General features: G+C 70.8%; 152 protein-coding genes and 7 pseudogenes (2 of these 159 cut by a window edge). 85 read left to right on the top strand and 74 right to left on the bottom strand.

Features of this window, described 5'->3' with window-relative positions; genetic code table 11:
• On the top strand, positions 1 to 14 hold the 3' end of the coding sequence (locus MQV74_RS02610; protein ID WP_242714361.1) for an RICIN domain-containing protein. Its footprint begins 502 nt before the window's first position; 14 of the gene's 516 nt are visible here — the last part of the coding sequence; its start codon lies beyond the left edge, outside the window; it ends in the stop codon at positions 12 to 14.
• A 279-nt stretch (positions 15 to 293) separates the two neighbouring features.
• Here the strand turns inward: MQV74_RS02610 and MQV74_RS02605 are convergent, their stop codons facing one another.
• Together MQV74_RS02605 and MQV74_RS02600 are read right to left on the bottom strand one after the other, a co-directional pair.
• Entirely contained in the window at positions 294 to 587 is a 294-nt protein-coding gene (locus MQV74_RS02605) for a DUF1330 domain-containing protein (protein ID WP_242714360.1), read from the bottom strand.
• Positions 588 to 771: 184 nt separating this feature from the next.
• Positions 772 to 906: pseudogene (locus MQV74_RS02600) on the bottom strand (carboxymuconolactone decarboxylase family protein); the annotation flags it as partial.
• Positions 907 to 974: 68 nt separating this feature from the next.
• On the opposite strand from MQV74_RS02600, the gene MQV74_RS02595 reads away from it, so the two are divergent.
• Positions 975 to 1331 (top strand): winged helix-turn-helix transcriptional regulator, encoded by a 357-nt coding sequence (locus tag MQV74_RS02595; RefSeq protein ID WP_242714358.1) that lies wholly within the window; start codon positions 975 to 977, stop codon positions 1329 to 1331.
• A 55-nt stretch (positions 1332 to 1386) separates the two neighbouring features.
• Positions 1387 to 1488 (top strand): annotated as a pseudogene (locus MQV74_RS41095) (integrase); the annotation flags it as partial.
• Positions 1489 to 1532: 44 nt separating this feature from the next.
• Here MQV74_RS41095 and MQV74_RS02585 read toward each other — a convergent pair.
• From MQV74_RS02585 to MQV74_RS02555, 7 genes are all read right to left on the bottom strand, one after another.
• Positions 1533 to 2285, bottom strand: coding sequence for an ASCH domain-containing protein (locus MQV74_RS02585; RefSeq protein ID WP_242714357.1), 753 nt, complete (start codon positions 2283 to 2285; stop codon positions 1533 to 1535).
• Between the two features lie 116 nt (positions 2286 to 2401).
• Entirely contained in the window at positions 2402 to 4231 is a 1830-nt protein-coding gene (asnB, locus tag MQV74_RS02580) for an asparagine synthase (glutamine-hydrolyzing) (RefSeq protein ID WP_242714356.1), read from the bottom strand.
• An 83-nt stretch (positions 4232 to 4314) separates the two neighbouring features.
• A complete protein-coding gene (locus MQV74_RS02575; protein ID WP_242714355.1) occupies positions 4315 to 5412 on the bottom strand; it encodes a hypothetical protein in 1098 nt (365 codons plus the stop codon).
• Positions 5409 to 6665, bottom strand: a complete 1257-nt coding sequence (locus MQV74_RS02570; protein WP_242714354.1) for a GNAT family N-acetyltransferase — start codon at positions 6663 to 6665, stop codon at positions 5409 to 5411. Before MQV74_RS02570 ends, MQV74_RS02575 begins: the two co-directional genes overlap by 4 nt.
• A gap of 9 nt (positions 6666 to 6674) precedes the next feature.
• The gene (locus MQV74_RS02565) at positions 6675 to 8078 is read right to left on the bottom strand and encodes a DUF6002 family protein (RefSeq protein ID WP_242714353.1); all 1404 of its coding nucleotides are present in this window, start codon (positions 8076 to 8078) and stop codon (positions 6675 to 6677) included.
• Positions 8075 to 8512 (bottom strand): aspartate 1-decarboxylase, encoded by a 438-nt coding sequence (gene panD / locus MQV74_RS02560; protein WP_242714352.1) that lies wholly within the window; start codon positions 8510 to 8512, stop codon positions 8075 to 8077. Before panD ends, MQV74_RS02565 begins: the two co-directional genes overlap by 4 nt.
• 102 nt (positions 8513 to 8614) lie before the next feature.
• Positions 8615 to 9355 (bottom strand): TauD/TfdA family dioxygenase, encoded by a 741-nt coding sequence (locus tag MQV74_RS02555; RefSeq protein ID WP_242714351.1) that lies wholly within the window; start codon positions 9353 to 9355, stop codon positions 8615 to 8617.
• A gap of 599 nt (positions 9356 to 9954) precedes the next feature.
• On the opposite strand from MQV74_RS02555, the gene MQV74_RS02550 reads away from it, so the two are divergent.
• From MQV74_RS02550 to MQV74_RS02540, 3 genes are all read left to right on the top strand, one after another.
• The gene (locus tag MQV74_RS02550) at positions 9955 to 11205 is read left to right on the top strand and encodes an MFS transporter (RefSeq protein WP_242714350.1); all 1251 of its coding nucleotides are present in this window, start codon (positions 9955 to 9957) and stop codon (positions 11203 to 11205) included.
• Positions 11206 to 11295: 90 nt separating this feature from the next.
• Positions 11296 to 12066: a serine hydrolase domain-containing protein gene (locus MQV74_RS02545; RefSeq protein ID WP_242714349.1), complete on the top strand. Its 771-nt coding sequence runs from the start codon at positions 11296 to 11298 to the stop codon at positions 12064 to 12066.
• Between the two features lie 156 nt (positions 12067 to 12222).
• Positions 12223 to 12678, top strand: coding sequence for a GNAT family N-acetyltransferase (locus tag MQV74_RS02540; protein WP_242714348.1), 456 nt, complete (start codon positions 12223 to 12225; stop codon positions 12676 to 12678).
• A gap of 40 nt (positions 12679 to 12718) precedes the next feature.
• Here MQV74_RS02540 and MQV74_RS02535 read toward each other — a convergent pair whose 3' ends face one another.
• Together MQV74_RS02535 and MQV74_RS02530 are read right to left on the bottom strand one after the other, a co-directional pair.
• Complete coding sequence (locus MQV74_RS02535) at positions 12719 to 13147, bottom strand: signal peptidase I (RefSeq protein ID WP_242714347.1); 429 nt, start codon at positions 13145 to 13147, stop codon at positions 12719 to 12721.
• Between the two features lie 116 nt (positions 13148 to 13263).
• Positions 13264 to 14457, bottom strand: a complete 1194-nt coding sequence (locus tag MQV74_RS02530; protein WP_242714346.1) for an FAD-dependent monooxygenase — start codon at positions 14455 to 14457, stop codon at positions 13264 to 13266.
• A gap of 120 nt (positions 14458 to 14577) precedes the next feature.
• Here MQV74_RS02530 and MQV74_RS02525 point away from each other — a divergent pair, with 120 nt between their 5' ends.
• From MQV74_RS02525 to MQV74_RS02480, 10 genes are all read left to right on the top strand, one after another.
• Entirely contained in the window at positions 14578 to 15294 is a 717-nt protein-coding gene (locus MQV74_RS02525; RefSeq protein ID WP_242714345.1) for a TetR/AcrR family transcriptional regulator, read from the top strand.
• A 139-nt stretch (positions 15295 to 15433) separates the two neighbouring features.
• Complete coding sequence (locus MQV74_RS02520; protein ID WP_242714344.1) at positions 15434 to 16006, top strand: hypothetical protein; 573 nt, start codon at positions 15434 to 15436, stop codon at positions 16004 to 16006.
• A gap of 713 nt (positions 16007 to 16719) precedes the next feature.
• Positions 16720 to 17754, top strand: a complete 1035-nt coding sequence (locus MQV74_RS02515) for an NAD-dependent epimerase/dehydratase family protein (RefSeq protein WP_242714343.1) — start codon at positions 16720 to 16722, stop codon at positions 17752 to 17754.
• Positions 17748 to 19061 (top strand): DegT/DnrJ/EryC1/StrS family aminotransferase, encoded by a 1314-nt coding sequence (locus MQV74_RS02510; RefSeq protein WP_242714342.1) that lies wholly within the window; start codon positions 17748 to 17750, stop codon positions 19059 to 19061. Before MQV74_RS02515 ends, MQV74_RS02510 begins: the two co-directional genes overlap by 7 nt.
• A gap of 37 nt (positions 19062 to 19098) precedes the next feature.
• Positions 19099 to 20340: an MFS transporter gene (locus MQV74_RS02505; protein ID WP_242714341.1), complete on the top strand. Its 1242-nt coding sequence runs from the start codon at positions 19099 to 19101 to the stop codon at positions 20338 to 20340.
• Between the two features lie 151 nt (positions 20341 to 20491).
• A complete protein-coding gene (locus tag MQV74_RS02500; protein ID WP_242714340.1) occupies positions 20492 to 20989 on the top strand; it encodes a hypothetical protein in 498 nt (165 codons plus the stop codon).
• 86 nt (positions 20990 to 21075) lie between these two features.
• On the top strand, positions 21076 to 21903 hold the full coding sequence (locus MQV74_RS02495) for a hypothetical protein (protein ID WP_242714339.1): 828 nt from the start codon (positions 21076 to 21078) through the stop codon (positions 21901 to 21903).
• A 267-nt stretch (positions 21904 to 22170) separates the two neighbouring features.
• On the top strand, positions 22171 to 24390 hold the full coding sequence (locus MQV74_RS02490; RefSeq protein ID WP_242714338.1) for an MMPL family transporter: 2220 nt from the start codon (positions 22171 to 22173) through the stop codon (positions 24388 to 24390).
• A gap of 7 nt (positions 24391 to 24397) precedes the next feature.
• Positions 24398 to 25747, top strand: coding sequence for a sensor histidine kinase (locus MQV74_RS02485; protein ID WP_242714337.1), 1350 nt, complete (start codon positions 24398 to 24400; stop codon positions 25745 to 25747).
• On the top strand, positions 25744 to 26430 hold the full coding sequence (locus tag MQV74_RS02480) for a response regulator transcription factor (RefSeq protein ID WP_242714336.1): 687 nt from the start codon (positions 25744 to 25746) through the stop codon (positions 26428 to 26430). The genes MQV74_RS02485 and MQV74_RS02480 overlap by 4 nt, the downstream gene beginning before the upstream one ends.
• Before the next feature lie 39 nt (positions 26431 to 26469).
• Here MQV74_RS02480 and MQV74_RS02475 read toward each other — a convergent pair whose 3' ends face one another.
• Together MQV74_RS02475 and MQV74_RS02470 are read right to left on the bottom strand one after the other, a co-directional pair.
• Complete coding sequence (locus MQV74_RS02475; protein WP_242714335.1) at positions 26470 to 27702, bottom strand: FAD-dependent monooxygenase; 1233 nt, start codon at positions 27700 to 27702, stop codon at positions 26470 to 26472.
• Positions 27699 to 29069: an MFS transporter gene (locus MQV74_RS02470; RefSeq protein ID WP_242728490.1), complete on the bottom strand. Its 1371-nt coding sequence runs from the start codon at positions 29067 to 29069 to the stop codon at positions 27699 to 27701. The genes MQV74_RS02475 and MQV74_RS02470 overlap by 4 nt, the downstream gene beginning before the upstream one ends.
• Positions 29070 to 29617: 548 nt before the next feature.
• Here MQV74_RS02470 and MQV74_RS02465 point away from each other — a divergent pair.
• Both MQV74_RS02465 and MQV74_RS02460 read left to right on the top strand, forming a co-directional pair.
• Positions 29618 to 30613, top strand: coding sequence for an alpha/beta fold hydrolase (locus tag MQV74_RS02465; RefSeq protein ID WP_242714334.1), 996 nt, complete (start codon positions 29618 to 29620; stop codon positions 30611 to 30613).
• A gap of 257 nt (positions 30614 to 30870) precedes the next feature.
• Positions 30871 to 31875, top strand: coding sequence for a hypothetical protein (locus MQV74_RS02460; RefSeq protein ID WP_242714333.1), 1005 nt, complete (start codon positions 30871 to 30873; stop codon positions 31873 to 31875).
• Between the two features lie 120 nt (positions 31876 to 31995).
• Here MQV74_RS02460 and MQV74_RS02455 read toward each other — a convergent pair.
• Positions 31996 to 32394: pseudogene (locus MQV74_RS02455) on the bottom strand (hypothetical protein); the annotation flags it as partial.
• Positions 32395 to 32986: 592 nt separating this feature from the next.
• The gene (locus tag MQV74_RS02450; protein WP_242714332.1) at positions 32987 to 33706 is read right to left on the bottom strand and encodes a hypothetical protein; all 720 of its coding nucleotides are present in this window, start codon (positions 33704 to 33706) and stop codon (positions 32987 to 32989) included.
• Between the two features lie 369 nt (positions 33707 to 34075).
• On the opposite strand from MQV74_RS02450, the gene MQV74_RS02445 reads away from it, so the two are divergent.
• A complete protein-coding gene (locus MQV74_RS02445; protein WP_242714331.1) occupies positions 34076 to 34291 on the top strand; it encodes a hypothetical protein in 216 nt (71 codons plus the stop codon).
• A gap of 107 nt (positions 34292 to 34398) precedes the next feature.
• Here MQV74_RS02445 and MQV74_RS02440 read toward each other — a convergent pair whose 3' ends face one another.
• The 3 genes from MQV74_RS02440 to MQV74_RS02430 all read right to left on the bottom strand — a co-directional run bounded on the left by MQV74_RS02440 (position 34399) and on the right by MQV74_RS02430 (position 36979).
• Positions 34399 to 35559 (bottom strand): oxygenase MpaB family protein, encoded by a 1161-nt coding sequence (locus MQV74_RS02440; protein ID WP_242714330.1) that lies wholly within the window; start codon positions 35557 to 35559, stop codon positions 34399 to 34401.
• Positions 35560 to 35655: 96 nt separating this feature from the next.
• Entirely contained in the window at positions 35656 to 36711 is a 1056-nt protein-coding gene (locus tag MQV74_RS02435; RefSeq protein ID WP_242714329.1) for a polyprenyl synthetase family protein, read from the bottom strand.
• Positions 36701 to 36979 (bottom strand): polyprenyl synthetase, encoded by a 279-nt coding sequence (locus tag MQV74_RS02430; RefSeq protein WP_242714328.1) that lies wholly within the window; start codon positions 36977 to 36979, stop codon positions 36701 to 36703. Before MQV74_RS02430 ends, MQV74_RS02435 begins: the two co-directional genes overlap by 11 nt.
• A gap of 196 nt (positions 36980 to 37175) precedes the next feature.
• On the opposite strand from MQV74_RS02430, the gene MQV74_RS02425 reads away from it, so the two are divergent.
• Together MQV74_RS02425 and MQV74_RS02420 are read left to right on the top strand one after the other, a co-directional pair.
• On the top strand, positions 37176 to 37325 hold the full coding sequence (locus MQV74_RS02425; RefSeq protein WP_242714327.1) for a hypothetical protein: 150 nt from the start codon (positions 37176 to 37178) through the stop codon (positions 37323 to 37325).
• A 78-nt stretch (positions 37326 to 37403) separates the two neighbouring features.
• On the top strand, positions 37404 to 38342 hold the full coding sequence (locus tag MQV74_RS02420) for a hypothetical protein (RefSeq protein ID WP_242714326.1): 939 nt from the start codon (positions 37404 to 37406) through the stop codon (positions 38340 to 38342).
• A gap of 11 nt (positions 38343 to 38353) precedes the next feature.
• Here MQV74_RS02420 and MQV74_RS02415 read toward each other — a convergent pair whose 3' ends face one another.
• Entirely contained in the window at positions 38354 to 38554 is a 201-nt protein-coding gene (locus tag MQV74_RS02415) for a hypothetical protein (protein WP_242714325.1), read from the bottom strand.
• Positions 38555 to 38972: 418 nt separating this feature from the next.
• Here MQV74_RS02415 and MQV74_RS02410 point away from each other — a divergent pair, with 418 nt between their 5' ends.
• Positions 38973 to 39500, top strand: a complete 528-nt coding sequence (locus tag MQV74_RS02410) for a DM13 domain-containing protein (protein WP_242714324.1) — start codon at positions 38973 to 38975, stop codon at positions 39498 to 39500.
• Between the two features lie 462 nt (positions 39501 to 39962).
• On the opposite strand, the gene MQV74_RS02405 is transcribed toward MQV74_RS02410, so the two are convergent.
• The 3 genes and pseudogenes from MQV74_RS02405 to MQV74_RS02395 form a co-directional block, all read right to left on the bottom strand.
• Complete coding sequence (locus MQV74_RS02405; protein ID WP_242714323.1) at positions 39963 to 40244, bottom strand: hypothetical protein; 282 nt, start codon at positions 40242 to 40244, stop codon at positions 39963 to 39965.
• A gap of 178 nt (positions 40245 to 40422) precedes the next feature.
• On the bottom strand, positions 40423 to 40932 hold the full coding sequence (locus MQV74_RS02400) for a transposase (RefSeq protein ID WP_242728489.1): 510 nt from the start codon (positions 40930 to 40932) through the stop codon (positions 40423 to 40425).
• 38 nt (positions 40933 to 40970) lie between these two features.
• A pseudogene (locus tag MQV74_RS02395) lies at positions 40971 to 41208 on the bottom strand (transposase); the annotation flags it as partial.
• Positions 41209 to 41295: 87 nt separating this feature from the next.
• Here MQV74_RS02395 and MQV74_RS02390 point away from each other — a divergent pair.
• From MQV74_RS02390 to MQV74_RS41090, 3 genes and pseudogenes are all read left to right on the top strand, one after another.
• Positions 41296 to 41739, top strand: coding sequence for a DUF6193 family natural product biosynthesis protein (locus MQV74_RS02390; protein ID WP_242714322.1), 444 nt, complete (start codon positions 41296 to 41298; stop codon positions 41737 to 41739).
• Between the two features lie 415 nt (positions 41740 to 42154).
• Complete coding sequence (locus MQV74_RS02385) at positions 42155 to 45241, top strand: tetratricopeptide repeat protein (RefSeq protein WP_242714321.1); 3087 nt, start codon at positions 42155 to 42157, stop codon at positions 45239 to 45241.
• Positions 45242 to 45736: 495 nt separating this feature from the next.
• Positions 45737 to 46010: pseudogene (locus tag MQV74_RS41090) on the top strand (NF041680 family putative transposase); the annotation flags it as partial.
• A gap of 213 nt (positions 46011 to 46223) precedes the next feature.
• Here MQV74_RS41090 and MQV74_RS02380 read toward each other — a convergent pair.
• From MQV74_RS02380 to MQV74_RS40685, 5 genes are all read right to left on the bottom strand, one after another.
• Positions 46224 to 47366 carry a serine hydrolase domain-containing protein gene (locus tag MQV74_RS02380; protein WP_242714320.1) on the bottom strand — a complete coding sequence of 381 codons (1143 nt, stop codon included), beginning with the start codon at positions 47364 to 47366 and terminating at the stop codon, positions 46224 to 46226.
• Between the two features lie 20 nt (positions 47367 to 47386).
• Complete coding sequence (locus MQV74_RS41085; RefSeq protein WP_308402371.1) at positions 47387 to 48505, bottom strand: MAB_1171c family putative transporter; 1119 nt, start codon at positions 48503 to 48505, stop codon at positions 47387 to 47389.
• Positions 48506 to 48561: 56 nt separating this feature from the next.
• Positions 48562 to 49095 carry a toxin gene (locus MQV74_RS02370; protein WP_374120768.1) on the bottom strand — a complete coding sequence of 178 codons (534 nt, stop codon included), beginning with the start codon at positions 49093 to 49095 and terminating at the stop codon, positions 48562 to 48564.
• A 562-nt stretch (positions 49096 to 49657) separates the two neighbouring features.
• A complete protein-coding gene (locus tag MQV74_RS02365) occupies positions 49658 to 50083 on the bottom strand; it encodes a helix-turn-helix domain-containing protein (RefSeq protein ID WP_242714317.1) in 426 nt (141 codons plus the stop codon).
• An 845-nt stretch (positions 50084 to 50928) separates the two neighbouring features.
• On the bottom strand, positions 50929 to 51057 hold the full coding sequence (locus tag MQV74_RS40685) for a hypothetical protein (RefSeq protein WP_278194072.1): 129 nt from the start codon (positions 51055 to 51057) through the stop codon (positions 50929 to 50931).
• Between the two features lie 377 nt (positions 51058 to 51434).
• Here MQV74_RS40685 and MQV74_RS02360 point away from each other — a divergent pair, with 377 nt between their 5' ends.
• Positions 51435 to 52400 carry a ParB/RepB/Spo0J family partition protein gene (locus MQV74_RS02360; RefSeq protein ID WP_242714316.1) on the top strand — a complete coding sequence of 322 codons (966 nt, stop codon included), beginning with the start codon at positions 51435 to 51437 and terminating at the stop codon, positions 52398 to 52400.
• A gap of 236 nt (positions 52401 to 52636) precedes the next feature.
• On the opposite strand, the gene MQV74_RS02355 is transcribed toward MQV74_RS02360, so the two are convergent.
• The gene (locus MQV74_RS02355; RefSeq protein WP_242714315.1) at positions 52637 to 54688 is read right to left on the bottom strand and encodes an ATP-binding protein; all 2052 of its coding nucleotides are present in this window, start codon (positions 54686 to 54688) and stop codon (positions 52637 to 52639) included.
• Positions 54669 to 55232, bottom strand: a complete 564-nt coding sequence (gene vanY-N / locus MQV74_RS02350) for a D,D-peptidase/D,D-carboxypeptidase VanY-N (RefSeq protein WP_242714314.1) — start codon at positions 55230 to 55232, stop codon at positions 54669 to 54671. The genes MQV74_RS02355 and vanY-N overlap by 20 nt, the downstream gene beginning before the upstream one ends.
• A gap of 74 nt (positions 55233 to 55306) precedes the next feature.
• On the opposite strand from vanY-N, the gene MQV74_RS02345 reads away from it, so the two are divergent.
• A complete protein-coding gene (locus MQV74_RS02345) occupies positions 55307 to 56002 on the top strand; it encodes a response regulator transcription factor (protein ID WP_242714313.1) in 696 nt (231 codons plus the stop codon).
• Positions 55995 to 57116 carry a sensor histidine kinase gene (locus MQV74_RS02340; RefSeq protein WP_242714312.1) on the top strand — a complete coding sequence of 374 codons (1122 nt, stop codon included), beginning with the start codon at positions 55995 to 55997 and terminating at the stop codon, positions 57114 to 57116. The genes MQV74_RS02345 and MQV74_RS02340 overlap by 8 nt, the downstream gene beginning before the upstream one ends.
• A 210-nt stretch (positions 57117 to 57326) precedes the next feature.
• Here MQV74_RS02340 and MQV74_RS02335 read toward each other — a convergent pair whose 3' ends face one another.
• Positions 57327 to 58682, bottom strand: coding sequence for a UDP-N-acetylmuramoyl-tripeptide--D-alanyl-D-alanine ligase (locus tag MQV74_RS02335; RefSeq protein WP_242714311.1), 1356 nt, complete (start codon positions 58680 to 58682; stop codon positions 57327 to 57329).
• A gap of 443 nt (positions 58683 to 59125) precedes the next feature.
• Between MQV74_RS02335 and vanH the strand changes: the two genes are divergently transcribed.
• The 16 genes from vanH to mpaM all read left to right on the top strand — a co-directional run bounded on the left by vanH (position 59126) and on the right by mpaM (position 102105).
• On the top strand, positions 59126 to 60157 hold the full coding sequence (vanH, locus tag MQV74_RS02330; RefSeq protein ID WP_374120574.1) for a D-lactate dehydrogenase VanH: 1032 nt from the start codon (positions 59126 to 59128) through the stop codon (positions 60155 to 60157).
• A complete protein-coding gene (gene vanA, locus MQV74_RS02325; protein WP_242714310.1) occupies positions 60154 to 61194 on the top strand; it encodes a D-alanine--(R)-lactate ligase in 1041 nt (346 codons plus the stop codon). The genes vanH and vanA overlap by 4 nt, the downstream gene beginning before the upstream one ends.
• Positions 61191 to 61799 (top strand): D-Ala-D-Ala dipeptidase VanX, encoded by a 609-nt coding sequence (gene vanX / locus MQV74_RS02320; RefSeq protein ID WP_242714309.1) that lies wholly within the window; start codon positions 61191 to 61193, stop codon positions 61797 to 61799. Before vanA ends, vanX begins: the two co-directional genes overlap by 4 nt.
• Positions 61765 to 62436 carry a hypothetical protein gene (locus tag MQV74_RS02315; protein WP_242729394.1) on the top strand — a complete coding sequence of 224 codons (672 nt, stop codon included), beginning with the start codon at positions 61765 to 61767 and terminating at the stop codon, positions 62434 to 62436. Before vanX ends, MQV74_RS02315 begins: the two co-directional genes overlap by 35 nt.
• A 745-nt stretch (positions 62437 to 63181) precedes the next feature.
• A complete protein-coding gene (locus tag MQV74_RS02310) occupies positions 63182 to 65140 on the top strand; it encodes an ABC transporter ATP-binding protein (RefSeq protein ID WP_242728487.1) in 1959 nt (652 codons plus the stop codon).
• Positions 65137 to 74559, top strand: a complete 9423-nt coding sequence (locus tag MQV74_RS02305; RefSeq protein WP_242714308.1) for a non-ribosomal peptide synthetase — start codon at positions 65137 to 65139, stop codon at positions 74557 to 74559. The genes MQV74_RS02310 and MQV74_RS02305 overlap by 4 nt, the downstream gene beginning before the upstream one ends.
• 220 nt (positions 74560 to 74779) lie before the next feature.
• Positions 74780 to 75877: a prephenate dehydrogenase gene (locus MQV74_RS02300; RefSeq protein ID WP_374120573.1), complete on the top strand. Its 1098-nt coding sequence runs from the start codon at positions 74780 to 74782 to the stop codon at positions 75875 to 75877.
• A 431-nt stretch (positions 75878 to 76308) separates the two neighbouring features.
• A complete protein-coding gene (locus MQV74_RS02295; RefSeq protein WP_278194070.1) occupies positions 76309 to 88686 on the top strand; it encodes a non-ribosomal peptide synthetase in 12378 nt (4125 codons plus the stop codon).
• Between the two features lie 11 nt (positions 88687 to 88697).
• On the top strand, positions 88698 to 94286 hold the full coding sequence (locus tag MQV74_RS02290; RefSeq protein ID WP_308402225.1) for a non-ribosomal peptide synthetase: 5589 nt from the start codon (positions 88698 to 88700) through the stop codon (positions 94284 to 94286).
• Entirely contained in the window at positions 94283 to 94492 is a 210-nt protein-coding gene (locus MQV74_RS02285) for an MbtH family protein (protein ID WP_242714305.1), read from the top strand. The genes MQV74_RS02290 and MQV74_RS02285 overlap by 4 nt, the downstream gene beginning before the upstream one ends.
• A 176-nt stretch (positions 94493 to 94668) precedes the next feature.
• Complete coding sequence (locus tag MQV74_RS02280) at positions 94669 to 95814, top strand: cytochrome P450 (RefSeq protein ID WP_242714304.1); 1146 nt, start codon at positions 94669 to 94671, stop codon at positions 95812 to 95814.
• A gap of 46 nt (positions 95815 to 95860) precedes the next feature.
• Entirely contained in the window at positions 95861 to 97057 is a 1197-nt protein-coding gene (locus tag MQV74_RS02275) for a cytochrome P450 (protein WP_242714303.1), read from the top strand.
• Between the two features lie 131 nt (positions 97058 to 97188).
• Positions 97189 to 98409 (top strand): cytochrome P450, encoded by a 1221-nt coding sequence (locus MQV74_RS02270; RefSeq protein ID WP_242714302.1) that lies wholly within the window; start codon positions 97189 to 97191, stop codon positions 98407 to 98409.
• A 96-nt stretch (positions 98410 to 98505) separates the two neighbouring features.
• On the top strand, positions 98506 to 99984 hold the full coding sequence (locus tag MQV74_RS02265) for a tryptophan 7-halogenase (RefSeq protein ID WP_242714301.1): 1479 nt from the start codon (positions 98506 to 98508) through the stop codon (positions 99982 to 99984).
• 112 nt (positions 99985 to 100096) lie between these two features.
• Positions 100097 to 101170, top strand: coding sequence for a hypothetical protein (locus tag MQV74_RS02260; RefSeq protein ID WP_242714300.1), 1074 nt, complete (start codon positions 100097 to 100099; stop codon positions 101168 to 101170).
• A gap of 113 nt (positions 101171 to 101283) precedes the next feature.
• Positions 101284 to 102105, top strand: a complete 822-nt coding sequence (gene mpaM / locus MQV74_RS02255; RefSeq protein WP_242714299.1) for a daptide-type RiPP biosynthesis methyltransferase — start codon at positions 101284 to 101286, stop codon at positions 102103 to 102105.
• Positions 102106 to 102120: 15 nt separating this feature from the next.
• Here mpaM and MQV74_RS02250 read toward each other — a convergent pair whose 3' ends face one another.
• Positions 102121 to 103374: an aminotransferase-like domain-containing protein gene (locus MQV74_RS02250; RefSeq protein ID WP_242728485.1), complete on the bottom strand. Its 1254-nt coding sequence runs from the start codon at positions 103372 to 103374 to the stop codon at positions 102121 to 102123.
• A 281-nt stretch (positions 103375 to 103655) separates the two neighbouring features.
• On the opposite strand from MQV74_RS02250, the gene MQV74_RS02245 reads away from it, so the two are divergent.
• From MQV74_RS02245 to MQV74_RS02200, 10 genes are all read left to right on the top strand, one after another.
• Positions 103656 to 104486 (top strand): alpha/beta fold hydrolase, encoded by an 831-nt coding sequence (locus MQV74_RS02245; RefSeq protein WP_242714298.1) that lies wholly within the window; start codon positions 103656 to 103658, stop codon positions 104484 to 104486.
• Between the two features lie 94 nt (positions 104487 to 104580).
• Positions 104581 to 106317, top strand: a complete 1737-nt coding sequence (locus MQV74_RS02240; protein WP_242714297.1) for a non-ribosomal peptide synthetase — start codon at positions 104581 to 104583, stop codon at positions 106315 to 106317.
• A 14-nt stretch (positions 106318 to 106331) separates the two neighbouring features.
• Positions 106332 to 107531, top strand: coding sequence for a cytochrome P450 (locus MQV74_RS02235; protein WP_242714296.1), 1200 nt, complete (start codon positions 106332 to 106334; stop codon positions 107529 to 107531).
• A gap of 167 nt (positions 107532 to 107698) precedes the next feature.
• Entirely contained in the window at positions 107699 to 108781 is a 1083-nt protein-coding gene (gene hppD, locus MQV74_RS02230) for a 4-hydroxyphenylpyruvate dioxygenase (protein WP_242714295.1), read from the top strand.
• The gene (locus MQV74_RS02225) at positions 108778 to 109854 is read left to right on the top strand and encodes an alpha-hydroxy acid oxidase (protein ID WP_242714294.1); all 1077 of its coding nucleotides are present in this window, start codon (positions 108778 to 108780) and stop codon (positions 109852 to 109854) included. The genes hppD and MQV74_RS02225 overlap by 4 nt, the downstream gene beginning before the upstream one ends.
• Positions 109855 to 110020: 166 nt before the next feature.
• Entirely contained in the window at positions 110021 to 111139 is a 1119-nt protein-coding gene (gene dpgA, locus MQV74_RS02220; protein ID WP_242714293.1) for a 3,5-dihydroxyphenylacetyl-CoA synthase DpgA, read from the top strand.
• Positions 111133 to 111807, top strand: a complete 675-nt coding sequence (gene dpgB, locus MQV74_RS02215; protein ID WP_242714292.1) for an enoyl-CoA-hydratase DpgB — start codon at positions 111133 to 111135, stop codon at positions 111805 to 111807. The genes dpgA and dpgB overlap by 7 nt, the downstream gene beginning before the upstream one ends.
• On the top strand, positions 111804 to 113102 hold the full coding sequence (gene dpgC / locus MQV74_RS02210; RefSeq protein WP_242714291.1) for a (3,5-dihydroxyphenyl)acetyl-CoA 1,2-dioxygenase DpgC: 1299 nt from the start codon (positions 111804 to 111806) through the stop codon (positions 113100 to 113102). Before dpgB ends, dpgC begins: the two co-directional genes overlap by 4 nt.
• 350 nt (positions 113103 to 113452) lie before the next feature.
• Positions 113453 to 114760 carry a cation:proton antiporter gene (locus MQV74_RS02205; RefSeq protein WP_242714290.1) on the top strand — a complete coding sequence of 436 codons (1308 nt, stop codon included), beginning with the start codon at positions 113453 to 113455 and terminating at the stop codon, positions 114758 to 114760.
• 208 nt (positions 114761 to 114968) lie between these two features.
• Positions 114969 to 116135, top strand: a complete 1167-nt coding sequence (locus MQV74_RS02200; protein ID WP_374120571.1) for a lipid II:glycine glycyltransferase FemX — start codon at positions 114969 to 114971, stop codon at positions 116133 to 116135.
• A 260-nt stretch (positions 116136 to 116395) separates the two neighbouring features.
• Here the strand turns inward: MQV74_RS02200 and MQV74_RS02195 are convergent, their stop codons facing one another.
• Positions 116396 to 116596 carry a ferredoxin gene (locus MQV74_RS02195; protein ID WP_242728484.1) on the bottom strand — a complete coding sequence of 67 codons (201 nt, stop codon included), beginning with the start codon at positions 116594 to 116596 and terminating at the stop codon, positions 116396 to 116398.
• 157 nt (positions 116597 to 116753) lie between these two features.
• Here MQV74_RS02195 and MQV74_RS41335 point away from each other — a divergent pair, with 157 nt between their 5' ends.
• Positions 116754 to 116918, top strand: a complete 165-nt coding sequence (locus MQV74_RS41335; RefSeq protein ID WP_242714288.1) for a hypothetical protein — start codon at positions 116754 to 116756, stop codon at positions 116916 to 116918.
• A gap of 460 nt (positions 116919 to 117378) precedes the next feature.
• On the opposite strand, the gene MQV74_RS02180 is transcribed toward MQV74_RS41335, so the two are convergent.
• From MQV74_RS02180 to MQV74_RS02145, 8 genes are all read right to left on the bottom strand, one after another.
• Complete coding sequence (locus MQV74_RS02180; RefSeq protein WP_242714287.1) at positions 117379 to 118245, bottom strand: geranyl diphosphate 2-C-methyltransferase; 867 nt, start codon at positions 118243 to 118245, stop codon at positions 117379 to 117381.
• Complete coding sequence (locus MQV74_RS02175) at positions 118242 to 119321, bottom strand: terpene synthase family protein (RefSeq protein ID WP_242714286.1); 1080 nt, start codon at positions 119319 to 119321, stop codon at positions 118242 to 118244. The genes MQV74_RS02180 and MQV74_RS02175 overlap by 4 nt, the downstream gene beginning before the upstream one ends.
• Positions 119318 to 120739 carry a family 2B encapsulin nanocompartment shell protein gene (locus MQV74_RS02170; protein WP_242714285.1) on the bottom strand — a complete coding sequence of 474 codons (1422 nt, stop codon included), beginning with the start codon at positions 120737 to 120739 and terminating at the stop codon, positions 119318 to 119320. The genes MQV74_RS02175 and MQV74_RS02170 overlap by 4 nt, the downstream gene beginning before the upstream one ends.
• Positions 120740 to 121515: 776 nt before the next feature.
• Positions 121516 to 122298 (bottom strand): hypothetical protein, encoded by a 783-nt coding sequence (locus MQV74_RS02165; protein ID WP_242714284.1) that lies wholly within the window; start codon positions 122296 to 122298, stop codon positions 121516 to 121518.
• Between the two features lie 52 nt (positions 122299 to 122350).
• Positions 122351 to 123328, bottom strand: coding sequence for a spirocyclase AveC family protein (locus tag MQV74_RS02160; RefSeq protein ID WP_242714283.1), 978 nt, complete (start codon positions 123326 to 123328; stop codon positions 122351 to 122353).
• Positions 123329 to 123439: 111 nt separating this feature from the next.
• Complete coding sequence (locus tag MQV74_RS02155; protein WP_242714282.1) at positions 123440 to 124783, bottom strand: FAD-dependent oxidoreductase; 1344 nt, start codon at positions 124781 to 124783, stop codon at positions 123440 to 123442.
• A gap of 72 nt (positions 124784 to 124855) precedes the next feature.
• Positions 124856 to 130102, bottom strand: coding sequence for a type I polyketide synthase (locus MQV74_RS02150; protein WP_278194068.1), 5247 nt, complete (start codon positions 130100 to 130102; stop codon positions 124856 to 124858).
• Positions 130103 to 130115: 13 nt separating this feature from the next.
• Positions 130116 to 130349, bottom strand: coding sequence for a DUF5988 family protein (locus MQV74_RS02145; RefSeq protein ID WP_242714281.1), 234 nt, complete (start codon positions 130347 to 130349; stop codon positions 130116 to 130118).
• Positions 130350 to 131095: 746 nt separating this feature from the next.
• On the opposite strand from MQV74_RS02145, the pseudogene MQV74_RS41325 reads away from it, so the two are divergent.
• Positions 131096 to 131602: pseudogene (locus tag MQV74_RS41325) on the top strand (alpha/beta fold hydrolase); the annotation flags it as partial.
• A 201-nt stretch (positions 131603 to 131803) separates the two neighbouring features.
• Here MQV74_RS41325 and MQV74_RS41320 read toward each other — a convergent pair.
• Positions 131804 to 132184 (bottom strand): RNA polymerase sigma factor, encoded by a 381-nt coding sequence (locus tag MQV74_RS41320; RefSeq protein ID WP_374120569.1) that lies wholly within the window; start codon positions 132182 to 132184, stop codon positions 131804 to 131806.
• Positions 132185 to 132638: 454 nt separating this feature from the next.
• On the opposite strand from MQV74_RS41320, the gene MQV74_RS02130 reads away from it, so the two are divergent.
• Together MQV74_RS02130 and MQV74_RS02125 are read left to right on the top strand one after the other, a co-directional pair.
• Positions 132639 to 132833 carry a hypothetical protein gene (locus MQV74_RS02130; protein WP_308402223.1) on the top strand — a complete coding sequence of 65 codons (195 nt, stop codon included), beginning with the start codon at positions 132639 to 132641 and terminating at the stop codon, positions 132831 to 132833.
• Positions 132834 to 132952: 119 nt separating this feature from the next.
• Positions 132953 to 133129, top strand: coding sequence for an alpha/beta fold hydrolase (locus MQV74_RS02125; protein WP_242714279.1), 177 nt, complete (start codon positions 132953 to 132955; stop codon positions 133127 to 133129).
• Positions 133130 to 133433: 304 nt separating this feature from the next.
• Here MQV74_RS02125 and MQV74_RS02120 read toward each other — a convergent pair whose 3' ends face one another.
• Positions 133434 to 133895: an ATP-binding protein gene (locus MQV74_RS02120; protein ID WP_242714278.1), complete on the bottom strand. Its 462-nt coding sequence runs from the start codon at positions 133893 to 133895 to the stop codon at positions 133434 to 133436.
• Positions 133896 to 134166: 271 nt separating this feature from the next.
• Here MQV74_RS02120 and MQV74_RS02115 point away from each other — a divergent pair, with 271 nt between their 5' ends.
• Positions 134167 to 135033 carry a helix-turn-helix domain-containing protein gene (locus MQV74_RS02115; RefSeq protein WP_242714277.1) on the top strand — a complete coding sequence of 289 codons (867 nt, stop codon included), beginning with the start codon at positions 134167 to 134169 and terminating at the stop codon, positions 135031 to 135033.
• Entirely contained in the window at positions 135026 to 135208 is a 183-nt protein-coding gene (locus MQV74_RS02110; protein WP_242714276.1) for an SAM-dependent methyltransferase, read from the top strand. Before MQV74_RS02115 ends, MQV74_RS02110 begins: the two co-directional genes overlap by 8 nt.
• Before the next feature lie 322 nt (positions 135209 to 135530).
• Here MQV74_RS02110 and MQV74_RS02105 read toward each other — a convergent pair whose 3' ends face one another.
• On the bottom strand, positions 135531 to 135995 hold the full coding sequence (locus MQV74_RS02105) for an NUDIX hydrolase (RefSeq protein WP_242728482.1): 465 nt from the start codon (positions 135993 to 135995) through the stop codon (positions 135531 to 135533).
• A 352-nt stretch (positions 135996 to 136347) separates the two neighbouring features.
• Between MQV74_RS02105 and MQV74_RS02100 the strand changes: the two genes are divergently transcribed.
• Positions 136348 to 136827 carry a hypothetical protein gene (locus MQV74_RS02100; RefSeq protein ID WP_242714275.1) on the top strand — a complete coding sequence of 160 codons (480 nt, stop codon included), beginning with the start codon at positions 136348 to 136350 and terminating at the stop codon, positions 136825 to 136827.
• 34 nt (positions 136828 to 136861) lie between these two features.
• Here MQV74_RS02100 and MQV74_RS02095 read toward each other — a convergent pair whose 3' ends face one another.
• The 4 genes from MQV74_RS02095 to MQV74_RS02080 all read right to left on the bottom strand — a co-directional run bounded on the left by MQV74_RS02095 (position 136862) and on the right by MQV74_RS02080 (position 143655).
• A complete protein-coding gene (locus tag MQV74_RS02095) occupies positions 136862 to 138058 on the bottom strand; it encodes a cation:proton antiporter (protein WP_242714274.1) in 1197 nt (398 codons plus the stop codon).
• A 148-nt stretch (positions 138059 to 138206) separates the two neighbouring features.
• A complete protein-coding gene (locus MQV74_RS02090) occupies positions 138207 to 142400 on the bottom strand; it encodes a CHAT domain-containing protein (protein WP_242714273.1) in 4194 nt (1397 codons plus the stop codon).
• A 56-nt stretch (positions 142401 to 142456) separates the two neighbouring features.
• Positions 142457 to 143347, bottom strand: coding sequence for a S1 family peptidase (locus tag MQV74_RS02085; RefSeq protein ID WP_242714272.1), 891 nt, complete (start codon positions 143345 to 143347; stop codon positions 142457 to 142459).
• Complete coding sequence (locus MQV74_RS02080) at positions 143344 to 143655, bottom strand: CU044_2847 family protein (RefSeq protein WP_242714271.1); 312 nt, start codon at positions 143653 to 143655, stop codon at positions 143344 to 143346. Before MQV74_RS02080 ends, MQV74_RS02085 begins: the two co-directional genes overlap by 4 nt.
• Before the next feature lie 389 nt (positions 143656 to 144044).
• On the opposite strand from MQV74_RS02080, the gene MQV74_RS02075 reads away from it, so the two are divergent.
• From MQV74_RS02075 to MQV74_RS41315, 3 genes are all read left to right on the top strand, one after another.
• Complete coding sequence (locus MQV74_RS02075; protein WP_242714270.1) at positions 144045 to 144989, top strand: hypothetical protein; 945 nt, start codon at positions 144045 to 144047, stop codon at positions 144987 to 144989.
• Between the two features lie 46 nt (positions 144990 to 145035).
• A complete protein-coding gene (locus MQV74_RS40675; protein WP_278194066.1) occupies positions 145036 to 145836 on the top strand; it encodes a HEAT repeat domain-containing protein in 801 nt (266 codons plus the stop codon).
• 113 nt (positions 145837 to 145949) lie between these two features.
• Positions 145950 to 146390 carry a transposase gene (locus MQV74_RS41315; RefSeq protein ID WP_374120568.1) on the top strand — a complete coding sequence of 147 codons (441 nt, stop codon included), beginning with the start codon at positions 145950 to 145952 and terminating at the stop codon, positions 146388 to 146390.
• Here the strand turns inward: MQV74_RS41315 and MQV74_RS02050 are convergent.
• Both MQV74_RS02050 and MQV74_RS02045 read right to left on the bottom strand, forming a co-directional pair.
• Positions 146350 to 146913, bottom strand: coding sequence for a GNAT family N-acetyltransferase (locus MQV74_RS02050; RefSeq protein ID WP_242714268.1), 564 nt, complete (start codon positions 146911 to 146913; stop codon positions 146350 to 146352). The genes MQV74_RS41315 and MQV74_RS02050 overlap by 41 nt on opposite strands.
• Positions 146914 to 147217: 304 nt before the next feature.
• A complete protein-coding gene (locus MQV74_RS02045) occupies positions 147218 to 147763 on the bottom strand; it encodes a hypothetical protein (RefSeq protein WP_242714267.1) in 546 nt (181 codons plus the stop codon).
• Between the two features lie 651 nt (positions 147764 to 148414).
• Here MQV74_RS02045 and MQV74_RS02040 point away from each other — a divergent pair.
• Complete coding sequence (locus tag MQV74_RS02040) at positions 148415 to 152569, top strand: FG-GAP repeat domain-containing protein (RefSeq protein WP_242714266.1); 4155 nt, start codon at positions 148415 to 148417, stop codon at positions 152567 to 152569.
• Here MQV74_RS02040 and MQV74_RS02035 read toward each other — a convergent pair whose 3' ends face one another.
• On the bottom strand, positions 152570 to 153226 hold the full coding sequence (locus MQV74_RS02035) for a flavin reductase family protein (RefSeq protein ID WP_242714265.1): 657 nt from the start codon (positions 153224 to 153226) through the stop codon (positions 152570 to 152572).
• A gap of 65 nt (positions 153227 to 153291) precedes the next feature.
• On the opposite strand from MQV74_RS02035, the gene MQV74_RS02030 reads away from it, so the two are divergent.
• On the top strand, positions 153292 to 154011 hold the full coding sequence (locus MQV74_RS02030; protein WP_374120567.1) for an ArsR/SmtB family transcription factor: 720 nt from the start codon (positions 153292 to 153294) through the stop codon (positions 154009 to 154011).
• 244 nt (positions 154012 to 154255) lie between these two features.
• Complete coding sequence (locus tag MQV74_RS02025) at positions 154256 to 154480, top strand: hypothetical protein (protein WP_242714263.1); 225 nt, start codon at positions 154256 to 154258, stop codon at positions 154478 to 154480.
• Positions 154481 to 154801: 321 nt separating this feature from the next.
• On the opposite strand, the gene MQV74_RS02020 is transcribed toward MQV74_RS02025, so the two are convergent.
• Both MQV74_RS02020 and MQV74_RS02015 read right to left on the bottom strand, forming a co-directional pair.
• Positions 154802 to 155152, bottom strand: coding sequence for a hypothetical protein (locus MQV74_RS02020; RefSeq protein ID WP_242714262.1), 351 nt, complete (start codon positions 155150 to 155152; stop codon positions 154802 to 154804).
• A 168-nt stretch (positions 155153 to 155320) separates the two neighbouring features.
• A complete protein-coding gene (locus MQV74_RS02015; protein ID WP_242714261.1) occupies positions 155321 to 155899 on the bottom strand; it encodes a TetR/AcrR family transcriptional regulator in 579 nt (192 codons plus the stop codon).
• Between the two features lie 108 nt (positions 155900 to 156007).
• Here MQV74_RS02015 and MQV74_RS02010 point away from each other — a divergent pair, with 108 nt between their 5' ends.
• Positions 156008 to 156937, top strand: a complete 930-nt coding sequence (locus MQV74_RS02010) for an SCO6745 family protein (RefSeq protein WP_242714260.1) — start codon at positions 156008 to 156010, stop codon at positions 156935 to 156937.
• A 19-nt stretch (positions 156938 to 156956) separates the two neighbouring features.
• Here MQV74_RS02010 and MQV74_RS02005 read toward each other — a convergent pair whose 3' ends face one another.
• From MQV74_RS02005 to MQV74_RS01995, 3 genes are all read right to left on the bottom strand, one after another.
• On the bottom strand, positions 156957 to 157331 hold the full coding sequence (locus MQV74_RS02005; protein WP_242714259.1) for a toxin Doc: 375 nt from the start codon (positions 157329 to 157331) through the stop codon (positions 156957 to 156959).
• A complete protein-coding gene (locus MQV74_RS02000) occupies positions 157331 to 157570 on the bottom strand; it encodes a hypothetical protein (protein ID WP_242714258.1) in 240 nt (79 codons plus the stop codon). Before MQV74_RS02000 ends, MQV74_RS02005 begins: the two co-directional genes overlap by 1 nt.
• A gap of 83 nt (positions 157571 to 157653) precedes the next feature.
• Entirely contained in the window at positions 157654 to 158556 is a 903-nt protein-coding gene (locus MQV74_RS01995) for a phytoene/squalene synthase family protein (protein WP_242714257.1), read from the bottom strand.
• A 201-nt stretch (positions 158557 to 158757) separates the two neighbouring features.
• Between MQV74_RS01995 and MQV74_RS01990 the strand changes: the two genes are divergently transcribed.
• Positions 158758 to 159162, top strand: coding sequence for a hypothetical protein (locus MQV74_RS01990; RefSeq protein WP_242714256.1), 405 nt, complete (start codon positions 158758 to 158760; stop codon positions 159160 to 159162).
• A gap of 125 nt (positions 159163 to 159287) precedes the next feature.
• A complete protein-coding gene (locus MQV74_RS01985) occupies positions 159288 to 160238 on the top strand; it encodes a hypothetical protein (RefSeq protein ID WP_242714255.1) in 951 nt (316 codons plus the stop codon).
• Between the two features lie 87 nt (positions 160239 to 160325).
• Here MQV74_RS01985 and MQV74_RS01980 read toward each other — a convergent pair whose 3' ends face one another.
• Complete coding sequence (locus MQV74_RS01980) at positions 160326 to 161279, bottom strand: esterase/lipase family protein (protein WP_242714254.1); 954 nt, start codon at positions 161277 to 161279, stop codon at positions 160326 to 160328.
• A gap of 454 nt (positions 161280 to 161733) precedes the next feature.
• Here MQV74_RS01980 and MQV74_RS01975 point away from each other — a divergent pair, with 454 nt between their 5' ends.
• Complete coding sequence (locus MQV74_RS01975) at positions 161734 to 164160, top strand: NACHT domain-containing protein (RefSeq protein ID WP_242714253.1); 2427 nt, start codon at positions 161734 to 161736, stop codon at positions 164158 to 164160.
• 104 nt (positions 164161 to 164264) lie between these two features.
• Here MQV74_RS01975 and MQV74_RS01970 read toward each other — a convergent pair whose 3' ends face one another.
• Positions 164265 to 164747, bottom strand: coding sequence for a hypothetical protein (locus MQV74_RS01970; RefSeq protein WP_242728480.1), 483 nt, complete (start codon positions 164745 to 164747; stop codon positions 164265 to 164267).
• Positions 164748 to 164809: 62 nt separating this feature from the next.
• Between MQV74_RS01970 and MQV74_RS01965 the strand changes: the two genes are divergently transcribed.
• Entirely contained in the window at positions 164810 to 165022 is a 213-nt protein-coding gene (locus MQV74_RS01965; protein WP_242714252.1) for a hypothetical protein, read from the top strand.
• Here MQV74_RS01965 and MQV74_RS01960 read toward each other — a convergent pair.
• A complete protein-coding gene (locus MQV74_RS01960) occupies positions 165004 to 166245 on the bottom strand; it encodes an FAD-dependent monooxygenase (protein ID WP_242714251.1) in 1242 nt (413 codons plus the stop codon). The two genes, MQV74_RS01965 and MQV74_RS01960, sit on opposite strands and share 19 nt — an antisense overlap.
• Before the next feature lie 80 nt (positions 166246 to 166325).
• Here MQV74_RS01960 and MQV74_RS01955 point away from each other — a divergent pair, with 80 nt between their 5' ends.
• The gene (locus MQV74_RS01955; RefSeq protein WP_242714250.1) at positions 166326 to 166907 is read left to right on the top strand and encodes a TetR/AcrR family transcriptional regulator C-terminal domain-containing protein; all 582 of its coding nucleotides are present in this window, start codon (positions 166326 to 166328) and stop codon (positions 166905 to 166907) included.
• Between the two features lie 171 nt (positions 166908 to 167078).
• Positions 167079 to 167225 (top strand): annotated as a pseudogene (locus MQV74_RS01950) (IS5 family transposase); the annotation flags it as partial.
• 153 nt (positions 167226 to 167378) lie between these two features.
• Here MQV74_RS01950 and MQV74_RS01945 read toward each other — a convergent pair.
• From MQV74_RS01945 to MQV74_RS01935, 3 genes are all read right to left on the bottom strand, one after another.
• Positions 167379 to 168908, bottom strand: coding sequence for an amino acid permease (locus tag MQV74_RS01945; protein ID WP_242714249.1), 1530 nt, complete (start codon positions 168906 to 168908; stop codon positions 167379 to 167381).
• A gap of 110 nt (positions 168909 to 169018) precedes the next feature.
• Positions 169019 to 169945 (bottom strand): hypothetical protein, encoded by a 927-nt coding sequence (locus tag MQV74_RS01940; RefSeq protein WP_242714248.1) that lies wholly within the window; start codon positions 169943 to 169945, stop codon positions 169019 to 169021.
• A gap of 1190 nt (positions 169946 to 171135) precedes the next feature.
• Positions 171136 to 178716, bottom strand: a complete 7581-nt coding sequence (locus MQV74_RS01935) for a type I polyketide synthase (protein ID WP_242728479.1) — start codon at positions 178714 to 178716, stop codon at positions 171136 to 171138.
• 340 nt (positions 178717 to 179056) lie between these two features.
• On the opposite strand from MQV74_RS01935, the gene MQV74_RS01930 reads away from it, so the two are divergent.
• Positions 179057 to 179602 carry a GNAT family N-acetyltransferase gene (locus tag MQV74_RS01930; RefSeq protein WP_242728478.1) on the top strand — a complete coding sequence of 182 codons (546 nt, stop codon included), beginning with the start codon at positions 179057 to 179059 and terminating at the stop codon, positions 179600 to 179602.
• Positions 179603 to 179726: 124 nt separating this feature from the next.
• Here MQV74_RS01930 and MQV74_RS01925 read toward each other — a convergent pair whose 3' ends face one another.
• The 3 genes from MQV74_RS01925 to MQV74_RS01915 all read right to left on the bottom strand — a co-directional run bounded on the left by MQV74_RS01925 (position 179727) and on the right by MQV74_RS01915 (position 182878).
• The gene (locus tag MQV74_RS01925; protein WP_242714247.1) at positions 179727 to 180125 is read right to left on the bottom strand and encodes a hypothetical protein; all 399 of its coding nucleotides are present in this window, start codon (positions 180123 to 180125) and stop codon (positions 179727 to 179729) included.
• Between the two features lie 351 nt (positions 180126 to 180476).
• Positions 180477 to 181532: a hypothetical protein gene (locus tag MQV74_RS01920; RefSeq protein ID WP_242714246.1), complete on the bottom strand. Its 1056-nt coding sequence runs from the start codon at positions 181530 to 181532 to the stop codon at positions 180477 to 180479.
• Between the two features lie 287 nt (positions 181533 to 181819).
• Positions 181820 to 182878 (bottom strand): DUF6461 domain-containing protein, encoded by a 1059-nt coding sequence (locus tag MQV74_RS01915; protein ID WP_242714245.1) that lies wholly within the window; start codon positions 182876 to 182878, stop codon positions 181820 to 181822.
• Positions 182879 to 183127: 249 nt separating this feature from the next.
• On the opposite strand from MQV74_RS01915, the gene MQV74_RS01910 reads away from it, so the two are divergent.
• Positions 183128 to 183316, top strand: coding sequence for a hypothetical protein (locus MQV74_RS01910; protein ID WP_242714244.1), 189 nt, complete (start codon positions 183128 to 183130; stop codon positions 183314 to 183316).
• 128 nt (positions 183317 to 183444) lie between these two features.
• Positions 183445 to 183924 (top strand): hypothetical protein, encoded by a 480-nt coding sequence (locus tag MQV74_RS01905; RefSeq protein ID WP_242714243.1) that lies wholly within the window; start codon positions 183445 to 183447, stop codon positions 183922 to 183924.
• Positions 183925 to 184110: 186 nt separating this feature from the next.
• Here MQV74_RS01905 and MQV74_RS01900 read toward each other — a convergent pair whose 3' ends face one another.
• Positions 184111 to 184524: an SH3 domain-containing protein gene (locus MQV74_RS01900; protein WP_242714242.1), complete on the bottom strand. Its 414-nt coding sequence runs from the start codon at positions 184522 to 184524 to the stop codon at positions 184111 to 184113.
• Positions 184525 to 184758: 234 nt separating this feature from the next.
• Positions 184759 to 184968, bottom strand: a complete 210-nt coding sequence (locus tag MQV74_RS01895) for a hypothetical protein (RefSeq protein WP_242714241.1) — start codon at positions 184966 to 184968, stop codon at positions 184759 to 184761.
• A 566-nt stretch (positions 184969 to 185534) separates the two neighbouring features.
• Here MQV74_RS01895 and MQV74_RS01890 point away from each other — a divergent pair.
• Positions 185535 to 189182: an nSTAND1 domain-containing NTPase gene (locus MQV74_RS01890; protein WP_242714240.1), complete on the top strand. Its 3648-nt coding sequence runs from the start codon at positions 185535 to 185537 to the stop codon at positions 189180 to 189182.
• A 79-nt stretch (positions 189183 to 189261) separates the two neighbouring features.
• Here the strand turns inward: MQV74_RS01890 and MQV74_RS01885 are convergent, their stop codons facing one another.
• The gene (locus tag MQV74_RS01885; protein WP_242729393.1) at positions 189262 to 190431 is read right to left on the bottom strand and encodes a hypothetical protein; all 1170 of its coding nucleotides are present in this window, start codon (positions 190429 to 190431) and stop codon (positions 189262 to 189264) included.
• 236 nt (positions 190432 to 190667) lie between these two features.
• Here MQV74_RS01885 and MQV74_RS01880 point away from each other — a divergent pair, with 236 nt between their 5' ends.
• The 5 genes from MQV74_RS01880 to MQV74_RS01860 all read left to right on the top strand — a co-directional run bounded on the left by MQV74_RS01880 (position 190668) and on the right by MQV74_RS01860 (position 195875).
• On the top strand, positions 190668 to 191516 hold the full coding sequence (locus MQV74_RS01880) for an oxidoreductase (protein WP_242714239.1): 849 nt from the start codon (positions 190668 to 190670) through the stop codon (positions 191514 to 191516).
• A gap of 616 nt (positions 191517 to 192132) precedes the next feature.
• On the top strand, positions 192133 to 193350 hold the full coding sequence (locus MQV74_RS01875) for a hypothetical protein (RefSeq protein WP_242714238.1): 1218 nt from the start codon (positions 192133 to 192135) through the stop codon (positions 193348 to 193350).
• 16 nt (positions 193351 to 193366) lie between these two features.
• The gene (locus MQV74_RS01870; protein ID WP_242714237.1) at positions 193367 to 194206 is read left to right on the top strand and encodes an MmyB family transcriptional regulator; all 840 of its coding nucleotides are present in this window, start codon (positions 193367 to 193369) and stop codon (positions 194204 to 194206) included.
• Between the two features lie 315 nt (positions 194207 to 194521).
• The gene (locus MQV74_RS01865) at positions 194522 to 195604 is read left to right on the top strand and encodes a PhlD (protein WP_242714236.1); all 1083 of its coding nucleotides are present in this window, start codon (positions 194522 to 194524) and stop codon (positions 195602 to 195604) included.
• 118 nt (positions 195605 to 195722) lie between these two features.
• The gene (locus MQV74_RS01860; protein WP_242714235.1) at positions 195723 to 195875 is read left to right on the top strand and encodes a hypothetical protein; all 153 of its coding nucleotides are present in this window, start codon (positions 195723 to 195725) and stop codon (positions 195873 to 195875) included.
• Here the strand turns inward: MQV74_RS01860 and MQV74_RS01855 are convergent.
• From MQV74_RS01855 to fdh, 7 genes are all read right to left on the bottom strand, one after another.
• Positions 195872 to 196513, bottom strand: a complete 642-nt coding sequence (locus MQV74_RS01855) for a gamma carbonic anhydrase family protein (RefSeq protein WP_242714234.1) — start codon at positions 196511 to 196513, stop codon at positions 195872 to 195874. The genes MQV74_RS01860 and MQV74_RS01855 overlap by 4 nt on opposite strands.
• Positions 196514 to 196632: 119 nt before the next feature.
• Positions 196633 to 197337, bottom strand: a complete 705-nt coding sequence (locus MQV74_RS01850; RefSeq protein WP_242714233.1) for a DUF4232 domain-containing protein — start codon at positions 197335 to 197337, stop codon at positions 196633 to 196635.
• A gap of 212 nt (positions 197338 to 197549) precedes the next feature.
• Positions 197550 to 198509, bottom strand: a complete 960-nt coding sequence (locus MQV74_RS01845) for a TIGR03557 family F420-dependent LLM class oxidoreductase (protein WP_242714232.1) — start codon at positions 198507 to 198509, stop codon at positions 197550 to 197552.
• Between the two features lie 22 nt (positions 198510 to 198531).
• Entirely contained in the window at positions 198532 to 199092 is a 561-nt protein-coding gene (locus MQV74_RS01840; protein WP_242728477.1) for an isochorismatase family cysteine hydrolase, read from the bottom strand.
• An 8-nt stretch (positions 199093 to 199100) separates the two neighbouring features.
• A complete protein-coding gene (gene nrfD, locus MQV74_RS01835) occupies positions 199101 to 200057 on the bottom strand; it encodes an NrfD/PsrC family molybdoenzyme membrane anchor subunit (protein ID WP_242714231.1) in 957 nt (318 codons plus the stop codon).
• Positions 200054 to 200911: a 4Fe-4S dicluster domain-containing protein gene (locus MQV74_RS01830; protein ID WP_242714230.1), complete on the bottom strand. Its 858-nt coding sequence runs from the start codon at positions 200909 to 200911 to the stop codon at positions 200054 to 200056. The genes nrfD and MQV74_RS01830 overlap by 4 nt, the downstream gene beginning before the upstream one ends.
• The gene (gene fdh / locus MQV74_RS01825; RefSeq protein ID WP_242714229.1) at positions 200908 to 204153 is read right to left on the bottom strand and encodes a formate dehydrogenase; all 3246 of its coding nucleotides are present in this window, start codon (positions 204151 to 204153) and stop codon (positions 200908 to 200910) included. Before fdh ends, MQV74_RS01830 begins: the two co-directional genes overlap by 4 nt.
• Before the next feature lie 1037 nt (positions 204154 to 205190).
• Here fdh and MQV74_RS01820 point away from each other — a divergent pair.
• Positions 205191 to 211778: a non-ribosomal peptide synthetase gene (locus tag MQV74_RS01820; protein ID WP_242714228.1), complete on the top strand. Its 6588-nt coding sequence runs from the start codon at positions 205191 to 205193 to the stop codon at positions 211776 to 211778.
• Positions 211779 to 230686: the 5' portion of a non-ribosomal peptide synthase/polyketide synthase gene (locus tag MQV74_RS01815; RefSeq protein WP_242714227.1), read on the top strand. Its footprint extends 613 nt past the window's final position; only the first 18908 of its 19521 coding nucleotides appear in the window; the start codon lies at positions 211779 to 211781; its stop codon lies off the right edge, out of view.

Genomic DNA, 230686 nt, shown 5'->3' with positions numbered 1-230686 from the left:
GGCGCATAGGCTGACAGGCAGTGTGCTTGCGGTTCGGCGAGCACGCTCGCCGAACCGCAAGCAGATGCCACCAGCCGCGCGCCGCGGCGAGGCGGGCCCCGAGGGCTCGAGGATGGCGCGGGGACCGAAGCCGATGGCCTGACGATTGCGCAGCACACGCAATGCGGGTCGGTAGGCGTCGTGACGCAGTGCCTGCTTCCCCTTGATCGGTTCGGGGAAGCACAAGCGGCACTGCCTGCGTTTCTTCGCCGCCACACCAACAGCCGCACCACTGATGACCGCTTGGGCCTCGGTCAGTCGATTCCTTCGACGATGCGGAAGTCGCGCTCGACGCCGTCGGACAGGGCGGCCAGCGCTTCCTGATAGGCCGCACTCTCGTACGTCGCGACGGCCTGCTCGAAGCTGTCGAACTCGACCAGGACGGTGCGCTCGGCGATTCCGGCGTCGCGCGCCACGACCCGGCCGCCGACCGCGAGGGTCCGACCGCCCCCGGCCCTGACGGCCGGAGGGGTCAGCTTGTTGTAAGCAGCCAGCTTCTCAGGGTCTGAAATGGTGCGGTAGACGCTGACCCAGTAGCCCTTGGGCATGGAACCTCCAGTGCGGGGACGAGTGCATCTGACTTACGGGTTGGTCTTGGACGAGCGTCGGCGGGCGAGAGCGAGGCTTGTCGGCGTCGTGATCGCCAGGCGCTGATGCCGACCAGCGCCGCGGTGGTGCGGGCGCTGTCGTCGGGGAGGAGGTGGCCGGGGCAGGTGTCCGCGGCGAGGATCAGGCCCGCTCCGGGTTGCGGTGCGGTACGCGGAACAGCGCGAGGGGCTCGTGCGGGGCTCCCGGAGGCATCCATCGGCGGAGCGCCCGGTCGACGTCGGCGGTCCAGGGCGGGGTGAGCGGTTCGACGCGTGGCATCTCGGCACCTCCTGCTTCGATTTTCGAATCACTATGATGCTTCGAGAACCGAAGCGCAAGGAGTGGGTATGGAAGCCAGAGCGCCACGTCCGGGTGTGCCGGTGCGCGGGTCCGAATCGGGTCGTCCGGTGATGGCCGCGCTCGACCTGCTCGGGCGGCGTTGGACGATGCGGATCCTGTGGGAACTGAGTCAAGCTCCGGCCGGCTTCCGCGAATTGCAGCGCCGATGCGAGCACATGTCCTCCAGCGTGCTCAGCACCCGGATCGAGGAGCTGACCGGCGCCCGCCTGCTCGCCCCGGACGGCGATGGCTACTGCCTCACCCGGCTCGGCCAGGATCTCATGGAGGCGCTGAACCCGCTGAATGCCTGGAGCCGCCGTTGGGCCGAGGAAATGGGGCCCGCGACGGCAGGAGGGGTGGAATGATCACCGCGTGGCTGGTCTGAACAGCGAACCGATTTGACGCTGCGTCAGCTGCCACAGCAGCAACCCCCGCCACCCCGACGTGCTCGCCGCGCAACGCGAGGAACGCGCCCGCATCCGCTGCGAGAGCAACGAGAAGGGCATCCGCCCCGGCGGACGCCCTTCTCGTCATCGCGGCCTGAAGAACCCGGCGAGCTCAAGCGGTCACGGCACCACGCGGAAGTGCACGATGGTGGCGTCATCGGTTGACTTGATGTCGGGGTAGTGGAACCGCAGCCTGTCCTGCAGCTCGGCGAGATCGCAAAACCCGTCGGCGACAGCGTCCGCCTCGGTCAACTCGGCAACGCTCCTGGGAGTGATCTGAGTGACCACACCGGACAGCACCACCTCGTCGTCCAACTCGAACACCATGTTCACCGGCCCCGTCTCCACCGGGTCGCGGAAGCGCACCGTGGTCGTCTTCCGTCCAGTGCGTACGGCATCGAGATAGTCGCGGTGGAAATGCAAGGATTGCGTCGCAGCCGGGCCCGGCTCTTGGCCGGACGCCGCGGAGTGCTCCCCCCAGACATAGGCATGAGGCAGCAGGTCGGTGATCGCGACACTCCGAATGCCGTCGGCCACCGGCACCAGGACACGGATACCCGGGTGGTGGTCCAGCAGGACCTGCCGGTCCCGGCCACACGGCGCGAGCACACCGCGCCCCCTGTCACCGACGGCAACAATCGCCGTCAGCTCACGTGCTCCCGCAGCACGCGCGTGCCCAAGCGCCACCAACTCCGCGCAAGGTCCGCCCGTGAAGTGATAGAGGTTGATGCCACCGAACACCCGGCCCTGTACGTCTCGCACGGCAGCCCCGACGGTGTGCACCTCGCCGTCACCGTTGGTCTCAACAACGCGCTGGGCGAAGTCGACCAACTCCAGGTCTTCTTCCGTCGGCAAATGCATCGTTCTGTTCACCGACAGACATTACTCATAGAGCCCCCAAACTGTGCAACCCGATACCGTCCGCCCGTAGCGCCAGCTGGTGGTACGGGCGGACGGTTCACCGGGCGAGGCTGATGCGTCTGGCCGGCTCAGGCGAGAGTGACCCCGTACGTACGCATCCACGCGTCCACCTCCAGAATGGGCAGCAGCAGATGACTGGAGTTGAGCCAGGTCATCGTCTTCGAGCCGGTTCGGGTGAGGGCGTCGATGCGCTGGGGGTCGAAGACGCCGTGCAGGGGTGAGGACGGGTCGCTGAGGATCTTGTCGATGGAGCGCATGACGTCCGCGTTGTAGGCGGGGTCATGGGTCCCGGGGTAGCCGCTCTTGGGCCGGTCCAGGGTCTCCTGCGGCAGCACGTCGGCGAAGGCCAGGCGCAGCAGGCTCTTCCACCGGCCGTCGGCGTTCTTCATGTCCCAGGGGACGTTCCACACGTACTCGATCAGTCGGTGGTCGCAGTAGGGCACCCGCACCTCCAGGCCGACCGCCATGCTCATGCGGTCCTTGCGGTCCAGGAGGTAGGCGAGCGGACCCTTGAGGCTGTAGTACATGACCTCGCGCATGCGCGCGTTGAGCCCTTCCTCGCCGGGCAGCCGGGGCACCTCCGCCTTGAGGGTGAGGTAGCGGTCGTGCTCGGCGTCGGCGGGGCGGACGCGGCGGTGCAGGTCGGGGGCGAAGGCGTCGGCCAGGCGCGGCGCGTCCCCGAGCCAGGGGAAGCGGTCGCGCCGGACGAGGCGTTCGTCGTGGTACCAGGGGTAGCCGCCGAAGACCTCGTCGGCGGCCTCGCCGGACAGCGCCACGGTCGACTCGCCGCGGATGGCCTTGAACAGCAGGTGCATCGACGTGTCGAACTGGCCGAGGGAGGGCAGGTCGCGGGCGCGCCGGGCGGTCGGCAGGGCCGCGAGCACGTCGTCGGTGTGCAGGACGACGTCGTGGTGCCGGGTGCCGAGGTACCGGGAGGCGAGCCGGGCGTACGGGGCGTCGCGCTCGGGCCGCAGCTCCGTCGGCCTGAAGTCCGTGTCGTCCCCGGCGAATTCCACGGCGAAGGTGTGCAGCGGCCCCTCGCCCGCGTCGCTCAGTCGCCGGTGGGCCAGGGCGGACATGATGGTGGAGTCCAGGCCGCCCGACAGCATCGCCGAGCGCGGCACGTCGGCGACGAGCTGCCGCTCGACGATGTCCTCCATCAGCTCCCGTACGGTGGCGACGGTCGTGGTCAGGTCGTCGCGGTGCTCGCGGCTGACCAGACGCCAGTACGGATACTCGTGTCCGCCGCTCCGGGAGAAGCGCAGCACGTGTCCGGGCCGCAGCTCGCGCAGCCCGCGCAGCGGCGTCTCGCCCGGCAGGGCGAGGCGGGCGTTGAAGAGGACGGGCAGGCTCTCCTCGTCGACGACGGGCCGGAAGAGGGGGTGGGTGAAGATGCCCTTGGGCTCGGAGGCGAAGAGGATGCCGCCCGGATAGGCGAAGTAGTACAGGGGCTTGATGCCCACGCGGTCGCGGGCGAGGACGAGCTCCTCGCGCGCGGCGTCCCAGACGGCGAACGCGAACATGCCGTTGAACCGGTCCACGCAGGCCGCGCCCCATTCGAGGTACGCGTGCAGCACGACCTCGGTGTCCGAGCGGGTGGTGAAGAGGTGACCGCGCTGCATGAGGTCGGTGCGCAGCTCGCGGAAGTTGTAGACCTCGCCGCTGTAGACGAGGACGACGGGCTCCCGGTGCGCGCCCGCCGCGGCGACGGCCGGCTGGGTGCCGCCCTCCAGGTCGATGATGGACAGGCGCCGGTGGCCGAGGGCCGTGTGCGGGCCGAGCCAGGTGCCGCTGTCGTCCGGGCCCCGCAGGGCCATGGTGTCCGTCATGCGCTGGAGGGTGGCCTGCTCCCGGCCGAGGTCGCGGGTGAAGTCGGTCCAGCCGACGATGCCGCACATGGGCGTCCTTTCCGCGCCCGCCGGTGCGGCGGACGCTGGGTGTCGGGCGGGCGTCCCCGGGAGGGGGAGCGCCCCGGCCGGTGTCAGAGGGGGATCGCCACGGGCGTCGGCGGCAGCCCGCGCAGCCGGTCGCGGAGCGCGAGCTGGCGCGTGCGCAGCTCCTCGACGTCCCGCGCGGCGAAGGCCGCGGGCGCGTCGGGCCAGTGCTCGCGCAGCGCCCGCAGGGCCATGGGGGTGAAACGGGCCTCGCCGCGCCGGTCCACGGTGACGCCGTCGAGGCCGGACCACTGTTCGTTGCGGGCGACCGCCTGGCGTTCGGAGAGCCCCGGCGGCAGTCGCAGGGCGATGCTGTGCCCGGTGAGGAGGACCGGGTAGCCCCCGGGGAGGCCGCCCGGCGACGGGACGTGTGCCGCGTGGGGCGCGCGTGGATGTGCGAGCGCGTCGACGACGGCGGCACCCGCGACCGCGCCGATCTCGTTGAGGTCCGCGCGCGGGTGCCGACGGCCGCGCTCCAGGAGTTCGTACGTGGTCAGGGGCTCGTCGTCGAGCCAGGCCCGGACCTCGTCGGCGGGGGTCGGCGGGCTGTGCAGCTGGGCGTGGTGGGCGAGCACCTTCAGCCGCGACTCGTCACCGAGGAGCAGGTCGCGCCGGATCAGCCCGGCGAGCGTGGCGACGTTGCCGAGACCGCACCGCACCGGCAGCCCCGCCGCGTACAGAAGCGGATTGACGGCGTCGGGGAAGCAGGCGTTGACCACCGCGGTACGGGGGCTCGCCTCGGCGCTCGCGGACGCGGCCCGCAGCGCCGTCGCCGCCTGGAGCGGCAGCGTCACCCCGAACCCGGCAGCCCGGACGAGCCCGGTCCAGGCGGAGGCGGGCCCCCGCGTCTCGGCGGGCGGGACGTCGGAGGTGCAGACCACCAGGACGTGCGGCCGGTGCCGGGCCAGGAGGGGCCGCAGATCGGCGCCGCCGCCGACGTCGAGGCGGTGGCAGCAGAACCGGGCGGGCCGGTCGGCGAGGACGGCGTGCGCCTGTGCGAGCCCGGCGAGGTTCCGGGCCCGGTCGCGGTCCCGGCTCACGAGGTGCACCCGGGTCGGCCCGCTCGCCCGCTGCGCGAGGGCCCGCACCAGGGCGCCCGCGAAGGCACCGGTGCCGAGGACGACGACGTCGTGCGGACGGTTCACGCGGAGCCTCCCGACGGCCCGGATCGCCGCGGGTCCGCCGCCGGCAGGAAGGTGTCCAGGTGGACGGTCTCCGGGGCCGCGAGGCCGGGACAGCGCGCGCTGAGGTCGAGGCGGGGCGGGCGGTCGTCGTCGGTGAAGTACAGCGGCGTGAGAGGCCCACCGCGCGGGCCGATCCGCAGCAGGGGGTTGGCCACGAGGAAGTCGCGGACGGCGGGTGTGTCACGCCGGGGGTAGAGCCGGACGCGCTTGGTGGCGAAGTGGTTCGCAGGCAGCTCGGGCCGGGCGCCCAGCCTGCGTTTCCACTGGAAGATCCCCTTGCTGACGAACGCCTCGGTGCCGAAGAGGTCCACGCGCGGCACGCCGTGCTCACAGGCCCACCGCAGCAGATGGTGGTACAGCGCCTTGAACGCGCCGCTGCGGTAGTGCTCCTCGTGCCCGTCGAGGACGCCGAGGAGCCGGGTGGTGAGCGTGCGGCGGTCCTTCGACCAGTGGCACAGCACTCCGGCCACCCGCGTCCCCGCCTCCGTGAGGAAGAACAGCGTGCCGCGGGGGAGCACGGCGTACCGGGCCACCTCGAACCGTTCGGTGCGGCTGCGTTCGCCGTGCCGGTGCCGCATGGTCGGCGTGTGCAGACGCTCGTAGAAGAACGCGAGGGCCCGCGGGGACGGGTCCTCTTCGAGGGCCCAGCCGTGCTGCCGCTGGTCGCGCCGGAACTGCCACCGTTCCCGCTTGGAGACCAGCTGCTGGAGCTGTTCGTGGGTGTCCGGGACGTCCACGACGAGATGCAGACGGAACGGAGCGGTGACGGTCCCGAGGTCGGGCAGTCGGCGCAGCCGGTGCTCCTCGGCCCCGAGGACGAGGAGGTCGGCGTCCCCGCGGACGCCCCGGGCGAGGTCGCGCCGGGTGACGGCGGCCGCAGTGCGGTGTGTCGTCGGCGATCCGAGCCGCGCCCGCTGCTGTTCCAGGAGTTGCAGGATGTTGGTGCGGCCGACGGGGAGGCCGGCGTAGGCGATGGTCACGCCGTCGGCCGAGGTGTGGGAGACGAGTGCCGGTGCGCCGCCGTGCAGACCGTCGGCGGCGCGGCGGGCGGCGCGCCCGGCCGGGGAGGGGGTGTTGTTCCACCAGTAGGCGAGCCTGGCCCGGGTGGGGCCGAGCGGATGCGGGGGTGCCGGGGCGGCCCCGCCGCCGGGCCGGGCGGCACCGGGCCGCGGGGCCGCGGCCGCGGTGCGAGCGGCGTCCTGCTGCGTGGTCATGGCGGGGCCTCAGCCGCTCGCCGCGGAGTGGACGAGGTCGCGCAGGCCCGCGTAACCGGTGACCGGAGACACATGGTGGCTCTCGGGCGGCCGGTAGTGGCCCGCGTGGTACGAGCCGGAGCCGTGGACGAGGACCTCGGGTCCGTCGAGCAGGCCGCGGTCGAGTGCGTTGAGGACGCCCGTCACCGCCATCACCAGGGACCACTCCCTCAACTGCCGTGGATCGGCGGGCAGTTCGACGTCCACGGCGGCGAGCAGGCGTCGGATGTACGGGTAGCGGTCCAGGCACTCCGCGAGGGAGACGACGATCCCGCCGCCGCCCTGGTGCCGGATGATCTCGTTCATACGGGTCGAGGTGGCGGGGGTGCGGGTGTAGAAGGTGGGGTCGAGCCGCTCGTCGGGGGCGAAGGCCCGCTGCGGGAAGCGCGGGTCCGTGTCCTGGGTGTAGACGCCGTTCTCGTACTGCCACGCGGGCCGGTAGGTGAAGGCCCCGTGGTGGTAACTGGCCACCATGTCGGCCGTGTCCAGGTGCTGGACCAGGAAGTACTGGGCTCCGGTGTCGGGCCACGCGCGGCCGGTGTGCCGCTGCTGTCCGTAGAAGTGGCCGAGCAGCCCGAAGGCGCTGGAGACGGCGTGGGCGTGGACGCGCGGGACCGACGGCAGCCGGTCGCGTTCGAACAAGGCCCTCGCGGTGTCGGCCACGATGTAGTTGTCGAGGTCGAGGGTGTGCCACAGCCGTACGCCGTGCCGTGCGAACACCGCGTCGGCCTCCTGGTCGGCGACGGCGCGCGCCAGTTTCTTGACCTCGTCGGCGCCCGCGGTGTCGCGCACGGCGAGCGGGTTCCGCGCGCGCAGCACCTCGTCGTCGGTGAGGGGCGAACGCCACACCTTGTGGCAGGAGTCGGCGGGGAGCACGCACACGATGCGCAGCTGTTCCGGGCCGACCAGGGCGGCTGCGTGGGCCCTTCGTACCGCGTCGCGCAGTGCGGTGGCCTTGTTCGCGCTCGACGGCGTGATGATCAGGACGGCTTCGCCGGTGCGCTGGATGTGGGCGACCGCACGGGCCACGATCATGAGGGAGGCGAGGGTCTTGGTGGTCAGGGTCTCCGGGTTGTGCATCAGGTTCAACAGGGTCAGGCGGGTGTCGCCGTAGGTCCCGAGCTCCGGGGCGCTGATCGCGGCCGGGGCGAGGAAGGCCTCCAGGGCGGGGGTCAGGGGCGGCAGCTCCCAGCCGGGACTGAAGGCGTTGGCGCGGCTGGACCGCCCGGTGTGGTCGAGGGTGGCGGCGAGTTCGTCGTAGTACCGGACGAGGACGCGGCAGAGGTCGGTGTCCGCGCAGGGCACGGTCGCGCGGGGCGTGTCAGTGTCGGGCGTGGTCGCGCCGGCGGTCGTCCCGGAGCAGGTGGTCGTCATCGGACGGCTCCCTGCGCGAGCGTGTCGCCGCGCAGCAGCGGGGCGGCGGCCGGGGCGGCGGGCACGTGGGCGGGGTCGGCGCCGATGTCCAGCGGCCGGTTGTCCTCGTCGACGAACACGATGTGCGGCCGTAACCGCCGTGCCTCGTCCTCCGGCACGGTCTTGTAGGCGATGAGGATGACCAGGTCGCCGGGCGATATCAGCCGTGCGGCCGCGCCGTTGACGCCGACGACACCGCTGCCGCGCTCGCCTTCGATGACGTACGTGCTGAGCCGGTTGCCGTTGTTGATGTCGACGACGTCCAGTTGTTCGCCCGGCAGCAGGTCGGCCGCGTCGATGAGGTCGCGGTCCAGCGTCAGGGAGCCGACGTAGTGGAGATCGGCCTGGGTCACGGTGGCTCGATGGATCTTGCTGTGCAGCATGGTGCGGTACACGGGGGTCTCCTTGGAAGGGGGAGCGGTGGCTCGAAGAGCGGAGCGGGTGAGCCGAGGGGCAGTGAAGGGGTGACGCGGGGGGCCGGGCGGTGACGGCCGGGGTCAGGCGGCGATCTGGATGCGCCGCAGATGACGGCCGCGGTCGGTGAAGGCGTTGCGCGCGTGCAGCAGGCGCCAGTTGTCCCACACGAGCATGTCGCGCTCCGTGTAGTCGACGGCCACGTGCTCGCGGTCGAAGGCGGCGTGCCATCGCTGCTGCAGCTCGACCGCGGGATCGTCGTCGTCCCGGATCAGGTTGTTGCAGCTGAAGCGCACGATGAGTCCGCCGTCGGTCTCTTCCAGGAGGGGGTGGCGGGTCTTGAGGTCGAGCCCGAGGCGCTGGACGCCTTCGGTGGTCTTCCAGTCGTAGGCGTCCGCCCGCAGACGCTCGCGCTCCGCGGGGGTGAGGCCCTCGACCCAGGGCCTGGTGTCGGCGAGCGTCGTCTCGCCGCCCGGGCCCTCGGCCGGGGTGACACACCACAGCGCGATGTAGCGCGGCGGGACGACGGCGAAGTCGTACCCTTCCGAATGCGGTGTCAGCGGCCGGGTGTTGCCCGCGTGGTAGACGTCGTCCATCCCGGGTTCGGGGCGTACGTCACCGACGACGGCGCCGGTGTAGTTGGGCACGAAGCGACCGAGCCGACGACAGAACCGCACCGGGTCGAACTCCTCGCGGACGTTGCACATCAGGACGTAGCCGTGCTCGTCCATCAGCTGGTGGAACGTCTTCATGAGCAGCTCTTCGGTGAGCGGCTCACCATTGAAATCGACCTGCGAGAGAATGCTGATCGGAGAGTGTGCCATTTCTGCTCCGGTGAAAATGCGGGGCCGCGCACCGCGGGGCACGCAGCCACGAGTGGGGGGATTGCCAGGCATCAGGACAGGCGGGGGAGAGCCCGACCGTCTCCTGTCAATTCTGTGCTGCGTCGCCACGATAGCGGCCTTTGCTGAGCACCTGTCAAGGTGAATCGACATTCTCGGCGAAGATGCGCAAGCAGTGATTTCGGAATCTGAAGTTCCATCAACTCCCCAGGTCAGAGCACTTCTTTAGCACGCACCTGTACGTCGGAACACAAACACAAAGTAGCGCTGTTTGCCTCGTGGAGCGTGGGGTACTCGCGCTCCGGTATTTGTGGCCATCGCCACAACGCCATCGCCACGGCAACGCCTGCCTGTGACTGCTTCAGTCACCACGGAAAAGGAGGTCGGCAAGACGCGGAAACGCGGCTCCTTCCAGGGGATATGGCGTCCGTCGCTATGTGGGCGTGGAGGGCGTTTCCTCTCTCCCTGCGCGCGCGAGGCAGAATCGTACGCGCATCGCGAGAAGTCGCACGCCGTATCGCAAGCAGTCATACGTGCAGGGCGCGGAGCCCCGCGCACAGGGTGAGGAAAGGGCGCTGCAATTGATCCGAAAGCCCGCACGGGAGACCGGCGGCGACCGCGTGACCGTCCGCCGCATCCTGCTGAGCGAGGGGGTGACCGCGTTCGGGGACGGCCTGTGGTTCAGCATGTGGGCCGTCTACCTGACGGTGATTCAGGGCGTGCCGGCCGCCTCCATGGGAGTGGCCATGGGCATCGGCGGCGGCATCGGCCTGCTCGTCGCGCTGCCGATCGGCACGCTCACCGACCGCCTCGGTGCCCGCGAGGTGCTGCTGACCGTCACCGTCCTGCGCGCGCTCTTCTCCCTGGCCTTCCTGGCCCTGCACAGCTTCTGGCCGTTGCTCGTGGCCGCCGCCCTGTTCACCTCCATGGAAACGGCCGCCAAGGGCACCAAGGTCGCCTTCGTGTACCTGCTGATGCCGGAGGGCGCGTGCATGCCGGTCCTCGCCCGCGCGCGCGTGGTGCAGCACCTGCTGTACGCGGCCGGGGCGGGCGCCGCCGCGTGGGTGCTGTCGCGCTCGGCCGCGGGCCCGTACCACGCCGCCGTCGTCGTCAACAGCTTGACCTTCGTCGCCTCGGCGGCCGTCCTCGCCCGCCTTCCGCACGTCCCGCCCGCGCCCGCCGCGCGCCGCCCCGCCGGGACGGCGGCGCTGCGCAACCTGCCGTTCGTCGCCGTCATGAGCAGCACCGCCCTGCTGGCCCTGTGCTGGGCGCTGCTCTCCAGCGGACTGCCGCTGTGGCTCAAGGACGACACCGCGGCCCCGGTGTGGATCGCGCCGCTGGCCGTGCTCGTCAGCTCGCTCCTGATCGCCCTGTTCCAGATCCGCGTGACCCGCAGCGGGGAGCGGCTCGTGGGCGCGGTCCGCTCCTCCCGGCGCGCCGGTCTCGCGCTCGCAGGCTGCTGTCTCGTCTTCGGCGCGGCCGCCTGGCCCACGAGCCCCCTGGTGGCCTGTCTGCTCGTCCTGGGCGGCCTGTGCCTGCACGTCGTCGGCGAGTTGTACTACGTCGCCGCCCGCTGGGGCCTCTCGCTCGCCCTCATGGCCCCCGGGGCCCAGGGCCAGTACCAGGCGGTCGCCGCCACCACGGAAGGAGCCGTCGTCGCGGTCGGCCCGGCGCTCGTCACCACACTGGTCACCGGGGCGAGCGGCGCGGGCTGGGGCGCGCTCGCGCTGGTCTTCCTGCTCTGTTCCCTTCCGGTGGCCCGGCTGTGCCGGCCCGCGTTGCGGAGGGCGGCGGAGGAGGCGGGGGGTGTGCGGGAGCGGACGGGGGCGTGATGCCTGCGGAAGGCCGTCCGGTCGCTGCCCGCGGGTGCCGCCGCGCACGCGAGGGCGTGGACGCAGCGGTCGTCGGCGCCGGACGGGAACGTGCAGAAAACGGTGGAGGAGCTGGCCGTGGGGGTCGTGGGCGGGGCCTACGTCGACGGGAGGTCCGTCGGGGCGGGCAGCGCGGGCTCCCGGCTGCTGAACGGCGAGGGCGGGAGGATCCCCGCGAACGCCCGCTTCCCGATCCGGTCACAGACCGAGCAGATGGTGGCCACCGTGGTGCTGCAATTGGTCGCGGAGGGCGAGTTGGGCGTGGACGACAAGCTCGGCGACCTGCTGTCGGAGGTGGTGGAGAAGGACCTGGTGACGCGGGGCGAGGAGATCACCGTACGGCAGATGCTCCGGCACACCTCCGGGATCCCCGACTGGTACGCGGGCAAGCCGAACCCGGACGGGAGCGAGAGTGCCCCCGCGTTCGACGTGTTCGACTTCACGACCCACTACCGGCCGCTGGATCTGGTGAAGCGGAGCCGTGATCGGCCCCGGACCGGGGAGCCGGGCGGGAAGTGGTCCTGCTCCCACACCAACTACACCGTCCTCGGCCTGATCGTCGAGAGGCTGACCGGCCACGACCTGGCCACCGAGCTGCACTCGCGGCTGTTCGGCCCGCTCGGGATGACCAAGACCTACCTCAGGGCCAAGCCGCCGGAGGGCATCAAGGGGCCGCACGGCCACGGCTACTACCCCGACGCCGACGGCAGGCTGCGCGACGTGAGCGCCTTCAACCGGGCCTTCACCCTGAGCGCCGAACCCGGCGCCGTGGAGCTTGATGTGAGCAAGGCCTTGGAGGCGGCGTTCTGCCCGCCCTCGTGACCGGCGTGCGGTGGCCGAGCCTGCTGCGAAAGGTGCTGGTCACTGGGCCTCGGACTGTGTTTCCATGCCGCAGTGAAGAGCGAGAGCGCGCCCGGCGCGGGCGTATCACCGAGTGTCCGACAGCGGGCTGATCGTGACCTCGATGACTGCGCGCGGGTGCTCGCAGAGGTCCATGCGCGCGACGGATATCCGCTCAACCGGCCCGACTCGCCGGGCGCATGGCTCACACCGGCATCCCTCATCACCTCATGGGTGGCGGAACTGGAGGGCCGCGTGGCAGGCCACATCGGCCTGTCCCGCAGCGGAGCGGGAGACGCGGCTCCCGGGCTGTGGAGCGCTCGCGCCGGAGTGAGCGTCGACGCGACCGCCGTGGTCAGCCGCTTGTTCGTCGCCCCGTGGGCCCGCGGTCACGGGATCGGCGCACTGCTCTTGGCGCAGGCCGTCACGGAAGCTCAGGACCGTGGCCTGCACCCCGTGCTCGACGTGGTTGCTTCGGACACGGCGGCGACCGTCCTGTACGAGCGGCTGGGCTGGCAGCTGCTGGCCACGGTCGAACAGGAGTGGAGCCCGGAGCAGAGGGTGGCCGTGCGGTGTTACGCGGCGGCCACCTAACGGTGGTGTTCCTGGCCCGCCGGGCCACGTCGGCCGTCCGCTACGAGGCCGCCGTGCTGGTCGCGGCACTGAACGGCTGGCTGTGATCAGCGGCAGCCTCGTCCTCCTCGACCACCTTGTAGCCGGGGACTGAGGGCCAGCGGACCGTCAGCACCACGGACTCTTCCTCCGCGAACCAGGAGTGGTCGACGCCCCGGCCCCACACGACGTAGTCCCCCTGCCGGGCCAGGAGCACGCTGCGACCGGGAAGTTCCACCCGGAAGCGCCCGCTGATGAGGACCAGCAGGGCGGTGCGCTCTTCGCCGGTCACCCACTGAGCCCGCTCGTCGCCCTGCGGATGGACGCCCCATTTGATCTCCACGTCCTCGCTGTGCCGAGGATCTGAGGCGTCCCTGAAGTGCCCCAGCAGCCACCCCCGGTCCAGCGCCGCGTCCTTGCCCGCGTTGCCCACGTACACGTTGTCGCTCATGGCTGCGGACGGTAGCAGCGACCACATCTGCACTCGCGGGGCGGTCGTCGATCCCACTGCTGCTCTGGGGCGAACCGTTCGGTTCCCGGACCGTACTCCGCGATGCACGGCCTCACTCACCGGCCGACGTGGCTGTCGTCGACCTGATAGTCAGGCAGAGCCACTGTGCTGCTGACCCTTTCGCCCAGCTTGAGCATGCCGTTGAGGAGGAGGCGTCGGGACAGCAGGGCGTTGCGGAGGCGTAGGCCGGTGCGGGTGGCGGGGGCGAGGAACCTTCCGGTGCGGTCGCCGCCGGTCTGGCAGCCCTCGGCGTACCTGCGGAGCCTGCTCTCGTAGCGGGCGAAGGCCGCCCGGTGATCGCCTCGGGCCCGCGCCAGTTCACCGGCCAGGACGTACGCCGCGACCACCGCGGTACCCGTGCCCATGCCGCCGATGGTGGCCCCGCAGGCGGCGTCGCCGACGAGACACACGCGCCCCTTGGACCAGGTGCTCACGTCCGCCCGGCTGATTGAGTCGAAGTACAGGTCGGGGGCTCGGTCCAGGGAGGCGAGCAGGCGGGGCACCTCCCAGCCGAGGCCGGAGAACGCGTCGTGGATGAGGCGCTTCTGCTGCGCGGTGTCGCGGCGGTCGTACGACAGCTCCGGCGCGGCGAAGACGAAGAACGCCCCTGCCCGGGAAGGGTCCCGATGGTCGGCGCCGGCCGAGGCGAGCCGCCCCGGCACGTTGTACCCGACGGAACCCCTGCCCAGGCCCAGGGTGTTGGGCAGCTGCCAGGTGGCCGCGTAGTACCCGAGATGGCTGACGTGGTCCTCCTCGGGCCCGAAGGCCAGGCGACGGACGGCGGAGTGCAGTCCGTCCGCGCCGATGACCAGGTCGAAGTCGCGCGAGATGCCGCTGTGGAAGTCAGCCCGCACGCCGGAGGAGGTCTCGGTGAGGGCGGCGATCGAGTCGCCGAAGACGTACTCGGCGTGGGGGGCGCTGTGGTCGTGGAGCACGCGGGCCAGGTCTCCGCGCAGCACCTCTATCTCGCCACCGGCGAACTCGGCGGGAAGGTCAAGGAGCGTACGGCCGCGCTCGTCGACGAAGCGCATCGGGCTGCCGCCGGTCCGGACGCGGCGCAGTGCGGGCAGCAGGCCCATGCGTTCAAGCACGGTCAGGTGCGCGTCGCCGCGGAAGTCGACGGCCTGGCCGCCCTGGCGCAGGGCCGGGGCCACCTCGACGACGGTGGGCCGGAAGCCGTGGCGTCCCAGCCAGTAGGCCAGGGCGGGGCCGGCGATGCTCGCGCCGGAGATGAGGACCTTTTGGGGCATGGGTTCCCTCCGCTCGAAAAACTGTGTCCGTCGGATACTGAGGCCTACTGTGTACTCTGGATACAGTTGATTGCGCAAGGCGAGGCGGGGCAGAGCGCGGCAAGGCGGGAGGTGGCAGGCATGGGTGAGGGACACACCGAGGTGGTGCGGCTGCTGTGGGGGCCGCACCCCAAGCCCGCGCGCGGGCCAAGGCCGACGCTCGACCTGGACCGCATCGCACGGGCCGGGATCGAGATCGCCGATTCGGAGGGCCTGGCCGAGGTCTCCATGCAGCGCATCGCCGCGAAGCTGGGCGTGACCAAGATGGCGCTGTACCGGTACGTACCGGGCAAGGCCGAGCTGGTCGCCCTGATGGTCGACGCCGCGATCGGCCCCTACCCGGCGGACGAGGCGCGGCCCGGTGGCTGGCGCGAGCGGCTGGAGGAGTGGGCCCGCCAGCTCCTCACGGTCTTTCGCGGGCACCCCTGGGCGCTGGACGCCACCCTCGGGCCGCGGATCATGGGGCCTGGCGAGCTGTCGTGGCTGGAGCGTGCCGTGTCAGCTCTGGACGGCACGGGGTTGAGCGGCGCCGAGCGGATGGACGCGGCCGTCCTGCTGGTCGGTCACGTACGCGGCATCACCCAACAGGCCCGCGCGGCAGGCCCCGAAGGCAACCCCGAAGCCCAACTGGGCCCCCTCCTCGGCGATGTGATGCGGGAGCACGGCGAGCGATTCCCCGCGCTCACCGCGGCCCTCGCCTCAGCCGCCGGGACCGGCGGGCAGGACCAGGCCTGGGAGTTCGGCCTGCGGCGGATCCTGGACGGCTTGGCGGTACTCATCGACGAGCGCGCGCGGTGACCGAGGCTCGGCCCCAGCCCTGCTGAGTCGCCGGGGATGGAGGCCGAGCCCGTGCTCTCCAGGCCTCTGCCGCCGTGTGAGCTGCGGCGATCGGGTGTGTAATGGAAGCGGAAAGGTGGTCCGGGCGGAGAGCTGAGCCATGAACGACCGCACGCGGAGACCCCGGTTGCCCGAAGCGGAGAGCACCGCGCTCTGGAAGGCGCCCCAGTGGGGCGCGGAGGGGCCCTCCCGGGTGGCGTTCCCGGGCTACGGCAAGCCGATAGCCGCCGAGCAGCGGGAAGCGGAGCTGGAGCGGTTCATCGGCTCCATGGCGGCACGGGGCTGGACGCAGGTCCACCGCATGCCCGGGGCCGTGCTCCTCGCCCAGGTTCAGCACGCGGACGGCGCGACCGCCGTGGGCGTGGGCGCGACGGGTGTCGCCGCCGGCGCCGCGGTGGGCGGGGCCGGTGTCCTGGGCGTGCTGACCGGCATCGGCATGATCTTCTTCGGCCTGGTACTGACGGTCACGATCATCGGTGCCATCGTCGGCATCCCCATGATCATGGCGGGGATTGCCGTCTTCACCGGAGGCACCGCCGCGACCGCCGCCGGTGGCGCGGTCGGCGCGGCGGGCATGGCGGTCGGGATCAGCGGTGCCGCTGCCCACGACCAGACGCTGCGGCTCCAGGCCTGGACGGATGACACGGGGCGCATCTTCACCAAGGGGGCTTGAGCGCAAGGGTGCTTGAGCACGGGAGTGCTTGAGCTCAGGCGTGCTGGAGCCAAGGTGCCGCGTCGATGGGTTCCGGTCCCCGCCCCGGGAAGCGTCCGGTACCGAGACGGCGTGGTGGCCGAGGGGGCCGACGGGCGGCGCACAGCAGACCGCGTCCCGCGGTTGAGGCTCCCGCAGCCCTGGCGAGGACCCGGTGGCCCCGCCGCGGATCGCGTGACGATTCAGCCATCCGGGACGCTCCGGCCGCCACCGCCCCAGCGGCTCCGGTAGGCGTGAGCGGGGCAGTCGCTTCCTCCGGGGGTGTGTCTTCGGCCATCCTCCGCATCGTGCGGCGGAGTCCGTCGGGGCGGGGCGGCCACATCGGCCATCTTCTCCAGCGGCCTTGTTCTGGTGGCGAGGCCACGTGTTCCACTGGAGTCAGGCGGGGGTATCCGCGTGGCTCCGCAGCCCGACGTACATCGTCCGCACCGCATGGCGATCCACACGCCTCATGCCGATGCGCACCGATGGCCACCGATCCGCATGATCCGCACTGATCCACTCGATCCGTACGATCCGCACTGATCCGTCCCGACCGGCCGCGTGCCGCCCGACGTGCTGCGTCGGGCCTGGACCGGCCCGCCGGTCGCCACCGGCTCCCGCGTGCCGCGCCCCGGCGTGCCACGGCACGGGACACCAGCGCGGTTCCGGATCCCACACACCTGGGAGCGACCTTGATCCACGCGTCAGACATGTTCGGCGGCCTTCGCGGGCACGACGAAGTAGTGGTGACCGGAGGCGCCGGTTTCGTCGGTCGTCACCTGGTCACCGCCCTCAGCCGCCTCGACAAGAAGGTCACCGTCGTCGATCACGCCGAACTCCCCGAGGACGTCGCCGCGTTGCCGGGCGTACGGCACGCCCGCGCCGACCTGCGCGACTACGGCGAGACCCTGCTCGCCCTGCAAGGAGCCGACGCCGTCTTCCACCTCGCGGGCAACGCCAGCGGCACCGTGTCGGTGGAGAAGCCCCGCCACGACTTCCACCTCAACGCCCTGGGCACCTGCAACGTGGGCAACGCCTGCCTCGAACTCGGCGTCCGGCGCCTGGTCTACCTCTCCTCCGCGATCGTCTACGGCACCCCGCAGTGCGCGCCGATGGGCGAGGACCACCCCACACAGCCGTTCCTGCCCTACGGCGCCTCCAAGCTCTCCGGCGAACTCACCCTGCGCAGCCTGCACCAGTCCGCCGGACTGCCCGTCGTGATCGGCCGCTCCTTCGTCATCTACGGACCCGGCGAGGACCCGACCCGCGCGGGCGGCGAGGTGTCGCAGTTCCTGCGCTGGCACCTCAACGAACAGCCGATCCCCGTCGTCGGGGACATCGACCGCAAGACGCGGGACTTCATCCACGTCGACGACCTGTGCCGGGCCCTCGTCACCCTCGCCGACCGGGGACAGGACGGCGAGACCTACAACCTGGGCAGCGGCACCGAGGTGTCGATGCGCGAGCTGGCCGAGGCGGTCGGCAAGGCCACAGGGCGGCCCGCGCTCCTCGACGCCGACGACAGCAGCCTGGAGGACAGCTTCGCCCTCGTCGCCGACGTCTCCCGTCTGGCCGCCCTCGGCTTCAGCCCCGCGATCGACCTGGCGGAGGGCCTGGCCTCGCTGGCCGCCGCACTCGGGCCGTTTCCCGAACTCCCCACGGCCAAGGCGGTGTTCCGCAAGGACCGGCCGGAACGCAGGCGCCTCACGGAGGCCGCGGCATGCTAGCGCTCGACGGCGGCACCCGGCTGGTGCCCGAGGGCGCGGTGGCGCCGTGGCCGCACATCGTCGACGCGGACCGCAAGGCCGTACTCGACGCCATGGACGCCGCCACGCCCTGGCACTGGCCGATGCGGGCGGTGCGGGAACTGGAGGAGGCGTGGGGGACCTACACCTCCATGCCGTACGTCCTGGCCGCCAACTCCGGTACGGCCGCGCTGCACATGGCCATCGCCGCCGCGGGCGTCGAGCCGGGCGACGAGGTGATCGTCCCCGCCGACACCTTCCTGGCCTCCGCGTCGTGCGTGCTCCAGGCCAACGCGATCCCCGTCTTCGTGGACACCGACCTCGACACGTTCACCCTCGACCCCGCGCGGATCGAGGAGCGGATCACGCCCCGTACGCGCGCGATCATCGCCGTCGACCTGAACGGGCTGCCCGCCGACTACGACGCCCTGGCCGCCGTCGCCGACCGCCACGGCCTGACCCTCATCGAGGACGCGGCCCAGGCACACGGCGCCACGTACCGCGGCCGGCGGGTGGGTGCGCTCGGCACCATGAGCGGGGCCAGCCTCAACGGCTCGAAGACGCTCTCGGCGCTCGGCGAGGGCGGGCTCTTCGCGACCCGGGACGAGGAGCAGTTCAGGCTCGCCCGGCGGGTGCTGATGTTCGGCGAGGAACTCCCGGGCCAGGGGCGGGACTACAACGCCCGCATCATGGGCTGGAACTACCGCATCGACGTGCTCGCCGCGGCCTTCGCCCGCTCCCAGCTGCTCCGCCTTCCGGAGATGACCCGCGCCCGCGAGGCCAACGGCGCGGCGCTCACCGCGGCCCTCGCGGGAGTGCCGGGCATCCGCCCGCCGATCGTCCCGGAGGGCCGTACGCACGTCTACTTCTTCTACCCGCTCCTGGTGACGCCGGAGGAGCTCGGCCTCGACCCGGCCGACGTCCCCGTGGAGGCGCTGCGCGACGCGCTCGCGCAGGCCGTGAACGCCGAGGGCCTCGGCATCATGCGCTGGCAGCCGCAGCCGGTCCCGGCGCAGACCCTCTTCCAGGACCTGCGCGGCTACGGCCGGGGCTGCCCCTGGACCTGCGGCCACGCCGCCCCCGGGCACGCCTACCGTCCCCAGGAGTACCCGGTGAGCGAGGAGATCTGCCGCCGCAGGCTGGTCCTCGGGCAGAGCTTCAGCTCCCTGGGCCCGCCGAACGACGCGCGGACCATGCGGCTGTACGCCGACGTCTTCCACAAGGTCCTGGTGGAGGAGCGGGACGCCCTGCTCGCGCTGGCACGGCGCCGGGCGGCCGACGTCCCGTAGCGGCACAGGACCAGCACAGGAAAGGACCCGTACACCGATGGGGAAGAAGCCGGACGGGGCACCACCGGACAGGGCGGAGCACCCACCCCTGAACACCCCGGACACACCCCTGCACACCGGGCCTCCCTCCCAGCCGCCGTCCCGCCTGAGAGCGATGCGCCTGGCCGTGAGCGCGGTCTTCTTCGTCACGGGCGCCGCCTTCGCGACCTGGGCCGCCCGGGTGCCCGCGGTCCAGGACCGGCTCGACCTCTCCGCGGGCGAACTGGCCGTGGCGCTGGTGGGCCTGAGCGGCGGCGCCTTCGTCGGCCTGCCGCTGGTGGGCGGCCTGGTGGCCCGGTACGGCAGCCGCACGGTGCTCCGCGCCGGCATGGCCCTCTACCTGGCGGCGCTCACCGGGCTCGCCTTCGCACCGGGGCTCGCCCTGCTCACGGCGGTCCTCGCGCTGTTCGCGTGCGGCAACACCGCCGTCGACGTGGCGATGAACACCCAGGGCGTCCTGGTCGAGCGGGCGTACGCGCGCCCGGTGCTCGGCGGCTTCCACGCGATGTTCAGCCTCGGCGGCATCGTGGGGGCGGGCGTCGGCGGGCTCGTGGCGTCGGCGGGGGTGGGCACCGGGCCGCACTTCGCCGTCACCGCGGTGGTGCTGTGCGCGGTGGCGGCCTGGGCGGCGACCGCCCTCGCGCCCGAGCCCCGGCGCGCCGAGCGGGCGGCGGACTCGGGGCCGCTCCTGGCGCTGCCGGGCCCCGGCCTGTGGATCCCCGGCCTCGTCGCGTTCTGCGCGCTCATGGGGGAGGGGGTCGTGAACGACTGGGGCGCGGTCTATCTGCACGAGGTCACGGGCGCGTCCGCCGGCCTGGCGGGCACGGGCTTCGCCGTCTTCTCGGCCGGGATGGTCGTCGGACGGCTCTCCGCCGACCGCGTCCGCTCCCGCGTCGGTACGACCCGCTTCACGCTGGGCTGCGCGGCGGTCGCCGGGGTGGGCGCGCTGATCCCGGTCGCCTCCCCCACGGTCCTCGCCGGGTTCCTCGGCTACGGCCTCCTCGGCCTGGGCATGGCCGCGGTCATCCCCGTCGTCTTCAGCCACGCCGCCGACCTCAACCCCGAACGCCCCGGCCCCTCCATCGCCGCCGTCTCCGCGGTCGGCTACGTCGGCTTCCTGGCCGGTCCGCCCCTCATCGGCGCCGTCACCGAATCCACCACCCTGCGCACCGCGATGCTGGTCCTCCCGGCCCTCATGGCCACGATGGCGGTCCTCGCCACGCGGCTGCGGGGCCGCTGAACACTCCAACTGGCTCCCCCCCCCACGGAGGGCGGGGCTCCGATACGGGGCACCGCCGTCCACAGGCCCCGGACCAGGTGTTTAGACTGCGGCGCGTACGAACGTCGCGGTGAACGTGCCGCGACCGAACGACTCTTTGGGGGAACTCCACGTGCGTATCCGTACGGGGGCGGCTTCGGCTGCCCTGGCCACTCTGCTCGCTGTCGGTGCGGCCGTACCGGCTCAGGCCGCCGGCTCCGACGCGCCGCAGTACCGCAGCGTCGCCTCCGCGCAGTCCGCCCGCGCCGGTTCCGGCGTCGGGGCGTTCCAGACGCTGGGCGACAACGTCCACTTCTCGCACACGGTGCGGGGCCACATCAACGCGCACGGCTGGTGGAAGAACCTGAGCGGCCCGGCGCGGGGCGTCAAGGCCAAGGTCACCGTGTGGCTCCAGGTCAAGCGCGGTGGCCAGTGGAAGACGTTGGCCACGGACGTGAAGAACGTCTACTCCGGCGGTGGCAGCGGCAAGCGCGCCGCGGCCGCGTACAAGTGCACGTACAACGTGGGCCAGTACGACTTCCGCAGCGTCATCGACGTCGACCTGATCGGCTACTCGGACGACAGCTACCAGAAGATCACCGCGACGCAGCGGCTCGGCTGCGGCCTGTGAGCAACGGCTGAGACGGTGCCGGAAGATAACCTTCCGGCACCGTCCGCCCTTCTTTCCGCCGTTCCGCCCCGAGGGAGTGCCCGCCTGTGTTTCCCCCCAGCGTCGTCGTCGGTCTGCACGGGACCCTCCAGCGGCATCCGTGGTTCGACCGGGTGGTCACACGGGACGCCGACGCCGAGGGCTCCGTCGAGGAAGAGCTCCTCTTTCTCGCCGTCGAGCGGGCCGGTTCCTACGGCTGGCGGACCGTGAGCAGTCTGCTCCACGAGGACGGCGAGGTCACGGCCGAGCACGAGCCCACCGCGTGGGCCCACGAAGACGTCGGCGGTGACTGGACGCAGGACGGTGCAGTGCGCCAGCTGGCGTGGCTGGGGGCAGGTGTCGACATCGACCCGCCGCGCCCGGGGCTTCCCGTCCGGCCGATCGTGCTGGTGCTGGCCGACACGCTGGCCCGCGTGGGCACGGTGACGTTCACGGGCCTGCACGCCCTGCTGCCGTTGCAGGCCACCGAGCGGGACACGGCCTTCCACCAGATCGAGCTCGCACCGTGGTTCGACCTGGCCGATCCGGACGCACGGCACGAGGTCCTTGTGACCGTCTCCTGCCGCCCCGGTGACGGCGGAGCGGCCGAGCCCGACACGGCGGCCCTGCGCGAGGCGGTACGGGAGAAGTCCCGGGGGGCGGTGGACATCGCCCCGTCGGTGGCGGAGGGCGGCCTTCCGGGCCTTGCCCTCGATCTCGACCGGTCGACGCACACCCACGGGATGCACGAGGCGCTCCGCTTCGGCTGCGCCACGCGCGAGTGGTCGCCTGACGTCGCGGTGTGGCTGGTGGAGATGGTCACCGAGGCTCTGCGGGAGGCGGGGCGAGTGGCGCCGGCGGTCGTCACGGTGTCGCTGGCGGCCCTGCCCGCCTAGCCCGAGCCGGCTCAGCGCCCGGCAGCCGAGTGCCGCACACGGGCGTCGGCGGCCGCCCCGGAGCGCACCGCGGCCCGGCCGCTGAACTCCAGGTCGACCCCCACCCCGTAGTGCACACGCACCAGGCCCCCGGACCGCCTGATCCGCCTGCACCAGGGCAAGACGGCAGCCGGAGACGATGCCCCACGGGGCGCCGCAGGCAAGTGTGGGAAGCGCGCCGATCGCGCGCGTTCCCCCTTGTCTAGCGGTGTCTGGAGTGATCAACAGGTGGCGACATTTCTCTACAGGGTCGGACGGTGGGCCTTCCGGCGGCGTCGGCTCGTGGGCGGGCTCTGGCTGGCCGCCCTGGTCCTTGCCGGGCTCGCCGCCGCCGTCGCGCCGTCGGGGGAGGACGAGGACCTCTCCATGCCCGGCACCGAGTCGCAGAAGGCGTTCGACCTGCTCGACGAGCGCTTCCCACAGAGCAACTCCCAGGGGGCCGAGGCCCGTCTGGTGTTCCGGGCCCCGGACGGGCAGCGGATGACGGCCAAGGAGAACAAGGCGGCTGTCGCGGACGCGCTCGGCCTGCTGGACGGGGGCGACCAGGTGGCGTCGGCCACCGACCCCTACAAGACCGGTGCCGTCAGCAAGGACCGCACCATCGCCTACTCCACCATCACCTACACCGCGGACGCCACCGACCTGACCGGGCCCACGAAGAGCGCCCTGGAAGGCGCCGCGAGCCAGGCCCGGGACGCGGGACTGACCGTGGAGATCGGCGGCTCGGCCCTGGAGTCGGAGGAATCGCCGGGCGGTACGACGGAGATCGTCGGCGTGGCGGTGGCGGCGGTGGTCCTCGTCCTCACCCTCGGCTCGCTGGTCGCCGCCGGCCTGTCGCTGCTCAGCGCCTTCACGGGCGTGGCCATCGCCTTCGGCCTGGTCTCCGCCCTCGCCGTCCCGCTGGGCCTGACCTCCACCGTCGCCATCCTGGCGCTGATGCTGGGCCTCGCGGTCGGCATCGACTACGCGCTCTTCATCACCTCCCGCTACCGCGACGAACGCGCCCGGGGCAGCGAGCCGGAGGAGGCCGCGAGCCGGGCGGTGGGCACGGCCGGATCAGCCGTCGTCTTCGCCGGGGCGACCGTCTTCATCGCCCTGGTCGGCCTGGGGGTCGTCGGCATCCCCGAACTCACCAGGATGGGCCTGGGCGGCGCGGGCGCCGTGGCCCTCGCCGTCCTGGTCGCGCTGACCCTGGTCCCCGCGCTGTTCGGGTTCTTCGGCCGTCGGGTGCTGTCCCGCACCGTCCGCAAAGGCGTCCGGCCGGGCAGCGGGCCCGCGGGGATCGGCACCCGCTGGGCGCGGTTCGTACTGCGCCGTCCCGTAGCGGTCCTGGTGCTCTCCGTGCTCGGTCTCGGCGCCGTCGCCCTGCCCACGCTCAGCCTCGAACTCGGGCTGCCCGGGGACGAGTCCAAGTCGGTGGAGACCACCCAGCGCCGCGCCTACGACCTGCTGTCGGAAGGCTTCGGCCCCGGCTTCAACGGCCCCCTGACCGTGGTCGTGGACACCTCGGAGGCCGCGGACACCCGTGCCACCACGGACCTGGTCGTCAAGACCGTACGAGCCGTCGACGGGGTCGCGTCGGTCGGTGATCCGGTGCTCAGCCGGGCCAAGGACACCGCCGTCCTCACGGCCGTCCCGCGGACCGCGCCCAACAGCGGCGAGACCAAGGACCTGGTGCAGGCGCTCCGCGGCGCGGTCTCCGACGTCGAGGCCGACACCGGCGCGGGCGTCCTGGTCACCGGCAGGACCGCGCTGAACATCGACATCTCCGAAGCCATGGCCGACGCCCTCATCCCGTATCTGACCGTGGTCATCGGCCTGGCCGTGCTCCTGCTGACGGTGGTCTTCCGCTCGGTGCTTGTCCCGGTCAAGGCCGCGCTCGGCTTCCTGCTGTCGGTGGGCGCCGCCTTCGGCGTCGTCGTCGCCGTCTTCCAGTGGGGCTGGGCCGCGGACCTGATCGGCATCGAACAGACCGGACCGGTCATGTCGCTGATGCCGATCCTCATCATCGGCATCGTGTTCGGCCTCGCCATGGACTACGAGGTCTTCCTGCTCACCCGCATGCGGGAGGCCTACGTCCACGGCGCGTCCCCCGGCGAGGCCGTCGTCACCGGCTTCCGGCACAGCGGCCGCGTGGTGGCCGCGGCGGCCATCATCATGATCAGCGTCTTCGCCGGATTCATCGGCATGAGCAGCCCGACCATCCAGACGATGGGCGTCGGCCTGGCCTCCGCCGTCGCCTTCGACGCCTTCGTGGTCCGGATGGCCATCGCCCCCGCGGCCCTGGCACTGCTCGGCCACCGGGCCTGGTGGCTGCCCCGTATCCTGAACCGCGTGCTGCCGAACGTGGACATCGAGGGCGAGAAGCTGAGCAGGCACGTTCCGGCGCCCCCGACCGGGCCGGACGCGGCGGTGTCGCCGCTCCCCGTCGGCCGCCACCGGTACTGAGCCGGTCATGACGAACCCAGGTGGCGGCGGCCCGCGTTTCCGCGGCGCGTGGCGGCGGGAGGCAGCGATCACGGCGACGGCGTTCGCGCTCTGTCTGCTCGGCGGTGTGCTCCACGTCGACGACACGGCGTCGGCGCCGCCCGCCGCCGCCTACCTCATTGCGGTGGTGTCCTGCGCCGTACTGCCACTGCGGCACCGGGCACCCCTGGCCGCCCTGGCGGCCACCACCGCCAGCAGCATGCTGGTGCCGCCCCTGGGCCTCCTCCTGACGCCGCTCATCGTGGCCCCCGCCGTGATCGCCGCGTACGCGTACGCGCTCACCGCCCGCACCGAACGGCGCGCGGAGAGCGCGGTGCTGCTCCTCTCCGCGCTGCTGCTCGTCGCGCCCACGCCCTTCTTCGAGCACCTCTCGGGGCAGGACGTGAGCAGGATGGGAGCGGTGGCGGCGTTCCCGGTGGTGGCGGGCGTACTCGGGCACTCGACGCGGAACCGGCGGGCCTATCTGGCGGCCGTCGAGGAGCGGGCCCGGCGGGCCGAGGAGACCCGGGACAGCGAGGCGCGCCACCGAGTGGCCGAGGAACGGGTGCGCATCGCCCGGGAGTTGCACGACCTCGTGGCCCACCAGATCACCCTGGCCAACGCGCAGGCCACCGTCGCCGCCCACCTCTTCGACGCCCGCCCCGAGCAGACCCGCAAGAGCCTGCACGAGCTCGTCGAGACCACCGGCCACGCGCTCGACGAACTGCGGGCCACGGTCGGCCTGTTGCGCCAGTCCGGAGACGCCGCCGCGCCCGCCGAACCGGCGCCCGGCCTGTCCGAGCTGCCCGCGCTCCTGGAGTCCTTCCGCCGCGCGGGCCTGGAGGTGTCGGTGCGCCACGACGGCACGGCCAGACCACTGCCCCCGGGCGTGGACCTCACCGCCTACCGCATCGTCCAGGAGGCCCTGACCAACGTGACCAAACACGCCGGTACGAGCAGCGCGCGGGTGAGCCTCGCCTGGAACCGCGATCGCGTGACCGTCACCGTCGCCGACGACGGCGGAGGCGCCCGCACGGCACCGGCCGCGGCCACGAGACCCCGTACGTCCACGGAATCGAGTACGTCAGCGGCATCGAGTACGTCCCCGGCGGCGGGTCGCGCGCCCGGCTACGGCCTCATCGGCATGCGCGAACGCGCCACCGCGGTCGGTGGCCACCTCTCCGCGGCCGGCCGCCCCGAGGGCGGCTTCCTCGTCTCCGCCCAACTGCCCCTCCCGCCCGCGAAGGACACGACGCCGGTGCCTGACGGAGCGACACCCCCCGAGAACCGGACAGTCGACGGCCGTACGGGCGACGCAGAGGCCGGGGGAGCACCATGACGCTCCGCGTGCTGCTCGCCGACGATCAGGCCCTGCTGCGCGGGGCCTTCCGCCTGCTGCTCGACTCCGCCGACGACATCACCGTCGTCGGCGAGGCCGCCGACGGCAGGGAGGCGGTGCGACTCACCCGGCAGCTGCGCCCCGACGTCGTCATCATGGACATCCGCATGCCCGAGGTGGACGGTCTCACCGCCACGTCGCAGATCTGCGCGGACCCGGAACTGCGGGCCAGCCGCATCCTGATCCTCACCACGTACGAGACCGACGAATACGTCGCCCAGGCGCTGCGCGCGGGGGCGGGCGGCTTCATCGGCAAGGGCATCGGGGCCGAGGACCTGCTGTCCGCCGTACGGACGATCGCCGACGGCGAGACCCTGCTGTCGCCCGCCGCGACCCGCTCCCTGGTCGCCCGTTTCCTGGCCACACCGGACGACGCCCCGCCGCGCGACCCCGGACGGCTCGCCGTGCTCACGCCGCGCGAACGCGAGATGGTGGCCCTGGTCGCGACCGGCCTGTCCAACCAGGAGATCGCCGAGCAGATGTTCCTCAGCCCCTTCACCGTCCGCGCCCACGTGCAGCGCGCCATGACGAAGCTGGAGGCCCGTGATCGGGCGCAGCTCGTCGTCATCGCCTACCGGACGGGCCTGGCCCAGGCAGCCCCTGAAGGCGGCGCCCCCGGCTAGGGCGGCGCCGCCTTCCCGTTCCGCGGAGGACCTCTCAGATCACGGCAGCGGGGCGAACGCGGGCAGCGTCAGGGCCGAGTGGGCCGGTGGCGGCGTCACCGAGGGCAGGGTCGCGAGGCCCCGCAGCCTGGTGTTGCGTTCCTCCAGGGCCTGGGCCGTGGTGGGCAGGAGCGAGGCCGTGCCGTTGCCGACCAGCGCCTGGTTCATGGTGACGTACGTCCGCAGGTCGCGTTCGTACGCGGCGAAGGCCGCGGTGTGGTCCCCGTACGCGGCCAGGGAGCGGGCGAGCACGTAGGCGCCGGCCAGAGCGAGGCTCGAACCCTGGCCGGTGAGGAACGAGGGCGCGTACGCGGCGTCACCGACGAGCGCGACGCGGCCCCTTGACCAGTGGGGCATGCGGATCTGACCGGCCGTGTCGAAGAACAGGTCGTCCGCGTCACGCATCGCCTCGACCATGCGGGGGACCTCCCACCCCGCGCCCGCGAAGACCGTGGCGACCAGGTCCCGCTGGGCGCCGGGGTTGCGGAGGGCGTCCAGCGGCGGCTCGGGCCGGTGGAAGACCAGGAAGGCGTGCAGCTCGTTGCTGGCTCCGACGGCGTAGAGGGCCGCGGCCCTGCCCGGGGTGTTCCACATCATGAGCTCGTGGGTGAGCCCGAAGGTGTTGGGCATGGTGAAGACGGCGAAGGCGTAGCCGAGGTAGTGGTGGAACTGTTCCTCGGGCCCGAACAGGGACTCCCGGGTCGTCGCATGCATGCCGTCGGCGCCGATCACCAGGTCGAACGTGCGCTGCCGCCCGCTGCGGAACGTCACGTCCACGCCGCGTCCGCGCTGGTCGAGGGTGCCAAGGGTGTCGATGGAGTCACCGAACAGGAACTCCACGTCGTCGCGGACCAGCGCGTGGAGGATCGCGGCCAGATCCCCGCGCCGCACCTCGAGGTCCTGCCCCTCGACACTGCCGGCGACGGCGTGCGGGCCGAGCGAGGCCACCTCGCTGCCGTCGGCGTCGAGGAAGGTGAAGCGGCGCGAGTCGATGTGCGCGTCCTGGAGCCGCGGCAGTATCCCCATCCGCCGGACCACCTCGATCGCGCTGCCGCGGATGTCGATCGGGTAACCCCCGTCGCGCAGCGAGCCCGCCTTCTCCACCACGGTGACCGCGCACCCGGCGCGGTGCAGCCAGTACGCGAGGGCGGGTCCGGCGATGCTGGCTCCGGAGATCAGTACGGTGCGCTTCGCGGTCGAACTCACGTGTGTCGACGGACCGGTAGACATCATGCCTGGGTTCCTTTCCCGGTGATACGGATCCTCGTGATGCGGACGACGAGCAGTGACAGCACGGCGACGAGGCCGGAGACGGCGAAGCCCGTGGCGAAGGCCGATTCGGCGGGCAGCCCCGTCGTCGGGTCGGCCCCGGCGTCGAGGATCGCGCCGCCGATCTGGACGCCCAGGGCGATCCCGATCACACGGGTCACCACGAGCAGACTGGTGGCGATGCCGGTGTCCTTGGCGTCGACGGCGGTGGCGGCGCCCGCGAGCAACGCCGTGGTGGCCATGCCCGCGGCGAACGCGGTCAGCGCCTTCGCGAGGACGAGCTGCCACGCCGCGCTGTGCAGCGACGCCAGGGCGATCATCGTGGCCGCCGTGACGACGGTGCCCGCGACGACCACGGCACGCGGACTGAAACGCCGCGTCGCGATCCCGCCGACCCAGTCGCTGACCGCCCCGGCGACGGCACCGGGCAGCAGGAACAGGCCGATGTCGGTGGTGCTGGCGCCGAAGCCGTACCCGTCGGCCGGTACCGCGAACAGCTGCGGGAGCAGGAAGAGCACCATCCCGGAACTGGTGGTGATGATGAAGGTGAACACGCACGCGTGCCACATCGCGGGCCTGGCCAGCATGCGGAGTTCGACCATCGGCGAGGCGGCCCGGCGCTCGACGGCGACCCATCCGGTCGCGAGGACGGCCACGGCCACCGCGAGGGCCCCGACCGCGAGGGGCGGAAGGTCGCCGCTCGTCACCTTCACGAGCCCGGTCATCAGCGTGAGCAACGTGCCGCTCAGCAGGACCACGCCGGGCCAGTCGATCCTGCTGTCCGCTCGGACCGGCTCGTCGTGCGGCATGACCCGGGCCACGACCGCCGTCGTCACGACGACAGCGATCGTCGGCAGCGCGAACATCCACTTCCAGGACAGGCCTTCCGCGACCGGCCCCGCGAACAGCGTCCCCACCATGCCGCCACCCGTGAACAGGGCCATGACCAGGCCGATCGCCATCTGCGACTCCCCGGCCGTGAGATGTTTGCGCACCAGGATGAAGGAGAGCGGCAGCGCGCCCACCATGACGCCCTGGAGCACTTGCCCGAGTAACAGCACCGGCAGGTTCGGCGCCAGACTGGCCACCAGACCACCGGCCGAGACCACGGCCATCAGCCGGACGAGCACCCGCTTCCCGCCGTAGCGGTCACCGAGCTTGCCCGCGAGGGGTGCGACGACCGCGCCGGTGATGAGCAAGGTGTTGGCGACCAGGGCCCCTTCGGCCGGGCTGACGCCCAACTCCCGCTGGAGCAGCGGCAGCGCTGGGTCGAGGACCGACTGGAGGGCGCCGAGGGCGAGCGCGAGGATGCCGAGGGCACCGATGGACAGCCTCCCAACGCGAGCCGACTGCCCGTGCGGTGGACCCGCTCGCTCGACCTCACCTGCGGCCTCCCCCGTGGCCTCGGCGCGCCGGGTGCCACGGACAGCGCCGCTCCGCCGGGCCGAACCACTCGGCCGTGGCGCTGACTCAACCGACTCAACTGACTCAGTCGACTCAACCGTCTCGATCGACTCGCCCGCCCTCGCCGTATCGTCCGTACCGTCGAGAAATGCCGCCACCTGTTGATCACTCCAGACACCGCTCAGCCAAGGGAATCGCGTGGGATTCACGCGTTTCCACCCTTGCGTGCGGCGCCTTGCGGGGCATCGTCCCCGGCCGCCGTCTCGCCCTGGTGCACGCGGACCAGCCGCTCAGACGTTCTGGTGCTCGGGCACTACGGGGTGGGGTTTGGGCTGGAGCTCAGCGGTCAGCTTGCGGGGGCCGGGCGGAGGGCTCCCCTCCGGTTCACCGCTGAGAGGCGGCAGTCGGAGCCCCTACAACCTGCCGCACGACCCCCTGCGTCTGTGTCCGTGTGCCTTCCTGTCCGTGGCGGGGCATGACCTGGCAAGCCCCGCCGGACAGGGACGCCGCCGCCCGCCCCGGAAAGCCGTACCGCCGCCGCATCGAGGAGACGTCCGTGCCCGAGATCCCCTGCATCCCCGTCGGCCTGCTGCGGCCGGACGGCGCCCGCCTGGCCCTGTACCTGCGCGGGCCGCGCGACCCCGATCTGGTGCTCATCCTGGCCCACGGGTGGCAGGCGACCTCCGGCATCTGGGACAAGACCGTGGAACAACTGGTCCGTCCCACCACCCTCGTCGTGCGCTACGACCAGCGCGGACACGGCCGGTCCACCACGGGTACCGCTCGCCCGGCGATGTCCCTGCTGGCCGACGACCTCCAGGCGGTCATCGCCGCCACCGCACCCGGGGACGTGCCCGTCGTCCTGGTCGGCCACTCCATGGGCGGCGCGGCGGCGCTCACTCTGGCGGCGACCCGCCCCGGGCTGTTCGGGGACAAGGTCATCGCGATGCTGCTGGCCGCCTCCAGCAGCGGCGGCCTCGACCTCGCTGCCGCCGGCCATCCGCTTCCGACGCGCCTGATCGGTCTGATGCGCCACGTCATGGCCAGCATGTGCATCCGCGCCCCGGGCATGGCGCTCCGCCTGCACAACCTCTGGCAGCCGAGGCTCAGCACGCAGCCGCCGATGGATGTCGCCGCCCGGTGGTTCAAGGCGCTGATGCGCCACGACGTCACCGAGCTGGAGGCCCTGCGGCGTATCCCCGTACACATCCTGGTCGGGGAGGACGACCCCACGATTCCGCCCGCCCACTCGCACCGCCTGGTCCAACAGATCCCCACCGCCCGGCTCCACGTCGTTCCGCGCGGCTGTCACCGTCTGCCCACCCGCCATTCGTCGCACGTCGTCACCGCCATCGAGCTCACCTGCTCCGACGGGTTCCGCCAACTCCACGACGGCCTGTCACCCTTGGACGAGCCCGCTGACACCACGACGGGCCCGGGCCCGGCGGAGGCCCACACGCCGCTCGCGTGAGCGGCTGCGGCCCAGAGGGCGTGTGCCCTCGGGCGGGCCACGGCGCGTGCCCGGCCCGACCAGGTCCGGCAAGCTGGTCACCTGGCCCCAGATGGGTTTCCTCAGCCGGGCCGTCGGACCGACGCTCCAGCGGACGAACGCCGCCGCCGTGGAGCGGCAGAAGGGAAGCCGTGAACCGATGAAGGGTGACCCTCTTCCTGGGCCCGGCTCTCGCGGCCGTCTCCGCGTGGCAGGCGGGGCGCGGCTCACGGTCCGGCATGCCTGAGCTCCTCCTGGCTGCTGCCCGGCCCTCCTGGCACGCGGAGGCCGCGCGCTTCGCGGCGACGCTCACCCTGGGCTGCGCCGCGTACGGCGTCGGCTGCCTCACCGCCGCGGCTGTCTCACTCGAAGACGCGGGCCCTGGATTCCTGTGGCCCTCGTACCTGCTGCTGGGCTGTGCCTCCCTCACCACCTTCGCGGCCCTCGGTCACCTCGTCGGACGCATCTGGCCCTCAGCCGCCTTCACGCCAGCCGTATGCGCCCTCGGCGGTTTCGTCGCCTACGGAGGCGTCGGCCAGGGCTACGGCCTCTACGTGCTCAGCGGCGGACCCACCTACACGATCGACGGCACGGCCCTCTCCCAGCGACTCCTCCTGGCCTTCGTCCTCGTGCCGCTCATCACCCTGTCGGGGCCCGTACGGGTAACGCGCCCGGCCCCGACGGTGGAACCGCTGTGCGACCGCGGCGCCCAGGTCTGCATGCGGCCGGAACACCGCAAGTACCTGCCCGAACTGACCGCCATGGCCGATCGCCTCGCCCGGATCCCGCAAGGCTGGATCAAGCAGCCCGCCGCGTTCTACGAGTTCGGCCTGCGCCCCACGAAGTGGGGAGACCCCGGCTTCGACATAGCCGAGGGACACGTACGCCCCGCCGCCATCTCCATGGCCGCTCAGGTATCCACGCACTCCCTGGGCTGTACGCCCCCGCGTGACGCCCGGCGCGCCTGGGAAGCCTCCAACCGCCTCGATCTGTGGCTGGAGTACCGGGCCATGGGCGTGGACCCCAAGGCGGCCGACGCGGGCCTCACCTGGGTGCTCCCTCTGACCTCGGCCTTCCCCATCATCTGGTTCACCGGCAGCGCCTGGGACTGGACCGACGCGGCTGCCTCCCACCCCGGTTTCTGGGCGCTGGCGGCGGGATCGATCGCCCTGGGGAGCGCGGGCCTGGCCTGGACACCGTGGCGACGGTATGCGTCACGATGCCGCAGCCGAGAGCCGTGCTGAGTGCTCAACCTGCTCATTTCCCTGCGTGCCGTCATGACCCGGCCGCCAAGTGTGGTTCTCCAAGGTGGCCCGCTGTCGGCCACCCGGAGAACCGCGCCCGGCCTGCACAGCCGTAGACGGTCATGCGGGACCACCGAAGGGACGGCCGCGGTCCGCGACCGCCTTGCCGCGTCCGCCTCGCGGCTCGTCCGCGCCGGAGTCGGAGCTGGTGTCGGCCGATGCGTCTGCGACGCGCTGGTGGTAGGTTTTACGGTCGATGACCTCCAGTCCGTCGACCTCCCACGGCGGCAGCCTCGCGGAATCCCGGTGTTCGTACCACACCCGCAGAGCGACGGCGGCCGCGTCGTGCAGGTCACGGGCCTCCTCCCAGTAGCGAATCTCGGCGTGGTCGGTCGCGTAACGGCTGGTCAGCATGAAGGGGTGCTCGTGGGCCAATTGTTCGAGGGCTCGGCGGACCTCGGCCAGTGGCCTGGCGGGGCCGGTGACGGTCAGGGTGACGTGCCAGAACCTGGAGACTTCGGCGCCTTGCTCCTCGGATCGGTCGGCACGCGTGTGCGGGGCGGCGTTGTGGTCGCCGGAGGTGGGGGAGACGTCGGAGCCCCTGCTTTCCTGAAGGCCGACGGCACTGCGTCCCGGGCCGTCGGTGGGACGTTCGTGAGTGCCGTGTGAGGTGGACGTGAGTGTCCTGGAGGCCGAAGCGCGGCCTACGGAGGGCTCTCCGGAGTGCCCGAATGCTTGCTCCGCGCGGTGCGCGTCAACGGTCTGTGCGCTCGCTGTGGTCGACGCCGTGCGGAGTTCCGCCTCGCGCAGATCGTCAGGAATCTCGTCGTCCGCGGGGTATCCGAGGGCCTCCAACAGACGTCGCAGTTCACGAACTGAAGAGAGTCGTTCGCCCTCTCCAGCGGTCAGGCAGGCGATGTGGCGGCGCAGAGCCGCGATCCTGCGCACCGCCCTGGCCAGTGACAGGGGAGTGCGTTCACTGAGCTGCCGGGCGCCCTCGGCCGCCAAGGACGACTGCTCCAACAGAGCGTCAAAGGCCTCGTCCTGAGCGTCGACGGCCTTGTTCTGAGCGGTGACGGCTTCGTCCTGGTCAGTGACGGCTTCGTCCTGGTCACCCATGGCGCTCACCCTCCTCCCGTTTTGCCGCCGTCCTCCACCGGTAGAGCAGCCCCTCGATGGCGCGGACCGATGACGCGCCCAGGATCTCCTTGATCTCTTCCTGCGTGTAGTCGTCGAGTGTCAGGGCGACGGCCGTCCGCATGCGCGGGTCGCCGATGTCGGTGAGGTCGTCAAGCACCCGAAGCTTGCCCAGGACCTCGGAGGCGACGTTGTTGACCGTCGGCCTCTCGGCGGTGGCCCCGGCCTGGCGCACGGCGCGGCGCCACCGTTCCTGATGGCTGCGGTGCCTGCGGTATTCGTTGGGAAACTCGTATGCGCACGCGCCCATGAAGTACGTGGCGATACTGGCGCCGCCCTCGTGGCTCCACCCGCCCTCCACGAGGGCGCGCCGGCGGAACCGGGGCAGGGCGCGGGCCACCGTCATCGTCGCCAACTCCTCCCGCACTTCGCTGTCCCGGGCCAGCTCTTCGATCTCGCGTTCATCGGGGTGGAGGTCGAAGCCGTGCGCCGCGAGGAGCTGGAACAGGAACCCGGAGTGCATCCAGGCGCGGAGCACCGAGATCCCGTACCGGGCCAGTTCCTCCTCGAACCGTTCGTAACGGCGGCCCGCGAAGCCGTCCTGGGCCAGGAGCAGGACCATCTGCTGGTCAGCCGCCCGGCGGTCGATGTTCTCCTGCAACCGGTGCGTCTCGCACCTGTGGGGGGCTTCCACCTTCCGCAGTGTGCTCGCGGGGACCGGGGCGCCGAGCTGTTTCGCGCGGGGCTCACCGGCAGGTCGTAGGTTCCGGGCACGCGTACCGGCGGACTGCCCGTCGCCGGGCCGACCGTCATCTCGCATCGCCTCCCCCTTTGGTCGTCACCGTCGTGCCCCGGCCGGAAAGCGCTCGTGCTGGCGGCTGCCTCGGCTCCCTCACGGGACGCCCCCTTGTACGTCCGGTGTCGACGAGGACCCCACGGGCTCTTCCTAGATTCTTTGGGGCGGTCCGGAGGGGCCCATCCGGCGAGATGCGCCCGTGGGGGAACCGGACAGCTGTGACATAGGAGTCGTCGTCACAACCCCGATCCAGCCATGGAGACGTACGTGAGCTCTTCGTCCGCACCCACGCCGCCGGAGCAGCCCGAGCGTGGCCCGTTCCTGACGGTGCACACCGCTCTCGTGCTCCTGACAGCGGTCGTCGTCGGCCTGGTCATGGGAGGGCTCGTCTTCATCGGCGGCGGTACGGCCGCCGAAGCGGTCTTCACCGGTCTCGGCGCGGGCGGCGCCAGCGTTCCCGTGCTGCGTGGCCTGATCGGCTGACGTCCCGCTTGCGCGGAGGCAACCGGGTGCGAGCAACTGCCCGCGCAGCGTCGTCCCCGTAAGACGGCGGTGTGCGCCCCGGCGGCTGAAGTCCGTGCGTGTGGTGATCAGGAGACCGTGGCGGCCGGTGGGGTCCAACGGCGGGTGCGCGGCACCGCGTTGGAGACGCCGTAGTCCTTCTTGAGCTGTTCGGGGATGGCGTAGTGCATGACGCGTCCGCGGGTGAGGGAGGACAGCTCAAGGACGGTGGTGAGGTGCCCGATTCGGTCCAGGGCCCAGGCGCTGAGGGGAGAGCGGTCCTCCAGGGTCTCCAGGACGCCGAGGAGGTGGGGCACGGCCTTGACGACGGTGTCCCACGGGGTGTGCGGTACGTCGAGCCAGTCGGCGCAGGTGTCGCCGACGAGGTAGCGGATCAGGGCGGAGACGATCGGGTCGAAGAAGGTGCCGGGCACGACTTCCTCGTAGAGGTCGATGAGCTGCCGGGTCAGGTGCGCGCCCTCCTGGGAGGGGCCCATGTGCCGGATCATGTACAGGTCGAGGAACTGCCGGGCCTCGTCGAGGGTCTTGGGGACGAAGTCCTGGTCGACGCCGAGCATGGCGCCGACCACGCGCCAGGCGTAGGAGTAGGCTTCCGCGCCCTCCTGCGTCATGTGGATGCCGAGGCGGTGCAGGCTGTCCAGGACGAGCAGCGAGAAGAACATCTGCCCGCCGATCATGTCCTCCTGGCAGATCGGCACCCCCAGCGCGGCGCTGTCCCACTGGTTCTCGCGTGTGAGGTGGTGGCGGATGGCCGCGTGCAGAAGACGGACCTTCTGGGCGGCGGGGATGAAGCGGCTGCCTGCTTCGAAGGCGTCGGGCTGCATCAGATAGACCGTGAACTGGCCCGTCTCCGCCATCCGTTTCGAAGGGTAGTTCAACCCGTGGGAGGCCGAGAGCAGCTTCGCCACATGCGGTACGACATAGCAGGCGGGCATGGAGGCGAAGGACAGGGCGGTCGAGATGTGCACGTTGTTGTCGATGAAGAACAGCCGTGCCCTCTCCATCTCCGACCAGTCCACCCAGGACGGAGGGACACGGGTGGCTTCGAGGTACTCCCGCGCGACGTCGGGCAGACCCTCGGGCAGGGGAGCACCGGCAGTGGAGACGTAACGCATCAGGGTGTTGAACGTGCCCACCTGGCCGCGTTCGAAGAGGGTAGCGACGGTGGCGTCGGCGAGTTCGTCACCGGCCTGCCGCAGGGCGTCCATCGATGCCTCGGTGCGGGTCATGGCAGGGCTCCTTGTGTTTGACGGGATCGTCCACGGGTGACCGCCCACGAGTGGAGGGCCAGGGGCGCGGGGCTGAGCCTGCCCGGCCGCGAGGGTTCAGGACGGGCGGACCGCCGCCGACTGCGCCAGCGCGGCGAGCGCAGCGGCGGCGTGCGCGGGTACGTTCAGCTCGTGGAGAGCGCCGAGCGCCTCCTCGACCCGCGCGCTGATCATGTCCTCGATGCGGTCGGGTGCCCGCAGCCGACGCATCACCTCGCGGACCGCGTCCAGCGCGTCCGCGCCCAGACGGCGTCGGCCCAGCAGCGCGCGCAGGCGCTCGCGGTCCTCGGCACCGGCCAGGCGCCAGGTCTCCGCGAGGAGGGCCGTGGGCCGCTGGCCGCGTACGTCGTCGGCATTGGCCTTGCCCGTACGCTGCGGATCCCCGAACAGGCCGAGCAGATCGTCCCGCAGCTGGAACGCCTCGCCCAGCGGCAGCCCGTATGCGGAGTAGCACGCACGCAGCGCCGCGTCCGCTCCGGCCAGGGCGCCACCGATCAGCAAGGGCTGCTCGACGGTGTACTTGGCCGTCTTGTAGCGGATCACCTTCAGCGACGTGCTGGTGTCAGGGCCGCCACCGGTGCGCAGGATCTCCAGGCACTCGCCCGCGACCAGCTCCCGCGCCATCACCCACCACAGCGGGCGGGCGCGGGCCAGATAGGCCGCGGGCAGACCGCTGGTGGCGAACAGCTGCCCGGCGAGTGCCATCAGCAGGTCTCCCGCCAGCATCGCGAGGGACTTGGCGGCGGCCTCGGCGCGCGGGCGGCGTCGCACGGCACCGCGCAGCGCGACATGGGCCGTGGGGCGGCCGTGGCGCAGCGGGCTGTCGTCGATGAGGTCGTCGTGCACGACCGCGGCGGCGTGCACCAGCTCCATCGACGCGGCCGCCCGCACCAGCGCGTCGCTGTCGGGCTGGCCGACCGCGCGCCAGCCCCAGTAACAGAACGCCGCCCGCAGCCGTTTGCCGTCCGCGACCGCCGCCTCCAACTGCTCGGCCACCGGGGTGAGGAGCGGATCGATCGCGGCGAACTGATCGGCCTCCTGCGCGACGAACCGGCGCAGCACCTCATCCGTGCGGATCTTGAACGTGTCCGGCTCCCACCGGTCAGCCCTCATCAGCGGCCCTGCGGGCGAGCGCGTGCCGGGCCAGGACCTCCAGGTGGGCCGGTGGCACGACCGCGTACCGGTCGAGCACCAGGCGCCCGCGCGCCGTAAGGTCGTGCTCCGCCTGCGCCGCCAGGTCCGCGGCGTCCGACCGGCGCAGCAGCCCTCGTACCGCTCCCAGAGCCGACCCCAGTGTGCTCACCGCCAGATCGGCGAGCCCGGCCGCCAACAGCACCGCCTGCTCGTCCAGACGCCCTGGACGTCCCGCTTCTCGCGTCATCCTCTTCCCCACCCACGGCACACATCCGCGCGGCGCAGGTCATGCGCCGTCCGTTCGAGCATCGCGGCATGTCGGGCGTATGAGCGGAGGAACTCACGATCGAGTGATCACCTGCGCAACTGTGCGAATCGCCCTCGCTGGCGGCCGGATGAGGGTGGTGCGCGGGGGTGTCGGTGCCGAGGGAGGTGTCCCGGCGGTGGGCGATGACGCGGTCGCAGCTGATCAGTACCGGCAGCGGCGCGGCCGGGGCGGCCACGAGGCCGCCGCCGCTGCGGCGCGGTGCGCGAAGTCGTGGCCGTCGTACGACGGCCTGAGCTGCGACGTCGGCAGGGGACGGCGCGGGTGAGGCAACGTCGGGACGCCGCGGCGCATCTATTACGCGGGGGTGCCGCTCGGCCCTCCTCGCACGTGAACGGAGCTTTTAGTGATCATCGGCCTCCTGACGGCTGTCGCGGCCTCGGCCTGCTACGGCACGGGATCGGTCCTGCAAGCCGTGGGATCCCGCAAGTCGGCCCGTCGGGAGGCGGCCGCAGCGTCCTCCACCGGCACCACCCAGCACGGCGGACCGAGCCTGTCGTCCACTGCCAAAGCGGCCATGACCTGGGAGTTCATGGTCGGTACGGCGCTGGACTTCGTGGGCTTCGCCCTGGGCGCGCTGGCCGCCCGGCTGCTTCCCCTGTTCCTCTCGCAGACCGTGATCAGCGCCAATCTGGTGATCACCGCGCTCCTCGGCATCAAACTCCTCGGCATCCGGCTGTCCCGTGCCGAGTGGGGCTCCATCGGCGTCGTCTGCGCGTCCCTGGTGATGCTGGCCACGGCGGCCGGGGCGGAGGGCGAGAGCCGGGGCTCCCACGCGGAGCACTGGTGGCTGCTCGCGGTCACGGTGCTGCTGATGGGCGGTGGCACCCTGCTGGTCCGTCGACTCGGCTCCCGCGGCGCGATCCCCGCCGGTCTCCTGTCGGGTCTGGGCTTCGGCGCCATCGGTGTGGGCGTACGAGTCCTGGAGGGGGTGGATCCGTTCGATCCGCTGACTCTGATCGCCGACCCCGCCCTGTACGCGATCCTCATCGCCGGAGCCATCGGCATGTACCTGCACACCGTCGCCCTCCAGATCGGATCAGTCAACGGCGCCACAGCAGCGCTGGTCGTGGGTGAGACGATCCTGCCGGGGATCCTCGGCGTGGTGTGGCTCGGCGACTCCTCGCGCCCCGGATTCCTGTGGCTCGCGATCACCGGCTTCGTCCTGGCCGTCGCCGGAGCCGTGGCCGTCGCGTGGTACGGCAAGCCGGACAGTACGTCCCCACACGGACCCGCTGACGAGGACCGGCCCCACCTCCGGGACAAGGACCTCGCACGCACCTAGGGGCTCGCAGGTCAGGCCGCGCGGGTGTAGCGGTCGGCACGGCGGGCGGTGAGCTCGGTGCGCTCAGCGGTGAGGCGGGCCTCGGCCGCTTCCCGGCCGAGCAGCGCCCCGCGCGTCTTCGTGGCCTTGCGGGCTTCCCGTACGAGGCGGTGGTGGGCGGCCCGGGCGGCGAGCTCGGTGGTGCGGAACTGGTGGAGTTCGTAGTCGAACATTTTCGTTTCCCCCTGGGTTGTGGTGTCTCGCTCTGTGCGATGACTCCATCTTCGTTTCCCAGGGGGATCCGGCACATCGGGAAGGTTCCGCATCTTCTAAGGGGTGGGGGCCTTAGGGGACTGGGGGCGCCTTAGGCCGCTGACCGGCTCGGGCCCGCCCGGGCAGCGTGACCCGGACGACCAGGCCGCCGCCGGGGCGGGCCTCCAGCGCGGTGCGCTGCGATTCGCCCGGCATGGGGCGCGGTGGCGGCACGGTGCGCTCAGCCCAGCGCGTGCCCCTCCGGAGCGGCCGGTGGAGCGGTCCGAGGTACCGATCGAGGGCACGTAAGACTTTCGTCATGAGGTTCCGGGAGTGCCGGGGCCCCGGACCACGTCGTACAGGGCAGGAGCACACTCGATCTCTTCGTGGAGGCGGCACATGGGACGCGTACGGCGCACGCTCGGCAGGCCGTGGTTCATCGCGGTGCTGGTCACCGGTGTCGTGCTGGTGGGAGCGGGGCTGTACTGGTTCCAGCCGTGGAAGCTGTGGGTGGACGAGACCGTGCGGGACCCGCTGCCCGTGGCGGAGGCCGGTGGCAGCGCGCAGGCCCCGCCCGAGGACCTGGCCAGGGGGCAGCTGATCAGCCACGAGCACGAGACCAGCGGGTCGGTCCGGATCCTGCGCCTGGCGGACGGCACCCGCGTCCTGCGGATCACCGACCTGAGCACGAGCAACGGGCCCGCTCTGAAGGTCTGGCTCACCGACGCGGAAGTGAAGCCGGGCAAGGACGGCTGGCACGTCTTCGACGACGGCCGGCACATCAGCCTGGGCGCGCTCAAGGGCAACAAGGGGGACCAGAACTACGCGCTGCCCGCCGGTGCCGACCTGAACCGGTACCGCAGCGTCACCATCTGGTGCGACCGCTTCGACGTGTCCTTCGGAGCCACCGAGCTGACGCGCGTCTGACCCGCGTTCCGACGCCTGCCCTATGGGGTGTGGCCCGTCGGCACACCACTCGACGCGATTCGGCCTCGACCGGACCACGGACTTCCCGGGGGATCGACCCGAACTGTGGTGTTCAAGCGCCCAGTTCGCTCCAGAGGGCGGGAGGGGTGCGGGGCCGGCGTTTGGAGCTCGGTTTGCGAGTGAGGCGGCGGAGTTGGTCACGGACCTGTGTGAGGGCGCCGGAGGTGCCCACCGCTGGTGGAAGCCACAGGTGGTCCACCAGTGGTCCACCAAGGGGGGAAGTCGGCGGGCACGGCCCGCCGTTTGATGCCGTTATGTATCTGCCTCAGGTCCAGCTGAACCACTGACAATCTGCCTGCAGGACGGGTGGCCCGAATCTCCAGAGGCCCAAGCCACCCGCCCTTAACAGGTACCAGCAAACACCTTCAACTCCGCGTCCACGGCCCCGCCCTCAGCGTCGCATCAGAGGATGAACACACTCTGGGCTGTTTCGGTGCGGTAGGTCTCGCCCGGGTAGACCAGCCACTCGACCGGCCCGGTGCAGTCCGGCCCGGAATGGACCTCGGCGATGGCGTCCGTGTCGTTGGTTACCGAGGTCGGAAACGAGTCGATGGAGTAGCAGCCGCTCGGGTCCGCGTATTCCACGGCGTTGATGGTCAGTACGCCGTTCGCCGCGTGGGCCGAGCCAGGCACCGCAACGGCCAGGGTCGCGGCAGCTGCCAGCGCCCCCAGGGTCACGGCCATGCGTTGTGGCATCATGTGAAGATCCCTTCATGGAGCGGGTCGCTCTTGCGCGATCCGCAATGTCACTCAAGGTAGCCTGGCGAGCGCTCTCCGTATTGAGTTTGTGGAGGCAATCACCCGCATCGCGTGCGCGCCCCGGCTCTAGTTGTCCACCGGCCCGCTCGTGGACGAACCCGGTTCATCGCGCCGCCCTCTTCGCCGCCCCCTCCGCATCCCCAGCGCGTCCAGGTCGGTGCGTCGTTGCTGCCTGCTTCTGTAGTCCGTGGTGTTCAAGCGGCCAGTTCGCTCCAGAGGTGGGAGGGGCGTGGAGCTGGCGTTTGGTGGTCGGTTTGCGGGTGAGGCGGCGGGTCATGAGAGTGATCGCTGACCAGTTGATGAGGGATTCGCTGTGCTGGTCGAGTCGTTCGTGGTCGCGGGCCGGCCGGCGTGAGTGCATGAGCCAGCCGATGGTGCGCTCGACCCGCCACCTTCTCGGGATCACCTGGAATCCCTTGACGCCCTGGGGCTTGGAGAGGGTCTTGAAGGTGAGCTTGAGGTAGGTCTTCGCCCAGGTGTCGAGGTGGAGTTCGGCGTAGGCGGAGTCAGCCCAGGCGGTGGTCGGCTGGGGGTTGGTCAGGCGCAGGCGGAAGAGCAGGTCCCGGGCGGCTGGCCCCTCGCGCAGGCCGGCATCGGTGACCATGACGGCCAGCAGGAGGCCGCGGGAGTCGACCGCGAGGTGGCGTTTGCGGCCGTGTCGATGCGGCCCTGGTTGAGTGCGTCGTACATCGCGCCGTGCCCGCGCCGGTGCTCGGCCAGCAGCGTCAAGTCGACCAGCGAGGTCACCGGGCCGTCCTCGCAGAGCATCGCGTCCGTGAGCTCGAACAGCGCGTCACCGCGCCGAGTACAGGCATGCGTAGAAGTCCTCCCGAAAGTGGGATGTGAAGTCGAACGCGTCGCCCCGGGCCTCGTAATGCACCAGACTCACCCCTGCGGCCTTCGTATGAGTGCGGTTCTGTGACGGAACGCATGCTCATACGAAGGCCGTCCGACTGCCCGGCGAGCTCCCTGGTGAGTGACACCGTTCGAGACGCCGTTCGATCCCGGCGTGCATGATGGGGCAGTGAACGGGAACTCATCGGGCGAGGCCCTCGTGGAAGCCGGCTGGCAGACGGTAAGGGACCACGGACGCGTGCGCACCGAACTCCTCGAAGCGGCCTACGCAGAACCACGCCTACGGCAGTTGTTCCCCTGGACGGGGATGGGAGAACTGCACTTCAGCCGCTGTACCGAGAAGCGTTGGACCTGGGACATTCCCTACATCCAGCCCGCTGCCGACGGCACCTATCGGGTCTCCGGTCCTCTCCGCACCGAGACTGTGGGCTCAGCGGCCACAGCGCAGGAGGCCATCGCCATGGTGATCGGACACCTTCCCGCACACTGTGGCCCGGCGTTCGTCGGAACACCAGAAGAACTTGCAGCTCACGAAGCTGCAACGCTAAATCCCCAGCCCGACTGAGGTTAAGTGACAAGCTGAGGGAACTGGGCGCGGCCGTCCGCACCCTGCAACAGCGGGAACACACCGTGCGCTTCGAGACCCGGCGGCGCCGTGCGCCGACCCAATTCGCCTTCCCAAACACGCACAGCCGCGCCCTACGCCCCAACGACAGTACCGTCGGCCTATTCACGAGCGGAGCCGACGGAAGCCCGGCCGGGGCGTCTAGCCGAGGAACCCTCTGCGGCCATCGAGCATCCGACCGTCACGCCGTAGCCACCCCGTTCCCGGCCTCGCGGCCTTCTGACCGCCTCCCGGCAACCGCCTCCCGGCAACCGCCTCCCGGCATACGTCCCCGTCGCCAGCCGTGACCAGGCGCGGGCAGCCCCTTACCGTAGAGCGGACCCGCACGGTCGCCGGAGTCACGGGGGTGGTGCCGATGCCGGAGCAGCACGACGGGACCTTCCACCAGGTCCACAACACCATGTCGGGGACCTTCCACGGCCCCGTGGTGCAAGCCGGGTCCATCGGCTCCTTCGTCTACCACGCCGCGCCGCGCAGCGAGATCGCCTGGCCGCTGCGCGTGGGTCGCGTACCCGAGCTGGCCAGTGCCCACCAGCACCGGCAGGAGCTGCGGGACGCCCTCGGGGAGAACCCGGCCGTGCTGGCTCACGTCCTCTCCGGCACGGGCGGGGTCGGCAAGACGCAACTCGCCGCGGCCGCCGCCCGCCAGGCCATCCGCGACGGAACCGACCTCGTGCTGTGGGTCGACGCGGCCCGGCTCGACGACGTCCTCGCCCGCTACGCCGAGGCCGCGCGGCTGGTCGACGCGCCAGGCGCGAGCTCACCGGACGTACCAACGGGTGTGAGCACCCAAGCGGGCGCGAACCCGCGGGCCGTGCAGGCAGACGCGCGCTCCTTCCTCAACTGGGCCGCCACCACCACCCGGTCCTGGCTGATCGTCCTCGATGACGTCACCGACCCCGCCGCCCTGCGCACCTGGTGGCCGCCCACCACCGGCCAGACCGCGGACCGCGGCCGCGCACTGGTCACCACACGGCGGCGCGACGCGGCACTCACCGGCAACGGCCGCACCCTCGTCCCCGTCCCCGCCTACACCGCGGCACAGTCCCGCGCCTACCTCACCCAACGCCTCACCTCCTCGCACGCCGGCCACCTCCTCGACGACACCGCCGACCAGGTTGCCGAAACCCTCGGCCACCTCCCCCTCGCCCTCGGCTTCGCCGCCGCCTGGCTCCTCAACAGCCAGCAGCCCTGCGCCCACTACCTCCCGCTCCTGCGCGACCGGCGCAGAACCCTGCAGGACCTCCTTCCGGCGGACGGGGACAGCGACGGCTACGGGCGCGGCGTCGCACCGGCTCTGCTGCTGTCGCTGGAAGCCGCGCAGCGCGACCGCCCGACGCAACTCGCCGCGCCCGCACTGCTCCTGGCCGCGCACCTCGACCCCGCGGGCCACCCAGCACACTTCTGGGAGACCGAGGCCGTCACGCTGTACCTCACCCGGCGGTCGAACGCGTCGCCCGCGCAACCGCTGGAGTTCCCCGAGCGCCGGGGAATGGGTGGTCTGGTTCCCGTCTCGTGGAGCGGTCCCGAGGCGGGACCCGGCCGCCTCGCCGTTCACCTCCTGCACCGCTACGGCCTGCTGAACATCGACCGCAACCAGGAGGAACGCGCGGTGAGGATGCACGCCCTCACCGGACGGGCCGCCCGCGAGACCGTGTCAGCCGGGGAGTACGAGGAGGTCGTGCGCACCGTCGCGGACGCGCTGAGCGAGCTGCTGCCCCGAGAGGACCACCACGACCCGCGGCGCGCGGCGGCGGTCCGTGCCAGCACCGACCACCTGCTCCACCTCACGGGTGACCACCTGTGGCGCACCAGGCACCACAAGCTGATCCACGACGTGGGCCGCGGCCACCGCGAGAGAGGCCTGCCGGAAGCCGCACTCACCTACTGGCGTCAGCAGACCGACCACGCCCGGCGATGCCTGGGCGACGACCACCCTGCCACACTGACAGCGCGCGGCGAACTGGCCGCCCTGTACCAGGAGACCGGGCAGGTACACAAAGCCGTCACCCTCCACGAGAGCGTCCTGGCCGACACCGTGCGCGTACACGGTGCGCGGAGCCCGCAAGCCCTGGCGGCACGCTCACAGCTCGCCTCGGCCTACCAGGACGCAGGACGGGAGGCGGAAGCCCTCGCGCTCCAGCGGCACGTCGTCACCGACAGCGCGCGGATCCACGGAAAACGGGACTCCCGCACCCTGTCGGAGCGCACGCAGCTCGCCCACTTCCTGCACCAGGCGGGCGACACCGACCAGGCCGCCACCCTCTACGAGAGCGCCCTCGCCGCCGACGACAGGGTGCGCATACCCACGTACGAGTATCCGGACGTCCTGGCCACCCGCGGCAACCTCGCCAACTGCTACGCGCAATCGGGACGTGCCCGCGAGGCCGCTCGGCTCCAGCAGTGTGTGGTCACCGACTGCGAGCGGCTGCTGGGGGCCGAGCACCCCCACACCCTGGCCGCGCGCCTCAACCTCGCCACCTACCGAGCCCGCGACGGCCGGCCCGAGGAAGCGGTCCTGACGCAGCAGCACCTCGTCTGCGTCTACGAGACCCGCTACGGAACCGCGCACCCCACCACCTTCTCGGCCCGTGCGGCACTGGCCGGCTCGTACCAGGCCGCAGGCCGCACGGCCGAGGCGATCGCCCTGCGGGAAGCCGTACGGGACGGCTGGCAACGGCTGCTCGGCGCAGACCACCCCGAAACACTGGCCGCGCGGGCGGCACTGGCCTCGTCCTACGAAGAAGCCGGCCGGACCAGCGACGCCACCGAGCTGAGTGAACAGATCCTCGCCGACAGCGAACGCCTCCTCGGCACCGACCACCCCCGCACCCTGACCGCCCGCGCGCGCCTCGGCAGCTGCTACCGCGAAGCAGGACGCACCACGGAAGCTGTCGCACTCCACGAGAGCGTGGTCGCCGCCTACGAACGCCTGCGGGGGAGCGACGCCGGGCAGACCCTGAGCGCGCGGGCGAGCCTCAGCCTCACCTACCGCCGAGCGGGGGACGCCCGACGAGCCGTGACGGTCCAGACCCAGGTCGTGGCCGACAGCGTCCGCCTCCTGGGCACCGACCACTTCGACACCCTGCTCGCCCGCGCCCATCTCGCGCTCGCCTGCACGGAGTTGGGCCACACCGGGCACGCCATCACCCTGTGGGCCCGAGCGCTAGCCGACAGCGAACGCCTCATGGGCCACGACCACCGCATGACCACAGGCATCCGCCTCCACCTCGCCGCGGCCTACCACCAGGCGGGCCGCCACCACGAAGCGACCCTGCTCGCGCGACGCGTCCTGGCCGACCGCGAGCGGCTCCTGGGCACGCAGCACCCGGAGACCGTGGCCGCACTGGAGGTGCTGCGGCTGGTCGGCCCGCCGTGGGCCTGCCCGAATTCCCTACCCGCCTCGACCTCGCCGCGCTCGCCTGACCGTGCGCCGTGGTGATCATCCGGGAAGAGGCCGAGGGCCTCGCGGCGTTCCTGCACGCACCGCCCGGCCCGGTCCTTGAGGGCCTTTGCCCACGGCTGCACCTGCGGCCAGGAGGACTTCAGCGGCCTGCACGGCCTGAGACTGCGCGGCGAGATGCAGGGGCCCCATCCTCGCGGTATCCGCGAGGCCCGGGTCCGCCCCGGGAGGGCCTGGGGTGCACAGTGACTCAAGAGGGGCGCGGCACCGACAGCAGGGCGTCGGGAACCAGTGGCCAGGTGGGGGCAGACCCCGATGGACAGTGGCACGGCGGCATGGACAGGCGGGGCGCGCCGAACACGACGCGGCGTCCCCTGTGATCCGCGTAGGCGCCGCGATGAGTGCCGTCAGGACACGTGAAGCCGGTCGCCTGAGTCGCTGCGTGCCCGGGCGGCCATGGCCCGGCCGCGGGGAGGGGCAGGAGGGCGAGGGCCCTGATGCTGCTCCTGCCCGACCGGTGACACGGCACAACCCTTGTACGGCGCACCGTTCCTGGCCGCGGGTCGGGTGGATGTGTCCCGGCTGCGGCGGGCCGTGGCCACGGTCCCGTTGCCGTCGGCGGCCAACTGGTCCTGGCCGCCGACATCACCTGCTGGCTGCGGCCGGATGCGCATACCTCGCCCGAGCGGATCCTGTGCACATCCCCGCCCCCGGCTACGCGCTGGAGACGGGCCGCAGATCGTGGACCGCGCCGCTGGCTGCGCTGCGGCTGGCTCCAGGCGACGACGGCGCCACGGTGACCGCGCGGTGAATGCGCCGCCTTCTGCGTTGGGCAGCCCCGCTGTGCGAACCACACACGATGGGCCGCGCACAGGCTAAGGATCCAGCTAGTGCGGGACACCGCGCGTGAGGCGATGCGTGATCACCAGGGCCCCTGTGCCCAGATGTTGATGAGTGAGGTCACCTGTCGGGGCGAAGAGGGGCCCTGCCGCTCATGATTCCTCTCGCGCCGATTGCGTCATTACTCCCAGCCCTCAGGCTGAGAAGGGTTCAGTGACTTGTAGGCGGCTCGGAGGAGCTTTTGACCGCGAGGGTCGGTGAGGCCGAGGTGGGTCATCTGGTTCATCACATAGGCGATGGTCATGCGCGCGTTGAGGTCGTTGACGACCAGCGATCCTCCCCTTCCGCCCCAGTAGCAGGTGCGGGGGTTGGCTGTGCGGACCGGCGCGTCGTCTGAGTTGAGGGCGTAGCCGATACCAAAGCGTAGGGGAATGCCGAGCACCAGATCGATGCCGTGGTGCTGCTCGTCGAACACTGCGCGGCGAGTGGCTTCGGAGAGAATGGGCGATTGGCGGGTATGGCCGCTGGAGGTGAGTAGTGATTGGACGGCGGCCACAGATCGTGCGTTGCCGTAGCCTGCGGCGGCCGGGATCTCGGCGCGGTGCCACTGAGTGCTCCAGGTGTCCTGAGCCGTCACGTATGCCCCGACAGGGATGGTTACCCGTGGGTTGGGTGCAGGCACGGGCCCGGGTGCGGGGATGACCTCGGAGACACGGTGATCGTCTTCAGGCGCGAGGCGGATGTGGAAATCGGCGTCCAACGGGGCAGCGAGGTACTCGGCGAAGAACGTGCCGATCGACTGCTGGCAGATACGGCGAATCACCTCGCCGAGCAGGAATCCATGGGTGAAGCGATGGTAGCCGGATGCTGATCCTGGTTCCCAGCGGGGCGATTGGCGGGCCAGCAAGGTGGTGGATTTCTCCCAATCGCACAGGTCGTCCAGTGTCATCGGCTGGTCCCAGTCGGGCAGCCCGGCAGTGTGACTGAGCAGGTGCCGAATCTCGATGCGGTTCTTTCCTGAGGCGCCGAACTCGGGCCAGTACTTCGTGACCGGTGCGCACAGATCGAGTTCGTTACGGTCGGCGAGAACGAGAGCGCACAGTGCGGTCATTGTCTTCGTGGTGGACCACACGTTAGTGATGGTGTCGCGCTGCCATGGTTTGGTACGTTCCCGGTCGGCGTACCCACCCCAGAGATCGACGACGGGTTCGCCGTCGAGGTAGATCGCTATGGAGGCGCCGACGTCCGTTCCGCTGCGCAGGGAGTCCGCGAAGGTCTCCCGCACCGCGCTGAACTGGTCGCTGCAGATGCCGTGAATTTCCATGTCGGACGAGATCTCCGGTCTCAGTGCTGCTCTATTGACTGGCTCAGGTGATCGGCGATTCGGCGGATCTGAGGTGAAGTGTCTGCCTTGGCTACTTTGCGGAGGAACTCGATTTCGCCGGGCAAGTCCGCACCACCGAGAACCGGCGCTGTCAGGTCGCCGCGCAGTGGCGGCGCGCCTCCTGCCTTGATGCTTCGGGCTATGCGTAGCCAACAGGCGGTCACGCGCGCGTCCTCCTCGGTGGGGGGCGAGCCTTCGCGTTCCAGGCGGACCCGGACCTCACTCAGTACCGCAGGGGGGATGTGGGCACGCAGATCGAGAATCGCGTCACGAATCTCGATCACTATCCGGTAGAGGCGCAGGTCCAGCGGGCCAGAACGCTGCAGCAAAGCAAGGCTGCGCTGGTGGGTCTGCGTCAAGCTGACGGCGGGCACCGCGTTGACCAAGTCGCGCCATAACGGCCAAAGTTGCCATAATGTCCGCATCCGTCTGAGAGTGACGGCCACCGAAGCCCCCAGAGGTACGAAGATCGCGCTCGCTCTTGAGAAGGCGTAACAACCCAGCAGAAGCGGACTGATGGACGGAATCCATGAGTATCGAACCCCGACGTACGCGGCACTGAGTAGCCAGTAGAGGCCGGCGAAGGCTGCGCCGAGCCCGAAGAGCCGCAATCCTATGCGTAAGGAGAGATCTCGGCTCGCACGACTGTACCGCCAACAGGCAATCGCACACACCACGTTTGTGCTGAGATTGACAGCGATGAGAACTGCCCAGTACGAGGTCGATGGCGCGGGATGGGAGACAGGGGGGATCGCATGGTGCAAGTGTGGCCCGGCGGCTGCGTCTAGCCAGACAAGTAGGACCATGACGAGCCCAGCCAAACCGTACAGCGCGTATGTGTGACAGCCGCGAACTGCGAGGAGCACGAAGTCCAGCACAGCGGCAGAGGTAAGGACGCCGAACAGGTTCCGGGCCAACGCGGTCAGATGCGTGGGCCCAGTGGTTTGGTGGAGGAGGTCGATGAACCATGGGAGATGGAGCGTGAGTGCGGCCGCGGCGCCTAAGACCGCCAGCCATAGGGGACGTTGCTTGCTTGACCGCATAACGGCCGGAGCTCGTAGTCCCAGCGAGACCCACATGCAGGCGACGCCTGCCGTCTCCAACTCTGTCCCGAAGCTGTGGAGTTGACTGGCCGTCATAGCCGACTTGGTGTCTGAGTGATTCCCAAGGCTCCGCCCAGCGCCCTTTGTTCGGAGGGGAGGTGGTGAGTGGCACAGCCCATCCGCGTGGCGTTGATCAGGCTCGCCGTCATCTCGGCTTCTTGTTCCTGGTCTTCAGCATATTCCGTACGCGCCAGCATGTCTCGAACGAGCGCAGGATCCAGGTCGGGAAACACCGATCGAGCGGTAGCGTCATCCAGGGAGGAACTGCTGCGGTGACCACAAATGATGTGAGCTAGTTCATGCGCGATGATATGTTCCTGGTGAGGCCGTGTAGTCTTGGCTTCGAAAATGATGAGGTCGGCTGTGCTCGAGGCTATCCAAAGACCGCACGGTTGTGCGGCCCGCATGGCGATCGGGACCAAATGGAGCGGACGGCCACGCTGCTCACTCAGCAGAGCACATAACTCGGCAATGTCGCATGACGCGGGGAGTTTCAACGCGGCCAGACGGGCTTCACAGCTGCGGCGCAGGCGGGCAAGGTTGCGATGTTGACTGCGTCTCCTCATCAGCGACACCGGACACGCCTCCTCAGGGAAGGAAGACCAGGGGCGATGGTGGGAGGTGGCACGCTCTCTACCGGCACAGAGGAATCCCACAACCGGAAACCTCGCCTTCGGCTCCGGCGACGGGCTCCGCAGTACTGATTCAGCATTCTTCCCCCGCTTCTCTTGTTCTGATTGATTTGCGGCCGCGCAGGCGTCTGGAGCAACAAGTCGCTACGAGATGCGTAACGTTGCCTTCTCGTGTCTGGGTGCGTGGCTCGGTTGTGCTGAGGGAGCTGCCGGGCCGGTCCCGTCGGCTCGGAGGTGGCGGCGAGTCACTCCTGGACTGCGTGCCGACTCATGGGCGACCTGTCTGGCGTTGTCGGTCTTCGCAGCACGCATGCCGCAGGGGCGTGAACCTCTTGCCCTGAGCCAGGCGAGAATGTGCGCGTTCTCGACTGCGATCCTCGTGGAGGACGCTCGCAGCCCGGCCGTGCAGCAGGCCAGTGGGAGGGAACCTTTCCGCTGTGCCGCCGTAGGAGCTTGAGAGCGCTCTTGAGGGGCTGCCGACGCGGCTCTGGCATCGTCACTCCTCCACGGCGGGTAGGCCCTGCAGCTTTCTCACCTGATCGAGCATGGCCGTGATCACCTCAAGGCTGTCTCGTTGCAGACCCACCGCTCGCAGGGCGACTCCGCGGACACCTGCTTGGCCCAGCATCTCCAACCCCGCGAGCTGGGCGTTGACTCGCTCCGCGTGGTCGGGATCTACGAAGTAAGCTGGTGAGACGCCGAAGAACTCCGCGAGCGCTGACAGGAGTTCCTGTGAGGGACGTGTGCGAGAGCCGTTTCGCAGCGCTGATAGATAGCCACCGCTGACGCGTATGTGAGGGTGCCTCTCCTTGATCGCGTCGGCAACCTCGTTGTTGGTCCACCGCCTCCCCTGGGGGCGACTCCTGGAAAACAAGCTGTCCAGGTGTGCGGCAAGTGTCGACTGCTCTGGCGCGCCAGTCATGCTGCCCTCCTGTGGCTGTACGTGCCCCTGCCCCCATGCGCCCCCGTGCGACGGACAGTCGAAGTTTACTACGGCCGCTCGTCTGGTAGTTGACGAGTCTTTGCTGGCGTGAAACCATGCTGCGGAATCGACCACTAGACGAACTGCAACCCAAACTTCAACTGCTGGTGGACTGCCTGGTGGGGGCTGGACGGTTCTTCGGTCACTGCGTGATCCGGACCTCGTGGCTCCTTTGTGCATCAAGTGCCCTGAGCGAGGTGATTGCGCTGGTTGCGTTCCATGATCCGGTAGCAGGTGTCGGGCAGCTGTCGTTTCCGTGCCCGCCGAGCCCGTGCAAGTGTCTTGCGTCCTGCGGCTTTGCACAGGCAGCCCTCTCGCCTCCGCCCGCTCACACGGATCCGGCAGACGGCGGTGATGTGCGGCGCCGAGTTCGGTGCCTGTGCCGTCGTCCTCCCAGGAGCCGTGTCTCCCGGGCTCGACTTCGCCCTGGTGCCCCGTTTCGCTCTCTGGCACGGCTGACGCGTCGGTCTGCGGGCCTTCGCTGGGGCTGCTGTTGGCGGAGTCGACAGCACCACGGCGGTCGCGGGCGCGGGGATCGTGGTCGTCGCGCTGTGGTGGCCCTTTCGCGCGGTTTCCTGTGTCGACTCCTGCTATCCGATCTGCCTGGGTGTGCACGGACCGCTGGTCAGAGAGGGCACGCTCACGTCGGCTCCGCCCACCACTGGCCCCTCCCGCAGCGAGGGCGCCGGATGCGCCCTCAACGCTGCCTCTCTGCAAGGGCTGTTGGCCCTCACGCGCAATCCCGCATCCATGGTCTTCTTGATGGCCCGGGTGGGCAGTTCGGCTCACCCCTGCTGCCACTGGTGCGGGATGACGCGCAGCGGACGGCTGAGCGTCACGGCCAGACAGGTGTCAGCGTCGGTGACCACCTGGTCGGTCGCGGGGGAGCGGCAGGTCTTGGGCTGCTCGGCCATCGCGCGGTCACGCGTGGGCGAGAGAGCCGCCGATGACAGGCGCGATGTCTTTGCGGGATCAGTGGCCGCCGGAGAGCGGGTCGCCGTCGGGCCGACTGGGAGGCCGTGGAGGACACACATCGCACGGCCGTGGCCAACGCGGACGGGACCGTGGCGTCCAACTGCCCAGGCCGAACAGTTGGATGGTGCATGAAATCCCACAACATCAGTCTGATGGGTTCCCGGGTGGGGACCGTGAAGGTGTGCTCGGTTCTCCTTAACAGGGAAGTTCCTGAGTCCGCACCATCGACACCAATCAGGTAAGTAGTGGCAACCATGAGTTCTGTACCGCATCACAACGTTGACGAAGAAGAAGAGCTTCGAAAGGGAGAGTTTAGGTGGATCCGACGAGCGTTGACATATTCGCTCTCTCTGTCGTCGAAATCGAGTTGTCCCGGCTGTCTTCCGGCTCCTCGCCTCGAACCTCAGGTGAGGATCCAGAGCACGTCGAGACACTGTTATCGATAGAGGGAGAGCTTCCGCCTATTCTCGTTCACCGGCCAACGATGCGGGTGGTTGATGGCCTGCACCGGTTGAAGGCAGCGCGGCTCAGAGGCGATACAAAAATCTTGGCAAGGTTCGTCGATGGCACAGAATCGGACGCCTTTGTCCTAGCCGTCGAGGCGAACATACGGCATGGCTTACCGCTCTCGCTCGCTGACCGCAAGCGTGCGGCCGCCCACATCATCGGGACGCATCCGCAGTGGTCCGATCGGCGAGTGGCCTCGGCGACCGGCCTCTCCGCCGGCACGGTGGCCGACCTGCGCAGGCGCAGCGGAGACAGCGGAATCGAGGCAAGGATCGGTCGGGACGGGCGGGTCCGTCCGGCCGACGGTTCGGGGCGGAGAAGACTCGCTGCCGAACTCATCCGCAGTGATCCATGCCTTTCGCTCCGTCAGGTCGCCAAGCAGGTCGGCATCTCCCCGGAGACGGTCCGGGATGTGCGAGGTCGGCTGGAGCGTGGTGAGAGCCCGGTCCGGGACGGGAGCATGAGGTTACGGGCCGATTCGCAGCCATTACCTCGCACGGAACCGGACTTCGGCCGCGCTGTGGGTCGAGATCGTCTCGCGATGCTGGAGCGTCTCAAGGCCGATCCGGCGTTGCGGCTGAGCGAGACCGGCCGAATCTTGTTGCGGATGCTCATCATGCACTCCATCGACGGGCGGGAGTGGGAAAGGATCTTGCATCGCATCCCGCCGCATCTGTACAGCGTGGTCGCCGAGTTCGCCAGAGAGCACGCCCGGGTCTGGACCGGGTTCGCCGATCGCCTGGAGAACCGGGTGACCAGGGTGGCCACAGAATGATCGCGTTCGGCGACGTTCTGCCGCAGGCGACGCCTCTCAACGTGCGGCCAGCTCACGCGCGCAGACGCCCAGCCCGTACCCGCTGGAAGTCTGCTCGTCGGTGCGGGCGACAGCCATGGAGGCCATGCTGATCCACCTGGTGAACTTCTAGGAGCTGATACGCGGGTGCTGCTGCCGGAGTGCAGGGGCGCTTACGTGCGCACCGTCGTCGGCCTCAGCCCAGGGCGCTGAGGCCGTCATGCGCAGAGTTCGCGGCGCCAGAGGTCGTCGGAAATGCGTTCGATGCCGGCGTTCAGGTGACGGCGGTAGGTGCTCAAGGACAGGCCGAGGCGCTCGGCGGCGGCTTCATGGGTGGGGGCGCCGCGCAGGAAGGTGACGTCGAGGGCGCGGTGCGGCTTGCCCGCCCACGGATCCCGCCCCAGGTCGCGGATGCTGTCTTCGAGCAGCTCGCGCAGCGCCCGGGCAGGGGCGGCCCGGCCGGCGAGCAGCCTGGTGCGAGTGAGGGGATTGGCGGCCAGCTCCCCGTGTACCGGCAGGTGACGCAGAGCGTGGCGGACGGCGTCTCTGAACTCCTCCTGCGACAGCACCACCAGCTTCGGCTCATGTGTGGCCGGGACCTCCTGCGCGCCGGTCGCCAGCAGCCGGTCGAGCCAGACTCGCGCCGGCACGGCCCGCCAGTCGTGCGCGGTCAGGACGTACTCGGCATCCCCCTCCTGCGCATGTGCCCCGAGATCGTGCATGTCGTAGTACTGGTAGGGACCGCTCGAGCGGTCGCCACCACGCATGGCGACGAACGACCAGGCCAAGTGTGGCGAGCGCAGGAACCAGGCCACGGCCCGCCACTGGATCAGGTTCATCATCGGCGAGAAGCCTCGGTGGCACTCGCGCACCCAGCTGCGGTAGACGGCCAAGTGCTCGCCGGGCCGCAGCGGAGCGTTGGCGCGGGCGGTGGCCCAGGCCGTGGCGGCCACGGGGTCCGCCTGAGCCTGTGCCTCCGTCTCCAAGCGGAGCCAGGCGGAGGCGCCCGCCAGCTCGCCGTCCGCAGCGCGCCGATAGAGACGGAACGCCTGCGGCTGCCGGGCCATCCAGTGGGAGACAACGGCAACAGTCCCCGAGTCCTGCTCGGTGGCCAGGCCCAGCAGGTCCTCGGCGTCCTCGGGACGGAAGACGTCCTCATACACCTCGCCTGCGCCGCGCCACACGTGCGGCGCTGCTCTCCGGTCGTCGCCGCGGTGCAAGTAGAACAGCGAACCGACGGCCCCGAGCACGTCCGAGTCCTCGGCGGCACGGATCCGCTCAGTGAGGCAGGCCCTGATACACCGGTGCATGTCAGCGTAGCCCTGCGGGTCGCGCCAGCGCAGGTCGGCTTCGAGGATTTCACGGACGACGTCGTGAGGGTACAACCCGTACGGGCCCGCCTCGACGAACGGCAGCCGCCGCAGCCAGGAGAACAGCGTCGCCGCGTCCTCGCCAGGCAGCGCCGCGCGCAGCACGTCCTGCGTGGACATGTACGTGTGCGCGCAGACCTCCAGAGCGTGCCGGTGCGCCGGACTGGGCACTTGACCGACGATCTGGTCGAGCAGGGCGGCCACCACATCATGGGGAGGCCGCCAGCGCGAGCAGACGGTGCTGTCACGGACCGCCACCGCGGTGCTGATGGCGGCACCCTCTCCAGCAGCCGTGGCACCGAGCGACAGGGCAAGCGGGTGCCCGCTGGCGAAGGTGAGCAGCGGCTCGTACAACTCCCCGGCCACACCGCGGGAGCCCAGCAGCGCGGCGGCGTCCCCGCGTCCCAGCTCACCCAGCTCGATGATCCGCACCATGTCGGCCCAGCCGGGGTCCACCTGCCACATCACGCCCGGGGGTATGCGACCCGCTATCACGACCAGCGCACCGGTCGGCAGCACCGGCAGGAACTGCTCGCGCAGCCAGCTCTCCAGGCCCTGCATCCGCTCGAAGGCGTCGATCAGCAGTACCGCGCGGTCGTCGGCGAGCACCGCCCCGGCCTCGGCCACGAAGGCCGCGGGAGATTCCTTGAGAACCCGCCCGTCCAGCATCAGTACGTTGCGGTCCGCTTCTGCGGCCCGCTGGGCGAAGCGTCCCAGCAGCGCCGACTTGCCGACTCCGCCGGAGCCATGAACGAACAGTACCCGGGCGCCGGTGCACAGTGCCTCTTCGAAGGCGGCGAGCTCTTCCTTTCGTCCGACGAAGGTACGTTGCCGCGCGGCCTGGAGACGCCCTTCCAGGCGCCCGGCATGCTGCCCCTCGTCAGCGCGGTTGCAGAGCATTGCGGGTCTCCTGGGTCGTTGGTGGCACGTCGGCGTCCGGGCGGTACTCGAAGTGCCACCACTCGTTGGCGTAGATGCGGTAGAGGCCGTAGCGGGCACCGTGTTCCTCGAGCCAGCGAGCACCTTCGAACGGGCGCACATCCAGCGCGGTGCCCTTGACGTGCCTGGATTCCGCCGGTGGCAGCACGAGCATCCGGGCCGCGGCCGGTGAGCCGACGCGGCGCACCTCCTCGTCGAACAACCGCTGCTGGACGAGGGGATCGCGGTACCCCGAGGTGAGGCCGATGAGCTGCCCGTGACGCCAGAGTGCCCCAGCCCGTGCGGCGGTGAAGGCCGCCCTGGCGCCGTCAGTGAGCCCGGTGAGATCCTCGGCGGGAAAGCGGATCCCCAACGCCCAGCCACAGGCCAGTTCACGGGCGCGGCCGGGATCGCGGACGAACGCAATGGGGAGCAGGAGCACGGCGAGCACCACCGCAAGTACGGCGAACAGCCGGTCACGGGGCCGAGGTGGGATGACGTGTGGCTCGTTCATGCCTTCAGTCAAGAGGACGTGATGTTGCCAGCCCGTATCCGGTTTTCGATATACCGACGATATGCACCGACTTGTAGCATCAGGCTATGCGTGTATTAGTCGTCGAAGACGAGCCCTACATGGCAGAGGCCATCCGCGATGGGTTGCGCCTGGAAGCGATCGCGGCTGACATCGCCGGGGACGGTGATGCCGCTCTGGAGATGCTGAGCACCAATGCTTACGACATCGCCGTCCTCGACCGGGACATCCCGGGACCCACCGGTGACGAAATCGCCAAACACATCGTCGCCTCCGGCAGCGGCATGCCGATCCTCATGCTGACCGCTGCCGACCGGCTCGATGACAAGGCCACGGGGTTCGAGATCGGCGCCGACGACTACCTCACCAAGCCTTTCGAACTTCGCGAACTCGTGCTCAGGCTCAGAGCACTCAACCGCAGGCGAGCGCACAACAGGCCACCTGTGCGAGAGGTCGCGGGCTTGCGCGTGGATCCGTTCCGCCGCGAGGTCTACCGCGAGGGCCGCTACATCGCACTGACCAGGAAGCAGTTCGCCGTGCTCGAAGTCCTCGTGGCTGCCGAAGGCGGCGCCGTCAGCGCAGAGGAGTTGCTGGAGCGAGCGTGGGATCAGAACGCCGATCCGTTCACCAACGCCGTACGCATCACGGTCTCGGCCCTGCGCAAACGTCTTGGCGAGCCCTGGCTGATCGCCACCGTGCCCGGGGTCGGTTACCGCATCGACGCAGGGCCGGACGCCGATGGCGGGGGAGCGGCCCGTGGATAGACGGCAAGGGTTGAGCGTCCGCCTCAAGTTCACCCTCAGCTACGCCGGATTCCTTGTGATCGCGGGCGCCTTGCTGCTCACCGCCGCGTGGGTGTTCCTTCTGCGGGGCAGGTCGAACAGCTTGAGCGTCCCCGATCGATCCGACTTCCTACGCGTCTTCGACCCCAGCAATTTCGGCCCCGTCGTCTTTGTCCCGGCGGGAATCCTGGCGCTGGCGTTCCTGCTGGTGTTCGGTCTCGTGGGCGGCTGGATTCTCGCCGGCCGGATGCTCGCCCCGCTGATACGCATCACCGACGCCACACGCAGGGTGGCGAACGGACCACTCTCCCACCGGATCCGCCTACCGGGCCGCCGAGATGAGTTCCGTGAACTCGCCGACTCCTTCGACACCATGCTCGCGCAGCTTGAAGCCCACGTCGCCGAACAGCAGCGATTCGCGTCCAATGCCTCTCACGAACTGCGCACCCCTCTAGCGGTCACGCAGGCGCTTCTCGACGCGGCCCGCCACGATCCGAACGCCGACACGTGCGAGCTTCTCGAGCGCCTCCGCGTGGTCAACACCCGCGCCATCGACCTCACTGAAGCACTGCTCCTGCTCAGCCGCGCCAACCAGCGGTCATTCACCAAGGAACACGTCGACCTGTCCCTCCTGGCGGAAGAAGCCACTGAAACGCTCCTCCCCTTGGCAGAAAAGCAGGGCGTCACCATCGAAACCTCCGGCGAGATGACTCTCACCCTTGGTTCACAGGCGCTCCTGCTGCAGCTGGCCATGAACCTTCTGCACAACGCGATCGGCCACAACCTGCCTGAACAGGGCATCGTATGGATGAACACCAGCGTCCGCCCCCACACTGTCGTGCTCACTGTCGAGAACACCGGCGAGAAGCTCACCTCACAGCTGGTCTCGACACTCACCGAGCCATTCCAGCGCGGCACCGAGCGCATACACAGCAGCCACGCGGGTGTCGGCCTAGGTCTGGCAATCGTCAAGACCATCACCAAGGCACACGACGGAACCCTCACCCTCACCCCCCGCCCCGCTGGCGGCCTCTGCGTCACGGTGCAACTGCCCGCCGCGTCAGCGCACACACAGACAGGTGGCGATCGGGCCTGACCTGACGAGGGCATGCGGGAGGTCGAGCGCCGCAGGGTAGGGAACCGACAGGGCTCCTGTGCTGATGGATTGAGACTTCGCACACCGTCCCCAACGCGTTGGGGCTTTGTGCGTTGCGGCCCTCACCTCGACCTCACTGGCGTCACCCGATCAGGAACCGCGCTGAGAACGCTCACTGTTCACCGATGCCTAGGCTGGGAACGCAGGGAACTACCGCGGGTGGGGCTCGGACGTGAGCGCGGCGGCGACCTCGTCGAGGCGTGCCCCGCGGGAGGCCTTGACGAGCACCACATCGCCGGCGGTGAGTCGGCCGCGCAGCCACTCGACGGCTGCGGCGTTGTCGGCCAGCGCCACCGCCCGCTCTCCGGCACCGTCGGCGAGCGGCCGGGCGCCGACCGCGAGCACCACGTCGGCACGGAAGGCGGCGTACTCCCCGATGGCGTGGTGCTGCGCCTCGCTGTCGTCGCCGAGTTCGAGCATCTCGCCCAGGACGGCGATGCGGCGCTTGCCCTCGACTGCCGCCAACGTGTCCAGGGCGGCACGAGTCGAGTCGGGGTCGGCGTTGAAGGAGTCGTCGAGCAGCGTCACGCCGTCGGCGAGGTCGCGTAGCTCCAAGCGCCACTTCGACAGCGCGACCGTGGGCAGCGCCGCCGCGGCCGCATCGAGGGAGACACCGGCCGCCAGCCCCGCCGCCGCGGCGGCCGACGCGTTGAGCGCTTGGTGAGCGCCCACGAGCGGCAGAGTGACCGGAGCCCAGGAAGCGGCGGTCCGCAGGGTGAAGGACGGCCGGGCGAGCCGGTCAAGGACCACGTCGAGCACGCGAACGCCGGCGCGTTCCGTCTGGCCGAACGTCAGCACCGGGCGGTCGGTGAGCGAGCGCATCGCGGCCACCCGGGGATCGTCGGCGTTCAGGACCGCGGTGCCGCCGGGCGCCAGACCTTGCACCAGCTCACCCTTGGCCCGGGCGATCGCCTCGCGCGACCCGAGATGGCTGAGGTGGGCCTGGCCGACGTTGAGGACGACACCGACGTCGGGTGCGACCAGGCCGGTGAGTTTGGTGATGTCGCCGATGCGGCGGACGCCCATCTCAAGGACGAGGAACCGCGTGGCCTCGTCGGCACGCAGCATGGTGAGCGGCATGCCGAGTTCGTTGTTGAGCGAGCCGACCGTGGCGATCGTCGGCGCGGAACTCGACAGGACGGCAGCCAGCAGGTCCTTGGTGCTGGTCTTGCCACGGGATCCGGTCACTCCGACGACGGTCAGCCGGTCGCGCAGCCGCGCCACGACGTGGGCGGCGAGCGCCTGCAACGCGGCGGTGGCGTCCTCGACCACGACGGTCGGCAGCGCCGTGGGCCGGGAGCCGAGCACGGCCACCGCGCCGGCCCGGCCGGCCTGGACGGCGTAGTCGTGGCCGTCGGCGTGTTCTCCGGCGAAGGCGACGAAGAGGCCGCCCGGCTCGGCCTGTCGGCTGTCGAGCACGGCCGGGGCGGTCACGGTCACGGCGTCGTCGCCCTCGACCGTCCCGCCGACTACTGTGGCGATCTCAACGAGGCTGAGCGGGATCATGCCGGGACCGCGCAAGGACCGGTGCAAAGCGTCGACAACCGTCCGGTCGCATTGACGGCGACCGGGGGCGGGCCGGCGAGGCAGCGGACGGCAGGGACTGGTTCGCTGGAATTCATGCCTTCCAGTCAAGGAAGCGTGGTGTTGTCAGCGCGTATGCAGTTTTCGATACGCGGACGATATGTTGCCGACCAGCACCCGCGAAGGCACGCCCGCGGCGGCTCGCCCGTGCGATCGACGGGGCCCCGCGCCAGTGAGAGGACCCGCGCCGACAACAGCGCTGTTGGCCTGCGCATTCGCCTCGTCGGCATCCGCTATGGGCTGGGTACTCGCCCGCGCGGAGCAAGTCGAGCATCGGCCTGCGCCCGGAGCGGTCGGCAACATATCGTCGGCGTATCAAAAAACGCATACGCACTGGCAACACCAGGTCCTCTTGACTGGTAGGCATGAGTTCCAGCGGACCGACACGAGCGACGACGTTCCGCACCCGAGCGCCGGTGGCGACCTCACGGACTGTCTCGACAACGGGAATCACCGTCTATGGGTGCGATCAGGACGAGGCCCTTCTCTTCCGAGAAATAGCGCCTCGCTTTGGCGTGGTGCCGACCATCACGAAGGCAGCGGTATCCGAAGCCAATATCGACCTGGCAGTCGGGAACCGATGCATCAGCATCGGCCACAAGACGCGAGTCACGCGGGCCACGCTCAGCGCACTGAGCCGCGCCGGTGTGGAGTATCTCTCCACACGAAGCGTCGGATACAACCACATCGACGTGAGCCACGCGGAAAGTGTCGGTATCTCCGTCGGGAACGTGGCGTATTCTCCCGACAGCGTGGCCGACTACACGCTCATGCTGATGCTCATGGCCGTGCGTCACGCGAAGGCCACCGTCCGTCGCACCGATGCTCATGACTACCGACTGAGTGAGATACGCGGCAAAGAGCTGCGCGATCTGACCGTCGGAGTGGTCGGCACAGGGCGTATCGGCACAGCGGTCATCGACCGGCTGCGAGGCTTCGGCTGCCACGTGCTTGCCTACGACAATCGTCCCAAGACCGCCGCCGATTACGTGCCGATCGACGAACTGCTGCGGCACAGTGACATCGTCACGCTGCACACCCCGCTCACCGCGGAAACCCGCCACCTCATCGATCGGCGACGTATCGGACAGATGAAAAACGGCGCGTTCATCGTCAACACGGGACGCGGGCCACTCATCGATACCGAAGCTCTTCTTCGGGCGTTGGAGAGCGGCAGACTCGGCGGCGCGGCGTTGGACGTCCTCGACGGTGAGGAAGGAATCTTCTACACCGACTGCCGGAACAAGCCCATCGGGAACCGCTCGCTGTTGCGACTGCAGGAGCTGCCGAATGTTCTCATCAGTCCGCACACGGCTTATTACACCGACCACGCACTGAGCGACACCATCAGGAACAGTCTCATCAATTGCCTCGACTTCGAAAGCAGGAAAGCATGAACAAGCTGAGGATCGGAATCATCTTCGGGGGCTCTTCCGAGGAACACCCCGTCTCCGTCAAGTCCGCCCGAGAGGTCGCTAAGAACCTCGACGCCGACAAATACGAGCCGTACTGGATCGGCATAACGCAGTCCGGTGCCTGGCAGCTCTGTGACTCCCCCGGCGTGGACTGGGAGAACGCGGACGCTCGTCCGGTCATGCTGTCGCCCGACCCCAGCGTCCACGGGCTGCTCGTCCTGGAGCAGGAACGATTCGAAGTGGTTCGTCTGGACCTCGTGCTGCCCGTTCTGCACGGCACACTCGGCGAGGACGGGGCGATCCAGGGCCTGTTGGAGCTGTCCGGCGTTCCCTATGTCGGCTGCGATATCCAGAGCTCTGCCATTTGCATGGACAAGTCCCTGACCTACACCGTCGCCAAGAGCGCGGGCATCGCCACGCCGAACTTCTGGGTGGTCACGGAGAACGAGAAGGTCGACGCCGACCAGCTTCCTTACCCGGTCTTCGTGAAGCCGGCCCGTTCGGGCTCGTCTTTCGGCGTCAACAAGGTTTCCGGTGCGGAGGACCTGCCGGGCGCACTGGACGCCGCACGACAGTACGACTCGAAGGTCCTGATCGAAGAGACTGTGACCGGCAGCGAGATCGGCTGCGCGATCCTGGGGGACTCCTCCGCCCTGATCGCGGGCGAGGTGGACCGCGTAGCCCTCTCGCACGGATTCTTCAGGATCCACCAGGAGGCCTCACCCGAGACCGGTTCGGACAACTCGACGTTCATCGTTCCCGCCGACATCTCCGAAGAAGCCCGTCAGCTCGTCCAGGAGAGCGCCAAGAACATCTACCGCACACTGGGCTGCCGGGGGCTCGCCCGCGTGGACCTGTTCCTCCAGGACGACGGCCAGGTGGTACTCAACGAAGTCAACACCTTTCCCGGCATGACCTCCTACAGCCGCTACCCCCGGATGATGGCCGCCGCGGGGATGCCGCTTTCCGACGTCCTCGATCGGCTCGTCTCAATGACACTGGACCGGGAAAAGCGATGAACGGTGACTTCGGTTACCTGGACGAGCTGGTGCCCGGCATCCGCTGGGACGCCAAGTACGCCACCCGGCACAACTTCACCGGACAGCCGGTGGACGGATACCTGGTGAATCGGATAGTCGGCACCAGAGCCTTGTGCGCAGCCCTGGGGCGAGCACAGGAAAAAGCCGCCACCCATGGCTTCGGCTTGCTCGTCTGGGACGGATACCGTCCGCAGCGCGCCGTCGACTTCTTCCGGCGCTGGTCAGAACAGCCGGAGGACGGTCGGACAAAGCGGCGCCACTACCCCAACATCGAGAGGTCCGAGCTTTTCGACAAAGGATATGTGGCCGCCAAGTCGGGGCACAGCCGCGGCAGTTCCGTCGACTTGACGCTCTATCACCTTGCCACCGGAGAAAGTGCCTGCATGGGTGGTGGCCACGACCTCATGGACTCGATCTCGCATCATGGAGCAGAAGGCATAGAGCCCATCGAAGCGGAGAACCGCGAGTGCCTTTGCTCCATCATGGAGGACTGTGGATTTACTCGCTACGACAGCGAGTGGTGGCACTACACGCTGGAAAGCGAGCCGTATGCAGATGTCTATTTCGACTTTCCCATCACATGACAGAAGCCTCCCTTACGTCTCTCAGTGGGGAAGCCTGGACCGGAACGACGAGGTCGTCATCCAGCGTGCCGCACCATCGGGTGTCGACGTCTTTCTGAGGCGCACCGGTCCCTCGCAACTGCACGACTGGGCCTCCGACGGATACCACTCGCGCGAGGAGTACCTGTTCTGGTCCCGCAAAATATGCGGCTTGGCCTGCCTGCAGTCCCTGCTCCATGGCTGGACGGATGTCCGACTGCCGATGCGTGAACTCCTCGCGCAGGCCCTCGACTGGGGTTGCTACGTGGTGGAACCCCAGGGCAAGGTCCAAGGACTGATATACCGGCCGTTCATGTCCTGGGTCAGCTCACAATTCGGCTTCACATGCCAACTGGTCGAGCGGACGCCGTTGCAGGCGTCCGCCCGAGCGGTGCACCCCGGGCAGGTCCTGATCGCTTCGGTGTCTCCTGAGATTCGCGACCCGAGAACCCACGAACCGCGACAGGGAGGGCACCTCGTGCTGATTCATGCGGTCCGCGGCGGGGTCGTACGGTTCCATAACCCGTCGGGCTACTCCCACAACGCAGAATCCGCGTCGCTGCCCATGCGCGTCTTCGAGCGGTTCTACGCAGGACGAGGAATCCTGGTCAGCGCGTGACCGTGAGGCCAAGTGAACCGGCACCGCGCCCGTCGCCACCGGCGGCCACTCGGCGGGGTGCACACAGCCCACGATGAACCTTCCCGACGCGACGCGTCGGGAAGGAACCCGCGACGCAGACCACCGCCTTCTACACCGTCCGCGGCCTGGACCACATGCGCAGTCCAGCCCGCGGCTCGGCGCGTACCCCTCTCGTGACCGCGTCACGGCCGTCGCCGACGCGTGCGATCACGACCACCGAGCGGCGGGCGGTCACCGCGCGACGCAGGGCCCGCCGACAGCCCCGGGTTGAGGGCGGAAGCTCCGTCGTGTGCCTGGCGACGCTCTTGACGATCGCTTGGCCAAGGCCCACCCTCACCTGGGCGGGTCGTATACGCGCGGCGCCCGGCTGAAACGGCTCGGTGAGCTGACGGCGAGTGCCCGCGGGCCCTTCCATCCGGATGCGGACCTTCCCGCCCGGATTCCGGTGTACTTCGCGCTGCCCGCGGCCCCAGAAACAATCGAGCAAGAATTCCGGGGCTGCTCCTTTCCTCCTGCGCCATGCGGCGGCAAGCCGACGAGGTCCAGGTCGGGAGGGTGACCGTGGTGGTCAACCGTGCCGCGGCAGCCGTGCGGCACAGACACCGGTAGATGCGTCCAAGTGCCAGAAGTGTTCAGTTGGACTCACTCGTGGACATCGACGTGATTCAGCACGATTGGGCTTCGCTGGCTTCGTGAGTCGTGTGAGAGGGGCACCTGCGTGGAAATGGTGTTGCGCTATCAGGGGGTGAGGAAGAGCGATGACGATCCCGATCCCTGGCAGACCACGATCCACCCGGGGACGGTGCGCCGAGTGCTCGCCTACTTTCGCCCGCACATCCGCACCGTGGCGCTCTTCGGTGTGGTCGCCACGATGGAGGCGCTGACCGTCGCCGCAACTCCCTTGCTGCTGAGGGAGCTGGTCGACAACGGCATCGTCAAGAACGACCGCGGGGTCGTGATCTTGATGGCGTGCCTGGCCGCCGGCCTCGCCGTGCTCGGCGCGGGGTTGTCGCTGGTGTCCGCCTACATCTCCGGGCGGATCGGGCAGGTGATCACCTACGACCTCCGGGTCCAGGCGCTCGACCACGTCCGGCGGCTGCCGCTCGCGTTCTTCACGCGCACCCAGACGGGGGTGCTGGTCGGTCGGCTGCACACCGAACTGATCATGGCTCAGCAGCAGTTCAGCGGCCTGCTGATGGCGGCCACCAGTGCGGTCATGGTAGTGGTGGTGCTGGCCGAGCTGTTCTACCTGTCGTGGCTCGTCGGGCTCATCACGCTGGCGCTGGTTCCGATGTTCATCGTGCCCTGGGTCCACGTGGGGCGGGTGATACAGCGGCGCACCGGACAGCAGATGGACGAGAACACCGGCCTCGGCGGACGGCTTCAGGAGCGGTTCAACGTGCAGGGGGCGATGCTCTCCAAGCTCTTCGGCCGTCCGGACGAGGAGATGGCCGAACTCACGGATCGTGCCGACAGGATCCGCAAGATCGGTGTGAAACTGTCCGTCTGGGGCCGGATGGCCTTCGTGATGATGACGCTGATGGCCTCGCTCGCCACGGCGATCGTCTACGGGATCGGTGGTGGACTCGTACTCGACGGGGCCTTCCAGCTCGGCACGCTGATCGCCATCGCCACCCTGCTCCAGCGACTGTTCGGGCCGATCACCCAGCTGTCCGGGATGCAGCAGGTCGCGCAGACCGTCGTGGTGAGTTTCTCCCGGGTCTTCGAGCTGCTCGATCTGAAGCCGTTGATCCAGGAACGCCCCGACGCGGTCGCCCTCGCGAAGAACGTGGCGCCGGACATCGCGTTCGAGAACGTGTCGTTCCGCTATCCCACTGCGGACGAGGTCTCACTGGCGTCCCTGGAGCATCTGCGGTCCGATCGCGAGCGCGGGAAGGTGACGCCGGACGTCCTGCGCGACGTGAGCTTTCACGTGCGGGCCGGCACCCTCACCGCGCTCGTCGGCCCGTCCGGCGCGGGGAAGAGCACCATCACCCACCTGGTGTCCCGGCTGTACGACTCGAACTCGGGCACGGTCCGCGTCGGCGGGCACGACCTGCGGGACCTCACCTTCGACTCGCTCCGCGAAACGGTAGGGGTGGTCAGCCAGGACACCTACCTCTTCCACGACACGATCCGGGAGAACCTTCTCTACGCTCGCCCGGCCGCCACCGAGGACGAGCTGATCGAGGCGTGCAAAGGGGCCCAGATCTGGGATCTGATCGAGTCCCTCCCCAGTGGGCTCGACACCGTCTCGGGCGACCGCGGCTACCGCATGTCGGGCGGGGAGAAGCAACGACTGGCCATCGCCCGGCTGCTGTTGAAGGCGCCCTCGGTCGTCGTCCTTGACGAAGCCACCGCGCATCTGGACTCCGAGTCGGAGGCTGCCGTCCAGCGGGCACTCAAGACCGCCCTGCGCAGCCGTACCTCGCTGGTGATCGCCCACCGGTTGTCCACGATCCGCGAGGCCGACCAGATTCTCGTGATCGACGGCGGACACGTCCGCGAGCGCGGGACGCACGAGGAGTTGCTGGCCGAGGGCGGCCTCTACGCCGAGCTTTATCACACGCAGTTCGTCAAGCCGGGAGACAACGGCACCGAGCCCGCCGAAACCGGCACCGGGCTCGGGCCGGACATGGCACTCCGGTCGGTGCATCAGGTGGTCCGTGAAGGAGAACGATGAATTCCACAGCGCAAGCCACACCGACGGTGTTGGAGCTGTTCGCCTCGCATGTCGACCGGACGCCCGACGCGGTGGCCGTCGTCGACGGTGATCAGGTTCTGACGTATCGGCAACTCGATGACCGAGCGGACCGGCTGGCCGGACGCCTGGCCCATCGGGGCATCCGCCGGGGCGACCGCGTCGCGGTCATGATGGACCGCTCGCCCGACCTGCTCGTGGCGACGCTCGCCATTTGGAAGGCGGGGGCCGTGTACGTCCCGGTGGATGCCGCCTATCCATCGAGGCGAGTGGCGTTCATGGTGGCGGATGCCGACGTGGCCCTGATGGTGTGTTCGGCCGCGGCGCGCGGCGGCGTACCGGACGGGGTCGAGTCCATCGAGGTGGACGCTGCCACGGACGAAGGCGCGTGCGACGCGGCGGCGGTCACGGTGCACCCGGGCGACCTGGCTTATGTGATGTACACCTCCGGCTCGACGGGCGCCCCGAAGGGGGTGGCCATCCCGCACCGGAGCCTTGTGGAGCTGGTGGAGAGCCCAGGCTGGGCGATGGAGCCCGGCGACGCGGTCCTCATGCACGCGCCGTACGCCTTCGACGCGTCCATGTTCGAGATCTGGGTGCCGCTGGCGTGGGGCGCCCGTGTGATGATCGCGGGGCCGGGGCCGGTCGACGCCCAGCGCCTGCGGGAGTTGGTCGCGGCCGGGGTGACGCGGGCGTATCTGACCGCCGGGAACTTCCGTGCTGTGGCGGAGGAGTCGCCGGAGTCCTTCGCGGGGCTCCATGAGGTGCAGACCGGTGGTGACCTGGTGCCCGCGCACGCGGTGCGCAGGGTGCGGGAGGCCTGTCCCCGAGCGCGGATCCGGCACCTGTACGGCCCGACCGAAGCGACGGTGTGGGCGACGTGGCACGTGCTCGAACCAGGTGACGAGATGGGCCCGACGCTGCCGATCGGACGGTCCCTGCCGGGCCGCCGGGCTCACGTGCTCGACGAGTTGCTGCGGCCCGTGGGCCCGGGTGTGGTCGGTGAGCTGTACCTCTCCGGTGCCGGTCTGGCGGACGGCTACCTGAACCGGCCGGATCTGACGGCGGAGCGGTTCGTGGCGGATCCGTACGCACCCGACAGCGCCTCCGAGGGCGGTGACGGTCAGGTGCCGGGTGGACGGATGTACCGGACCGGGGACCTCGCCCAGTGGACCGCGGACGGTGACCTGCTGTTCGCGGGCCGGATCGATCACCAGGTGAAGATCCGCGGATACCGGATCGAGCCCGGCGAGATCGAGGCCGCGCTGACGGCTCAGCCGGGCGTCGACGACGCCGTCCTTGTGGCGCTCGACGGGCGTCCGATCGGCTATGTGGTGGCGGACAGGGACGCGGATCCCGACCTCATCCGCGAGCGTCTCGCGGCCGAACTGCCGGAGTACATGATTCCGGCGGCTGTCATCGTGCTGGACGCACTGCCCCTGACCGCCAACGGCAAGGTGGACCGAGCGGCGCTGCCCGCGCCCGAGTTCGCGGCGAACGCAACCGGCCGCGAACCGGTGACCGAGCCGGAGCGTGTTCTGTGCGATCTCTACGCCGAACTGCTCGGCCTGGAACGAGTCGGGGCCGACGACGGTTTGATCCAGCTGGGCGGAGACTCGATCGTCGCGATGCGCATGGCGGCACGCGCGGTCAAAGCAGGCCTGCTGCTGACGCCCGCCCAGATCCTGGAGGAGCAGACGCCCGCACGCCTGGCGGCCGTCGCGCGTGCCGTACCCGCTGATAGCCCCGCCGACCAGCCGCTGATCGCCCTCACCGCGGAAGACGAGGCGGACCTGGCGATCGCCCACGCGGAGGCGGAGGAGGTCTGGCCCCTCGCACCGCTCCAGGAGGGGTTGCTCTTCCAGTCGACCCTCGACGACCAGGGCCTCGGTGACCAGGGGCGCGACATCTACCAGGTGCACTGGCTCGTGGAGCTGAGCGGACCGCTGGACGTACCCCGGCTGCGGGCCACATGGGAAGCGGTTTTCGCCCGGCACCCCCAGCTTCGGCCCAGCTTCCATCGGCTCCCGTCGGGCAAGGCGGTGCAGGTCGTCCACCGGCACGTCACCTTGCCGTGGCAGGAGGTGGATCTGACGGGTGCCGACGACGTCGACGCGGCCGTCGACGCCCTGGTCGTACAGGAACAGAAGAAGCGTTTCGATCTCGCCGAGGCCCCCCTGGCCCGGCTGGTGCTGATGCGCGTCGCGGAGGACCGGCACCGCCTGCTGGTCGTCATTCACCACACGCTCATCGATGGCTGGTCGGTGGCGGTCATCCTCAACGAGGCGGCCGAGGCGTACGCGGCCGGCGGGCAGCCCCCGGAACGGGCGGGTTCGGCCTCCTACCGGGATTACCTGGCCTGGCTCGACCGGCAGGACAAGGACGCGGCACGTGCGGCCTGGCGGGCGGAGCTGTCCGGTCTGGGCGAGCCCGCGCTGGTCGCGACAGCGGCCCCCGTGGCGGACTACGACCACCACGTCGTCCACCTGCCCACGGATCTCCACACCCGGCTGACGCGGCTGGCCCGCGACCACGGCCTTACGCTGAACACGGTGGTACAGGGTGCGTGGGCGATGGTTCTGGCGCGGCTTCTGCGCCGGACCGACGTGGTCTTCGGCGCCACGGTCGCCTGCCGTCCCGCGGAGCTCCCGGGTGTGGAGTCGATGCCGGGCCTCATGATGAACACGGTGCCGGTCCGGGTGCCTCTGGACGGCGGGCAATCAGTCATAGACATGCTCACCGCGGTGCAGCGCAGGCAGGCGGCCCTGATCCCGCACCAGCACCTGGGGCTGCCGGAGATCCAGAAGTCGGCCGGCGCCGGCGCGACCTTCGACACGTTGCTGGTGTTCGAGAACTATCCGCGCGATTTCGCAGGCCAGTTCACGTATCTGGGCACGGTCGAGGGGACCCACTATCCGCTGACTCTCGGCATCATCCCGGGAGATCACTTCCGGATCCAGCTCAGCTACTGGCGCGGGCAGATCCGGGAGAGCGTCGCGGAGTCGGCCCTCCAGTGGTTCGTCGACACGCTCGCCGCGCTGGTCGCTGATCCGTCCGGATTGGTGGGGCGGGTCGGCATGGCCGAGGGGCAGGCGCATGAGCCGGCCCCGGCGTTGGCGGCGGGGGAGTCACTGCCTGCCTTGGTGAGGCGGGTGGTGAGGGAGCGCTCGCACGACGTGGCGGTGGTGGACGCTGAAGGTGAGCTGTCGTTCGGGCAGCTGTGGGACCGGGCGGTGGGACTGGCCGCTGTGCTGCGGGCCCGCGGGGTCGGGCCGGAGCACCGGGTGGGCGTGGTGGTGGAGCGGTCCTCCTGGTGGCTGGTCGGGATACTGGGCGTGTCATTGGCGGGCGGCGCGTTCGTTCCGGTGGACCCGGCGTATCCGGCCGAACGCGTGAAGTGGATCCTGGACGATGCCGATCCGGTGTCGGTGGTGTGCGTCGGAACCACACGGTCGGCCGTGCCCGAGGAGTTCGCGGATCGACTGGTAGTGGTCGGCGAGGCCGATCCGGCGGAGCGCTCGGACGCGGGATGGCCGCAGGCGGGCCCGGGTGACGCGGCGTACGTGATGTATACGTCGGGGTCGACAGGCGCTCCGAAGGGGGTCGTCGTCTCCCACGCGGGGCTCGGCAACCTCGCGGCGGCGCAGATCGATCGCTTCGGTGTGACGCCGTCCTCACGGGTCCTGCAGTTCGCGGCACTGGGCTTCGACGCCATGGTGTCCGAGGTGTTGATGGCCTTGTTGTCGGGGGCGACGCTGGTCATGGCGCCGGCGCGGGATCTGCCGCCGCAGGTGTCGCTGACCGAGGCGCTGGAACGGTGGCAGGTCACGCACGTGACGGTTCCGCCGTCGGTGCTGGGCACGGTCGACGTCTTGCCGGACGAGTTGCAGACGGTGGTGGTGGCGGGGGAGGCCTGCCCGCCGAGCCTGGTGGATCGCTGGTCGGAGGGGCTGCGGCTGATCGACGCCTACGGGCCGGCCGAGGCCACGGTGTGCGCGGCGATGAGTACGCCGTTGGCGGCGGGCCGGGACGTGGTCCCGATCGGGACGCCGATCGCGGGGAGCCGTTGTTATGTGCTGGACGCGTTCCTGCTGCCGTTGCCGCCGGGGATCGTCGGTGAACTGTACGTGGCCGGAATCGGGTTGGCCCGCGGCTATCTGGGTCGCGCGGGGCTGACGGCGGAGCGGTTCGTGGCTGATCCGCTCGCCCCTGGCGAGCGGATGTACCGGACAGGGGACCTGGCGTACTGGACGAGCCAGGGCGAGCTGGTGTTCGCCGGAAGGGCCGATGACCAGGTCAAGGTCCGGGGGTTCCGGATCGAACCCGGCGAGATCGAGTCTGCTCTGGCCGACCACCCAGGGGTCTCCCAAGCCGCGGTGACCGTCCGCGCGGACCGACTGCTGGCCTATGTTTCACCCAGCGACATCGATCCGCACGCGGTGCGCGTGGGGCTTGCCTCTCGGCTGCCTCAGCACATGGTGCCTGCGGCGGTGATAGCGCTGGATGCCCTGCCGGTGACGGCGAACGGGAAGATCGACCGGGGCGCGCTGCCTGATCCCGACTTCGCCGCCGCGACCGCGGGACGGGAGCCGGCCACGGCGGCCGAGCGGGTGTTGTGCGGCCTCTTCGCCGAGGTGCTCGGTCTCGACCGGGTCGGTGCGGACGACAGCTTCTTCGAACTGGGCGGGGATTCGATCCTCTCGATGCAGCTGGCGTCGCGGGCGCGGCATGCCGGGTTGACGTTCACCTCGCGGGATGTCTTCGCGTGCAGGACACCGGAGCGGCTCGCACAGCTGACGGCTGAATCGCCGCTGCCGCACGGTGACCACGTCCCCGCGGCCGACGGTGTGGGTGGCGTCGCGTGGACGCCGGTCATGCGGATGCTGGGGGACGGGGTCGTGGGCGCGGGGTTCGCCCAGTGGGCGGTGGTGGGCGCGCCGCCGGATCTGGCGGAGGACGTGCTGGCGGCCGGTCTTTCGGCGCTGGTGGATTCCCATGACATGTTGCGTGTGCGGGTGGAGCCGGGGCGGTTGGTGGTGGGTGAGCCCGGGTCGGTGGATCCGTCCGGGTTGGTGACGCGCGTGGAGGCTGGCGGACGTGCGCTGGACGAGGTCGTGGAGAACGCCGCGCGGGAGGCGGTGGCGCGGCTCGACCCCGCTGCGGGTGTGGTGGTGCAGGCGGTATGGGTGGACGGGGGTCCGGATCGGCTGGGGCGGGTGGTGCTGGTGGTGCATCACCTGGCGGTCGACGGGGTGTCGTGGCGGGTCCTGCTGCCGGATCTCCAGGCCGCCTGCGAGGCGGTGGCCGCCGGGCGGGACCCGGTGGTGGAACCCGCAGGGGTGTCGTTCAGGCGGTGGGCAGGGCTGCTGGATGAGTGGGCGGTCTCCGAGGAGCGGGTCGGCGAGTTGCCGGCGTGGAAGGCGATCGTCGGTCAGCAGGATCAACCGGTCGGTGCGCCCGAGCTGACCACGGGCCGGGACGCGGTCGGTGTGGTGCGCTCGCGGTCCTGGGTCGCGCCGAAGGCGGACACGTCCGTGCTGGTGGGACGGGCACCGGGGGTGTTCCACTGCGGGGCACATGAAGTCCTGCTGGCCGGGCTGGCCGGGGCGGTGGCCCGGTGGCACGGCGTCGACGCGCTGTTGGTGGATGTGGAGAGCCATGGCCGTCATCCCGTCGACGGGATGGATGTGTCCAGGACAGTGGGCTGGTTCACCAGCGTGCACCCGGTGCGGCTGGATGTGGCGGGGGTCGACCTGGCGGATGTGCTCACCGGTGGCCCGGCGGCCGGGCGCCTGCTGAAGGCGGTCAAGGAGCAGTCGCGGGCGGTGCCCGGCGATGGGCTCGGCTACGGGTTGCTGCGCCATCTCAACGGTGAGACCGGACCGGTTCTCGCGGCATTGCCGTCGCCCCGGATCGGGTTCAACTACCTGGGCCGGTTCGCCGTGGGGGACCAGAACGACGGTCGGGCGTGGCAGCTGGCCGGGGACATCGGCAGTTCGATGGACGCGAGCACAAAATTGCCGCACGCGGTGGACGCCAACGCGATCGTCCAGGACCTGCCGGACGGTCCGCAGCTGACCCTCACGCTGGAATGGCCCGACGATCTGCTCGACGAGGCCGAGATCGAACGACTGGGCCAGGAGTGGCTGGACATGTTGTCCGGATTGGCCCGACAGGCGGCTGACCCTGCCGCAGGCGGACACACCGCGTCCGACTTCGCTCTCGTCGACCTGGAGCAGCACGAGATCGAGGCCCTTGAGGCCGAGCACTCGGGTGCCGGTGGCTTGGCCGAGGTGTTGCCGCTCTCCCCGTTGCAGCACGGCCTGGCCTTCCACGCCGGCTACGTAGGCGATGGCGTCGACGTCTACACCGCACAGGCGGTGCTGGACCTGACCGGCCCGCTGGACATGCGGCTGCTGCGGAAGTCGGTGCGCGGGCTGCTGGAGCGGCACGCCAATCTCCGTGCCGGCTTCCGGCACAGCGCCGCCGGGGTCCCCTACCAGGTGATCGCCGGCACCGTGAAGGTGCCGTTGACCCAGGTGGACGTGGCGGAATCGGTAGATCCGCAGGCCGAAGCGGTAATGGTGGCCGCGGCCGAACGGGCGAAGCCGTTCGTGCTCGCCCGGCCCCCGCTGCTGCGGTTCATGGTGATCGTGGTGGGGCCGGACCGGTACCAGCTGGTGCTGACCTCTCACCACATCCTGCTCGACGGCTGGTCGATACACCTGCTGCTGGACGAACTGTTCAAGCTGTACGACAACGGAGCGGATCCGCTCGCGCTGGCGCCGGTGACACCGTACGGGCAGTACCTGGCCTGGTTGAGCGGAACCGATCGAGACGCTGCGAGCGCCGCATGGCGCGACGCCCTGGCCGGCTTGCCGGAGCCGACTCTGGTCGCGGCGGACCGGCCGGTGCCGGTCCAGATGTCCGAACAGATATGGGGTGCGCTGGACGAGGCGTTCTTCGAGGCCCTGGTGGCGCGGGCCCGCGAGTTCGGCGTCACGGTCAGCACACTGCTGCAGGCGGTGTGGGGGGTGGTCCTCGCGGCGATGACCGGTCGCGACGACGTGGTGTTCGGCTCGGTGGTGTCCGGGCGCTCGGCCGAGCTTCCCGGGATCGAGACCATGGTCGGACTCTTCATCAACACCGTCCCGGTCCGGGTGCGGATGGAGCCGCAGCACACCTTCGCCGAGCTGGTGCGGCGATTGCAGAGCGAGCAGACAGCGCTGCTGGCTCATCACCACCTCGGGCTGGCCGACATCCAGCACGCCGTCGGGCTCGGGCAGCTGTTCGACACCCTCTTCGTCTACGAGAACTACCCCAAGCCTGCTGCGACCGATGACGCGGCCGCCGACGCGGAACCGGATCGGCTGCGGGTGCGAGGTGTGACGGATGCCGACTCCACCCACTATCCCCTGGCACTGACGGCCATCCCGGCCGACGGCCTGCAACTGCGCCTTGAACGCCAGCCGGAGCTGGTCACCGCCGCGCAGGCCGACGCCGTACTGGATCGATTCACGCAGGTGCTCGAAGCCCTCGTGGCCGCTCCGCGGGTGCCGCTGTCCGTGGTGCCGATCCTGACCGACTCCGAGCGGCGACAGCTGCGGGTGCGCAATGACACCGCGGTGGAGGTGCCGGCCCAGACGCTGCCGGAGCTGTTCGCCGCACGGGTCGCCGCCACCCCTGAGGCGACCGCGGCGATCTTCGAGAACCAGTCGCTGACCTACGCCCAGCTCGACGTCCGCGCCAACCAGTTCGCCCACTGGCTCATCGACCACGGCGTCGGAACCGAGGACCGGGTCGCGATCATGTTGCCCCGCTGCCTGGAACTGGTGATCGCCGTCCTCGGTGTCACCAAAGCCGGCGCCGCCTGGCTGCCCATCGACGCGAACTACCCCCAGGCGCGCATCGACTACATCCTCGCCGACGCGCGACCGGCGGTCGTGGTGGACGAGTCGGTGGTGCGTGCGGTCAGTGGGTACCCCACCGATCCGGTGCGGTCGCGGGCAGTGCCCGAAAATGCGGCTTACCTCATCTACACCTCCGGCTCCACCGGAAAACCCAAAGGCGTCGTGGTCACCCACACCGGTTTGGCCAGTCTGGCCAGCAGCCTGGTCGAACGGCTGGATCTGACCACCCGGAGCCGGGTCCTGGCCTTGGCGTCGCCGAGTTTCGACGTCTCGGTGCTGGAACTGCTCATGGCCATCGGTGGCGGTGCGGCACTGGTGGTTCCGCCCGAGGGCGTGGTGGCCGGTGGAGAGCTGGCCGAGGTGCTGGCGAGCCGGGAGATCAGCCATGCGTTGATCCCGCCCCCCGTGCTGGCCACCGTGCCCGCATCACCCGACTCGGTACTGCCGTGCCTGGTACTGGGCGTGGCGGCGTGTCCTCCTGAACTCGTGCACCGGTGGTCGCCCGGGCGCCGGATGATCAACACCTATGGGCCGACCGAGGCCACGATCGCCATGACGATCGGCCGGGACATTCCGGACGGTGATGAGATTCCGCCGATCGGGTATCCGACCGCGAATACCCGGGCGCTCGTCCTGGACGCGTGGATGCGGTTGGTGCCACCGGGTGCGGTGGGCGAGTTGTACATAGCCGGTGTGGGTGTGGCGCGGGGGTACCTGGGCCGAGCGGGGTTGACCGCGGCTCGATTCGTAGCCGATCCGTTCGGCTCGGGCGAGCGGATGTATCGGACCGGGGACCTGGTCTGGTGGAACCCGGAAGGGGAGTTGGTCTTCGTCGGTCGTGTCGACGACCAGGTGAAGGTGCGCGGCTTCCGCATCGAGCCGGGTGAAGTCGAGGCGGCGCTGCTGGCGCAGGAGTCGGTGGGGCAGGCGGTGGCGGTGGTCCGCGCCAGTCATGCCGGCGAACGCCTCGTGGGGTACGTGACCCCTGCCGGAAAGGCCGCGGTGGACGCCGTCGCGGTGCGCGAGGGCGTGGCGGCCCGGTTGCCGGAATACATGGTGCCGGCGGCCGTGGTGGTGCTCGACGCGCTGCCCGTGACAGCGAACGGGAAGGTCGACCGCAAGGCGCTGCCGGAGCCCGACTTCAGCGGACGCGTGTCCGACAGGGAGCCGGTCACCGAGGTCGAACGGATGCTGTGTGATCTGTTCGCCGAGGTGCTCGGACTGCCGCGGGTCGGTGCGGACGACAGCTTCTTCGAGCTGGGCGGGGACTCGCTTCTCTCGATGCAGCTGGCGGCGCGGGCCCACCGTGACGGCATGGTCTTCGGCCCGCGGGAGGTGTTCGAGCACCGGACGCCTGCGGGCATCGCGACGGTCGTGGAGCTGGGCACGGACGACCCCGGTGCGGGCGCGGAGATCCCCTCCGGCGTCGACCTCCTCGACCTGGACCAGGAGGAGATCGACGCATTCGAGGCCGAGTTCGACCACCAGTGAGACCTGTCCTCCTCATGTGACGACACGCTGTGCGCGGCTCTCCTCCATGTACGGGTGAGCGGCCGCGCCCGGCGGGCGCTACCGCCCTGCTTCGGCAAGGCCCGATCCCCGCGGGGCGTCGGCCACCGTCCGGCTTTTCGTGCGTTGCCGCCCACCGTCCGGGGGCCCGATCGACGGGCGCCCGGTCCCGGGCCCTTGCTCATACTGATCAACCGAAGGAATGGATGTGGCCGTGATGCACTCCGCACTGGTGATCGGCACAGGTCTGATGGGTACGTCGGTGGCGCTGGCGCTGCGGGCGCGCGGCCTGACCGTGTACCTCAGGGATGTCGACTCGGCGGCTGCCCGGACGGCCGCGTCGCTGGGCGCCGGTACGGTGCGGCCGCCCACGGAAACCGTCGACCTGGCGATCGTCGCGGTGCCGCCGCCGCTCGTCGGCAAGGTGCTGGCGGAAGCACAGGGCGCGCACCTGGCGCGGCACTACACGGACGTGGCGAGCGTGAAGGCGGAAATGCAGCACGACGTCATCGCCCTCAACTGCGACACCTCGTGCTACGTGGGCGGACACCCCATGGCGGGTGCGTCGCGCAGCGGTCCGCTGAAGGCCCGGGGCGACCTCTTCGAGGGCCGCACCTGGGCGCTGACGCCGACGGCGGACACCGATACCGAGACGCTCAACACGGCACTGGAGCTGGTGACGCTGTGTGGCGCTGTTCCCGTCCTGATGGAGGCGGCGGCACACGACCGCGCGGTGGCGCTGGTGTCCCACGCGCCCCACGTGGTGGCGAGCCTGGTCGCGATGCGCCTGGAAAGCGCCGAGGAACGTGAGGTGAGCCTGGCGGGCCCGGGGCTGCGGGACCTGACCCGGATCGCGGAAGCCGACCCCCGGCTCTGGCTGGACATCCTGGGCGGCAACGCCGCGGTCGTGGCGGACCTCCTGGACGAACTGAGCGCCGATCTCAGTGAGATGGTCGCCGGGCTGCGCGCCATGGCAGCGACGGACGAAGCCAAGCGCAGCAGTGGCATGAAGACGGTCGGGACCATGCTGCGCAGGGGGGTGTCGGGCCGCAGCCGCATCTCCGGCAAGCACGGGCCGCAGCCTGAGCGGTTCGAATCGGTGACCGTGATGATCGGCGACCAGCAGGGCGAACTGGCACGGCTGCTGACGGACGCGGGCCGCGCCGACGTCAACATCGAGGACATCCGCATCGAGCACGCCACCGGCCGACAGGCAGGCCTGGTCCATGTCAGCGTCGCTCCCGGCATGTCGGCACCGCTGCGGGAAGCCCTGCGGGCCGGCGGCTGGCACGAGCGCTGAGCGCCGGCCGCGGCCCGATGTGTGGCTCGCCCCGTGGGCGGCCCGGGTTCCGCCGGTTCAGGATCCGCTGAGCGGGTCCGCAGGGCCTCGACGCCCTCGGCCTGGCAGCGGCGGTACAAGCCGTCGTACGCCTGCTAAATGCTCCCGAAGTACCGGAAGGACAGAGCCACGTTGCCGGTGACCTCGTCGGCGGGGAGTAGCACGGCCAAGCGCCGCCTGGTGCGCGTGAATTGAGCGACGGCGATCGAGCGACCGCCTCTGGTGTGACTGGACATGTTGTCTGGGAATGCCCGTCAGGCGGATGATTCTTCCGTGCGGCACGTTCCGCATTCGACGTCCACCTCCTCGACCTGTTCTAAGGCGAGTTTGAGGAATTCACTGTTCAGTTCGACGACCAACGTCAAGCCCATAGCTGATTGAGGGAGACATTGATGGCCCAGTCGCGGATCGAAGACATTTGGCCGCTGTCGCCACTGCAGGCTGGGTTGCTCTTCCACGCGGTGTACGACGGAGAAGCGCCCGACGTCTACATAGGCCATTGGATCCTGGACCTGGACGGGCCGGTGGACGCGGCCAGGCTGCGCGCGGCATGGGAGGCGCTGCTGACCCGGCACGCTCCGCTCCGGGCCTGCTTCCGGCAGCGCAAATCGGGTGAGACGGTGCAGATCGTCGTCAAGGAGGTGGAACTGCCGTGGCGGGAGGTCGACCTCTCCCACCTCGATGACCCCACCGAGGCCGTGCGGGAGCTGGCCGAGGAGGATCGGACGAAACGATTCGACCTCGCACAGGCGCCGTTGCTGCGGCTGACCTTGATCCGCCTCGACGACCGTACGCACCGACTGGTGATGACCTGCCACCACACGATCATGGACGGCTGGTCATTGCCGGTCGTGGTCAACGAGCTGTCCAAGCTGTACCCGGCCGGCGGCGACCCGCTGGCCCTGCCCGCGGTGACCTCGTATCGGGACTACCTCGCGTGGCTGAGCAGGCAGGACAAGGAGCGGGCACTGGCGGCATGGGTGGCGCGGCTGCGTGGTGCCGAGGAGCCGACGCTGGTGGCCCCCGCCGATCCGGGGCGGGCCCCCGGAGTGCCGGACAGCGTCGAGGTCGAGCTGTCCGAGACCCTCACGCGCTCGCTGGACGAGCTGGCCCGTGGCCATGGGCTGACGCTGAACACCGTGGTGCAAGGCGCGTGGGCGATGGTCCTGTCACGTCTCGCGGGCCGGACGGACGTGGTGTTCGGGGCGGCGGTGTCGGCGCGCCCGCCGGACCTGCCCGGCGTCGAGGAGATGGCGGGGCTGTTCCTCAACACCGTTCCGGTACGCGTGCAACTCCGCGGCTCGACGCCGGTCATGGAACTGCTGGCGGAATTGCAGAGGCGGCAGTCGGCGCTCATACCTGACCAGTTCGTGGGCCTGGTGGACATACAGCAGACGGCCGGCCCCGGCGCGATCTTCGACACCTTGATCGTCTTCGAAAAATTCCCCAACAAGCCCGCCGAATCGGACTCCGAGGGAAACTTTGGCATCCGAATACACCAGGGCCGGGTAGCCGCCCACTATCCGCTGACGCTGGTCTGCGTCCCCGGCGCGTCGATGCTCTTCAAACTCGACTATTTGACGGAAATCTTCGACCGGGCCACAGCATTCACCATCGTCGAGCGATTGAAGGAGGTTCTGCGCCAGTTGACGGGTGCGGGCGACCTGACGGTGGCCGAAGTGGATGTGACCAGTGCGGCCGAGCGCGATGTGGTGGTCAACGAATGGGGTGCGACAGCCGCCATGATGCCGGGCCGGCCGGCCCCGGAGCTGTTCGACCGCCAGGTGGAGCGCCGCCGCGACGAGGCAGCGGTCGTCGACGGCGATCGGGCGATGTCGTACGGGGAACTGGCCGAGCACGCGGAGCGTCTCGCCGGCTATCTGCGCAGCAAGGGCGTTCAGCGCGGGGACCGGGTGGCCGTGGTGATGGGCCGGTCACCCGAGCTGATCGCGTCGTTGCTCGCGGTGTGGAAGGCCGGAGCGGCGTACGTCCCCGTGGACCCCGCCTATCCGGCGGAACGCTTGAAGTTCATGCTCGCGGATGCGGAGCCGGCGGCAGTGGTGTGCGCGGAAGCGCACCGAGAGGTCGTGCTGGACGGAGGGCTCGACCCGATCGTCCTGGACGATGTCCGGACGCGGCGGGCGGTCGCGGAGAGCACCCGTCTGTCCATCGGCGCAGCCGCTGACGACCTCGCATACGTGATGTACACGTCGGGGTCGACGGGCACACCGAAGGGCGTCGCGGTGTCGCACGGCAACGTCTCGGCGCTGGCCGGGAACCCGGGATGGGCGATCGGCCCCGATGACGCCGTGCTGATGCACGCCTCGCACGCCTTCGACATATCCCTGTTCGAGCTGTGGGTGCCGCTGCTGTCGGGCGCCAGGGTGGTGCTGGCCGGATCGGGCGCGGTGGACGGCGAGGCCCTGGCCGGATATGTGGCCGACGGTGTCACGGTCGCCCATCTGACCGCGGGGACCTTCCGGGTGGTGGCCGAGGAGTCACCGGAGTCGCTCGCCGGTCTGCGCGAGGTGCTGACCGGTGGCGACGCCGTGCCGCCCGCGGCGGTGGAGCGGGTGCGGCGCGGCAGCCCTGACGTGCGGGTACGGCATCTCTACGGCCCGACGGAGGCCACGCTGTGTGCCACGTGGTGGCTGCTCGAACCCGGCGAGGCGACGGGATCAGTGCTGCCGATCGGACGACCGCTTTCGGGGCGGCGAACCTACGTCCTCGACGCGTTCCTGCGACCGGTGCCTCCGGGCGTGGTGGGCGAGCTGTACGTCGCTGGAGCCGGGGTGGCGCAGGGCTATCTCGGTCGTGCGGCCTTGACGGCGGAGCGGTTCGTCGCTGATCCGTTCGTTCCCGGCGACGCCTCCGCGGGGGACGGTGGCCAGGTGACAGGCGAGCGCATGTACCGGACCGGGGACCTGGCGTACTGGACGGACCAGGGCGCGCTGGCGTTCGCCGGACGTGCCGATGATCAGGTCAAGATCCGCGGGTACCGAGTGGAGCCCGGCGAGATCGAGGCGGTCCTCGCCGGCCTGCCCGGTGTCGGCCAGGCCGTCGTATCCGTACGCGACGAGCAACACCTGATCGGTTACGCGGTCGCCGAAGCGGGGCACGACGTCGACCCGGTGCGGCTGCGCGAGCAGCTCGCGGAGACGCTGCCCGCATTCATGGTTCCGGCCGCGGTGCTCGTGCTGGACCAACTGCCGTTGACAGTCAACGGAAAGGTGGACCGGCAGGCCCTGCCCGACCCGGACTTCGCCGCGAAGGCGGTCAACCGGGAGCCGGAGACGGAGGCCGAGCGCATCCTGTGCGGAGTGTTCGCCGAGGTCCTCGGCCTGGAACGGGTCGGGGTCGAGGGCAGCTTCTTCGAGCTGGGCGGGGACTCGATCTCGTCCATGCAGGTGGCCGCCCGTGCGCGACGCGAGGGGATCTTCCTCACCCCGCGGCAGATATTCGAGCACCGGACCCCCGAGCGGCTCGCGGCACTGACGCAAGAGGCCCTGGCGACCCGCGTACGGGACCGCTCCGAGGCGGTCACAGGCGTGGGGGAGATCCCCTGGACACCGGTGATGCGTGCCCTCGGGGATGCCGCGGCGCGCCCTGGCTTCGTGCAGGCGAAAGTCGTCGTCGCCCCGGCGGACCTGAGCCCGGATGCCCTGGTGAGTGCCCTGCAAGCGGTGCTGGACGTGCACGATCTGCTGCGGGCACGGGTGACACCTGACGGACGGCTGTTCGTGGCCGAGCGCGGCGCGGTGGACGCGGCCGGCCTGGTCACACGGGTACCGGCCGGGGCCACGGACCTCGATGAGCTGGCCGAGCACGAAGCCAGGACGGCGGCCGGCACGCTGAACCCGTCGGCGGGAACCATGGTGCGGGCGGTGTGGGTCGACGCCGGAAGCGACCGGCCGGGCCGGTTGGCCCTGGTGGTCCATCATCTGTCGGTCGACGCGGTCTCGTGGGGAATCCTGCTGCCGGATCTGCGATCGGCGTACGACGCGGTGACCTCCGGCGGGCTCCCTGCCCTCGAACCTGCGACGACCTCGTATCGGCACTGGGCACGGCGGCTGACCGAGCAGGCGTTGAGCGAGAGCACGATCGCTGAAGTCGACCACTGGGTCGCCGTGCTGGACGGTGCGGATTCGCCCCTCGAAACTCCGCCCCTCGAAACTCCGCCCCTCGAAACTGCGTCCCCCGAGACTTCGTCCCCCGAGACTTCGTCCCCCGAAAGGCAGCCCGGGCGGTCGCACTCGTGGTCGTGGACACTGTCCGGAGCCACGGCGCGCAGTCTGGTGGCCCGGCTGCCGCAGGCTTTCCACTGCGGGATCCACGAAGTCCTGCTGGCGGGCCTCGGGGGTGCGGTGGCGCGCCGGAGCGGCGCCGGCGCCGGGATTCTGGTGGACGTGGAAGGCCATGGCCGCCATGCCGCCGATGGCGAGGATCTGTTGCGGACCGTGGGCTGGTTCACCAGCGTCCACCCGGTCCGGCTCGACGTCTCCGATGTCGACCTCTCCGCCGCGGCCGCGGGGAACGCTGCGGCCGGGCAGCTGCTGAGGACCGTGAAGGAACAGGTCCGCGCCACCCCTGGCGACGGCCTCGGCTACGGGCTGTTGCGCTATCTCAACCCCGATACCGGGGCCGTGCTGGCCGCGTTGCCGTCCCCGCAGATCGGCTTCAACTACTTCGGCCGGTCCAGCCTCGCCGCCGAGGACACCCCGTGGCAGGGGTGCGAAGAGTCGCTCGGCGGCGGTCCCGAAATGTTCGCGGCCCACCCGGTGGAGGTCTCCGCGGACGTCCAGGACACACCCGCCGGACCCCGGCTGAGGCTGGCCATCCAGGGCAGGGACCTCGACCCCGCCACGGTGGAGCGGCTCGGCGAGGCATGGCTGGAGATGCTGACCGGCTTCGCGGCGCTGGCCGAGGAACCCGACGCCGGCGGGCACACCCCGTCCGACTTCGACCTCGTCGAGCTGACGCAGCGGGACGTGGCGGAGCTGGAGGCCGCGGCACCAGGGCTGACGGACGTCTGGCCCCTGTCACCGCTGCAGGAAGGCATGCTCTTCGAGCGGGCCGTCGACGAGCACGGCGTCGACGTCTACCAGAGCCAGCGGATCCTCGAACTCGACGGACCGGTCGACGCACAACGGCTGCGTGCGGCGTGGCAACGCCTTGTCGCCCGGCACGAGTCGCTCCGGACGAGCTTCCATCAGCTCGGATCCGGCGAGACGGTGCAGGTCGTAGAGGACGAGGTCGATGTCCCATGGCGTGAGGCCGATCTGTCGCACCTTGACGGGGCGGCCGCGGCGGCGGAGGTCGACCGCCTGCTCAGGCGGGATCAGGCAGAGCGGTTCGATGTGACCAAGGCACCGCTGCTCCGGCTGTCGTTGATCCGTCTCGGTCAGAGCACGCACCGGCTCGTCGTGACGTCGCATCACGTCGTCCTGGACGGCTGGTCCACACCGATCGTCCTGGGCGAGATGTCGACGGGCTACGCGGACGGACAGGGCTCGTCGACGCCACCGTCCTACCGGGACTACCTGGCGTGGCTCCGCCGCCAGGACGAGCAGGCGTCACGAGCGGCGTGGCAGTCCGAGCTGGCCGGGTCGGACGAACCGACCAGGATGGACGCCGACGCGGACAAGACGATGGTCATGCCGGACGGGCACGCCGAATGGCTGTCCGAGGAGGCGACGCGGGCGCTCACCGGCTTCGCACGTGGCCATGGACTGACGTTGAGCACGATCGTGCAGGGCGCGTGGGCGCTGGTGCTGGCACGCCTTGCGGGCCGGACGGACGTGGTGTTCGGGTCCGTGGTGTCGGGGCGCCCCGCGGATGTTCCGGATGTCGAGCGGATGGTGGGGATGTTCATCAACACCGTCCCGGTACGTGTGCGGCTCGAAGGCAGCCGGCCCGTACTCGACATGCTGCATGACGTGCAGAGCCGCCAAGCGGCGTTGACGGAGCACCAGTACCTGGGGCTGTCGGAGATCCAGCGCCTCGCGGGGACGGGCGCGATCTTCGACACCCTCGTGATGGTCGTGAACTACCCGGACGACGCCGCTGGTCCTGAGGGCGACGGTGGTTTCGCCATCAGCTCGGTCCGCACCCGGACCGGCACCAGCTACCCGCTGACGATGAGCGTCTCTCCCGGGAACCGCTTGCGGATCGACGTGGCCTACCGCCCCGATCGGATCGACCGGGAAACGGCCACTGAGGTCACCAGGCAGGTCGTACGGGTCATCGAACGGATGGTGGCGCAGCCCTCGCTTCCGGTGGGCCGCCTGGCCGTGACGGACGGATCGACGTGTGCGTCGCTGATGGAGCGCGGAGGCTCGACCGGCGAAGCGGCCGACGGGCGGTCGGTGCTTGAGCTGTTCCGCGAGCAGGCCGACAGGTCCCCGGACGCGGTGGCGGTCATGGACGGCGGACGCACCCTGTCGTACGCCGACCTCGACCGGCGATCGGATCGGTTGGCAGGGCACCTCGCCGGGACCGGTGTGCGGCGTGGCGACCGTGTCGGCGTGGTGATGGAACGCGGCGCGGACCTGTTCGTCGCCCTGCTCGCGGTCTGGAAGGCGGGGGCCGCGCAGGTGCCGGTGAATGTGGACCACCCCGCGGAACGGATCGCCGGGATGCTGGCCGATGCCGGCGCGCGGGTGGCGGTCTGCGTGGGAGCGACCCGCGACGCGGTGCCGGACGGGGTCGAGCCGATGGTCATGGACGCACCGGCGATCGCGGAAGTGCCGCGCGAGGCGCCGCCCCTCACGGCCGGGGCGCACGACGTGGCCTACGTGATGTACACGTCCGGATCGACCGGGGTCCCGAAGGGCGTCGCGGTGCCGCACGGAAGCGTGGCGGCGCTCGCGAGCGACCCAGGCTGGTCGCAGGGCCCGGAGGACTGTGTGCTGCTGCACGCACCCCATGCGTTCGACGCGTCCTTGGTGGAGATCTGGGTGCCCCTGGTCAGCGGGGCCCGCGTGCGGGTCGCGGAACCGGGCGCGGTCGACGCGCAGCGGCTGCGCGAGGCGATCGAACACGGCGTCACCACCGCCCATCTCACGGCCGGAAGCTTCCGAGTGGTGGCCGAGGAGTCGCCGGAGTCCTTCCGCGGACTGCGCGAGATCCTGACCGGCGGTGACGCGGTACCCCTTGCGTCCGTCGCGCGGGTGCGCCGGGCGTGCCCGGAGGTTCGGGTCCGGCAGCTCTACGGCCCCACCGAGGCCACCCTCTGCGCCACGTGGCACCTCCTCGAACCAGGGGACGAGACGGGCGGCACTTTGCCGATCGGCCGACCGCTGGCCGGACGGCGGGCTTACGTGCTCGACGCGTTCCTCCAGCCGGTGGCACCCAACGTGACCGGCGAGCTGTACCTCGCCGGAGCCGGCCTCGCGCACGGCTATCCGGGCGCGAGCGGGCCGACCTCGGAACGGTTCGTCGCTGATCCGTTCGCTCCCGGCGACACGGCGGCGCGAAGCGCCTCCGAGGTGACGGACGGGCGGATGTACCGCACCGGCGACCTGGCGCGCTGGACGGACCAGGGTGAGCTGCTGTTCGTCGGACGGGCCGACTCCCAGGTGAAGATCCGGGGCTACCGCGTGGAGCCCGGGGAGGTCGAGGCGGCCCTGGCCGAGGTGCCGCGGGTCGCGCAGGCGATCGTGGTGGTGCGGGAGGACCAACCCGGCGAGAAGCGGCTGATCGCGTACGTGACCACGGAAGGGGATCCGGGACCGGATTCCGACACGGTCCGTGAGCATCTCGCGGCGCGGCTGCCGGAGTACATGGTGCCCGCGGTGGTGGTCCTCGACGGCTTCCCGCTGACGCTCAACGGAAAGATCGACCGTGCGGCCCTGCCGGCTCCGGAGTACACCGCGAGGGCGGCCGGCCGCGAGCCGCGTACCGAGGCCGAGCGCGTGTTGTGCGACCTGTTCGCCGAGATACTCGGCCTCGACCGGGTCGGCGCCGACGACGGCTTCTTCGAGCTGGGCGGCGACTCGATCCTGTCGATGCGACTGGCCGCCCGCGCACGTCGCGAGGGTTTCGTCTTCGGGGCGAAGCAGGTCTTCGAGCAGAAGACGCCCGCGGGGATCGCGGCGGTCGCCGAGCGTGGCGGTCCGGCGCGGGCCGACGTCGCCGACGGCGTCGGCGAGGTCCCGTGGACGCCGGTGGTGCGGGCACTGCTGGAACGCGATGCCCGTGCGATGACCCGACGCGCACCGGCGCAGTGGGTGACCGTGGGTGCGCCCGACGACCTGTCCGTGGAGGTGCTGGCGGCCGGACTGGCCGCGGTGATCGACACCCATGACATGCTGCGCAGCCGGATCGTCGAGACCGACGGAGAGCAGCCCCGGCTGGTCGTGGCCGACCGGGCAGCGGTAGCCGCGGCGACGCTGGTCGCACGGGTCGAGGCCGGTGCCGGTGACCTGGACGAGATCGCGGAGCGCTGCGCCGAGGAGACGGCCGCCCGCCTTGATCCCGCCGCTGGCGTGATGATCAGGGCGGTGTGGGTGGACGCGGGACCCGGCCGCCTCGGACGGCTCGTGGTGGTGGCGCACCACCTCCTGGCCGACGTCGTGTCCTGGCGAGTCCTGCTGCCGGACCTGCAGACGGCCTGCGCGGCCGTGTCCGCGGGCCGGGAACCGGCACTCGATCCGGTCGACGTCTCGTACCGGCGGTGGGCGCGCACACTCGTCGAGCGGGCGGCGACCCGGACCGCGGAGCTGGAGACGTGGACGGCGATCCTCGACGGAGCGCAGTCGCTGCCGGGCGAGTTCGATCCCACGCGCGACACCATGTCGACCGCGGGACGCAGGACGTGGAGGTTGTCGCAGGACAAGGCCGGCGTGCTCGTGGCGAAGGCGACCTCGACCTTCCACTGTGGTGTGCACGAGGTGCTGCTGGCCACCCTGGCGGGCGCGGTGGCCCGATGGCGCGGCGACACGGCCGTCGTCGTCGACGTCGAGGGCCACGGCCGCCAGCCCCTCGGTGACCTGGACCTGTCCCGGACGGTCGGCTGGTTCACCGACATACACCCGCTCCGCCTCGACGTGGCCGGGATCGACACCGCCGAAGCCGTCTCGGGCGGCGACGCGGCAGGCCTGCTGCTGAAGAGCGTCAAGGAGAATGTGCGAGCCGTGCCCGACGGCGGGCTCGGCTACAGCATGCTGCGGTACCTCAACGCCGAGACCGGCCCGGCCCTGGCGGCGCTGCCGAAGCCGGACATCGGGTTCAACTACCTCGGCCGCTTCTCCTCCCGGCCCGACGGTGCCGCGGAGCCCTGGCAGATGGTGGGGACCATCGGCGGTACGACGGACCGGGACGCGGCATTGCGGCACGTCCTGGAGATCGACGCGGTCGTGCTGGACGCTCCCGACGGGCCCGCACTGGAGCTGTCCCTGACCTGGGCCGGGCGTCTGCTCGGCGAAGCCGAGGCGGAGTCGCTCGGACAGGGCTGGCTGGACATGCTGACCGGCCTCGCCGCCCACGTCGACGCCGGCGACGCCGGGGGGCACACACCGTCCGACTTCCCGCTCACCGCGCTGACGCAGCGGGACGTGGCGGAGATCGAGGCCGCCGTACCGGGCCTGGTCGACATCTGGCCGCTGTCTCCGCTCCAGGAGGGCCTGCTGTTCCACGCCGCCGACGAGCGCGGCCCGGACGTGTACGCGAGTATGCGTACCCTCGTCATCGAGGGACCGCTGGACGTCGCCCGCTTCCGCAGGTCGTGGCAGGTGCTGCTGGACCGGCACCCCGCCCTGCGGGCGAGTTTTCATCAGCTCGGGTCCAGTGCGACGGTGCAGGCGGTCGCCGACGAGGTGGCGCTGCCCTGGCAGGAGACCGATCTGTCCCATCTGCCCGAGGGCGAGGCGCTGGCGGAAGTCGACCGTCTCGCGGCACAGCTGCATGCCGAGCGGTTCGACCTGACCCGGGCACCGCAGCTGCGTCTGCACCTGCTGCGCCTCGGTGACCGCCGGCACCGGCTCGTCTTCACGTCGCATCACATCGCGGCGGACGGTTGGTCCCTGCCGCTCATCACCGGTGAGGTGCTGGCGGCGTACTACGCCGGCGGGACGGGTCGGGCGTTGCCGACCCCGACGTCGTACCGCGACTACCTCGCCTGGGCCGTTCAGCAGGACAAGACAGCCGCCCGGGAGGCGTGGCGGACCGAACTCGCGGGGCTCGACGAGGCGACGCACGTCGTGCCACCGGAGACGATCATCACGCCCGTCGAGCCCGACCGGGTCGGGTTCGCACTCGACGACGATCTGAGCCGGCGCCTGATGGAGTTCACCCGCCGTCACGGCGTGACGGCGAACACGCTCTTCCAAGGGGTCTGGGCGCTGCTGCTGGCCCGGCTGACCGGTCGCGACGACGTGGTCTTCGGCGCCGCGGTGGCCGGTCGTCCGCCCGAGATCCCGGGTGTCGAGTCCGCGGTCGGCCTGTTCATGAACATGCTGCCCGTCCGGGCCCGCCTGGCCGGCGCTGAACCATTCGTCGACATGCTGGCGGACCTGCAACAACGGCAGGTGGCGCTGATACCGCATCAGCACGTCGGGCTGACCGAGATCAATCAGCACGCCGGGCCCGGTGCGGCATTCGACACGATCGTGGTGTTCGAGAACTACCCGCCCCCGCCGCCCGTCTCCGAAGAGCCCGACGCCCTCGTCATGCGTCCCGCGGGCATTCCGAACGACACCGGGCACTACCCCCTGTCCATGCGCGCGTCCGTGGCGGGCCCCGTCCACGGCGAAGTCATCTTCCGCCCGGACGCGTTCGAGCGGCCCCAGGTCGAGGAGCTTCTCGCGTCGCTCCTGCGGGCCCTTGAGCAGGTCGTGGCCGATCCGCGCACGCCGGTGGGACGGGTCGGCCTGATCGGACCTGAGCAGCACCGCCTGGTGGTGGACGAGTGGAACAGGACCGACAAGCCGCTCGTGCCGGAGACACTCCCGGCGCTGTTCCGCCGACAGGTCGAGCGGACGCCGGACGCGCCGGCGGTGCAGGACGCGGCCCGGACCCTGTCGTACAGCCAGTTGCTCGGCGAGGTCGAAGCGCTGGCGCGGCTCCTCGTGGGCCTGGGCGTACGGCGTGAGGCCCGGGTGGGAGTACTGGTCGAGCGCTCGGCTGAACTCGCGGTGACCCTCATGGGCGTGACGTTCGCGGGCGGTGCGTTCGTGCCGGTCGATCCGGACTACCCCCGTGAGCGCGTCGAGTTCATGCTGGCGCACTCGGCGCCCGACGTGCTGGTGTGCACGAAGACGACGCGAGCGGTCGTGCCCGCGGAGTTCACGGGCACGGTGCTGGTCCTTGAAGACCTGCCCGCCGCCGATCCGGGTGTGGAGCTGCCGCGCGTGGCATCGGACGACGCGGCGTACGTGATCTACACATCGGGGTCGACAGGGGTGCCCAAGGGCGTCCTGGTCGCCCACTCCGGGCTCGTCAACCTGGGCTACGCGCACATCGAGCGGATGGCCGTGACGTCGTCCTCGCGGGTCCTGCAACTGTCCGCGATCGGGTTCGACGCCATCGTCTCCGAGCTGTACATGACTCTGCTGGCCGGTGCGACCCTGGTCCTGCCGGACGCGACGAGCATGCCGCCCCGGGTGACACTGGGCGACGCGATCCGCAAGGCGGGCATCACTCACCTGACCGTGTCGCCGAGCGTGCTGGCGAGTGAGGACGACCTGCCGGACACCCTCCAGACAGTGCTGACGGGCGGCGAGGCACTGCCGGCCGCGCTGGTGGACCGCTGGTCGCCCGGCCGTCGGGTGATCCAGGCCTACGGGCCGACCGAGACGACCATCTGCTCGACGATGAGCGCCCCGCTGGCTCCGGGACACGACGCGGTCCCGCTCGGCGGCCCGATCCACAACGTGCGGCACTACGTGCTCGACGCCTTCCTCCAGCCGGTACCGCCGGGGGTGGTCGGCGAGCTGTACATCACGGGCGTCGGACTGGCGCGGGGATACCTCGGACGCCCCGGCCTGACCGCGGAGCGGTTCGTCGCGAGTCCGTTCGCCCCCGGTGAGCGGATGTACCGCTCAGGCGACCGGTTCCGCTGGACCCCGGAGGGCCAGCTGCTCTTCGCGGGCCGGGTTGACGCGCAGGTCAAGGTGCGCGGATACCGGGTCGAACCGGCGGAGATCGAGGCCGTGCTCGTGGAGCATCCAGGCGTCGGCCAGGTGGCGATCGCGGTCCGCAGGGACGGCCCCGGCGACAAGCAGCTGGTGGCGTATGTCGTGCCGTCGGCCGACGCCTTGGGGGAGAACGGCACGCTGACCTCCGCGCTGCGCGAGCTGGCGGCCGAACGCCTGCCGGAGTACATGATGCCCGCGGCGTTCGTGTCGCTGGAGCACATGCCCCTCACCCCGAACGGCAAGCTCGACCACCGGGCGCTCCAGACCCTCGAATTCGTGGGCATGTCCTCGAAGCGGGACCCGCGCACGGCGATGGAGGCGAGGCTGTGCGCACTGTTCGCGGAGGTACTCGGCCTTGACCGGGTCGGTGCCGACGACAGCTTCTTCGAGCTCGGCGGCGACTCGATCGTCTCGATGCAGCTTTCGGCCCGCGCCCGCAGGCAAGGGCTGGAACTGACCCCGTGGCAGGTGTTCGAAGAAAGGACGCCGGAACGACTGGCGTTGCTCGTCACGGAACTCCCCGCCGACGGCGAGGCCACCGCGGCGCCGGAGTCGTCGGCGGGCCCCCTCGTCGCTCTCTCATCCGACCAGATGGATCAACTCGAGGCCGGACTGGCCGGCGAACAAGCGCTGTAAGGAGCAAGATTGTGACCGTTGACGGCACTCGTCCAAAGCCCCGTTCCAGCGTGGAGGACGTCTGGCCCCTTTCGCCGCTGCAAGAAGGGATGCTGTATCACACCGCACTTGACCACGACGGCCCTGACACCTACACCGTGCAGACCGTGTACGGCATCGACGGCCCGCTGGACGCTGCCCGGCTGAGGGCGTCGTGGCAGGCCGTCGTGGACCGGCACGCCGCGCTGCGCGCCTGCTTCCGCTATGTCAGCGGCGCACAGATGGTGCAGGTCATCGCACGGGACGCCGAGATCCCCTGGCGCGAGACAGATCTTTCCGGGCTGCCGGACGACGTGGCCGACAGCGAGGTGGACCGCCTTGCCGCCGACGAGGTGGCCCAGCGGCTGCACATCGAGACGGCGCCGCTGATGAAACTGCACCTGATCCGGCTCGGCCCGGAGCACCACCGGCTCGTGCACACCCTTCACCACGTGCTGGTGGACGGCTGGTCGATGCCCGTCATCCACCGCGAACTGGCCGCGGTCTACGCGGCGAACGGGGACGCGTCCGCACTCCCGCCCACCGTGCCCTACCGGGACTACCTCGCCTGGCTGGGCCGGCAGGACAAGGAGGCGGCCAAGGCGGCCTGGCGGGAGGAGTTCGCAGGCCTTGACACGCCCACCACGGTCGCCCCGGCCGATCCCACCCGCGCGCCGGACATCGACACGGCGATGATCGAGCTGTCCCCGCGACTGACAGAGGAGCTCACCGGGCTGGCACGCGGGCACGGCCTCACCCTGAACAGCATCGTGCAAGGCGCGTGGGCCGTCGTGCTCGCGCAACTGGCCGGCCGTACCGACGTGGTGTTCGGCGCCACCGCCTCCGGGCGCCCCGGCGACCTCGCCGGTGTGGAGTCGATGGTCGGCCAGCTGCTCAACACCCTGCCGGTACGGGTCCGGCTCGACGGCGGGCGGCGGGCCGTCGAGCTGTTCGCCGAGTTGCAGCGCGACCAGTCGGCACTCATGGCCCACCACCACCTCGGCCTGCAGGACGTGCAGGCCGTCGCCGGACCCGGAGCGGTCTTCGACACGCTCATCATCTACGAGAACTTCCCTCGCAAGGGACTCGGCCAGGCGCCCGACGAGGGCCTGACCCTGCGCCCGTTGAAGCGGGGGCGCAACTCCTCGCACTACCCGTTCACCCTGATCACAGGACCCGGCGAGCGGATGCCGCTCATCCTCGACTACGACCGGGGCCTGTTCGACCGCGTGGTCGCCGAATCGGTCGTGGGCGCGCTGGCTCGCGTGCTGGAACGGCTGGTCACCGAGCCCGATGTGCTCGTCGGCCGCCTGACGCTGCTGAGCGAGGCCGAGCACGCCCTGGTGGTGGACGAATGGAACGCGACCGCAGGCCCGGTGCCCGGAGAATCCGTGGTCGAGATGTTCGCGCGGCGGGTGGCCGCGGCCCCGGACGCGGTGGCGATCACCGACGCGGGCGGCGCGGATCTGAGCTACGCCGAGGTCGACCGGGCCTCGAACCGGCTGGCCCGCTACCTCGCCGGTCGTGGCATCGGCCGCGGCGACCGGATCGGCGTGGCCATGGACAGGTCACCGGACCTGCTGATCGCGTTCCTGGCGATCTGGAAGACAGGCGCGGCGTACGTCCCGGTGGACATCGAGTACCCGGCCGAGCGGATCGCGTTCATTCTCGACGACTCCGCCGTCTCCACCGTCCTGTGCACAGAGTCGACCAGCGGAGTCGCACCGGAAGGCGCGATCGTCCTCGATACGCCCGGGACACGGGCAGCCGTCGACGGCTGTGCCGCCACGGCGCCGGAGACCCGGCCGGGCGCCGACGACCTGGCGTACGTGATGTACACCTCCGGATCCACCGGCCTGCCCAAGGGCGTAGGCATCCCCCACGGGGCCGTTGCCGGCCTGGCCGGTGACGAGGGTTGGCAGATCGGTCCGGGCGACGCCGTGCTGATGCACGCGACGCACGTCTTCGACCCCTCGCTCTACGCGATGTGGGTGCCGCTCGCCATGGGCGGCCGCGTCCTGCTCACCGAGCCGGGCGTGCTGGACGCGGCCGGGGTACGCCAGGCCGTCGAACGCGGCGCGACCGCCGTCCACCTCACCGCCGGCAGCTTCCGCGCCCTGGCGGAGACGTCCCCGGAGTGCTTCGCGGGTCTGGTCGAGATCGGGACCGGCGGGGACGTGGTCCCCGCCCAGTCGGTGCGGAACCTGCGGCGGGCCCAGCCCGGCCTGCGGGTGCGGAACACCTACGGGCCGACCGAGACCACCCTGTGCGCGACGTGGAAGCCGATCGAGCCCGGCGAGGAACTCGGGGCGGAGCTGCCGATCGGCCGCCCCATGACCAACCGCAGGATCTACATCCTCGACGCCTTCCTGCGCCCGGTCGCGCCAGGAGTGACCGGCGAGCTGTACATCGCCGGCACCGGGCTGGCCCGCGGATACCTCACAAGCCCGGGCCTGACCGCCGAGCGGTTCGTGGCGTGCCCCTTCCGCGCCGGGGAACCGATGTACCGCACCGGCGACCTGGCGCGCTGGAACCAGCACGGCGAGGTGGTGTTCCTCGGCCGCGCCGACGACCAGGTGAAGATCCGCGGCTACCGGGTGGAGCTGGGCGAGGTGGAGGCCGTCCTCGCGGCCCAGCCCGGGGTGGTCGAGGCCGTCGTCGTGGCACGGGAGGACCAGCCGGGCGAGAAGCGCCTGGTGGGCTACTTCGTCTCCGACGGCAGCGATGCGGGGGCAGCACAGATCCGGCGGCACATGGCCCTGGTCCTGCCCGCGTACATGGTGCCGATGGCGGTTGTCGCCCTGCCCGGCCTGCCGGTCACCGCCCACGGCAAGGTGGACCGCCGGGCCCTGCCCGCCCCGGACCTCGCGGGACACGCCTCGGAGAAGGCGCCGGAGAGCGAGACCGAGAAGGTGCTGTGCGCCCTGTTCTCCGAGATCCTCGGCGTCGACCACGTGGGCGGCGACGACACCTTCCACGACCTCGGCGGGAGTTCGGCGCTCGCCATGCGGCTCATCGCGCGGATCCGTGAGGAACTCGGTGCCGATCTGCCCATCCGGCAGCTGTTCTCCTCGCCGACACCCGCGGGCCTGGCGAGGATGCTCGCCGCGAAGTCACGCCCCGCGCTGGAAGCCGCCCCGCGGCCGGACCGGTTGCCGCTCACCACCCGGCAGCTGCGCGCCTGGCTGCTGGCCGACCCCGGGAAGGACACGGCCGGCCTGCACACGTCGGTCACACTGCGCCTGCGCGGCAGGCTGGACGTGCCCGCGCTCGCGGCGGCGCTCGGCGACGTCGCGGCCCGGCACGAGATCTTCCGTACGACCTTCCCCGGCGACGCGCAGAACGTCCACCAGCACATTCAAGAAGGCCTTACGGTCGAACTGACCCCTGTCCCGGCCACCGAAGAAGACCTTCCAGGGCTGCTCGCCGAGCGGCGTGAGTCGGCGTTCGACCTCACCAAGGACGTGCCGTGGCGATGTGAGCTGTTCGCCCTCGCGGAGAGGGAACACGTGCTGCACCTACAGGTGCACCGGATTCTCGCCGACGACGACTCGCTGGACGTGTTCTTCCGCGACCTGGCCGCCGCGTACGGTGCGCGGCGCGAGGGCCGGGTCCCGGAGCGCGCGCCCCTGGCTGTGCAGTTCGCCGACTACGCGATCTGGGAGCAGCGACTGCTCGCGGACGAGAACGAGCCGGGCAGCCTGCCCCACGAGCAGATCGCCTTCTGGCGGGACAACCTGGCCGGCATCGACGGGGAGACGGTGCTGCCGTTCGACCGCCCGCGGCCGGCCGTCCCGTCGCGCCGGGCCGACGCGGTCGAGCTGCGGCTGGACCCGGACGCGTACGCCCGGTTGATGGACGCGGCGGAGTCGGCCGGCGCGGACGCCTTCCAGGTGGTGCACGCCGCGCTCGCCATGCTGCTGACGAAACTGGGCGCGGGCCACGACCTGGTGATCGGCACGGCACTGCCCCGGGACGAGGACCTCATCGACCTCGAACCGATGATCGGGCCGTTCGCCCGGCCGGTCGCCCTGCGCACGGAAGTCTCGGGCGACCCGACCTTCCTGGAAGTCGTCACCCGCGCGCAGGAAGCGCTCCGGGCCGCGCAGGAGCACCTGGACGTGCCCTTCGAGCGGCTCGCCGAACTCCTCGGCCTGCCCGCCTCGCTCTCCCGCCACCCCGTGTTCCAGGTGGGCCTTGAGGTGCTGGAAGAAGGGCTCGGCACCTGGGACGCGAGGGAGCTGCCGGGCCTGCGCACCGATGCCGAACCCGGCGGGTCCGAGGCCATGGAGCTGGATCTCGCGTTCGAGCTCACCGAGCGCCTCGACGACGAGGAGTGCATCGAAGGCGTCCTCCGCTACGCCACCGACCTGTTCGAGCGGGACACGGCCGAGTCGGTCGCCCGGCGCCTGGTCCGCGTCCTGGAACAGGTGGCGGAGGACCCCCGGCGGCGGATCAGCGACCTGGACATCTGCCTGGACGACGTCGAGCGCGGCCGCCCGGTCATCGCACCGGCGAGGTGGTCGGGGGCCGTGCCCCCGGCGCTCGTCGGCCTGGCCGAGGACGGCCCGCTCGGCGCGCTCCTGCTCGACGACCAGCTGAGCCCGGTCGCGCCGGGGGCCGTGGGCGATCTGTACGTCACCGGGCCGGCGGTGGACGCGGGCAAGGACGGTCGGTCCACCCTGCCCTGCCCGTTCGGAACTCCGGGACATCAGATGCTGCGCACGGGTCTGCTCGCCCGGAAGACCTCCTCCAAAACCCTGGTCGTCCTGGGCGAGCGGCGGCGCTCGACCCGCTCGGTGAAAACGGGTGACTACGAGATCCTGCTGCCGCTGCAGGCCGCCGGTGACCGTCCGCCCCTGTTCTGCCTCCACGCGAGCGGCGGCCTGAGCTGGAACTATCAGCCGTTGCTGCGGCACCTTCCGGTGAATCAGCCGGTCTACGGAGTGCAGGCGCGCGGCTTGGCCCGTACCGAACCCCTGCCCGGCAGCGTCGAGGAGATGGCGGCCGATTACCTGGCACACATCCGGGCTGTGCAGCCGACCGGGCCGTACCACCTCCTCGGCTGGTCCCTCGGCGGGCGGATCGCACAGGCGATGGCCGCGCTGCTCGAGGCGGAAGGGGAGGAGGTCGGCCTGCTGGCCCTGCTCGACGCCTATCCCGTCTACATGGGACGGAACGCGACCGGAACGGTCAGCGAAGAAGCCATGCGCGACGAGGAGGCCGTGCAGAAGCGCAAGGAGCAGGACCTGGAACTCGCCGGTGGATTGGTCCAGGGGCCCGGAGTCAGGGAGCGCCTCGAGGCGGTGATGCGCAACCTGTGGGAGGTCGGGCCGCGGCATACCGCCTCACCCTTCACCGGCGAGATCTTGCTCTTCGTCGCCTCGGAGGAGCGGCCGGCGCATCTGCCCGTACCGGAGGCCATAGCCAGCTGGAAGGACTTCACCACCGGAACCATCGAGGCCCACGAGATCCCGTCCAACCACTACGACTTGGTGCAACCCGCGGCGCTGGCCCAGATTGGAGCCATCGTCTCCGAGAAGCTCCGTTCCCGACAGAAGAGCGAAAGGACACAACGATGAGCAACCCGTTCGACGACGACGAGGGTTCCTTCTTCGTGCTGGTCAACCACGAGGGGCAGCACTCCCTCTGGCCGGCCTTCGCGGAAGTGCCTGCCGGCTGGTCCCGTGTCCACGGTGAGGCCACCCGTCAGGAGTGCCTCGACTACGTCGAGGAGAACTGGACGGACCTCCGGCCGAAGAGCCTCATCCAGGAAGCCGGCGCCTGAGGCGAAGGTGTCCAGCCGCTCAATGCGGACGGTTGGACGGGCTCGACGCCCGTCCAACCGGCTCGTGACCACCACTTCCGCATCCGAGGGCGGGACGAGGCGAAAGGACCTGTGCAGTGCTCGAGGAGAACGACGTTGTCCGGGGCACCTTCGAAGAGATCAACGTTCACCTGGGCTTGGACATACACCGACGGGACCGGTTCGATCCGGTGCCGGAGCTACGCGCCTTGATGGCCGAGGGCCCCATGGCCGTACTGGGCGTCGAGGACGCCCCCGAAGGGCGGACCGCGTGGCTCGCCGCCGGGTACGACGAGATCCGGCAGGTTCTCGGCTCGGACAAGTTCAGCTCCAAGCTGCTCTACCGCGGCACCGCGGCCGGTTTCATCTTCCCCGGCTTCCTCACTCAGTACGATCCACCGGAGCACACGCGTCTGCGCCGGATGGTGACAGGCCCCTTCGCCATCCGGCGGATACAGGGGTTCCAGCCGCAGGTCGAGAAGATCGTCGAGGCCACTCTCGACGACATCGAGTCCACCGGTGGCCCCGTGGACTTCGTCCCGCGTTTCGGGTGGCCCATCGCGACGACGGTGACCTGTGACTTCGTCGGCATCTCACGTGATGACCAGGCGGAGCTGTCCCGTGCCCTGCACGCCAGCCGGGCCGAACGGTCGGGCAAGCGGCGCCTGGCGGCGGGAAACAAGTTCTGGGCGTACATGCACCAGGTCGTGACGCGTACCCGCCGCGACCCCGGTGACGACCTGTTCGGCGTCGTGGTGCGCGAGCACGGCGACGAGATCACCGACGCGGAGCTGATCGGAGTGGCCGCGTTCGTCATGGGCGCGGGCGGGGACCAGGTGGCGCGCTTCCTCGCGGCGGCCGCGTGGCTGATGGTCGAGGAGCCCGAGCAGTTCGCCGTGCTGCGGGACAGGCCGGACACCGTGCCGGACTGGCTGGACGAGGTGGTCCGCTACATCACCAGCGACGAGAAGACCACTCCGCGCATCGCGTTGGAGGACGTGCGCATCAGTGGCTGTCCCATCAAGGCAGGCGACACCGTCACCCCCTCGTTCCTTGCCGCGAACCGCCGGAACTTCCCAGGCCCGGACGACCGGTTCGACATCACCAGGGAGAAGCCCGCACATGTCGCGTTCGGGCACGGCATCCACCACTGCCTCGGCCGGTCGCTGGCCGAGATGGTGTTCCGGGTGGCGATTCCGGCTCTGGCGCACCGCTTTCCGACGCTGCGGCTCGCTGAACCGGAGCGCGAGGTCAAGTTGGGGCAGCCGCCGCTCAACGTGGAAGCCCTGTGGCTCGACTGGTAGCGCCGGATCGCAGGAGGAGAACTGATGGCAGGGAAGGAGCTTCCCGTTGACTGGTGATGACGAGCGCCCCGTCCACATTCGCAGACAGGGCCTCGATCCGGCGGACGAACTGCTCGCCGCGGGACCGTTGACGAGGGTCACCTCGGGGTCCGGAGCGGACGCCGAGACCCGCTGGATGGCGACCTCACACGCTGTCGTCCGACAAGTGATGGGCGACCACAAGAGGTTCAGCACACGGCGACGCTGGGACCGGCGGGACGAGATCGGCGGGGAGGGCATCTTCCGGCCGCGCGAGCTGGTCGGCAACCTGATGGATTACGACCCGCCGGAGCACACCCGGATGCGGCAGAAGCTGACTCCCGGCTTCACGCTGCGCAAGACGCAGCGTCTACAGCCCTCCATCGAACAGATCGTGACCGAGCGCCTTGATGCCATGGAGCAGGCGGGGTCCCCCGCGGATCTGATCGAGTTCGTCGCCGAGGAGGTGCCCGGGGCTGTGCTGTGCGAGCTGATCGGCGTGCCCAAGGACGACCGGGTGATGTTCCTGCGGTTGTGTCACGCACATCTCGACGCCTCGCGAAGCCAGAAGAGGCGGGCGGCGGCCGGCGAGGCGTTCTCCCGCTACCTGTTGGCGATGATCGCCAGGGAACGGAAGGACCCGGGCGAGGGGTTGATCGGAGCCGTCGTCGCCGAACACGGTGACGCGGCCACGGACGAGGAGCTGAGGGGCTTCTGCGTTCAGGTGATGCTGGCCGGCGACGACAACATCTCCGGAATGATCGGTCTTGGCGTGCTGGCGCTGCTGCGCCACCCCGAGCAGATCGCCGCGTTCCGGGGCGACGAACGGTCGGCGCGGCGGGCGGTCGACGAGCTGATCCGCTATCTGACGGTCACCTATTCCCCGACGCCCCGCATCGCCATGGAGGACGTCACCATCGGGGACCAGGTGATCAAGAAGGGGGAGAGCGTCATCTGCTCGCTTCCGGCGGCCAACCGTGACCCTGCCCTGACACCGGATCCGAACCGTCTCGATGTCACGCGCGAGCCCGCCCCGCACGTCGCGTTCGGGCACGGCGTCCATCATTGTCTGGGGGCTGCTCTGGCCCGCCTCGAATTGCAGACGGTCTATACCGCTCTGTGGCGGCGATTTCCCGGGCTGAGGCTCGCGGACCCCGCCCAGGAGAACATGTTCCGCTTGACCACCCCCGCGTATGGACTGACGGAGCTGATGGTCGCTTGGTGACCGTCCGCGGCAGACGTATTTGTCCACGTGAGGCGCTGGACGTCCCGCCCGATTATAGATGAAACTGAGGCGGCAGCGTGGTCGAGATAGCTCACCGGGAATCCCGGTCAGTGAAGGAGATTCCACTCGGCATGAGTCCAGATATCGATGAGGTCGCGCCTCTCTTACGAGAGCCCGCGAACTTCAAGATGCGAACGCATTGCGATCCGCATGCAGACAATTTCGATCTCAGAACGCATGGCCCGCTCTTCCGTATTGTCGGTGAGGCGTCCGAGCAGTTGGGCAGAGAATATGTTTGGCAGGCCTTCGGGTACGACGTCGTGCGCAGGATACTGGGCGATCACGAAAATTTCACGACCCGGCCCCGGTTCATCCAGGGGGAAACAGCGGAGCGCATAGAGCCCCAGTTCGTCGGACAGATATCGACGTACGATCCGCCCGAGCACACGCGCCTGCGGAAGATGCTGACACCGGAGTTCACGGTCCGGCGTATCCGCAAGATGGAGCCCAACATTCAAGGCCTCATCGACGATCGGCTCGAGATGATGGAAGCTGCGGGACCACCCGCGGACGTCCAGCGGGACTTCGCCGATCCGATCGGCGCGGGTGTTCTGTGTGAGCTGCTCGGCATCCCGCGCGATGACCGGCGCGAGTTCGTCCGGCGGCTCAGGCGGAACGTCGATCTGAGTCGCGGGCTCAAGGCGAGGGCCGCCGACAGCGCGGCGTTCAACCGGTACCTGGACAACCTGATCACCCGGCAGCGGAAGGAACCCGGCGACGGGCTCCTCGGCATGGTCGTGCAGGAGCACGGGGACAGCATCACGGACGAGGAGTTGAAGGGCCTGTGCATGGCGCTCATCCTCGGTGGTGTCGAGACCGTCGCGGGAATGATCGGCTTCGGGGTCGTCGCGCTCCTGGACAGTCCCGGCCAAATACCGTTGCTTTTCGCAGGCCGCGAGAAGGCCGACCGCTTGGTCACCGAACTGGTGCGTTATCTGTCGCCCGTGCAGGGGCCGAATCCCCGCCTGGCCCTCAAGGACGTGGTCATCGACGGGCAGTTGATCAAAGCCGGGGATTATGTGCTGTGTTCGGTTCTCATGGCCAATCGCGATGAGGCGCTCACGCCGAATCCCAACGTCGTCGACGCGGACCGTGAACCGGTATCGGACGTCGGATTCGGGCACGGCATCCATTACTGCGTAGGCGCGGCGTTGGCAAGGGCGATGCTGCGAATTTCCTATCAGAGCCTCTGGCGGCGGTTCCCGCAGCTGCGCCTCGCAGTGCCCATCAGGGAAGTGAAGTATCGAAACGCTTTTGTCGACTGTCCGGATCAGGTGCCCGTGACTTGGTAGCGGTCGAGGGCAGCCAGCAAGGGCAGCGATCAAGCAGCGCACACGCATAGAACTAGCCGCAATGAATTGGCCCGCAACAGAGGGAATGGTGGCGAGATGTCGGTCGACGAATTCGATGTAGTGGTGGCTGGTGGTGGGCCGGGCGGTTCGACCGTGGCCACACTCGTGGCCATGCAGGGCCATCGGGTGCTGCTCCTTGAGAAGGAGAACTTTCCCCGGTACCAGATCGGTGAGTCGTTGTTGCCTGCCACGGTGCACGGCGTGTGCCGGCTGCTCGGCGTCACGGACGAACTGGCCGGTGCCGGGTTCCCGATGAAGCGCGGTGGCACGTTCCGCTGGGGCGCTCGCCCGGAGCCGTGGACGTTCCACTTCGGCATCTCTGCTCGGATGGCCGGCTCGACGTCGTACGCCTACCAGGTCGAGCGGGCGCGATTCGACGAGATCTTGCTGAACAACGCCAAACGCAAGGGTGTCGTCGTGCGGGAGGGGTGCGCGGTCACCGATGTGGTGGAGGACGGCGACCGTGTCACCGGTCTGCGTTACACCGGCCCCGACGGCAGTGAGCGTGCGGTGTCGGCGCGCTTCGTGGTGGATGCGTCGGGCAACAAGAGCCGGCTGTACGGCAACGTCGGTGGCACACGGAATTATTCGGAGTTCTTCCGCAGCCTGGCGTTGTTCGGGTACTTCGAGGGCGGTAAGCGGCTGCCCGAGCCGGCCTCGGGCAACATCCTGAGCGTGGCCTTCGACAGCGGCTGGTTCTGGTACATCCCGCTGAGTGACACGCTGACCAGCGTCGGCGCGGTCGTGCGCAGGGAGGACGCCGAGAAGGTCCAAGGAGATCGGGAGAAGGCCCTCAATGCCTTGATCGCCGAGTGCCCGATGATTTCGGACTACCTGTCGGACGCGACCCGGGTGACGACCGGAAAGTACGGGGAACTGCGGATCCGCAAGGACTACTCCTACCAGCAGACGAATTTCTGGCGGCCAGGGATGGTCCTGGTCGGCGATGCCGCCTGCTTCGTGGATCCGGTGTTCTCTTCCGGGGTGCATCTGGCGACCTACAGCGGACTGCTCGCCGCCCGGTCGATCAACAGCGTCCTCGCGGGCGAGCTGGACGAGAAGACGGTACTGACCGAGTTCGAGGCGCGGTATCGCCGCGAGTACCAGGTGTTCTACGAGTTCCTCATGTCGTTCTACCAGATGAACGTGAACGAGGACTCGTATTTCTGGCAGGCCAAGAAGGTCACGAACAGCCGGAGCACCACCGATAGTGAGTCGTTCGTGGAGCTGATCGGTGGGGTGTCGTCCGGTGAGACGGCGCTGACGGCGGCGGACCGGATAGCTGAGCGCAGCGCCGAGTTCGCCGCGGCCGTGGATCAGATGGCAGGCGGCGACCAGGAGAACATGGTGCCGATGTTCAAGTCACAGGTGGTCAGGCAGGCGATGCAGGAGGCCGGCCAGGTGCAGATGAAGGCGCTGCTCGGCGAGGACGCCGAGCCCGAGCTGCCGCTCTTCCCCGGCGGCCTTGTGTCCTCACCCGACGGCATGAAATGGCAGGCCCACAAGCAGGCGTGAGGGCTCCGCACTTCCTCGATTCGCCGACGGCCGACCGTGGCGTTCGCCGATCGCGCGTTGAGTGGAGCTGATCCGATCGGTATTCGTCGTTACGTGAGAGGGTGGGTGCACGATGGGCAATTGGAATATTCTGGCCCTTGAGTTCGATCAGCTCGGGCGGGACCCCCGGCCCGACGAAGAAATCGCGGAAGGTATTGCCAAAGAATCTCCGCTCTGGCTGAGGATCTCGAACCTCTTCCAGCGCCACCTGTCGGTGCTGCGGCACCTGCCGCCTGGGCAGTTGATCCTTTGGAAGCTGGAGCACTGGGGGGACAGCACTCCGTTCGATCGGATTCCGATGTCCCCCGATGCGCACCCGGCATCTTATACCAAGGAGCTGCTGAACCTTGGACACCTGGTGCATCCGTACACGTTCACGCAACGGAATCGGAAGCTGCTTCATCAGGACATTCCCTTGCTTCGCGAGCTGGATTTCGGCATCGTCCCGATAGCCCAGAAAGAGCCTGTCGAAGATGCCTCGCACGAATCCCTACGGGCCAGCTTGAATCTTGATGCAGGCGACACGCTGCTGGGTGCCGGAGGAATGCTGCATCCGGCAAAGGGCATCGATGAGATCGCTGTGTGGTTCCTCCGCAACATACAGGATCCGAAAACCCATCTCCTGTGTTGTGTCATACCGGACGAGCCTGGTGTGACGGAGGAAATCGTCCGCCGCCGCTGGGAACAGGCGGCCGGCGTGGACTCGTCCCACCGGATTCATGTGCACATCGGCGCGTACCGCCAGTGGGAGTGGATGTGCTCCTTCTATCGGGCACTCGACGTCATGCTGGTGAACTCGGTCAGCGACTCGTGGGGGCGCATGCTCTCGGAAGCCGTCGGACTTGGCGTGCCGACACTGGCTCGACGAGCCGAATGCGCTACGAACGACATCTTTCCTGATCTTGTCCTCGTGCATGACTTCGAGAGTCTCTCGCGCGAGGAATTCCGGGCGTTGGCCGACGCTGCGCGCGAGCGTGCTCCAGGACTTGCCCGCTACGCCAACACGCACTACGCGACGCCCGTGGTGGAGAAGTCGTATCTGGAAATGCTGCGCGCGTGGACGCCGCCGGACCGGCTGGCCGAGTTCGACCGGCTGGCACAGCAGCCGCATTCGCGTCGCCTCGTCCGAGGAATGATCGACCGCTGAACTGTACGAAATGATGGTTTCACCGCCGCGCCGGGCTGCCCGGCCGCGGCGACCGCGACGTCGTCAAGAACCCACTCGTCCCTGAGAGGGATGCCTACCAGGAGGTCGGCCGTATGAGTAATCAGCTGGAGCATGGACCGGTCCGGACCACACGCGCGGACGCTTTGCTGGCCTCTGTGGGTGAGAGGGGCGTTCTGCGCAGTTTCTACGACGAGGACCTCGGGGTCGACCTGATGCTGGAAGCGGACGGCGTCTCGGAAGTACGGGAGATGGCCGCCCACATGCGTCCTGCGCCCGGGCCGGTGCTGGAACTCGCTGCCGGAACGGGTCGGCTGACGTTCCCTTTCCTGAAGCTCGGCTTCGAGGTCACCGCACTTGAGCTGTCGACCACGATGCTCGCCACCCTCCGCAGGGAGTTGGCAGACGCGCCGGCGGACCTTCGGGACCGGTGCACTGTGGTTCAGGGAGATATGGGCGCCTTCGCGTTGGACAAGCGCTTTGGTGCCGTGGTCATCAGCTACGGCTCGATCAGCCTCCTGGACGACACCCAAAGGCCTGGCTTGTACGCGTCGGTTCGTGCGCACCTGGAGCCCGGAGGAAAATTCCTGGTCAGCATGGCCGATAACGGCATGTGGAAGTCGCAGGAGCGCCAGCAAGAGCTGTCGGGCCGAAGCGGCCGACGGTATGTGCTGCACGCACGGCGGTCACCGGCAGAGAAGATCCAGGACATCACGATCTACCCTGCCGATGACACGTTGGACCCCTTCGTCATCTGCACGAGTCGCTTGAGGCTCCTCGACACGGATCAGGTGGTACAGGAACTCGAAGGGGCCGGATTCGACGTGGTGGCGCCGACTGCGTTCAGGTCCGACGAGGAACGTGGCGGCCCTGGCGCGCTGCTGCTGGAGGCGTCACCGCGGAGCGATTCCGCATGACCCGCTGAGCTTGGCTCAGGGGAGGCGCGCGGTGATGAGCGCGGCGAGCCGGGAGACGGCCTCCTCGATGAGGTCCGGCGTGAGCAGGCTGATCGAGAGCCGGAGTTGGTTGAACCCGCCCTTGCCGCCGTAGAAGTGATGCATCGGGGTGAACAGGACGCCGTGGTCGCCGGCGGCGTGCTTCAGCAGCTCGTCGTCGACGACGAAGGGCACGGTGACGGTGATGAAGAACCCGCCCTTCGGCGAGTTCCAGCTGACCCCCGGGCAGCCGCCGAGCCTGCGAGTGAGCTGGCCCAGCGCGTGCTGGAGGTTGCGGTGGTAGATGGCGATTTCCCTGGCGTTGGCCTTGAGCAGACTGAAGTCGTTGAGCAGGAGCTTCCCGGCGATCACCGCTTGCGCGATGGGCGAGGTGTTCACCGTGAGCATGCCCTTGAGCTTCGAGAGCTGATCGGCGAGCAGACCGCCCCCGGCCACGTGCTGATCCGCCACGGCGTAGCCGACCCGGGCGCCGGGCATGCCGGTCTTGGCGAAGGAGCCGATGTAGACCACGACTCCCGACCGGTCGAGCGCCTTCAGCGTGGGCAAGCGCTCGGATCCGTAGACCCCGTACGCGTTGTCCTCCAGGAGCAGGATGCCGTTCGCCTCGGCGACCTCGAGGAGCCGGTGGCGGGCGGCCACGTCCATGCTGGTGCCCGTGGGGTTGGCGAAGTCGGGCGTCACGTAGCAGGCCCGGACTCGCTTGCCCTGCTCTTCGGCCAGTTTCAGCTGGAGGACGAGGTCCTGGGGGTCGATGCCGTTCTCGGTGGACCGGACCGGCCGGACCGGGGTGTCGGTCAGCAGCGCGGCCCCGGTCAGGCCGACGTAGGTGGGGGCGGGGGCGAGCAGCACGTCCCGCTCGTCGGCCCGTAGCGTGCGGAAGACCAGGAACATGGCCTCCTGCGCTCCCACGGTGACGACCACGGACTCGGGGTCGGCGTCGATGCCCTCGTCCTCGGCGAGGTGGCGGGCGATGAGATCGGTGATGACGCCCTTCGTGGTGCCGTACTGGAAGAGCGTGCGGGTGACCTCCGCCTCGTCCAGCCCCCGGTCGTTCCGAAGGTGGTCGCAGTAGGCGTCGATGTACTCGTGGATGAGGCGGACGTCGAAGAACTCTTCGTACGGGCGGCCTGCCGCCATGGAAATGGCCGCAGGATATTCGCCGATCAGCTCATTGAGCAGGTTCATCGACGAGATAGCAGGGTCGGCGAGCGAGCTGTGCAGAGTTTCCATGCTCAAGCGAGAGGAGAGACCGTATGAATCCATGAATGCTAGGGTTTTCCATACCCGGTCGAGATGTCAAGCGTCCGGCCGTATACGCAAATTGACGGCGATTCTCGCTGCTATGCGCCGAGCGTGTCGGAAATCGTGGATGTCTATGTCCGCACTTCCAGATGCTCGATATCCGAAGGTACGGTCACACGCATGCCTCAGCACCTGGGGAGCACACAACCGTTGCGTAAAACGAGAACTCCGCCGTGCAGTGGACGTGCGGCGAGCGGGGGAGGACCGGCATGTTGATGACAACGGAGAACGGGATCCGGCTGTCCTACCAGGACCATGGCGATGCTTCGCCCGTCCTGTTTTTGACCGGCACCGGGGCGCCGAGTTCGGTGTGGGACCTGCACCAGGTGCCCGCGTTCCGCGCCGCCGGGTTTCGCGTGATCACCATGGACAACCGCGGGATTCCGCCCAGCGACACCGGCGCGGACGGGTTCACCATCGACGACCTCGTCGCGGACGCGGCCGCCCTGATCGAGCACCTCGGCGCGGCGCCGTGCCGCGTGGTCGGCACCTCGATGGGCTCCTACATCGCGCAGGAGCTGGCGCTCGCCCGTCCCGAACTGCTGGACACGGTCGTGCTGATGGCGGCCTGCGGCAGGAGCAGTCTCGTCCAGCGGGTGCTTGCGGAGTCCGAGGCTGAGCTGATCGAACGAGCCACCGAGCTGCCGCGGGGGTACCTCGCCGCCGTTCGCGCCCTGCTCAACCTGGGGCCCGCGACCCTCACCGACGACGACCTCACCGCCGACTGGCTCGACCTGCTCGAGGCGTCAGGCAGGGAGGGGCCGGGACTCCGCGCTCAGCTGCTCCTGAGCGCGTTGCCCGACCGCCTCCAGGCCTACCGCGGGATCGAAGTGCCCTGCCACGTCGTCTCGTTCGAGTACGACCTCGTAGCGCCGCCGGCGGCCGGACGAGAGCTGGCCGCCGCGATTCCCGGCGCGACGCACCGCACGATTCCCGGGTGCGGGCACTTCGGCTACCTGGAGAACCCGGAAGCGGTGAACCGCGAGCTGATCCGGCTCCTCCGCACCGAGTCCCGCGCGCGATTGGAGAAGACCGCATGACACCCCTTGAGTCAGCCCGCGCCAGTCACCCGGGCCGTGCCGGGCACCCCGTCGACACGATCACGGATGCCCGTGGAACCGCGGAGAGGCAAGCATGACCGGCGTGAACCTGCTGCCGTCCACGGCGTCCGCGCTGTTCGAGGCGACCGCCGCGGCGATGCCGGACCGGCCGGCGGCGGCGATGGGTGACACCACACTGACCTACGCCGAGCTGAACGGGGAGGCCAACCGGGTCGCGCGTCGGCTCGTCAAGCACGGCGTCGGCCCGGAACGGCTGGTGGCCACGGTGATGCCACGGTCGATCGAGTTCGTCATCGCGGTCCTGGCCGTGCTCAAGGCCGGCGCCGCGTACGTGCCCGTCAACCCCGACTATCCGGAGGAACGCAGGCGGCAGATGCTGGACGACGCGTCAGCGCACTGCGTGTTGTCCCTGCCGGGGCAGGACGTGGCCGGCGCTCCCGCCGTCCTGCGCGTGGAACGGGAGCCGTCCCGGTCCGAGCCGAACCTGGACGACCACGACCGGCTCAGCCCCCTGCTTCCCGACCACCCCGCGTACGTCATCTACACCTCGGGCTCGACCGGACGCCCGAAAGGCGTGCTGGTCACGCACCGCGGGATCCCGAACCTGGCCGCCGATTACGTGCGCCGCCAGCGGCAGCGGCCGGACAGCAGGTTGCTGGCGTTCGCTTCCCCCAGCTTCGACGCCTCCGTCGCCGAGTTCTGGCCGATCTGGCTGGCCGGTGGCTGTCTGGTGCTGGCTCCCGCCGAGGACCTGGTCCCGGGCGAGCCGCTCGCCCGCCTTGTGCGTGACCAGGGCATCACCCACATCACCTTGCCGCCGACCGCGCTGGCGCCGCTGGAGGAAGCCGGCGGCTTACCCGCGGGACTGACCCTCCTGGTCGCGGGAGAGGCGTGCCCGGCACCGGTCGCGAAACGCTGGGCCACCGACCGTGTGATGATCAACGCGTACGGGCCGACCGAGGCCACCGTCGCGGTGACCGCCAGCGAGCCGCTGACCGGCGAGGGAACGCCGCCGATCGGCAGGCCGATCACCGGCGTCCGTACGTACGTGCTGGATGACCGGATGAGGGCCGTCCCGGACGGGGACGTGGGCGAGCTGTACATGACCGGCCCCGGCCTCGCCCGCGGATACCTGTACCGACCGGCGGCGACCGCGCAGCGGTTCCTGCCGGACCCGTTCGGCGGTCCGGGCGACCGCATGTACCGCACCGGCGACCGGGTGCGGGCGCGACCGGACGGCCAGCTCGTCTTCGTCGGCCGCGCCGACGACCAGCTGAAGGTCCGTGGTCACCGGATCGAGCCGGGTGAGGTCGAGGCCGCCCTGTTCGACGTGGACGGGGTGGCCCAGGCGGTGGTGAGCGAGCACGAGAACAGGCTGGTCGCGTATGTGGTCGGCACGGCGGGCGCGCCGGTGGCCGTCGAACACCTCCTGGCACGGCTGCGCCGACGGTTGCCCTCCTACCTGGTGCCCGACGTGGTCGTCGACCTGCCGCGGCTGCCGACGTCGCCGAACGGCAAGGTCGACCGAGCCGCCCTGCCCGAGCCCGAGAGCGCCCCACGGGCGAGAGCGGGGCGAGCGCCGAACACGCCCACGGAGACCCTCCTGGCCACGTTGTTCGCCGAAGTGCTCGGCGTCAGCAGCGTCGGCGTCGAGGACAGCTTCTTCGAGGTCGGCGGCCACTCGCTGCTCGCGACTCGGCTGGTGGCCCGCATCCGCGAGAGCTTGCACGTGCGGCTGCGGGTGCAGGCCTTCTTCAACGCGCCGACCGTGGCACAGCTCGCCAAGGTGCTCGACGGCACACCGACGTGACCTGGAGACCCTCCATGCGGATGACGAAAACCGTCGAAGAGGCCGATCTCGGCGACCCTGATCTGTACACGACGCTCGACCGGCACACCCGCTGGCGCGCGCTCGCGGCGAACGACGCGATGGTGTGGAGCGAACCGGGCAGTTCGCCCAACGGGTTCTGGTCCGTGTTCTCGCACCGGGCATGTGCCGCGGTCCTCGCGCCCGCCGCGCCGTTCACCTCCGAGTACGGAATGATGATCGGGTTCGACCGCGACCATCCGGACACCTCGGGCGGCCGGATGATGGTGGTCTCCGAACAGCAACAGCACCGCAGGCTGCGCAGGCTGGTCGGACCGCTGCTCTCCAGAGCGGCCGCGCAGGCGCTGGCGGAGCGCGTGCGGACCGAGGTGGGCAGCGTGCTCGACCAGGCGCTCGACGGCGGGGTGTGCGACGTGGCCCCGGCGATCGGCTCACGCGTCCCGGCCGCGGTCGTGTGCGACATCCTCGGCGTACCGGCCGAGGACCAGGACCTGCTCATCGAGCTGACCAATCACGCGTTCGGTGGTGCGGACGAATGGTTCGACGGGATGACGCCGCGTCAGGCACACACCGAGATCCTCGTCTACTTCCACGAGTTGATCGCCGGGCGCCGCGAGCGCCCCGGCGCCGACCTCGTCAGCACGCTGGTGGCCGACGACAGCCTCACCATCGACGACGTACTGCTCAACTGCGACAACGTACTGATCGGGGGTAACGAGACCACCCGGCACGCGATCACCGGCGCGGTGCACGCGCTCGCCACGGTGCCCGGCCTGCTGAGTGACCTGCGCGACGGGAGCGCGGACGTCGACACCGTCGTGGAGGAGGTGCTGCGCTGGACCTCGCCGGCGATGCACGTGCTCCGGGTGACGACCGGCGAGGTCACGGTCAACGGCCGTCACCTGCTGCCCGGCACGCCGGTGGTCGCGTGGCTGCCCGCCGCGAACAGGGATCCCGCCGTGTTCGACGACCCTGACGCGTTCCGCCCCGGGCGAAAGCCCAATCGGCACATCACGTTCGGCCACGGGGTGCACCACTGCCTCGGTTCCGCACTCGCCCGGATCGAGCTGTCGGTCGTGTTGCGCGTGCTGGCCGAGCGGGTCTCACAGGTGGAACTGGTGCGGGAGCCCACCTGGTTGCGCGCGATCGCCGTGCAGGGGTACCGGGAACTCCCGGTGCGGTTCACGGGGCGTTGACCCGGGAGCCGGTCCGCCGGGGCGGGTGTGGCGGGTATTCCGGGGCATAACCCGGACTTGTCCAACCTGTATCCATGACATCTGTGCCGACAGACGTCAAATTGACACCGTTGATGCGAATGTGACTCGCAGTCATGCTGTGAATGGGCAGCTATCCATTCCATTTCATGGAGGAAGTCTTGAGCGCTGTGCAGAATTTCGAGATCGACTACGTGGAAATGTATGTCGGTAATCTCGAGGAGGCCGCTTTCGGTTGGGTGGACAAGTATGATTTCGCCGTCACCGGTACGAGCCGCTCCGCGGATCACCGTAGCGTCACGCTGTGCCAGGGGTCGATAAAGCTTGTCCTCACCGAGCCGACGTCGGACCGGCATCCGGCGACGATCTACCTCCAGGCGCACGGCGACGGTGTGGCCGACATCGCGCTGCGTACTCCGGACGCGGCCGCCGCTTTCGACGCTGCCGTGCGGGCCGGGGCCGTAGCTGTCCGAGAGCCGGCGCGGCTCGACGAGGCGGAGCCGGACGGACCGACCGTCACGGCCGCCGTCGTCGGCTACGGCGACATGGTGCACACCCTGGTCCAGAGGGACGAGACCACCGCCTCGCCGCACGCGAACGGCCGTCGCGGGGGAGACGTGGACCTGCTCGGGATCGATCACTTCGCGGTCTGCCTGAGCGGGGGCGACCTCGGCCCCACGGTGGAGTTCTACGAGCGGGCACTGGGGTTCCGGCAGATTTTCGACGAGCACATCGTGGTCGGTGACCAGGCGATGAACTCCATCGTCGTGCAGAGCGCGTCGGGTGCGGTCACCCTCACGATGATCGAGCCCGACGAGAGCGCCGACCCCGGCCAGATCGACGACTTCCTCAAGGATCACCACGGGGCTGGTGTTCAGCACATCGCATTCACCAGCGACGACGCGGTCCGCTCGGTCCGGGCGCTGTCCCGGCGCGGGGTGGAGTTCCTGAAGACGCCGGCGGCCTACTACGACATGCTCGGTGAGCGGATCGCTCTGGAGACCCACAAGCTGGACGATCTCAGGGCGACGAACGTGCTCGCCGACGAGGACCACGGCGGCCAGATGTTCCAGATCTTCACCGCTTCCACTCATCCGCGGCGGACGCTCTTCTTCGAGATCATCGAGAGGCAGGGGGCGGAGACCTTCGGCAGCGCCAACATCAAGGCCCTGTACGAAGCCGTGGAACTGGGACGGACCGGCCAGAGCGAGCCTGGTGCCTTCCGCCGATGACCTACGTTCGCCTCGCCGATTTCGAACGTGCCGCCCGGGACGCCCTCCCCGGCCAGATCTGGGACTTCCTCGCCGGGGGCAGCGGCACCGAGGCATCCCTGGCGGCCAACCGCACCGCACTTGAGCAAACCTTCGTGGTGCCCCGGGTGCTGCGTGACCTGACCGAAAGCGGCACCGGAGCCGATGTCCTCGGCAAGCGTGCCGCACTGCCGGTGGGCGTCGCGCCGATCGCGTACCAGCGGCTGTTCCATCCCGGTGGCGAACTCGCGGCGGCGCGCGCGGCCCGGGACGCCGGCGTGCCGTACGTCATCTGCACCATGAGCAGCGTTCCGCTGGAGGAGATCGCTGCCGTCGGTGGCCGACCGTGGTTCCAGCTGTACTGGCTGCGGGACCAGAACCGGTCTCTGGAGCTGGTGCGCAGGGCGGAGGACGCGGGCTGTGAGGCGATCGTCTTCACCGTCGACGTGCCGTGGATGGGGCGGCGGTTGCGTGACATGCGCAACGGCTTCGCGCTGCCGGAGTGGGTGACGGCTGCCAACTTCGAGTCCTCCGCGGCCGCGCACCGCCGAACCCGAGGGGTGTCGGCCGTGGCCGACCACACCGCGCGCGAGTTCGCCCCGGCCAACTGGGACGCTGTGGCGGCGGTGTGCGCGCGCACGAACCTGCCGGTGGTGCTGAAGGGGATCCTCGCTGTCGAGGACGCCCGTCGTGCCGTCGAGGCGGGTGTCAGCGGCATCGTGGTGTCCAACCACGGAGGCCGTCAGCTGGACGGTGCCGTGCCCGGAACCGAGGTACTGGGCGAGATCGCCGCCGCGATCGGCGGCGGCTGTCAGGTGCTGATGGACGGGGGGATCCGCAGTGGCGGGGACATCCTCAAGGCCATCGCCCTCGGCGCGTCGGCCGTGCTGGTCGGACGCCCCGTCATGTGGGGGCTGGCCACGGCCGGTCAGGACGGCGTACGACAGGTGCTCGAACTGCTCGCCGCCGAACTCCGGGACGCGATGGGCCTGGCGGGCTGCGCGTCGGTGCACGCGGCCGGTCGGCTGAGCACGAGAAGGCCCCGGTACGGCTGATGCTCCGCGAGAGGTGCTGGCGTCCGGCACGCGATACCTCGGGAACGCCCGCCCCCGCCAACACGAGGCGGCCAAGCCGCGTTCACAGTGTCCCTTCCTACCTGCGAAAGGTGAGATCGATGACCGCGTCACAGATAAGGCCAGTACGCCGTAGCAAGCTCAGGACATGGGGCTGGATGTATCGATGACTACCAGTATCGCTCCGGCAGCGGATCTTTCCGTTCTCACCGGACTCACCGAGATCACCAGGTTCGCAGGGGTCGGGACCGCGGTGTCCGACACCTCGTACTCACAATCCGAGCTGCTCGAAATCCTCGACATCAAGGACCCCAAGATCCGCTCGGTCTTCCTCAACAGCGCGATCGATCGGCGCTTTCTCACGCTTCCGCCGGAGGGCCCTGGCGGAGTGCGCGTACCCGAACCGCAGGGTGATCTGCTGGACAAACACAAGAAGATCGCTGTCGACATGGGGTGCCGTGCGATCGAGGCCTGCCTGAAGTCGGCGGGGTCGAGTCTTGAGGACCTGCGTCACCTGTGCTGCGTCACCTCGACCGGCTTCCTGACTCCCGGCCTGAGCGCGCTGATCATCCGTGAACTCGGGATAGACCCGCATTGCAGCCGTTCGGACATCGTGGGCATGGGATGCAACGCGGGTCTGAACGCGCTCAACGTGGTCGCGGGTTGGTCCGCGGCGCACCCGGGCGAACTCGGTGTCGTCCTGTGCACCGAGGCATGCTCCGCCGCGTACGCCCTGGACGGCACGATGCGGACCGCGGTGGTCAACAGTCTGTTCGGCGAAGGAGCCGCCGCCCTCGCCGTCACCTCCGGTGACGGCAGGGTGCCCGGCCCCCGCGTGCTGAAGTTCGCGAGCTACATCATCACCGACGCGATCGACGCGATGCGCTACGACTGGGACCGGCAACAGGACCGGTTCAGTTTCTTCCTCGACCCGCAGATCCCCTACGTGGTCGGTGCGCACGCTGAGATCGTCGTCGACCGCCTGCTGTCCGGAACGGGGCTGCGCCGCAGCGACATCAGCCAGTGGCTGGTGCACTCCGGCGGCAAGAAGGTGATCGACGCCGTCGTGGTCAACCTCGGCCTGAGCCGGCACGACGCTCGGCACACCACCGGCGTGCTCCGTGACTACGGCAACCTCTCCAGCGGCTCCTTCCTCTTCTCCTACGAGCGACTCGCCGAAGAGGACGTCGCCCGGCCGGGCGACTACGGCGTGCTGATGACCATGGGGCCCGGATCCTCGATCGAGACGGCGCTGATCCAATGGTGACGCGCGGCGGAACGGAGGGCGAACTGATGCTGCGCCTGGACGGCACCCGGCCCCTGTCGGCCGAGTCCATCGAGGAGATGGTCGATCTCTGCGACCGCGCCGATGACCATCGGGATTCCGGCCCGGTCACCGTGCACGTCACGGGTGTCCCACCGGCCGGTTGGGCGACGGAGCTGACCGTCGGCGTGGTCTCCAAATGGGAACGGGCGGTGCGCCGGTTCGAACGGCTCGGCCGGCTCACGGTCGCGGTGGCGTCGGGCGACTGCGCCGGAACGGCGCTGGATGTCCTCCTCGCCGCCGACGTCCGGATCGCCGCTCCCGGCACCCGGCTGCTGCCCTCCTGGGCAGGCGGTGCCACCTGGCCGGGGATGACCGTGCACCGGCTCACCCAGCAGGCCGGCGCGGCAGGCATCCGGCGGGCCGTGCTGCTCGGGGCCCCGATCGAGGCGGACCGCGCGCTCGCGCTCAACCTGGTCGACGAGGTGACCGAGGACCCGGCGACGGTGCTGGCCGCCCTGGCCGAGGCGGCCGGCGCCGTGGACGGCACCGAGATGGCGATTCGCCGGCAGCTGATCTTCGAAGCCGGCTCGACCGCCTTCGAGGACGCGCTCGGCAGGCACCTCGCCGCCTGCGACCGCACCCTGCGCCGGACGGGGCCGTCCGCATGACGGTCGCGCACAGCCTTCCGAGCGGACTCGCCGCCGCCGGGGAGACGCTGCACAAGGCGGCCGGGCGGGTCGACGACCTGCTCGCCGCCCTGCCCGAGCCAACGCGACGGACCCCCGGCCAGCGGGCCGAGGCCGCCGCCGCCCAGGACGAGGTGCGCCGACTGCGCGGGCGGTTCCTGGCCGAGCACGTCCAGGAGGTGTACGCCCGGCTCACCGACGGCCGCGCCTTGCGGATCGAAGCCCTGGTCACGGAGGCCGCCGAGGTCTTCCCCGGCCTGGTCCCGACGGCGGCACAGCTCGCGGAGGAGCGGTCACGGGTCCAGGCGGACAAGGAAGGCCGGGAGATCGACCAGGGCATCTTCCTGCGGGCGGTGCTCGGCTCGCCCGTCACGGGCCCGCACGTGGTCGACTCGATGCTCCGACCGACCCCGCGGGCGCTCGCACTGCTGCCGGAGTTCCAGCGGACCGGCCTCCTGGAGACCGAGGCCGTCCGCCTTGAGCGGCGCGACGGCGTCGCGCACCTGACGATGTGCCGCCACGACCGCCTCAACGCCGAGGACGAGCAGCAGGTCGAGGACATGGAGACCGCGGTCGACCTGGCGCTGCTTGACGAGGACGTCAAGGTCGGGTTCGTGCGCGGCGGCGAGATGAGCCATCCGCGCTACCGCGGCAGGCGCGTGTTCAGTGCCGGAATCAATCTCAAGTACCTGTCGTCGGGTGACATCCCGCTCGTCGGGTTCCTGCTCCGCCGCGAACTCGGCTACATCAACAAGATCGTTCGCGGGCTCCGCCTGGACGACGGCGGTTGGCGGCCGCCGTACGCGGACAAGCCGTGGGCGGCCGCCGTCGACGCGTTCGCGATCGGCGGCGGCACCCAGCTGCTGCTCGTCTTCGACCATGTGCTGGCCGCGTCCGACGCCTACCTCAGCCTGCCCGCGGCCAAGGAGGGCATCATCCCGGGTGTCGCGAACCTCCGCCTCACCCGGTCACTGGGCCCGCGCGCCGCCCGGCAGGTGATCCTCGGCGGCCGACGGCTGTGGGCGAGCGAGCCGGACGCCCGCCTGATCGTCGACGAGGTCGCCGAACCCGCCGACCTGGACGCTGCCATCGAGCGGGCCTTGGAACGGCTGGGCGGGGAAGCGGTGCTCGCCAACCGTCGGATGCTGAATCTGTCCGACGAGCCGCCCGAGGAGTTCCGCCACTACATGGCGGAGTTCGCGCTCCAGCAGGCGCTGCGACTGTACGGCGCCGACGTCATCGACAAGGTGGGCCGGTTCGCCGCGAAGCGGCCATAGACAGGCGCACGTCGGCCTCGGCGAGGCCTGGAGCCACGTCGAGGCCGACCCCGGACGTGCGGGCCGCGGTGCCGACCGAGCCGGTCGAGCCGACCTTCTCCGTGAGGTAGACATCAAGGAGCGGACCGCCCTGATACGGCGGAGGCCCAACTGCTCTGGCACCGACCCCTGTTACGAATGCGGCAGCCGCCCAGGCCGCGTACAGCGGCGCTCGACCCGGTGTGGCGTGCGGTCAGGGCGAGACGCCGCCTGACCCCTCGCTGTTCTCCGTCCGGTCCGTCACTGACGACAGCCTTTGGCACCCGACTCAAGGGGATCCCCTTCCTATGCAGGACCATACGTCCTTGGCCGTGAGCGACAGCAACCTCGAACTGGCGCTCGACGTGCTTCCCGCACTGGCGGTCATCTTGCTCGCGGCGGCCGTGATCGGCAGGCTCGCGGTCCTACTCGGACAGCCGCGGGTGCTCGGTGAAATCGTCGCTGGCATCCTGCTGGGCCCAACCCTGTTCGGCTGGCTGGCACCCGATCTTCAGGCAGACGTCTTCCCGGCGGAGGCACGGTCGGTGCTGTACGTCCTGAGCACCATCGGGCTGACGCTCTATATGTTCCTCGTCGGCGCCGGTCTCGACCACGGCCGACAGGAGTCCGATCGCAAGCACCACCCGGCCGTCCTTGCCGCCTCGGGGTTCCTGCCCTCCCTCGTCCTCGGCGGTCTCGTCGGCCTGCTGATGTGGGACGACGTCTCGCGCGAGGACGTCAGCCGGTGGGAGTTCGCCCTTTTCGTAGGCGGTGCGCTGTCCCTCACAGCGCTCCCCATGCTGGCCCGCATGCTGTACGAGCGGGGTCTGCAGAACTCCCGCCTGGGGCGGTTGTCCCTGGTCGCCGCCTCGATCGACGACGCGGCGGCCTGGTGCTTCCTGGCCACGCTGACGGCCGTGCACACCGGTTCGGGGGCCGCCGACGCGCTGCCCATGATCGGCTACAGCATCCTGTTCACCGCCGTGATGCTGCTCGGAGTGTCCCGGCTGCTGCGGCCGCTGGCGCGGCACGTCGCCCGACAGGGCACGCTGAGTCCCGGCGTGATGTACGTCGTCGTCATCGTCCCGATCGTCTGCGGATACCTCACCGACCTGATCGGGATCTACTCGGTCTTCGGCGGCTTCATCGCGGGCCTGGCCATGCCCCGTGACCCGCAGTTCCGCCAAGCGCTGCACAGCCGGATGATGGATACCGTCTCCACGCTGCTGCTGCCCGTCTTCTTCGCCCTGTCCGGCCTCACCACCGACCTGCGGAGCCTGTCGGCCGACACCCTGCTGTTCGGCGTCGCCGCGCTCCTGACGGGCTTCGCGGGCAAGTACTTCGGCAGTGCCCTGGCCATGAAGAGACTCCGCTTCAGCTGGCGCGAGGCCTTCGCTGTGGGAGGGCTGATGAACGCCCGCGGCATGATGATCATCGTCTTCATCAACATCGGCTTGGCACAGGGCCTGATCACCAAGCCGGTGTTCTCTGTTCTCGTCATGGTCGCCGTCGTCACGAGCGCCGCGGTCTTGCCACTGTACCGCCGGGCGCTCCCGCAACACCTGGAGCTGCACCTCGGCAGCGAAGCGCCCCCTCCGGCACCGGCACCGCGTCCTCTGACGACAACCGACATGCACTGATGTGCGCGTACCCGCCGGAGGCATGGGGCCGGGGCGGCTTCGGCCGGCCGACGAGGTGGCGCGGATCGACCGAACCCCTGTTCCTCGCCGTGGAGCCACCGGCCGGTGGCGGCCGGAACCGGGTCCTGAGCCGCCGGGTGGTGACATATCGTCGGCATATCGAGAATCGCATACACCCCGGCAACACCCCACTACATTGACTGATGACATGTCCTTCAACCCCCCCAGCGAAGCTATGCGACCTACAGCTGTGAAACCGATCGTCATGCCGATCACCGCCGCCGAGCACATGGCGTTCGTACGGGCCCAGCGGTCGGTCAGCTTTCTGCAGACCCCGGCGTGGGGCCGTGTCAAGACCGAGTGGCGCAGCGAGTCCCTCGGCTGGTTCGAGGGGCGGCGCCTGGTCGGTGCTGGGCTCGTACTGCACCGCCCCGTGCCCAGGCTCGACCGCTTCACGCTGGCGTATCTACCCGAGGGGCCGGTCATCGACTGGAGCGGCGACATCGGCGCTTGGCTCGATCCGCTGGCGGCCCACCTCAAGGCCCAGGGCGCGTTCGCGATCCGGCTCGGTCCGCCGTTGCGCACCCACACCTGGAGCGCCGCCCAGGTCAAGGAGGGCATCGCCGACCCGGGCAGCAAACGGCTCACCGAGATCTCCGGCCACTGGACCGACCCGGTCGGTGCCCGCGTGGCCAGCAGGCTGCGGGGCGCCGGCTGGCTGCCGCAGAACCCGGAGGACGGGTTCGGGGTCGGGCACCCACAGTTCAAGTACGAGGTCCCGCTGGTAGGCAGGACCGAGGACGAACTGCTCAAGGGCATGAACCAGCAGTGGCGCCGCAACATCAAGAAGTCGGCCAAGGAGGGAGTCGAGGTCACGGTCAGCGACGGCGGCCCGGAGGACCTCAGGGCGTTCCACGACCTCTACGTCCACACCGCCGAGCGCGACCACTTCACCCCCCGGCCGCTGCGCTACTTCGAGACCATGTTCGCGGCGCTGAGTGCCGAGGACCCCGAGCGGATCAAGCTCTATCTGGCCCGCCACCAGGGCGACTTGGCCGCCGCCACGGTCATGGTCCGCGTCGGCGCCCACGCTGTGTACTCCTATGGCGCCTCCTCCACCGCGAAGCGCGAGGTGCGTGCCTCCAACGCCTGCCAGTGGGCGATGATCCGCGACTCGCTCGCGGCCGGCTGCGACGTCTACGACCTGCGCGGCATCACCCCCACCCTCGACGCCGACGACCCGCACGTCGGCCTCGTCCAGTTCAAAGTCGGCACCGGAGGCCAGGCCGCGCGGTACGTCGGCGAGTGGGACCTGCCACTGCGGCCGATGGTCTACCGGGCCTTCGACCTCTATATGCGGCGGCGCGGCCGCTGACCCGCACAGCCGCGGCTTGGTCGGACGCGCCCCGAGGGGATCCTCGCCTCGGCACATCGCCTGCGGCGAAGCGGCCGCGCAGCCAATCCAGCGGACCGCCGCCGCGGCCGTTGCGAGGACGAGTTCGCCGCGGCGGCCGACGCGTTGAGTAACTGGTGTACGACCAGGAAGGGCAGCCCGAGATGAGCCGAGGCGGCAGCGGGCCGCCACTCATGGGTGACGAGCCGGGGCGCCGACGATCACCACTCGATCGGGGGCGGTTACGACGACTCCCCGACCTGTATCGCTGCCCCGGGGCACATCATGGCCGACTCGCGTACGGCGTCGTGGAGTTCGGAGGGCGGAGCGTCATCGAGGAGTTCGACCGTGCCGTCCTCGTCCCGCTGGTCGAAGACCTCAGGGGCGAGCATCACGCACTGGCCCGAGGAAACACAGTTGGGAACGTCGACCTTGACGCGCATCATGGGTCCTTACCTTTCTCTGTGGGGAGCCCGTCGCCAGGTGGGGGCATTGAGAACTCCAGTGGCACTTCGCCATTGGGGCTGGTCAGAGACGGTCCTTCGAGCCTAGCGGGCGGACGTTGCCGCGGGGCCGGTTCGAGGTAGCCGATGTGGACCGGTGTCTGGCTACGTGCCGGAGGGGCAGGGCGCGGTGCCCTGGCACGAGCTGTCCGACTTCCGCGTCACCGACTCGCTCGTGGCGCGGGTCGACTTGTCCAACGGCAACCTGATGCTGGCCGCCACCGACTTCCACGTGGCCTGGGGCAAGGTCTCCCAGCGGTGATGGCAGGAGCACGAGCGCTACCTGCAAGGTCCTCGGCGACAAGGTGGTGGTGTACGACGCCACCGGCGACGCGGCCCGCTTCAAGGACGGCGGCGTCATCAAGGTCACTTCGTCGGCCTCGATGAAGCCACTACCTACACTTCGACCCACTCGTGCGAGACGGTCCGCACGCTCCAGCACGGCTCGCAGACCAGGCTCACCTACACGCCCGCGGGCAACGTGGACACCTACGAGGACCCGGCCGGGGTCACCGACCACACCTGGAACAAGGTCAACAGGCTCATCGAACTGAAGGATCCAGTGGGCAAGGCGACATCGTACGCATACAACAACAACGACATCCGCACCAGGACCACCTGCCCCGGCGGCACGGTGCACACGGTCCCACCGGAAACGGGCGGGCCGTCGGCGGTGCCGACCCCGCGTGCACGTGCGCACGGTGGGGTGGGATGGGGTGGGGTCAGGTGCGGTCGGCGGCGATGAGGAGGTAGTGGAAGCTGCCTTCCTTGTAGGCCCTCAGGAAGGCTTCCTCGATGCCGGTGGCCAGGTGGGAGCGGGCGCGCAGTTCCCAGTAGGGGGTGGCCTGGGGGGTGAGGTCGGTGACGGTGATGGGGGTGAGGCCGTTCGCGGCGAGGGCGTTGAAGTAGGCGCTGCGGGGGTGGATGTTGCAGGAGTAGTGGGTGTCGATCCGGCTGACGGCCTGGGAGCGGCCTCCGGTGAGGTCGTTGGAGCAGCCGGTGATGCAGACGTAGCGTCCGCCGGGGGCCAGGACGCGGGCGAATTCCGCGAAGGCCTGGCCGAGGTCGACGTACATGGTGGTTTCGTTGGTCCACACCGCCTGCCGGGAGCCGGTGTCCAGGCCGGTGTCGAGCATGTTGCGGAAGTGGAAGCGGACTCGGTCGGCGACGTGGTGGCGCAGGGCCTGGGCGTTGGCGAAGTCGACCTGGTACTGGGAGATCGACACGCCGTCGATGGCGCAGCCGAAGCGGCGCTGCGCCATGAAGGAGGTACCGCCGCGTCCGGAGCCGGCGTCCAGGAGCCGCTGGTGTGCCGTGAGGGGCCCGAGGTGGTCGAGGAGGAGGTCGGCCTGCGCGCTCTCCAGGCGGTGGAGTTCGCGTATGACGGCCTTCTCGCGCTGTTGGGGGGCGCCCTCAAGGACGGCGCGGTCGTAGTCGCCGATGCCGTAGTGGTGGTGGTACAGCTCGTCGACGTCGCCGAGAAGGACGTTGACGTCGTCGCCGGTGTGGGTGTTGTCCCAGTAGGCGGCGACGGTCCGCTGGAAGTCGGTGCGCAGGACGGGTTGCGGCGTGTGGGGGGTGGTGGTCATGGCTGTTCCTTTCCGTAGGGGGAGGGTCGGCCGGGCCGCTGTCGGTAGCGGGGGGCGCTCTGGTGCCAGGCGAGACTGCCGGCGCACCAGTCCAGTACGCCGTCCAGGAAGCGAGGCAGCTCGCGGGGGCCGCTGACTGTCAGGTGTGCGCGCTGCCGGTGGAAGCGGTGCATCAGTTCGTTGTGGAGGCCGGCGCTCAGGTGCAGGGCTTCCGCGGGTGTGCAGTCCTGCTCAGTGACGATGGCCTGCTGGAGGTTGAAGTCGCCGCCCTCGTCCTCGACGTCGGCGGAGTGGATGTCGTTGGCGATGGACGCGGCCAGGGCCGCGGTGCCGACGGCGTCCTGGACGCGCGGGTGCGCCCAGACGTTGGCGGGCAGTTGGTAGCCGCCGAGGGCGTCGATGACGGTCATGCAGGGGGTGAAGCTGTTGGCCTGCCGGTTGAGCAGGTACTCCCATACGAGCGGCCGGTGCCCGGTGGCTCGCCACGTGCCTTCCTGGGCGAGGCCGGTGAACAGGGACCGCAGGGTGTGCAGGGTTCGGTCGAGCTGGGCCGGCGTGGTGATGCGCTGCAGGTGCCCGACGGCGGATCGCAGGCCCTCCAGCGCAGGGTCGTCGCGGATGGCGGCCGCGAAGGGGGCCTCGAAGCGGGCCGGCAGGCTGACCCTGCCCAGGACGGCGGAGGCCCTCGCCAGTCGGCTGCCCAGCAGGCTGGGCACCGCACCCAGGTCCGGGTTGTCGCAGTAGTGGTCGTCCATGGCCCAGATGGCCAAGGCGCACCGGGCCGGTACCAGTAGCAGGTCCTCGTTGTCGGTACCCGGATAGCACAGGGCGGCCAGCCTGCCGAACCCCGCGGCCCGTACCTGTTCCAACCGGCCGTGGTAGAGACCGATGCGCTCGGCCCACTTCAGGAGCCGGGCGTCGAGCCGGGCGGCCAGCAGGGGGTCGACGCGGCGCGGCGGGGGACACTCCAGCCCCAGCGCTGGCAGATCCGCGTCCGTGCGGAGCAGGGCCTGCCGCCCGGCGAAGCGGCGCGCCGCCGAGGTGCCCACGCCCGTGGGCCCGCCCAGCGGACTCACGACAGCTCCGGCGGCTTGTTGTAGTGGCCGACCTCGACGTTCTCCAGGATCCCGAGGGCGCTGGGCAGGAGCGGGGCCACCGAGTAGTAGTTGCTCACCAGGTACGAGAGCGTCGCCCGGTCGTCGATGCCCATGAAGCGCACCGACAGCCCCGGCTCGTACTCGTCGGTGACTCCCCTCTGGTAGAGGCCGACCACGCCGCCCTCCTCCTCCCCGGTGCGCAGGGCGATCACGGAACTGGTGAGGTCCCCGGACACACCGATCTTGTTGCAGGGCAGGAACGGGACCCCGCGCCAGGCCACCACGTGGTGGCCACGGAACTCCGTCCCCGCCGGACAGATCCGTGCCCGGGTGCACTCCCGGGCGAAAGCGGCGATCGTCCGCCGGTGCGCCAGCAGGAACTTCGTCTGCCGCCGCATCGAGATCAGCTCGTCGAGATCATCCGGGGTGGGCGGCCCGTACCGGGTGGAGATCCGCTGCTGCGGATCGGCGTTGTTCAGCAGCCCGAACTCCGGATGGTTCACCAGGTCGTGCTCCTGCCGCTCCCGCAGGGCCTCGATCGTCAGCCGCAGCTGCTGCTCGGTCTGGTCCTGCGGACCGTTGTACAGGTCCCCGACACGGGTGTTGATCCGCAACACCGTCTGGGCCACGCTCAACGGGTACTCCCGCGGACTGGTCTCGTAGTCGACGAAAGCGGTCGGCAGCCGCGCCTCGCCGCCGTGCCCGGACGCCACCGCGATGTCCGCCTCACCCCGCCGGTTCACCGCCGGGCCTGCCGCGTCCGCCTGGGCCGCGAGGTGTGCGGCGAGTTCCGCGGAGGCCGCGCACAGTTTCTTCAGGGCCTGGCGGCGCAGGACCAGCACCGTGCAGGCCGTCAGCGCGCGGTAGGTGGACGGCCATGTGGTCTTGCCCGTCAGGCTCTCGTGGCCGAAGGAGGCGCCGTCGGCGAGGACGGCGTGGGACACCTCGGGTGAATACGCGCCCGGGGTGACGCGTTCGGCCTTCCCGCGGGCCACCAGGACCAGGCGGTCCGTCTTCGTGCCCGCCTGGGCGAGGACCGTTCCCGCTCCCGCCTCCTGCTGCTCGAAGGCCCCGGCCAGGGCGCGCAGCACGTCCTCGTCCGGGAATCCCGCCAGGGCCGGTATCTCCCGCAGGGTCGGCGGGATCGGACAGGTCCGCCCTCCGGCGGTGTCGAACTGCACCCGGCCGCTCCCGACGGAGTAGGCCAGACGCCGGTTGACCCGGTACGTGCCGCCGGGGACGTCGACCCAGGGCAGGACGCGCAGCAGCCACCGGGACGAGATGGCCTGCATCTGCGGCAGGGTCTTGGCGGTATGGGCGAGGTTCCTGGCCGCGTCGATGCCCACGGCCGACGGTTCGAGCGGTGGTTCCTCCAGCCGCGGTATGGATTCAGGCACACCCGGCTCCTTCCTGGAAAACGGGGGGATGCGCGCGGGCGCCGGGGCCGACGGACGGGCGGGCCGCGGACGCCGTCAGGGCCGCCGGGGATCCGGCCGGCCCACGAGACCACCAAACGGATTCAAGCATTCCGTTCGCGGGGTGAAGCCAGTCAAAGCGCGAGGTCTGTTACCGGCAACGCGGCAACCGCCATACGGGCGACTCCAATTGGCAGCTCAGGGGGCCGCCGTCCCGGACAAACATGGCCGCCCTCGGGCCCTCATCCCAAGCCACATAAGAGGAAAAACGATTCTCCAACTACCTGTCAGAAACTCGTGACTCCAGATCGAACGAGGGCGCCCCCCATGGACGACCCGCGGCACCAGCGCGCCACCAGCCCCTGCGGACACGCGGCCGGTGACCGCGCGTTGTCCAGGGGCTCCCTACCGAGGCGACCTCCGAGAACCCTGAACCGGGCCGACCAACTGCGACTGCACCTGCCGCGCGAGGACATCGGCGAAGCCCTCTGACCGGCGAGGGCGCTGGATCCCCGCTGGGCGGGAAAGGCCGCGGACACATGCCGCGGCCGCGGCAAGTGGCGGGGATTCAGCGCGAGCGGACCTGGGCGGCGCGGACCATGACGCTGGGGAGCGTGGACGTCCTCGGCGCGATGACCGGGCTGCCGGTCACCGTGATGGTGGCCTGGTCCCCCGTGGGCGGGAGGCGTGCGCGCCGCGGCGCCGGCGGGGGCCATCAAGGCTGTCTGTGCGCTGCTGGTAGACACCCCTGCATGACGTCATCCAGCGAGCTTGGGACTCTCCTTCCCCTCACTGGCCTGCGGATCAGTGGCTACCGCACGGGGGGCTTTGGGAAGTGTCTGCGCGCGTCGTTGCAGGACGGCTCCGGCAGTGGCCATCCAGAGGAAGGTGGGGGCCGCTTGGAGCCCGAGGGCGCAGATCGAACCCGGGGACCACTTGCCTGTGGTCACGAAGACGCTGCCGACAGCCGCGACATTCACCACGGCGACGGTGATCGCGGCCCAGCCGCCGAGCGCGCGCGGAAGGAGAGGGGATGCGCGGTTGGCACTGGCGATGGCCAAGAACACCAGGGCCATGGCGAGACAGCTCAGGGTGTAGGTTGAGTTGATCACTCCCCACACGAAGGTGATCAGCCTGGTGTCCGAAGGATCGCTGCCGAATCCCGGGTATCCGCGGGCGAACAGCGTGGCCCCTTCGTAGAGGGCCGCCAGGACGAACTGCAGCACAGCGAACATCACGGCTCCGGCGACCATGGCCACCCTGGAGAGCGCTACGCCCTTCTCCCGCTGTACGTGCGTCTCGTTCTGCCGGTAGGCCAGAGCCAGCACGGCGACGAACATGACCGCACTCAGTGCGAGGACGCTCCACAGAATCGCTTGTACCTCACCGAGCCGGCGCGGCAGCATGTACGCGAGGTACTCGTGCCCGTCAACGTTGTCGTCAGGGTAGGGGAAGCGGCCCATGATGAGGGCGACGCCCACCACTATCAGCGGAATCACTCCGAGGAGGCCGGCCCGGCGCAGTACGGTTCGCTCGTTCATGGCGCTTCCTTTCTCGCTTTCGTGCAGCCGGAGCTGTGTTGACTGGCAAGGTTCAGGCACGGGGGCGGTCGATCCAGCTGGGGAGTTCCGCCGGGTGGCCGGCGAGCGCGCCCACGCACATGAACACCTGGAACGCCAGCATGCTGAAGTTGACGAATCCGATCCCCGCGAGGAGGCGGATCGGTGTGCGGGCGGGTGAGGGGAGCCTGAGGCTGCCCTCGAGTACCCAGATCTCCCTGCCCGGCTTGGCATACAGGTGCATCAGCACGACGGGCATCGTGACGAAGACGACCATCGTGATCGGGGAGGTGAGAGGCATGCGATACCAGCTGCCCTCGAACAGGGTGAGGTACGGCAGGGTGTTCGGGTAGGCGTATCCGCCGGGCCGCATGTAGGCCGATTCCAAGGGGAGGTCGACACAGAAGATGATGACGGAGACGAGCGCGGCGGTCCGGGCCCGGCTCCAGGCCGGCCGCCAGTGCCTGAGCCGCTTGGCGATGGCGACACCGATGACTACCCAGGTGAGTGAGACCGGGTAGGCGGCGTTGAGGAGGAAGCTTTCGATCTGGGGCAGCGGTCCGTGCCAGCCGGGAAGGTAGGGCCCCCAGGTCACCACGTTCAGGCTGTACCGGTTGTGCCCGGTTGTGTGCTGCGTGATTCCGGAGTAGGGGTCGGTCCAGAAGCACAGCAGGTAGCCCGTGAACAGCGCGGCGTACGAGGTGACATGGCCTGCTCGGCGAGATTGCCGCCACAGTAGCGCGGCTGCTGCGAGGAGGCCGGTGATGACCGCCACCTCCAGTGCGAGGGTGCTGATCTGCCGTGCGCGGGAGATCTCGTAGCCGCCGGAGGGGTAGGCGTGGAAGTTGCCGTCGGCGGCCCAGCGAGCGAAGACCCAGGTCTGGGCGGCGAGGCAGAGCACACCGAAGCCGGCCCAGAAGACGGGTGCGATCACCCAGCGGTGCTTGTGCGGGGCGGACCCGGGCGCGGGTGAGGTGTCGGAGGGAGCCTGGTCCGGGTGTCGGGTGCTCATGCTTGCTCCTTGCCGTGGCCGCGACTGCTCGGTCGGGCCGAGATGCGGGCTCTGACGAAGGGGACCGGAGTGCCGCGCCCTGCGGCGGGCCGCACTTCGCCGGAGCAGCTGTCACGGAGGCGGTGAGAGGGGCCCCACGGGTTGTCGCGGGGGTCTGTGCAGGAGTGCGGGTGGGGCGAGAGTGGCGGGAGAGGCCATGAGGTTCTGCACCCGGATGAAGCGGCGGTACAGGTCCTGGTCGGTGGGCATACGGTCGACGACCTCGCGCACCACCCTGTGTGCGAGGAGGGCCGGAGTGGGACGGCCGGTGTCCTGCCATCCGATGTCGGAGTACGCGGCGAGCTGCCAGGGGAGGCGGATCGCGGAGGGGACGGCTCGTTGGAAGGCCCGGCAGAGTCCTGGTGCCCGGCCGTCCCGTGCGCGGGTCAGCAGCCGGTGCAGGATGTCCGCTTCGAGGGCGGCGACGGTCATGCCGTGGCCGTAGACGGGGTTGAGGGTGCAGACGGCGTCGCCGATCACGAGCAGTCCCCGGGGCCAGTGCCGCATGCGGTGGTAGGGGTGCCAGCAGTTGTCCAGGCCGCTGTAGCGGTAGATGGCGTCCACCGGTCGCGCGCGGGAGATGACTTCGAGGGGGTGCGGGTTGCGCAGCCCGGACGCGTATCGGTGAAATCCCTGTTCGGTGCGGGGGGCTCGTTCACCGTCGGCGCCGATCAGGGTGAGCTGGATGTGGTTCCCCTCGATCCGGACGGCCACTGCTCCGCGCCGCCGGTGCGGGGCGTAGGTGAGTTCTGCGGTCAGGTGCCAGGTGGGGGTGTACTGCGGGGTGCAGGCGAACAGGCGTGAGGTGTAGGAAAGTTGGGCATGCACGCGCTTGGGCGCGGGGGGTGGCAGGCCGGCCGATGTGAGCCAGTCGGCGAGTCGGGATGCCCTGCCGGTGGCGTCGACCACGAGGTCCGCCCGCCAGAGGCGGCCTGTCGTATCGCGTACTCCGGTGACGTGCCCGTCCCGCCACAGCAGGCCGTCGGCCCGGGTGCCGTCGGCCACGTCGATGGCTGGCTGGTGGAGAACGCGGTCGCGCAGGACGGAGTCGAGCAGGGGCCTGCTGGCCGCGTGATGGCGTACGCGAGAGGTCACCGGGATCGCCCATCCGGAAGGGAAGAGCACCCTGGCCTCTTCGCCGAAGTCGAAGACCGGGGCGCCGCGGCGCACCAGTTCGCTGCTGAATCCGGGCAGGAGCCTTTCGAGGGCTGTGGCCCCGCGGTGGAGCAGGCCGTGCGGGTGCCGGGCCTGGGGTGTGCCCCTGCGGTAGGGCGCCGCGTCGCGGAGCGGGTCGGGGTCGACAAGGGTGACCCGAAAGCCGTGCCCGGCCAGGACATGAGCGGCCAGCAGCCCGGCGAAGCCGCCACCGAGCACGATCGCTCGGCACGTGTCGGTGCCGGTCGCGCGCTGCGTCATGTTCGTGGCCTTCCTCTGCGGAGGGTCCGTGGGCCTTTGTGCCTTCCCGCTCTGTGCGGAGCACGGGCACAGTCACGGCTGAACCGGGAGGGACGCGGGACGGCGGAGTCCCATGTGCTCCAAGATCCAGTCGGTCAGGGCGGCAGCGGTGGGTTTGACCCAGATGACGCCCGGCTTGATGTCGATCCTCAGGGCGCGGTGCAGGCGTTGTTGGAGCTGCACGGCGCCCAGGGAGTCGAGGCCGAGGATGACCATGCTGGTGTGCGGTCCGATGTGGCGGCTGGTCCCCCCGAGCAGGTCACGGACGGTGTCGATGATGAAGGTTTCCAGGATCTCGTGGCGGGCTGGATCGCTGGTGGCCGCGAGCAGTCCCTCGCGTACCGGCGCGTCGGCGTGGCCGCCCGGGGCATCGGTGAGCACCTCGGTCAGGAGCGTGGAGGAGCGCACCGCCGGATAGAGTGCCGTCCACCGCGCGAGGTCGATCGGAGAGTAGGCGATCTGCCGGTGGCCTTCGGTGAGGATCCGCTGCAGGGCGTCCATGCCGTCCTCGGGCGAGATCATCACGAATCCCTGCCGGGCGAGGTGCTGGCCGCGGCCGACCTGGCTGAAGGCGCCCCAGTGGATCCCGGTGGCCGGCAGCCCCTGGGCCAAGCGGTGGGTGACCAGGCCGTCGAGGAAGGCATTGGCGGCGGCATAGGCGCCCTGCCCGGGAGAGCCGACGAGGGAGGCCAGGGAGGAGTACACGACGAAGAAGTCGAGCTCCCTCTGGACGGTGGCCTCGTGCAGTGCCCAGGCGCCTTCCGCCTTGCCGCGCCATACGCGTTCCAGGAGGTCGCTGTGGAGGTTCGCCAGTGTGGCGTCCTCCACGACGCCCGCGGCGTGGACGACCCCGCGCAGGGGCACGTCCCCGTCCGTGGCGGCCGCCAGGGCGCGGTCGATGGTGTCGTGTGCGGCGATGTCACCGAGCACAACAGGGATGTCGGTGCCGGTGAGCGCGCGCAGTTCATCCAGTGCTTCGGCGGCGGCAGGGGAGGGGGCGCCGCGGCCGCAGACGACGACGCGGCGCGCCCCCTGCTCGGCCAGCCGGCGCACGGTCAGCAGCCCCAGGCCGCCGAGGCCGCCGGTGACCGCGTAGCTGCCGTCTGGCCGCACGAGTGGCACCAGGCCGTCGGCGACGGGGCCGGGGCCGGGGCGTACGCGGGCAAGGCTGCGGATGCCCCGGCTCCAGGCGATCTCGCACAGGGGTTGATCAGCGAGCAGGTCGGGCAGCGCCCTCTCCAGCGGGGTGTCGCCGGATACCTCGATGCTGCTGGCCCGCAGCTGGGGGTACTCGAAAGCGGCGACGCGTAGCAGCCCGCGGACACCCGCGGGGTGCAGCGCGCCCTCGCCGCGCCACACGAGCCAGAGCCGGGGTGGATTCTCGCGTGTGGCCAGCTGCCGCAGAACCGCCAGGGTGCCGCGTACGGCCTCTTGTGCGGTCCGGGGGTGGTCAGCGCCGCCGTGAGGGTCCAGGGCGAGCAGTACATGAGTACGGGGTGCCTCGCCGGGGTCGTCGAGAGCCTTCTTGAGCAGCCGGGCGTCGAGTGGTTCGCCGCGGGGGTGGAGGAGTTGTCGGGCGTCCGCGGTCTTCGCGCCGAGCAGGGCGGTCAGTCTCAGGGGCCAGTGTGCGTTGTCGGGCGTGATGGTCAGCCACCTTTGGGCACAGCCGTCCGTGGTTTCCGTGCGCGGCGTGGGAACCCACTCGAGGTGGGACAGCCGGGAGGCGTAACGCTGCTGGGGCGGCGTGATGTTGGCCAGCCGCACACCGCGCACTTCTGCCACCACGGCGCCCCCGCTGGTGGCAAGGAGCGCGGAGAAGACACACCCGAGGTCATCGGCGTGCTGGAGGTCGACGCGAGCCAGACGGGTGTGCCCGCTCGGGCCGTACACGCGGATCTCCTCGATGCCGGCGACCACCACGGGGCCCGGGGTGAGGGCGCAGCGCTTGAGCCAGGCGGCCACCCCGGTCTGCACCACCTGATCGGCCAGCGCCGGGTGCAGGCGCATGGCCGCGGCCGAAACGCGGGCCTGATCGGCGATGCGCAGCCGCGAAACCGCACATGCGGCATCGGGGGCCACCTGGATGCGGTCGATGGCGCTGAAGGCGGGGCCGTGCATGACGTTGTGCCGCTCGCGCAGATACGCGTACAGGTCACCGGGGGCGGTATCGGTCCACTCCGCTGTGGTGAGCGAATCCGTGTCCACCGAGGGCGGGGGCTCGGCGTCGGTGAGGGCGCGGACCGAGGCACGCGCGTGGACCAGGGTTCCCTCGCGGCAGTGGGTGAGGACGTCGCTGTCGGCACAGGCGCCGCGCCGGACGAGCCGGGTGGTGACCCGTGGTTCCGGGGCCAGCACCAGGGGCGCCTCGATGCTCAGGCCGCTCACGCAGACCCGGTCGGTGCCGTAGGTCTCGCTCGCGGCGGCCAGCAGCATCTCGGCGAAGCCGGTGCCGGGCAGGACGGGCACGTCGGCCACTTGATGGTCGCCGAGCCAGGGCAGCCGAAGAGGGCTGAGGGGGGTCTGCCACAGGTGCCGCCCGGGCTGGTCGGGGTCCTCCGTGTGGCCGCCGAGCAGCGGGTGTTGGGATGCGGCCGGCAACAGCGGTGCGACCAGAGCGTACGGCTGCCGGTCACCGCCATGGCGGGTACGGTGCCAGGCCGTCACCGGCACATCGGCCAGTGCGCCGTGCCGGTAGCGGCTGGCGAAGTCGATTCCGTCGAACCCCGAGCAGTGCAGCGTGGCGAGGTGGGTGAGGAACGCTTCGCGGTCCTCGGTCCCCTGGCACAGCGTGCCCACTGCCACCGCGTCGTGGATGCCGGCGGCGCGGGCGGCATCCACGACGGGGCGCACCGCGAGCGGGTGGGCGGTGCATTCGATGAACAGCCGGTGCCCGGCCTCCAACGCGGCTGTGACGGCGGTGTGGAAGCGCACGGTGCCGCGCTGGTTGCGCACCCAGTACCCGGCATCCAGCGGCCCCGGGCGACGGGGATCCTCACTGACGGTGGAGAAGAACTCTCCGTCCGGGTGGGCGGCGGGGACGTCGGCCAGGACCTGGTGCAATCGATCCAGGATCGGGTCGACCTGAGGGGAATGCGAGGCGACATCGACCTTGATCATCCTGGCTACGGTCCCCGCGGCTGTCCATGCCTCGACCAGGGCTGTGACCTGGGCGGCGTCGCCGCTGATCACGGTCGTGTCCGGGGCGGTGAGCACTGCGAGCGACACCCCGTCGGCGCGGGCGTCCTCGATCGCCTGCCGGGTCCGGTCGGCGCCGAGCATGACCGATGCCATCGCGCCGCCGGAGATCGTGGCGAGCAGCGCGGACCGACGGCAGATGACCTTCACTCCGTCCCCGGGGCTGAGGACACCGGCAACGACCGCCGCGGCCACCTCGCCCAGCGACTGGCCGATCACCGCGGCGGGCTCGATGCCCCACGAGCGCCACAGCCGGGCGAGGGCGACCTGGACGGCGAAGAGCACCGGCTGGACCCGGTCGATGCCCGTCAGCTGCTCCGCACTGGTGAGCGTCCCGGCCAGGGAGAACCCGGCCTCTGTGCGGATCAGGGGCTCCAGTCCGTCCACGGCCCGGGCGAACACCGGCTCATCGGCCAGCAGCTCGCGGCACATCCCCGGCCGCTGCGATCCCTGTCCGGTGAAGACGAACACCGGTCCCGCATGCCCCGGCGGCAGCAGCGGCACCCCGCTGACCACCCCGGCCGCCGGTTCGCCGGTGGCAACCGCCCGCGCACGGGCGAGCAGTTCCGCCCGATCACGGGCGACCACACCGAGGCGGTGATCCGCGTGCGAACGGCGCACCGCCAGCGTGTGGGCCACATCCCCCAGGGGGACAGCCGAGCCGTCCCCCTCCAGCCACTCCGACAGGCCAGCGGCGGCCGCCGACAGCGACTGCGGTGAGGCGCCGGACACCAGGAACAGGCCCGCCTCCCCTTCGGGACGCTCCGCACGTCGGGGGCGGCGCCGGGGCGCGGGAGCCGCTTCCAACACGACGTGGGCGTTGGTGCCGGTCACGCCATAGGAGCACACCGCCGCCAGTCTGCCCCGCCCCGGCACCGGCCACCGGACCAGACCGGTCGGAACGAACAGCCGGGAGGGCTCCTCCCGGTCAATCGCCGGATTCCACTCCCTGAAGTGGAGATTGGGCGGAATGCTGCCCCGGCGCAGGCACTCCACCGTCTTGATGATTCCGGCAATACCGGAAACCGGCTCACTGTGCCCGATGTTCGTCTTGACGGACCCCAGCGCACACCGGCCCCGGCCCTTGCCGTACACCGCGTTGACCGAGGTGTACTCGACCGGGTCACCCACCGCCGTGCCCGGACCGTGCGCCTCCACCAGCCCCACCTCGCCCGGATCGATCCCGGACCGCTCCACCGCTCGCCGGAAAACCCGCTGCTGCATCTCGGTCGAGGGCGCGGTGAGGCGACTCGCCTGCCCGTCGTTGTTGACCGCGCTGCCGCGGATCACAGCCAGCACCCGGTCCCCGTCCCTGTGCGCGTCTCCCAGCCGCTTCAGCACCAGCACTCCCGCGCCCTCGCCGCGCACATAACCGTCCGCGCGGGCGTCGAACGCGTGGCAGGCTCCCTGCCCGGAGAGCAGCAGCGGCGCCTCCAAGTAGTGCGTCTCGGGGGCGAGCATCAGCAGCACCGCCCCGGCAAGGGCCGTATCGCACTCGCCCAGCGTCAGCGCCCCGCACGCGGTATCCAGCGCCACCAGCCCGGAGGAGCAGTGCGTACTGACCACTATCACCGGCCCCCGCAGATCCATCGCGAACGCCACCCGGCCCGCCGCGCTCGCCGTGAAGTTCCCGAACAAATAGGGGCTGTTGGGGGCGTCCGTCACCGGCCGCGCCTCACGGAACAGGTTGTCCGGCGCGTAGGTGCCCATGTAGACGCCGGTGCTCGTCCCGCGCAGACGTCCCACCGGGATCCCTGCGTGCTCCACCGCCTCCCACGCCACCTCCGTCAGCACACGGAACTGCGGATCCACCCACTCCTGCTCGGCCGGAGCCACCGACAGCGCCGCAGGGTCCCACGCCCACACATCGCCGTCGAGGAAGCAGCCCCTGGCCGCCGGAGCCTCAAGATCGGGGTTGTGCAGGGCCGCCAGCCGCGCCGCGTCCCAGCGGCCCGCGGGGACCGGACCCACTGTGGAGCGGCTTGCGGCCGCCAGCCGCCACAGTCCCCCCGGGGTCCGCACTCCGCCCGGGAACCGGCACCCCATCCCGACCACCGCGATCGGCTCCGCACCCGATGCTGACATGGTGCTACCCCGCCTACTCGGCGATCGCCGTGCTGTACACGAAGCGGAAGACCGGCACCTGCTGGCCCTGCACCAGTTCCTTCTCACCGGTGGGCTCGAAACGTTGATGCCGCCCGTAGAAGGCCACGACGACGCGTGACGCGTCCTCGGCCGTGCCCTCCGGCAGCCGGTACAGCCTCGGAAGCTCTGGCGGGCCACCCACCAGCACGACCAACTGCTCCCGGCCGCTTGCCACCCCACTGGTCATTTCCACGTCTCCACTCGCAGCACCGGACCGGAATCGCACGGAGGGGAATAGCAGAATGCTTTCTCCCTACTGGTAGTTGGATCCGCACAGGCATCTCCGACAACCCGCGCGGAAGGGGGCGCGGGAGGCGCTGTGGTCGTCAGCACATGACAGAGACATATCCCGCACTCGCATGTGTTTCCCTGCGCCGGGCCGGAAGGCCGGAGCAGGCCCGCGCCCAGGACCTGCCCGGCGACCGGAGGGCCGCCGCCCTACCCTGCGGGCCGGAGCCGGGAGGAGCGGACCGACGAGAACCGACGCATGACGATCGAGTAAACCCCGCGGGGTGCGCAGTTCGCTGCCACGAGACCTGGATCTGGCCCCGCCGCTGTGCTCCGTGGCAGAGGCGATCCCCCGGGACCGTCGAATGACAGCGGGGGGGCGGAATCGACCGATTACGCCCCCAACACATCGACCCAATGAACCGAACCCGAGGTATCGGGGCAGCTCGAAGAACGCACCGAGGAACTTGAAGCTGCCCGAGCCGCGCATCGTGAGCTCACCCGGGCCCCGACCCCCGACATCCCTTCGCGTAGGTGTCAGGCCTGACGTCTGTAGCGCCGGGCAGCGGCGTCAGGGTTGACGTTCAACACGACAGCGATCTCCTGCTAGTTGGCGCCCGGCGGCCCGGTCGGCGGTGACCGCCTCAGCGAGCACGGCGTGTGCCCGCGCCACCAGCTGCATCGCGGCGACGGTGCGGGGGGGAGATGGGGCCTTGCGCCGTCCTGGCCCGTGGGGGGGGGAGCGGCATCTGGTCTCCGCCCTGGAAACCGGCCTTGTTCTTTAACCTTTGGTGGAGCCTCAGCGGCCCCGGTGGGTTCTCCGCGATGACCTTGATAGAAACGCAGGGCTTCGCGTCGATGAGCGACGGGGCGCAATTACGTTGGATGGCGCTGGGGGACACGACTTGGCGGCCGCCCGTGGTCATGCTCCGTGGCGGTCCGGGTTTGCCGGATTACCTGGGCGATGTCGCGCCCATGATCGCGGACCTCGCACCCGTGTACCGGTACGACCAGCGTGGCACCGGCCAATCCCCGTGGCGGGGCCGCCATTCCCTCGCCCGGCATGTCGACGACCTCGCCCAGCTGCTCGACGCATGGGCGGCGCCCAAGGCCGTACTAATTGGACATTCCTACGGCACCGACCTGACGAGCCGGTTCTGCCTGGCGCACTCTGAACGGATTGCCGGAATGCTGCTGATGTGCGGGCCGTTCGTCGGTGACTGGCGAACCGCGGACCGAGTGGAGCGCGACCGCCGCATGTCCGCAGCGCAGCAGGAGCGGCTGGTCGGGCCGCATGGACGTCGGGCCGGGACAGTTGGTGGGACAGCGTCTCCTGGCCTGGTGCAGCCGCACGACGAACGCTGCCCTCGAACACCCCGCCACCTGAGCCGCGTCAGCGGGTGTGAGGCCGTCCTAGGTGGTGAGCAGCAAGGCCTCGCGATCGTTGGCTGGCAGGGTCGCCAACGCGCGGTACGCGTGGACGCGGTCGAGGGCTCCTTCTTCCGCGGACTTCTCCATCGCCTCACGCCACGCGGCCGTCAGGAGCTCCTGGGCATGGTCAGCCTGCTCGATCCGGCGCAAATGGTTGGCGAGCTGGTGCCGAGCGATGGTGTACAGCCAGGGCACCGGCTTGTCCTTCGCGCGGAGTTGACCCAGATTCCGCGAGGCCTTGACGAAGACGTCCGCACACACGTCCTCGACCTGATCTTCCGCCGGGAGCCTGCGGCGCAGGTAACGCAGGATCTGAGGGCGGTACGCCCGGTGCAACTCCGCGCATCGCTGCTGTCGGTCCATGCGTCGCCCTTCAAGGGGTGCGGCAGTCTCACTCTGTATGACACGTGAGAGCGCTGCGGATTACAGCCGCGTGGACAATCCCTGTCCGACCTTTGGGCCGTGGCCGGTCACGCTGCCTTGGCCGAGCCGCCGTCGGCCTCGCGCGGGCGCGGCCCCGCAGGGACGGCCCCTCGGTCAGCGGCCCCCGGGTTGGGCGCCCGTATCACCGCGAAGGTCCCCGTCGCGGACGCCTCGGATACGCGCGCCCGGTCCTGGCGACCCTGTCCGTACTGCCCCCTTCGAGATCGCACATCCTGCGACTGCCGCGACGTCTCCCGTTGCCGGGGGCTCCCTGTACGCACAAGGCCACCTTTCCTTCCTGGTTGCCGCTCATCTCCCAGTAGATCTGGTTGTCGTCGCTGACATCGAGGAGGCCGCTGATCTGTGCCCACGGGACGGCTGCACGAAAATCGTCGTGAGCGGCAAGAGCGGTGGCTTGGGCGCGGATGTCATCGGCTGCCTCTCCGACGGCCGCGAGCTCGTCGTCCAGTACGAGGACACGCCGCGCCGCAGTGTGTCCTCGCACGACATGCGGAAGTTCGTCGGCACCGCCCGCCTGGAGCACGGTGCGGACGTCGCCCTGTTCGTTCACCACCTGCCGCCCGTCTGACGGTACGCCGCCCAGGGCAGGGGCCGTGGCTCGCGCGCGCCCGCGCCCCCGTCGGTCTGCTGAGGCCCGATGGCGCCCGCCTGGCCCTGTACCTCCACGGAGCGCGTGACCCCGACCTGGTGCTCGTCCTGGCCCACGGCTGGCAGGCGACCTCCGCCAGCTGGGACGAGACCGTGGAGCAACCGGCCGGGCCCACGGCCCTCGTGGTGCGCTACGACCAGCGCGGACAGGGCAGTTCCACCACGGGCACCGCCCGCCCGACGCTGTCCCTGCCCTGGCGCGGTTGGTCGGCCTGATGCGGCACAGTCAGGCACTGATGCGCCACGATGGCACCGAACTGGACGCCCTCACCCGCCCGTCCCCTCGCACCGCCTGGCCGAGCAACTGCCCGCCGCCCGGCCCCACATCGTCCCGCGTGGCTGCCGTCGGTTGCCTGCACGGCACTCGTCATCCGTCGTCTCCGTGGCCGAGTTGACCCGTGAGGAAGCCCTGCCGTACGAGGTCGGCAGCTCGCCGTCCGCCGCTGGGCCTGATGGCACTGGGACCGGTACGGGGGCGACGGCGGTTCACGCGCCGCTCGCGTGTGTGATCGCGCCCCGGTTACCGCGGCCCGGCGGCCCGGGCGGGGTCGCGCTGAGCCCCCGCCCTGACGGGGCGGCCCTGCGCCGGGGGGAGATCCAGGCGGGCCCAGACGGCCTTGCGGTCCGCGGCGCGGCCCCAGCCCAGGTGCGTGGCGAACGCTTCGACGAGTTCCAGGCCGCGCCCGCTGACGTCGTGAGGAGTCGACGCGCGCCGCACCGGCAGCTGTCTGCTGGTGTCCGTGACCGTGATGACCACGGACTCGCCCCGCAGCTGGAGGCGCAGATTGTGGGGCGTGCTGTGGCGCAGGGCGTTGCTGACCAGCTCGGTCGTGATGAGGGCGGCGGCGTCGATGACCTCGGCGTGGCCGCTCCGGCCGCTGAGCCAGCGTTCCAGGACGGCGACGGTGTAGCGGCGGGCGAACGGCGCCGCGCTCGGTTCGTTGCCGAGCGGCAGCACCGCGTCGGGGGGATCGGAGCTCATCCGCGCGGACCTCCCGGAACGAGGGCTCCCGGCCCGGGGCGTATCGACGGGCGAGGTGAGGCGGCGGTGCGGGGGAAGAGCATGATCAACCTCAGGGTTGGCGCTGCTGTCCGTGCCGTGCAGGTCCTGTGCGGCACGCAAAGAGGGGCCGAACGGGGGCAGACACAGTATCCACCATGCGTGTGATGCACACGCATGGCAATCTGGAGGCGCCAGCCCCCGCCGAACCGCGGCGGAAAACCAGCCACTGACCAGGGACGAGGAGGTGCCCGTGGCTCAGGCGCCGCGCGCGAGCCCGACGATCGCCCACCGCGTGCTCGCCCGCTGTCTGCAGCGCGTGCGCGTCGAGCAGGCACGGCTCAGCCCCGCGCAGGCCGCCCTGCTCGTGGGCACCACCCACATGACGATCCGCCGCATCGAGAACGCGGCCACCAGCATCAACACCGTCCAGATCGAGCAGCTGCTCCAGGCGTACGGTGTCCGGGGCGACGCCCTGCGCACCCTCCTTGAGCAGGCCCGTCAGGCCGCCGAACCCGGCTGGTGGCACCACCGCTACCGCCCGGTCATGAGCTCGGCGTACCAGCACTGGATCGCGCTGGAGAGCGCCGCCTCCGCCATCCGCCTGTGGGCACCGGGGCACGTGCCGGGCCTGCTGCAGATCCCGGCCTACACCGCGGCCCTGCACCGCGCGCTGCACCCCGATGCGCCGCCCGCGCACACCGACCTGGCCGTGGAACTCGTCCACGAGCGGCAGCAGCGCCAGCGGCAGCGCGGCGCCCGCCTGTGGACCGTCCTGTCCGCCGCCGCCCTGCACCCCGTCATCGGGGGACCGGGCGTGCGCCGCGCCCAGCACCAGGCACTCGAAGCGGGTCTGGCCGAACCACGCACCGCCCTCCAGGTCCTGCCCCTGGACAGCGCGCCGTACCCGCTCCTCGGAGCGCCGCCCGTACGGCATCTGCGCGTGGACGCAGACATCCCCGACCACGTCGTGGAACACCGGCCCTTCGCCACCACCATCACCGACGACGAGAACACCGTCGCCCGCTGGCGCCAGGCCCTGGACGGCACCGCGGCCGCCGCCACCTGGCCGACCACCCTCGCCCCGCACCTGCCCCCGGAGGAGGCACCCCATGGCTGACCCGCGGACCGTCCCCGCGCCAGTTCCCCCTCAGGGCCGCACCTCGTACCTGGGCGCCGACATGCGCGACACCGGCCGCATCCTGCAACAGGCCCCCGCCGCCCTCGACTTCGTCCGACCGGTCGCCCCGGCCCTGTCCGATGCCTCGGCGTTGCCGAGGGGCCGAGCGCCGTAGGCAGGACCCGTTACGTCAACTCGTGTCAGACGGCGGGGATTGTGCACGAGTGGCCTCCCGCAGGTCTGACAGCGAGGCGTCCCTGGAAGCTGTGAGCCGCTCCTCGGTGCACCGCAGCGAGGAGCGGTGGGCAGAGGCAGTACGGAGTGAGGCGGAGCCAAGGGATCGCGGTCTGCGACACCGATTCCTTGAAGCTCTCTTGCGTCTGGACCCTTGCGCGTGCGGGTATTTCTTCGGCGCCTGGATGGAGCAGCTGCCCGTTGTTCGACGGGGAGTTGTGGCTCAGCGAGCCCTCGGATCTGCTGTGCGGAACGTGATGAAATCAGCCAGTTCGACGGTCCTTGTTCATCGTGGTCCACTGGGGCTCGATGTGGCCCACCCATGCGTCTTGGTCGTCAGCCAGAGGCTCCTTCAGCGGGAGCGGGAGGAATCGGCAGGCGAAGACAAGACCGGCGTCCTCTCCCTCGCTGTGGACGCGGTGGTGCCACGCGTCGCGGGTGTCGGCGGGGACCCGGAGGTAGAAGAAGCTCGTTCGTCGTGGCTGCCCCGTGTCGGGGTGGGGCTTGTCCTCCACCGCGATCTGCCGGACGACGGTGACGGCCAGCAGACCGGTCTCTTCGGCGACCTCTCGAAGGACCGCTTCCTCCGGACTTTCGCCTGCTGTGACTCCTCCCGCCGGAACCTGGGTACCGGCCTCGGCCATGTCGACATGGTCGAAGACCAGCAGTTCGGGGGTGATGCGATGCCGGATCACGTACGCGGCCACACGGATTCTGGGTGGGGTCATCCCGGGATTGTCCGTCACCGAAGGCTCCTGTGGTTCTCCCGCACGGCAATCCGTGCGGAATCGCCGAACTGCGCGGCATGCCCTCTACGTGGTGGCCGCTCCGCTCTACCCCCTCCTGAGGCGGCTGCTGCCGCACCAGGTCACTACCACCGAGCAGCTGGGACGCGCGATGATCGCCGTTGCCGCTGCCGGAGCGTCCGAGCCTCACCGGGGTCCTCGGGGGATCAACGACCTCGCGCGCATCGGCCCGAGCGCCTGAGCGGTCGCGGGAGGAGCGCTGTGGCGGTGGCGGGAAGTGTGACCTAGCGTCGATGGCATCACTCGGCATCATGAGCAGGAGGGCCGCTCGCGCATGGCTGTCCATCGGGTTGTCACTCTCGCCTTCCGCGATCCCGAGCAGTGCCGGGTCGCCTACGCCGATGCCCTGCGGCTGCCGGGGCTGCGCCAGGTCGCGGTCCTCGAACGGGCGACGGACGGCACGCTGGACGTTCCGCTCGGCGAGAACACGGAGGCGGGTGAGGCGACGGTCGGCGCCGGTGCGGTGGGCGGGCTGCTCGGCCTTGCCGCCGGTCCGCTGGGCGCCCTGCTCGGGGCCACGGCGGGCGCCGCGCTCGGCAGCACGCTGGAGGCGCAGCGCGAGGGGGAGGAGTACGCCGCGATGATCCTGCTCAGCGCGGACGTGGAGGACGGCACGAGCCTGCTCGTCCTGGACGTCAAGGAGGCGACCGAGGAGCCGGTCGACGAGCTGGCGGCCCGCTACGGCACGGCGGCCCGGCGCGAGGACGCGAAGGACTTCGCCGCCCGCGCCCGTACCGCGTGGAAGAACGCCTGATCCCCGCCCCTCCCGGTGGGCCGCCCCAGGGGCGTCACGGGGTCGGCTGCGGGGCGCGCGCGAACCTGCGGGCGACGGGTTCTTGAGTGATGCCGTGCAGCGCGACGCTCAGCAGGACCGTCGTGCACATCACGTTGATGATGAAGGCGCTGTCGTCCGGTGGCAGTTGGATGTAGGCCAGCAGGGCGAAGACGATGGACGTGACGCCGCGTGAGCCGAGCCAGGCGATCGCCCAGCGTTCGGTGCGGGGCAGGTCGGTGACCGCCAGCGAGGCCATCACGGGCACCAGGCGGGCCACGGTCAGGGCGAGCAGCCCGTACAGGACGACGCGTGCGGAGACGCCGCCGGCGAACGCGTCGGTGGCCATCTTGCCCAGGGTGAACCACACGGCCAGGGCCATGAGCTCCGAGACCTCGTGCACGAGGCCGAGGTTGTCCGCGGCGACCGCGTGGGCGGTGGTGGCGTACCACAGGCCGGTGACGAAGGCCGCGACGAAGCCGTTGCCGCCCGCGGTGGTGGCGACGGCGTAGGCGAGGAACGGCAGGGCGAGGCTCGCCGTGCGCAGCGCGGCGGGACGGGCCCAGCCCTCGTCCCGCGCCCGCCGGACGAGCCAGGCGGCCCCCGCTCCCAGCAGGCTGCCGACGACGACGGCGAGGAGCGCGCCCTTGACGACGCTCCAGAGCAGCTCCGCGAACGTACTGCCGTGCGCGGTGGCCAGGTTCGCCACGCAGAACAGGAAGAGGGGGGAGATGAGTCCGTCGTTGAAGCCGCCCTCGATGTTCAGCGCCGCCCGCACCCGCAGCGGGACCCGCGCGTCGCGCAGGAATCCGGCGATCGGCGCGAGGTCGACGGGCATGACGACGAGTGCGGCCACCGCCAGGAGCCACCAGCTGGTGCCGGGGAGGACGAGGGCGCCGAGGAGGGTGGCCAGGGCGACGGAGGCGGGCAGCGCGATGCCGAGCAGCCGGCCTTCGCCGACGGACCTGCCGAGGCGTTCGTACTCGCGGGCCTCGGTGGCGTCCATGAACAGCATCACGGCCAGCACGATCTCGACGGCCACCTCGAAGCTGTGCGCCTCCAGGTCGAACGGCACGGCCGGGTGCGGGCCACGGGTGAGGACGATGCCTGCCACGACGAAGGCGATCGGCGCGGTGATGCTCCACCGGGCCAGCCGATGCGAGACGAGGGACCAGAGGAACAGCAGCGACAGCACAACGATGAAAGCCGGCACGACAACCCGCAGCAGAGGACGTGGGGGACTCCCGTGAACAGGGATGACCAGTCTCGGGGCCGCTGCCCTGGGAGGAGGGATTGACACGCCCTGAATGTCTTGGGCGGCGAAGTCGCCTGCGTGTCCCCTCGTGGCTCGCGGCCCGCCGTCAGGGGCCGAAGCAGACGTATCCGGCCCAGTCCGCGGGGTCGTCCGCGCTCAGGCGGCCCGCCTCGTCCGTGAGGTCCGGACCCCAGCTGTCGGGGGGTCGGTGATGGGGGTCGAGGAGCCACAGCTGGGCCCGCCGCAGTGCGTCGGCAGGGGTGGTGTCCTGGGTGAGGAGGAAGTGGTGCACGAGGTGGAGGAACACCGACCTCGCTCGGTCGCGCAGGGGCCACAGGGGCGCGACCACCGCGCGTGCCCCCGCCCGGAGCAGGGCGTCGGCCAGGTGCAGCGACGCCTCGGCGTCGGAGGTCAGGTCCTCGCTGTGGCAGTCGGTGACCAGTACGGCGGTGGGGGGACGGTCGCTGTGGCGCATGGCCTCGGCCACGGATGCCATGGGCAACGGGCCCTCGGGAAGCAGGAGTTCGGGCCACCCGAAACCGGCCGGACCAGCGAGGAGCAGGACACCGCCGTCGGCCGGGGGGGCCGTGCGCAGCCGTGACAGCGCGTCCTTGGGGTCACGCGTGGCCGTCACCGGAGCGGGCACGGACGGTGTCCCGCTGCCGGGCGCGCGGGGGGCGGCCGCCGCGTCGCACAGCGCCCGGGCGGAGACGGCGTAGGAGAACTCCGCGACCTCCAGGGCGTATGCGTCACCACGGCCGGGGAGGTGCGGGGCCCCCTGTCGTGCCGCGTGCCAGGGGACGGCGCTGAGGGCGCCCAGCGGCACCAGGACGAGACGGGAGCACGGAGGCGGGAGCGCTGCGAGGAGCGGGGTCATGGCGGTGCGTGCCGCCCAGGTGAGCAGCTCGGCTCCGGGTGAGACGCCGCGCGCGTGCTCCACGAGGGGCGGGGCGTCCTCGGTGAGGCCGGGCAGGGGGATGACGCGCACGGTGCTGGCCGCGGTGACCACGAACGCGGCGCCGGCGCTGGAGTGCGTCGCCGGTGCCAGGTACACCAGCGCGTCCTTGCCGGACACGCGAAGGGCCCGGCCGATCTCGTCGGCCGTCGGCGGCGGGCCCGAGAGCGGGCCGGGCGTGGACAGGGCGCGCCAGAGATCGAGCAGGTACAGCGCCTGGGTGAGTACGCCGTCCTGGCAGCACCAGGCGGCGACCTCCCGGGCCGCGGACACGGCCAGGGCCACGGCGGCTTCGTGGTCGGCGACGCCGACGCCGTGGTCGAGGACGTCGTGTCCGTAGACGGCCGTCGTCAGGGCGTGCACGGCGTCGAGCCCGGCGCGCAGGCTCGCCGCCCGGTCGTCGAGGTGTCGCGCGTCGCGCGTGCGGTAGGCGCGGGCCAGGGCGAGCGTGATGCTGCCCGGGACCTCCCGGCCGTACCTCTCGGAGCGGGCGGCCGCGCGCTCCAGGACGTCGATCCCGCTGCCCAGCCCGGCATCGCGCCGGGCCCTGTCGTGCTGCGCCGTGGCGGCGGCGCATTCGGCCCTGCCCAGGTAGTAGGCGTAGCGCAGATAACCGTCGTTGTCGCTGTCCAGGGACGCGTACGCCTCGCGGACGAGCGCCAGTGCTTCGGTGAACCGGCCCTCGTCGCCGCCGACCAGCAGGTTGACTCCGGCCTCGCCGAGCAGCCAGGCGCGCCGGACGCCGGAGAGCCGGGCTGCGCCCCGACGGATCTGGGCCGGTGCGGGTGGCGCGATGAGATGCGTGGTGGGCTCGTCGCCGCGACGACGGGCCAGGGAGTCGCGGAGGAGACCGGTGCGGGTCAGGAGCGTCCACGTCTCCAGGCGTGCGGGGTGGTCGTAGGCCAACGCGGCGTGGATGCCGGTCGCGGTGGCGAGGTGGCGGTCGGCGCCGGCCAGGTCACCTCGGCGCAGACACGACTGGGCCTGGAGCACGGCGTCCCGCGCGACGCGCAGACGGGCCTGGTCGGATTCCTCGTGGCCCGCGCTCCGCGAGGGCGGGGCGGAGAAGCTCGCGGGAACCGTTGCGGCCAGGCGCGGTGCGGAGAGGTCCGGCTCGGACCCCAACTCGCGTACCAGTTGCATCAGTTCATTGAGGCGTGCGCCCTTGCCCGCGTCGTCGGGGTGGGTGTCGTGCCTCGCCCGGAGCCGGTCGAGGTGCAGTTGGGCCAGGAGGCCGAGCGAGGCGTCACGCTCCTCCTGCCGCTCGTCGGGCCACGCCTGTACGGCCAGGTCGACGAGGGTGATCGCGTGCGCGAGTGTCGCCGGGTCGGAGCGGGCCGCCCCCCGGTGGTGAGCGAGCCGTCCGAGGGTGTCGAGGACGTGCGGTGACAGCCGGTCCAGGGCGTCGGGCACGGCCACGAGGAGGTCGAACGCCGGATCGGCCAGGGCGGCGTGGGCCGCGTCGTGCGTCTCGCGCCAGATCAGGGCGTGGGCGTACGTGGCGGCGGCGAGCGCTTGCCAGGTGATCCCCGTCGCGCTGTCGCCGTACGCGGGCGTGGACGGGCCGGTGGTCGCGGGGATCCTCGTCTCGCCGAGCAGGCGGTGGCGCTCCAGGTGGAGGCGGCCGAGCGTTTCGATGAGGTGGGCTGACTCCGCTGTGCGAGGCGACACGTGGACCAACGCCGCTTCGTGGTGGCGCAGGGCCTCGTCGAGCAGGTTTGGCAGCCGAAGCTCCGGCCGCGCGTCGGGATGGTCGCGGCAGTGCTCGTAGCGCCGTCGGGAGCATCGGGCGAGGAGCCGGGCACCGAGCCCGCGCAAGCCGTCACCGCCGTCGTCGGCGGCGGGCAGGGATGCCGTGCCGGTGGTGAGCAACTCCAGTGCCTCGTCGAGCAGTCCGGCGCCGCCGCCGGTCTCGTGCCGCAGGAGCTTGCCGTACCCGTACAGAAGGCGCCACCAGTGCCAGTGGGCCGTGTCTCCCGGAGTGTGGAAGGCGACCTCGAAGGCTTCGGCGGCCGCGATGAGGTCGTGGGGCTCCCCGCCGCGGACGAAGTCCTGAAGCGCCAGCTCACCGAGGCGACCCCACAGGACGGGGGCTCGGGGGGCGCGGGACGGGAGGGGGGCGAGGGCATTGCGCACTTGGTCCCGGGTCAGGGCGAGTTCGGCCTCGGTGGGCTCGCCCGCGGGGGGCGGGCCGGGCGGGGCGGCTCCCTGGGTGTCCCGCCCCTCGGCGGTGACTCCGGCACCGCTCTTGGCCCCGGCGCTTCCGTCGGCCCTTGGAGGTGAGGGCCTGGCGCCCTCCGTGCTCCGCAGCTCCTCACCGGTGTCCCGCAGCAGCGCCCCCGCCCGTTCGCCCGCCGCCGCCATCAGCTCCTTGGCGTCGTGGACGCGCCGCGGGGACCCGGAGCCGGTCGCGGCCTCGAACTCCGCCGCGGCCAGGGCGAGCGTCGCGGAGACCGCTTGCGGGTGCTCGGGGCCCATCAGCGCCGACGCCTTCTGGGCCGCGATGGCGAGTACGTCGGCGGCCCGCTCCAGGCGCTCTGTGTCGCCCGCCGCGCGCGCGGACGCGGACTCGGCGGAGGCGAGGGTGACGAGCGCGGACAGCGAAGCGGGGTGGTCGCCGCCGCGCGCGGCCACCACGTCCCGTACCGCGTCCTCCAGTTCGGGCAACAGGGAGTCGGCCCTGTGGTGTTCACCCGTGGCGCGCGCCGCCGCCGTGCTCACGGCCAGTGCGAGCAGCCGTACGTCGTGGTGGGGCGCGGGACCGTCCCCTGCGCCGAGCGCGGCGAGTGCCTGGGCGGCTCGGCGCTGTGCCGCGACGAGGTCACCGCGCCGCAAGGCGATACCGGCGGCGTTGGCGAGGGTGTGCGCCGAGATCGAGACGGATTCGGGGCCGGGGTCCGAGAGGGGTACGTCCGAGGGGGGTACGTGTGACGGAGTGGCGTCCGACGGAGTGACGTCTGGCGGAGTGGTGTCCGACGGAGCGGCGTCTGGCGGAGTGACGTCCGGCGGTGTTATGTCTGACGGAGTTACGTCGTCCAGGACGCGGGCCGCCGCCGTGAGCTGCCCGCGGTCGGCGAGGAGGGCGGCCAGCTGGTTGCGGGCCACGGCGTCCCGGCTGACCTCCACCGTGCCCTGGAGGATTCCGGCTGCCAGGTCGTCGAGGAGTGCCGCGGCGGTGCCGTGCCGGCCGAGCGCGTCCAGGAGCGCGGTCAGCTCCGTGAGGTGCCGCGCGGCGGTGGCCGGGGCGAGAGCGGAGGCGGAGTGACGCAGCCGGGACAGGCCGTCGACGAGCCGGAGCTGGGCTTCGTGGTCGCCGCGCACGGCGTCTCGCGCCTGGTCCAGCACGTGGCGCAGCAGGCTTTCGGAGGGGCGCGACCGTCGAGGGGCCCGCCCTTCTCCCGTCACGGGGCGCCGCCTTCGCCGAGCTCGGCCTGGATCTTCCGCTTCGCCACCATGAAGGTGAGCTCGGCGATCTGGGCCGAGTCCATCAGGCCCATCCTGGACCACTCTTGAATGGTCTCCAGGAGCTCGTCGGCCTTGGCGGACAGGGCCCCCGGCATCGGGGCGGGCGTGAAGGCCGTCGGGGGAGGGGCGCTCGCGCCGGAGGACTCCGCGACGGAGGGCCCCGCGTCGCCGGGCGGGCGGAGCACGTCGATGAGGTGGGCGACGTCCAGGTAGTCGAAGCGCCGCATCGCCTCCGCGATGGTGGCGGCGAACAGGACGTTGGCCGCCCGGTCGGCCGCGGTCCGCTCCGGTACCTGCTCCAGGAGGATGCCGACCACCACCGGATCCTGCTTGCCCCCGGTGGGCTCGGGGGCGTGGTCGTCGCAGTGCGTCGTGTCCTCGACCGGGCCGCCGGAGTACCCCGAGTAGTCGCCGAGGAGCTGGTCCGCCGACAGCTGGAGTGCCTCGATGGTGCCGCCGCCCGCGCACAGATGGGCCGCCGCCCGGGTGTCGATGCGCCCGCTGAGTTCCACTTCGTCGGCGGCGGGGCGGTACGGGCCCCGCCAGCGGCCGCCGATCCGGGCGGGCCCCGACTTCGGGATCTGGGGGGTCGCGCGCTGCGGCGGCGCGATGCTGACGAGTGCCAGGTCCGCCTCCGCGTCCAGGCGGCTGACGCGGGCTTCGAGCCGTCGGCCGTCGGCGAGGACGACATCGACCGGATCGTCGAGCCGTACGAGGCCGCGCAGGCAGTGCAGTGCCGTCAGGACGAGCCAGTTGGTCAGCAGGAAGCCGCCGCCGAGCCGCTGCTCGGCCCGGTGCAGATCCACCCAGTACGTCGCGCGGGTCACGGCACGTCCGAGGCCCGCTCCACGGTCAGGGTGACCTCGAAGGACGCTTCGGCGGAGGCCTTGGAGAGGATGACCCCGGCCTCGGCGGCGAGCGTGAGGCCGAAGGTGACCTGCATGCTGGAGACCCGCCAGCCGTCGCGCTCCGGCACCTGCGACAGCGACTGCTGCGCGATGGCCGAGGCCTGCACGATGGCCTCCTCGACCTCGGCGGCGCGGTCGTCGAGAGGTGACGTCGTCCGCGTCCTGCTCGCGATCTGCCGGTTGCCGCCCGCGTCAAGGGCGACGGTCTCGACTCTGACGTGGGCCATGACTCTTCCCGCTTCCCCCGTGCTGTGCCCTTGCCGGTGCTGTGCCCTTGCCCGTGCTGTGCGCTTGTGCTCGCTGCGCGCGAAGCACCGCCCGCGCGACGGACGGTGACACGCAGCGTATCGACGGGGGAGCGGGCGCGTCATGGCTTCGGAAATACGGCGGGGATGCCGGAGGCGTCCCTGGCCGGTCGCCGCCCCGGACGGGTCGCCGCCCCGGACGTGAGAGGGGCGTGGGCCACCTGTGCCTGAGGCAACCTTGCAGGTCAAAGCGGGCATATGAAAGGGTCACGCCAAGATCATCTTGATTCGCCGGTCTTCGGTGCATGGGGCAACTCTTCACCGGAGAACGGGACTTGTGATCTCTCATGGCTCATAACGAGGGAATTCCTGTGCACATATCTGCGCGCCGTTCTGTCCGCACCTCGGCGATCTCGACCGTCGCCGCTCTCACCGCCGGTGCGATCTTCGCGACCATGGCTCCCGCGCACGCCGCCGGCGACCCCGCCAAGGACGCCGCCGCCCGGGCCCGCGAAGCCGCCGCCCGGGCCGTGGCGGCCGCGCGTACGGCCGCCGCCGTGCACAAGGCCACGGGGGCCGCGCGGATCGCGACGCCCCGGCCCGCGGCCAACGGCAGCCTGACGGCGGAGGCTTCGGGCACGCGGGTGGACCTGCCGGCCACCGGCGCCGGGAAGCTGACGGTCACCGACCCCACCGGTGCGCAGATCAAGATCGGCCTGCCCGGCTCGGACGCGGCGAAGGCCCACACGTCCACCGAGGGCACCGTGGTCTACCCGCAGCTGACGGGCGGCGCCACGGACATCGCCGCGCAAGTCACGCCGGAGGGCAGCGCGAGCGCCCTGGTCACGCTGCGGGACGCGTCCGCTCCCACCGAGTACCGCTTCCCCCTCGAGCTGCCCAAGGACGCCGTCCCCATCCTCACCGAGGACGACAGCCTGGTCATCGCCGACGGCACGACCGACAGCACGGCCGAGGGCGAGGGCGACATCATCGGGGCGTTCGAAGCGCCCTGGGCCAAGGACGCCAACGGCAAGGCGATCCCCACCAGCTACCGCCTCGACGGCAACGAACTCGTCCAGACGATCCAGACCGACGCGTCCACCGCCTACCCGGTCGTGGCCGACCCCAAGTGGTGGGACAAGACCAAGGGCTGGGCCAAGAAGACGGGTAAAACCGTCTGGAAGTACGGCAAGAAGTACGGCATCAGGTGCGCCAAGGGCGCCTGGCACGGAGCCAAGAACCCCGGGGCCATGACTGCCCAGCAGAAGGCCGCGTTCGCCGCCGCGGGCTGCGTGTTCTTCGCCATCAAGAAGTAGAACTCCCCCCACCTCACGGCACGTACGGAAAGGCAGGCAGGCTGACATGACCAGCAGCCTTGAAGAGGCCGAGGCCACGCTGCTCAGCGACCGGAAGAAGGACTTCTCCGGAGCGCTGCTGGACCTCCACAGGGCCGGTGGCCCCCGCGCGGACGCCGCCGTCATGCGCTTCGTCACGCGCCTGTCCGCGCTCGACCACCTCGACGACCTGTACGAGCCCGACCTCCACGGCCTCGCGATCCGGGTCGCGGCGGAGCTGGACCCGGACCGGGACGTGGAGCCCTTCCGCGACCTCCTCGAACCACGACCCCCGAAGAACCGTCTGGTCCGGAAGGTCATGAGCTGGGGCCCCCTGGCCCACCCCGACACCTTCCCGCGCTCGGCGTGGGGCTACACGCGGCTCAGGCGCCTCACCCCGGCGCCCGTCGAGCGGTACACCCTGCGCCTCGGGGCGGACAGCGCCACGGTCCGCGTCTCCGCGGCCATGGCCCTGGGCGACACGGCCGACCCGGCCGCCCTCGACCCGCTGGCCGAGGTCCTGGACGACCCGTCAACGGACGTGCGCCTGCACGCGATCCAGTCCGTACGACGACTGCACCACGCGGCACCCGCTTCGGCACTGGACGGCCACCCGGCCGAGGCCGGCCTCGTCAAGGCACTCGACGACCGCCGCCCCCCGATCCGGGACGCGGCCGTACAGACCCTGAAGCTCTGGGAACGCGCGGAGCTGGTGCGCCAGGCGGCATCCACCGCCGACACCGCACACGCCGAAGCCCTGCGGCACGTGCTGGACGGGGCGGTTGATCCGCTGCCGCAGACCTGGCCGGGGGACAGTACGACCCTCTGAGGGGGAAGACACAGGTGGGGCGCTCCGTGGACTACGGGGCGCCCCACCTGTGTGAGAACCCGCCTGGGAACCTCTGATTCCAAGGATTCCAGACGAGTTGTGACGACGGCGGAGTGGCTTCCCCAGGAGCTGGGCTTCGGTTCGGGGATGACGTGCTGGCGTCGCCTGCGGGACCGGAACGCGGCCGGGGTCTTCAACCTGATCCGTGGCCAGCTGCGGCGCCGGATCCGTCGTGCGATGGGCATGTCCCTGAACCCGGTGGCGGCGGTGAGCGATTCGCAGTCCGTCAAGGGCGCCGTCATCGTTCCGCGCGGCACATCGGGATACGACGCTGGAAGGAGGCGCCGGGCCGGAAGAGGCACATGATCGTGGACCTCAAAGGGCTGCCGCTGTTCGTGGTGGTCGCCCCGGCCGACACGTACGACAGCGTCGCAGCCCGTGAAGCCCTCTTCCAGCTCCGGCTCATGCACCCCGAAATCACCATCGTCTGGGCCGGCCTGGCCTACGCGGGCACTACGAGGCCCGGCCTGAGCACTCATCGCGTCGTGGCGTGACCGGGAGCCGCAGGCCGAGCCACTGCTCGGCGTCCCAGGCATGGAACCGCTCTACCTCGGCGAACCCCAGCCTTGCCGCGAGGCGCATCGAACCGACGTTGGCGGTCTGGGTGGCGAGCACCACCGGCTCGCCGGGAAGGACGCCGTCGAACCAGTCGAGGGCCGCCGCACACGCCTCGGCGGCGTATCCGAATCCCCACGCCCGCGGCAGGAAAAGGTAGCCGAGATCAGCCTTTCCCGCAGCAGCTGGACGATGATGTTCCGGTGCTCTTCGGAGCAGGATCTGACCGATCAGTTCGCCGTCGAGATCGACGACGAAACTCCCGGGCGACGACTCGGGCACCCGGGGCACCTTGCGCTCAAGCTCGTCACGCGGCCGGGGACCGCCGAGATAGGTGTGCACCTCTGGGGACGCGAGCAACTCGATGAACGCCTCGCGGTCCCGGGCCTCGGGCGCACGAAGCACAAGCCTCTCGGTCCTGATCGGAGCAGGTGGCCAGGCGACGGGTCCGAGCTCAGTCATGCCGGCCAGCTAATCAACAGGTTCGGTAACGATCAAGACTCGCGGGCCGATCAAACCACCTGCCCTGACCCGTGCTTGTCCTCTCACCTCGGTTCCACCGAGCCGACAATCCACGCGGCGCGTCCTGCGAGTTCAAGGATGGGTTCTGATGGGCGGTGGCCCGCGCTCGACCGAGATCATGGTCGGAGTGGGGGCCGTGCGCGACGACGGAGCCCGCTGAGCCCCTGGCGAGACGACTTCTGTGCCTCGGATGCTCGACGACGTACGAACTCACCGTGGCCGGGTCGCTGACGCGGCCAGTTGGTTATGGGTTGCAGTTGAGGACGATGCCTTCGTCGACGCGGCACACGTCGTTGCCGGGGCCGCCGTCGACTTCGCCGTCGTTCAGCAGGACCTGGATCTCGTCGTCGCCCGCATTGCCGTGGATCCGGCCGAGTTGGCCGTTGTAGGAGGCGATGACGTCGTCGATGCCGTCGCCGGCTTGGATGAGGCCCGTGTTCTCCTCTTCCAGTCGGATGGTGTCCCGGCCGTTGCCGCCGTTGATGACTCCGGCGTGGTTGAAGGTGACCCGGATGGTGTCGTTCCCGTCGTAGCCGAAGACCACGTCTCCGGAGGCGAGCCTGTCGCACCGGATGTCGTCGTCACCGGCTGTGCCATCGATCTCGGGGCCTGATCGGGGCTGGCCATTGACGATGCAGTTCGATGCCGCGGGCTCCGCACCGGCGTGAGCCGCGTCCAGGGTGACGGCGGCGAGTGTCAGGGCGGCCGTGAGGGTCGCCAATCGCGCTGCCCACCGCGCGTACACGGGGAATCGGCGTGCGCTTGCATGGGTCATGGGCGACTTGTCCATGACCTCAGAGTCAAGCCAACACGCCTTCCTGGCGACGGTGCGGGGTGTGAAATCACTCGTGCGTGTCGCTCGTTCATCCTCTCGGGTGGTGTCAGGAGAGGGGGCCGCGCATGCAGAGCTCGCTTTCTCCCTGGCGCATGAGGCTGAGGTGACCATCGACTCTGCGACTTCATCGCCCTCGGACGCGTACGTACGCACGCATCTGCTGGCGACGTCTGCAGTCGCTGTGACAGCGCCGCTGGGAGGGCCGGACATGTGACGGTGCGCAATGTCGAGCAGTTGCGCCAGGGCCAGCCGGGCGTCCTGCCCAACGCGTCCTGCCCGGCCAGGCCCCTGTTCCGCTCAGTGGACCGGAACGTGTGCCATCGGCCCGGCGTAGGCATCCTGGGAAAGCCGTGACGGCAGGGGCGGCGGCGCCGGATGTGTCCGTACGGGGGAGCGGACACGGGGGAGTGGACAGGGCTGTAGGGGCCGCGGCGCGGAGAGCGGGCGAGCAGGGTCGGACGGGGGTCCGGCTCTGCTCGGGCGGCAGGAGGCGTGGCCGCCGAGCAGGGCGGCCGGGCCCGGTCCCGTAGCACCCACCCGTTCCGCGTTCCAGCGTTCGAGCGCCGCACCGCCGTCAGGCCGACACATCGATCGGAGGAGCACGTGATGAGTTCAGCCCACCCCGGGACGTCTGCGGACCTGGTCCCGCGGACGCGTAACGTCGAAGTATCCGGGGCCGATTGGGTCTGTCTGCGGGACACCATCAAGGTCAACAGCGGCCTGTTACAGGAGATCCGCGCGGACAGACCGGCCCCGGGCACCCGGCTGGTGCTGATCGCCCGTGAGATCACGCACGACCCCGGATACGTCCTGCCCCTGACCGGGTACCCCGTGCTGCTGGTCGCCGAGACCTACCGGGGCAACGGCGGAGGCATCGACACCACTGGCCCGGTCGGTGCCGGTGGTGACATCGGCAGTGCCGGGGGCACCGGCGGTGGTTCGGGCGGCCGTGACGGCAAGGCCGGAGGCCCGGGCGGCAACGGCGCGCCAGGGGGCGCGGCCACCCCGATCACCCTCCTCGCGGCGCGAGCGAGCGACGTGAGGCTGATCGCGCGCGGCGGCAGGGGCGGCTCCGGCGGCTCCGGCGGCCAAGGAGGCCAGGGCAAGGACGGCACCAAGCCGCCCAGGCCGGGTGAGGACGGCCGGGACCCCGGATACGGCGGTCGTGGCGGGAACGGCGGAAACGGGGCAGTCGGCGGCCCGGGTGCCCGGATACGCGTGGAGACGGTCGAGCGGTCGGGCGTGCTGAGCGACGGCACCGGCGGCGACGCCGGACCCGCGGGGCCGGGGGGCGGCGGAGGAGCGGGAGGCGGGGGATACAACGGCCCCGGAGAGCCCGGTCGGGACGGTACGGCGGGTCAGCCCGGTCCGGCGGCAGGCCAGAGCGTGGCTCCCGCGTTCCTCACGCACACCGCCGACGCGTGGTGGACCATGGCGCGCGGGGAACTGGGAGCGGCGTACACCGATGCCTGGGCGGAGTACCGGACGCGCGTCGGTGAGTACCTGTTCCGCTGCTACGCGCCGGGCCTGACGGACAGGAAGGACAACAGGATCACGGCCGGGCACGAGTTCACCCAGGCGCTCGTGCTGCGGCCGGGGCATGCCCGTGCGGTGGAGCTGTCCCAGTACCTCGCCACCAACCTGACCCCCCTCGGGGTGCCGTACGACATGGATGTCGTGCCGGACTTCCCGGCGCAGGAGCAGTTCGTCACCGCCTACGGCGATCTGGTGGTGGGCGTGTACTCCGCGGCGACGGACCTGCTGCTCTTCGCCAAGGGAGAAGCGCAGAAGATCCAGCTGGTCGAGTCCGATCTGGGCCATCTCAACGACATGAAGGCGGTCCTGGACACGGAGCGGAGGGCGGCCAAGGCGGGAGTCGACGCCGCCAAGGGCCGGGCGGACATCCTCGACAAGCAGTTGCGCGAGGTCCAGGCCCAACTCGACGCGGTGCGCACGAAGATGCTCAGTGAGCGCCTGGAGTTCCCACCGGGCAACGACCTGGGACCGGTGATCGGCGCCGCCATCGTGATCGCCGCCGCTGCCTCCGCCCTCTACACCGGCGGTGCCACCATCGCGGCCATGCTCGTCGCGGGCGACATGATCGCCAAGAGCGCCGCGTCCATGGAGGGCTTCGACACCGCCACCGGGAAGTACCGGGACGGCAGCTATCTGGTCAACTGGTTCGACTGGACCGACGAAGGGCCCAAGCCGCGCCCCGGGGTCGACATCAAGACCTCCAAGCTCACCGACCTCGGTGACCAGGCCGCCAAGTTCATCAAGGCGTCCGGGACGCTGGTCGAGCTCTTCCAGGCCAAGGTCGACGGAAAGCTGGAGAACGAGGAGAAGAACCTGCTGGCCCGGCAGTTGGAGCTGGTCAGGGAGCGGGCGCTGCAAATGCTGGAGATCACCCACCAGCAGCTGAACCTCGCCGTGGCCGATGCCAAGATCGCCGTCAACGTGAACGACATCGCGCGGCTGACGAACCTGGAGGCGGGCTGGCAGCGCGACATCACGCAGCTCATCGACATCTGCCGCCGGATGATCACACGCAACCAGCACTACATGGACCTGCTGACCGAGTACTGCTACTACGCCAACCGGACCGTGGACCTGTGGACCTTCAGCAGCCACACGCCCGTGTTCACCTTCGACTTCGGCTTCCTGCACCCGGACGACATCGAGAACGCCTACCACCCGCTGGCCCGCGGCGACGACAGCCGTGTGAACGGCCTGCTGGAGAAGTACCAGAACTCCAAGAGGCAGTTGTTCGCGCTCATGGACCGGCGCAAGGAGTACGACTCGTACGGCCTGAACCAGGACGTCCACTACCTTCGCCTGGCCGCTCCCGAGGTGCTGAACGCGCTCAAGACCCACGGCACCGCCACCTTCACCGTCCCCCTCGACGCCTTCGCCGATCGCTTCGAGATGAAGACCGCCTACTTGCATGTGGGTCTGCTCGGCGCCACGTGCGCCAACCCCCGCGTCACCGTGCTGGTCGAGCACCCGGGCCCGGCCACCAACCGGTACCGCGACGGCTCCTCGCGCACGGTGACGGCGGGCCCCCGGACCAGCACGGTCCAGGCGACCTTCGACAAGAACGACCCCGGCAGGCCGATGACCGATCAGGACTTCTACGGCCGCAGCCCCGCCACCACCTGGCGCATCACCATCGAACAGTCCACCGCCCAGGGAGCCCAGCTCGACCTCAGCGGCCTGAGCGCCGTCCACGTCACTCTCTGGTACTGGCACTTCCGCCGGAAGTCCACCGGTCCGGCGTCCGCGCCACTGACCGTATGGGCGGACTTCGACGGTGACGGCGTCCTGGACGAGACCGTGTGGGAACCGGCCCAGGGACTCTGGCGCGTCCGGCGGTCCTCGGACGGCGCATCCCTCACCGATACCTGGGGCCAAGGAGGCGACTTTCCCGTACCCGCCGACTACGACGGCGACGGCAAGGCGGAGCTGGCCGTCTTCGACCCCGCCAGCGGCAAGCTGTTCACCCGCCCCCTGCTGGGCGGCCGTCTGACGGCGTACCACTGGGCCACCGCGGATCACGTGCTGACAGCCGAGGAACAGACCGGAACGGAACGCCTGGCCGCCGCGCTGGAGGGGTGCGCCAGGCAACTGGCCGACACGCGGCGCGCCACGGAAGCCGTGGGGCCGCAGCAAGCGGCGTGCCGACTCCTGCGCCGCCTGACCGAGCTGGATGCCCGGAACTTGCCCAAAAACGCCCAGGCGTTGGTCCTCCTGACGCACTACCTCGCGGGGGCGGGCCGCTGGGAGGAGTCGGTGACCACCGGCCTGGAGGCCATCGCGCTCTTCCGGCAGCTCGCCGCGGATCATCCGCAGGACGACGCACTCGCCCACCGCGCCGCCGAGGCCGTGATCGGGATCGCCGGGCTCTGGTGGCAACGGCCCGACCTCCAGGCCAAAGCCGCCGACCTCGCCCTTCAGGGAACCCTGACGGCCGGCATGCTGGCGGCCAAGAACCCCACCTACCGGCCCCAGCTCGCCGCCTGGGCCACCTCGCCGACCACGCCCTTCCTCGTACACGTCGGCCGCACGGACGAAGCACACCTGCTCGGAACGCAAGCCATCACCCTGTACCGCACGCTCGCCGCGGAGAAGCCGGATGACGACGAGCTGATGTACCGCATCTCGTGGTCGTCCATCGACGTCGCTCTCCATCTGTGGAGCAAGCCCGAACTCCGGGGCAGGGCAACGGAGATGACCGTCTCCGCCGTCGACAACCTACGGATCCTCTGCGGAAGGACTTCCGCCTACCGTCGGCAGTTCGCCCAGTGGGCGGCTTCTCCGGCCGCGGCGTTCCTCGCCCAATCCGGGCGTTGGGACGAAGCGGTGGCGGTGGGCGACGAGTCCCTCAGCCTCTACCGCGTGCTCATCGCGGAGAACCCGGGTGATGAGGAGCTCGCCTACCGCATTTCCTGGGCGTCGATCGACATCGCCCTCCACCTCTGGGGCAAGCCCGAACTCCAGGCCAAGGCAACGGAGATGACCGTTTCCGCCATCGACAACCTGCGGAACCTCAGCACGAAGAACCCCTCCTACCGCCCGCAACTGGCCGACTGGATCATGTCGCCCGCCTCTTCCTTCCTGCTCGGCACGGGCCAGAAGCAGCGTGCCATCGACCTGGTGAGGGAAGCCGTCGACCTCTACACCCAGCTCAACACCCAGGACCCCGTCACCTACGGGCCCAAACTGGCCAACGCCAAGAAGACTCTGGAGCAACTCCAGTCCTGATCACGCAGGGCGCTGTGATGGACCTCCGCGAGGTGTCTGGGTGCGGTAGGAATGGCCGAGTTCCGGGCCGAGACCGAAGTAGTGGCGGAAGTTGTAGATCAGCGGACTCCAGGCCGTGGGGTCGATGTGGTCGGTGCCGGGTACGACGATGCGGGGATCGGCATGGACCTTGCGCACGACGGCCTCCACGATGACGAACCCTCCCGAGACGTCCGGCCGCACCCGCTCGGCACGGGCCTCCAGCTGGATCGGGCACTCGGCGACGCGAGGGGGCCGGACCAGGCGGGACGGTTCGCCGGTCAGTCCGGCCACGGCGAACTTCTCCGGTTCGAAGCGGCAGCCCTCAGGCTTGGTCGAAGGCACCGGATCGCGGCCGGTCAGCGGAGCAAGGCGCTCCACCGCCGGCCACTGGGCGGGGGCGGGCAGGCTGATCACCAGGTCGGGGCGGCTGCCGAGGTTGTGCGCGGTCTGACCGTCGCGCCCCAGACCGAGGACGACCGTCTGGCCGAGGGCCCATGCGGAAGACATGGGAGCCAGGTTGACCGAGCCGTCCTCGTTCTCCGTGGTCAGGAGCACCACCGGCGTCCCGAAGTACAGGATGCTCGGCGCGATCTCCACGTGGGTGACGGCTGCTTCTTGGGGCTGTGCTGTGTTCATGGCAGGGAGCCTAAGAGCCTGATGTTTCGGTAGCGGCCGAAGCGTCATGGGTGACAATGGAGTGTATGAACGCGAAACGGGCACCGGGGAGCGGTCCCGACCTGGCCTCCGTGGCGAGGCTACTGGCCGATGGCACGCGGGCGGGCTTCTGTCTGGCCCTGCTCGACGGCCGGGCGTGGACGGCGACGGAACTGGCCCGCCACGGGGGAGTGGCGCCCTCCACCGCGACCGAGCACCTGCATCTGCTCGTACGCGGAAACCTGCTCGCCGAGGAACGCCAGGGCCGCCATCGCTATGTGCGCCTGGCCGGTCCTCACGTCGCCGAGCTGATCGAAAGTCTCGCGGCGCTGGCTCCCGAACGCGCCACGCCTCCCCGCACCTTGTCGGCGGCAGGCCGCCGAGACGCCCTCGGTCATGCCCGGACCTGCTACGACCACCTCGCCGGGACCGTCGGCGTGGCCATCACCGACTCGATGATCGATCGAGGGCTACTGGACCTGGAACACGGGCTCAGCCTCACCAGCGCCGGAGCGGCCTGGCTCACAGACCTCGGCATCGCGGTCCCGACGGGCGCGCGTCGGCCGTCGGTGAGGTCGTGCCTGGACTGGACCGAGCGCCGCCCCCACCTGGCCGGCGCGGTCGGCGCCGCGCTGTGCCGCCACGCTCTGGACACCGGCTGGATCACGCGCGTCGGCACGACCCGCGCGGTCGCCGTCACCCCGCTCGGCCGCCAGGCTCTCCACCACCATCTCGGCCTGCCCGATGACCTCCTCACCCGGAGCTGAGCAGCGGCCCTAGGAGCGCGAGCATCTGATGGTCGCGGGCCCCCTCCGCAACGAGAGGGTGGGCCCGGCACCTACAGCACAAGAAGCCCATCGCCATGGTGGTCCAGTGCCTGCCGCAGGACTGCGGTCCCGCGTCCGGCGGAACGGTGGCTGGGTCCGGGGTGACTGGTCCAAGGGTGTCGTCGGCGCGCCGTTCTCTTGGCAGACTGCCTGGGATGCGTGTCCGCGCGCGAGGAGGTGACGAGTGCGGCGACGTCGGTGGCCGGTGGTCGCGGCTGTGTGGGTGCTTCTCGTGGTCGTCGGTGGGCTCCTCACGCTCTACTTGAACGGTGGTGAGGACCACGCGGTGGATCCGGGCCGCGGCGTGCCGTCGGAGACTCCATCGAGCACCTACGACTACCCGCCCTGCCCCAGCCCGGCCGAGGACGACGCCACGTTGCTCGCCTGCGCCCACAAGGTCGGGGACTAGGGCCTGTCCGATGGGTCGGCGCGGCGTCGCGACGCCTGGCACGCACGCTCGCCGCGTTGCCGAAATGCCCTAGTAGCTCCTTCCCCGAGCTCTCAGCTGCGTTCGAGCAGGGGAGACCCCACCCGAGGACATCCCGGCGCCTTGCGATCGCACCCACCAGACGCCGCTCCTTGCTCCACGCCGACCCATCGGACAGGCCCTAGGCAGCACCCGCCCAGTGGGGCTGCCTTCGGGTCTATGAGAGATTCCGCCCGCCTGACGCGCGTGGGGCGACGCAGCTCGGACTCCGTCGGCGCGGGTCCGGATCGCAGGGCCAGAAGGTCAGCGCATCACTTCATGTCTGAGCAGCCATCGCGTCAGCTCTTGTGGGCGCAGCAGCGGGAACTGGCCTCGCCACCGGTGCCAGTGCAAGCCGGTGTCCAAATGCAGGGTCAGTGTGCCGAGGTTGGTGCCGAATTCGCCTCGGACGGCGAAGGTCACGTCTCCCCAGCACGCACAGGTGAAGGGGGCGGCAGTGAGATCCACTTCCAGGAGGCCGGCCAATTCGGCGACGGTGTCGGGAAGGCCCACCATCACCGATCGCCCGGTCCCGTACGTCTGCCGTGGGGATACTTCGATCGAACGGGCCCTCGCCCACAGGGCATCAACCTGCCGCCACCGCGTCGAACCCATGTGAATCTCCTCCCGGGCTGACACACCGGTCCCTGGCCTTACGCCCTGGTCTGGCTGCGTGATGGAGCGGACCATCATTCCGCACCGGTTCGGCTGTCTGCGCACCGACCTTCTGCGACGCCTCCGAGTCACACTGCGGAGGGCCAAGTCCGCTTCTACGGAAGGCCCTCACCCCCGGCCGCCGGAGAACAGCAGTTCGGCCAGGGTTCGGAACACGTCCTCCGGGTCGCGTTCTCCCACCGGGTCTCGCAGGTTCTCGCTCAGCAGGAGCGTGGTGAATCCATGGGCGAGTGACCACGCGGCGATGCCCGCGAGCCGGGCGTCCTCGCCGCGCCCGCTCGCCGGGACTTCAGCGATCCCGGCCCGCAGTTCGGCTCCGGCGCGGGTGCGGGCGGCGAGCAGGGTGGCGTCGTCACCACGCAGCAGGTCCGGGCGGAACATGACCTGGAAGTGCGCGGGATGGTCGATCCCGAACCGGACGTAGCACGCCCCGCGTTCGCGGAGGTCGGAGCCCTCGGCCAGGGCGTCCGCCAACAACTCGTACCCTTCCGCGGCGATCGCGGTGAGCAGGCCCGTGCGGTCCTTGAAGTGGTGGGCGGGGGCCGCGTGCGAGACGCCCGCGCGACGGGCGAGATCGCGCAGGCTCAGGGCGCCGGGCCCTTCGGCGGCGATGACGTCGAGGGCAGCGGTCAGGACCGCGCGGTACAGATCGCCGTGGTGGTACGAGCCGCTGTGGGTGGTGGGCATGTCCACCATGGTCGCGCCGCATCTAGGCGTTGACAAGTTCGAGCGGCGCGAGCAATCTAGTCACTGTCAAGTTCAGGCGGGTGGATGACCTGTGACGGGGAGAGCGCCATGGTGGACCAGAAGGACCAGGGCAAGGGTCAGGGCGAGGGCCAGAAGGGCCAGAAGGGCGAGAAGGGCCAGATCGAGCTCGGTCGCGTACGCCAGCTGTGGCATCTCCTTGAGCCGCTGCACGCGGTGGTGTACTTCGCTCCGGAAGCCTCCGCGGAGGCGGACGCGCTCGGCATCGAACCCGGCCGCTGGCCGCGGTACTTCGCCTGGCGGGCCGCGCCGCTCGGAGCGGTCGGGCACGAGCAGGTGACGTCGGCGTTCTACAGCTTCAGCCCCGACATGGTCAGGGAGCACGTGCCTTCCGTCCGGGGCGCCGCGGACCTCGCGGCCGTCCTGGCCGCTCGCCGTCGCGCCGTCGACCGTACGTACCGCGCGCTCCTCGGCGGCCGTGTCGACGACCGTGAGCTGGCCGAGGCCGCCGCCCTGGCCCGCCGCGCCGCCGAGGCCGCGGAGCACGCGGGACGCCCTTTGGCTGCCGCCAACGCGGCGCAGCCCTGGCCCGAGGCTCCCCACCTGGTGCTCTGGCAGGCCGCGACGATCCTGCGCGAGCACCGCGGGGACGGCCATCTCGCGGCACTGCTGATCGCCGGGCTCGACCCGGTGGAGTCACTGGTGTCGTTCGCGGCCATCGGGGCGGCCCCCGAGGAGACCTTCAGGAGCCGGGGCTGGAGCGAGAAGGAGTGGGCCGCGGCGCGCGAACGACTGGTCGGCCGCGGCCTGGTGGAGCCGGACGGCACGGCGACCGCAGCGGGCCGCGCGCTGCGCGCCCAGGTCGAACGTCACACGGACGAACTGGCGGCAGCGCCCTGGCAGGCGCTGGGCGCGGCCGACGTGGACCGGCTCAGCGAGCTGCTGGGGGACTACTGGGTGGCGGTCATCGGCTCGGGGATGCTGCCGGGGACGAACACGCTGGGGATCGGCACCGTGTGAGCCCTCGGCTGCTCGCTGGTCAGAGCCGCCAGCCGCGGATGCGGTCAGCCGCCTGGTAGACGGTGGTCTTGCGGCCCTGGATGTCACGGACCAGCTCGACCAGCGCGCCGTAGGGCGGGTCGATGCCTTCGCCGCAGGCGTGCATGTAGGCGATGGCGACCTGGCAGGCGTACAGAGAGTTGCGGTGCGGCAGGGGTTCGAGCCGGACCAGGGTGTGCAGCAGGGCGGCGGCGCGCCAGGCGGCGTCGGGGGGTGTGATGCCGGGGCGGGGGATGCGGGTCTTGTGGCGGGCCACCGCGGCGACCAAGGCGGAGTAGTCCGCGACGGTGACGTCCTCGGGCACGGACTGCTCCTGGACGTCGAGCAGCCAGGCGATGTCGACGTGGAGGACCATCAGGCGGCTTCGGTGCCCTGAGCACGGGCCGACGGGGGCGCCTCGTCGGGGAAGGCCTCGTCGAACTCGGCGCGGTGCTGCTCGCCCCAGGACACGGCGTACCGCACGAACTGCAGTCGCTGCTTCTCGCGCAGCGACAGGTCGTGGACGTACTGCTTGAGGGAGACACCCGCGGCGGCCGCGGCGGCCCGCAGTTCCTCCATCTCCTCGTCGCTGTAGCTGATGTTCAAAGACGGCATAACCCTGATGGTACCTACTAGGTACCTTGATCGGAATCCTCCGTCTGCGGCAGCTCGCCGCCCGCCGCCACGGCCCGGCAGGGTCAGCTCCGGCGCCGGTACTCGCGGGCCAGCAGACGCAGTGCCGCCGGAATGGAGGCGCGCGCCGAGGAGCTCAGCAGGTGTGCTCCCTTGCGCCTGGCGGCGTCGGCCGTCAGTTCCTCCATGCCGATGAGTGCCCTGCCCATCGGACGGTGGGCCTCGGGCAAGCACGTCACCAGCGCGTGGCTCTCGGCGAGACTCGTCCGCGCTTGGCGGATCAGCTCCTCCAGCAGCGAGCGAACCCCTGCCGAGTCCCGCTGCGACTCGAGGTCGGCACGCGTCACCCCGTGCCGTTCCAGTGTCTCCGCGGGGATGTTCAGCCGCCCGGCTCGCAGGTCCTCGGCCAGGTCGGTGGCGAAGTCGAGGCGCTGGCTGCCGTCGATGAACCGACGGCAGGCGCTGCGGTAGCCGACCTCGTCCGGGTCGGGCACGAGCAGGCCGGCCACGAGCATGAACGCGGGCAGGGAGTAGGCGTCGATGTAGTGCTGGTAGTCCTCTTCCCCGGTGAACCCGGCGAACTCCAGGTCCACCCGCCCGGCGTCGAGGAACTCCTTGATGTGGTGTTCGAGCCGGGGATGTGTCCCGCACGTGTGCAGGAGGGGGCGCAGCACGGGGTGGTCGCTCCGCTGGGCCGTCAGGGCGTCGCGCACCAGCTCCTCCCACCGCTCGAAGGCGGCGGCCCGCTCCTCCACCGGCCCTTCCCGGTCGAGGATGGTGTCGGTGTGGTGCATGAAGACGGTCGCGGCGATCACGTGCGGGACGATGGGCTTGGGCAGCAGCAGGCGGACAGCCAGGTACTGGTGGCGCCGGTAGCGCGAGACCACACGGCGCAGGCGGGTGAAGTCCGCCCGCAGCTGGGGACTTTCGATGCCCGCCGCGTCCAGCGTGGCCTTCCACGAACTCATCGCACTCCTCAGCTTCCCGGGCGGTGACCGCCACCCGACGAACGATCTGCACACCCGGGTGACCGTACGCGGTCCTGGTAGAACGGCAACAATCCCCACTCGTGCAGCGCTGCGCACCGCGTCGGTGTGCGACGTCACGGCCGGGCGCACGGACGGCGGCGCGGCCGGGGAGTCGGCGGTGGCGCGGGCGAGGGATCGGCGGTGGCGCTGGTCTCCACGCTGAGCGACGGCCTGAGCCACGCCGACGAGCAGGTCACGCTGAACGACGTCGAGTTGTCCGCAGAGCTTCTGGTGAGGGCCTCGGCCCTGGGCGCCCCCCTGGACGCGGTGCTGACCACAGGCCTGGCCCGGTTCCGGCTGTTGAGGGCGGCCGGTCACCTGGAGGCCGCCGACGCCCTGGTCGAGCGAGTGCTCCTCGACGGCGGGCACCCGAGCCCGAACGCCTCCGCCTGGTGCGGGGAGACCGAGTACGCGATGGCCGCGATCGAGCGGATCGCCCACAGCCTCGACGACCGCGCCGACCTGGAGGCGATTCTCGCCCACGCGCTGTGCGCTACCGCGTCCAGGACACCCTCGCCCGCGTCGTCCCGCGCGCGCTCGAACTGAACGCACCGCGGTGGCAGCCTTCTCGCCGGCGCCGCCCATACGTCCTGTCTGCGCCGGTTGCGGCCGGAAAGGGGGGTGACGCAGCGGTGACGTAGCGGTGACGCAGGCCAGGGAGCATGCCCGGCATGACCGAAAACGACCACACGCCTTTGTCCGACGTCCTGCCCCCGCCGGTTGGCGGCGACCACCCAAGGCCCCCCTTCTACATCACCTCCGTCGAGGAGAAGGAACTACGGGTCAAGGCGGAGCTGCTGGTGCCTTCGCTGACGGTGGAGCAGCCTTCGTCCTTCGACGAGTACGTGCGCCAGCTGCTCGTGCCGCCGACCGTGATGGACCTGGTGCGCAAGGCCGCCCATGTGCGCTTGGCGACCTGGGAGGTGCAGGCCATCCGTGCCCTTCTTGCGCCTCCGGCCCGGCCACCTGGAAGGCCGGGCGAGGATCCCGCTCCGGGGGGTGCGGGGCTGCTGAGGGAGATCCTCATCAAGAAGGCCGCCATCGACTCCACGCACCCGCCCTACATCCGGGTGGCCTGCACCGGCCGCGGCGCGTACGACGATCTCGCCATCGACCGCGGCGATGCCCCCGCCGATGCCTGGAGTGCGGATTTCGGATCTCCTGCGGTGCTGGAGATCTGGCCGGCCCAGCACTACTCGCCCATCCACTCCCACGGTGACACCACCGGCATCATCTTGTGCCTGACCGGCCGGATCGATGTCATGTCCTATGACCGGCTGGCATGGGAGGCGGACAAACGCGGTCTGGGGACTCTCACCCCGGGCATGTGCGCCTGGCTGTCCAAAAAGTACTACGCCGTCCACAAGGTCCACTGCCCTCTCGACGGCGGCCCGCACCCCGCTGCGCTGCTGAACGACACCGGTGACTTCGCCGCCAGCTTCCACGTCTACCTCAACGAAAACGAAACCTCCGTCGAAGAACACGTACCGGCCGTCCTCTCCCGCGACGTCTTCACATACATCGACGAGCACGACCACACCGAGAAGAGCTTCACCACCTACTCCGACCTGTCCTGGAGCGTGCTGCGCCACGCGATGGCCCGCATCGCCACCCGGCAGTAGAGCCCCGCCCCACCAGGGACATCCGGGTCAGCCCCGGCCTCCGCGACGCGCACGGCCCGCGGCAGCGTCCACGGCACGCCCGCAGAATCACCAGGCGGGCGCCCTCGGCACGCAGGGGGCCACCGGGGCTGAGGGGTCCAGGGCCCGTTTGACCAGTCCGATCGCACGCGGGCTGTACGACATGCTCAGATGGGCGGAGAAGTCGATGAAGCATCCTTCCTGCAAGGTGATGTTCCGCACCGTCGCTCCGGGGCCCGCCGTCATGAACGTGTTCTGCCAAGGGGTGCTGATCTCGTCGTACTTCGTGCCGATCACGGTGTACTCGACCCCGGGGACGGTGTCGCCGTCGGCGTTGAGCTCTTTGATGAAGTCGGATTTCTCGTACTGCTGGATGCCTGCCTTCCCGAAGGGTTTCTCCCCGAGTCCCAGTATGTGGAGCTCGTCGGCGAGGGTCTCGATGCCGCTGAGGGTGGTGCCGTGGTTGGTCGCGGCGAGTTGGACGACCTTCTTGACCTTGTTCTTCGAGGGGTCGGTCGTGTTGGCGCCTCCGTCGGCCTTGAGGTACCAGCGGGCCAGGGTTCCGCCCTGGGAGTGGCCTACGAGGTCCACCTGACCGGAGCCACTGGCTGCGAGCACCTTGTCCACGAAGGCGGCCAGTTCCAAGGAGGACTTCTTGATGTCTCCGTAGCCCTTGACGGTGGGAGCGAGTCCCACTCCGGCGTCGTCGGTGTCGCCGTAGTCGAGGGCGTAGACGCAGTAGCCCTGGGCCTTCAACTCGGGGGACATCCGGGCCCAGTTGTTGTAGCGGTTCTCATAGGTGCCGTGTACCAGGACGACCGGACGCGGGTGGGCGGCGCTGGGACGGCAGTTCCAGTCGTTGGCGCCCGGTGGATCGATGTCGAGGTGGCGTATGGAATGACCGAGGGCGGGAAGGAAGTTGTCCTGCTGAGGGCCGGTCTTCGCTGCCGCGGACGCGGAGGTGGCCAGGACCGTCGCTGCTGCGGCGGCACAGACGGCGGTGACGTATGTGGGTACGTGCAAGACGGGCTCCTGGGAAGTGGGGACTCTGGGCCACGCGCGACGTTTCGCATGAGTGCCGACCGAGGAGGGTGCCTCGGGTACTGTCCGCCGACGTTCTCGCCGGGTGACGCACCGTCAGGCCCTTGGCCCTGCTGCCGCCCGAGGCGGTCTCACCCGGGAGCTTCTGGACCTGCTCATCCTTCAGGTCGTTCAGCAGCGGCTCGTCGGCACTCAGCATGGCCGCGACGCTACCGACCCGCCCGTGCCCACCACACCGTTTCCCCGAGATCAGCTTGATGAGGCCCAGCGCGAGGGTGTCGCTGATGCCCGCAGCCGGGGCGGTCCGTGCGTCCGGCGGACGACTCGCGCACGTCGACCGCTGGGCCACGGCTCCCAGGCCCCAGCCCTCGCCGCCCCGCCGCTCGGCCCGAGCGCCGGCCGGCCGGGAGGTGACCCGCTCACCGGCCGCTGGCTCGTGGGGAAGCTGGTGCTCGCGTGCTGCTCGTCGGCGGCGGGTGTGGTGCTGTTCGCGGTCGCCGTCGACACCGGCGGCCAACGAGCTTCGGTGTACGGCCTGTTGCTCGGCTTCCTGTGCGTGGTACTCGTGATGTTCGGCGTCTGGCAGGCGCCCGCCTCGCTGGTGCGGCACCGTCGGTCCCGGGTGCTGTGGGGCGACCGCTCCGGACCGGAGCTGAACGCGGCGGCCGAGCGGCTCGCTGCGGCCGAACGCGAGCAACTGCTGCGTGCGGAGCGGCTGCGCCGGTTGCAGGACCCGGCGCCGATTCCCGTTCGCTGGAGCGCGGCCCCCGACGAGCTGACCGACCACTGGGAGAACATCACCGGCGGCGGACCCGTCCCGCTCGCCGGCCGATTCGAGGAGATCGCCGACGTCTTCGACCGAGTGCCGTCCGGCCGGCTCGTGGTCCTCGGCCAGGCGGGTACGGGAAAGTCGGTCCTCGTGGTCCGTCTCGCCCTCGACCTCCTCGAGCGCCGCAAGCCCGGCGAGAAGGTCCCGGTGATCCTGCCCCTCGCCTCATGGCGGCCGGACGCCGAGCCGGATCTGTGGGAGTGGGCGGCCGACGCGCTCGGCCGTCGGCACGCGGGGCTGGGCACCGGCACCGCCTCCGCCCGCGACCTCTGCCGTGAGCTGCTGCGCACCGGCCGGCTGCTACCGGTGCTCGACGGCTTCGACGAACTCCCCGAGGCCGTACGGCCGCGCGCCTTGACCACGTTGAACGCCACCCTCGACCGGGCCGCCCGGGCCGTCCTCACGAGCCGTGCGACGGAGTACCGCGACGCCACACGCGCGAGCCGTCCGCTCACCGGTTCGGCCGCCATCCGCATGCGGCCCCTCACCGCGGCCGACCTGACCGGCTACCTCCGGCGCACCACCCGGCCCCGGCCGGGGAACAGGCGGCGCACGACCACCTCGTGGGATCACGCGCTCACCGCGCCCGCCGACGACCCGCGGCACGCGGCGCGGACCCGTGTCCTCACCGAGGCCCTGGCCACCCCGCTGATGGCCGCGCTGGCCCGCAAGGCATACAGCGACACCGGCCGGGACCCGGGGGAACTGCTCGACCCCCGGCGCTGCAGCGACCGCCATGCCATCGAGACCCATCTCCTCGCCCAGTTCGTCCCCGCCGCCTACGACCCCTCCCTCGCCGCCGCGAGCCCCGGCTGCCGCTGGGACGCCAAGGACGCCCACCGCTGGCTCGCGTTCCTCGCCGCGCACGCCAGGGACCTGGAAGCCGGGGAGGTGACCTGGTGGCGCCTGCCGCTCGCCGTGCCCTGGATCGTGCGCGGCGTCGCCGCGGCCGCGGCCATGGTGCTGGCCGTAGTGGCACTGGTGCCCGTCGGTATCGCGCGGCCCTTCGAGGCCCCGTTCGGGCTCGCCACCGTCCCGCTGATCGCCCTGGTGGTGCCCTTCGCCGGCCTTGTCGTCATCGACGCCGCCTCGGAGATCGCCGCGCCGTGGGCGCTCACGAAGCGCGGCTGGCTGCTGCCCTTCCTGCGAAGGACAGCCCTGCCCGTCCCCCTCGAGTTCATCGTGACCTTCACCGCCCTGAACGAGACCGCCACGCTCCTGTGGACGGCCTTCCACATGGCCATCCCGCTGCTGCTGCTCGCGGGTGGCTCGGCCTTCCAGGACGTCGCCGACCGCTCCCTGGCGCCAGGCCCCCGCGCCCTGCTGCGCGTGGACCGCGGGGTGACGCTGGCCCTCCCCGGCACCCGCGCCTTCACCGCACCCCGCCGGGCCGCCGCCGCGGCCGTGTGCCTGCTCGCACCGCTGACCCTGTTCCTGAACGAACGCACCCTCCCGGACGGGGCGGCGCCGCCGTCGGACTACGACATCGTCAACGCCGGGGACTGGCTGCTGAGCTCCCTCAGTGCGACAGCGGCACTCCTGCTGTACGGGATCGCCGTGTCGGCATGGGGACGGTTCACCGTCGCCAGGAGCTGGCTGGCCGTGACTGGCCGACTTCCCTGGCGGCCGATGGAGTTCCTGGAGGACGCCTGCACGCGAGGTGTCCTCCGCCAGACCGGCGGTGTGCTGCTCTTCCGGCACGGCCGTCTCCAGGACACGCTGGCCCCGCCCCGGCCTCCCGTCGCCCGCCTCGGCCGGATCCGTAAGCTCGCCTTGATCCGACATGCGGTCACCCTGACGCACTACGGGACAGCCCTCATGCTGCCTCTGATCCTGCCGGAACTGGTCGACACCCTCGCCACCCCGAACGACGAGCACTACCGGTCCCTTCCTCCCGCGTGTGCGCTGCTGAACCGGGACCTGGCCGCCCGGGCGGTACCCCGGCCGCAGCTCATCGAGTCGGCCCGGTACGACGACGAGACGCATGCTCGTTCCAGGACGCCCCGGTCCGCGCCGCGCTTCCACGGCCGGTGACGCACGCCTGGGCGCACGCGACCGCGGTCGGTATGCCCGGGGCATGGCTGGGCGCCGCGGTTATCCCAGCACGACTTCCCGCCCTTTCTGTGGAGTCAGCGATGTCAGGCGATGTGCTTGTGCATCACGTCGAGGTAGTGCCGACTGCGGTGCGGGACGTGGTGGTCCCGGCCAGGCAGGATGAAGACGGCGCAGACCCCGGCTGGCCGGGTGAGGATGCTCGACTGCTCGCTGAAGGTCAAGGCAGGGTTGACCTCGTGGTGGCAGCCTGCGGTTTCGAGGGCAGTGACCAGTTCCTCGCGGAGCACGGTGGCCTCGAACGACTCAGAATCGGGCAGGACGAGCGGCGGGAGTTTGGCGGTCGAACCAGGCCAGAGGTTGACCGAGATGCCGCTGACGGCCCGCTGCGTGACCACCAGTTGCAGCCCGTCCCAGGAGTAGGGGTAGCCGTCGATGTCGGGCCCCTTCATGATGTGGGCAGGGTGCGGGCGCCCCCGGCCGAGGAGGTCTTCAGCCTCGGACAGGGGCATTCCGCAGTGAAGCGCGCCGACCCGGCCGGTTTGGGCGAAGTCGACGAGCACGTTCATCAAGGTCACGGCAGCGACTGTGTCATCCTCCCTGGCCTGTGCGCACTCTCAATATCAGCGCGGTGCGAAGCCTGTTCCGCCGACAGCGCGTTCGTCGTCACTTCACCGACGAGCCGGTGGCCTGGGAGCCGTCGGCGCACTGGCTCGACACCCTCGGCCTGCCCCAACCGCACCTCGATCTGCCCGACGAGCGCGTCTGTGCGCTGCTGACTGCGCAGCCCACCGCTCACGACACCGCCGTGCGGAGCGGACCGGATCAGGAGGCGTCGGCGTAGGCGGGAAGCTGCCAGTCGCCGCCGCGGTCCTGCTTCGACATGCGGGCGACCAGGTCGGGGATGCGCAGGAAGCAGGCCAGCGCCGTGACGTTCTGAAAGGCGGTGATGGCGTGCTTGTTCAGCGGCATGCCCACCCGCAGGATCTTCGGGTTGACCTCGCCCTGGATCTCGTCGACGAACGGGCGCAGGACGTGCTCGTAGTTCGCCAGTGCCCCCGTCAGGTCGCCCGGGCTGCGGTTGATCTCCCCGGCCAGGACATACGCACCCACCAGGCCGCCGGAGATCCCCATGCCGCTGTAGGGGGAGGCGCAGTGCGCGGCGTCACCGGCCAGGACCACCCGGCCCCGGGACCAGCTGTCGATGCGCACCTGGGCGATCTCCTGGGAATAGAAGAACGGGCTGTCCTTCATGCCCTTGACGAACCGCTCGGTCTGCCACCCCGCATCCCCGAACCGCCCGGCCCAGAACTTCTGCTGCTCCTCGATCGGCGCGCGGTGGATCGCGGAGGCTTCCGGGGAGTCCTCGCGCATCACGAAGTACACCTGCGTCTCGGTCGCGTTGTGGCTGCGCCGCATGATCTGCCGGCCGCCCGGGACCATGCAGGTGTCGCGGATGCTGGTGTCGGAGGCGATGCGCGGCACGAACCAGTACGCCATGTGGATGCCCACCCGCCAGTACGGGTCGAAGCCCTCGGGCAGCAGCGCCCGGCGTAAGCGCGAGCCCTGTCCGTCGGCGCCGATCAGCACGTCGTACTCGCCCGACGTCCCGTCCGAGAAGTGCGCGGTGACCTTGTCGGTGTGCTGGTCGAAGCCGTCGACGCTCTTGCCGAGGACGAATTCGGCGTCGTCCTTCGTCGCCTCGTGCAGGATGCGCACCAGGTCACCCCGCATGATCTCGTACTCCGAGGTCAGCGTCTGGCGGCCCTTGCCGGAGGTGTTCGCCATGATCGTCGCCTTCGGCCTGCCCCGGGAGTCCACGAACGCCACCCCGGCCTCGTCCACCAGCTGACCGCGCACCTCTTCCAGCAGCCCCATCCGCGCCACCGCGTCGATGCCCTGCCCGCGCAGGTCCACCTGCGCCCCCGAGGCCCGCAGCGCCGGGAACCGCTCGACGACCGTCACCTCATGGCCGCCACGCGAAAGCCAGAAGGCCAGCGCCTGCCCGGCGACACCGCCGCCCGCCACCAGGATCCGCAGCGACCGCTTCACGTTGTTGCCCGCCATGACCCACTCCACAATCTATCGGTGATTGATTTTCCCTTTCCAGAGTCTTCTATCACCGATAGATCTTCAACGTGACCAAGATGAACCGTGAGACCGTCGTCGCCGAGGCGCTCGACCTGCTGGACGACGTAGGGCTGGAAACCGTCAGCACCCGGCGGCTGGCCAAGCGCCTGGGCGTGGAGCAGCCGTCGCTCTACTACCACTTCAAGACCAAGAAGGACCTGCTGGCCGCGATGGCGGAGGCGGCCATGGCCCCGCATGCCACCGCACCCCTGCCCCAGCCCGGGGACGACTGGCGCACCTGGTTCCTGGACAACTCCCGCAGTTTCCGCCGCACCCTGCTGATGCGCCGCGATGGTGCCCGCCTGCACGCCGGCAGCACCCCGACCGGCGACCTGGACCGCATCCGCCGCAAGATGGCCTTCCTCGTCACCTCCGGCGTGCCCGAGCGGCACGCGCAGATGGCGATGCTGGCCTCCGGCCGCTTCACCGTCGGCTGCGTACTGGAGGAACAGGCCGACGCCGGAACCCCGAACCCCGGGGACCTGCCCGACGACGTTCCCGCACTCGATCACGAAGTGGCGTTCGAGGCGGGCCTCGCCCTCATCCTCGGCGGCCTCGACCAGCACACCGCCGCCCCTGGCGCCGCAGCCGCGCGCTGAGCGCCGCCCGGGGCCCGGCTCGTCGCGAGTGAGGCGTCCCAGGCAGCCGCCGCGCAGCCCCCACAAGGCCGCCGCGACCAGCAGCGACACCGCCGCCCCCGTCGACAGCCGCCCCTCGCCAGCACTGGGCGAGCAGCAGCTTGCCGTACGGGAACAGCGCGCGGCGGAGAGGGTCTTGACCCAGAGTTGGTGCGCCGGCAGGAAGGCAAGATGCGCCACCCCTCTGCCCGCGTGATCGACGCGCAGAGCGTCAAGACCTCCACCTCCGTCCCCGCCCGGACACACGGCATCCACGCGGGCAAGAAGATCGTGGTCCGCCACCCTCGGCATCGACCTCGAAACTTCCCTGGCGCCCGGGCGGCAGCGGATCACCTTGCGCGGCTGGCGGCGTGGCAGACCGCCAGGCCCTCAAGGCGGTGCCCCTTCTGCGCGTCTACGACCCGGCGACGTGGGGCCGCGCGGGCGTAGGTGTCAAGGGCGGCTCGCCTCCTGCTCGACCACGTGCACCTGGTGCGGGGCGCGGTTGCGCGGATGGTGCGGGTTGAGAAACCACTTGCGGGCCGAGGCCAGCCACCAGGCGGCGCAGAAGGCGATGACGACGCCGACGGCGATGGGGGCGTAGTTGAAGGTTTTGGCGGTGACGGGGGAGGCCTGGGGGAGCATGAAGAGCACGGTGATGACCAGGACCCAGGCGACGGCGACGGTGCCGATGATGGTGGACCAGGAGCCGAGGTGCCAGGGGCCGCGTTCGAAGCGGTCGCCCTGGCGCAGTCGCAGGTAGGTGGGGATGACGTAGGCGATGTACAGGCCGATGGTGGCGATGGAGGTGACGGCGGCGTAGGCGGTGCTGTTCCACAGGTAGGGCAGGCCCAGGCAGAAGGCGCCGCCGGTGGCGAGCCAGACGGCGTTGGTGGGGGTGCGGGTGCCGGGGTGGAGCTTGTGCCAGATCCGGGAGTAGGGCAGGGCTCCGTCGCGGGAGAAGGCGTAGATCATGCGGGAGTTGGCGGTGACCGAGGCCATGCCGCAGAAGAGCTGGGCGACGATGATGACGACGAGGAGCCATTTTCCGGTGGCCGCGCCGAGGGCGTCCATGAGGATCTGTGCCGGGGGTACGCCGGTGTCGGAGTCGAGGGCGCCGGAGTAGGACTGGATGGCGTAGGTGAAGCCGAAGAGCAGGACGAACCCGGCCGCCAGGGAGACGAGGATCGAGCGGACGATGCCCTTGGGGCCCGCGGTGGCGGCGTCGATGGTCTCCTCGGTCATGTGGGCGGAGGCGTCGTAGCCGGTGAAGGTGTACTGGGCCATGAGCAGTCCGATGGCCACGACGTAGAGGCTGGAGGTGAAGCCGGTGTTGTTGACGGACTCGCCGAAGACGAAGCGGATGGACTGGTGGTGGTCGGGGACGAGGACCAGGGCGCCGCAGATGAGCATGACGCCGCCGATGTGCCACCAGATGGAGAGCTCGTTGAGGAAGGCGACGATGCGTACGCCGAAGGTGTTCAGTACGCCGTGCAGGACCAGGATCGCGGCGAACAGGGTGATGGTGTGCCCGGGAGTGGCGGCGTACCCGAATTGCAGGTCGAGCAGGGCGTTGAGGAAGGTGGCGGCTCCGAAGTCGATGCCCGCGGTGACCGCGATCTGGCCCAGGGTGTTGAACCAGCCGGTGAACCACGCCCAGGCCGCGGCGGTGCGGGGCGGGCCCATGCGGTGGGCCCAGAAGTACAGGCCCGCGCTGGTCGGGTAGGAGGAGCAGACCTCGGCCATGGACAGGCCGACGAACAGGGTCATCAGGCCGACGAAGAGCCAGCCCCACATGATGACGGCGGGGCCGCCGGTGTTCATGCCGTAGCCGTACAGCGTCATACAGCCCGACAGGATCGAGATGATGGTGAAGCTGACGCCGAAGTTGGCGCGGCCGGACATGGAGCGCGACAGCGTCTGGCGGTAGCCGAGCTGCTTGAGGCGCTCCTCGTCGGAGACGCGGGATACATCGAGAGGCACTGGGTGCCCTTCCCTTCCTGTGTGACTCCTGGGTGACTCGTGCGCGGGTCGATGGTGATGACGTGCGGGGAGCGGCTCCGCTCTCAGGGTGCTGGGGAGCGGCTCCGCTCTCAGGGGCGCTTTCGCCGCCGGGGCGGGCTGTAGGCCCAGCTGCGGTGGCGCAGGAACAGCTCGCGGGCGCGGCCGCAGTAGGACCAGGGGACGTGTGTGGCGTACGGGCCGATCGCGTCGAAGACCTCGCGGGCCTCGCCGTGTCGGTTCGCGAACGACAGGGCGTGTGCCAGGTAGTTGGCGTCGTCGGCGAAGCAGGCGTGCGGCTGCGGCGTCCGGTGGCGCCACCAGCGCTCCAGGGCGTGCTCGGCCTGGGGGCAGTCGGCCCAGGGGTGGATCACCAGACCGTACGCGCCCTGGTTCTGCTCCTGCCGACAGCGGTGCGCCTCGGCCAGGACCACCAGCGGCAGGACCGCGAGGGGCAGGCCTTGGGGAGCGAGGGCCACCTGCTCCTCGGCCCACCACATGGCCTCGCCCTGAGCGCCGTGGTGGCGGGGGAAGAGGTAGGTGACGACCTCGTGGTGTGCCTCGCGGTTCCACGGATCGCGTCGCTTGATCTCCGACCACACGTGGTTGAGGGTGTCGCGGTCAGGGGCGTGGGTGCGCAGCAGCGCGAGCATGACGACCAGGGGCGCCACGTCCTGCGGCCACACCTCCAGGGCGGTCCGGCAGGTGGCCCAGGCCTCTTCCATCTGGGTTCGGCCCTCGTCATGTCCTGCGATCATCGCGCGCAGGGCCTGCACGTTCGCGAGCAGGGCGAGGGCGTGCGGAGAGCGCGGCTCGGCCTCCGCCCAGGTGTCGGCGAACCTCAGGCGCGCCCCGGCCTCGGCGAGAACCTGAAGGCGGAAGATCCTTCGGTCCCAGTCCGACCCGGTGGCGACGAGCACGTCCCGCGGCCCTTCCCACCGGCCCATCGAGGCGTCTTCGAGCACGTGCCGCAGGGCCTCGTCGTCCCGCGCCGGGTGCGAGTCAAGCTTGGCGGACACGGCTCGGCTTCCTGCGGGCTGCCACAAGCCCTGCTCCGGGGCGCTCGGCCGCATCGCGGGGGAGTTGGATACGACGTCGGCCGGGGCCCCGGAGCAGGGGGCTGAGGGCGGTGCGCCGCCTCCGCCGGGTGCTGCGGGGTGGGGATTGTCCTGATGCCATGCGTGTCGTCCCCCTCATGGTCTGTGCCGCCGGTTCACGTGGCCGGTTACGAGTGACGTTGCTGTGCGTGCCGTCCGAAGAGGGCTGGGTGCGGTGGCTCTTGGTGATCGGGACGGTGCGTGCTGGTGGTCGTGGTCCCGTGGTGCCGACGCCCCGTGATGCGGTGGTCCCGTCGTGCCGTGGTGTCGTGATGCCCACACCGGCACGTGCCGGTCCCGTTCCGCGGCGGTGGCGAGCGCGTGTGCGCAGCCGTCATCGAGTCCGAGGAGGGTGGTGAGCCCCGCCCGGTGCGCGCGGGGGCGCCGGTGCACCCATCATTACTCCCCCTTATCCCTCTGGCCGCAAGATGCGCGTGCGTACCAACTCAAGTGGGGAAGCGAGCTTCGGCCATCCTTGGCGTGCGGCGTGACGTGGCGGGGCGCGATGGTCTTGGCTACTGACACACCGTGCCCTGACAGTTGACCAGATGGCCTGGTACGCCGAATGCGGCTTGTGTGGAGGGGAGTTGGTGCGTGCCGAAGGGCCTCGCCACGACTCGCCGGGTCTCCAGCCCCACCAGACGCACATCAAGGGGGCCCGGCGGGCCACTGAGGCGACGCTCCGCTGCCACCAGCACGCTCGCATCCAGCGCACCCCGGGCGGCAACCAGTTGGCCGAGTACCGTACGTGGATCAGGCGTGCTCCGACCGTGAGTGCGGCGGCGGCCACGTGGACTGCTGGCTGGGCGCTGCCCCCAGCTGTACACCCAAGTCGGCGACGCTGGCGTCAGCCAGGAAGGGCTCCAAGGGGAAGGCGCAGGTTGGGCGCTCCGTGGGCTACGGGCGCCCCACCCATGTGACGGTCGGCGGCTCGCGCTTGACCGGATCGCGCCATGGATGCTGACCGATCCGGCCCTGGAACGACGGTGGGCCGACCGCTACCGCCGAACCCTTGAGGCCATCGCCCTTGTCAGGGGCGTCGGCCGCGCCGTTCAGGGCAGCGAGAAACTTATCCGTGGCCGGAGGGCAGCCCACGAGCAAAGAGGCACGCTCTAGGAATCCACTTCTCTGCGGGCGCCGTTGGGGGCCATGAGCTGGGGAAGCAGGATGCGCGCCAAGTGGTCCGTGCCGGTGGCGTTGATGACTGCCACCGTAGCGAGTTCGCAGTTGAGGTTGCGGCGGATGGTGGTGGTGAGTTCGGTGGCGAGCAGGGAGTCGATGCCGAGGTTCTTGAGGGCGATGGACTGGTCGATGCGTTCGGTGGGGGTGCGCAGGAGCCGTGCGAGGAGTTCGGTGAGGGTGTCGCGCACGAGGGTTTCGGCCTGTGGGGGGTCGAGTGCGGTGATCTGTTCGCGCAGGGTGTGGGAGTCGTCGGTGTGCTCGGGGACGGCCGCGAGGACGTGGGCGTGGCGGGGGACGTCGCCTGCGACGGTGGCGGTGCGCACCCGGTGCCAGTCGACGTGGGCGACGACGGTGGCGACGTCGACGGTGGAGTGGGTGAGGAGCGCGAGGGATTCGAGGGCCGCGGTGGGGGTCAGCGGGGTGGTGATCTGCCTGCCCAGGTATTCGTCCGTGTAGGTACGGGCGGCGTAACCGACCTGGGTGATGGCGCCCCAGCCGACGGCGAGGGCGGGCAGGCCGACCTCGCGGCGGGCGCGGGCCAGGGCTTCGGTGTAGACGTTGGCCGCGTTGTAGTTGGCCTGGCCGGGCCAGCCGAGCAGGGAGCTGGTGGAGCTGTAGAGGACGAAGAGGTCGAGGTCGTGGCGGCGGGTGAGGGTGTCCAGGAGATGCGCGCCCTTGGCCTTGGCGGGCAGCGCGGCGCGGAAGGCCGCGTCGGTCGAGTCCCTGAGAAGGGTGTCGTTGAGTTCCATCGCGGCGTGGACGACACCGCGCAGCCGCAGGGGAGCGGAGTCGATGACGGTGCGGAGGGCCGCGGCGTCGGTGACGTCGGCCGCGTGGACGCTGACGTCGACGCCCTGGGCGCGCAGGTCGGTGAGGAGGGCCGCGGATTCGCGGGTGCTGTCGCCGCGGCGGCCGACGAGGGTGAGGTGCCGGGCCCCCAGGGTGGCGAGATGGCGGGCAGTGGCGGCGCCGAAGCCGTTGAGGCCGCCGGTGATCAGGTAGGTGCCGTGGGGGTTCAGGCGGAGCGGGGCGGGCGCGGAGCGGACCGGCGGGCGTTCTTCGAGGGACAGGACGACCTTGCCGACGTGGCGGGAGTGCTGGAAGAGGGTGAACGCCTCCTGTAGCTGTGCCGCGGGATGGATGCTGTGCGGGAGCGGCCGGTAGGCGCCGCGGCGGACGAGATCGCTGACGGCTTCCGTGAGGCGCCGGGCCCGGCGCAGCGGTCCTGCGACGATCTTGAGGATGTCGACGGCCAGATAGCTGCAGTTGGCGGCGAGGGCCTTGAGCAGCAGGCGGCTGTTGTCCTGGAAGCCGCGTTTGCCGAGTTCCACGAACCTGCCGCCGGGGCGCAGGAGTTCGAGGCTGCGGGCAGCGGCTTCGCCGGTCAGGGAGTTGACGACCACGTCGACTCCCTCGTCGTCGGTGAGCCGGTGGACCTGTTCGGCGAAGTCCGGGCCGCGCGAGTCGAGGACGTGTGTCACCCCGAGGTGGCGGAGGAGACGGCGTTTGGCGGGGGTGCCCGCCGTGGCGATGACCTGGGCGCCGACGTGCTGCGCGTGTTGCAGCACGGCCAGGCCGATGCCGCCCGCGCCGCCGTGGACCAGGACCGTTTCGCCTGGCTGTAGGTTCGCGCGGTCGGTGAGGCTGTAGTGGACGGTGGCGAAGGCGATGGGGAGCGTCGCGGCTTCGGCGAAGCTCATGCCGTCGGGGATGTGGCCCGCCAGGTGGGCGGGCGTCGTCATCCGGGAGGCGATCGAGGTGGTGGTGAAGGCGAACACGCGGTCACCCGGGGCGAAGCCGGTCACCCCGGTTCCGACTCCGGTGACGGTTCCCGCGCACTCCAGGCCCACGCGGTCGTGCTCGAAGCCGGGCGTGTCGGCGTCTTCGGTGATCAAGCCGGTGACGGTCATGACGTCGTGGTAGTTGAGGGCGGCGGCTTCCACGGCGATCACGATCTGGCCGGGGCCGGGGCCGGGGCCGGGGCCGGGGCCAGTGCCACGGCCGGAGGCGGGGGCGCCTTCCGTGTCCTGGATCCACGACAGGGCCGCCGCCCCGCCGCCCCGCTCGGCGTGAAGGCGGTACGGACCGCTCGCCGCAGCGGGAGCAGTGGGCAGCCGGGCCGTCGTGCGCGGGGCGAAGCAGCCACCGCGCGTCAGGACGAGCTCGTCCTCCGCCGTGTCCGCGTTGATGACTTGAGCCAGCCGCGCGGCGTCGTGGGCGGCGTCGCTGCCGCGGTCCAGAGAGACGCGCCGGATCCGCAGAGAAGGCTCTTCGTTGGCCAGACTGCGCGCCATGCCCCACACGGCCGCGTCCGAGGGCACGAGGGGGCGTTCGGGGGCGGGCAGGGCCCCGCTGGGACGGGTGACGACGACGAGGGGCAGCGGGTCGGGGGAGGGGTCGCGGTGCCGGGCGGCGACCAGATCCCTCAGCATGGCGGCCCGCCGGAGCATGGGGTCGATGAGGTCCTGGTCCGGCGAGGAGACGAGCTCCTGGTCGGGCGAGGCAGGGCGCGGCGGCTGCCCGACCCAGGACGGCTCCTCGTCCCGGGGCGGCACCTCATCTTGTGGCGGCTCCCCGCTCTGCGGCGGCCCCCCGACCCACCGCGGCGACTCGCCCGCCCACGCTCCCGAGGCCACCTCGTCAAGAAGCACGACGACACCGGACGAGCGCTCACCGTCCGACCACGGCCACTCCACACGCGAGCTGTCACCCGCGGAGACGACCGCCACCTCCGGGCTCCCGGACACCCGCAGGGCGTCGACGAGCCGACCAGTGAGCTCCGCCTCAGGGCGCTCCGCGACGACGAGCCACCGCGCGGCGCTCCGCACGACGGGTGTCGCCGTGACAGATGTCGTATCAAGGGCCGTGCGGGTGGCGAGGATGACGCTGTCGTCGGCGTCGTCGACATCGAGGTCCTGGGTGGCGTACGTGGCGTCGGTGAAGCCGCACTCGGCGAGCAGCGGCATCCACTGGTCGGCGGTCAGCAGGCAGCTCTGGGTGCGCAGCGGCGCGTCGGTGAACTGCCAGAAGCCGTCGAACCCGCCGAAGCACAGGTCGTCGAGGCGGGGATCGCTCGCCTCCACGGCCAGCAGGGCTCCCCGGTCGCCGAGCAGCGAGGCCACGTGGTGGAGCGCCTGGGTGAGGCGCGGTGCGACGTGCAGGACGTTGGCGGCGATCACCAGGTCGAACTCGCCCTCGGCGAAGCCCTGCGCCACGGGGTCGGCGGTGATGTCCAGCGTGCGGTACTCCACGAAGTCGTACGCGGTGAAGCGCTCCTGGGCGCGGGTGAAGAACCCGGCCGACACGTCGGTGAAGACGTACCGGGTGCGCTCGGGCGGCAGCAGCGGGAGGAGGGACGCGGTGGTGCCTCCCGTGCCGCCGCCGACCTCCAGCACGTGGAGCGGCCGGTCGGCGGGCCATCGCGCCAGGAACGCGCGCAGGTAGATCCCGGCGTTCTGCCGGGCCGGGCGGGAGGGGACGGTGGAGCTGTACACCTGCTCGATGAGGTCCCGGTCGGCGCCGTTGAACATGAGGTCCACCGGGTCGAGGTCACCGCGGAGCATGGGTGCCAGATGGCTGCCGCACAGGGTGCACAGGGTCAGGAAGGCGGCCTCGGCCGGGAAGTCGGCCGTCGTCTTCTGGAGGACGGCCGCGGGGCGCGGCGGCGCGACGAGCCGCCAGCTGGGGTTCTCCGCGCCACCGCCGAGGGCCGTCATGACGCCGGCGTCGCAGGCCATCCGGGCCAGTGAGCGGACCCACAGCTGCCTGTCGGGCCGCAGCCCCGCTGCCAGCAGTCGGCCGAGGCTGAACTCCTGCTCACCGGGCAGCATGTCCTGCACGGCCTGGGCGAAGAAGTGGCCGCTGAGTTCGCCGGTCCTGGCGGCCAGGCCGTTCTCCCGGCTGTCCCGCCACCCGCGCGGCAGGGCCTGCCGTTCGGCGCGGGTCGCCCGCGCGAGCTCGGACGCCGCGATGGCCGGGGCGGGGACGGCGGCCAGCGGCACCGCGCGCAGCTCGGTGGTGTAGTACTCCGTGGGCCGACGGCTCCGCTCGTCCAGCGCCTTCAGCCGTACCTCGGTCATCTCCAGGGCGACCGCGCCACGGAGGTCGGTCACCGTGACGTCCACGACGCCTTCGTCGGAGGTGACCGCCCGCGCCCGTACGTCGATGAGGCCGACGGCGTCCGGGGCGTCCCAGCATCGGATGGCACCGGCGGACACGGGCACGTAGATACGGCCGTCGTCGGGCAGCAGCGCCAGCGCGGCCTGGAGCGCGGCGTCCATGACGACCGGGTGGGCGTGGAAGGCGGTGTCGTCGCACGGCGGCAGCGCGTAGCGGGCCGTGACGGTGTCCGCCGTGGCCCGCAGGTCGTGCAGGACGCGCAGGAGCGGGCCGTAGGACAGGCCTGCCTCGGCGCAGCGGGCGTAGTGAGCCTCGGCTGCCCGCTTCCCGGCGCTGGTCTCGGGCGAGGGCGCGGGGGCCAGGGGGCCGGGACGGGGCCGCAGGAGACGCCGGACCTGGGCGCGCGCGTGGGCCTGCCAGCTGGAACCGTCGCCGTCGGTGCTGCTGATCTGCGTCACACCGTCGTCGGGACTGAAGCTGGTGCGCAGCCGTACGTCCATCGCGTCGTCCTGCCAGGGAAGGGTCAGCGCGCTGTCGATGCGCAGGCCGAGGACCTCGATGGGCACGCCGAACACCTCGGCGCCCGCGGCCAGGGCCATCTCGGCGAAGGCCATGCCGGGCATGACCACGCTCTCGCTGATCGTGTGGTCGCCCGCCCACGGCACCCTCTCGGGCTCCACGTCGCACTCCCAGCCGGGCTCGGGGCCCGGTATCCGCTCGCCCAGGAGCGGGTGTCCGGTGCTGCCGAGCGCCAGCCGTTGGTCCCACCAGCCGGGGGCTCCGTGCCAGTGCCGCTCGTGCTGCCAGGGGTAGGCCGGCAGGTCGACCACCCGGGCCGGCCGGGGAAACCACTCCTCCCCTGCGACATCGGCGCCGACGGCCAGCAGATGTGCGAGTGCGGTGTCGAGCGCGGCGGGCCCGTCGCCGTCGCGGAACAGCGTGGGGATGACGGCCGTCTGCCCCGGGACCGCGGCGCACAGCCGGGTGAGATAACCCCGCAGGACGTGGTGAGGCCCGACCTCCACGAACGTGTCGCAGCCCGCGGCGAGCAACTCCTGCACGGCCGAGGCGAACCGCACCGGCTGCCGTACGTTGTCCCACCAGTAGTCGGCGCCCAGCGTGCGGGTGTCGACGAGGCTGCCCGTGACGGTCGAGGCGAACGCCGTGTCCGTGGCGCGCGCCTCGACGCCTTCAAGAGCGGCAAGCAGCCCGTCACGGATGCCGTCCATCGCCGCCGTGTGGAACGCGTAGTCCAAGTCGAGCAGCCGGAAGAAGACGCCCCGCCGAGCCGCTTCGTCGCCCAGCTCCTCCAGCGCGTCCAGCGGGCCGCCGACGGTGAGGTCGCGATCGCTGTTGAACGCGGTGACCTCCAGGCGCCCTTCGTACGGGGCCAGCAGGCGGCGGGCCTGTTCACCGCCGACCCCGATGGCGGCCATGCGGCCCAGGCCCGCGGTCGGCCCCTGCGCCCGGCTGCGCTCGGCGACCACGCGGCACGCCGTGGCCAGGTCGAGGGCGCCCGCGGCCCACGCTGCGGCCACCTCCCCGACGCTGTGGCCGATCACCGCCTTGGGCCGGAAACCCCGCTCGGCCAGCACGCACACCGTGGCCACCTGCACGGTGAACAGCAATGGTTGGGCGACCTCCGTCGCGGCCGAGCTCTCCGCCTTCGCCGCGCGCAGCTCCTGCTCCACCGACCAGCCGAGCGCGGGTGTCAGGAGCGCGTCCACCCGCGCCACGGCGGCGGCGAACACCGCGTCGCTGTCCAGCAGATCGGCGCCCATACCCGCCCACTGAGCGCCATTGCCGCTGAACGCGAACGCCACCTCGCCACGCGACACCCCGCGGGCGGTCGCCGCCGCTCGAGAGGCGGGGGAGTGCTCCGCCAGCGCCTTCAGCCGTCCGGCGGCCTGCCGGGCGGAGCCCGCCAGGACCACCGCGCGGTACGGGTGCCGCTCGCGGCGCCGGGCCGACGTGGCGGCGAGATGGTAGAAGTCCCGCTCGTCCAGGCCCTCCAGGTGCCGCACCATTCGCTCCGACGCTTCGGCGAGAGCGTCGCGGGTGCGCGCCGAGACGACGACCGGTACGTCCCCGTGCCCGGTCGCCTCGGCAGGCGCGGGCGGGGCCGACGGAGGGGCCGCGAGGATCGCATGGGCGTTGGACCCGCCCGCCCCGAAGGAGTTGACGCCGACCAGCGAACGCGCGGTCACCTCAAGAGGGCGTGCGGTGAGGACGGGTTCGAGCCCCAGAGCGGTGAAGTCGATCGCTTTGCTGAGGGGAGTGGCGTGCAGGGAGGCAGGGATCGCCCCGTGGCGGAGTACGAGCATCGCCTTGAGCAGACCCGCGATCCCGGAAGCGCCTTCCAAATGGCCCACGTTGGTCTTGATCGAGCCGATCGGCAGCGGATCGGCCACCCCCCGCGAGCGGCCCATCGCCATCCCCAGCGCCCGGCACTCGATCGGATCCCCCACCGGGGTGCCCGTGCCGTGGGTCTCCAGGTACACCACATCGCCCGGATCGACGCCCGCACGGCGATAGACCTGCTCCAGGAGGGCCCGCTGCGCGCCCGCGTCCGGTACGGAAATGCCGGGCGTATGGCCGTCGTTGTTGGTGGCGGTGCCCCGGATGAGCGCGTGGACGCGGTCGCCGTCGAGTAGGGCGTCCGCGAGACGTTTGAGCACCACCAAGCCGCCGCCCTCGCCACGCACGTACCCGTCCGCGGCAGCGGAGAAGGTCTGTGAACGTCCGCGTCTGGACAGCATCGTGGCACGGGACGAGGCGACGAAGTCGGTCGGAGCCAGCAACAAGTTGGCGCCGCCCGCCACGGCCATGCCGACCCGCCCCCGGTGCAGCGCTTCGCACGCCTGGTGCAGTGCCACCAAAGAGGACGAGCACGCGGACTCCACGACCACGCTCGGCCCGCGGAGATCGAAGTGGAAGGAGATGCGGTTGGCCGCGAAGGAGGTCATGATCCCCAGCGCGCTGTGACTGTCCATCAGCTTGGGCCGCATGGCCTGGAGCGTCGCGTAGCTGTGCCCTCCCACGGACACGAAGACGCCGGTGTCCGTGCCCGCTAGCGATCTGGTGACGGCGCCCGCGTCGTCCAGGGCCTCCACCGCGAGCTCCAGGAGCAGCCGGTGCTGCGGGTCCATCTGGGCTGCTTCGCGCGGGGAAATCTGAAAGTAGTCGGCGTCGAAGCCCGCCACGTCCGCCAGGAACGCGCCTGCCACGGTGTACGACTTACCGCTGCGCCGAGGGTTGGCCGATAGCCACCGCTGGGCGTCGAACCTGTCGGGCGGCGCCACACCGACCAGATCACGCCCTCCCATCAGGGCGGTCCATAACGCGTCCAGACCATTGATCCCGCCCGGCAAGCGGCAGGACGCGCCTACCACTGCTATCGGCTCATCCAGAGTCACGAAAGGTTCACCCTCCACCACCGCCTCCTTTGAGCCAGAACAGGTGTCACCGCAACAGAAGCTGCCCAGAGGGGCGGTTGATAGCCATGGGCTCAACAGGATGGCGAGAACGTTCGCAGGTATGCGCTCCACACGCACTCCTGTTTGCGGCCATCCTGACAAATCCAGTCCGTCGCGGCCAGCAAGAGGCCGTTCTCGGACAGTTCGGTCCGGGCCGGCGGCCGTCGAGGACGGGGGTGAGCGGGACCTCGGGGACAGCGGGCGGGAGTGCGTTAGCGTGCGGAGACGTGGTGCGGTGGGAGAGGAGCGCCTGGTGGTGATCACGTGGCGTCGGGTCGTCGAGGGGGACTTTCCGCTGCTCGGGAGCTGGCTGCGGCAGCCGCACGTGCGGCGTTGGTGGAACCACGAGACCACGGCGGAGGCGGTGGCCCGGGACTTCGGCCCCGCCGCCCGGGGCGAGGAGCCGTCGGAGGACTTCCTCGCGCTCCTCGACGGCCGTCCGGTCGGCCTGGTGCAGCGTTCACGCCTGAGCGACTACCCCGATTACCGGACCGAGCTGGCCGCCGTCGTCGCCGTACCCGACGAGGCGATGACCATCGACTACCTGATCGGCGACCCCCAGCGGACCGGGCAGGGCATCGGGACGGCGATGATTCGCTCGGCCGTCGGGCGAACCTGGGCCGCGCACCCGGCGGCCCCGTGCGTACTCGTGCCCGTGGTGGCGGCCAACCGCGCCTCGTGGAGGGCGCTGGAGAGGGCCGGGCTGCGCCGGATCGGGACCGGGGACTTGGAACCGGATCATCCGGTCGATGACTGGACTCACTACGTCTACCGCGCCGACCGGCCCGGGGCCGACGTCTGACATGCGTCCGGTGCTCGCGGTAGCTGAGGGGTGGTGGTCCCCGCGGCAGCTGACATGTGTCCGGCATCCGGGACGCCCGACGTGCGCGCGGTCCTCGGGTCAGCTGGCGAGCGGTCGGTGCGCATCAAGCCCGCCACCGCTGCCGTGAAGGCAGGGCGAGGGCGCTCAGGCTGGCCTCGACGATCTCCTCGGCGGTGAACTCGCAGCCGTTCAGGTTCAGTTCCTCCACCATCTCCTGCCTCCCCGCCACGAGCCTGGTGGCTCGCCAGGTGCAGGAGAGGGCGGGTTCGTGCCAGGAGATGTTGAGATAGGTGCTGGCGTCGACCTTCACGACCACCTGCGGGAAGAAGCCGTCCTCGACCGTGCACGTGATGGCCTGGCCGACGTGGTACCCGCGCTGGCTGAGGACCTCCGCGATGCCCCGGACCAGCGCGGCCAGGCGGCCGTCGGCAGCACAGGTTTCAGGGCTCGTCGGCTCCGGGCGTAACCGTTCGCAGGCGACGCCTGGGTTCTGCTTATCCATGCGTGTTTCTCGCTCTCACTTTCTCCAGGAATCCAAGGTGACGAGACAGCCGTCGTACGTGCGCGGCAGGTAGGGGTTCCAGTAGCCGAATACGGAAGGGGAGACCTGCGATTGTTCCTCGCCCGGCCGCGATTTCGAGGAAATCGGAAGTACGCTCTTGCGCCGCCTCGGCGGGTGTCGGCAGGGCGCACTCCTGCGAGCCGGTCGCCGTCACCCTCCGGTCCTGTGCGGCCGGGGCCGACCGTTGGCGCGAAGTGCGTTGCAGACTGATCACCCGAATCGTCGTGGTCGTACGTCCAACAAGAGCAGACGTACGGTGAGTTACTCGATCGCTACGGTGAACATAAGCGGTCAGGAAGCGCCTTTGTGCGTCAACTTCGGCCGATTCCGCTGAGATGTGGCTGAGGTTGTCCACCGGACCCGGCAAGCCGCCGCCAGGTAGCCCGGGGCCAGGCCGAGGAGCAGACCCGGGGACTCGCCGACGGGCGGGCTCTCGTGGAGGCGGGCCAGCATCCGCAGCACCGACGCGGCGCCCAGGTCACCCTCATCGGCGAGGCGCGCGAGTGAAGGCTCAAGAGCCCGCCCAGGCAGGGAACTTGCCTCGGCCAGGGAGTGCAGCGGCGCCGGGCCGCCGGGGTGAACGAGCGCGAAGTCCGGCCGCTCCTGGCCCGGCCGCAGCCAAGGCAGCGCCGCCAGCCCTGGATGGTCCTCGGCGCGATAGCCCCCGGCGTGCGCGGAGGCGCGGCTGTCGCACTGCGCGTACTGCCAGGTCTCGTCGATGACCAGGCCCGGCGCGGCGAGGGCCTCACCGCTGACGACCACGGCGGCCCCGCCGTCGCTGACCATGAGCTGACGGGCGAGCGCGGCGGGGGTGGCGCAGCCGGAGTCGACCGTGGTCAGGGGCGGGTGGATCCCGGCCGCCACCACCAGGACGGACCTGCCCGTACGCGCCATGTCCTCCGCCACGATCAGCGCGTGTACCGCGCCGGTGCTGGATAAGCCGGTCAACGGCACGCGCGCGGTGGTGGACGGCAGGCCGAGGGAGAGCACCAAGTCGCCGTCGAGGAACGGATCGGCCGCTGCGGGAGCCGGATCCTGGACGACCACGAGTGCTCCCACGTCCCGCGCGGTCACCCCGGCGTGCCGCAGCGCCTGGAGGCACGCCTGCTGCATCAGCGTGCGCAGGTCGCCGCGACGGTCTTCCACCGCGTATGGCTCGGGCACCCGACCGTCGGGGCACGGGTGCGTGCGTCTGCGGCGCCGCCCGGCCACCGCGCGGGCCGCGGCGTGGAAGTCCGGGTGTCCGGCGAGTTCGGGGTGGCGCCGACGCAGGGCGGCGGCGATGTCGTCGGTGGCGAGGTCGTACCGTCCGAGCGCGATGCCGGGCGGGCTGACATAGGTCTGCACGTTCTCTCCTGCTGGTCACTGAAGCGATCACCTGGCGCGGGCGCGCCGCCGGGCTGGGTCGGCACAGCCGCGGGGAGGTGCTGCTCGTAGGTCCAGCGCGCGGCCTGTTCGGCGAGCTGGAGCACGTGCGGGGGCTTGCGGCCGTCGAGGTGAGCGTATGCGGCGCCGGTGACGATGACGACGCGTTCGGGCGCGCCCATGTCCGGGCGGAAGCCGCGGGCCGGGATGTCGGCGGCGGCCCGGTAGGAGGGCCGGCCCTTGGCGTACCGCTCCTTTGAATGTCCGGTTCAGCTCATCCGCCGTGCCGCGTTGTGGAGGTGGGCGAGCATCCAGAACTCCTCCACGCGTTCGCTGTCGCCGGTCATCGCTGCGGTGAGGGAGCTGAGGACGTCCGGGAGCCGGTCCGCCGGGGCCGGGAGGTGGGCGGCGACGCACCGCGCGAGGACGCCGAAGACGATGGCCTGCCGGAAGAGGCGGTGGGAGGGGCGCTCCCATTCGGGCTCGAACTCCTTCGGCTCGCCGATCAGCAGCGCGCGGGCCTGGGGGAGCGCTTGGTCGTGCGCGGCGGTGAGCTCGTCGCGCAGCCGCTGCCTCGCGGCGGCCGGAAGGGTGTGCGCTGTGAGGGCCGCGGTGGCAAGGGGGTGGTGGCGCAGGTCGGCGTGGGTGAGGGCCAGGTGGAGGGCGTGTCGGCGCATCGGCTCCAGCAACCCCGGCCCCAGCTCGGCCAGGTAACCGGCGAAGGGCTCCCGTTGGAGAAGGGGTGAGTCGATGAGCCCCTGCCCCAGCAGATACTCCGGCACCGGTGTGATCTCCACGACGCGGTGCGGGCCGCGTACCCAGGCGTCGTCGAAGCGCACGCCCGTCGCGCGCTCGACAGCCGTCAGGCCCTCACCCCAGCCGTCGCCGTCGGCCAGGTCCAGGCCCTCCAGCAGGGGGTCCCAGGCGTCGGGGCGCGCCCCGAACGGGTCCTCGGGCACGACCATGTCGAGGACGGACTGGATCAGTCCGTCCTCGGCCAGGCTCAGCCGGGACACGGCGTTGACGTTCCAGTAGGCGCTTGCGGTGCGGCCCAGACGGGAGAGCGGGCGCAGCACCTCTTCGCGGGACCCCTGATAGCCGTTGTTCTCCACGACGACGACTGTCGGGCCCGACCGGGAGACCAGGATGAGGTTCGTGACGTAGTGGTCGCGCAGGTCCTCCAGGCGCATGGGGCGGGCCTGTCCGGGATCGCCGCCGAAGAGCCGGATCACGGCGTCCTCGTCGCCGCCGCGCACGGCCGTGAACGTGGCGGCCTCCGCGAGTCCTAAGTGGGTGAGGAGGCCGTCGAGGTGCTGGGGTGAGGTCATGGGGAGATTGTCGCCGCCACCACTGACAACGGCTCTGACGTGGTGCGGGCTCCGCCCAGGAGCGTCGCCGTGCTGCGGGCTCCGGCCAGGAGCGCCACACCGTACCGGGCCGGTGGGGTCAAGGGGCGTGGCCGCGGCCCCGCGACGGCTTACGAGGCGTTGGCCGATGCCTGGAACCAGTTCGCCCATCCGAAGGGGAAGAGGGAGGAACGCCGCCGCGCATCCACACCCCGGACGCCCCGAAGGAGCATGACCACGAGCACCAGGAGGAACAGCACGGCGAAGCCTCCGGCGACGAGCCCCGGCGACGGCAGAGCGGACCTGATCGCGCGCGACACGTCCGGAAACCTGTACCGCCTCGACGGCAAGGGGAACGGCTCGTTCACCACCCGGAAGGAGATCGCCACGGGGTGGGATGTCTATGAGGGCCTCTTCTGACGGGTCCTCTTCCGACGGGCACGGTGAGGCCCCACGCGGGCCGGGGCACCGGTATGAGGCGCCTGGCGACCACGGCGGAAGGTCCGAGCCGCTGGTGGCGTAGCGGTGGTTCGGAGAGCATGCGGCGCATGGACTGGATGCCCCTGCTCTCCACGCTGGCCGGTGCGGCGATCGGTATCGCCGCCACCCTGATCGCCGATCGCAGCAGGTGGCGGCGCGAGGAAGCACGGTACGCCCTCGACATGCGGCGTGCCGTGTACACCGAGTACGCCTCCGCCCTCAAGGACGCGGGTGAAGAGATACGGGCCGTCGCCCTGGGCGACCACAGGTCCGACTCGGCGCGCGACGCGGCGGTGCGCGAGGCTTTCCGCGGGACCGGGTTGCACACGGCGAGCGAGCGGCTCTGGCTCGTGGGGCCGCCGCTCGTCGTCGCCGCCGGGAACGAGGCGTTCCACAGCCTGCGCCGACTGCGCGACGCCTACGCCCGCGGGGTGGCGGTCGGCTCCGCCGAGGACGCGCCGTTCATCCGGCAGCGCCGCACGGCCATGGCCGAGATGCGCCGCCTCATGCGGGAGGACCTGGGGATCGGCCCCCTCGGGATCGAATGACGAGCGGCCCACCTCACCCTGGAAGCTGACCCACCGCTGCGCGGCGGCCTTCGGCTCCGGGCACGCCTCGACCCTGAGGCCGGCCGCTTGACGCGCCGGATTCGGCAATCACGAAGCCGAACCCGACGCGGCCGGTGGAGGCTCAGAACGGTGCGAGTGCGTGCAGCCCCACTGCGTGGTGCCGATTCACGCCCGGTTCAGTTCGGCGGGCAGCTGCGGTGCGCCGGCTTGCGGTGGGCACTCCTCGTCGGCGCCGCCGTTGGACAGGTGGTCGTCGGAGATCCATCCGTGGGTCTGGGTGCCGGCGATCCGCGCGTAGGTCCAGGTGTTGCCGTAGTCGTTGACGGCGTAGCACCAGTAGTAGACCTTGGTACCCGCGTCCATCCCCTTGACGTTGCCGCAGGCGGCGTAGGGCCCCTTCTTCATGTTGGCGCCACGCACGAGGGTGCCGGAGCCGTCGTCGTAGTTGGCGTACTTCCATCCCGAGCAGGTCACTGCCTGGGGGGCCGCCTGGCTCGGTGCTGCCGCCAGGGTGCTGAGTCCGAAGGCGAGACTGCCGACGGCAGCCAGGGCCGCGGCGTGCCGCTTGAGTCGTGTCATGGATCGGTTCCTTCCTGTGGGGGCGTCCACCGAGGGGAACCCGGCAGACGCCTGAGGGATGACTTGTTGAACGGGCGAGCCACTCGGTGGACTTCGCGCCCCGCCTGTGTGCCGGTTGCTCCCAAGAGCGGTCTTGGGGCGCACAGGCCTCCGGCCGGGACTGGGACGGCGCCACCGGGGCCAGCCCTTCGGTTTCCCTCCTGTGACGCCCGGAGGGAAACCGAAGAAGGGCGCCTAGCCGGCCACGCGGTCGTAGACGTAGAGGAACCACTTCATCCGGCCGTCAAGGCCTCGCTTGTACTTGCAGTCGGAGTCCTTCCACCAGTGCTTGCGCTCACCCGCCAGGCCTTCCTTGACGCACGCGCTCTTGGTCCAGTAGGCGCGGTAGAAGGTCCACCCCGAGGCCGCCGCGGAGTCGGCGGTGGCAGTGCTGCTGGCACTCACGGAAACCTGGGGCTGGGACGGCGTGTGCGGCGCGGCATTCGCCACGCCGGCGAAGCCCACGAGGCTGCCGCCGGCCACCGCCACCGTTGCCGCAGCACTTACCAGGTGCTTGCGCCATGCGGAGGGAGTGGTTCCTTGGACACGGTTCACGAAGACTCCTCTGTGATGGGGGTGTTCCGTAGTGCGAAGCCGTAACGCGCTTGTGCGGGTCGGCGTCCGGCGCCACGGGCCATGCGGTCGGGCGGGCCGGAGCCCGGCCGGAGCGGCAAGCCGTGGTGGCCGGTGCGCTATCGAGTTCATCGGCTGGCGAGTTGTTGCACAGCCCCCTTCTGCGGCGTGAAACAAGCCGAGACGTGGCCGAAAGCAAGCCGTGCCCCTGACCGAAGCGCTGGTTGTCGCTGCCGGAAAGGCGTTCGTAAGCTTTCCGCTGATGATCGTCTGGGCGTCGGGGGGCCAGGATGGGGCGCAAGGAGAAACCGGTTGATCCGTTGGCGGGACCGGTGCAGGGCTTCGCATTCGCGTTGCGCGCGTTGCGCCAGGAGGCCGGTGGGATCCCGTACCGGGACATGGCCTCCAAGGCCGGCTTCTCCGCGGCGATGCTGTCGCGGGCCGCGTCCGGGCAGAAGCTGCCGTCCCTGGCGCTGGCCCTGGCGTACGTGCGGGCGTGCGGCGGCGACGAGCAGGAGTGGGAGCGGCGCTGGCGTGCCGCTGCCGTGGAGCAGGACGCCCTGCCGCCCGCCCCGGACAGCGACGACGCCCCGCCGCCCTATCGCGGTCTGGCCCGGTACGACGTGGGCGACGCGGAGTTGTTCTTCGGGCGTGAAGCACTGACCGGCCATCTGATGGCCAGGGCGGTGGAGCATCGCCTCATGGTGGTGGTCGGCCCGTCCGGCAGCGGCAAGTCGTCCCTGCTGCGGGCCGGGCTCATCCCACGGTTGCGCGGTCTTGAGGGCCAGGAGCGGCCGGCGGCCATCCGGATCCTCACCCCGGGCGCGTCCCCGGCCCGTACCCACGCGAAGGCGTGCGTACCGGCTGCCGACGAGGGCGACACGTGGCTGGTCGTCGATCAGTTCGAGGAGCTCTTCACCCTCTGCCACGACGCGCAGGAGCGAGCCGCCTTCCTGGCTCTGCTCCTGACCGCCACCGAGCCCGACAGCCGGCTGCGTGTCGTCCTCGGCGTTCGTGCCGACTTCTACGCGCACTGCCTGGCGCACCCCGACCTCGCCACGGCCCTGCGCGAATCGAGCGTGCCGGTCGGGCCCATGAGCGGCAGCGAGCTGCGCGCGGCGATCGTCAAGCCCGCCCAGGCGGAGGGCTTGATCGTGGAACGTGCCCTGACCGCCCGTCTCATCACGGAGGTCGAGGGTGAGCCCGGGAGCCTGCCGCTGCTCTCGCACGCCCTGCTGGAAACCTGGCGCCGCCGCCGCGGCCGCACTCTGACGGTCGAGGCGTACGAACAGTCGGGCGGTATCCGGGGCGCCATCGCCCAGACCGCCGAGGACCTGTACACGCGGATGACCCCGGCCCAGTCCGCGCACGCCCGCCGCGTCCTCCTGCGGCTGATCACTCCCGGCGACGGCACCCAGGACACGCGGCGCCCCGTCGACCGCACCGAGCTGGACCTCACCGACTCGGACGGCGTCGCCCTCGTCCTGGCCGACCTCGCGGCCGCGCGGCTGATCACCCTGGATGAACAAACGATCGACCTCGCGCACGAAGCGCTCATCACCGCATGGCCCAGGCTGCGCGAGTGGATCGAGGAGGAACGCGAACGGCTGCGGACCCAACGCCGTCTGACCGAAGCGGCCCGCACCTGGAACGAATCGGATCGCGACCCCGGCACCCTCTACCGCGGCACCCGCCTGGCCGCGGCAGAGGACCTCCTGGCCGACCCGGCTCAGCTCACCGGCCTGGAACGCTCGTTCGTGACCGCCGGCCGTCTCGCTCACACCCGCGAACACCGCCGCCGTCGCCGACTGCTCGCCGCCCTGGCCGCCGTGCTCGTCCTGGCCCTGGTGGCCGGTGCCATCGCCTGGCAACAGAACCGCGTCAACAGCCGCCAGCACCAGGAGGCGCAGGCTCGCCGCATCGCCGCCGTCGCCACCAGCATGCGTGCCTCCGACCCCGTCACGGCCATGCAATTGAGCGTGGCCTCCTGGAACCTCGCGAAGACGACGGAGACACGGGCCGCCCTCTTGGGAGCCGCGACGCAAAAGGAACAGGCCGCATTCCGCATCCCCCGGTCCGGTTCCGCGGAGCCGGACCACCATCTGACCACGTCCGGCCGTCAGCTCATCTCCGTTGACAGCAGGCGGATCCGGGTACGGGACCTGACGACCGGCCGTCTGACCCACACCTATCGCGGCATCGGGAAACAGGAACTGATGGATGAAGGGCGCGTGAGTGGTGACGGCCGCACCCTGGCCATGAACGACGAGGACGGGGTGCGCCTGTGGGACGTCCGAGCCGGGCGAACCATCGGCACCCTGCCCGACATAGTGCCGTTGACGTGGGACTTCAGCCCATCTGGGCGGCTACTGGCCGCTGACGACGGCACCCGTGGTGACGTGGAGGTCGTGTTCGAGGGGAGCGGCAGCCCGACGGCCGAAGGACCGGAGGAGGCGGCACCCGACGGCGTGACGCAGGTGTGGGACGTCCGCAGCCGCCGCACGCTCCTGCGTCTGACCGACCCCGGTGGCAAGGCGCCTCTCTTGAGCATGGCGATCAGCCCGGACGACAGCCGACTGGCGGTCTGCCGAGAGCGGCGCCACCCAGAGATCTGGGACATCCGCGCACAGCGCAGGCTCACCGTGAAGATCAAGGCCACTTGTGGGGAAGGACAGGCCGCCTTCACCCCCGACAGCCGTCGACTGGTCCTGTCCACGGGCACCGGCATCCAACTGTGGGACCTGGCCTCCGGCAGACGTCTCGCCCGGATCAAGACCCCCGGCGCCGAGGCCCTGCGGGTCAGCGCGGACGGCGATTTCGTCGCCACCGCGACCGACGACGAGATCCGCCTGTGGCGTTTCTCGGCACCCGGCACCCCGGTGTTCCGCTACCCGCTGGCCAACGAACGGCCAAGCCAACTGGCGCTCGACACGGCGAACCGCTCCATCCGGTACATCAACGGCGGAGGGACCGTCGTCCGCACCCTCAGCCTGGGACAGGCGACCGACAAGGGCTGGCGGCAACAGCCGCTGGGGGACTCCCAGCTGAGCCCCGACGGGCGCACCATGGCCGCCGTCCGTGAACATGGCCAGACCCAGTCCCTCGACCTGGTCGACGTGCGCAGGGGGCGCACCCGCGGCCCAGGCCTCGGTGAACCCTGCCCGAAACGGTCCGCCGACTGCCACGACCATGTCGTGTTCAGCAGCGACAGCCGCTACGCCGCCCACGTCCAGCTCCAGGAAGGGCCGCCTCCGACTGACTCTCCGCCCGCACGGATCACCGTGACGAACACCCGGACGGGCCGCACCCACGCCCGTCTGAACGTACCCGCCGAGAACGTGAGCTGGATGATGTTCTCCGCGGACGGCCGCACCTTGATCCTGTCCCGCAGCTTCATGAACAACTCCCTGGAGTTCTGGGACATCAGGACGGGAAAGCGGCTGAAGAGGCTCTCACGCTTCCACTCCGACGGCCGGTTCGCGGCGCGCGGCGACGGGAAGAAGCTGATCTCCGAGGGAGGCGACGTGGTCGACCTTCCCTCGGGGAGAGTGAGGCGACAGGTCCTGGCCCCCGACGAACTCGCCGTGCTGGCCTTCAGCTCCGACGGAACCCACCTGGCCGTGGGCGACGTGATGGGCGGCGTCACCTTGTGGGACGGGGACGCGCGCAAGCAGCTCGGCGTACTGCCCGGCCTCTACCCCACCCGCAAAGGCGGCCCGCACGAAACGCTGTCCGCCCTGGCCTTCTCCGCCGACAGCCGCCTCCTCGCGGTCGCCGGTGACGCCGGCACCCTCCACATCTGGGACGTGGCCTCAAGCCAGCTGCTCGGCACCTCCCTCCATACCCCCGGCGACACCATCACCTCGCTGGCCTTCAGCCCGGACAGCCACACGCTGTACGCCACAGGGCGGCATGTGCGCCTCCAACAGCACGACATCGATCCCGCGCGCTTGACCGCCCAGGTGTGCCGGCGAGCCGGGTCCGGCCTGTCACGTGCCGACTGGGCGACCCACCTGCCGGACATCCCGTACCGCGACACCTGCTGAACTGCCCCGCGCGCCCAGCGGGTCCGCATGGGCCAGGTTGGCCAGGTGGCGTTGGCAGGGCCTTCTGCGCGGGCTCTCGTCAAGGCGTGCCGCTCGGCGCGTCAGGCTCCGTCGGGTCGCCGGACAGCTCCGGTAGGTCGAGTTCCGGTAGGTCCAGCTCCGGCAGGCCCAGCTCCGGGAGACCGGGCGGCTCCGGGAGGTGGATCTCCGGGATGTCGGGCAGTTCAGGGACGTCGAGTACCGGGACGTCGGGCAGCTCCGGGAAGTCGGGCGGTGTCGACGGGGCTGGTCGCGGTCCCCAGGCCAGGTCGATCCGGCCGTTGCCGCCCGAGCCTCCCGAACCACGGAAGAAGTCCGTACCGGCTTTCCCGTCCTGTCCACCCGATCCGCCTGACCCGTAGGTGCCCGGCTGTCCGTGGGGGCCGGGGTGGTCGGCTTCGTTGGCGCGCTCGGCGCCGTGCCCGTATCCGCCCCCGCCTCCTCCACCGCCTCCGCCGATCCCCTCGTGGCCGCTGCTGCCGCTTCCGCCGTTGCCACCGTCTCCGCCACCGTTCCTGATGCCGTTGCCGATGGGGTTGTGGCCAGCGGTGCCTCTGGTGCCCTCTGTGCCCGGCCTGGCACGGACCACTTTCTCGCTGGAGTAGCGGATGTCGCCGTGACGGAAGCATCCGGCACTTCCGAAGTCGTTGCCTCTGGCGCCCGCGGTGCCACCGCCGCCGTTGGAGCCGGCGATGAACAAGATCGCATCAGTACCGTTGCCGCCGTCTCCGCCGTTGGCACCGCGGCCTCCACCGGCCGCCACGGCCAGCTGGGTCCCGAACGTCGTCTGCTGTCCGGGGTCCACCCTGTCGATGCGGGTGGTACGTGCATCGAGGGCCTGGCCGGTGCCCGATCCGACCGTGATCCGCAGTACCTGCCCGCCGCGCAGCCCGGTCAGCTCGCACTGGGCGTAGTCACCGGCTTGCCCTCCGCCGCCCCCGCCGCCACCGCCTCCGCCCCCACCGCTGGCGGCGTTGGACGAGCCGCCGCTGCCCCCGCTGCCGCCATCACCGCCGGGCCCACCGGCCCCCCATACCCGCACCTTGAGAGTGTCGACCCCTTCTGGCACCGTGAAGTCCTGTGCGCCCGGCTCGGTGAACGACTGTGTTCCCTCGGGGGCCATCTGCCGGGCAGAGGCCACTGGCGGCGACAGCACTCCCGACACCGCCAGCCCCGAAACCATCACGGCAACAACAGGGAACCGTCTCACAGAACCTCCCGAGCCTCCGTGACCTGGGCCATCCGAGCCACACCCTGACCGTAGGCTCCCGGCACCCCCAGGAGATCTCTGAGATCCGCCATCCGGGTTCAGCTGCTGGAGACCCGGCCCGCGTGCGGACGGGGCGTACGACCCGGAACGTGAGGGCCCCATCTTGACGCTCGCCAGCTCCCCGCCGACACCATGGAGGGCACCTCAGATCCTCACGAGGCCGTTCTGGAGGGCCCATGGAGAAGCGGAACTGGTTCATCACCGGCGTCAGTACGGGCCTGGGACGTGCCTTCGCCCAAGCCGCGCTGGCTGCCGGGCACACCGTCGTCGGAACCGTCCGTTCGGAAAGGGACCTGCGAGCCTTCGAAGAGCTCGAACCCGGGGGCGCTCACGGTCGCCTCCTGGATGTGACGGACGGCGACGCCGTCCCCAGGGTGGTCACGGAAGTGGAAGAGCGCGTCGGCCCCCTGGACGTCGTCATCGCCAACGCGGGGTTCGGCCTGGAGGGCACCTTCGAGGAAACCCCGCTGAACGAGGTGCGGCGGCAGTTCGAGGTCAACGTGTTCGGGTCGATGGCCACCCTGCAGGCGGCGCTGCCCCACATGCGCCGACGCCGCCGCGGGCACCTGATGGCCGTCACCTCCATGGGCGGGCTCATGGCCGTGCCCGGCATGTCCGCCTACTGCGGCAGCAAGTTCGCCCTGGAAGGCGTCCTGGAGGCGCTGGGGAAGGAGGTCGCACAGTTCGGGATCCATGTCACGGCGATCGAGCCCGGTTCCTTCCGCACCGACTGGGCCGGACGGTCCATGACGCGTGCCGCGCGCTCCATCGCGGACTACGACGAGCTGTTCACCCCCATCCGCGCAGCGCGGCAGAGGGCCAGCGGGAACCAACTGGGCAATCCGGCCAAGGCCGGGGAAGCCGTCGTACGCATCGCATCGATCGAGCAGCCACCGGCCCACCTCGTCCTGGGCTCGGACGCACTGCGCCTGGTCACCGCCGCGCGCAGGGCCGTGGACGAGGACATCAGCGCATGGGAGACGCTCTCCCGCACGACCGACTTCGCCGAGGGCGCTCAGCTCTGATGCCGGGCCCCCTGTGGGCAGCCGTCGCACCACCTGACGCAAGGGCGTTGTCCTGGGGCGAAGCCCTGCTGGTGCAGGGGAGCCTGGGGGAACGGCCGCGTGCCGCCGCGCGGGCAGAGACCCACGCCAGGCCATCACCGCCGTCCTGGAACGGGCGGGTATCCAGCCCGGCACCGAACCACAGCAAGCCTCAGCGATGGCCCGTGCCCTGCGCTGGATGAGCGAGCGAGCCTTCTACGCTGCGCGGCGAGGCGGAGTGCAGCGCATCCGTGCTGTTGGGGCGCTGGAGGAGGGCGGTCTCGGCCCACGACGGCGAAGGAGCGATCAAGGTGCTGCCCTCGCCCTTCCACGTCAACGCCGGCTCTTTTCGACCGCGGCGGCGCCCGCTGGAATCGGGGAGGCACCAGCAGCTCTGCCAACTGCCCGAGTACCGCGGCACGCAGCACGTACGCGCCGCCGAGCGCCAGCAGCCAGGCCGCGGCACCGCCGGGCCGGTGCGCGAGGGCCCCTCGTCCAGCGCTTTGACGACGCACCAGCCGCCGACCAGCGCGGGCAGGCTGTCCACGGCCGACCACTCGTGCACGCGGCCCTGGCCGACGGGGGTTCGGACGCGGCCGTGGCCAGGGTGGCCGGACAGGCGGAGAGCGTGCGCCGGCTCACCGGGACGCTCCTGCTGAGCCTGCGGGACGTGGTCCTGTGCCTGGGCGCCGCGGTCATCGGCCTCGCCGTCCTCGCGCCCCGGCTCGCCCTGGTCTGCGTTGTGGCCGCTCTCGCCCTGCTGGCGTGGCAGCTGAGGCCGCTCGCCGCGATCCATCGGGATGCGGTCCGGGCGGGGGAGACGCTCGCTGCCGAGACCCGGAGCACGGTACGGGCGCTGCGGGGCATCATGGCGTGCGCTGCCGGAGCCCAGGCGCTCACGAGGATCGGGGCGACGGCCGAGCGGCAGGCCGCGCTGACCCGGGCGCTGGCGCGGGCGGACGTGGGCCGGGGCGCGGCCGTCGCGGTCGGCGGCCATCTGCCGGTGGTCCTGATGCTGACCGCGGCGCCCTCGCTCACCTCGGGCAGCGCCATGCCGGCCGGCACCCTCGCAGGCGCCGCGACCTACCCGTACACCCAGGTCACTCAGGACTCGTACGTGTTCGACGGCACCCTGCGCGAGGACCTCACCTGTCTGCGACCGGACGGCGTGAGCGACGAGGAACTGGACCGCTCGATGGCGGCCCTCGGTGCCATAGCTCTGGTGGCGAGGGTCGGCGGTTACGAGGCGCGGGTGGAGCAGGCGTTCGGGAGGCGGGAGGGGAGCTTGGTGGTGATCGCCCGCCGGATGAGTTCGGCGCTGCGCGCGGACCGGATCGTCGTTCTGGACGGCACCTGTGCGACCGAGGGCACGCACGATGACTCGTACGGTCCGTACCCGCCTACGCGGATCTGGCAGGCCATTGGTCCGTGCCCGTCGACGGTGGTGCAGGGGCGGATCATGACCGCCCGGCGGAGAGCCGTCGCTGAACCCGCCGCCTGCCCGGAAGGAGCTCGGCGTGCGCCTGCGGCCTGGTGGAGCCATCGCGACGGCCAGATGAAGGCTGAGCTGGAATGCGGTTGGCCCTGGAGACAGGGTCGTCCGTGGCACTTGCTTCCGGTGCCCGGGCGTAGCACGTCGAGGTCATGGCGCGCTGAGCAGGGACCCTCCGTGCGGACCGTCGTCCGCATGCGCGAAGATCGCTACCGCGCGGCCGGTCGATTCCGACGGAATGGGCAGGCCTGTGCGGCAGTGCGAACAACGTCGCATGATCGAACATTGAATAGAGTCCTGGGCCGGTGTACCGGCCGCGGGTGACTCCTGGGGAGGATTCATGGACAGCGAACGGGTCGGTCAGATACTGGGCAACGCGCGTGAGCGCACCGATACCGCCCACTACCCGGAGCTGCCCGAACTGCGGCACAAGGCCGGGCTGGCCGCTGAACGCGGCCCGGGTGGGCGCCGCCTGCGCTGCCTCTCCCAGGCGGAGGTGTCCCTGCTGCTCGGCTACGAGCCGGGGGGTGGGGTCTACGCGCGTCTTGAGCGCGGCCAGATCGCCAACCCCGACCCCGTCCTGCTGCGCCGCGTCGCCACGATCCTGAACCTGCGTGAGCACCAGTGGCACGACCTCCACCTCTCCCTCTTCGGTCACCGGGCCCCTGTCCCGCTGCGCCCGGCCACTTCTCTCGACCTCTACGAGAAGTGGGACTGGGTGATCCAGAGCCAGCGCCACGCCGCGTACGTCAGCGACGGAGCGTGGAACGTCCTGACCTACAACGTGGCCGCCAACGCCCTGTTCCACCCCATGCCGAAGAACATCATGAGGTGGATGCTGTCGCTGCCCCCGCATCAGGACAGCCGTGCCGCCATGCCTGACTGGGCGGAGAACTGGGGGCCGGTGGCGCTCAGCCAGCTGGCCGCCGCACTCAGGGAACAGGAGAACGAGGCGCACGAGGAACTGCGCCAGATCGAGCTCGAAGTGCTCGGGAACCCCGAGCTGAAAGCGATGTACGAGAGCCGCCTGGACTCCTACATCCACCCGGACGGCTCCCGCCGCCTCATCGTCCACGGCGCCCGCCAGGAGGTCGGGGTGATGAACGCGGCCGCCGCCACCCCGATGGGTGCCACCCACGGCCGGTTCATCGTCATGACATGGACTCCACTCGCCCGGTGACCCCTGCGCCGTGTTGTGGGCCACGCAGCATGCGGGCCGATCCGCCGTGCGCCCTCCTGAATTCTCCACTCCGCTTCAAGCTTGAAGAAGCTCACGCAGATTGGCCGCGGTGTGCGCTGATCATCCCCATGTAACCTGCGAGAGCCTCACCCCTTGCAACGACCATCCCGGCCGGGACCTCGGCCAGTCCACTCCTGCAGACGCCTCCCACCTCGCCTTCTTTACGGCTGGGGCACCGTCGGAGCAGGAAGAGGCCTGCGTGTTGGGGGGACGGCTACCGATCACATCCTCGCGTGTGCAGAACGGAGCGCCCCCGTGGCCTACGTCACCCGGCCCTCAATCGTCGTCCCCGCTTTCGAGATAGCCACGTCGGCCATCGTCAGCGACATCATCGACTCCCTGCCCCCGGACCCTCAGCTGCCGTCTTCCGCAGTCATCAAGCGCTGGGCCCGGAACCTCAAGATCGATACCCGGCGCTTCGTCACACCACTGGAGGTCGTTGCCAAGACCGGCACCGTGACCGAGCGCAACAACCACGCCCTCCCGGCCATGTACCGGATGGCAACCACGGCGGCCCACGACGCCCTCAAGGCCGCAGGCCTGGACCACACCGACGTCGACTGCGTCATCACCAGTCACAGCACCACGCCCGCGACTCCCGGGCTGGACGTCCACCTCGTCAACAAGCTCGACCTCAGACCGGACGTCATGCGCATGCCCGCCACACAACTGGGCTGTGTCGGCGGCGCCCACGCTCTGTCCTGGGCTGTCCGGCTCGTCGAAGCCATGCCGGGGCTGCGCGTCCTGGTCGTGATCGGCGAGGCGCTGAGCACCGTGTACCGGCGAGAGAAGAACGATCCGGCAGGAATCCTCTACCGAATGTTGTTCGGCGACGGGGCAGGTGCCTGCGTCGTCTCCAGCAGCGATCTCCCCAATGCCTGCCTGGAAGTCCATGGCAGTTGGCAGCAGGTCGTGCCCAACACCGTGGACTCCTACACGCTCGAGGTCGAACCGACCGGTCTGCACTTCACCTCCGAGAAATGGGCCCCCGACGGGGTCAATCACCTGATGGGCCCACTCTGGGAGTGGCTGCACAAGACCGACCCGGACTGGGCACCCGAAGTCGTCATCGCGCACCCGGGCGGCCCCCGGATCCTGGAGGACGCCACCAAGGGCCTGGGCTGCTCCCCTGAACTCCTCAGGCACTCCTGGGAAAGCCTGCGGACCCGAGGCAATTTGGGCGGTGTCGCCGTCTTGGACATTCTTGCCCGCACCGCGGCCAGCGGTCCGCGCCACGGGAGCCGCACACTTCTTCTGGGCATCGGCCCTGGCCTCACCGGAGCCGCGGTCGAAGGCCGATGGCACAATCCGACGGCCGGCCACGGAGGCGCCGCTTGACACACTGTCCGCCTCGGGGCGGATCAGCTGTCCCTTCGCAGGCGGCCCCGGGTGGGCCGCCGACCGGAGGCCCCGGGCCGGGCGTTGAGGGGGTGAACCTGCCCGGCTCGCTCGCCCGATGAGCCAGGGCACGCCACCGGGCAGCCGGGACGGGCCCTGGTACTGCGTCCACGCCGAGCACTCCGAGGCCGCGTTCCTGCCGCATGCCGACGAGGACCTGGAGTCCGTGGACAACATCGACATCCCTCAAGGGTCTCTGATGTGGCGCTAGCCGGGATTCACCACCTCGTCGTCCGCGTGCGTGCCGAACTCGGCTACACGCACCTCCGCGATGTGCTCGTACCGGTGGATCCGGTCGGTCCACTCCGCGTCGACGCCGAACGCGACCTGCGCGAAGCCCACCCGGCCGACGGCCTCGGTCAAGCCCGGATCGCCAGGGGCAAGCAGCCGCACCGGTGCGTCGAGCGCCACGGTGTGCGGCGGCACGAAGTACTCCTCCGGCACAACGGTGCGCGCATGGACGAGCGCGCCGACAGCGACGACCGAGCCGGCCCCCAACCGCGCGCACTGCAGGACCGTCGCCGAGGTCGCCACATAGACGCACCTGCCGACCTCGCAGCCCAGCAGCGTGGCATGCGGCCCCACGAAGACGTGGTCGTCGAGAAGCACCGGCTGATCGCCGGCGACCGCAGACCCGCGCAGCACCGCGTTCTCGCAGACCACCGTCGCCTCCCCGACCTCGATCCGAGACCCCTCGGCATCGAGCACCGCCCCGTACATCACCCTCGCCCTCGGCCCCACGCGGACGTCACCGACCAACGTGGCCGTCGGGGCGACGTAGGCAGTGGGATGGACCTGCGGTTCATGCCCGCGATGCCGGATGCGGATTCCCTGCGTTTCAGCGATCACCAGCGGATTCTCGCCCGACCGACCACGAGCGTGCTGGCGGGTTTCAGACGTCGCGTTCGTCGAGGCCTGCGCTGTCCGCGATCTGAGGCACTACAGGGTGAACGTTTCCTGATGCGGCGCTAGTTGGTCTCGTGGGTCGGGTAGACCTGAACGTCGGTGTAAGCGCCCTTGATGGCCCCCGCGCCCGCGGGCCACTTCAGGCTCACGCTGTGAGTCTCGTTCGGGGGCGTCACCAGGATGTTGACCGGGGTCGCGAGGCTGTCGCCGGTGGTGTCGATGTCGTAGGCGAGGTTGAAGACGGCGGCGTCGCCGGGCTTCAGGGTGGTGATGCGCGGCTGGGCCTCGCCGCGTTCGATGGGGCTCGAGGTGTGGTCGGCGTCCTTGATGTCGACGCCCGCGAAGCCCGTCGTCGAGCAGGTGGTCGAACCCCGGTTGACCATGGTGATGTCGATCCTGCCGGACTGCTCGTCGGGTGCGGCGTCCGCGGCGTCGATGGCGAGGTCCTGCGTCTTGCAGAACGTGACCTTGCCGCCGGTCGTCCCCGTGCCTTTCGAGGCCGTCCCCGACTTGGTGTCCCCACCGGAGCCTGCCTTCGCGCTGCCCGCCTCCGAGCCGGAGCTTGAGCCACCCGAGCCGCCCTCCGACTTCGAGCCACCGTCCGAAGACGAAGACGAAGACGAAGACGAGGACGAAGACGAGGACGAAGAGGAAGACGAGGAGCCCTTGGCGGAAGAACCCTTCCCGGAGTCGTCACCACAGGCCGTGAGTGAGAGGGCGGCGGCGAGGCTGATGGTGGCGAGGGCGGCGACTCGGGTGTGCTTCACGGGTTCCCCCACAAGTGGCGCGGTGCATGTCAGGTGGTCGGGAGTATTTGTCACTCGCACCGAGTCACGGGCGGCCCTCCGCGAAGTCTTCGTTCTGTCACAGGCGTACCGGCCTTACGGGAGGGGCCGGACGGCCAGGGCGGCCGGGGCGGTTTCCGCGTCCGCGCCGACCCGGCGGGTCGTCCGTTCCGGCTGTGCCGCGCCTGGCGCGCTCAGTTCACGCGCAGGCCCGGCAGCACCTCGCTGCGGTAGAAGTCGAAGAAGCCCTGCTGCTCCGGGCCGATCTGGCCCACGTACACCTCGTCGAATCCGGCTTCGGCGTACGCGGAGAGGGCGCGGGCGTGTTCGTCCACGGCGTCGCCGCAGACCGTGCCCTCGGCCACGGCCTCCCGGGTGACGAGGGTCGACGCCTGTTCGAAGTGTGCGGGGGTGGGAAGCACCTGCCCGAGCTCGCCGGGCAGGAACTGGGTGGGCCACATCCGGTGCACCGTCTTGACGGCCTCCTCCCGGTCGGTGCCCCAGCACACTTTGAGGCCGCCGAGGACCGGCTTGTGACCGCCTCCCGAACGGCGGAACTGGCCGACCAGCTCCTCGTCCGGCGTCATCGTGACGAACCCGTCGCCGATCCGCCCGGCCAGGGCGGCGGCCTTGGGGCCGAACCCCGACACGTGGATCGGCACCGGCTCGTCCGGGACCGTGTACAAGCGGGCGTTCTCCACGGTGTAGTGACGGCCCCGGTGGGTGACTTCGTCCCCGGTGAACAGGTTCCGGATCACCTGTACGGCTTCTTCGAGCATCTCCAGGCGGACGTCCGCGGCGGGCCACGCGTCCCCCAGGACGTGCTCGTTGAGTGCCTCCCCGGTGCCCACGCCGAACCGGAAGCGGTTGTTGGTGAGCACGCCTGCGGTCGCGGCGGCCTGGGCGTTGAGCGCCGGATGCATCCGCACGGTGGGGCAGGTCACGAACGTGGTCACGGGCAGCGACGTCACCTGGGCGAGCGCGCCGATGACGGTCCAGACGAAGGCGCTCTGGCCCTGCTCGTCGGTCCACGGGTGGAAGTGGTCGGAGAGGGCAAGACAGTCGAAACCGGCCTGCTCCGCGGCCCTGGCCTGATCGAGCAGCTGCGCGGGCGAGAACTCCTCGCTCGCCAGGAAGTATCCGTAACGCGTCATCGTGTGCTCCTCGTCTGACGGCTCACTCTTCTCGTGCGAACGTGACGTCCTGGGCGCGGACGACGCGCGCGCCCATGTTGGTGCGCATCATTTCCAGGGCGGCGTCGGCGAGTTGGGGGTGGATCGACGCCACGGCGTCGGAGACGACCGTCACGTCCAGGTGCCGGATGTGGGCGTCCAGCGCCGAATACAGCACGCACTGCTCGGTCACCTGACCGCACAGCACCACGTGGCGCACTCCCAGCTCGCGCAGCAGATAGGACAGCGGCGTCTCGTAGAAGATGGAGTGCCGCGCCTTCACCACGAACAGCGCTTCGTCGTCCGGCACGATCGGCGCGACGAGATCCCCGTGCGGACCGGCCAGGGCGGCGTCCACGATCTCGCCGTGGTGGGAGCGCCACTGCCCGAAGTTGTCGTTGGCGTACACCACCGGGGCGCCGCGGGCCCGTGCCGTGGCGAGCAGGTCGGTCACGACCGGCACGATCTTCCGCGCCGCGGGCAGGAGCCGCTCGGCGTCCTCGTGGTCGTACATGTTGATCATGTCGATCACGATCACGGCGGACCGCGCGTCGGTGCCCGGCATGTCGGTGGTCACGGTGTGCGCCGCTCCAGGCGGGCGCGCTGTGGCTCCACCGTGTACTTCGGGTCGCGGGCCGAGGCCATCCCGGCCTCGAACACCCCGAACCGCGTGCACGCGGAGCCCGCGAGCAGCGCCAGGCCGGAGGCGATCGCGACGGGCCGTCGGCCGCCCGCGAAGGCGGCGCCCGCGGCCCCGGCGACGGTGAGCCCCCGCGCCGTCCGCAGGAGGGCACCCGCCCGGCCCTGCCGGTACGTCTCGGCGACGACGCCGAGACGCCGCTCGGCCGCCTTGACGACCAGGGTGTCCGCGAGCGCGGCGAGCCCGGCGGCGCGGCGTGCGGGGGCGTTCTCCCGCACGGGACCCACGACGAGGGCCATGCCGACGGCAGCGGCAGCCGCCGACGCCGTGAAGAGGTAGGGCAGTTCGCGATGGGCGCCGTGCCACGCGGGCACCGCCGTGTCCGCGGCCAGGACGCCGGTGTACGCGGCGACGGCCGGGCCGAGCAGCGCCGCCGCCCCCGTGGCCACGGCCCCGGCCCCGGGCAGCCGCCGGGTGACGGCACTGGCCGCGGCCGCTCCCGCCACGGGGCCGTACGCGCTCAGCAGCCAGGAGCCCATACTCATCGGCGAGGTGGGTTTGAAGACCCTGAGCATGTGCGCGAAGCGGGCCGGTCGGCCCAGGTCGTGGATGAGCGCGGCGACGGAGAGGGAGACACCGGCCAGCGAGGAGACCTTCAGCGCGGTCGCCGTGCGCGGGCGTCCGGTGAGCTGGGCGGCCGCGGCGAACACGGAGCCCGCACCGGCCAGGCCGCCGAAGAAGAAGTACCCCGCGATGTCGGGAGCCGCCCACGAGGGCGCCTTGATGACGGGGCGGCCGTAGTAGGAGTCGAACTCGGCCTCGGGCACCATGAGTTGTTCGCCGCGGCGCCTTCGGCGGCGCCCGCTCACCGCAGGCTTCTCCGACGTCATCGCCGCCTCCTGCCGGCGAGCGCGAACGCCGCCGCCACGCCGCCCAGGAGCGACAGCGCGGCCCCGGCCGCGTGCCTCCACATGGCGGGCAGGTCCCGGGTCGTGACCACGGGGTCCGGCGGCAGCCCGTAGACCTCGGGCCGGTCCAGGAGCAGGAAGAACGCCCCGTCACCGCCCACGCCGTCGTCGGGATCGTGTCCGTACAGGCGGGCTTCCTCCACACCTGCCTCGTGCAGCTCGTCGACGCGCAGCGCGGCCCGCTCCCGCAGCTCGTCGAGAGGCCCGAATCGGATCGACTCGGTCGGGCAGGCCTTGGCGCATGCGGGCTCCTGGCCCGCGCCCAAGCGGTCGTAGCACAGGGTGCACTTGAAGGCGCGCCCGTCGTGGGGACGCTGCTCGATGACGCCGTAGGGGCAGGCGGGCACGCAGTAGCCGCAGCCGTTGCAGATGTCCTCCTGGACCACCACGGTCCCGAACTCGGTACGGAAGAGCGATCCGGTCGGGCATACGTCGAGGCAGGCGGCGTGGGTGCAGTGCTTGCAGACGTCCGACGACATCAGCCAGCGCATCTCCGTGGAGGACGCCGCTCCGGAAGGGCCGGGGCCGGCGGTCCCCTGCGCGGAATCGGCCTCGATCAGGGGGAGTTGCGTGCGCCCCTGCGGCGCGGCCTGCTCGATGAACGCGACGTGCCGCCAGCTGGACGCGCCGAGCGCCTGCGTGTTGTCGTACGACATGCCGGTCAGGGACAGGCCGTCCTCGGGAAGGGCGTTCCACTCCTTGCACGCCACCTCGCAGGCCTTGCATCCGATGCACACGGACGTGTCGGTGAAGAAGCCGACCCTTTCCTCGCTCATGTCCGGGGCTCCGTTCCGGTGGTGTCACTGATGCCCGCGCGGCGGCGGTAGTCGGCGACCAGACGCGGCAGCGCGGGCCCGCGGGGGCGGCGGCCGGGGCGGATGTCGGCGGTGAGCGCCTTGTCCTCCTGGATGTGCGCGTTGGGGTCGAGGGCGATGGCGACGAGTTCGTTGGCGGCGTCGCCGGTGACCACGCCGTTGGGGCCCCAGTGGAAGGGCAGGCCGATCTGGTGGACGGTGCGGCCCTGGACCGTCAGGGGGCGCATGCGCTCGGTGACCAGGACGCGTGCCTCGATGGCGTTGCGGGCGGTGACGAGCGTCGCCCAGCCCCCGTGCTCCAGACCGCGCTCGGCCGCGAGGGCGGGGGAGACCTCGCAGAACAACTCCGGCTGCAGCTCGGCCAGGTACGGCGACCAGCGGCTCATGCCGCCGGCCGTGAAGTGCTCGGTCAGGCGGTGGGTGGTGACGACGTACGGGTAGACGTCCGCGCCCGGCGCGGTGCCGCTGGGGTGGTAGCGGTTGCCGTCACGTGAGAGGACCTGCCGCACCGGGGAGCGGGGCGTCCGGGGGTACAACGCGTTGTCGAAGGGCGAGTCCTGGGGTTCGTAGTGGGTGGGCAGGGGGCCGTCCTCCAGGCCCGCGGGCGCGTACAGCCAGCCCTTGCCGTCGGCCTGCATGATGAAGGGGTCATCGCCGCGCAGGGCGTCCGCGCCCGTGGCGTCCTCGTCCGGTACGTGACCGGGCGGGCGGTCCGGGACGAAGTCCGGGACGTCGTGGCCGGTCCACCGGCCTGCGTCCGGGTCCCACCACACGCAGGCCTTCCGCGCGCTCCACGGCGTGCCGTCGGGGGCGGCCGAGGCCCGGTTGTAGAGGATGCGGCGGTTGGCGGGCCAGGACCAGGCCCACTGCGCGGCCACCCAGTCCTGCTCGGACTGCGGCTTCTTGCGGGCCGCCTGGTTGACGCCGTCGGCGTACACCCCGCAGTAGATCCAGCAGCCGCAGCGCGTCGAGCCGTCGTCCTTCAGCTCTGTGTACGCGGACAGCGGACCGCCGTCCGGGCCATGGCCGTTGATCTCGGCGAGCACCGCGTCGGCGACGGGTTCGTCCAGCGGCCCACTGACGGGATAGTCCCAGGCGAGGTCGAGGACGGGACGGTCCATCGGGTCCTGGGAACCGGCCAGCTTCTCCCGGATGCGGCGGCCCAGGTGGTACGTGAACCACAGGTCGCTGCGGGCGTCGCCCTCGGGCTCCACGGCCGCGTGGTGCCACTGGACCCACCGGTTGGTGTTGGTGAAGGAACCGGACTTCTCGGTGTGGGCCGCGGCCGGGAAGAAGAACACCTCCGTGCCGATGTCCCGCGTGCGCAGCTCGCCGCTCTCGATCTCCGGCCCGTCCTGCCACCAGGTGGCCGACTCGATGAGGGAGAAGTCACGGACGACGAGCCAGTCGAGCTCGGCCATGCCCAGGCGCTGCAGACGGGTGTTGGCCGAGCCGACCGCCGGGTTCTCACCCATCAGGAAGTAGCCCTTGCAGACGCCGTCGAGCTGGGCAAGGACCGTGTCGTAGGTCGAGTGCGAGCCGGTGATCCGGGGGAGGTGGTCGAAGCAGAAGTCGTTCTCGGTCTGCGCGGCGTCCCCGTAGTAGGCCTTCAGCAGGCTCACGAAATACGCCCGCATGTCCGCCCAGAAGCCCTTCTCCGTGCGCGAGGACGCGATGAACCGGTCGAGGTCCAGATCCTGGTGGGCGTGTGGCATCGGCAGATAGCCGGGCAACAGGTTGAACAGGGTCGGGATGTCGCTGGACCCCTGGATGGAGGCGTGGCCGCGCAGCGCCTGGATCCCGCCGCCGGGCCGTCCGATGTTGCCCAGCAGGAGCTGGAGGATGCTCGCGGTGCGGATGTACTGCGAACCGGTGGTGTGCTGGGTCCAGCCGACCGCGTAGACGAAGCAACTGGTGCGGTCGCGGCCGGAGTTGTCGGTCAGCGCGTCGCACACCCGCAGGAACGTCTCGCGCGGCACCCCGCACACGCTCTCCACCAGGGCGGGCGTATAGCGGGCGAAGTGGCGCCTGAGCACCTGGAACACGCAGCGCGGGTGCCGGAGCGTCGGGTCGCGGGGCGCGTCCGGCGCGGTACGGGCCCCTCCGGAACCGTGGGTCTCCGCGCCGCCCGCCGCGTGGACGCGGTCGTGGTACTGCTCGTCGACGTCACCGGTCGGCTGCTGCACCTGTACGCCCTCGTACTGCCAGCTGTGCTGGTCGTAGTGGCGCTTGTCCTCGTTGAGCCCGGAGAAGACGCCGTCCAGGTCCTCGGTGTCGCGGAAGTCCTCGCTCACCAGCGTGGCGGCGTTGGTGTAGTGCAGGACGTACTCGTGGAAGTACTTCTCCTCGGTCAGGACGTGGTTGATGATGCCGCCGAGGAAGGCGATGTCGCTGCCTGCCCGCAGCGGCACGTACAGATCGGCGAGCGCGCTCGTGCGCGTGTAGCGGGGGTCCACGTGGATGACGGTCGCGCCGCGGGCCTTGGCCTCCATCACCCACTGGAAGCCCACCGGGTGGGCTTCGGCGTAGTTCGAGCCCTGGATGACGATGCAGTCGGAGTGCTGTTGGTCCTGCATGAAGGTGGTGGCGCCGCCGCGGCCGAAGGACGCCCCGAGACCGGCGACCGTGGAGCTGTGGCACACCCGGGCCTGGTTCTCCACCTGGACGACCCCGAGGCCGGTGAGGAGCTTCTTGATCAGGTAGTTCTCCTCGTTGTCGAGCGTGGCCCCGCCCAGGCTCGCGATGCCCATGGTGCGGGCGGTGCGCACACCGTCCCGCTCCCACTCCCAGGTGGCGCGGCGGGTCGCGACGACCCGGTCGGCCACCATGTCCATGGCCGTGTCGAGGTCGAGCGGCTCCCACTCCGTGCCGTGGGGGCGCCGGTGGAGCACCTGGTGGCGGCGGGCCTGCCCCGTGGTCAGCTGCAGCGTCGCGGAGCCCTTCGGGCACAGTCGGCCGCGGCTCACGGGGGAGTCGGGGTCCCCCTCGATCTGCACGACCTTGTCGTCCTTGACGTACACCTGCTGGCCGCAGCCGACGCCGCAGTACGGGCAGATCGACTGGGTCACCCGCTCCGCCGTCTCGGTACGCGACCGCAGCCGGGCGGTGTCCTCCGACACGACGGCGCTGCCCCGGCCCGAACGGTCGCCCCCCGTCAGCTGCCGGTAGACGGGCCAGTCGCGGAATCGGTCGGTGACACCCATGCGGACTCCCAGGAAGAAGCGGGCCGATGACGGGGCAGTGCCGGGACGCCCGGGAATCTGGTCACAGCGTTCTCCATTCTTGGCCACGCCGAGCGGCATCGCACGCTGTGGCCGCAGACGGGGTACCTGGCTGGGCGCGGGCGAAACGTGTCGGGGGAGAGCGTGCTCGTGGTGTGCGGGGGCCTGCGGTGCGGGGCGGTGGCGCCGGGGCTGAACCGATGCCTGCTTCGGGCCGCTCGGAGGCACGGGCGGTGAGCCGATCGGGAAGGCAGCCGCGCGGAGGTTGATGAGCCCCCTGTGCGCGACCACTCTTGGCCCGCGACGGCGCCCCCGCGCGAGCGCCCGCCTTTGCGGCGTGGCACAACGGGTGCCTCATCGGGGAATTCGCGCCGTCAACCGCCCTTTCAGCCATTTTCATTGTTGTCGTGAAATGAATAGTGGGAGGGTGGCGCTATCCCATCAGGTGCCGGAATTGGCAGTTCCGTTGTCCTGTCACCAAGACAGGGCAGGCGCTCTGCGTGGCGTTCTGCTGGCTCCCGCAAAGAATGGACGGCGCATAACGGCAGGTCAAAGGGCATTTTTCGATGTGGTAACCATGTATGTGGGGCACCTCGATTGAGGCTCATAGATCATCTGCCCCTGGTTGAGGTGACAAGGGTGCGTTAAGATTTCCTCTCAGTACTGGACGTCAAATCGAAGAATTGGCGGGGGGAGTGCACCTCAATGGCGATGTGGACCGGGTGGAACCGGGCCACTTTCGACCGTGGGGACGTGCGTGCCAAGTCCGCCGGGCTGCTTCAGGGGAAGCGATCTGCGCACGTCAGAAGATGTGCGGCATGATCGGTAAAGGGCTGTCGCTGCGGGCTGACTGATGAGCCCCGCGCCGCCTTTCTGGCTTCCTGGTCAACTCGCGCCAATGGTGAGTGCCGGGTTCTCTTTAGCGTGCCTTGAGGGCCCTGGGGCTTCATGCCGGCACCTGTGCGAGAGTTTACCCTGGGCGCGTCTCCCCATATTCATGTGAATTTTCTGGAGTTTTCATGAGTGATACGCGCGGCCTGTCGGTGGCCGTCGAGCCCCTGTCCGACGAGACCATCCCGGCTCTTTTCGAGCGGCAGGTGGCGTTAACCCCGGACGCGTGTGCGCTGGTGTTAGGCACCCGGCAGATGACGTACCGCCAGCTGGATGAGCAGGCCAACCAGCTCGCACAGCTCCTCATCGGGCGTGGAGTGGTCCAGGAATCGGTGGTCGCGGTGGCGCTGCAGCGGTCACCGGAGTACGTGGTGACCGTCCTGGCGATTCTGAAGGCAGGCGGCGCTTATCTGCCGGTCGATCCCGCATACCCCGCCGAGCGCATCGATTTCATGCTGCGCGACGCCGCGCCCACGGTCGTGGTGACCGATGCCGGAACCGCGCGGCGCCTGCCCGAAAACTCCGCCCCGCGGATCGCCCTGGACGAGCCGAACACCCTGACCGCCCTGACGGCGGCCGCGCGCGACGGCAGCCCCACCGCGACCCGCGGCGGGCACCCCGACCACATCGCGTACGTCATCTACACATCGGGCTCCACCGGGAAACCCAAGGGCGTGGGCGTCACCCACCGCGGCGTGGTCTCGCTGGCCGTGGACGGGCGTTACCGCGACGGCGCCTACGCCCGCGTGCTGCAGCACGCCCCCCTGGCCTTCGACGCCTCCACCTTCGAACTGTGGGTGCCGCTGCTCGCCGGAGGCGCCGTGGTCGTGGCCCGGCCGGGCCTCCTGGACGCCCCGGCCCTCGCCGAGGCCATCACCGCACACGAGGTCACCGCGATGTTCGTGTCCGCGGGCCTGTTCAAGGCGGTCGCCGAGGAGCAGCCGGACTGTTTCCGCGGCCTCCGCGCGATCTGGACCGGGGGAGACGTGGTGTCCCCCACCGCGGTGCGGCGTGTCCTCGACGCCTGCCCCGGCGTCACGCTCCACGACGTGTACGGACCTACCGAAGTCAGCGTGTACGCCACGTGCCGACCCATGTCCGCAGCCCACGAGGTGCGAGAGCCGATCCCGATCGGCCGCTTCCTGGACCACAGGAGCGGCCACGTCCTCGACGAGCGGCTGCGCCCGGTGGCGGCCGGTGAGCCCGGCGAGCTCTATCTGACCGGCCCCGGCCTGGCCCGCGGCTATCTGGGCCGCCGCGCGCTGACCGCGGAACGCTTCCTCGCCGACCCGTTCGGACAGCCGGGTGCGCGCATGTACCGCACCGGCGACCTGGTGGCGTGGACGCCGGACGGCGAGCTGGACTTCCGCGGCCGGGCGGACGCCCAGGTCAAGATCCGCGGCTTCCGCGTCGAGCCCGGTGAGATCGAGACCCTCCTGGAGCAGCACCCCGCGGTGGCGCACGCGCTGGTCGTCCCGCACGAGACCACGAGCCGCGGCAAGCAACTGGTCGCCTACGTCGTGCCGACCCCCGCCGCCGCACACGCCGCCACGGCCGAACGGGGCGCGGGGACCGGCCACTTCGCCCTCGACGCCGGCTTCGGGGCGGGAGAGCTGCGGGCCTTCGCGGCACGGACGCTGCCCGAGCACCTGCTTCCGGCCGCGTTCACCGTCATCGACGAGCTGCCGCTCACCGCCAACGGCAAGCTGGACCGGGCCGGTCTGCCGGAACCGGAGTTCCGCGGCGCCGCCTACCGCGCCCCCCGCACGGAGCGGGAGGAACGCCTGGCCGCGCTGTTCGCCGAAGTCCTCGGCGTGGAGCGGGTCGGCGTCGATGACGACTTCTTCACCATCGGCGGAGACAGCATCCAGTCGATCCAGCTGGCGACCCGCGCCCGCGCCCGCGGCCTGGCGCTCGGCGCGCAGGACCTCTTCGAGCACCGCACGGTCACCCGCCTCGCCGAGGCCGTGGCCGACGCCGTGGATCGGCCCGCGGCCGTACTCGATGAGCTGCCGGGCGGCGGTGCGGGCTTCCTGCCGCACCTGCCGGTGACGCGCTGGGTCCGGGACTGGGGACCGGGATTCGAACGCTTTCTGCAGGCGATGGTGCTCGACCTGCCCGAGGGCATCGACGCCGAAGGGCTCTCGGCGACGCTGGGCGCGGTGGTCGACCGGCACGACCTGCTGCGGGCGCGCCCTGTGGAGCGCGACGGCGGCGGTCTGGAGGTGGGGCCACCCGGATCGGTCGCCGTGGCCGGGCTGATCCGGCGAGTGGAATGCGACGGGGCCTGGGACGCCGAGCCCTGGCGCGAGGAACTCCTGCACGAAGTCGACGCCGCCGCAGGCAGGTTGGACCCGGCGAGCGGCGTGGTGGCACAGTTCGTGTGGTTCGACGCCGGGCCGCGGCGCGCGGGGCGGCTCCTGGTGGCGCTGCACCACATGGTCGTGGACGGGGTGTCCTGGCGCATCCTGATGCCGGACCTCGCCACGGCCTGGCGACACGTGCGGGAGGGCCGCACCCCGGAGCTGCCGCCCGTGGGCACCTCGATGCGGCGCTGGGCGCACGCCCTGGTGGAGGAGGCCGCGCGACCGAAGCGGACCGCCGAGCTGGAGCTGTGGCGCACCATCGTCGACGGGCCCGACCCGGTTCTGGGCGCCCGGCGCCTCGACCCGGAAGCGGACACGGTCTCCACCCTCACCAAGACGCGGGTCCACCTGCCGCCGGAGGTCACCGAGGCGCTGCTGACCACGCTGCCCGCCGCCTTCCGCGGCGGGGTGAACGACGGACTGCTGGCCGCGCTGGCCGTGGCCATCACCCAGTGGCGGCGTACCCGGGGGGTCGACGAGGACTCCGCGCTCATCCGTCTCGAAGGGCACGGCCGTGAAGAGGCGGCGGCTCCGGGCGCGGACCTGACGCGCACGGTGGGCTGGTTCACCAGCGTCTTCCCCGTTCGCCTCGATGTGAGCGGGACGGACGCCGATGAGGTGTTCGCGGGCGGTGCGGCCGCAGGACGGGTCGTCAAGGCCGTCAAAGAGCAACTGCTCGCCCTCCCGGACAAGGGCATCGGCTACGGCCTGCTGCGCCACCTCAACCCCGAGACCGCCGACGTCCTCAAGGAGTACGGGACCGGGCAGATCTCCTTCAACTACCTGGGGCGCTTCTCCACCGCCTCCGAGATGCCCGAGGAGCTGCGCGGGCTCGGCTTCACCCAGGCACCCGGCCTCGCCGAGCTCGCCGAGCTGGACGCCGGCCAGGACCCGCGCATGGCCGCGCCCGCCGAGCTGGACATCAACGCGCACGTCACCGACACCCCCGAAGGGCCGCGCCTCGGGGCCCTGTTCACCGCCCCGCAGGGGGTGCTCGGCGCGGACGACGTACAGGAGCTGGCCGACCTGTGGTGCGCGGCCCTGAAGGGCCTGGCTCGCCACGTCGCCGCCCCTGACGCGGGCGGACTGACCCCCTCCGACGTGACCATGCCCTCGGCGGCACAGTGCGACATCGACGGCTGGGAGCAGCGCTACCCGGGTCTGTCCGACGTGTGGCCCACCTCCCCGCTCCAGGCCGGTCTGCTCTTCCACTCGAAGCTGGCCGCGGAGTCAGGCGCCGGCTTCGACGCCTACCACGAGCAGTACGTCCTGCACCTGTCCGGTGCCGTGGACCCCGCCAGGCTGCGCATCGCGGCCCAGGCACTCCTGGACCGGCACGCCGCCCTGCGCACCGCGTTCGTGCCCGGCCCCGGAGGGGGCCTTGCCCAGCTGGTCGTCGACGGCGTGGCGGTGCCCTGGACCCACCGTGACCTCAGCGGCCTGGACGACGGCGAACGCGAGCGCGCGTACGAGCAGTTCCTGGCCGACGACCTCGGTGTGCACTTCGACCCGGCCGCGCCGCCCATGCTGCGCTTCACGCACCTCACCCTGGAGGCCGACCGGCACGAGCTGGTCCTGACGGTGCATCACGTGCTGGTGGACGGCTGGTCGCTGCCGCTGCTCATCCAGGACCTGCTGTCGCTGTACGCGGGCGAGGGCGACGCCACGGGCCTGCCGCGAGCCCGCAGCTACCGCGCCTACCTGACCTGGCTGGAGGGCAGGGACGCCCAGGACTCCGGGCGCGCCTGGGCCCGGGAGCTCGACGGCGTCACGGAGCCGACGCTCCTCGCCCCCGGCGCCCTCGACGCCCCCGGCTCCGGCATCGGCCAGGCGGACGTGCCCCTGACCGCCACCCAGGCCCGTGCGCTGACCCAGCGGGCGGGGGAGCTCGGCGTCACCCTGAACACCCTGATCCAGGGCGCCTGGGGCATCCTGCTCGGCGGCCTGACCGGCCGTGCGGACGTGGTGTTCTCCGCCACGGTGTCCGGACGCCCGCCCGCCCTGCCGGGCGTCGACGAGACCGTGGGCATGTTCCTCAACACCGTCCCGGTACGCGTGCGATGCGCTCCGGGTGCGTCCTTCGCCCAGCTCCTGACGGACCTCCAGCGAGCCCAGGCCGCGCTGATCGACCACCACCACCTGGGCCTCACCGAGATCCAGCGCACCACGGGCCTGTCCCCGCTGTTCGACACGATGATCGCCTTCGAGTCGTTCCCGCTGGACCGCGCGGGCATCGGCGAGGCGAGCGAGGCGGCCGGGTTCTCCGTCACCGGCATCCGCTCCTTCAGCGCCAGCCACTATCCCGTGACCGTCTTCGTCTACCCCGACGGCCCCCACCCGAGCCTGACCCTCCAGTACCAGCGCCACGCCTTCGAGGCCGAAGCGGCCGCGACGCTGGCCGCGCGCTTCGCCGGCGTCCTGGCCCAGCTGACCGAGGACCCGCAGGCCCCGGTGGGCCGGGTCGACCTCCTGGTCCAGGACGAACGCGACGCGTCGACCGGGCGGCTGAGCGACACCGCGCCGCCGCGGACCTGGACGACGGTCCCGGAGATGTGGGAGCGGCAGGCCGCCGAGACACCGGACGCCACCGCCGTCGTCTGCGGCGACCAGCACCTGACCTACCGGCAGCTGAACGAGCGGGTGCAGGCCCTGGCCGCCGAGCTGACCGCGCGCGGCGCCCGGCCGGAGAGCGTGGTGGGCCTCGCCCTGCCCCGCTCGGCGGACCTGGTCACCGGCATGCTGGCCATCCTCACGGCGGGCGCCTGCTACCTGCCCATCGACCCCGCTTATCCCAGCGGGCGCCTCGACCTCATCCTCGGCCAGGCCCGCCCGGCGCTCCTCCTGACCGACACCGCGACCGCACAGGCGCTGCCGCACAGCGACACCCCGCGCCTGTGCCTGGACGACCTCGACCTCCAGGCCACCGCCGACAGGCTCCGTCAGGGCGAGGCCGGGCACACCGCACCGCCCCGCCCGGACCACCTGGCGTACGTGATGTACACCTCCGGCTCCACGGGCACCCCCAAGGGCGTCATGATCACGCAGGCCGGGGTGGTCAACGGCATCACCCAGCTCGCCGAACGCGTGGGCATCGACGCGAGCACCCGCATGCTCGCCGGAACGTCGGTCAATTTCGACGTGTCCGTCTTCGAGATCCTCACCACCCTCTCCCGGGGCGGCCGCGTCGAAGTCGTGCGCGACGCCATGGTCCTCGCCGAGCGCCAGGACCTCGCCGCCGATGTGATCAGCACCGTCCCCTCGGTCTTCGTCGAACTCGGCGACCGGATGGACGCCATCACCGACCTCAAAACGGTGGTCTTCGCGGGCGAGGCACTGCCCGCCGCCCTCGTCCACCGAATCCGCCGGACGCTGCCCTGGGTACGCGTGGTCAACGCCTACGGGCAGAGCGAGTCCTTCTACGCCACCACGTTCACCGCCGACGAGGGCTGGCAGGGCACGGGCAGCGCCAGCGCCCCGATCGGCACACCCGTCGGCAACATGCGCACCTATGTCCTGGGCCCCGCCCTGAACCCCCTCCCGCCGGGAGTGGTGGGCGAGTTGTACGTGGCCGGCGCCATCGGGCGCGGCTACTACCAGCGGTCGGCCCTGACCGCCGACCGCTTCGTCGCCGACTCCTACGGCCCGGCCGGAGAGCGTATGTACCGCACCGGCGACCTGGCCCGCTGGAACGCCGAGGGCCGGCTCGAATACGTCGGGCGGGCCGACGACCAGGTCAAGATCCGTGGCGTGCGCGTCGAACCCGCCGAGGTCGAGGCGGCCCTGGCCGGCCACCCCGGCGTGGCCCAGGCCGTGGTCGTCGCCCACGACAGCCCCACCGGCACGGGCAAGCACCTGGTCGGCTACCTGGTGCCCGCCACCCCGGACGGCGGCGGTGGACCGGAAGAGGTCGCCGCCCTGACCGAAGAGGTGCGCGGCCACCTCCAGGACCGGCTGCCCACCCACATGGTGCCCGCCGCCGTCGTGCCCCTCGCCGAGCTTCCCCTGACCCCCAACGGCAAGGTCGACCGGAAGGCCCTGCCCGCCCCCGACCTCGTCGGCACCACTGCCTACCGGGCCCCGCGCAACCCCCAGGAAGCACGCCTGTGCAGCCTGTTCGCCGAGGTCCTCGGCGCGGAGCGGGTCGGCATCGACGACAACTTCTTCGACCTGGGCGGCCACTCCCTGCTCGCCGTCAACCTGGTCAACCACATCCGCAACGCCTTCCGGGTCGACGTGCCGATCAGCGCGGTGCTCAACTCCCGCGACGTGGCCGGCCTTTCCCGGACGATCCGCGACGCGTCGGCCACCAAGCGGCCCAAGCTGCGTGCGATGAACAGGAGCGCAAAGTAAATGATCCCTCTTTCCTACGCGCAGCGCCGACTGTGGTTCATCGATCGCTTCGAAGGCCCCTCGGCCACCTACAACCTGCCCTTCGTCATCCGGCTCACCGGCGAGCTGGACACCCGCGCCCTGACCGAGGCCGTGCGGGACGTGGTGGCACGGCACGAGAGCCTGCGCACCTTGATCGTGGACAGCGCCGACGGCATCCCGGAGCAGTGCATCGTTCCGGTCGACGACGTGCGCTTGGACGTCCCGCTCCTCGACGTGGCACCCCATGACCTCGACGAAGCCGTCTCCCAGGCCGCAGGCCACGTGTTCACCCTGGCCGAGGACGTCCCCGTACGCGCCACCCTCTTCCGCTCCGGCGCCCGGGACCACCATCTCCTGCTCCTGATCCACCACATCGCCACCGACGGCGAGTCCATGGGCCCGCTCGTCCGCGACCTGGCCGCCGCCTACACCGCCCGGCTCACCGGAACCGAGCCCGACTGGCCCGAACTGGAAGTCCAGTACGCCGACTACACGGCGTGGCAGCGGGAACTGCTGGGCGACGAGAACGACCCGGAGAGCATCCTCGCGGACCAGCTCGCCTACTGGCGCGAAGCTCTGGCGGGCGCTCCGCAGCCGCTGCGCCTGCCCACCGACCGCCCCCGCCCCCCTGCGGCCAGCCACCGCGGCGACGCCGTCGACTTCACCCTCGACGCCGAGCTGTACGGCCGGGCCGAGCAGCTCGCCCGCGGCACGGGCGCCACCGTGCCGATGGTGTTCCAGGCGGCGCTCGCCGCGCTGCTGCAGCAGCTGGGCGCGGGCGAGGACATCTCGATCGGCTCCACGGTCGCGGGCCGCATGGACACCCAGCTCAACGACCTGGTGGGCTTCTTCGTCAACACCTGGGTCCTGCGCGCCGACCTGTCCGGCACACCGTCGTTCGAGGACCTCCTCCGCCAGGTCGGCGAGAAGGCCATGGCCGCCTACGACCAGCAGGACGCGCCCTTCGAGCGCCTGGTGGAAGTTCTCAACCCCGAGCGGTCCACGGCCTACCACTCGCTGTTCCAAACCATGTTCACCTGGGAGACGCAACGGTCGATCGACGTGCGGCTGCCCGGCGGCCTCACGGCCGCCTGCACGGCCCTGCCCACGCCGACCGCGAAGTTCGACCTGGAGTTCAGCTGCTTCGCAGACCCCGCGGAGCCAGGCCTGTCCATCACGCTGGAGTACGCCACCGACCTGTTCGACCGGTCCACCGTCGAGCGGATCGCCGAGCGCTACGCACGGGTCGTGCGCCAGATGGTGCACGACCCGTCGCTGGCGGTGGTGCTCGCCGACGTGCTCGGGGCGGGGGAGCGCGACCTGGTGCTGCGCGACGTCAACGCGACGCGGGCGCCGACCCCCGAACTCAGCATCACCGGACTCCTCGCACGGCAGACGGCGGCGGCACCGGACGCGATCGCCGTGGTCCACGAAGACGTCGAGCTGACGTACGCGGAGCTGGACGCGCGGGCCGACCGTCTCGCCCGAGCGCTGGCCGGGCACGGCGTGGGCCCCCACACGGTCGTCGGCCTCGCCCTGCCCCGCTCCGAGCACCTCGTGGTGGGCATGCTCGGCATCCTCAAGGCCGGAGCGGCCTATCTGCCGATCGACCCCAAATACCCCAGCACGCGCCTCGACTACATCCTGAACGACGCCCGCCCGGCACTGGTGCTCACCGACGCGGACACGGCAGGGGTGCTGCCGGCCACGGACGTGCCCGCGCTGTTCCTGGACGACCTCGCCGAAGCGGCCACGGACACTCCACTGATGGCGGCGAGGCCCGCGGACGCCGCGTACGTGATGTACACGTCCGGCTCCACCGGCACCCCCAAGGGCGTGACCATTACCCACCGCGACGTGGTCAACGGCGTGCTGCGCCTGGCCGATGTCGTCGGGATCGGCGCGGGGACACGGACGCTGGCCGGTACGTCGGTCAACTTCGACGTGTCCGTCTTCGAGACGATCACCACCCTCGCCGTCGGCGGCACCCTCGAAGTGGTCCGCGACGTCCTGGTGATCGGCGAGCGCGGCGGCTGGACGGGCGGTGTCATCAGCACCGTCCCCTCCGTCTTCGCCGAACTCCTCGACCAGGTGGGCGGGAAGATCGACGCGGACGTGGTGGTGTTCGCCGGCGAGGCGCTGCCCGCCTCCCTGGTACGGCGGGTCCGCGAGACCCTCCCCGCAGTCCGCGTCGTCAACGCCTACGGCCAGACGGAGTCGTTCTACGCCACCGCCTTCCCCGCCACCGAGTGGACCGGCACGGCCAGTGCCCCGATCGGCCGGCCGCTGGGCAACATGCGCGCTTACGTCCTGGGCCCCGGCCTGCGGCCGGTGGCCCCGGGCGTGGTGGGCGAGCTGTACGTGGCCGGGAACGTGGCCCGCGGCTACCACGGACGGCCCGGCCTGACCGCGGAGCGCTTCGTCGCCGACCCGTTCGGCCCGGCCGGGGCCCGCATGTACCGCACCGGCGACCTGGCCCGCTGGACGCCCGAGGGACAGCTGGAGTACGTGGGCCGCGACGACGCGCAGGTCAAGGTGCGCGGCTTCCGGATCGAGCCGGGCGAGGTCGAGGCGGCGCTGACCGCGCACCCGGGCGTCGCGCAGGCCGCCGTGGTGGTGCGTGAGGACCGGGGGAGCGCCCGGCTCGTCGGCTACGTCGTGCCGGAGGGCGGTGCGGAGGGCCTGGGCAGCGTGGACAGCCTGGGCGACCTGGACCTGGACCTGACCGCGCTGGTCTCGGTACGGGACCTGCGTCGCTTCGTCTCCGGCAGGCTGCCGGAGTTCATGGTGCCCGCGGTGTTCGTGATGCTGGACCGGCTGCCGCTGGCTCCGAACGGGAAGCTGGACCACAAGGCGCTGCCGGAGCCGGAGTTCACCGCCGGGGAGTACCGCGCTCCGCGCTCCGCGCAGGAGGAGGTCCTCGCCGCCGTCTACGCCGAGGTGCTCGGCCTGGACCGGGTCGGCGTCGACGACGACTTCTTCGCCGTCGGCGGCGACAGCATCCGCTCCATCCAGGTCGTCTCGCGCGCCCGCGCCCAGGGAGTGGAGGTCACGGCGCGGCAGGTCTTCGAGTGCCGCACGGTCGCGGAGCTGGCCGTGGCCGCGTCGAGCGGCCCGGCGGGCCCGGTCCTCGAGGAGTGGGAGGGCGGTGGCGTCGGCTTCGCCCCGCTGCTGCCGATCGGGCACTATCTGCGGGAGCTGGGCGCGAACAGCGGCCGATTCACCATGTCGATGACGGTGGACCTGCCCCTCGGCATCACCGGTGACCAGCTGACGGCGGTCGTCGGGGCGGTCTTCGACCGGCACGACATCCTGCGCTCCCGCCTGGTCGAGACGGTGCAGCCGGGGCTGGAGGTGACGGCGCCGGGCACGGTGGACGTGACCGGGCTGATCCGCCGCGTCGACAGCGACGGCGAGTGGAACGAGGCATGGCGCGAACGGGCCGCCGCGGAACTGAACGCGGCAGCAGGCCAGTTGGACCCACGGGGTGGAGCGATGGTCCGCCTGGTGTGGTTCGACGCCGGTGCGGAGGTCGCGGGGCGGCTGATCCTGGTGCTGCACCACCTGGTGGTCGACGGCGTGTCCTGGCGCATCCTGCTGCCCGATCTCGCCGAGGCCTGGCAGCACCTGCGCGAAGGACGCACGCCCGAGCTCGCCCCGGCCGCCACCTCGGTGCGCCGCTGGGCGCACGCCCTGGCCGACGAGGCGGTGAGCGACGAGCGCACGGCCGAACTGGAGCTGTGGCAGCAGATCGTCTCCGCCCCGGACCCCGGCCTGGGCGCGCGCGCCTTCGACCCGGCCGTCGATGTGATGGCCACGGTCGACCACGTAGCCCTGGAGCTGCCGGTGTCCGTCACCGAGCCGCTCCTGACCACACTGCCGGCCGCTTACCGCGGGGGTGTCAACGACGGTCTGCTGGCGGCGTTGGCGGTGGCTGTTGCGCGGTGGCGTCGGGTGCGGGGTGTGGTGGAGTCGTCGTTGTTGCTGGGTCTGGAGGGTCACGGCCGTGAGGAGGGTGTGGTCGCGGGTGCGGACCTGTCGCGTACGGTGGGTTGGTTCACCAGTGTGTTCCCCGTGCGTCTCGATGTGGGGGGTGTGGACCTGGAGCAGGCCCTTGCCGGTGGGAGGGCCGCGGGCGACGCGGTCAAGGCCGTCAAGGAGCAGCTCCTCGCGATCCCGGACAAAGGTCTGGGCTACGGCATGCTGCGCCACCTCAACCCGCGCACGGCCGAGGTCCTCGCGAGGTACGGCCGCGGGCAGATCTCCTTCAACTACCTGGGCCACTACGCGGGCTCGGGCACCACTTCCGGCCAGCTGGACGGAGCGGGTTTCACCCAGGCGGAGAACACCACAGAGCTCATCGCCGACCTGGACGCGGACATGCCCGCACTGGCCTCGGTGAGCGTGACCGCCTACGTCACCGACACCCCCCAGGGCCCCCGCCTGGCCGCCCGCCTCGACTACCCCACCGGCCTGCTGTCCCGCGCGGACGTGGAGGACCTGGCCGACGCATGGCGCACGGCCCTCGAAGGCCTGGCCCGCCACGCCGGCACGGTCGGCGCGGGCGGTCTGACGCCCTCCGACGTGCCCCTGGTCCCCGTCGAACAGGCGCAGCTCGACACCTGGCAGAAGCAGCACCCGGCCCTGGTGGACGTGTGGCCGCCGACCGCGATGCAAGAAGGCATGCTCTTCCACGCCGAACTGGCGGGAAGCTCCTTCGACGTCTACCAGATGCAGCTCGTCCTCCACCTCGCCGGACAGGTCGACGCCACCCGGATGCGCGCGGCCGGTCAGGCCCTCCTGGACCGCTACCCCAACCTGCGGACCGCCTTCGTCAGGGACGGGAGCAGCCGCCGCGTCCAGCTCGTCCACCGCGACGTCGAACTGCCCTGGACCACGCACGACCTCAGCCACCTGGGGGAGCCCGAGCGCGAGGAGCAGCTCACCGCGTACCTCGCCCGGGAGCACGCCACCCGCGTCGACCCCGCCCGGGCGCCGCTGGCGCGCATGTCCCTGGTCAAGCTGGCCGCCGACCGCTTCGACCTGGTGTTCACCGCCCACCACGTCCTCTTCGACGGCTGGTCGTTCCCGCTCCTGCTGCAGGACCTGCTCCACCTGTACGCCACCGAGGGCGACGCGACGGACCTGCGCCGGGTCCGCGACTACCGGGACTTCCTCACCTGGCTCTCCCGCAGCGATCACGAGGCGGCCGCGGCCGCCTGGGCCGAGGAACTGGCCGGGATCGACGAGCCGACCCTCCTGGCGCCCGGCGCGCCCGAAGCCGAGAGCGCGGACATCGCACTGGCCGACGTACCGCTCTCCCCGGCGGCCGCGCGTGCCCTGGCGCGCCGGGCCGCGGAGCTGGGCGTGACCCTGAACACCCTCGTCCAGGGCGCCTGGGCGATCGTCCTCGCAGGGCTGACCGGACGTCAGGACGTGACGTTCGGCACCACCGTCTCCGGACGACCGGCGCAGGTGGACGGCGCCGAGGAGATGGTCGGCCTGTTCATCAACACCCTTCCCGTACGGGTGGACTGCACGCCGTCCAGCACCCTGGGCGAGCTCGTCACCGGGCTGCAGGGCCGCCAGAACGCGCTGCTCGACCACCATCACCACGGGCTGGCCGACATCCACCGGGCGGTCGGGCTGCCGACGCTGTTCGACACCCTCGTCGTCCTGGAGTCCTTCCCGATGGACGCGGCGGGTCTCAGCGGCGCCGCCGCGACCGCCGGGGTCGAGCTGACGGGCATGACCCCGCGCAACGGCGCCCACTACCCGCTGGTCGTGACGGCGCTCGCCGAGCCGCACCTGAAGGTGGGCCTGGAGTACCAGCCCCACGTGTTCGACCGCGCCCGCACCACCGAGATCGCGGTCCGCTTCGGACACGTCCTGAACCTCCTGGGGAGCGACCCGGACACCCCCGTGGCGACCGTGGATCTGCTGGAGCGGGACGAGCGCCGGCGGATCCTGCACGACTGGAACGACACGGCGGTACCGAGGACCGAGCGGACCATCCCCGAGCTGTTCGCACGGCAGACGGCCGAAGCGCCGCACGCGGTGGCGGTCGTCGGCGGCGAACAGGAGCTGACGTACGCAGAGTTGGACCGGCGTGCGGGTCGTGTCGCCGCCGTGCTCGCCCTGCGCGGCGTCACGCGCGGATCGATCGTCGGCTACGCCCTGCCCCGCTCGCCGGAGCAGATCACCGCCGTCCTGGCCATCCTGAAGGCGGGCGCCACCTATCTGCCGCTGGACCCGGACTACCCGGCCGAGCGCCTGGCCTTCATGCTCCGGGACAGCGCCCCGGCCCTGGTCGTGACGGACTCCGCCACCGCGGCCCGGCTCCCGCAGAGCGCCTGCGCCCGCCTGCTCCTCGACGCCCCGGACACCCTCGCGGAGGTCGCCGCCGCCGACCCGCTGCCGGTAGTGCCGGGCGGCCACGGCGACGAGCTGGCGTACGTGATGTACACGTCCGGCTCCACCGGCACGCCCAAGGGCGTCGGCGTCACCCACCGTGGCGTGGCGGGCCTGGCGCTGGACAGCCGGTTCGCGGGCGGCGCGCACGAGCGGGTCCTGATGCACTCCGCACAGGCCTTCGACGCCTCCACCTACGAACTGTGGATCCCCCTGCTGCGGGGCGGCGCCATCGTCGTCGCCCCGCCCGGCCGCCTCGACGCCACCGGCCTGGCTCGGATCGTCGCCGAGCATCGGGTGACCGCGCTGCTGGTCGCGACCGGGCTGTTCAAGGTGATCGCCGAAGAGCTGCCCGACGCCTTCACCGGCGTGCGCGAAGTCTGGTCCGGCGGGGACGTGATGGCCCCGGCCGCCGTGGAGCAGGTCATGGCGGTCTGCCCGGGCATCGCGGTGGTCAACGCCTACGGCCCCACCGAGGCCACCATGGCCGCCACGACCCACCGGCTCACCGAGCCCGGCCAGGCCGGTGCCGCGGTGCCGATCGGGCGGCCCATGGACAACGCGCGCGCCTACGTCCTGGACGGCGCGCTGAAGCCGGTCCTGCCGGGCGTGCCCGGTGAGCTCTACCTCGCGGGCGAGGGCCTGGCCCGCGGCTACCTGGGCCGCCTCCCGCTGACCGCGGAGCGCTTCGTGGCCTGCCCCTTCGGCCCGGCCGGGGAGCGCATGTACCGCACCGGGGACGTCGTCACCTGGACCACGGACGGCCACCTGGCCTTCCAGGGGCGCGCCGACGCCCAGGTCAAGATCCGCGGCTTCCGCATCGAGCCCGGTGAGGTCGAGACGGCGCTCGCCGACGACCCCGACGTCGCCCAGGCCGTGGTGACCGTACCCGAGGACACCAGGGGCGAGCGCCGCCTGGTGGGCTACGTCGTGCCGACCCCGGCCGCCGCGGGCGACGGTGAACTGGCCGCCGCGGTGCGCGACCGCCTGCGCGACCGCCTGCCCGCGCATCTGGTGCCCGCCTCCGTCATCGCCATCCCCGCGCTGCCGCTGACCGTGAACGGAAAGCTGGACCACAAAGCGCTGCCCGCACCGGACTTCGCCGCGCACACCACGGGCCGGGGCCCGCGCACCCGGCGCGAAGAGCAGCTGTGCCAGCTGTTCGCCGAGGTCCTCGGCCTGGAGCGGGTCGGCATCGACGACAACTTCTTCGACCTGGGCGGCCACTCCCTGCTGGCGACCAGGCTCGTCAGCCGCATCCGCACCGCTCTGGGGACCGGGACCGAGCTGCGCACCCTGTTCGACCACCCCACCGTGGCGGGCTTCACCCCCCACCTCGACGGCGGCGAGCCCACGCGGCTGCCGCTGACACGCGTGGCGGAGCGGCCCGCACACCTGCCGCTGTCCTTCGCCCAGCAGCGCCTCTGGTTCCTCCACCAGCTCGAAGGCCCCTCGCCCACGTACAACATGCCGCTGGTCCTGCACCTGGCGGGCGACATCGACACGCCGGCCCTCCAGGCCTCCCTCAACGACCTCGTCACGCGGCACGAGTCCCTGCGCACGGTCTTTCCCGCAGGTCCCGGAGGAACGCCGTACCAGCAGGTCCTCGATCCCGCGCAGGCACGCGTCACCGTCGCCGAACGGCACGTGGACGGTACCGACGCCCTGGCCCAGGCCATCGCCGACACCGTCCGCCACCCCTTCGAGCTGTCCGCCGACCTCCCGGTCCGCGCCCGGCTGCTGCGCGCGGGTCCCGCCGAGTCGGTGCTCGTCCTGCTGCTGCACCACATCGCGGCCGACGGCTTCTCCCTGGCCCCCCTCACCCGCGACCTGGCCACCGCCTACACCGCCCGTGCGGGCGGCACCGCTCCCGCCTGGGAGCCGCTGGCGGTGCAGTACGCCGACTACACGCTGTGGCAACACCGGCTCCTCGGTGACGCGGGCGACCCCGACAGCCTGTTCGGTCGGCAGTACGCCTACTGGCGGGACCAGCTCGCGGGGCTGCCGCAGAGCGTGACCCTTCCCGCCGACCGGCCCCGACCTGCGGTGCTCGACCACAGCGGCGACCTGCTGCAGTTCACCCTGGACGCCGAGCTCCACCAGGGCATCGCGCAGTGGGCGCGCACCGCGGGCGCGACGCCGTTCATGGTGCTGCACGCCGCCATGGCGGCTCTGCTGTCCCGGCTCGGCGCGGGCGACGACATCCCCCTCGGCAGCGGCATCGCGGGCCGCACCGACGACGGCCTCCACGACCTCGTCGGCATGTTCGTCAACCTCCAGGTCATCCGCACGGACACCTCCGGCGACCCGACCTTCGCCGAACTCCTCGCCCGCGTGCGCGAGACCAGCCTGGCCGCCCTCACCCACCAGGACATCCCCTTCGACTCCCTGGTGGAGAAGCTCAACCCCGAGCGCTCCACCTCCCACCACCCCCTCTTCCAGATCTCCCTGGTCCTCCAGAACGACGAACGAGCCGAGTTCGACCTGCCGGGCCTGCGCGTCCGCGTCCACGGCGCGGGCACCGGCACCGCGCGCTGCGACCTCGTCCTGAGCTTCAACGAGTCGTACGAGAACGGCACCACGCCCGCGGGCATCGAGGTCGCGGCCGAGTACTCCACCGAGCTGTTCGACGCGGCGACCATCGAGACCGTCTTCGACCGCCTGCGGCGCCTGCTCACCGCGGCGGTCACCGACCCGGCGCAGCGCCCGAGCCGGACCGACCTGCTCAGCGCCGCCGAACGCGAGCGGCTGCTCGCCGGGCACGCACGCGACGAGCGGACCGTCGAAACGGCCACGTTCCCCGCGCTGTTCCAGGCGCGCGTACAAGAGGCCCCCGACGCCCCGGCCGTGGAGGCGACGGACGCCACCTGGTCGTACGCGGAGCTGAACGCCCGTGCCAACCAGATCGCGCACTGGCTCGTCGCCCGCGGCATCGGCCCGGAGCAGCCGGTGGCCGTGGCGCTGCCGCGCGGTGCGGACCAGGTCGCGGTGGCCTTGGGCGTGCTCAAGGCGGGCGCCGCCTACATGCCGGTCGACCTGGACTACCCGGCCGACCGCATCACGTACATGGTCACCGACGCCGCCCCGGCGGTGCTCCTGAGCTCCCGGGCCGCGGCCGAGCAGCTGCCCGCGGGACTGCCCACCCACGTCGTCGGCATCGACACGCCGGACATCGAGCAGGCGTGGCGGGACGCGTCCGCCACCGACCCCGATGCGGCGCTGCTGCCGGCCCACCCGGCGTACGTCATCTACACCTCGGGCTCCACCGGCCGCCCCAAGGGCGTCGCCGTCTCCCACACGGGCCTGGCCGCGCTGAGCGCCACCCACCTGGCCCGCTTCGAGGTCACCACGGACTCCCGGGTCCTGCAGAGCGCCGCCCCGAGCTTCGACGCGGCGTTCTGGGAGCTGGTGATGGCGCTGACCACCGGTGCCGCGCTGATCGTGCCGCAGCAGGCGCGCCTGGTGGCCGACGAGCTGTTCCGGACACTGGCCGAGCGCCGCGTCACGCACGCCACGGTGCCGCCGAGCGTGCTCGGGACGCTGCCCGACGACGCGCCCCGCACCCTGTCCGCGCTGCGCGTCCTCGCCGTCGCGGGCGAGGCCTGCCCGCCCGCCCTGGCCGCCCACTGGGCTCCCGGGCGCTCCCTCATCAACGCCTACGGGCCCACGGAGACCACGGTGTGCGCGGCCGCAAGCCCCCCGCTCACCGGGGACCGCGTCCCCATCGGCACCGCCGTCACGGACACCCGGCTGCTGGTCCTGGACGACCGTCTCCTCCCGGTGCCGCCGGGCGCCCCCGGCGAGCTGTACGTCGCGGGCCCGAGCCTCGCGCGCGGCTACCTGGGCCGCTCCGACCTGACCGCCGACCGCTTCACCGCGGACCCCTACGGTCCTCCGGGCTCGCGCATGTACCGCACCGGCGACGTGGTGCGCGAGGGCGCCGACGGGCAGTTGGAGTACCTGGGCCGCAGCGACGACCAGGTCAAGGTGCGCGGCCTGCGCATCGAACCGGGCGAGATCCAGACCGTGCTCACGGACCACCCGGGCATCACCCAGGCCGCCGTCGTGGTCCGCGAGAACCGTGGCGCGGCCCAGCTGGTCGGCTACGTCGTGCCCACCGCCGTCACGGCCGACGGGGGCGGGGACATCGACCTGGCGGCCGGTGTCTCGGTCCAGGACCTGCGGACGTTCGCGCGCCGCCGCCTACCCGACTTCATGGTGCCCTCGTCCTTCGTCCTCCTCGACGAGCTGCCGCTGACGCCGAACGGCAAGCTGGACAAGGCCGCGCTGCCGGAGCCGGAGTTCTCCGGCGACACCTATCGCGCGCCGGGCAGTGAGGCCGAGACGGCGCTCGCGACCGTGTTCGCCGAGGTCCTCGGCCGGGAACGGGTCGGTGTCGACGACGACTTCTTCGCCGTCGGCGGCGACTCCATCCGCTCGATCCAAGTGGTCTCACAGGCCCGCGCGCTGGGCGTGGAGGTGACCCCGCGGCAGATCTTCGAGTGCCGCACGGTGGCCCGCCTGGCGGAAGCGGCCGCGAGCAGCGACGCGGCGGGGCCCGCCCTGGCGGAGCTGGAGGGCGGCGGCGTGGGCTTCGCCCCGCTGCTGCCGGTCGCCCGGCACATCACCGAACTGGACGGCGGCCACGACCGGTTCGCGATGACGATGGTGGTGGACCTGCCCCTCGGCATCGACGAGGAGGGCCTGACCGCCACGCTGGCGGCGGTGCTGGACCACCACGACGTCCTGCGCTCCCGGCTGGTCTCCGTCCCGGAGCCGGGCCTTGAGATCGCCGCGCCGGGCACGGTCGACGCGGCGGCGCTGCTGCGCCGGGTGCCCTGCGACGGCCGCTGGCAGGACGCCGCCTGGCGGCGGCAGGCCGCGGCGGAACTCGACGCGGCCAACGGCGCGCTGGACCCGGCCGCCGGAGTCATGGCGCGGTTCGTGTGGTTCGACGCCGGTACCGAGCGCGCCGGACGCCTGATCCTCGTCCTGCACCACCTCGTCGTCGACGGCGTGTCCTGGCGCATCCTGCTGCCCGACCTCGCCGAGGCCTGGCAGCACCTGCGCGAAGGACGCACGCCCGAGCTCGCCCCGGCCGCCACCTCCGTACGCCAATGGGCGCACGCGCTGGCCGAAGAGGCCGTGAGCCCGGAGCGGACGGCTGAACTCGCCTTCTGGCAAGGCGTCTTGGCAGGCCCCGATCCGCTGCTGGGGGCCCGGGCGCTCGACCCCGCCGCAGACGTGCGCGGCACGGTGGAGACGGTGGAGGTGCACCTGCCCGCGCAGGCCACCGAGGCGCTCCTGACGACGGTGCCGGCTGCTTACCGCGGTGGTGTCAACGACGGTCTGCTGGCGGCGTTGGCGGTGGCTGTTGCGCGGTGGCGTCGGGTGCGGGGTGTGGTGGAGTCGTCGTTGTTGCTGGGTCTGGAGGGTCATGGCCGTGAGGAGGGTGTGGTTGCGGGTGCGGATCTGTCGCGTACGGTGGGTTGGTTCACCAGTGTGTTCCCCGTGCGTCTCGATGTGGGGGGTGTGGACCTGGAGCAGGCCCTTGCCGGTGGGAGGGCCGCGGGCGACGCGGTCAAGGCCGTCAAGGAGCAGCTCCTCGCGATCCCGGACAAGGGCCTCGGTTACGGCCTGCTGCGCCACCTCAACCCCGAGACCATGGAGGTCCTCAAGGGGCACGGGGCGGGGCAGGTCACCTTCAACTACCTGGGCCGGTTCACCGACGCACCGCAGCAGCCGGGCGGCCTCGGCTTCACACAGGTCGCCGACGCCGATGACCTGAGTGCCGGCCTCGACGCGGACATGCCGGTCCTGGGCGCGGTGGAGATCAACTCCTATGTCCTGGACACCCCCGAAGGGCCGCGCCTGTCCGCCGAGTTCGGCTTCCCGTCCGGGCTGCTCAGCCGCGCGGAGGTCGCCGACCTCGCGGAGCTGTGGCGCACCGCCCTGGAGGGCCTGGCCCGGCACGCGGCCGAGCCGGGCGCGGGCGGCCTGACTCCGTCGGACGCCCCGCTCGCGCAGGTCACCCAGGGCGACCTGGAGCAGTGGGAGCAGCGCTACCCGGGTCTGGCCGACGTCTGGCCGCTGACCCCTGCGCAGTCCGGCATCCTGTTCCACAGCTTGCTGGCCGGTGCCTCCTTCGACGCTTACCACATGCAGTTCGTCCTCCACCTGTCCGGCGCCGTCGGCCCGCAGCGGATGCGGGCCGCCGCGCAGGGCCTGCTCGACCGGCACGCCAACCTGAGGACCGCGTTCGTCACCTCGTCCGCGGGCGAGCAGGTGCAGGTCGTCCTCGACCGCGCCGAACTGCCCTGGCGGACCGTGGACCTGCGCCACTTGCCCGACGCCGAACGCGAGGAGCGATTCGAGCGCCTCCTCGCCGACGACCAGAACACCCACTTCACCCCGGCCGCCCCGCCGCTGCTGCGGATGACCCTGGTCCTGCTGGGCGAGGTCCGCGCGGAACTGGTCCTGACCGCCCACCACGCCCTGATGGACGGCTGGTCCCTGCCGCTGCTCCTGCAGGACCTCGTCCTCGGTTACGCCGAGGACAGTGACCCGACCGCCCTGCCGCGCGTACGGCCGTACCGGGACTTCCTGGCCTGGCGCGCCCGGCAGGACCCCGGGGCCTCGGCCCGCGCCTGGGCCGAGGACCTCGACGGCCTGGCCGAGCCCACCCTCCTCGCCCCGACCGCCGCCACCGAGCAGAGCGCGCCCGGCGAGGTGGAGGTACCCCTCGGCCCGGTGACGGCACGCGAGCTCGCCCGTCGCGCGGGTGAGCTGGGCGTCACCGTCAACACACTGATCCAAGGGGCTTGGGGCATCCTGCTCGGCCAGCTGACAGGGCGTCAGGACGTGGTGTTCGGTGCCGTCGTCTCCGGCCGTCCGCCGCAGGTGGTGGGCGTGGACGAGATGGTGGGCCTGTTCATCAACACCCTGCCCGTGCGCGTGCGGTTCTCCTCGCGGGACACGCTCGCCGAGGTCCTGCACGCGCTCCAGGTGCGGCAGGCCGCGCTCCTGGACCACCACCAGCACAGCCTCAGCGAGATCCAGGAGGCCGTCGGCGTGGGCACGCTGTTCGACACGGTGGTGGCGTTCGAGTCGTACCCGGTCGACCGTGAGGGCATGGCCGACGCCCACACGAAGGCCGGTGTCGCCATCACGGGCATCCGCCCGCAGAGCGGCACCCACTATCCGGTGACCGTGTTCGCCGTGGCCGAGCCGCTGCCGCAGGTGGCCCTGCAATACCAGGGCGGCTTGTTCACCGCCGAGGAGGCCGAACGCATCGCCGACCGCCTGGGCCGCGTCCTGGCGCGCCTGGCCGCCGACCCGCACACCCCGCTGTCCGGCGTCGACGTCCTGGACGCGGCCGAACGCGAGCTGGTGCTGAGGCGGTTCAACGACACGGCGGCCGAGGTCCCCGAGCAGACGGTCATCCAGCTCTACGAGGAGCAGGCCGCCCGCACCCCGCAGGCGACCGCGGTGATCCACGGCGAGGAGCGGCTCACCTACGCGGAGCTGAACGAGCGGGCCAACCGGCTCGCCCGCCATCTGGCCGCCCGCGGCATCGGCCCCGACACCCAAGTCGCCGTCGTCCTGCCGCGCGCTTCCGAGCTGGTGGTGGCGATCCTGGCGGTCCTCAAGGCGGGCGCCGCATACGTGCCCATCGACCCCGCTCACCCCAGCACACGCCTCCACCACGTCCTGGCGGCCGCGGCTCCGCGCCTGATCGTCACCGACACGGCCACGGCCGGTGTCCTGCCCCCGCAGACCACGACCGCGTGCCTGCTCCTCGACACCACGGACCTGTCGGGGCACCCGGGCGGGAACCTCGACGACAGCGAGCGCACCCGTCCGCTGCTCGCGGAGGACTTGGCCTACCAGATCTACACCTCGGGCTCCACGGGCCTGCCCAAGGGCGTGAGCATGCCCCACGCCACCGTCGTCAGCGACCTGCACAGCCTGGTGCGGCAGATCGGAGTGGAACCGGGCTGGCGCATGCTGGCCAGCACCTCCGTCAGTTTCGACGTGGCCGTCTTCGAGGTGTTCTCCACGCTGACCACGGGCGGCAGCGTGGAACTCGTCCGGGACGTGCTCGCCCTGGCCGACCGCCCCGGCCGGGACCTCGACGTGATCAGCACGGTGCCCTCGGCGTTCGCCGAACTCGTGGAGCACATGGGCCGCGTCAACGGCCTCAAGACGGTGGTCTTCGCCGGTGAGGCCCTGCCCGCCGCCCTCGTCGACCGCATCCGCCGGACGCTGCCGCAGGTGCGGATCGTCAACGCCTACGGGCAGAGCGAGTCGTACTACGCCACCGCCTTCACCGCCGACGAGACGTGGCGGGGCACGGGCAGTGTGCCGATCGGTGCCCCGCTCGGCAACGTGCGCACCTACGTCCTGGGCCCGGGCCTGACTCCCGTGCCCCCGGGCGTGATCGGCGAGTTGTACGTGGCGGGCCGCATCGGCCGCGGCTACCACGACCGGCCCGCGCTGACCGCCGAGCGCTTCGTCGCCGACCCGTTCGGCCCGGCCGGGGCGCGCATGTACCGCACCGGCGACCTGGCCCGCTGGACGGCGGACGGGCAACTGGAGTACGCGGGCCGCACCGACACGCAGGTCAAGATCCGCGGCTTCCGCATCGAGCCCGCCGAGGTCGAGGCGGCCCTGGCCACGCACCCGCGGGTGGCCCGGGCGGCCGTGGTCGCACGCGGCGGCTCGGGCAGCGCCAAGCAGCTGGTCGCCTACGTCGTCCCCGCCGGGGACGGCAGTGCTCCGACCTCCGCCGAGCTGCGCTCCGGCGTGGCCGAGCGGTTGCCCGCCTCCATGGTGCCCTCGGCGTTCGTCATCCTGGATCGGCTTCCGCTGTCCCCGAACGGCAAGCTCGACCAGCGGGCGCTGCCGGAGCCCGACCTGTCCGCCGCCGCCGGGTACCGCGCTCCGCGCACCCCGCGGGAGGAGGCCCTGGCGGGGCTGTTCGCCGAGGTCCTCGGCGTGGACAGGGTCGGCGTCGAGGACAACTTCTTCGAGCTGGGCGGCCACTCGCTCCTGGCCACGCGCCTGGTGAGCCGCATCCGCACCTTCCTGGGCGCCGAGGTGCCCATCCGGGGGGTCTTCACCGCCCCCACCGTCGCCGACCTCGCCGCCCGGATCGGCGGAGGCGGCAAGGTCCGGCCCGCGCTGGTGAAGGCCGAGCCGCGGCCGGAGCGGATGCCGCTGTCGTTCGCCCAGCAGCGCCTGTGGTTCATCCACCAGTACGAGGGCCCCTCGGCCACGTACAACCTGCCGCTTCCGCTCCGGCTGCGGGGCGAGCTGGACACCGAGGCACTCGCGGCGGCCGTGCGGGACCTGGTGGCCCGCCACGAGAGCCTGCGTACGGTCTTCACCGAGGACGAGGCGGGCACCCCCTACCAGCGGGTGCTGTCCGCCGCCGAGGCACACCTCGACGTGCCGGTGACGGACGTCCCGGCCGACGGTGTGGCCGCCGCCCTCGCGGACTTCACCGGGCACCGCTTCGACCTGAGCCGGGAGATCCCGGTGCGGGCGACCATCCTGCGGGTCGACGCGCGGGACCACGTCCTTGTGCTGATGCCTCATCACATCGCCTGTGACGGCGCGTCAATGGCGCCGCTCGTACGCGACCTGAGCGAGGCGTACGTCGCCCGGTCCGCGGGCGGCGCGCCGGACTGGCCGCACCTGCCGGCCCAGTACGTCGACTACACCTTGTGGCAGCGCGGCCTGCTGGGCGCCGAGGACGACTCGGAGAGCCTGCTGGCGGCCCAGTGCGCCTACTGGCACGAGGAGCTGGACGGGGTGCCGCAGCCGCTGCCCCTGCCCACCGACCGGCCGCGCCCGCCGGTGATGAGCCACGGCGGTGATGCGGTGGAGCTGCCCCCGCTGCCGCCCGGCGCTTGGGAGCGCGTCGAGGAGCTGGCCCGTGACCGCGGCGCCACCGCCTCGATCGTGCTGCAGGCCGCGCTTGCGGTGCTGCTGCATGGCCTGAGCGGTGAGGACGACCTCACCATCGGTTCCCCGATCGCCAACCGCACCGACGAGAACCTCACCGACATGGTGGGCATCTTCGTCAACACCTGGGTCCTGCGGGCCCGGCTCGGCGGCGAGCTCACTTTCACCGATCTGGTCGACCAGGTCCGCACGAAGTCCCTGGCGGCCTACGACCACCAGGACGTGCCGTTCGAGCGCCTGGTGGAGATCCTCAGGCCGGAACGCTCGACGGCCTACTCGCCCCTGTTCCAGGTGGCCTTCGCCTGGCAGAACTTCGCCCACACCGGCGTCGCACTGCCCGGTCTCGAAGTGGAGGTGGAGCAGACCCACAATCGCACCAGCAAGTTCACGCTGTCCTTCAACCTGGCCGAGCGGCCCGGGCAGGGCGTGGTGGGTGCGCTGGAGTACGCGACCGACCTGTTCGACCAGGACTCGGTCCGTGCGATCGCCGACCGCTTCGTGCACCTGGTGGGGCAGCTGGTCGCCGACCCGCACGCGCGGCTGAACCGGTTCGACCTGCTGGAGCGGGGCGAGCGCGAGCGGATCCTGGGCGAGTGGAACGACACGACCGTCCCCAGGCCGGACCAGAGCATCCCCGCGGCCTTCGCCCGGCAGGCGGCCCGCACGCCGGACGCCGTAGCGGTGGTGGACGGTGACCAGCGGCTCACCTACCGCGAGCTGGACGAGCGCACAGAGCGCCTGGCGCATCTCCTGGCCGCGCGCGGCGTGGGCCGGGGGTCGGTGGTGGGCCTGGCCCTGCTGCGCTCCGTGCAGCAGGTCACCGCCGTCCTGGCCATCCTGAAGGCGGGCGGTGCCTATGTGCCGCTGGATCCGGACTACCCGGCCGAGCGTCTGGCCTTCATGCTCCAGGACAGCGCCCCGGCCCTGGTCGTGACGGACTCCGCCACCGCGGCCCGGCTCCCGGAGAGCGCATGCTTCCACCTCGTCCTGGACTCCGCCGGGACGGGCACGGAGTCGGCCGCCGACGTCGAGGGGCCGACGCTGACACCGGCGTGCCACGCGGACGAGCTGGCGTACATCATGTACACCTCGGGCTCCACGGGGACGCCCAAGGGCGTCGGGATCACCCACCGGGCCGTGGCGGACCTGGCCCTGGACGGACGTTTCGAAGGCGGGCACGGACGGGTGCTCATGCACTCCGCACAGGCCTTCGATGCCTCCACCTACGAGCTGTGGGTTCCCCTGCTGCGGGGCGGCACCATCGTGGTGGCGCCTCCCGGGCTTCTGGACGCCGACGCGCTGTCCCGCCTGATCACAGCCGAGCGGGTGAGTGCGGCCTTCATCACGATCGGCCTGTTCAAGGCGATCGCCGAGACCCGCCCCGAGTCCCTCAGGGGGCTGCGCGAGGTGTGGACCGGAGGCGACGTCGTGTCTCCGGTCGCCGTCGAGCGGGTCCTGGCCGCCTGCCCCGACATCGCGGTCATCGACTGCTACGGGCCCACCGAGACCACGACCTTCGCGACCGCTCACCCGATCCCGCGCGACGTGCCGGTGCCCGCCCGGCTGCCGATCGGCCGTCCGATGGACAACGTACGCGCCTACGTCCTGGACAGCGCGCTCAGGCCCGTGCTCCCGCTCGTACCGGGGGAGTTGTACCTGGCGGGAGAGGGCCTGGCACGCGGCTACCTGGGTCGCTCCGCGCTGACCGCGGAGCGCTTCGTGGCCTGCCCCTTCGGCCCGGCCGGTGAGCGCATGTACCGCACGGGCGACGTCGTGGCCTGGAGCGGGGACGGCCGGCTGGTCTTCGAAGGACGTGCCGACGCCCAGGTCAAGATCCGGGGTTTCCGCATCGAACCCGGAGAGATCGAGGCCACGCTGGCCGAGCACCCCGAGGTCACCCAGGTCATGGTGACCGTGACCGGGGACGCCACGGAGGAGGGCGGCCGGGACCTGGTGGCCTACGTCGTCCCGGCACGCTCCGCCACCGAACCGGAGGGGGAACAACTGACCGCCGCGCTCCGCGCCTTCACCGCGGAACGCCTGCCCGCGTACATGGTGCCGACGGCGTTCGTCACGCTCGACCGTCTCCCGCTGACGCCGAACGGAAAGTTCGACCACCAGGCACTGCCACGGCCCGATCGCGGGGACGCGCACGGCTACCGGGCGCCGCGCACCCCGCAGGAAGAGGTCCTGGCCGGCCTGTTCGCCCAGGTCCTGGGCGTCGACCGGGTGGGCGTCGACGACAACTTCTTCGACGTGGGCGGTCACTCCCTCGCCGCCACCCGCCTGGTCGGCCACATCCGCAAGGTTCTGGGTGTGGGGATACCGGTGCGGATGGTCTTCGAGACCCCGACCGTCGCGGCCCTGGCGGCGCAGCTGAGCACGGGTGCCCGGCAGGACGAGCCCACCGACCCGCTCGGCGTGATCCTGCCGCTGCGAGCCGGCGGGGCCAAGGCGCCGGTGTGGTTCATCCATCCCGGCAGCGGCCTGTCCTGGTCCTACCTGGG

Source organism: Streptomyces sp. AN091965, from assembly GCF_022698285.1.
GTDB lineage: Bacteria > Actinomycetota > Actinomycetes > Streptomycetales > Streptomycetaceae > Streptomyces.
Note: the sequence above shows the minus strand (reverse complement) of the source record. Positions and strands in the feature narration are given on the sequence as shown.

Coding starts and splice junctions, on each gene's coding strand:
- MQV74_RS01860 (WP_242714235.1), top strand. CDS start 195,723: ATGAGCCAGGGCACGCCACCGGGCAGCCGGGACGGGCCCTGGTACTGC.
- MQV74_RS01840 (WP_242728477.1), bottom strand. CDS start 199,092: ATGCCGGGCACCGACGCGCGGTCCGCCGTGATCGTGATCGACATGATC.
- MQV74_RS02435 (WP_242714329.1), bottom strand. CDS start 36,711: ATGAGGGCTGACCGGTGGGAGCCGGACACGTTCAAGATCCGCACGGAT.
- MQV74_RS02260 (WP_242714300.1), top strand. CDS start 100,097: ATGGGCAATTGGAATATTCTGGCCCTTGAGTTCGATCAGCTCGGGCGG.
- MQV74_RS01925 (WP_242714247.1), bottom strand. CDS start 180,125: ATGGATAAGCAGAACCCAGGCGTCGCCTGCGAACGGTTACGCCCGGAG.
- MQV74_RS02475 (WP_242714335.1), bottom strand. CDS start 27,702: ATGATGTCTACCGGTCCGTCGACACACGTGAGTTCGACCGCGAAGCGC.
- MQV74_RS02195 (WP_242728484.1), bottom strand. CDS start 116,596: ATGCGCGTCAAGGTCGACGTTCCCAACTGTGTTTCCTCGGGCCAGTGC.
- MQV74_RS02565 (WP_242714353.1), bottom strand. CDS start 8,078: ATGACGACCACCTGCTCCGGGACGACCGCCGGCGCGACCACGCCCGAC.
- MQV74_RS02180 (WP_242714287.1), bottom strand. CDS start 118,245: ATGACCACCACCCCCCACACGCCGCAACCCGTCCTGCGCACCGACTTC.
- MQV74_RS02030 (WP_374120567.1), top strand. CDS start 153,292: ATGAACGCGAAACGGGCACCGGGGAGCGGTCCCGACCTGGCCTCCGTG.
- MQV74_RS02245 (WP_242714298.1), top strand. CDS start 103,656: ATGTTGATGACAACGGAGAACGGGATCCGGCTGTCCTACCAGGACCAT.
- dpgC (WP_242714291.1), top strand. CDS start 111,804: ATGACGGTCGCGCACAGCCTTCCGAGCGGACTCGCCGCCGCCGGGGAG.
- dpgB (WP_242714292.1), top strand. CDS start 111,133: ATGGTGACGCGCGGCGGAACGGAGGGCGAACTGATGCTGCGCCTGGAC.
- MQV74_RS02355 (WP_242714315.1), bottom strand. CDS start 54,688: ATGCTCTGCAACCGCGCTGACGAGGGGCAGCATGCCGGGCGCCTGGAA.
- MQV74_RS02035 (WP_242714265.1), bottom strand. CDS start 153,226: ATGAACACAGCACAGCCCCAAGAAGCAGCCGTCACCCACGTGGAGATC.
- MQV74_RS02240 (WP_242714297.1), top strand. CDS start 104,581: ATGACCGGCGTGAACCTGCTGCCGTCCACGGCGTCCGCGCTGTTCGAG.
- MQV74_RS02010 (WP_242714260.1), top strand. CDS start 156,008: ATGGTGGACCAGAAGGACCAGGGCAAGGGTCAGGGCGAGGGCCAGAAG.
- MQV74_RS02145 (WP_242714281.1), bottom strand. CDS start 130,349: ATGACCAGTGGGGTGGCAAGCGGCCGGGAGCAGTTGGTCGTGCTGGTG.
- MQV74_RS02225 (WP_242714294.1), top strand. CDS start 108,778: ATGACCTACGTTCGCCTCGCCGATTTCGAACGTGCCGCCCGGGACGCC.
- MQV74_RS02460 (WP_242714333.1), top strand. CDS start 30,871: ATGCCTGAGCTCCTCCTGGCTGCTGCCCGGCCCTCCTGGCACGCGGAG.
- MQV74_RS01915 (WP_242714245.1), bottom strand. CDS start 182,878: ATGACCTCACCCCAGCACCTCGACGGCCTCCTCACCCACTTAGGACTC.
- MQV74_RS01995 (WP_242714257.1), bottom strand. CDS start 158,556: ATGAGTTCGTGGAAGGCCACGCTGGACGCGGCGGGCATCGAAAGTCCC.
- MQV74_RS02370 (WP_374120768.1), bottom strand. CDS start 49,095: ATGAGGAGACGCAGTCAACATCGCAACCTTGCCCGCCTGCGCCGCAGC.
- MQV74_RS01820 (WP_242714228.1), top strand. CDS start 205,191: ATGAGTGATACGCGCGGCCTGTCGGTGGCCGTCGAGCCCCTGTCCGAC.
- MQV74_RS01970 (WP_242728480.1), bottom strand. CDS start 164,747: ATGAACGTGCTCGTCGACTTCGCCCAAACCGGCCGGGTCGGCGCGCTT.
- MQV74_RS02510 (WP_242714342.1), top strand. CDS start 17,748: ATGCTAGCGCTCGACGGCGGCACCCGGCTGGTGCCCGAGGGCGCGGTG.
- MQV74_RS02440 (WP_242714330.1), bottom strand. CDS start 35,559: ATGACCCGCACCGAGGCATCGATGGACGCCCTGCGGCAGGCCGGTGAC.
- MQV74_RS02520 (WP_242714344.1), top strand. CDS start 15,434: ATGAACGACCGCACGCGGAGACCCCGGTTGCCCGAAGCGGAGAGCACC.
- MQV74_RS01955 (WP_242714250.1), top strand. CDS start 166,326: ATGAACCGTGAGACCGTCGTCGCCGAGGCGCTCGACCTGCTGGACGAC.
- hppD (WP_242714295.1), top strand. CDS start 107,699: ATGGAGGAAGTCTTGAGCGCTGTGCAGAATTTCGAGATCGACTACGTG.
- MQV74_RS02155 (WP_242714282.1), bottom strand. CDS start 124,783: ATGACGCAGCGCGCGACCGGCACCGACACGTGCCGAGCGATCGTGCTC.
- MQV74_RS01870 (WP_242714237.1), top strand. CDS start 193,367: ATGGACAGCGAACGGGTCGGTCAGATACTGGGCAACGCGCGTGAGCGC.
- MQV74_RS02295 (WP_278194070.1), top strand. CDS start 76,309: ATGGCCCAGTCGCGGATCGAAGACATTTGGCCGCTGTCGCCACTGCAG.
- MQV74_RS02050 (WP_242714268.1), bottom strand. CDS start 146,913: ATGACTGAGCTCGGACCCGTCGCCTGGCCACCTGCTCCGATCAGGACC.
- fdh (WP_242714229.1), bottom strand. CDS start 204,153: ATGGGTGTCACCGACCGATTCCGCGACTGGCCCGTCTACCGGCAGCTG.
- MQV74_RS02335 (WP_242714311.1), bottom strand. CDS start 58,682: ATGATCCCGCTCAGCCTCGTTGAGATCGCCACAGTAGTCGGCGGGACG.
- MQV74_RS02045 (WP_242714267.1), bottom strand. CDS start 147,763: ATGGACAAGTCGCCCATGACCCATGCAAGCGCACGCCGATTCCCCGTG.
- MQV74_RS02485 (WP_242714337.1), top strand. CDS start 24,398: ATGACGAACCCAGGTGGCGGCGGCCCGCGTTTCCGCGGCGCGTGGCGG.
- MQV74_RS02100 (WP_242714275.1), top strand. CDS start 136,348: ATGGCTGTCCATCGGGTTGTCACTCTCGCCTTCCGCGATCCCGAGCAG.
- MQV74_RS02405 (WP_242714323.1), bottom strand. CDS start 40,244: ATGGCCGTGACCCTGGGGGCGCTGGCAGCTGCCGCGACCCTGGCCGTT.
- MQV74_RS01900 (WP_242714242.1), bottom strand. CDS start 184,524: ATGACACGACTCAAGCGGCACGCCGCGGCCCTGGCTGCCGTCGGCAGT.
- MQV74_RS02285 (WP_242714305.1), top strand. CDS start 94,283: ATGAGCAACCCGTTCGACGACGACGAGGGTTCCTTCTTCGTGCTGGTC.
- MQV74_RS02165 (WP_242714284.1), bottom strand. CDS start 122,298: ATGAACGAGCGAACCGTACTGCGCCGGGCCGGCCTCCTCGGAGTGATT.
- MQV74_RS02530 (WP_242714346.1), bottom strand. CDS start 14,457: ATGCCCCAAAAGGTCCTCATCTCCGGCGCGAGCATCGCCGGCCCCGCC.
- MQV74_RS01905 (WP_242714243.1), top strand. CDS start 183,445: ATGGACTGGATGCCCCTGCTCTCCACGCTGGCCGGTGCGGCGATCGGT.
- MQV74_RS41320 (WP_374120569.1), bottom strand. CDS start 132,184: ATGGACCGACAGCAGCGATGCGCGGAGTTGCACCGGGCGTACCGCCCT.
- MQV74_RS02235 (WP_242714296.1), top strand. CDS start 106,332: ATGCGGATGACGAAAACCGTCGAAGAGGCCGATCTCGGCGACCCTGAT.
- MQV74_RS02480 (WP_242714336.1), top strand. CDS start 25,744: ATGACGCTCCGCGTGCTGCTCGCCGACGATCAGGCCCTGCTGCGCGGG.
- MQV74_RS01960 (WP_242714251.1), bottom strand. CDS start 166,245: ATGGCGGGCAACAACGTGAAGCGGTCGCTGCGGATCCTGGTGGCGGGC.
- MQV74_RS02465 (WP_242714334.1), top strand. CDS start 29,618: ATGACCTGGCAAGCCCCGCCGGACAGGGACGCCGCCGCCCGCCCCGGA.
- MQV74_RS01830 (WP_242714230.1), bottom strand. CDS start 200,911: ATGAGCGAGGAAAGGGTCGGCTTCTTCACCGACACGTCCGTGTGCATC.
- vanX (WP_242714309.1), top strand. CDS start 61,191: ATGAACGGTGACTTCGGTTACCTGGACGAGCTGGTGCCCGGCATCCGC.
- MQV74_RS41085 (WP_308402371.1), bottom strand. CDS start 48,505: ATGTGGGTCTCGCTGGGACTACGAGCTCCGGCCGTTATGCGGTCAAGC.
- MQV74_RS02265 (WP_242714301.1), top strand. CDS start 98,506: ATGTCGGTCGACGAATTCGATGTAGTGGTGGCTGGTGGTGGGCCGGGC.
- MQV74_RS02270 (WP_242714302.1), top strand. CDS start 97,189: ATGAGTCCAGATATCGATGAGGTCGCGCCTCTCTTACGAGAGCCCGCG.
- MQV74_RS02200 (WP_374120571.1), top strand. CDS start 114,969: ATGTCCTTCAACCCCCCCAGCGAAGCTATGCGACCTACAGCTGTGAAA.
- MQV74_RS02105 (WP_242728482.1), bottom strand. CDS start 135,995: ATGACCCCACCCAGAATCCGTGTGGCCGCGTACGTGATCCGGCATCGC.
- MQV74_RS02570 (WP_242714354.1), bottom strand. CDS start 6,665: ATGACCACGCAGCAGGACGCCGCTCGCACCGCGGCCGCGGCCCCGCGG.
- MQV74_RS02505 (WP_242714341.1), top strand. CDS start 19,099: ATGGGGAAGAAGCCGGACGGGGCACCACCGGACAGGGCGGAGCACCCA.
- MQV74_RS01890 (WP_242714240.1), top strand. CDS start 185,535: ATGGCCTCCAAGGCCGGCTTCTCCGCGGCGATGCTGTCGCGGGCCGCG.
- MQV74_RS02430 (WP_242714328.1), bottom strand. CDS start 36,979: ATGACGCGAGAAGCGGGACGTCCAGGGCGTCTGGACGAGCAGGCGGTG.
- MQV74_RS02410 (WP_242714324.1), top strand. CDS start 38,973: ATGGGACGCGTACGGCGCACGCTCGGCAGGCCGTGGTTCATCGCGGTG.
- MQV74_RS01880 (WP_242714239.1), top strand. CDS start 190,668: ATGGAGAAGCGGAACTGGTTCATCACCGGCGTCAGTACGGGCCTGGGA.
- MQV74_RS01845 (WP_242714232.1), bottom strand. CDS start 198,509: ATGACGCGTTACGGATACTTCCTGGCGAGCGAGGAGTTCTCGCCCGCG.
- MQV74_RS02315 (WP_242729394.1), top strand. CDS start 61,765: ATGCAGATGTCTATTTCGACTTTCCCATCACATGACAGAAGCCTCCCT.
- MQV74_RS02000 (WP_242714258.1), bottom strand. CDS start 157,570: ATGCCGTCTTTGAACATCAGCTACAGCGACGAGGAGATGGAGGAACTG.
- MQV74_RS02365 (WP_242714317.1), bottom strand. CDS start 50,083: ATGACTGGCGCGCCAGAGCAGTCGACACTTGCCGCACACCTGGACAGC.
- MQV74_RS40675 (WP_278194066.1), top strand. CDS start 145,036: ATGACCAGCAGCCTTGAAGAGGCCGAGGCCACGCTGCTCAGCGACCGG.
- MQV74_RS02080 (WP_242714271.1), bottom strand. CDS start 143,655: ATGGCCCACGTCAGAGTCGAGACCGTCGCCCTTGACGCGGGCGGCAAC.
- MQV74_RS02415 (WP_242714325.1), bottom strand. CDS start 38,554: ATGTTCGACTACGAACTCCACCAGTTCCGCACCACCGAGCTCGCCGCC.
- vanH (WP_374120574.1), top strand. CDS start 59,126: ATGAGTTCCAGCGGACCGACACGAGCGACGACGTTCCGCACCCGAGCG.
- MQV74_RS02605 (WP_242714360.1), bottom strand. CDS start 587: ATGCCCAAGGGCTACTGGGTCAGCGTCTACCGCACCATTTCAGACCCT.
- asnB (WP_242714356.1), bottom strand. CDS start 4,231: ATGTGCGGCATCGTCGGCTGGACCGACTTCACCCGCGACCTCGGCCGG.
- MQV74_RS02150 (WP_278194068.1), bottom strand. CDS start 130,102: ATGTCAGCATCGGGTGCGGAGCCGATCGCGGTGGTCGGGATGGGGTGC.
- nrfD (WP_242714231.1), bottom strand. CDS start 200,057: ATGACGTCGGAGAAGCCTGCGGTGAGCGGGCGCCGCCGAAGGCGCCGC.
- MQV74_RS02345 (WP_242714313.1), top strand. CDS start 55,307: ATGCGTGTATTAGTCGTCGAAGACGAGCCCTACATGGCAGAGGCCATC.
- MQV74_RS02110 (WP_242714276.1), top strand. CDS start 135,026: ATGGCTGACCCGCGGACCGTCCCCGCGCCAGTTCCCCCTCAGGGCCGC.
- MQV74_RS02120 (WP_242714278.1), bottom strand. CDS start 133,895: ATGAGCTCCGATCCCCCCGACGCGGTGCTGCCGCTCGGCAACGAACCG.
- dpgA (WP_242714293.1), top strand. CDS start 110,021: ATGGGGCTGGATGTATCGATGACTACCAGTATCGCTCCGGCAGCGGAT.
- MQV74_RS02310 (WP_242728487.1), top strand. CDS start 63,182: ATGGTGTTGCGCTATCAGGGGGTGAGGAAGAGCGATGACGATCCCGAT.
- MQV74_RS02160 (WP_242714283.1), bottom strand. CDS start 123,328: ATGAGCACCCGACACCCGGACCAGGCTCCCTCCGACACCTCACCCGCG.
- MQV74_RS02020 (WP_242714262.1), bottom strand. CDS start 155,152: ATGGGTTCGACGCGGTGGCGGCAGGTTGATGCCCTGTGGGCGAGGGCC.
- MQV74_RS02305 (WP_242714308.1), top strand. CDS start 65,137: ATGAATTCCACAGCGCAAGCCACACCGACGGTGTTGGAGCTGTTCGCC.
- MQV74_RS01985 (WP_242714255.1), top strand. CDS start 159,288: ATGACCGAAAACGACCACACGCCTTTGTCCGACGTCCTGCCCCCGCCG.
- MQV74_RS02535 (WP_242714347.1), bottom strand. CDS start 13,147: ATGAGCGACAACGTGTACGTGGGCAACGCGGGCAAGGACGCGGCGCTG.
- vanA (WP_242714310.1), top strand. CDS start 60,154: ATGAACAAGCTGAGGATCGGAATCATCTTCGGGGGCTCTTCCGAGGAA.
- MQV74_RS01910 (WP_242714244.1), top strand. CDS start 183,128: ATGACCACGAGCACCAGGAGGAACAGCACGGCGAAGCCTCCGGCGACG.
- MQV74_RS02005 (WP_242714259.1), bottom strand. CDS start 157,331: ATGGTCCTCCACGTCGACATCGCCTGGCTGCTCGACGTCCAGGAGCAG.
- MQV74_RS02015 (WP_242714261.1), bottom strand. CDS start 155,899: ATGCCCACCACCCACAGCGGCTCGTACCACCACGGCGATCTGTACCGC.
- MQV74_RS02385 (WP_242714321.1), top strand. CDS start 42,155: ATGCCGGAGCAGCACGACGGGACCTTCCACCAGGTCCACAACACCATG.
- MQV74_RS02380 (WP_242714320.1), bottom strand. CDS start 47,366: ATGGAAATTCACGGCATCTGCAGCGACCAGTTCAGCGCGGTGCGGGAG.
- MQV74_RS02040 (WP_242714266.1), top strand. CDS start 148,415: ATGAGTTCAGCCCACCCCGGGACGTCTGCGGACCTGGTCCCGCGGACG.
- MQV74_RS02555 (WP_242714351.1), bottom strand. CDS start 9,355: ATGGCACACTCTCCGATCAGCATTCTCTCGCAGGTCGATTTCAATGGT.
- MQV74_RS02595 (WP_242714358.1), top strand. CDS start 975: ATGGAAGCCAGAGCGCCACGTCCGGGTGTGCCGGTGCGCGGGTCCGAA.
- MQV74_RS02300 (WP_374120573.1), top strand. CDS start 74,780: ATGGATGTGGCCGTGATGCACTCCGCACTGGTGATCGGCACAGGTCTG.
- mpaM (WP_242714299.1), top strand. CDS start 101,284: ATGAGTAATCAGCTGGAGCATGGACCGGTCCGGACCACACGCGCGGAC.
- MQV74_RS02250 (WP_242728485.1), bottom strand. CDS start 103,374: ATGGAAACTCTGCACAGCTCGCTCGCCGACCCTGCTATCTCGTCGATG.
- MQV74_RS40685 (WP_278194072.1), bottom strand. CDS start 51,057: ATGGCCGAGCAGCCCAAGACCTGCCGCTCCCCCGCGACCGACCAGGTG.
- MQV74_RS02525 (WP_242714345.1), top strand. CDS start 14,578: ATGGGTGAGGGACACACCGAGGTGGTGCGGCTGCTGTGGGGGCCGCAC.